The following is a 230686-nucleotide window of genomic DNA, read 5'->3' as shown; positions in this document are numbered from 1 at the left end:
GACTAGACGAAGCCTTAATGCGCGTCTGGGACCATCAGTACACCACCCTGAGTGAACGCATTACCGAGGCGCGCGCTGTCACCTTTGGTAAGTTCAAGGGCGCCTTTGAGAAGCTGGTTCGGCAAGTGGAAGTGCCTTGGACCGAAGGTTTGAAGCTAGAGTACTACCCGGGTTGGGATGTCACCCGACCGCTGATGGATTTGCTTGCAGATCATCGGGAGCAGGAGCGAAAGGTGGGCCACACGCTTTATGGTCCGAACCGCGCGGATGTCCGGCTGAAGTTTCAGGGCAGGCCTGTTGCCGAAACCTTCTCTCGGGGCCAGCAGAAAACCCTGGTGATTTTGATGAAGATTGCCCAAGGCATGGTGTTGAGTGACATGGGCAAGCAAGTGACCTTTTTGCTTGACGATATTAACGCTGAGCTGGATGAAGGGCATCGAGCCATGCTGGCAAGCAGGTTACAGGCATTACGTTGTCAGGTGTTTATCACCTCGATTGAGCGTCCCCTTGTGGAACAGCTCTGGCCCGAGGGTAAGGCACCGGATTACAGATTGTTCCACGTGGAACATGGCAAATTGACGGAAGAATAAGACCGGTGCGAAGTGCAAAAATGCCCCGGCCTATCACGCTTCAGGAGTTTCCGAATGAGTGAATCGAACTACAATTCCTCCAGTATCAAGGTCTTGAAAGGACTCGATGCGGTGCGAAAGCGGCCAGGCATGTACATCGGGGATACCGATGATGGCACCGGCCTGCACCACATGGTCTTTGAATTGGTGGATAACTCCATCGACGAAGCGCTTGCGGGCTACTGCTCAGAGATCGGTGTTGTTATCCACCCGGACGAATCGGTGACCGTTAAGGATAACGGCCGTGGTATACCGGTAGATCTACATGAGGAGGAAGGTGTTTCTGCCGCGGAAGTTATCATGACGGTGCTGCACGCCGGTGGTAAGTTCGACGATAACTCCTACAAGGTGTCTGGTGGCCTTCATGGTGTAGGCGTGTCAGTGGTGAACGCACTGTCCTCTACCCTCACCCTGACGATCCGTCGTGATAACAAGGTCTACGAGCAAACCTACACCCATGGTGTTCCCAACGCGCCTCTGGCGGCTGTTGGCGAAACTGATGCCTCGGGTACCAAGGTGCATTTCATTCCGTCGCCAGAAACCTTTACCCACATCGAGTTCCACTACGACATTCTTGCGAAGCGCCTTCGCGAACTGGCGTTCCTTAACAGTGGTGTCCGAATTCGTTTGACCGACGAGCGCTCCGGCAAGGAGGAAGTCTTTGAATACGAAGGTGGCCTGCGCGCCTTTGTTGAGCACCTGAACGCTAACAAGACCCCGATTAACCGGGTATTCCACTTCAACCGTGAGCGGGAAGACGGTATTGCCGTGGAAGTGTCCATGCAATGGAATGACGCCTTCCAGGAAAACCTTTACTGCTTCACCAACAACATCCCCCAGCGGGATGGTGGTACCCATCTGGCCGGTTTTCGGGCGGCTCTCACCCGTTCCCTTAACAACTACATTGAGCATGAAGGTCTGGGTAAGAAGGCCAAGGTTGCGACTTCCGGTGACGATGCCCGGGAAGGCCTCACTGCCATCATTAGCGTGAAAGTTCCGGACCCGAAGTTCTCCTCCCAGACCAAAGACAAGCTGGTGTCCTCCGAGGTAAAAACCGCAGTCGAGCAGGAGCTGTACCAGAGTTTTGCGGAATACCTGCAGGAACAGCCCAACGAAGCCAAGCTCATCGTCAACAAGATGATCGAGGCTGCCCGAGCCCGTGAAGCCGCTCGCAAGGCACGGGATATGACCCGTCGAAAAGGAGCCCTGGACATTGCCGGCCTGCCCGGAAAACTGGCGGACTGCCAGGAGAAAGATCCTGCCCTTTCCGAACTGTACATTGTGGAGGGTGACTCGGCCGGCGGCAGTGCCAAACAGGGCCGTGACCGAAAGACCCAGGCGATCCTCCCGTTGAAGGGTAAGATCCTGAACGTGGAAAAAGCCCGCTTTGACAAGATGCTCTCCTCTGCGGAAGTTGGCACTCTGATCACGGCTCTGGGTTGTGGTATTGGCCGGGAAGAGTTCAATCCCGACAAGCTGCGTTACCACTCGATTATTATCATGACCGATGCGGACGTGGACGGTTCTCACATCCGGACCCTGCTGCTGACGTTCCTGTTCCGTCAGATGCGCGAGATCATCGAGCGCGGCCATGTCTTTATTGCGATGCCACCGCTTTACAAGGTAAAGCGGGGCAAGCAGGAGCAGTACCTGAAGGACGAGAAGGCCAAGGAAGCTTACCTTACCCAGACTGCCCTGGAAGGCGCCCAGCTCTATGTGAACCCGGAGGCTCCGGCCATCAAGGATTCTGCGCTAGAAACCATGGTCAAGGACTACCAGGCTGTCATGAACATGATTGGCCGCCTGTCCCGGGCGTATCCGGCCAAAGTTCTGGAACAGATGCTTCAGAACGTTACGCTCAAGCCGGAGCACCTGAAGGAAGAAGCTTCCGTGGCTCGCTGGGTCGCGCGCCTGGGTGAGGGCCTGGACCTGGATACCCGTACCGGGACCAAGTATACCTTCTCGGTAACCAAGGATACCGAACGAGGCCTGTACCTCCCGAAAGTGACCATTTACGTTCACGGGATCCCCTACGACCATGTCTTCAGCCATGATTTCTTCGAATCATCCTCGTACGCGGCGATCGCCCGTATGGGTGAGACCCTGGATGGTCTCATTGAAGAAGGCGCTTATATCCAAAGGGGTGAGCGCAAACAGGCGGTTCTTTCTTTTGAGGGCGCTCTGGATTGGCTGATGAAAGAGGCTCAGCGAGGTCTGAACATTCAGCGCTACAAGGGACTGGGCGAGATGAACCCGGAACAGTTGTGGGAAACTACCATGGATCCGGAGACCCGTCGGATGATGAAAGTGACCATCGAAGACGCCATTGCGGCCGACCAGATCTTCACAACTCTGATGGGTGACGACGTAGAGCCGCGTCGCAACTTTATCCAGACCAATGCGCTGGAAGTGACCAACCTTGATATCTGATCAATAACGTCCAGGCGCAATAAAAAAGCGGCGGAGGTTTTAAACCTCCGCCGCTTTTTTGTGTCGGGCCTTAACGGAAAATCCAGGGGACTGCTATTTCCCTGTGGTCGATTCCGAGGATTTGTTTCGTTCCTTCTCTTTCTCAGCCAGATGAGGCGCCATAACCTCTTCCAGCGTGTAGCCGGTCAGCCGCCGAATGGTCCGCCACAGATAATAGAAAATCAGCATCATCATGATCATGGAAGGAATGGCGATCATCGGATAGCTTACCAGCGTCATCCGGCCGAGCTCCTCATTGAACGCCTGGGTGCCGGAGGGGCTGACCACGATCCATTTGGCGAGGACGTAGTTCATGATCGATGAGAACAGAAAGGTGCCGGCAAAGAAGTAGCTGGCCTTCAGAAGACGTTCTTCGAACTCACCAACCCGGCCGTGTTCCTCGAGTGTTTTATGGATCTTATCCACATCCAGAACACTGGGGTTATATAACAGGGTCCGTACCAGCGGGTATTTTGTCTTTGTGGAGGCCAGTACCGCCAGACCAATGATTGCGGGAATCGCGGCTTCCTTGATGGCCAGCCAGCCGGCGTCCAGTTCCAGTAAACCGATGCCGCCGGTCAGACCAACGCTGACCAGACCGAGCACCGCGATGAAGTTCTTCTTGCGGTATTTGATCAGTTCGAACAGGCCCCAACCCAGGGGAAACGCCAGGCCGATGAGCAGCGCATTGACGTTGCCCAGGTGTTCCTCGCCACTGAATTTCATCAGGATAACGGAAGGAATGATAATGCTGACCAGCAAATCGACCCAGGGCCTTGGCTTGTGGTCCGGTATGTTCGCGGAGCTCGGAGACGTCATGATCTAGCCCGATTGGTGAAACTGGAGCAGTCCGAATGGCACTGCCGGAGAACTCACGGCAGTATACGATGAATCCGAGCCCGGACGTAACCGCTGTCAGAAGGTACCAACAAAGGTCCCCATTTTTCATTTTGGTATAAAAAAGCCGGGCTTATGCCCGGCTTCTCTAACTCCTCGTGAACGTCAGCGCCGATCAGGCACCCACTTCCTTGAGGCTCTCTTCCACAATGGCCAGGCCTTCTTCCAGTACATCGTCTTCGATGGTTACCGGCATCAGGAAGCGCAATGTGTTGCCATACATACCACAGCTCAGAAGAATCAGACCCTTCTCCTTCGCCTTCTTGGTCACCGCAGCCGCCAGTTCTGGCTTGGGTGTATGGCTATCCTTGCTTTCCACCAGCTCGAAGGCTGCCATGGGGCCGAGATTGCGGACATTATCGACATGGGCAAACTGTTCCTGCCACTGACTGAAGCGCTGCTTCAGCTTCTCACCCAGCGCCTGGGCCTTACCAAGAATGTCCTCTTCCTTGAACACGTCGAACACGGCGAGGGCTGCGGCACAGGCCGTCGGGCTACCCGTGTAGGTGCCGCCCAGGGAGTTCGGGCCGGAGGCATCCATGTGCTTGTCGGTACCGACAATTGCGGAGATGGGCATACCGTCAGCCATACTCTTCGCCATGGTCATCATGTCCGGCTCGACACCACTGTGCTCGATGGCAAACATCTTGCCGGTCCGGCCAAAGCCGCTCTGAACTTCGTCCACAATCATCAGGATGTTGTTTTCATCGCAGATTTTTCGGATTTCCTTCAGGAAGCTGGTTGGCGCAGCGTAAAAACCACCCTCACCTAGCACTGGCTCAATCACGATGGCGGCCGTATTGTTGGCCGGCGAGTCCGCTTTCATGGTCATCTTCAAACCACGAAGTGCCTCGTCTTCGCTGACGCCGTGATACGGCACCGGATATGGCGCGCGATAGACAGTTCCTGGCATCGGCCCGAAGTCGGTCTGGTAGGGCGCTGCCTTACCGTTCATCGCCATGGTGTAGAAGGTACGACCGTGATAACCGCCGTCAAAGCAGATCACGTTGGTCTTGCCGGTCGCCGCACGGGCAATCTTCATGGCGTTTTCCAGGGCTTCGGCACCGGAGTTGGCCAACATCACCTTGGCATGGCCACGTACCGGTACCACGCCACTGAGTTTCTCTGCCAGTTTAACGTAGCCCTCATAGGGCATAACCGTCTGGCAGGTATGCATCAGCTTGTCCAGCTGTGCCTTGACCGCTTCCACCACCTTCGGGTGGCGATGGCCGATGTTCAGTACGCCGATGCCGCCGGCGAAATCGATCATGCGCTTGCCGTCTGCATCCCACAGCTCTGCATTCGTTGCATGGTCGGCAAACTGTTCGTTGGGACTTGCCGCGCCCGCCGCAACGTAGCGTTCTTTGAGTGCCTGCAATTCTTTATTGCTCACTTTGCCATTCTCCCTGGGTTCAGGTTCGAAAGTTTCACCTACCAGTGTAAGTAGTACGGTCACAGGAAACAAACCGACTATTGTCTCCCTCAGGCGGCATCGTCCCGAAACTGCAGTTTTGCGAGGCGCTGATAGAGGGCGTTATGGCGCATCAACTCCTCGTGACTGCCTACTGCCAGCAGGCGTCCCTGGTCCAATACCGCAATACGGTCAGCGTCCCGGACAGTGGCCAGTCGATGAGCAATCACCAGGGTGGTTCTCCCGGCGGTGAGCGCCGGCATAGCCTGTTGGATCAGGTTTTCACTTTCCGCATCCAGGGCACTGGTAGCTTCATCCAGTAACAGGATCGGGGCATCGGCCAGCAGCGCGCGGGCAATGGCAAGACGCTGCTTCTGGCCACCGGACAGGCCCAGGCCAGCATCCCCGAGTGGCGTCTCGTAGCCCTTTGGCAGGCTCTGGATGAAATCATGGGCATGGGCGATTTTCGCAGCCCGTTCGACATCCTGCTGGTTGGCATCGGGCCGGGCATAGCGGATATTGTCGGCCACGGTGCCATGGAACAGGGCGGGATTCTGAGGCACCAGTGAAAAACACCGGCGCAGGGCATCGAGAGACAGCTCGGCCGTGTCGAGACCGTCGATCAGAATTCGGCCCCCTGTCGGCTGGTAAAAGTGCAGTAACAGATCAAACAGGGTGGATTTGCCGGCTCCGGACGGGCCCACCAGGGCCAGGGTCTCGCCGGCTTTAACTTCAAGCGTAAGATCCGTAAGCGCGGGCTGTTCCAGCCGCCCCGGATAGCTGAAGCTGAGCCGGTCAATCCGGATTGCTCCCTGCACGTGTTCAGGCAGTTTCAGCGTCGTCTCTTTGCGCTCAAACGCCGGTTCCGTCTGCAGCAGTTCAAACAGCCGTGCCGCCGAACCGGCGGCCCTCTGCAACTCGCCAATCACCTCGCTGATGGCGCCGGCAGCAACGCCTACCAGCAGGCTGTAAAACACGAAGGCCGCCAGTTCGCCGGGGCTGATTCGGCCGTGAATGACGTCCAGGCCTCCTATCCAGATAACGATGCCCACAGCACCCATCACCAGGGAAATGGCCAGTGTGGTCAACCAGGCGCGCTGACGGATACGCTGACGGGCAATATCAAAGGCCCGTTCCGACACCTCGGAGAAAAACCGGCGGTCGTGGGGCTGATGGTTAAAGGCTTGAACCGTCTTGATCTGCGTGAGGTTCTCGCCCACGTAACTGCCAACATCGGCAACCCGGTCCTGACTTAAACGGGACAGTGCCCTTACCCGCCGGCCAAAGAACAGGATGGGTGCGATCACCAAAGGGAAGCCCAGCAGAATGATGCTGGCCAGCTTGGCGTTGGTAAAGAACAGTAGCAGCAATCCACCGAGCAGCATCAGGGCGTTGCGCAGGGCAATCGATACGGTGGAGCCAATCACCGACTGCAGAACGGTGGTATCGGCAGTAAACCGCGACTGGATCTCCAGGGCCCGGTTCTGCTCGAAAAAGCCGGGATGCAGATCAATCAGGTGGTTAAAGACCTTTTTGCGAATATCCGCCACCACCCGTTCGCCGATCCAGGACACCAGATAGAACCGGGCAAACGAGCCAAATGCGAGCCCCAATACCAGTATGAAAAACAGCCCGATGGCTCTGGCCAGATTCTCCGGCGACTCGGTGGCTAATCCCTGATCGACAAGAATACGTAAACCCTGCCCTAACCCGAGCGTAATACCGGCCGTAAAAATCAGCGCCACCAGGGCACCGGCGACAGCCCGGCGATAAGGGCTGATAAAGTCGATGACCAGTCTCAGGGCCTTGCGGTGACGAGTGTTAATGATGTGCCTCCTGGATACGGGGTGCTGTAGACTCCGCTAACAATACGGTTTGTACTCCATACAAGACCTATCATACAGCTACGCAAGAGCGTGCGGGTGGAGCAGCTTGCCAGGACCGTCGAAAGCCAGGGATGGCTTTCGCCGAGCGTACAGGGACGTATTTACAGCGTGTCCTGGCAAGCTGCTCCACCCGCGCGCTCGACTACTCCGAAGCGGAAGGAACATGAATTGAGAGCCTACGCCGACAACGATTACCCGGCAGATCATAAACCGGACTGGAAAATCATTTCAGGCCTCTGGCCCTATCTCGCCGAATTCCGCGGCCGGGTGGCCTTATCCCTGGCCTTGCTAGTGTTGGCCAAGCTGGCCACCGTCGCCACGCCCATCGCCCTGAAATACATCGTCGACTATCTGGACCAGAACCGGGGCGCGGACATGCTGCTTTGGATCCCGGTGATCCTGGTAGTGGCCTACGGGGCGTTGCGCTTTGGCGCCACCCTGTTCAACGAGCTTCGGGATGCGGTCTTCGCGCGGGTGGCAGAGCGGGCCATGCGGCGGGTGTCCCTGCGGGTGTTCGAGCACCTGCATCAGCGCGAACTGGCCTTCCACCTGGACCGCAAGACCGGTGGCCTGGCCCGGGATATTGAGCGGGGCACCAACGGCATCAGCTTCCTGCTGCGCTTTACCCTGTTCAACATTGTGCCAACCCTCCTGGAAATCCTGATGGTCGCCGGCATCCTGTTCGTGGTGTTCAACGTGGGTTACGTGTTGGCGATCCTAGTGGCCGTGGTGGTCTACGTGGTGTTTTCCATCAAGATTACCGAGTGGCGGACCAAATTCGTGCGCGAAGCCAATGCCCGGGATAACCAGTCGAACTCGCGGGCCATAGACAGCCTGCTGAACTATGAAACCGTCAAATACTTCAACAATGAACGCTATGAGGCGCAGTTATACGACGTTGATCTGGACGACTGGGAACAGGCCCGGCTGAAAAACCGGTTGTCCCTTGCCGCGCTTAACTCCGGTCAGGCACTGATTATTGGTCTGGCGATGATCGTGATCATGGCCATGGCTGTTCGGGAGGTGGCCAGCGGTGAGATCACCCTCGGTGACTTCACCATGATCAATGCCTACCTGCTCCAACTGTTCATTCCCCTGAATGCCCTGGGTTTTGTCTATCGGGAAATCCGGCAGGCCCTGGTGAATGTCGAGCGCCTGTTCAAACTGCTGGGGGATAAACCGGCCATTGAAGATGCCCCGGACGCCACCGAGCTGGTTGTGGATAAAGGCGAAGTCCAGTTTGAACACATCCACTTTGCCTACCGCCCTGACCGTCCGATTCTGAAGGATGTGAATTTTTCCATCCCGGCCGGTCACAAGGTGGCGGTGGTGGGCGCCAGTGGTGCGGGCAAGTCTACCCTCGCCCGCCTGTTGTTCCGCTTTTACGACGTCGATCAGGGCGCCGTACGGATCGACGGCCAGGATATCCGAAATGTGACCCAGGACAGCCTGCGGTCGGCGATCGGTGTGGTGCCCCAGGATACCGTGCTGTTCAACGATACCCTGTACCGGAACCTGGCCTATGGCCGGCCGGAAGCCACCGAGGAAGAGGTCTATCGGGCGGCTCGAATGGCTCACCTGGAAGACTTTATCCACAGCCTGCCGGAGGGTTACGAGACGAAGGTTGGCGAGCGTGGCCTGAAGCTCTCTGGTGGCGAAAAGCAGCGAGTGGCCATTGCCCGGGTGATTCTGAAGAACCCGCCGTTGCTGATCCTGGATGAAGCCACGTCATCTCTGGACTCACTCTCGGAGCAGGCCATCCTTGGGGCTCTTAACGAGGTAAGCCAGCAGCGGACCACGCTGGTGATTGCCCATCGGCTGTCGACCATCCGGGATGCCAATACCATTCTGGTGATGGACGCCGGACGAATTGTCGAGGGTGGCAGTCACAACGAATTGTTGGCCGCCGGAGGCTACTACGCCCATCTTTGGGCGCAGCAGCATAGCCGTGACGAAAAAGGCAATGACGACAAAAAAGACGCCAGTGACTAGTTCGCCCTGAGTCTCTCGGCCAGGCCGGAGGCCCGGACTACTTGCTGCCCCACGGCGTCTCTGAGAACGTCCATGTTGCCGGCGATAAGGCTGAACCAGTTCCGGGCCCGGGTAATGCCCGTATAGACCAGCTCTTTTGTCAGGACCGGGCTCAGGCGGTCTGGCAGCACCAGGCAGGTGTGGTTGAACTCCGAACCCTGGGACTTGTGCACCGTCATGGCGTACACGGTTTCCAGCTGCTGCAGACGACTGGGCGAGATCCAGCGAATACCTCCAGCGGTGTCGCTATCCGGAAACGCCACCCGCAGGGTATAGCGGGGCTCACCGGTGTCGGTCCGATCCCAGGGAACGCTCACGGCAATACCGATATCCCCGTTCATCAGGCCCAGGTTGTAGTCGTTGCCGGTAATCAGCACCGGCCGGCCCTGGTACCAGCCCTCGGCCCGAGGGATCAGCTTTTCAGCCAGTAATTGCCTTGCGATCCGGTCGTTCAGGCCTTCCACGCCCCAGGGGCCTTTGCGCAGGGCACAGAGCACCTGGAAGTCACTGAAGGCTTCAAGGAGCTGTATCGCCATCGCATCCCAGTCTGCGCGGGGGCTGTCCGTGGCTAGGCCGTGATTCTGTAACTGCTCCAGGTAATGGCGATAGCCAACGGGTGGCGGCAGGGGCAGGCCGTTCACTTGCCGACCCTGCCCGGCACTTCGGAATGCCTCCGGTGAGCCGGTAATGCCATGGCGGCTCACCAGATCCAGCGTGTCTTCCGGGTCGGGTTTTCCGGACCGGCCGTTAAGCAGGATGACATCGTCGAATTCCGCTTCCCGAATCTGGCGCAACATGGCGCTATCAAGGGCATTGGTGTTCACGGCTTCCGCGAACGCCCGGATGCCGCTGTCCTCCTGGAACCGGTAACTCCTGCGCAGCATGGCCACGGCCTGATCCATGGGTTGGCCGGTTTTGTCCACCAGTGACTCCGTTATCTGGCTGCCGGTTATGGCGGCCAGCCACTGCGCCGTTTCCGGTGTGTAGTGGGCCTGCAGCGCCCGCTGGCACAGCTCTCCCAGAACCGCACCGGCATCCACGGAGGCCAGTTGGTCCTTGTCGCCCAGCAGAATCAGTTGGGCGTTGGCGGGCAGGGCATCGAACACCGACGCCATGAGGTCGACATCCACCATGGAGGCTTCGTCGATCACCAGGATATCCACCGGCAAAGGATTGTCCCGGTTATGGCGGAATTTGCGGGTATCCGGCCGGCTGCCCAGCAACCGATGCAGGGTCGTGACCCTGGTAGGAATATCATTCAGGTCCACGTTGCCCGGCAGCTCGGCAAGCGGCAAGCGGCTGACCGCCCCACCGATCGATTCGTTCAGCCGGGCAGCGGCCTTGCCGGTGGGGGCGGCCAGGCGGATCCGGTATTTCCGACCCGCCCGCTCGGTGGATTCCCCGGCGACCGCCTGCAAGGCCGCCAGCAGGTTGACCACGGTGGTGGTCTTGCCGGTGCCCGGCCCACCGGTGATAACGGCAAAACGGTTTCGAGCCGCCAGGGCACAGGCCAGTTTCTGGTAATCCACCGGTTCTGACGACTGAAACAGGGTGTCCAGCGCAAGAGACAGGGTGCGGGCGGGCAGGGATTCAGGGTCTGTCAGGGGCGACGGCAGAGCCAGCCGGTGCCGGATGCCGTCAGCGATACGTTGCTCGTAGCGCCAGAATCTCCGCAGGTAGAGCCGGGTCTCGTTCAGCACCAGTGGTGCTGTATGTGAGCCATCACTTACGGCGCAGGCGCTTTCCAGTATGCTCAAACATTCCGGCAGCGTTACAAGTGAAAGCACTTCGGCGGGCTTGGGCCGGTCCCGTTCGTTGGTGCCTGAATCGGTGAGCGGCTCGTGGACCGACTCCTCAGGCGGCAGTGACAGGGTATGCCCGGCATCGGTCAGGAGATTGCCCAGATCGACGCAGACATGGCCACGACCCACCTGATGCGACACCAGTGCCGCCAGCAGCAGAACCAGCGGGTGCGGGCGTTCGCCCTGCTCTTCCGACAGTTCCCGGATCAGCCGGGCGAACCCCACATCCAGCGGGCGGATCCACTCCGCCTGCTGCCAGTGCACCAGCAGAACCTCGGTTTTATCCGGGCTGGTGAGCAGATCGTCGATATCGAAGGTGGTATCACCGGTTGCCATTACGGTCGACGTTTCCGGACCGGTGTCCTCGGCGAACAGGTCAATCTGATGGTCGGACTTTCCGGTGTGGGAACGGGAACGGCTCATGCGGCCACCTCCCCAACGGACTCGCCATCGAACAGGGCATCCAGTTGTTCAATCAGGACTCTGGGCGGTTTATCGGTGAAGGCGCCACCTGTGCCGGAATCAACGCCTCGCAGGAACAGGTAAACCGCGCCGCCCATGTGCCGGTCGTAGTCGTAATCCGGCAAACGGGCTTTCAGCAGCCGGTGCAGGGCCAGCAGGTAGAGCACGTATTGCAGATCGTAGCGTTTATCCAGAATGGCGTTGCCCATGGCCTGGTCGGTATAGGCGCTGTCGTCCTCGCCCAGGGTATTGGATTTGTAGTCCAGCACGTAATAGCGCCCGTTGTGTTCGAATACCAGATCGATAAACCCCTTGAGCATCCCGTTGAATCTTGTCTCCTCGACTCGGGGCCGGTCCGCGCGATTCAGGGTGTGCGCGGTTACCAGCTCATCGAGTTTGCGGATACTGACGTTGCGGCTCTCAAACCAGAACTCCAGTTCAGGGCGCAGGGTTGTCAGGCCCGCGAGGCTAACGCTTTGAGTGACGGCCCGGTCGAGGTTCAAGGGTTTGCTGATCAGCGCCAGCAGCCAACGTTCCAGTGGTTCCACCCAGTCACTCCAGCCGCGAGTCCCACAGCGGCGGGTCAACTGCTCACGGAGCAGGGCCGGGTTATCCACAACCCTTTGGAACCCCTGCTGTGTGCACCATTCCAGAAGTTCGTGCAGGAAGGTCCCTGGCCCAGCGCCTTTGGGGAAATTGTGCTGGTTGCCGTGAGTGGCCAACTGAACCGCCTCGTCCCCTTCTTCCTGGGTGCTTTCCTCCAACAGGTTCTGGGTCTGGGCATCTTCCACCTCACCGGTGAAGGTGATGCCGGTGCCGGTCATGCCGGTGTATTCGATGGAGGAGTAACTGGCAATCCACCAGTCCTCTTTGGCCTCGCGGGAAGAGATCATGGCCGGTCCCAGGGCCTTCGGCGCCGGTTCGTGGTATTGCCTTTCGTCTGGATCCGGTAACGGGGTTATCCGGATCTCCGCTCTGCCCTGTGCCAGACGATCCAGGCAGTCGCTGATACGGCCCTGCCCGTCGCATGCAATCAGGTAGCCCAAGCCGCTTTGCTGCCAGTTGTCGAGGGCCGCTGTGCCGACCCAGGTGGCGAAGCGGGCCCGGGTCAGAGCCACGTAGAGTTTACGGATATCCTCACCGAGGCGTTCCTGGTCGGCCCTGGCTACATCCTCCGGCGCCGGGTCGAACACGGTAACCAGCCTGCCCTGGTCATCGTGATAGCGCACGAAGGCCTGCTTTTCACTCTGGGCGCGAAAGGCTGTGCCGAAGGGTAGGAACACCAGCGGGTACTCCAGACCCTTGGACTTGTGCACGGTGATGACCTTCACCAGGCCGGCATCGCTTTCCAGCCGCAGGGTACGGTGTTCGTCTTCCTCGTCGGCTGCTCGCAGAATCTGGGTGTAGTGATGCACCAGGGCATGCTCGCCGTCCAGTTGCAGGCTGTCCTGCTGCAGCAACTCGGCAATGTGCAGAATGTCGGTCAGCCGCCGCTCGCCGTCAGGGCGTTGCAGTAACCGGCCCGGCACCTCGAAATCCATCAGGAAGGTTCGCAGCATGGGCAGCACACCCTGCCTTTGCCATTGCTGCTGGTAACCGATAAAGCGCTCGATTTCCCGCTCCAGCACGAGCTCGTCGATGAGCAGCTGATTCATGGCATGCCAGGACTGACCGAGGGTGGGCGTGGCCAGGGCTGCGCGGATATAGGCCAGCTGCCGGGGCTCGGCGAACGCCCGTAGCCAGCTCAGCATTTCTTTTGATTCCCGGGAGGTCAGCACTGAATCCCGGTCTGACAGGTACACACTCTTGATGCGCCGGCGCCCCAGGGCGTCCCGCACGGCGCTCGCCTCATTGCGGTTGTTGACCAGTATGGCGATGTCTTTCGGGGCGACCGGCTCCAGATCCTCCGGATTATCCGACAAGGCAAAACCCGCCTGCCCGGCCTGGCCCAGGGTCAGCAAGCGGGCGATCTCGCTGGCGCAGGTTTCTGCCACATCGGCTGTGGCAGTGCCCTTGGCAATGCCCTTGGGGTTGCCGTCCCTGTCCTCTTCCCCGGATTCGTGGGTCCAGAACACCAGGCTGGGCTGCTCTTCCCCGTTGATCGCCCAAACCCGTTTGGTGCCATTGGCGTCCACACCCTGGAACGGAAGCGGTGAGGTGTCGCCCTTGCCGAACAGAAAAGCGCCGTCCCGGCTGTGCTGGTCGCTGTGTTCGAATACCCGGTTGACCGCCGCCACCATGGTTTTGGCGGAGCGGAAGTTTTTACCCAGTGTGTAGGTGCGCTCTTTCACGCCCTGCCGGGCCTGCAGGTAGGTGTAGATATCGGCACCCCGGAAACCGTAAATGGCCTGCTTGGGATCGCCGATCATCAGCAGGCAGGTATCGTGATCGCCGCCCGCGACATCGTAGATGCGGTCGAAGATGCGGTACTGCACCGGGTCGGTGTCCTGGAATTCGTCGATCAGGGCCACCGGAAACTGGCGGCGGATGGTGGCCGCCAACTGGTCGCCCCGGGGGCCGTGCAGTGCATCGTCCAGCCGGGTGAGCAGGTCGTCAAAGCCCATTTCCGAGCGTTTCTGCTTTTCTGACTCCAGCCGCCCGGCAATCCAGTGGCTGGCGTGGCGCAGAATGTCGGATTTGGCGATCGGCTGGTTCTGGCTGAAATCCAGCAGGGCTTCGATGGCATCGAAGGCCGGGTGATGGGGGGCGGGATCGTCGCCTTTCAGAATGTTGTCCAGGCCTTCGGTTGTTTGGTTCTTGAAGCCGGCGGCACTGTCTATTTTTTCCGGTAACAGGTCGTCCGATTCCGCCCAGGCAATGAGAAAGTCCCAGACCTTGATCATGGCGTTTTTGCTGCCGCCATGGAGCCGTTTGCCCTTGTTCAGCTCGTTCAGTAGGTCGATGACTTCCCCATGCCACTGACCCCAGGGGTAAGCCTTCAGGGCCTGTGACTGTTCCAGACGCCGCTGGACCACCTGATCGATGGCCTGATGAACGCTGTCCGGCGGTGTGCCCAGGCTCTGGGGATCGTCAATCAGGTTGCGAACACCCTGGCGCAGGTCCCCGGGGATTTTCCAGTGGCTCAGGGCCTCGTCCATCAGCGCCGGCGGCAGTGGATAGACAAAGGTGCGCCAGTAATCCCGGGCGACCTCGTCCAGTAATTCGCTCTGGTCGGTTTCCAGGGTGAGTTTGAACAGGCTGCCGCTGTCGAAGGCGTGCTCGCTGAGCATGCGATTGCAGAAACTGTGGATGGTGGATACCGCCGCCTCGTCCATCCATTCGGCGGCCAACAGCAGCTTCTTGCGGCATTCCGGCCAGCTGGCCGGATCCGGGTAGCTTTCATCCCGTAGCTGATAGATCAGCGCCGTTTCCGCGGGCGGGTTGGGCTCGTCGGCAGCCTCCGAAAACACCTCCGCTGCCTGGGTGAGCCGAGTGCGGATGCGGTCGCGAAGTTCCTTGGTGGCGGCCTCGGTAAAGGTAACCACCAGGAGGTTGGGAGGTAGCAGGTTTTGCAGCGGGCTGTCTGACGGCTGGCCGTGGCCAAGCACCAGGCGCACGTACAGAATGGCAATGGTGAAGGTTTTGCCGGTGCCGGCACTGGCCTCGATCAGGGCACTGCCGTTCAGGGCCAGGGCCAGGGGATCCAGGTTCGGGTTCCGATTGCTCATCTGGTCAGTCATTCCATACTCCCGATCTGATCCGCCGCCGACTTGCTCTGCTCGGCTTCCCAAACCGGCACGTAGAGCTGATGCAACATCGCTTCGAATTCACCGCTGGCCATCAGCAGCTCCGGTGTTTCAAAAGCTCCTCTCAAGTAGCCCGTATCCCGCTCCAGAGCAATGGTATAGGCCTGCTGCGCCTCTGATATGGCTCGTTCATGGTCACCGACATACTTTTTACTGCCGTAGAAACTGGTGATCCAGGCAAAGCCGGCCTCGCAGTGAAGCGGCAACGCCCGGGTGGTGGCCTCCATCCACCGGGTGAGTACCGCTTCGAACAGCGGTCTGGCCTGTTCCGGCTGCAATGGGGCAAAGCGGAATTTTCGCCCCTCCTCTTTGCCCAGAACCAGGGTTTCAAAGGGTTGTCCGCCGAGCTGGCCGCTCAGATGGATCAGCCAGTCCCGCATCAGATTGGCATAGCGTACTTTCTTGCTTGAACCGGAGCCGGTCAGCAGGCTGGAGCTGGCCACCACCAGCCGGCACAGCTCGCCCTGGGCATTGCAGCGCAGGTTGTCGATCAGATCAGCGACTTCCACCGAACCCAGGGCGCTTTCAAACCGGTAATCAAAGGGCAGCGGTTCAGCAACCGCTTCCGGCCAGTCAGCCAGTGCGTTCTGGTAACGCTCGAACAGATCGGGCAAGCGCCCCGCCAGCTCGGAACGCAGGCGGTGTTCGGTCACGCCCATACCCAGGTCGCCGCGTCGCGCCATGCGGTCCAGGGTTGCCTGCAACCGGTCGTGCAGTTCCTCTTCGCTGCTGGCTTTCAGCAGTCCGTTCTGGATCAGCTCGTTGTCCAGGCGCCAGCGGTCCAGGCCGTCCAGCTCGAAATTCTCGTTGTCGGTGTCGTCGTCTTCAACATCCTCGAAGCGCACCTGCAGCCGGCGCTGGTAAAAGGTGTCGATGGGCTTTTTCAGGAAAGCCGCCAGATCGTTCAGGCTGATGGGCTCTTCGGGCGCCTGGTAAGGTAGTGCCGACTGTGTCTGCGCGGCAGCCTCACCACCATGGGCACTGCGCCATTCCCGCTCGTAGGTGAATAACCGGCGTGCTTCCAACACCTCGGCCAGGGGTCGGGGCGAACTGTTTTCCCCCTCTCCACCCTCCTCCAGCCGGTTGGCTTTCGGGAAATAGCTCCGGCTGAACGGCTGCAAAGGGTGTTGGGTAGTGAGTGCCTCGATGACCTTGGTTTCGGGTTGCCCTGCCACGGACCAGAGACTGTCCAGATGATCCTGAAGCTGCCCCACCAGAACCGACGGCGGCCGTTCCGAATCATCTTTGATGCTGCGGCCTACCCAGCTGATGTAAAGCTGCTCCCGGGCGGATAACAGGGCTTCCAGGAACAGGTAGCGATCGTCTTCCCGGCGGGAGCGGTCCCCCGGGCGGTAATCCTGGGCCATAAGGTCGAAATCCACCGGCGGCCGGGAGCGGGGATAGTCGCCGTCGTTCATGCCCAGCAGGCACACTTTCCGGAAGGGTATGGCCCGCATGGGCATCAGGGTGGCGAAGTTGACCTTGCCGGCCAGGAATCGCTGGTTCAGGCCGCCTTCATCCAGCCCTTCCAGCAGGATATCCTTGACGATATTCAGGGGCAGGTTCTGGTCCTCAAGGCCAGCGGCCATGGCGTCATCCAGCCACTGCTCCAGCTGGCGGCGGAAACGGTTCAGCAGCAACAGGTCGCTGCCTTCGACCTTGTGGAAGAACTGCCCGAGCATCTCTGAGAACAGGCCCTCCCATTCGTCCGGTGTGCGATTGGTCTGCAGCGCCTGCCAAAGGGTTTCCAGCTGATGCACAAAGTCGTTCAGCCGGCCGGCAAGACTGGCCTGCAGGCCGCCGATCTCGCCGAAGGGTTCCACACCGGCCCAGGGCTCATCGTCGCCCATACCATAACCCAGCAGCATCGAGCGCAGGCCGGATTGCCAGGTGTTGCGATCCAGTTCCGCCGGCAGGTCCAGACTTTCCCGGTGCCGACCGTGCAGGCCCCAGCGGATATTGGCGCCCTCGACCCAGCGACGAGCCAGGGGGATCTCGTCTTCATTGATTCCGAAACGGTCCCGAATGCCGGGTACTTCCAGCAGGCTGATGATCTCACTCACGGCAAAACGGCTGCGGGGCAGTGACATCAGGGTTTCCAGGGCAATCAGCACCGGCTCGTGGTGGCGCTGGCCCTGGTCGGAAATGGTGAAGGGAATGTGGCGTTTCCGGCCTGGCTGGTAGCGGCCGAATACGGCCTGGATGTGGGGCGCGTACACGTTGATATCGGGCACCATCACAATGACGTCCCGGGGCCGAAGCGTTGGATCGACGTTGAAGGCGGCGAGTAGCTGATCGTGCAGAATTTCCACTTCCCGCTGGGGGCTGTGGGCCTGGTGGAACGCCAGGGAATGATCTTGCTGCACATCCAGTTGTCGCCGTTGCTGGCGGATTTCCTGCAGGGGGGTCAGGTTGTGGATGTCGTTCTGCAGCTGGTGCAGCAGGCGCGGTGCGTCATCGTTGCCGTGGTCTGAGAAGATATCGATCTTGCGGTCCGGCGTCTGGAAGTTGCCCCTGTATTCATCCGGGTTATCGAACTCGTCCAGCAGCCGGATGTAGTCCCGGCCCTGCTTGCCCCAGGCGGCCAGCAGTGGGTTGGCGTGCTGGTGCAGCTGGTCCGGATCTTCAATGGCGGCCAGTGCCGGATGGGTCCTGCCCCGCTTGCGTTCGGCGGTGAGCAACTCCCGGTCGCTGATGATGTCGGCCCAGTAGAACTGACAGGGGTTATGAACACACAGCACCACCTGACTGAACCGGCTCAGCACGTAGAGGGCTTCCAGCGCTTGCCGGGGCAGCGAGGAGACGCCAAAGACGACAATTCGGGTCGGCAGCCGGGACGGGTTGGCCGGCGCCTGAATACGCTGACCTTGTTCCATGAACCGGGTATGGATCTGCGAGCGGCTGGTATGGGCTTCAGCGCCCACATCCTCAACGAGCCGGCGCCAGAGCAGGGGTTGCCAGCGGGTCTCCGCATCCAGAGGCTTTTCCTCGGCCCGGGCCGTGATAATCACGTCCTTGCCCTGCTCCCAGGCGGCCAGCCAGTCGGCCCGGAACACCTGGTACTGGTCAAACAGATCGGCCACCTTTTCCGCTAGCTGGAAATTGCGCAGGTCCGGATCGTTGCCTTCCAGAAACCGGGCCAGCGGTGTAAAGGCCTCGTCCTGCCCCACCAGGCGTGGCAATAACCGGTACAGCCGCCACACCAGCCTCCGCTTGTCGAAGGGCGACTGTTCCGGCACCTCGCCGTCCGGAAGCACTGCCCGGTAGGCCTGCCAGATAAACCGTGCCGGGAACAGGAAATCCATACCGGCGGCAATCCCCAGGCCGCCCTCCACGCCATCGTCAGTGCGCTTCTCTGCCAATGCCAGTTTCAGCCATTGGGCAATGCCGTTGCTCTGTACCAGGAAGGTTTCACTCTGCAGCGGGGGCATCGGGTTATGCCGACAGATGTACACAACGGCCCGGCGCAGATCTTCCAGATGGTTGGCGTGGATCGCGTGAAACCCCGGCTCGATGCTGACGGGTTGCTCGGTGGGCTCGGTGGAGAGTGCGGCCATGAATTTCCTTGTCTGGTGTGCAGTTCAATCCTGTTGCCACAGGTTACCGTATGTGACCACAGATGCGGACAGTCTGAAACGTCTGATCTCCGAAAATCATAACGGCCCGTCGCGACAAACGGTGTCGTGAATTATCTGCAAAAGGGAGAAGCACTATGTGGACACTGATCACTGGCGCGGGGTCAGGCATTGGGCGGGCTCTGGCCCTGGAACTTGCCGCTCGGGGCCATGACCTGATTCTTGCTGGCCGCACCGTGTCGAAGCTGGAGGAGGTCGCGACCAAGCTCCGCGTTGAGGCGCCCGGCTGTGAGGTGATGACCCTTGAAGTGGACCTTGCAGATCCCACAAGCACCCGCAATCTGGCGCAACAGGTGAGTGATGCCGTCGATCATCTCTCAGCGTTCGTGTATTGCGCTGGCGTTGGTGAGCCGGCTGCGGATTTTGCCAGCCTCGCGCTCATTGATTTTCAGGAAGCCCTGGCCGTGAACGTGTCCGCGCCCATGCTCCTCACCCAATCATTGCTGCCGCTCTTGCAGGGGAGTGATCCGGCGTCAAGAATCGTGATGATTGGTGCGGGTATGGACAAGCACGCGCAGCCCGGAACCGGCAGTTACGGGATCAGCAAAATGGCGCTGCGACGCTTGGTGCGGCAGATGGCGGTAGAGTTCGACGCCATGTCGGACGGGCCGGTTGTCAGTCTGTTTCAGCCTGGGCTGGTGGATACTCCGGGTATTCGAAGCCACATCGAGAAGGCCGGCATGTTGAACCTCCCCCATGCGGAGTGGCTGGTCAACCGACTGGCATCAGGGGATTGTCTAAGTGCCGAGCAGGCGGCCAGCGCTCTGGTGTTTACGCTGAATCAGGTTCCAGAAAGTGATTTTCACGGCGCGGTGTTCAATGGCGCCGATCTGGTGGATTCGCTGTCGTTTGCCGGCAGCTGATGGCGGTTAAAGCGGGGCCCTAGAGGGGAACCCGCATGGTTTCCGAGCCGCTGTCGGGCATGCCGATCATTTCATCGGTGCCCGTCGGCGGAATCACCTCGGTACGCTCAACCTCGTACTCGTGGAAATGCTCTCGCACGGCACAGGCACCGGTAAACATCACTGGTTTGTCGTAGGCATCCGTCAGAACATACCCCTGACCATCCAGATAGAACCGCGCCATGTAATAGCGTCCTTCCATCGAGACGATCTCCAACAGGGAAATCGTGTCGTGCTTGTGCTTCTTCAGTTCGCCCGTGTCCATGTGCATGGGAAGTCTCCCGCAGGTTTGTTGTCGTAAGGAACAGTACGAAAAGCTTTCCGTTACAGGTCATAAAACGAGCAATTATGAGCAGGATTGATTTGGTCAAAGCCGCCGTGGATGAGCAGTTGAATGACAGCTATGACCTGCTGGCCATGCGGATGATGTTTCCCCCGGATCATGTGGAAGTGAAAATTAATCAGGAGATCAAAGACCTGTACGTGTACCCGGAAAGGCTTGATACCGGGTATCGCGACGAATGGCGAGCCATTGCCACCCGTGCCCTGTTCCGGAACGCGTTTGGCGATCACTGGCGGCCGGACGAAGAGAACCTCGATCGATACATGGGTTTTCTTCGCGATCAGGCCATTCCCCGCTGTGTTCACGAGAACATTGACCTGTTCCGGATGCTTGGAGAAGTCCTTGCCATCACCAGGTCTGACAATGCCATTGCTTTTCCCGATCCCAAGCGCCGGGCACTGATGAAGATCATCTGGCCGGAGAAGGGCAGCCGGTAAGGTAAATATCACTGGCGGAAGGCGAATCCGGGACTCTGCTCTGGCCGTATTGTTTAAAAGATGAACAATAGAGAGGTGCCATCATGGGTCACCAAAACATCATTCTCGGAAAGTGGCTGATTCCCGTTTTTCTGGCTTTTATAGGGCTGGCCATCCTCGGGTCCTCACAGTCTGTAGCCAGCGACAAAGATGCGGAAATCCGCGACACCATCCTTCGCCAGATCGAAGCCTTTGCCAACAACGACGAGGAGCAGGCCTGGGCCCACGCGTCTGAGGGCATCAAGCGTCGATTCGGGTCGTCCCAGGTGTTTGTTGATATGGTTCGCGAAGCCTATCCGGCTGTGCACAACGCCACTGCCATCGAATTTACCCAGCGCGTGCCCCATGGCGCCTTTGAAATCCAGGTGGTGCGGTTGCAGGGACCGGAAGGCAAGCGGTGGGACGCCTATTACCGGATGGTGCTCACTGAAGGTGCCTGGAAGGTGGCCGGCGTGAGACTCCAGCCGGCCGAGCTGGGCATTTAACGGGGTCAGGCCAGGTGCCGCCCACCGTCCAGGGGAAGGGTCCTGCCCGTGATGTAAGGGTTGTCCAGCAGGAACTGCAGTGTGGCGACAGCGACCTCGGCCCCGGGCTCGATGCCCATCAATGATTTTTTGAGGGTTTTTTCCCGGTAGGCCTCGCTGTCGCCCTGGTTGAACATGATCAGGGAGGGAGCAACCGCGTTCACTTTCACTTTCGGCGCTAGCAATCTTGAGAACGACAGGGTCAGATTGGCCAGAGCCGCTTTGCTGGCGGCATAGGCGATATGCTTCGCGCTGCCTTTTTCCACCACATAGTCCGTCATATGGATGATATCGGTTGTCGAATCACCCTGCTCCAGCATTGACCGGCATGCCAGATTAATTCGGTACGGTGTCATTACATGAATCTGCATCATCGCGTTCATCACGTCTGCCGGATCCGAGTCCTCGCTCTCTGGTAACCAGTCCGAGGCATTGTGGATAATCGCGCGCAGTGTGTCCGTTCGCGATTTCAGGGCCTCGATAAACTCATCAATGCCCTTGTTCGTGGCAAAATCCGCGTGGAGACACACTGCCCCCGCCTTCTGCAGCGAGTCGATGGCCGGTCGATAGGTGCGGTAGGTAACGATGATCGGCTGGCCACGGTCAAGGCAGGCTTTGGCGAAGGCCAGCCCGATTCGCTGGCCGGCGCCGGTGATCAGAATAGGTGCGGTCATGGTGTTCTCCTGTAATCAGTGTCTTACCTACGTTAATGTCATGCCGACGGCTCAACGTGGTAGCGTCACTTTCCCGAACCATCCTGAAGGAAGATCAACCTGGCCATGTCACCCGCGAAGCCACAGAGCACACAACTGGCCACTGCGGATCTCGATAATCCGCTCTATTACCTTGAGAACATGGAAACCGTCCTTGGCTGGGTCCAGAGCCATCACGGTGACTTGCTGACGGCAGAAGAGCTGGATCGACTGGCCAGTTTCCATACCCTTTCAATGCCGGCCCGGGCCTTGCTGACCCGAATGGTGATGCGCACGGGCGATCTCTTCCGGTCGCACAAGCTCAAGTATCCGGAGATCGGCGTACCAGAGGCCCGTGCCCTCGACGAAATCATGGAGGCAGGCTGGTTGGACACCGATCCCCTGCTCAGCCTGGACGAGCTGTTTCGGTTGTTCACTCTTGGAGAACTGCGTCCGGCCATGGAGCCCCTTCTGAAAGCGGCCGGAGAGCCTGCCAACCTGCCCAAGGGCCGGATGCGCGACGCCCTGCTTCCGCGGTTCCCCGACCCTCTGACCGTCGCCGACTGGCTCGGTCAGCACGCCAGGCCGGTTATCAGGCTCAAAACCATGGCGCTGTTTGACCGGGTGCGCCTGATGTTTTTCGGCAATCTTCGCCAGAGCTGGTCCGATTTTGTGCTGGTGGAATTGGGCCATCAGCAGTATGAGCCGGTCACCTTTGCACCGGATTCCCGGGCGTTTCAGCAGCGTGCTGAGGTCGACCTGTATCTTGCCATGCATCAGTGCCGGGAATGGCTGGACCAGGGCGTGCCCGCCGACGAGGTATGGCGGGCGGTTCCGGCGCCCTCGAATAACGCCTGGCTGACCAGCCGCCGCGACCGGTTATTGTTGGAATTGGGCCGGCAGGCGGAGCGCCAGGGCGAGCGGGAACTGGCGTTAGAGGCTTTCGCCAGCAGCGGCCATCGGGAAGCGCGACTGAAACAGCTCCGGTTGCTGGAACGGATGAAGCGTCACCAGGAAGCCTGGGTCATTGCCTCCGATTGGCAGAACCAGGAACTGAGCGATGCCGAGGCCCAGGGCCTGGCACGAATTCTGAAAAGGCTTGCGGGCCGGCTTGGCCAGATACCGCCACCGCCTCCGGCGCAGCCGCCCATCCGGGAGATGACCCTGACCCTGCCGAAACCAGCGGTCGGGTCGGTCGAATACGCGGTTCGGGACCACCTGCACCGGGAAGAGGCGCCCGTGCTTTATGTGGAGAACACCCTGATCAACGGCCTGTTCGGCCTGCTCTGCTGGCAAACCATTTTTGCGCCGGTGCCGGGGGCCTTTTTCCATCCGTTCCATGTGGGCCCGGCGGATCTTACCCGGGAAGATTTCGTCAGCCGTCGGAAGGCATCGTTCGAGCAATGCTTTGCGCGGCTGGCGGATGGTAGCTACCGGCAGCGGATCCTGGAGAATTACCGGGCCAAACAGGGCACCACCAATCCGTTTGTGATCTGGCCGGTCCTCGACGAGGAACTGCTCGACCTGGCGCTGGATTGTATTCCAGCGGAGGATATGGAACGTCTGTTCCGTCGCCTGTTGTTGAATATCCGGGAGCATCGCAGTGGCTTCCCCGATCTGATCCGCTTTTTTCCGGGCGCCACCGACCCCGAAAAGCGCTACGAAATGATCGAGGTGAAGGGGCCGGGTGACCGGCTGCAGGACCACCAGATCCGCTGGCTCGAGTTCTTTGCGGTTGAAGACATCCCCGCCAGCGTCTGTTACGTGCGCTGGCAGGAGAGCGAGGCGATGGAATGACCGTGAAGGTGGCCATCCGGACTCTCTGCGAGTTTGCCGCCCGTAAGGGCGATCTGGACTTCCGCTATACCCCGGCACCCAGTGCCGAGGAAGGCATCGCTGGCCATCAGGCGATACAATCCCGGCGCGGTTATGGTTATAAAAGCGAGTATTTACTGACCGGTGATTGCCTGGGACTGTTACTTTCCGGGCGCGCTGATATCTATAACCCGCACCGAGGCCGGCTGGAGGAAATCAAGACCCATCGGGGTGACCTGGCCCGAATCCGCGAGCATCAGCGGGCGCTTCACCGTGCCCAGTTGCGAGCCTACGGAGCCCTTTTATGCCGACAGGAAAAGCGGAAAACGCTGGAACTGGCGCTGATCTATTACGATACCGGCAGGGATAAGGAAACACCGGTGGTGGAGACCGCCAGTGCCGAAGAACTTTGGCAGGAACTGGAAACCCTGTGTAGCCACTACAAGGCCTGGGCCGAACAGGAAGAGCATCACCGAGAGCAGCGAAATGCCCTGCTCGCAGGTCTCAAGTTTCCTTTCCCCGAATTTCGACCCAGACAGCGCCAGCTGGCGGAGACGGTGTACAAGAACACGATTAAGTCCGGCACCCTGCTGCTGGAAGCCCCCACCGGCCTGGGCAAGACCCTCGGCACGCTGTTCCCGGCGTTGATGGCAATGCCAGCAGCCGGCCAGGACCGCCTTTTCTACCTCACCTGTCGCAATACCGCCCGTCAGCTGGCCATGGATGCGGTTGCCCGCCTGCGTTCGGCGCAAGCTTCCCAGCATTGGCCACTGCGAACATTGGAACTGGTCTCGAAAGACGATGCCTGCGAGCAACCGGACAAGGCCTGTCATGGCGATTCCTGCCCGCTGGCGAAAGGGTTTTTCGACCGACTGCCAGACGCCCGGGCGGAAGCCGCCCAGAGCGAAGGCACGCTGGATCAGCACACCGTGGCGAAGATCGCCGCCGGTCACGATATCTGCCCCTACTTTCTGGCACAGGAAATGGCCCGCTGGAGCGATGTGGTGATCGGTGACGTAAACCGGCTGTTCGATCAATCCGCCCTGCTCCACGGTTTGATTCGCCAGAATAACTGGAGGGCCAGTGTACTGGTGGACGAAGCACATAACCTGGTGGACCGGGGCCGGGGCATGTACTCGGTTCGGCTCGACCAGCAGCGGTTGTTGAGGATCAAGAAAACAGCCCCGAAGCCGCTGAAGTCCGCTATCGACCGCACCGCCCGTGCCTGGCAGAATCTCATCCGGGATCACCAGGCCGAGCATGAAACCCCGGATTTTCTGGAAACGCTGCCGGCCCAGCTGCTCGGCGCCCTGCAGGCGATGATCTCCAGCCTCACCGATTACCTGGCCGACAATCCTCCGGACCTGGCCCTGCAGGAACTGTTATTTGAAAGTGTCGCCTTCATGAAGTTGGCAGACTCCTTCGGCGATCACTCCCTCTGTGAATTCCAGCGCGCCGGTCGGGGACGGGCCAGCCTGACCATCCAGAATCTGATCCCGGCGGATTTCCTGCGCGAGCGGTTTGAAGCCGCGCACTCGGTCCTGCTGTTCTCCGCTACCCTGAGTCCCGGTGTCTACTACCGGGATCTGCTGGGATTGCCCGAGGATTCCCGTTTTACCTCGTTGCCCAGCCCGTTCAGCGCGGACCAGCTGCAGGTGCACTTCACTCCTGACATCAGCACCCGCCAGGCCCACAGGGAGGCGTCGCTCGCGCCGATTGCCGAGCTGATTGCCCGGCAGTTCCGGGAAAGGCCCGGGCACTACCTGGCGTTTTTCAGCAGCTTCAAATATGCGAGGCAGGCCAGCGACGCGCTGGCGAAGCAGGCGCCGGATATACCCCAGCGCATCCAACACCCGAGCATGTCGCCTCAGGAGCGAGCAGACTTTCTGGCAGGTTTCCGGAAACCGGAAGGCAGTGTGGCGTTTGCGGTGTTGGGTGGGGTGTTCAGTGAAGGCATTGATCTGCCGGGTGATCAGTTAATCGGCGCCTTTGTGGCCACCCTGGGCCTGCCGCCGTTTGATGCCTGGCATGAAATCCTAAAGGTTCGCCTGGAGCAACGATTTGGCGCCGGCTATGACTACACCTATTTGATTCCCGGTTTGCAGAAAGTCGCCCAGGCGGCGGGGCGGGTGATCCGTACCCCGGAAGACCAGGGCGTGATCTGGTTGATTGATGATCGATTTATGCGGCCGGCGATCAATCGTTTGTTGCCTGCCTGGTGGTTTTGCGACAGCCAGGGTGAGAACTGACTTGTGTTGGGAATCGAACAGACCGGATGCGAACGCGGCGTTAGTCTCATAATTGCCCGGTCAGCCAACCGCCGAGGCGTGGCCCAACGTGGACCTGACATATCGGGTGTTGGTGGTCTGAGGAGAACAGGATATGAAACGAATAATAGGATCGGTCCCGATGTTGGCGATGGTGGTGCTTCTCGCCTTGTTTGCCGGATGCGCATCCAGCGAAACCAGCTCAGGTACTGGCGAGTACATCGACGACACGGTGATCACTGCAAAGGTCAAGGCCGCAATTTTCAACGAATCAACGCTCAAGAGCGCGGAAATAAACGTTGAGACCTACAAGGGTATTGTGCAGCTGTCAGGCTTTGTCAGCTCCAGGGCCGACATCGACACGGCCGTCCGGATAACCCGCGGTGTGAAGGGTGTGAAATCGGTCACCAACGACATGACGTTGAAGTGAGACCTTACGGGTTAGCCAAAGATGCTGTGCCAGACCGCGGTTTGGAACTTGTTTAGTTCTGGGTATTGTGGCGCAGCGACGATTCCAGATTCTTGGTGTCGGTAATGTCCACCAGAGTGATGACGACCCCGTCAATCATGTTGTCCAGCCTGCGGTAGGGAATGATCCGGACCGAAAACCAGCGGTCATCTTTGGTGGTGATCTGTTTTTCAGAAACCGCCAGTGTGTCGAGGGTCTTTCGGGCGTCATCCTGTAGTTCCGGGTAGCGGAGGCTGGAGGTCAGGTCACTGAGCGGGCGGCCAATATCGCTTTCGCGCAGGCTGATAATGGTTGCCGTCCGTTCAGTATAGCGCCGTACGTTCAGATCCTGATCCAGGAAAAGAACAGCAATTTCGATGCTGTTGAGCACATTCTGCATGTCACTCTGGGCAAGCGCGAGGTCATCCAGCTTGGTTTGCAACTCGGTATTGATCGTCTGCAGTTCCTCGTTCATCGACTGCATTTCTTCTTTGGATGTTGTCAGTTCCTCATTGGCGGACTGCAGCTCTTCGTTGGTGGACTGAAGCTCCTCGTTGGAGGCTTGCAGTTCCTCCCGGGATCGCTTGGCCTCTGTTCTCAGGCGTTCAATTTCCTCCTCGTACTGCTGGATTTGCGCGGTGTGGCCGGTATCGCCGGCTGGAGCCGTTTTGCGGCGTCGGGCGCTGACCTGGGCAGGCGCATCCCGGAACACGACCATGGTCATGTTTTTCAGGGCATCAGGCTCACGGAAGGCCTGAATGGTCACATCAACCGCCTGAATACCGGAATCGGTCTGCACCTGCACGCTTCTAAGCTCTACCGGCTCCGGTTGCTCAGATGCCTGTTTCAATGCGGTATACAAAGGCCCCCGCAAGCCTTCCCGGGCCATGGCGTGAATGTTCCAGTTGGCTTTGCCCGCGGCCGGTTCCAGGTACTTGCCGGTGCGCCCGCTGATGTACACGATGTCTGCCTCGGCATTGAGCACCACGGCAGCCGGCGCATAGACCTGAAGCAGCACATGATCTGCGGCGGACTGCAGATTGTTGGTGGCCCCCTGCGGGGTAACCGTTTCGGTAGGCACAGGTTGCTCCTTGGGCAGAGTGTATATGGGAGGAAATGATTCTAGCAGGAACTCGAAGTGACGGACGGATTCGTAGGGCTTGCTCCGATAAAGGCGCATTTTCGGTTTCAATGGCGCAAACAGATGATTCAACCTGCCAACCGTTTCGGAGCTACCCAGCATCAGCAACCCGTTGGGCAACAGGCTGTAATGAAACAGTGGCAGAATTCGGCGTTGCAATGTCAGATCGAAATAAATCAGCAGGTTACGGCAGGCGATCAGATCCAGCTTGGTGAACGGCGGATCCAGAATGACATCATGCTGGGCAAACAGGACCGTGTCGCGTATTGATGGTTTTATCTGGTAATGATTGTCCTGCTTGATAAAAAAGCGCGTTAGCCGGTCCGCAGAGACCGAGTTTTCAATGCTGAGGGGGAACTGCCCGCGCCTTGCCACCGAAATGGCTTCCGGGCTGATATCGGAGGCAAAAATCTGCAGGTGCAGCTCTCGCCCAGGCTCAGTGTTTGCCAGTGCTTCAGTGAAGGCCATGGCCAGAGAATAGGCTTCTTCACCGGTGGAACAGCCTACCACCCAGGCCCTTATCGTGTGTTCCTTGGGTAGCTTGGAGAGAAGATCGGGCAGCTCTGTGTCTATCAGGTAGCGCCAGGTTTCAGGGTCCCGGAAGAACTGGGTGACGCCGATCAATAACTCCCGGAACAGTAACTCTACTTCCTGTTTGTTGTCTGACAGGAAGTGGGTGTAATCGGCCAGCTCCGAAATGCCATGGATGGCCATGCGGCGTTCAATCCGGCGTTTCAGCGTGGTGGGCTTGTACTGGGAAAAGTCGTGCCGGGTCTGTTCCCGCAGCAAGTGCAGAACCGGGTCTAGTTGTTTAACCGTGCTGCGAGCCTCATTTTTCTGGCCAGACCGATGATCCGGTTCGGGAACGCGCCGGACGTAGGCCAGTATGCGAGCCGGTAATGCATCAGCCGGCGCCACAATGTCGGAGCAGCCGGCAGCAATCGCGCTTTTGGGCATGGCATCGAATTGGGCCGATTCGGGCGTCTGCACCACTGTCAGTCCCCCGGTAGCCTTGATGGCTTGCAGGCCCAGAGTACCATCAGAGCCCATACCTGAGAGCACGACGGCTATGGCTTGTTCGTTCTGTGCGCTGGCCAGGGATGAGAACAGAACGTTGATAGGGAGGCGTAGCCCGCGATGCTCCGCTGGCTGATCCAGTTGCACGGTATTGTTGAGGACCCGTAGCTCCCGGTTCGGCGGGATGACATAAATACAATCCGCGCGAATGGCCATATTCTGTTTTGCTTCATACACCGGCATTTCGGTATAGCGTTGCAGGAGTTCCGGTAGCAGAGCCTTTTGGGTTGGGTCCAGATGCTGAACCACCAGAAATGCCATACCGGTATCGCAGGGTGTATTACGAAAGAAATTCTCCAGCGAGGCCAGACCGCCGGCAGAAGCGCCGATACCAACAATTCGCATCAGGAACCTGTGCTGGCTTCGGTCAGAACCATCAGAATGCTGTCACCGGTATTACTGGGCCTGGCATTGATCGCCAGCCGCCGTTGATCCGGGAGTTCAACGGAACCGGCGGTTACCGATGGTCCCTCCAGCCGGTTGATTAGCATTTCTATGGCAACCTCCTGGCCCGGAGCAAGAAGTGAACTCAGGGTTTGGCCTGAAAGATCCGTGGTGGGTTGGTCAAACAGAATGCCAGCTGCCTGGTTGCCTTCAATGATTTCACCATCTTTGGCCATGATCAGGTAAGCGGCGGGAGCAAGCTCATAGAGAGATTTGTAATGAGTCAGTTCTTCGACGGTTTCCAGTTCATTGGCCCGAAGCTGCTCATACAGCAGATCAAGTTCTACCTGATAGGTCTGAAGTTCGTGGAGTAGCTTAAGGGCATCCGCTGCAGATTCTGGGGTACTCGCTCGCTCATAAAGCAGATGCAGCGCATCAACGCTGAGGGAGCCACCGTGGTTGGGTGGTGGCACGCCGTGATCAATCAGATCCCTGGCACTGCGACGCAACTGTTCGTGGCTTCTGGCATGCAGGTGTTTGTAATTGTCGGCCATAGTCCCTCCTAAATGCCCCACCTTAAATCTGAGTTTGATCCATACCATTCGATATTACGCCACCTTACGACGGTGGAATAGCGCGCTTGGGGTGTTTTTATAAAGTGGGTCCTTCTATGTGTGTTAGCGAACAGAAGGTCCACCCGGTGAAGCCTAGTGTGGGAATCAAGGAGTGTGGTCGGATCGTTTTGGTTCGGGTCACTTGGTTTCAAAAGGAGCCCTGCTATGAATAACGACATAAAACGGGGTGGTTGTTTCCCTGGTGTTGTTTGCCTCGGTGATTCTGATGGCCTGTGCCATGTCGCCTGTGAGCCCCGAGGGCTCGGCAGATGTGCGGGCGAAACTGGGTGAGCGCCGCGATGCAGCCAGGCTTGCGGCGAGAACACAGGAGGCTGATCGGGCCCGATTGCAGGCGGAGGAACTGCAAAGGCAGGTGAAGAACCTTGAGGCCGAGGCCACCGAGCGGGGACTGGTTCTTACGTTGGGCGACGTACTCTTTGCAACGGGCAGTTCGGAGATTCAGGGAGGCACGAACCAGAACCTGGAGGAACTGGTCAGTTTTCTCAACCAGTATCCCGATCGCCAGGTGTTGATTGAGGGCCATACCGACAACGTTGGAAGTGCCAGTTTTAATGAGACTTTGTCCCGTCAACGGGCTGAGTCGGTTCGGAGGTTCCTTATCAATCGTGGCATCGATAGCCGGAGACTTTCGGTATCTGGATTCGGGTTTGAACGCCCTGTTACCAGCAACGAAACCGCAATGGGTCGCCAGCAGAACCGCCGTGTTGAAGTTGTGATCGAAAACGAATAATAAGGAGATACCATGCTGCGCTACAGAGATTACTTTCCGCTGGCGGCAGATACCCAGGCAAGCTCGGGTCCTGGCAAAGGTATCCCGCTGGGCGATGTGTTGCCCCTGGGAATATTGGTGACCGATCGAAATGGCAAATGCCTATACAGCAATACCGCGTATCAAAAACTCTGTGGCTGGAGCGCCGAGGAGCTGATCGGATCGCATTGGAGCTCTGTTATTCACCCACAGGATCATGAAAAGACACTTCAGCACTGGGAAAAGGCGGTTCTCGGCCATCGGCCTTTCCTCTGTGAAGCCCGATTGAAGTGCGCTAACGGCCACGTTATCTGGACCCGTCGCAACGCTGCCCTGCTGACAGATGGCGTGCCGGGGCACGGCTACGTGCATACGGTCGAGGATATCAGTACCTATAAAGCCCATGAGGAAGCCCGGAAGAAAGCCGAGGAGCAGCTGTTCGATGAGAAAGAGCGGGCGCAGGTGACTCTCGACTCGATTGGTGACGCTGTATTGAGTACGGATATCGACGGTCGTGTGTCTTACATGAATATGGTGGCGGAAACGCTGACCGGTTTCAGTCGACAGGAAGCCATTGGTCGCCCCCTGAGTGAGATTTTTCACGTAGTGGACGCAAAGACGCACAAAACCACGCCCGATCCTGCAAGGCGGGCAATCCTGTCGGACAGTATTGTTGCTCTGGAGGCAAACGCTCTGCTGGTGGCCAGGAATGGTGTGGAGTTGGCGATTGAAGACTCTGCAGCGCCCATCCACAACCGCCATGGAGCGGTGGTAGGCGCCGTGATTGTATTTCATGACGCCCGCTTTTCCCGGGCAACCACTGCCCGAATGGAACACCTTGCACAACATGATGAACTGACCGGGCTGCACAATCGCAGTGCGTTTTATGAGCGCTTTGATCAATCGCTGTCACTGGCCCGGCGACACGGTGCCCAGATGGCGGTCTTGTTCATTGATCTGGATAATTTCAAGAGTATCAATGACGCTCTAGGTCACGACAGTGGAGACATAATTCTGACTGCCATGGCTGAAAAACTGAAAAGTTGCGTGAGGGCAGCGGATACCGTGTGTCGGTATGGCGGGGATGAGTTTGTGGTGTTGTTGGCCGAAATCGCCCAGCCGGATCATGCCTTTGCCGTTGCCGATAAAATACGTGAAGCCGCTGGCGTTCCAATCGTAATCGGCGGCCATGAAGTGTCACTTCAGCTCAGTATCGGAGTGAGTGTTTATCCTGATAACGGAGAGACCGCTGATTCTCTTCTGAAAACCGCCGACAGTGCCATGTACCGGGTGAAGACGCTCAACCGGCGCCCGATGGATGGAAGCCCGAAGATCTTGCCGCTCCTGCTCTAGACTGGCGGACCGCTGGCGACAAGGCGGTCTGTCTCCCGCTTGACCACCTTGTAACATTCACAGGAGAGTGCTTCGAGTTGTGGTCTGTCCAGGACGGTAATGTGTCCTCGATGGTACTCGATAATACCCAGTTTCTGCAGTTTGCCAGCGGCTTCGGTAACTCCCTCACGACGGACTCCCAGCATGTTGGCAATGAGTTCCTGGGTCATGGTCAGGCTGTTGCCCGGGATCCGGTCAAGGGAAAGTAGTAACCAGCGGCACAGTTGCTGGTCGATCGAATGGTGGCGGTTACAAACGGCCGTCTGGGACATCTGGGTGATCAGCGCCTGAGTGTATCTCAGGGTTAGCACCCTGACCTCAGGGTTGTTGTTGAACTCGGTTTTGAGTTCTTGAGCAGGCAGTCGGTAGGCAGATCCCTGGCTTTGCACAACCGTTCGGCTGGGCGTGCTGTCGCCGCCCATGAAAACCGCAATACCGGCCATGCCCTCGTTTCCCACCACCGAAATTTCAGCAGAGGAACCGTTGATCATCACGTACAGCAGCGAAATGATGCAGTTGGTGGGAAAATAGACGAACTCGATAGGCTGCCCCGATTCATAGATAATCTCACCCAGTTTCAGTTCAACCAGTTTCAGCTTAGGAAAAATTCGTTCCTGTGCACGCTCTGGCAAGGCAGCCAGAAGGTGATTTTGTTCGGGGAAGGTTGGTGCGTCAGACATAGTTACCTCCCTAGTGAGGCTGTCGATGATGGGCACATTCCCCTTGTGCAAGTGATCAATGCCGGATTTGCCCGCGCCAGTCGATCATCGTAAGACGCTAACACACAACAGGCATCCCGACTGTAACACTACCATGGACCGCTGATCTTTCTTCTATCTGGTAGCGGGACGTTTCTTGAGTTTCCGATTTATCGTGGTGGTCCCTGCAGATCCGTTCTCCCCAATGGCTGAAAATGCCTGATCCAGAGTCGCATTGGCGATGGCCTCGTGGTCCTGGGGCAGTGAATTGACCGGCAGTGGCAAAAAATCCAGCAGGCGGTCATCACCGAAGGTGGCCAGGCGTAACTTTTCCGGTAGTCCGCCGGGCAGTTCCAGCAACACATCCAGAACCCCTTGAAGTAGCGTGTAAGAGGCTGTAACCAGAGCATCTGGCAAACCATGCTCCCGCATAATCCGGTTCATCATGGTAGCGCCAGAGGCGCGATCGTAATGAGGGCCGCTTTCCACCAGCGGGGCAATGCCAGCCTCATTTGCGGCCGCCAGAAAACCCTCCCGTCGCTCGCGGGTCATGGCAAGCTCCGGCACCGCGTCCAGCCAGGCGATGGTGGCGGTTTCCGCATCCAGCACGGAACGAGTCAGTATTTCGGCTGCTGCGCGGTTGTTGCTGACCACGCATCGGATCTGGTCCGGAGACTGGGCACGATCAACGGCAATCACCGGTAGACCATCTTTCTGCAGTTGGAGATAGAAGGGGTCGTCCAGTGCCAGGGCGCTGGCGACAATCAGGGCGTCGCAGCGCCTGGCTTTCAGGGCTCGGGCCAGGGATTTTTCGGTCTCAGGGTCATCATCAGAACCGGCAATCAGGAGCTGATAGCCTCTCGCTCTCGCGCCCTGTTCAAGCAATTTGGCCAGGCGTGCATAGCTGGTGTTCTCAAGGTCAGGCAGGATAAACCCAAGGGTCCGGCTGGCCCCGCCCCGCAGGGCGGCCGCCTGAGTGTCCACCTGAAAGTCATGGGCCTGAGCCACTGCAAGGACCTTCTCGATGGTGTCCGGTTTGATGCGTCGGGCAGCCCCCTGGCCGTTAATGACATAGCTGGCCGTGGTTCTTGATACGCCGGCAAGCCGGGCAAGTTCCGCAAGGGTCATGGACGGCAGCTCCGATTCAAAGATTGCTTGATTTCTGATCATATCTGTTTCATCATCGATTTTAAGCATGCTGACACGATTCAGCAAACAAAAACTGATACGCGGTATCGAAACAAAGACGCAGTATCAAAACAAAAAGCGAGGCAACGATCATGCTGACGCTGACTGCCAATGACGTTCGACTGGGTGCCACTGCCTCTGACTGGCAAGACGCACTGCAACAGGCAGCCCGGGATCTTGAGGCCGCCGGCCGAACATCCCCCGATTACCTGGCCGGAATGAAGGTCCGTGAACAGCAATCGTCCACGGTACTGGGTAACGGCATTGCCATTCCCCACGGTACACCGGAAAGCCGGGATGCCGTTCTCAAAACCGGTATCCGCATTGTTCAGTTCCCCGAGGGCATCACCTGGCACGACAATGCCCGGGTGCATGTCCTGGTGGCTATTGCGGCCCAGTCTGACGAACACCTGGATATTCTCCGCCACCTGACGCGCGTGTTGGACAAGCCCGGGCTGGCGGAGAAATTGGGCCGGGCCACGGATGCCGCCGAGCTGGTTGCCCTGCTCTCCAAAGCTCCGGCGGTGGCCAAATGCGACAGCGAAACCCTGTGCCTGGGCATCGATGCTTCCACTCCAAATGAGCTGTCCCTGATTGCCGCCGCCCGCCTGCAGAGCCTGCGCTGTGTGGACACCGAGTTTCTGGCCAGCATTATCGGTCAGCCGCCAGTGGCCCTCGGCCAGGGTTTCTGGCTGACCCATCATACTGTTGGTGCCCGGAGGCCGACCCTGTCCCTGGCGACACCCAGGCGGGCAACGCCGGACCTGCGGGGCGTGTTCTGCCTGGCCGGTCCCGGTGACGAATGTCATGACCTGCTCGATCGCATTGATAACTTCCTGGCCCGTAATGAACCCATTGACGGCCTGAGTGCCGAGGCTGTGCTGGCCAGACTGTCTGGTGAGGCTGCTGATGCGGTCACCGCCAAGGTAAGGCTACTCAATACCCACGGGCTGCATGCCCGACCCGCAAAGCAACTGGTTCAGGAGGCCCGCCGACACAATGCCGGCATCCGGATTCGCTTGCTTGAGGGTGACGGCAGTGCGGTGTCCGCCACCAGCCTGACCCGGGTGATTGGACTGGGCGCCCGCCGGGGCCAGATGCTTCTGCTGTCGGCAACGGGGGAGGAGGCTGAGCAGGCCATTAACGCTCTGACCAAAGCCGTTGAGGATGGTCTGGGTGAAAAGGTCGCGCCGTTGCGCCAAGCCGAGCAGCAAACCACGGAACCCGCGACTCAACCCTCGGAACCACTGGTCGATGACCAGCCGGTGAAAGCCGTGGCCGCGTCACCGGGGCTGGCGCTGGCGCCTGCGTTTGTGATGCGTCAGCCGGTGCTGGAGTATCCGGAGTCGGCCGCGGACAGTGAGCAGCAGATCCAGCGCCTTAACCGGGCCATGGATGAGGCCGAGGGTCAGCTCCGGACCCTGATCCGGCAAGCTGAAGGTGGTGAAGCTGCGCCAATTCTTTCGGTGCATGTGGAAATGCTCCAGGATGAGGACCTGTATCAGGCTACGCTGGAGGCAATCAACGAAGGGGCCTCTGCCGAAGCGGGGTGGTGGAAAGCCATTGATACCGCGGCGCGGGCCCAGGAAGCACTGGCTGACCGTTTGCTGGCCGAACGTGCCGCGGACCTGCGGGACGTCGGGCGCCGGGTCCTGGCCAACCTCTGTGGCGTGGCCATGCCGACGCCGCCGGACACTACCTATATCTTGGTGGCTGACGATCTCGGGCCATCGGATGTGGCTCGGCTGGATACCACCAGGGTGCGTGGCCTCGTCACAGCCCGCGGGGGAGCGACGTCCCACAGTGCGATTTTGGCCCGAGCCCTGGGGCTGCCTGCGGTCGTGGGTGCCGGCGAGCGAATACTGACAATCCTGAATGGCTCCGATCTGGTGGTGGATGGCGAACGGGGTTGCCTGGTGCCGAACCCCGGGGCCGAACGCTGCGAGAAGATCCGTCGCCGTTTGCAACAACTGGACGCGTTGCAGGCCGAAGCTCATGAGAACCGCAATCAGCCGGCTACCACCGTAGATGGCCATACCATCGAAGTCTGCGCCAATCTGGGTAACACCGCCCACACCCCGGATGCTGTGGAACGGGGCGCCGACGGTGTTGGCCTGCTCCGTACCGAGTTCATTTTTATGGCCCATCCGGAAGCGCCGGATCTGGCCACCCAGGTGAGTGAATACCAACACGCGTTCGATGCCTTGAACGGCCTGCCGCTGGTAGCCCGTACTCTGGATGTGGGCGGCGACAAGCCTCTGGATTACTGGCCGTTGCCCCAGGAGGACAATCCGTTTCTGGGCATGCGCGGTATCCGGTTGTCATTGACTCGCCCGGATATCCTCGAAACTCAGGTGCGGGCGCTGCTGACCGCCGCCGGCGACCGGCCCCTGCGCATCATGTTCCCCATGGTCAAGGATGTGGAAGAGTTCAGGGCTGCCAGGGCAATTGTCTCCCAAGTGCAGGCGGAGGTGGCCGCCAGTGATGTTCAGGTTGGCGTGATGATAGAAGTGCCCTCCTGCGCATTGCTTGCGTCGACCCTGGCGCCGGAGGTGGATTTCTTTTCCGTTGGCACCAACGACCTTACCCAGTACACCCTGGCCATCGACCGTGGCCACGGGCAGCTTTCGGCTGAATCAGACGGTCTGCACCCGTCAGTATTGCGGCTGATTCGGATGACCGTGGAGGCGGCGCACGCCCACGACCGCTGGGTCGGGGTATGCGGGGAGCTGGCCTCAGATCCCCAGGCGATTCCGGTTCTGGTCGGGCTGGATGTCGACGAGCTGTCTGTAACCAGTCGTCGGGTGCCCCTGGTGAAGGCCTGTATTCGCGGCCTAAACCTTGAAAGCGCCCGACAACAGGCTGAAAAGGCGCTGGCTCTCGCAACGGCGTCCGAGGTGCGTGATGCCCTGGAGGCCTGGTGATGGCTCGTATCCTGACAATCACCCTGAATCCGGCTCTCGACCTGAGTGTTGAAACGTCGCCCCTCACTCTCGGAGAGGTAAATCGTACAGGTCATACCCTGATGGAGCCGGCCGGAAAAGGCATCAATGTGGCTCGGGTATTGGCGCGTCTTGGCCATTCGGTCACCGTTGCAGGGCTGTTGGGCGACGCCAATGCCGCGCCCTTTGAGCGGCTGTTTGAAGCGGAAGGCCTGCAGGACAGTTTGGTGCGCATTCCGGGTCAGAACCGCATCAATATCAAGATTGCTGAGGCCGGTGGCCGGGTGACTGATCTGAACGGGCCGGGTTTCCGGGTGTCGGAAGACGCCCTGCAGCGCCTCGAATCCCGACTGGCGCCGTTGCTGACGGAATGCGATGCGGTGGTTATTGGTGGCAGTCTGCCCGAGGGCTTTTCGCCATCCGGATTGGCGGGTCTCGTCCAACAAGCCTCCCGTGCCGGCAAACCGGTGTGGCTCGATACCAGTGGCGAGGGCCTCAAAGCGGGCATCGACGCCGGGCCTTTTGCAGTCAAACCCAATACCGATGAGTTGTCGGGCTGGGCGGGTATGCCCTTGACCGACATGACAGAAGTGGAGGCCGCAGTTGCCCGCCTACGTGCCAGTGGCGTAGCGCATGTGGTGGTGTCCATGGGCGCGGATGGCGTGTTGTGGTCGTCACCGGCCGGAACTATGAGATCGCAGGTACCACCGGTCTCGGTGGTCAGCACCGTGTGCGCCGGCGATACCCTGTTGGCGGGCATGCTCCATGGTGTGCTTGCAGGCCAGCCTGATGAAGCGGTACTGACGTTCGCCACCGCGTTGTCTGCCGAATGTGTGCAACACATTGGTGTCGGAAACCCGGATGCACCGGACTTTTCTTCCCTTCTCCAACAAACCCGGGTGCAGCCATGGCCCGGGGAAAACAACACCGGAGAGATGCCGTTATGAACCTGATTATTGTGACTGCCTGCCCGCAGGGCGTGGCAACCCGTTTTCTGGCTGCCCGGGCCCTTGAACGGGCGGCGAACCGGCGCGGCTGGTCTGTTACCACTGATACTCGAGGCCCGGATGGTAAAGCCGACAACAAGCCCAGCGAAGCGGCAATCCAACAGGCCGATCTTGTTATTGCCGCGGTCGGTGTTCCGGTAAATCTGGATGTCTATGCAGGTAAACGCTTGCTGCAGATTCCGGTCACCGCAGCCCTGCCAGACCCAGACGCCATCCTCACCCGGGCGCAGGCGGAGGCCACACCCTGGGGCCCGGCAATGGCCAGTCAGGAATCTATAGCAACCAGTACCGCTGTCGGCAGTACCTCTGCCGGTAAGCGGATCGTTGCCGTTACTGCATGCCCCACCGGCGTTGCCCATACCTTTATGGCGGCGGAGGCACTGACCGCTGCCGCGGAATCCGCGGGCCACAAGATCCGTGTAGAAACCCAGGGCTCAGTTGGCGCCCAGGATCCTCTAACTGCCAAAGAAATCGCCGCTGCCGACGTGGTGATCCTGGCCTGTGATATTGAGGTGGACCCGGGACGCTTTGCCGGCAAGCGCGTGTGGCGGACCTCGACCGGTGCCGCCCTGAAAAAACCCGCCGATACCATCCGTGATGCCCTGGCCGAGGCCGTGGTTTTTGAAGGCGGCCAGCAGAAAGCTACCAGTGGTGCCGGAAGCGGCGAAAAGCGGGGCCCCTATAAGCACCTGCTCACCGGCGTGTCCTTCATGCTGCCCATGGTGGTTGCTGGCGGTTTGCTGATCGCCCTGTCCTTCGTATTCGGGATTGAAGCGTTTCAGGAGGAAGGCACGCTGGCTGCCGCCCTGATGCAGATTGGTGGCGGCACCGCGTTCAAACTGATGATTCCGTTGCTGGCCGGATACATCGCCTGGTCGATTGCCGACCGTCCCGGCCTGACGCCGGGCATGATCGGTGGGTTTCTGGCGGGTGAGTTGGGAGCCGGGTTCCTCGGCGGTATTGTGGCGGGCTTCCTGGCTGGCTATGTAGCGCGCTTTATCAGCCAGAAACTGCCGATGCCAGAGAGCATCGAATCGCTGAAGCCGATCCTCATTATTCCCTTGCTGGCCAGTCTGGTTACCGGCCTGGGGATGATCTATGTGATCGGAGAGCCCATGGCCGCCATTATGGGCGCCCTGACGGGTTTCCTCGAAAGTATGGGAACGACCAATGCGATCCTGCTTGGTGGCATTCTCGGTGCCATGATGTGCTTTGATCTGGGAGGACCTGTCAACAAGGCCGCCTATACCTTCGGCGTGGGTCTGCTTTCAGAGGGCAGCGGCGGCTCGGCACCCATGGCGGCCATCATGGCCGCAGGAATGGTACCGGCCATCGGCATGGGTGTGGCGTCGTTCATCGCCCGGCGTAAGTTTGCAGAGGCGGAACGACAGGCCGGACGGGCGTCCTTTGTGTTGGGATTGTGCTTTATCTCGGAAGGCGCGATACCGTTTATGGCGAAGGATCCGTTGCGGGTAATTCCGGTGTGTATGATCGGTGGCGCAATTACCGGTGCCCTGTCGATGCTGTTTACCGTCAAGCTGATGGCACCCCATGGCGGGCTGTTTGTGCTTGCCATTCCGAACGCGGTTAGTGCGGTATTGCCCTACCTAATTGCGATTGCGGTGGGATCACTGGTGATTGGTTTCGGTTACGCGTTGCTGAAAACTGGCAAGGCGGAAGTGGCGACTGCGGTAAGCTGAAAATGTAAAAATTGCGGCCCTCAGGCGAGGGCCGCAATTAATCAACCGAATACAAAAAACGCCAGCTTGTTGCCGTCCGGGTCTTTCACATAGGCGCCGTAGAACTGGTCCGGGATTCGCTGCCCGGGCTCACCGTCGCAGGTAGCACCAAGCTCGATCGCTTTCTTGTACATGGCATCCACATTCTCTTTGGAACCCGCGGGAAGGGCGACCATATTGCCGTTGCCGGGATGGTTGGGTTCTTCATTGAAGGGAACGCACACCGCGAGCATGGGGGCACTCATGCTTTTGCCGATAAAGGCGATGCGGCCCATGTCCAGAAGCACCTTGGCCCCCTGGTCGCTCAACAAATCGGCATAGAATGCCTTTGCTCGTTCCATATCACTGACGCCAAGGGTGACGTATCCGATCATACTCTTTCTCCGTTCATGGTTGTGTGGAGAGCCAGAATACGCTGTTTTTTGCCTGTCAGCTCTTTTCAGCGCCGATTTCGCTGACTACCACCTGATTTCTGCCCGCTCTCTTGGCCTGATAAAGCAGTTGATCGCAGGCTGACAACAGCTCCCGAACACCGTTTATACTTCTGCTCCAGCATACGACCCCGGCACTCAAGGTAACATTGAAAGGGGTGCCATCGTCGCTGACAAAGCTCTCCGTCTCCATGCCGATACGCAGGGATTCGGCAACGTGGCGGGCATCACTCAACGTGGTGTGAGGCATCAGAACGATAAACTCCTCCCCCCCGGTTCGGGCGACAATATCAGTCTTGCGAGTCCGTGTTTCGATCAGATTGGCCACCGTGCGCAATACCGTATCGCCGGTAAGATGGCCCCAGGAATCGTTGACGCTTTTGAAGAAATCAATGTCCAGGGAGAGTAATGAGAAAGGATGGTCGTAACGGGCGGATTGTTCTTCCAGTTCCGCAAGCTTTCTGAGCAGGTATCTCCGGTTATAGAGCCCTGTCAGTTCATCGGTAATCGTCAAAGCTTCCAGCTGGAATTCCAGGCGTTTCTGATCGTCGATGTCAGTAATAACACCGTGCCAGGTAGTGCTGCCGTCCGGATTTCTCTCCGGCTGGGAGACACCTCTTAGCCATCGGATTTCGCCGTCCTTGATGATCCGGTAGTCGCAAACCCATTCGCTTAGCGTCTTGCGGGATCGCTCTATGGTTTCGTGGACTCTTGAAATATCTTCCGTATGAATGGCTTCAAACATCCGTTCCGGGTTGGTCCGGGTTTCCTCTGCTGTTAAGCCATAAAAATCCTTGGCCTTGCGACTCATGTAGGGGAAGTGAAAGCTGCCATCTTTGTTGAGGGTAAAGGTATAAATGACCCCCGGGAGAGATTCGGCAAGTTGTTGCAACTGGTGTTGGGAAACTTTCTCTTCCGTGACATCAAGATGCGTTCCCATCAGCCAACGGTTTCCCGCCGTCTGGTCGTTGTTGAACAGGGTTCCGCGGGTGTGGATAAAACGCCAGTCACCGTCTTTGTGAAGCATCCGCACCACGCATTCAAACTGGGAGGCCTTACCGTTCATATAAGCGGTCAATGCCTGGTTTGCCGATTCAATATCGGTGGGGTGACTAAGCCGCTCCCAGGTCTGGAACGACAACGGCGAAAGTTCTTCCAGGGTGTAGCCAAGCATGCTGGCCCAGCGATCATTGAAAATGATCTCGCCGGTGTCCAGGTTGTATTCCCAGGTGCCTGCCCCGGTGCCGTCAAGAATGGCATTGAGCCTGGTTTCTGCAGTCAGGTGCATGTGATCCCTCACACGAAGGCCGCTTGTTTGCAGCTAGTTGTGGCCCGAATGGTAACGAGCCCAATTGAAATTATTGGCCCAGTCGAGCGCTTCTGCCAGTGGCAGGGGTGGACTGTACCGATAGCCCTGGCCGACATCACAGCCAAGTGCGAGAAGACGTTGTTCTTGCTCGGCCGTCTCCACCCCTTCCGCCACGGTGCGCCTCTGAAAACTCTGGGACAGGCGTAAAATAGCTTCTACGATCATCGAGTTATCCTGGTTCCCTATCAGGTCACCCACAAAGGTACGGTCAATTTTCACTTCCTGGGCCGGCAAGGTCCGGAAGTAATTCAGTGACGAGTAACCGGTTCCGAAATCGTCCAGGGAGATGCACAGCCCTGTGTTGCGGCAGACACCAAGGTTCTTCATGACGGTAGTGGTGTCGTCCAGTGCGGTCGTTTCCAGGATTTCAATGATCAGCCGGTCACGCACTTCGTGAGGGCACTCGTTCAGGGTGCCCGTAATATCGTCCGGGAAGTGTTCGCTCAGGAAGTGGGAGGGGCTGAGATTGATACTGAGCGTATAAGGCAGTCCGAGGTTCATGAATTCACAGATCACGCTGACTGCGCTTTCCATCACGAACAGTCCAACCTGCCTGGCGTAGTCGGTGAACTCCAGGTGCTCCAGAAAACGCGCCGGAGACAGAAGTCCCTCCTCCGGGTGGTTCCAGCGAATCAGTGCTTCAAAACCCTCAACCGTTCCGGTGCGGTAGTTGATTTTGGGCTGGTAGTAGAGTTCGAACTGTTGTTTTGCCAGTGCTTCGTCGACCTGCTCGAGTACACGGACTCGCTCCTTGCGATTAAAGTGCGACGCCAGATCAAACAGGCTATAGGTATCCTTTCCCGAATCTTTGGCCGCATACATAGCCTGATCGGCATGCCGAAGCAGCGTATCCGGGTCTTCGGCATCATCGGGATAAACGGTCACCCCCATACTGGCCGACAGTTTCATGACTGCATTCTGGTAGCTGATCGGGCGGCGGATAGCTTCCAGAATCCGGCTGTAGACCGTCGAGTCTTCGACATCCCTGAGAACGGCGACGAATTCATCGCCCCCCAGCCTCCCGATGGCATCGTGTTGCCGGATAGTGGCTTTCAGACGTTCGGAAATGATCTTCAGAACAGCGTCGCCCAATGCATGGCCGTGGTGATCGTTGATGCCTTTAAAACCGTCCAGGTCAATGAAGCAGAGAGCCACAGTGCCGTGGCGGAGGTTGGCTTCATGGAGCTCCTGGGTGAAGATTTCCGTGAGCCTCCGACGGTTGGGCAAACCCGTAAGGGCGTCGTAATTAGCGGCCTTTTCAAGGCGTTCCTGATGCTGTTGTTTTTCGTGATGCAGGCGCTTCCGTTCAATCAGGTTCCCGAGGGTTTGTAGCAGTGGCTCCAACTCTTCGGCTAGTCTCGCCTTATATCCCCCGAGACGGTTGGCGAGTCCAACTAGCCCTACTTGCTGATCGCCTGAGAAAACCGGAATCCCGATATAGGCGTCGATGTTTGGGTGCCCTTCCGGCAATCCTCCACGGCGGGGGTCGGTTGTAACATCCGTGGAGATCACCACTTCTCCCGTAGTCATCGGAAGGGCAATCAGGGTATCAAGGCGGTCGAAAACCAGTCCTCGCCTTTCCACCTGCTGGTAAAGCGCCTGTGTTTTCGGGTTCCAGGCAATGTTGGTTATTGCGCCAATCTTAAGATAGGGGTCGCCGTTAGCCTGGAACAGCGTTTCGCCGATGAAGCCGAACTGGCTGCCGGTGAGCGAAAGCAGGTCGTTCAGCATCTGCTCGAAAGCTGCATGCTGGTTGTCACTGGTGAGGAAGACGTTCAGGGCCCGCTGGATCGACCGGTTCAGGTGAGACACCTCCACGAATTGATGACTCTCGATCGACAGGTAGGTTCGCTCAAGCTCATCCTCAATCATCGTGGCCAGATTACGGAGGATATCCAGGTCCAGCTCGCCGAATTCGCGGGGGGCATCATCGATAATGCAGAGTGTGCCGATCTTGAAACCGGTCGGCTCCCTTACCGGCATGCCGGCATAAAACCGGATATGGGGATCACCGGTGACCAACGGATTCTGGCTGAAACGGGGATCCCTGGTCGCATCGGAAACGATAAACGCTTTGTCCTGCTCAATGGCGTAATCACAAAACGCAACCGAGCGGGGTGTTTCGCTGGCATCAAGACCCTGGCGGGATTTAAACCACTGACGCTCCGCATCCAGCACCGAGAACAGCGCGGTTTTCACTCCGTAATACTGCCGGGCTATGCGGGTAATCCGCTCAAACCGGTCTTCCGGGGGAGTATCCAGAATACCCAGGCGCTCCAGGGCGATGAGTCGACGTTTTTCCAGGGTACTACTGTCCATGGCTGCGACTCACTCAGTGCGGGTAGATGGCTGTCTGCAAAAAACGACCGTTGGCATCTTAAACAGGCAATGGTCTCGACAGTAGATAGCCCTGGCAAAGAAGACAACCCCTTTTCGCACAACGGGGTACGTTGGTCATCGGTTTTGCCGGTTCGATGCTGGTAATCGGTGTTTGTGGCTGTGCTATGCCCGCGAACTGAACCTCACGACCAATTCATGTAAATCGCCCGCTATTTCGTCAATTTTTCTCACGCACTCGGTTGATTCCTCGCCTTTGTCTAGATTGGTAGATGCAAGGGCGGATATTTTTTCCACCTGCTCATTAATCTGGTCCGACACCTGAGCCTGTTCTTCCACCGCTGCCGCCATCTGCAACGCCATTTCAGCAATGTTGGTGACGGATTCGGCGATGTCATTCAGTGTGCTCTCGGCCGAGAGCATTTTCTTCATGCCTTCGTCCGCCGACAGCTTGCCCTCGTCCGCTTTCGTGTTGGCCTCTTCGGAACGTGAAATCAATTCATTGACGATGCCATGGATCTCACTGGTGGAGTTGCGGGTGCGTGACGCCAGCCCGCGCACTTCCTCGGCCACCACGGCGAAACCCCGGCCATGTTCCCCTGCCCTGGCAGCTTCAATGGCGGCATTCAGGGCCAGCAGGTTGGTCTGTTCGGCGATCTCTTCAATAATCTTTGCGGCGGAAGCAATTTGCTGGGTCTGCTGGGCCAGTTCGCCGACGGAATCGCTGATGCCATGGACGGACCCCTTAAGGGTCTCGATGGCTTCTCGCGTGCCGCGAACAACAGAGCGGCCTTCGTTGGCAAATTGCTTAGCGCCGTCCGCCCGTTCGGCAGTTGACTGGACGTTTGATGAAACTTCGGCAATGGTCTGGGACATCTCGTGCACGGCCGCCGCAACCTGCTCAGTTTCCCCCTGTTGCTGCCTGAGGGCCTCCTGAGCTTCAAAGCTGACTTCCCGGCCCTTTACGGAGAACAGGCGCATCTCATCGGCCGAGTCTTCAAGCCTCGTAAGAACCGCGTCCAGGTGTGCCTGCTGGGCTTTGACCGCGACCTTGATACGCCCCAGCGGCAGGTCGTCATCGGTGTAGCTTCTGGCAGCGAGATTGTCGGTAAAGCTGTGTTCGAGCAGTTTGGTGACAGACCCCATCAAACGCGTGCGGGCCAGGTGCATCCAACCTGCATAGACAATCACACCACCGGCCAGAGCCAGTTCAGAAAGGGCTTGCTGGCCAATTAAGAACAGAGCGCCCGCAACGATGAACACCAGGGCGAGAAAAATGGTGGGGGGTTGTAAACGTCGCCAGAAGGGGATGCCGGATTTCCCCGACCTTATGGCCGCGTAGAGCTTTTCCGCCCGCTCAACGTCCTTGCGGTCCGGACTTGTTCGAACCGATTCGTAACCGACAACCTTACCGTTTTCGGTAACCGGGGTGACGTAAGCACTTACCCAATAGAAATCGCCGTTCTTGCAGCGGTTTTTTACCAGGCCCATCCAAGGCTGCCCGGCCTTCAGGTGCGACCACATATTTTCGTAGGCTTCTGGGGGCATGTCCGGGTGCCGGACGATGTTATGGGGCTGCCCGATGAGCTCTTCCCGGTTGAAGCCGCTGACGTCAACAAAGGCCGAGTTGCAGTGCCGAATCTTGCCCTTGAGGTCGGTTGAGGAAATCAGTTTCTGGTTCGGCGAGAAGGTTTTCTCGTTATCCGTTACCGGGAGATTCTTTCGCATCGATAGGACCTGATATGAACGGAAACAATGGTGCTTCGTAGTTCACAGTAGGACAGATAATGCAAAGAGCCTATAGGGGAGAAGGTAAGAGGGGCTAAGGAAATCTCTGATTGAAAAAGCGATTTGCCCCCGCCCAAACCAAACAATTGATTGGTTTTTATGAAGTTTTTGGGCAAAACACATGGGTTAATGTTTTACCCCCTTAGGGCTTATCGTTTGGCAGGTTTGGCGAGCCATTCGTGCCCCTTCAACATGCCATGCCAATATAGAGTTGGCAGCTGTTTTGCTTTAAGCCACCAGGCGGCCCGGGTGGCCTTGGTGCCATCGTTGATCCATTTCGGGAAGCTGGGCTGGAGTGCGCCGCCGTAACCGAATTCCGCCAGTACGATCTTGCCGTTTTCTACTGTAAGGGGGCATGAGCCATAGCCTAGGTAAACGGCCTGGAGTTGATGGTTTTTCAATGTAGCGACCAGGTTCTCGGCCACCACCGGTGCCTGTTTGCGTACCGCAGCAGCGGTTTTGGCGTTGCCGGTTCCGCTCACGTCTCCAAGGCCGAAGATGTTGGCATAGGTTTTGTGGCGCAGGGTGTCGTCTTCAAGATCCAGCCAGCCGCCCTCATTGGCCAGGGCGGACTCCCGGATAAGCTTCGGTGCCCGCTGTGGCGGCACTGCGTGGAGCATATCGAAACTGATCTTGCGGTCCTGGCTCTTGCCCTCGCTGTCGGTCGAGCGGAAAACCGCCGTTTTCGCCGGCCCATTCACTGCAACCAGTGTGCTCTGGAAATTCAGGTCAATGCCGTATTTTTCGATGTAGGCTTCCAGGGCCGGGACGTAATCGGCCACCCCAAAAAGAACGGCCCCGGCGTTATGGAACTGAATATCCACGTTGTTCAGCACGCCGTGCTTGAGCCAGTAATCGGCAGACAGGTACATGGCTTTCTGAGGCGCACCGGCACATTTGATCGGCATTGGAGGCTGGCTGAAAAGAGCCCGGCCTTTCTTGAGCTTCTGCACCATGTCCCAGGTGTAGCTGGCCATGCCTTCCCGGTAGTTGGAGGTGACCCCGTTGGAGCCCAGCGCCTCCTCAAGGCCTTCGATGCCGCCCCAGTTCAGCTCCAGGCCGGGAGCGAGAACCAGCGCCTTGTATTGCATGGATGAGCCGTCACCCAGGGAAACCTGGTTGTTGTCCTGGTCGATGGCGGTCACCGGTTGCTGGTACCAGGACACGAAACTGGGCATGACGTCTGACATGGGCTTGGAGGTGACCTCGGGCCGGAAGACCCCGCCGCCCACCATGGTCCAGCCCGGCTGGTAGTGGTGCCGGGTAGCAGGTTCAACGATGGCGATGTCGATAGTGCTATCCCGTTTGTGGATGCTGGATGCCACCGATATACCGGCCGCTCCGCCGCCCACGATTACGACGGTATGAGTTTTGACGCTGCCCGTGGTGGTTGTGTTGCTGGTCATGCCTCGAACCTCTTGTCTTTGTTTGCTGTGCGCGAGTGGTGCTTGAGATATATCAAAGCGTACCAAACTTTAGAGTCTAACGTTATATCAATAGGAAATATAAAGATCGGAAATGCTTTGTGTCATGCTTCAAGGGAAAGACTCTCTCAATCTCGACCTGGATGGCCCGATGCAAAATGACTGAAAGCCGAACTTTTACCCTTCTTGCACTGCTACTGCTGCCAGGTCTGCTGGCAGGTTGTGCGTTGCCATCCCTGAAAGACCGCTCACAGTCTGTCGCATTCCTTCAGGAGCAGACGGCAGATACGCGCCTTGGCAGCGCAGTTGGCAGAGAAATTGAAACCCATCCCGATCTCAGTGGTATTACAACGCTGGAGCATCCACTGGACGCTTTCGTTGCCCGCGCTTTGCTCGCTGAGGCCAGCGAGAGATCCCTGGATGTTCAGTACTACATCTGGCGGGACGATATTACCGGCCAGCTGCTTCTGTACTCGCTATATCGCGCGGCCGAACGCGGCGTTCGGGTTCGGCTGCTTCTGGACGACAACGGCATCGCGGGCATGGACGATTTCCTGGCGGCGTTAAATCATCACGACAACATCGAAGTTAGGCTGTTCAATCCGTTTGTGATCCGTAGTTCCCGGACTTTGGGCTTTCTGACCGATTTTGGACGCCTGAACCACCGAATGCACAACAAGTCATTCACGGCTGACAACCAGGCCGCCATTATTGGCGGCCGGAACATTGCCGACGAGTATTTCGGGGTGGGTGGCGGTACCCTTTTCGCGGATCTGGATGTTTTGGCGATCGGGCCAGTCGTGGAGCGTGTTTCCAGGGATTTTGATCGCTACTGGGCGAGTCAGTCCGCGTACCCGGCGGATCGATTGCTGGCAGGCGCCGATGATGAGGACCTGGATGCCATGGCGGCAAATCTCGCTTCTGTTCAACAGGATACTGAAGCCCGGCGCTTTGTGGCTGGTTTGCAAAATTCGGATTTTCTCAGGGAATTGCTGGACCGGGAGGTCTCTTTCATCTGGGCGCCGGTAGAGATGGTGAGCGACGATCCTGCCAAGGCGCAGGGGCTCGAAGGAGAGCAGGGTCTATTGAGCCAACAGTTGGCCATGGCGCTGGGTGAACCTGAAAAGACAGTGACCCTGGTTTCGCCCTACTTCGTTCCCGGTAATCGTGGCGTCGAGCTATTCCGCGACCTTGAAAGCGCTGGTGTGCAGGTGCGGATTCTCACCAACTCCTTGGAAGCCAACGACGTCGCTCTGGTGCATTCAGGCTATGCGAAATATCGGAAGGCTTTATTAAAGGCGGGTGTTGAGTTGTTCGAGTTGCGTAAATTCAGGTCGGAGGATGAAGACGAAAAGCCGAGCCCTGGTGGCATTGCCGGCAGCTCTGCCGCCAGCCTTCACGCTAAAACCTTTGCGGTGGATGGCGAGACGCTCTTTGTTGGTTCCTTCAATTTCGACCCCCGTTCAGCGAACCTCAACACCGAACTCGGGTTTCTGATCAAGAGCCCGGAACTGGCGACTGCCCTTGAGTCTGGCTTTCCCGACAAAGTCAGGCTGGCGGCTTACGAGGTTGTGCTGGATGAAGAGGGTGATCTTCGGTGGCTGGAATTCACAGGAACAGACATGATTGAGCACCGCCGCGAGCCGAATACCGGCCCTTTCAAACGGGCATTGGTGTATCTGTTCTCTTTGTTGCCCTTGGAGCCATTGCTCTAGTTAGGTAATCAGCGCTGTGATTGCCGCGTCGACGTTGAGGTGATCTTTTGCTGCGTACTGATAGGGGCAAAACAGGAGGGGAATAAACGGGAAAGTGGTCGGCGTGGCAGGATTCGAACCTGCGACCCCTTCGTCCCGAACGAAGTGCGCTACCAAGCTGCGCCACACGCCGATCAACGGCCGGTATTATACGGATTCGCTTTGGTTTTACCAGCCCTCGGCGGATAAAAGGGCATCCGTAAATTTGCTCAGATTATCGTAGATACTGACATTGGCGCCGGGTATGGGCCGGGCGTCCAGATGGCGTTCGGTGTCCAGGCCGTTACCGGTTCGCACCAGTACCGGACGACACCTTTCAGCGTGGCCGGCTTCCAGGTCCTTACGGCTGTCTCCCACCATGATGACGCCTTCCAGGTTGGCGAGATGGAAATGCTCCCGGATCTGCTCCAGCAGGCCGGTCAGTGGCTTGCGGCAGCAGCATTGGTCGTCGGGGTGGTGGGGGCAGTAGGCGATGAAATCGATGCAGCCACCTTGCGCTTCCACCAGCTGCTCGAGTTTTTCGTGCATGGCATCCAGTTCGTCGGTGTCGTAATAACCCCGCCCGATGCCGGACTGGTTGGTGGCAATGGCAATGCGGTGCCCGGCATTACAGAGTCGGGCCACCGCTTCTACGCTACCGGGAATGGGGTGCCATTCATCCGCTGAGCAGATGTAGTTGCCATCGTACTCGTTGATGACCCCGTCCCGATCCAGAATGATCAGCATCGCTGCGCGCGCGTTCCTTCGGCCGATCTCAGCCTGCTGTGGGCAGCAGGGAGATATCGGCAACGCGCAGGAACAGGTTGCGCAGACGGTTCAGCAGGGCCAGTCGGTTGCTCCGGATGGCGTCGTCGTCGGCCATAACCATCACCTCATCAAAGAAGTTGTCCACCGGTTCCCGCAGGCTGGCCAGCGAGCTCAAAGCGCTGGCGTAGTCGCCGTTCTCGAACAGTGGCAGGACCTTGGCAGCCTGCTGATCGACCTGCTCGGCCAGGGCTTTCTCAGCGCTGTCCTGCAGCAGGCTGGCATTAACGGTTTCACCGATGCTGTCACCACCCTGCTTGGTCAGGATGTTCGAAACCCGCTTGTTGGCGCCGGCCAGGGCCTGCGCTTCGGGCAGCTGGCGGAAGGCTTCCACAGCTTTTACCCGGCGGTCGAAATCCAGCGGGCGGGTCGGACGGCGGGCATGGACTGCCAGGTAAACCTCGGCACCAATGCCCTGTTCGTCGTAGTGGGCACGGAAGCGCTCCAGCATGTAGTCCACCACGGTGCTCGCGGTGTTCTGCTCGGTCAGTACCGTGAAGTTCTCTTCGGCCCACTCGCAGCATGTCTGCAGGTCCAGCGGCAGCTCGCGCTCGATGATAATGCGTAGCACCCCGAGAGACGCGCGGCGCAGAGCGAAGGGATCTCGGGTGCCCGATGGCGGCTGGTTGATGCCGAACAGGCCCACCAGGGAATCCAGGCGGTCCGCGATGGCAATGGCACAGCCGGTCAGTGTCGTTGGCAGGTCGTCGCCGGCGAAACGGGGCATGTACTGCTCGTTCAGCGCCTTGGCCACGTCTTCCGGTTCACCGTCGTTGGCGGCGTAGTACTGACCCATGATGCCCTGAAGATCTGTGAACTCCAGAACCATTTCGGTGACCAGATCGGTCTTCGCCAGCATGGCCGCGCGCTCGGCCAGGGCCGGATCACTGCCGATGGCGTCGGCGATCTTCTTGGCCAGGGCGGCAACGCGCACAGACTTGTCGTAGATGCTGCCCAGTTTTTCCTGGAACACGATGGGCTTGAGGGCGTCGATGCGATCCTCGAGCTTGGTCTTCCGGTCGGTTTCATAGAAGAACGCGGCGTCGGACAGCCGGGGCCGGATCACTTTCTCGTTACCGGAAACAACCTGTGACGGATCCTTGCTCTCGATGTTCGCAACGGTGATGAACAGCGGCAGCATTTCCCCGTCGGCGGCCACCACGTGGAAGTACTTCTGGTGTTCCTTCATGGAGGAGATCAGCGCTTCCGCAGGAACCTCGAGGAACCGCTCCTCAAAGCGCCCCATCAAGGGTACCGGCCATTCGTTCAGTGCGGTGACCTCGTCCAGCAGGTCCTCATCAATGACGGCCTTGCCACCGGCTTCCTTCTCGGCCAGTTCGGTCACGCCGGCACGGATCTGCTCCCGGCGCTCGGCGAAATCGGCAATGACGTAGCCTTCCTGCTTGAGGATGACTTCGTAATCGTTTGGCGTGGGCACGATCAGGGACTTGGGGCAATGGAAGCGATGGCCGCGGGTCTTGTTGCCAGGGTTCAGGCCCATGATCTGCGCCTCAATGACCTTGTTGCCAAACAGCATCACGACCCAGTGCACCGGGCGGACAAATTCGGTGCGGTGTGCACCCCAGCGCATGCGCTTGGGAATCGGCAGGCCTGCGAGGGATTGCTCCACCAGTTCCGGCATCAGCTCTACTGTGGGCTTGCCCTGCTCTACCGTGCGGTAGACCACCCAGGCACCCTTGTCGGTTTCCAGAGTGTCGAGCTGGTCCGGGGTAACACCCAGGGAGGTTGCGAAGCCGGTGAGCGCGCGGGTCGGGTTGCCGGCATCGTCAAAGGCCGCCTTGACGGCAGGGCCACGCTTTTCCACCGACTTGTCCGGCTGGGAGTCCGCCAGATTCCGGATACGCACGGCCAGACGGCGCGGAGCGGCAAAGGCTTCAACCTTGCCGAATTCGATTCCCGCCTCTTCGAGACCCCGGGCAATGCCCTGGGTGAAGGCGTCAGACAGCGGCTTGAGGGCTTTGGGGGGCAGCTCTTCGGTGCCCAGTTCGACCAGAAAATCCTGTTTAGCCATGGTTATGCGTTCCCCTGTTCCTGCTGTGCCTTCTTCGCTTTCTTGCCCTTTTTGCTTTTCGCCTTGTCGTCGGCGGCCTCAGCGGCAGCAAGCACTTCCTTACGCAACGCCTCGGGGGCGAGCGGGAAGCCGAGCGAGCGACGGCTGTCGAAATACGCCTGGGCGACTGCACGAGCCAGGGTGCGAACCCGCAGGATGAAGCGCTGACGCTCGGTTACCGAGATGGCATGGCGGGCGTCCAGCAGGTTGAAGGTGTGAGAGGCTTTGAGTACCTGTTCGTAGGCCGGCAGGGCCAGGCCGGCTTCGATCAGCCGGGCGCTTTCCCGCTCGTGAACGTCGAAGCTGTGGAACAGGAACTCGGTATCGGCGTGCTCGAAGTTGTAGGTGGACATTTCCACTTCCTGCTGGTGGAACACGTCACCATAGGTGACGACACCGTCAGGGCCTTCCGTCCAGACCAGGTCGTAGACGCTGTCGACGCCCTGCAGGTACATGGCGATCCGCTCGAGACCGTAAGTGAGCTCGCCGGTGACCGGGAAGCATTCCAGGCCACCCACCTGCTGGAAGTAGGTGAACTGAGTCACTTCCATACCGTTCAGCCAGATTTCCCAGCCCAGGCCCCAGGCGCCGAGTGTGGGTGACTCCCAGTTGTCTTCCACAAACCGGATGTCGTGCACCAGCGGATCAAGCCCCAAGGCCTTCAGGGAATCCAGATAAAGTTCCTGAATATTGTCCGGCGACGGTTTCAGAACCACCTGGAACTGGTAGTAATGCTGCAGGCGATTGGGGTTCTCACCGTAGCGGCCGTCAGTGGGGCGGCGGCTGGGCTGAACGTAGGCGGCGTTCCAGGTTTCCGGCCCGATGGCACGCAGGAAGGTGGCCGGGTGGAAGGTGCCCGCACCCACTTCCATATCCAGTGGCTGGAGGACCACGCAGCCGTGCTGCGCCCAGAAATTCTGCAGAGCCAGGATCAGGCCCTGAAAGGTCCCGAGATCCGGAGTTGTCTGTTTCGTTGCCTTGTCTGTCACGACGGTTGCCTGCTGATCAGTCTGTGTGTGGCGCCCCGGTTATCCTTCGGGGCACTCCGAAAAAAGGCGCATTATACGCGTGCTGGCTGTGTATTTCTAAGTCAGAAGAAGGTAAGACCCACCTGGAACAGTTTTTCCACATCCCGGATGCGGGTTTTGTCCACCAGGAACAGGATGACGTGGTCATCCGGCTGGATCCGGAGGTGATCATGGGCGATCAATACTTCATTCCGGCGTACGATGGCACCGATGGTAGTACCTTCCGGCAGGTTGATCTCATCCAGCCGTTTGCCAACCACTTTCGAGGACCGGTGATCCCCATGGGCAATGGCTTCGATCGCCTCCGCTGCGCCCCTGCGCAGTGAGTGAACGTTCACAACGTCGCCCCTGCGGACGTGGGTCAGGAGACTGCCGATGGTGGTCTGCTGGGGCGAGATGGCCACATCGATGTCGCCACCCTGAATCAGGTCCACGTAGTCCGGATTGTTGATCAGGGTGAGAACCTTGCGTGCCCCGAGGCGTTTGGCCAGTAGTGAGGCCATGATGTTGGCCTCATCGTCGTTGGTCACGGCGCAGAACACATCGGTATTCTCGATGTTTTCTTCCAGCAGGATGTCCTTATTGGCGGCGTTGCCCTCCAGCACCACGGTTTTCCGCAGCTTCTCCGAGAGCATCACGCAGCGTTCGTGGTCCCGCTCCAGCAGCTTGACCTGGTAGCGGTTTTCCAGGGTATGGGCCAGCCGTTGGCCGATGTTGCCGCCACCGCAAATAAAGATTCGCTTGTAGGGTTTTATCAGCGGTTGCAGTTCGCTCATCACCGACTTGATGTGATCGCCAGCGGCAATAAAAAAGACCTCATCACCGTCTTCAATGACGGTGTCGCCCTCGGGCATGATCGCCCGGTCTTTCCGAAAGATGGCTGCCACCCGGGTATCGATCTTGGGCATGTGGGTACGCAGGTATGACAACTCGTGTCCGACCAGGGGGCCACCCCGGGCGGCGCGGATGGCCACCAGGCGAGTCAGGCCCTTGGAGAATTCCAGGACCTGCAGGGCGCCAGGATTCTCGATCAACCGGGTAATGTGCTTGGTCACCAGATGTTCCGGGCTGATCAGCACGTCAATGGGAAAGCCCCGCAGGCTGTCGAGATCTTTGGTCTGATCGCGCTGGTAGAACAGCTCGGATTTAGCCAGATAGGCCCCGGCTCGCACCCGGCAAATGGTGGTGGGGGTCTTGTACAGCAGCTTGGCCACCTGGCAGGCCACCATGTTGGTTTCGTCGCTGTTGGTAACGGCAATGAGCATGTCGGCGTCTTCTGCCCCGGCCTGTCGCAGTGCCGTGGGGTAGGACGCCGCACCCTGGACGGTGCGGATGTCGAGCCGGTCCTGCAGTTCACGCAGCCGGGCACCATCGTTGTCGATGATGGTGATGTCGTTGGCTTCGTTGGCGAGGTTTTCGGCGAGTGTACCGCCGACCTGGCCAGCACCGAGAATCAGGATCTTCATGGTTCGGGTTTCTCCAGCACGGCATAGAAGAAGCCGTCATGGCTGTCGGGATCCGGGAGAAGCTGCCGCCCCGCACCCATATCGCGTCCCCATTGAGCGTCTGGCTCAACAAGTATGGCATCGGTCTGCTGCTTGCAGAACCGCTGAATTATACGGTGGTTTTCCTGGGGGAACACCGAGCAGGTGGCATACACCAACCGGCCCCCGGGTTTCAGGATAGCCCACATGGCGTCCAGCAGCCCAAGCTGTATGGCGGCTAGCGGGGTAATGTCGGATTCTCTCCGCAACAGTTTGATGTCCGGATGGCGGCGAATAACGCCGCTGGCGCTGCAGGGGACATCCAGCAGAATGCGGTCGAATGCATCGCCGTCCCACCATTGGTCGGTCGCGGCCGCATCGGCCTGTTTCAGGGTGGCATTGAGGTCCAGTCGATCCAGGTTCTCCTGCACCCGGGGCAGGCGGTCGGCGGATTCGTCAATGGCGACCACTTCTGCCAGCTCGCTGCAGTTTTCCAGAATTGCACAGGTCTTGCCCCCCGGAGCGGCGCAGGCATCGAGAACTCTCTGGCCCGGGGCCAGTTCCAAGAGGGTCGTGCACAGCTGTGCCGCCTCGTCCTGCACGCTGACGGCGCCATCGGCGAACCAGGGTAGCCGGTCAACGGGCACGGGATTAGCCAGTTGAATGCCGTGGGGTGCGAATCGGGTCGGGCTCGCCTCGATACCGGCGTCCGCCAGCAGGCCAAGATACTCATCCCGACCAAACCGCAGGGCGTTCACCCGCAGGGTCATGGGAGCCTGTGAATTGTTGGCTGTCAGAATGTTCTGCCAGTCTTCCGGCCAGTTGTGACGGAGCTTTTCCACCATCCACACCGGATGACTGAATCGGGCTGAATCGTCCGCCGGTTTCTGCTCGCCTTCGCGCTCCGCAGCCCTCAGGACACCATTCACCAGCCCGGTCAGATGGGGTTTTTCCAGAGCCCGGCAGGCTTCCACGGTTTCATTGAGTACTGCGTAGGTGGCCTGCTGACTGAAGCGCAACTGGAACAGGGCTACCAGCATCAGGTGATGAATGATGCGATCCGGCTTGCGTAGAGGTTTTTTGAGCCGGCTGTTGAGTTCGCCATCGAGGCGGTGGAACCATCGGCAGGTGCCATAGCAGAGCGCCTGGAGTTCGGGGCGTTCATTCGCGGGCAGGCAGTTCAGGGCCGGCGGCAGGCATTGGGACAGGGACTGGCCATTCTCCACCGCCAGCATGACGCCGGCGGCGATAGCGCGCATGGGCTGTTGTCGTTCGCCCATGTCAGCGCAGCTCCTGGCCGGGCATAAGGAGTTCCTTACCGCCATTGATCAGGTCGTTCACGCTCTGGGCACGGGAGCCCGGCAATTGCAGGCGGGTGATTCGCAGGGTGCCGTTGCCGCAGGCAATGTCGATCCCGTCCCGATCCCGTTGCACCACGGTGCCGGGGGGAGCGTCGCTGGCGGTAACGAGAGCCCGGGCTTCGTGAATGCGGATCCGTTGATCGCCCAGGTCGGTGTAGGTACCGGGCCAGGGGTTGAAGGCACGAACCAGCCGTTCGATGGCCGTGGCGTCTGCGGACCAGTCAATATGGCCTTCGGTCTTGCTCAGTTTGCTGGCGTAGCAGGCCTGCTCGTCGTTCTGCGGTTCGCCACCGAGTTCGCCTTTCTGAAGAAGCTCCAGGGCCTTGATGATGGCCTTGCCGCCCAGGTCTGCCAGTCGGTCGTGGAGGCTGCCGCCGGTATCGCTGTTCTCAATGGTGGTCAGGGATTTCAACAGCATGGCGCCGGTATCCAGACCTTCGTCCATCTGCATGATGGTGATGCCGGTCTCCGCGTCGCCCGCGGCGATGGCCCTTTGAATGGGTGCGGCGCCGCGCCAGCGGGGCAGCAGCGAGGCGTGGATGTTCAGGCAGCCATGGGTAGGAATATCCAGCACCGCCTTCGGCAGGATCAGCCCATAGGCGGCGACGATCATCACATCCGGATTCAGATCGGCCAGCTGCTGCTGAGCTTCGGACGTTTTCAGTGTTTCGGGCTGGAAGACCGGGATTTCGTAGTCCAGAGCCACCTGCTTGACCGGGCTGGGCTGCAGCTTTCGGCCACGGCCGGCGGGACGGTCGGGCTGGGAATAAACGCCAACAATGGTGTGGCCTTCTGCAATCAGGGCGTTGAGCGCGGTTGCCGCGAAATCGGGTGTGCCAGCAAAAACAAGTCGCACGGTTTATGATCTCTGTTCCGTTGTATACGAAAAGACCGGGTCATGACCCGGTCCGGAATAGTGTCTGGTTTTTACGCTCGCCTGCAGCCTGATCAGGCGCTCTGCTTGTGTTGCTTTTCCAGCTTCTTGCGAATGCGGTTGCGCTTGAGCGAGCTGAGATAGTCAACGAACAGTTTGCCGTTCAAGTGATCCATCTCATGCTGGATACAGACGGCCAGCAAGCCTTTCGCCTCCAGTTCGAAGGGTTTTCCGTTCCGGTCCAGCGCCCGGATCATGCAGTGTTCGATCCGTTCGACGTCTTCGTAGAATCCGGGTACGGACAGGCAGCCTTCCTGCATGGCTTCCCGTTCACCTTCCAGCACTTCCACTTCGGGATTGATGAACACCCGCGGCTCGCTCTTGTCCTCGGACAGATCCATAACAATGATCTGCTTGTGAACGTTTACCTGGGTGGCCGCAAGGCCAATGCCGGGCGCATCGTACATGGTCTCGAACATGTCGTCGATCAGCTTGCGGTCGGCGTCAGTCACCTCTTCTACCGGCTTGGCAATGGTGCGCAGACGGGGATCCGGGTATTCGAGAATCTCTAGTATCATAGTACGGTCTTTTCGCCTGTATGTCGGGACGCCCGCAAGATTATGCCGGCATCTCTTTTGACTTTGCTGCTCTTTGTAACAGTGTGAAACTCATCTCCGAAATGCGACAGCGTACTGCGCAAATTTTCGCCCTGCCTCTACTATTATCGGGGCAGGGCCCCAGCTTTCAACGGCTGGACGGGGTTTTCAGCCTTTACCTGCCTATTATCCAACAATTCGTCGATTGAGTACAAACTGATCAGTTAATAGTTAAAATCTTTCAACGGCGGGATAGAATTTACTGGAAGAACAAAAGATAACATCACAATTTGCGAGACTTCTTCTATAGTAACTGGAATAACAACGTAATAAGCTGCAGGTAACTGACTGCATCCCAACAGAATGCAAAGAATCTAGGCACGCGATCAAGGACTTACACAATGAGGAAACTGCTGTACGCTCTGGCAGCAACTACGCTGCTTATAACCTCCTGGGCCCATGCTGCACCGGAGCTGCGGTCCGATCATCCCGAGCGTTACACCGTTGTGAAGGGTGACACCCTCTGGGATATTTCGGCCCGTTTTCTGAATAACCCCTGGTACTGGCCGGAAATATGGCATGTAAACCCGCAGGTCGCCAACCCTCACCTGATTTACCCCGGTGATCGCCTTGCCCTGGTTTATATCGACGGCAAGCCCCGTATTACCAAGGTTGCCAGTAACGATGTGGTGAAGCTGTCGCCGAAGGTGCGTTCCGAGCCTATCGATACGCCAATCCCGGCCATTCCGCTGGACGCCATCGGCAGCTTCCTCACTGACACCCGTATTGTCAGCCCGGAAGAGATTAACGGCGCTCCCTACGTTCTGGAGGGCGAAGACGGCCGGATTATCACGGGTGCCGGTGACAAAATCTACGCTCGCGGGGAAAAGCCGGCGGACAAGATAGGTATCTTCCGTCGCAGCAAGGAATTTCGCGATCCGGACACCGGCGAGTTCCTCGGTCTTGAAGCCCGCAGCATTGCCCGTGGTGATGTGGTCCGGGAAAACGGCGACGTGCTGACCGTAAACCTGACCAGCTCCAACGAAGAAGTGCGCATTGGCGACAGGCTTATGGTGAGCGAAGACCGCCGTCTGACCACCAGCTTCGTGCCCAGCGCTCCGAGCGAGGACATTGAAGGGCAGATGATCGCTGTCGACGGCGGTGTGAGCCAGATCGGTCAGTTTGATGTGGTTGCCATTAACCGCGGTACCCGGGAAGGTCTGGAAGCCGGTAACGTGATGGCTGTCCTGAAAAGCGGCAACCTGGTTCGTGATCCGGTGACTGGAGAAACCATCGAGCTGCCCTCCGAGCGTGCCGGGCTGCTGATGGTATTCCAGGCCTATGAAAAGATGAGCTATGGGCTGGTGCTGCAGGCCAGCCGTGCTTTGACGGTGGGTGACAAGGTTACCAACCCCTGATCGACTGAATACCGATAGACTCACAGGCCGGACCAGGAAGGTCCGGCCTCGCTGTTTTCAAGGACGATGCCGTGTTTTCCTCTTCCACAGCCCAATGGCTGTTTCTGACTTGCCTGCCAAACGTTGGCCGCACCCGTCGACGTGAACTTCTGACAGAGTTCCCTGACCTGCCTCAATTGCTCTCCATGAATGCCGCAACTTTGCGGGCTATGGGTATGGCTGCAGACGCCATAACGGCGATCCAGGCCTGGCAAAGGCGGGATGATGCTCATCCGGCTGTTCGCGAGGCCCGAACCATAACGGACGATTGCTGTAAGCATGGCATCGGTATTTTGACCTGGCCGGAAAGCGATTACCCGGAGCAGCTTCGGCACATTCACGATGCGCCTCTGGTACTTTATACCCTGGGTGATACCGGGCTTCTGGCTCGGGAGCAGATCGGCATTATCGGCAGTCGCAAGGCCACTCCCGCCGGTCTGGACCATGCCCGGCGGTTTGCTGCAGAACTCAGTCTACGGGAGTTACTCGTGACCAGCGGTCTGGCGCTGGGCATCGATGGTGCGGCCCATGCTGGCGCCCTCGATGCCGGGTTTCCGACGATAGCGGTGATTGGTTGCGGCCTGGATCGTATCTACCCAAACCAGCATCGACGCCTTGGCGAGCGGGTAATTGCCGACGGGCTGATGATGTCCGAGTATCCTCCAGGTACGCCGGCGCGGGCAGCGCACTTTCCCCAACGTAACCGGATTATCAGCGGCCTGAGCCGCGGGGTGCTGGTAGTGGAGGCAGGTCTGCGCAGTGGCTCGCTGATCACCGCGCGAATGGCGCTGGAACAGGGGCGGGAAGTATTTGCCATTCCCGGCTCGGTACACAGCCCGGTTGCCCGGGGCTGTCATCATCTGATCAAGCAGGGTGCCCGCCTGGTGGAAACGGTGGACGATATCCTTGAGGAACTGGGCGCCTGGTGGTCCCCGCCGCTCACGACGGCGTCTGTCTCTGCGCCAGAACCCAAGCAAATGGGCAACGGACTCCTGGCCGGTCTGGAGAGCCGGGAAATCGCGGTATTCGAGGCATTAGGGTATGATCCACAATCAACTGATGCACTGAGTTCAGCAACCGGTCTTCCGGCCGACCAGCTCATGCAGTCCCTGCTGCTTCTTGAGTTACAGGGCCTGATTAGTTCGGCTCCGGGGGGCTATCAGAAAGTCGCGTGAAACCGGTGTCAACATCTACCCTGATCAATTCCGATAGAGTCGTATGTCCAATTCGTATCCCCTTTCTGACTGGCAATTACACTGTGCCCGACGCACGGTATTCAGTGGTGGTGTCATCGCCTATCCCACCGAAGCGGTTTGGGGCCTGGGCTGTGATCCCTGGGATCAGGATGCGGTGGAGCGGATTCTGGAACTGAAGCAGCGGCCGGTCGAAAAGGGCGTGATTCTGGTGGCTTCATCCGTCGACCAGATACGCTTCCTGCTGGATCCCCTACCCCGAGCGCTTCAGGCCAAAGCGGAGCATCACTGGCCCGGCCCCGTAACCTGTCTGGTGCCAGACATAGAGCAGCAAATTCCGGAATGGGTCCGAGGAAAACATAGCTCCATTGCCGTCCGGGTCAGCCAACACCCTGTGGTACGGGCCCTCTGTGACGCGACGGGGATGCCCCTGGTGTCCACGTCCTGCAACCCGGCCGGGCGTCAGCCAGCCCGGCATATCTGGCAGGTCCGGGGCTACTTTGGCAATCGGCTTGACTGGATCGTGCCGGGGGCACTGGGCGGTAATCGCAAACCCAGTCGTATTATTGATATTGTCAGCGGTCAGCAACTTCGTTAGGAGCATTTATGGCACAGCAACCCGATAGCCAGGCAGTAAAGCAGTACCTGCTGGGATTGCAGGACTCTATCTGCAGCCGGCTGGAGGCTGTCGATGATGGTGCATCTTTCATTCGGGATGCCTGGGACCGACCGGAAGGTGGCGGTGGTGTCAGCCGCGTGATCACAGAAGGCCGCGTGTTCGAAAAAGGTGGCGTCAATTTCTCCCATGTGATGGGTGACACCATGCCGGCCTCGGCCACGGCCCATCGCCCGCACCTGGCCGGTGCCCCTTGGCAGGCCATGGGTGTGTCGCTGGTTATCCATCCCAACAACCCCTATGTGCCTACCTCCCATGCCAACGTCCGGTTTTTTATTGCCACGCCGAAGAACAGTGAGCCGGTGTACTGGTTTGGTGGCGGCTACGACCTCACGCCTTACTACGGTTTCGAGGAAGACTGTGTGCACTGGCACAGGACAGCCCGCGCCGCCTGTGAGCCGTTTGGAGAGGACATCTATAAGCGCTTCAAAGATTGGTGCGACGACTACTTTTACCTGAAACATCGGGATGAACCGCGGGGAGTCGGCGGGCTGTTCTTTGACGACCACAACACCGGCAACTTCGAGCAGGATTTCGGCCTGATGAAAGCCGTGGGAGACAGCTATATTGACGCCTATGAACCCATCGTCCGGCGCCGGATGGACCACCCTTTCGGGGACCGTGAGCGGGATTTTCAGCTGTATCGCCGGGGGCGGTACGTAGAGTTCAATCTGGTGTATGACCGCGGTACCCTGTTTGGCCTGCAATCCGGCGGCCGAACGGAATCCATACTGATGTCCCTGCCGCCGCTGGTGCGCTGGGACTACAACCGGACCGCCGAGGCAGGCTCAGAGGAAGCCCGGCTTACAGACTATTTCCTCACCGGCAGGGACTGGCTGGAGACCCAGGATGACTAACGAACTCTACGCGGTTGTTGGCAACCCCATCAGCCACAGCAAATCGCCCCGGATTCACAGCCTGTTCGCCAGCGAGACCGGTGAACCGGTGGAGTACACTGCTATCCAGGCGCCGCTGGATGATTTCGCTGGCACCGTGACGCAATTTTTCGAGCGGGGCGGAAAGGGTCTGAATGTAACTGTGCCTTTCAAGGAAGAAGCCTGGAAGCTGGCGGATCGCCGTACCGAGCGGGCCGAGAATGCCGGGGCAGCTAATACCTTGTACCTGGATGACAATGGTGTGCTCACGGCCGACAATACGGACGGTTGCGGCATTGTTCGTGATCTTGTCGTCAATCATGGTGTCGCTCTCAAGGACGCACGCATTCTTGTGCTGGGCGCCGGTGGTGCTGTTCGTGGTGTTCTGGGTCCGATCCTGGCGGAGCATCCTGCCTCAATAACCATTGCCAACCGGACGGTTGCCAAGGCTGAATCGCTGGTTGAGCTGTTTACATCCGTGGCGGGTGAGACCGAGCTTTTCGCCTGCGGCTTCAAACAGCCCTGTGAGCCTTTTGATCTGATCATTAACGGCACCAGTGCCAGCTTACAAGGCGATTTGCCACCGCTGTCACCAAAGGTGATTGCAGAGAAAGCCGTCATCTACGACATGATGTATTCTCTGCAGACTACGACCTTTAATCAGTGGGCACTTGAACAGGGCGCACAGACCGTCCATGACGGGCTTGGTATGCTGGTGGAGCAGGCGGCGGAATCGTTCCGGATCTGGCGCGGCATTAGCCCTGCCACACGCCCTGTCATCGAGGAATTGCGTAACGACTGAGCCGCAGCCCCCCGTTTGGGCTATGCTCAGGGTCATCATTCCGTAGGGATCTTAGATGGATATTCTTACCCTTGTAGGGCTTGTGGCTGGTGTTCTGATCGTGATTCTGGCGATGCTGGCCAACGCTTCCTTCCTGACGTTCCTGAATCTCCCAGGTCTTGCCATTGTGGTGGGCGGGACGTTCGCCGTTACCCTGGTCAAATTCCGCATGGCGTCGGTGATGAGTGCCTTTCGCCTGGCCATGTCTGCCGCCTTTACCGATCGCATGGCGCGACCGGCGGAGCTTATCCGGGAAGTGGGCTCGCTGGCTATGGTGGTGCGTAAAGAGGGCATTCTCGGCCTGGAAAACCATCAAACCGATAACGAGTTCCTCCAGAAGGCGATCAATCTGTGTGTCGATGGCCACCCACCGGAACTGGTGGAGGAGGCGCTGGCTCAGGAAACGCAGCAGACTGCTGAACGCTACGAAGTGGCTGAACGGGTGTTCCGTGGCATTGGCGAATCGGCGCCGGCCATTGGCATGCTGGGAACCCTGGTGGGGCTGGTACAAATGCTCAATACCCTGGATGACCCCTCCTCGATTGGCCCGGCCATGGCGATCGCCCTGCTCACCACGTTGTATGGTGCGTTTATTGCCCAACTGATTGCCCTGCCCCTGGCCGACAAGTTGCAGCTGAAAGCCGAGGACGAGGCCCGGAACCAGATGCTGATCCTCACCTCCATCAAGAACATCATGCGCGGTGAAAACCCCCGTGTGATGACCGAACTGCTGTCGTCGTTTGTCACCCCCGACCAGCGCACCGGCCTGGCGCCGGAGCGGGAGGCCTGAGGGTTTGGAGCTGGTTCAGAAGAAAAACAGAAAGCGCCTGCAGAACCAGACGCCGGCCTGGATCGTCACTTTTGCTGATCTCGCCACCCTGCTGCTGACCTTTTTCATATTGCTGCTGTCGTTTGCCGAAATGGACGTTGAGAAATACCGGGCCATGGCCAATTCCATGTCGGTGGCCTTTGGCTCCAGCAACGTACTGGCGGAGGATATCGGTGGCTCCCCGCTGACCATGATTGAATCAGAGACTGTCTCCCTCCCCGAGCCAACGGAATCCCAGACCAGGGAGCCTGAATTTATTGATGAGCGCGCCGAGGGTGCCGCGCCTACCCAGATTCCCGGCGGAGTGATCGACCTGGCCAGCCGGATGATCCGGGAGCTTGAATCCGAGGTGGCCTCGGAGGCCTTGAGTGTCAATTACGACCAGAACCAGGTGGTGATCCGCTTTTCTGAAGAGGCTACCTTCCGCTCCGGTGACGCGGCCATCAAGCCGGAGATGATTCCGATTATCGAGCGGGTGGTCAACGTACTCTCTTCCTGTTCCGGGGATGTCCTGGTGTCCGGCTACACCGATGACCGGCCCATTTCCAGTGGTCGTTACCGCTCAAACTGGGATCTTTCGGCGGCCCGGGCCGTATCCGTGGTGCACGAGCTGGTGATGAATCGCCAGGTACCAGCGGAGCGTGTGGTGGCGGCTGGACGTGCCGAGACCAATCCGCTGGCCCCCAACGACACTCCGGAAAACCGGGCTCTGAACCGCCGAGTGGAAATCGCCATTCGCAATCCCGAGTGCAACGATGACGTCCCGACCGGCGACCTGCCTGTTGAAATCATGCCCTGAGCCTTATATCCGGCGCGCAGATTCTCATTCGTAATCCATATAACTGTCATGCTATCAGGGCTTTATACTGTGCGCCCTATAATTGACTGGCACAGCGAAGCGAGAGTGCAACCATGAGTGGACCGGACAAGCCGAAAGTGATTGGCGAAGAATGGAGTGATGAGCGGGTCAGGAGTTTTCTGGATATCCGTCCCTGGGACTCCGCCGAGAATGCTGATTTCAATGCCCTGTTGAAAGCCTATCAGGCTATGCGGGCGGAAGACTTCGAGCGGTTTATCGGATTCTTCGTTGCCGAAGGTCGGGATCTTAATGCTGCCGGTCCAGACGGGGAAACCATTCTGGACCTGATTGCCCGGCATCGCCGCAGTGCGGATTATGCAAGGGCGCTGGAAAAGGCCGGTGCCAACAAAACGGCCACGGCCGGGGATTGATGGGGTTTCAGAGTTCCCCGAAATGACGGTGTAAAAACGGGCGGAATTGGCTCATGGTGGCGCCCGCCGTCTCCGGATCTGGCCGGATACCGGGTTGGAATCCCGGAAGCTCGCCGGACAGGAAAGGTTCCACCAGCGATGGGTCGGCACTGATGACATGAACCACCACATCCCGGCTGGCATCCTCGCCGGTGATCAGTGGTGCAGGCTGGTGGTCACCCAGGATGATCATCAGGGCGTGCTGTCTCAGATAGTGAGCGGCGAAGCCTCCGGCAACCTCCAGGGCATAGGCAATTGCCTGCCCGTAATGCTGGCGGACCCGGTCCGGATCGCGCCACAACGAAACCGGGGCTTCGCCGGCACCTTCCCAGCGCCGGAACACCTCTCCGTTGCCGATGCTTTGCCAGTCATCGAGCACCGGCAGGATCGGAACCCAGGGTGCGTGGCTGCTGATCAAGGCCAGTTCGGCGAACAGTGGCCCCTGATGAGCTTCGCGGATAGCCTGAAACCGGTGCCAGGTGTACTGGTCGGGCATGGTGACCCAGTTAAATGGCGGCCCCTGGTAATCCAGATCATCGTGATCGTAGATTCGGTCGTATCGGAACAGTCGGCCCTCGGGCCAGGCTTGGGTGATGGCTGGCATCACGGCCACGGTCTTGTGCCCGGTGCTACGGAAGTCATCGACCAGGGTGGCGTAGCCACTGCTGAGGAGGGCTTCGTAGGCAAGCTGGTTGTGGATCCACTGGCCACTGAGAACGGAAAGGTGGCCCAGCCAGGACTGGCCACCCTGGATCGGCGACTGCAGCCGGCCGGTGGCGACCGTCAGCCCCGCCGCGTCGAGTGACCGGCCCATGGCTTCAAGGCCCGGGCTGACCATGGAACGGTAGCGCTCGTCCGTGACCGTGGAGACGCCGTAGGATTCAATAAACCCCAGAATCACGTCGGTTCTCGCCAGTCCCGGCAACGGCGTCGGCTGGTTTTTCCGTCCCGGTCGAGCGCTCAGCTTTTCTGCAAAGCTCTGGGTTGTCTGGTGAGTGTGAGTGATCAGGGAGGCCTGATTGGCAACAAAGGCCAGCGCCGGGCTACCGATCCACGGGGTCACGGCTCCGGCCAGGAACAGTCCGGACATCAGCCAGAGGGGTTTCCCCAGGCGAGCCGGAGAATGATGCGCCAGCCGTTCCAGTCCATATAGAAACATCCAGCCTATCCCGGCAACTGTTGCAGCCAGCGCGAGGAGAGCCGCCAACGCCAGAACGCCTCCCAGATTGGAATCCAGCAGGTTCCAGGCCGCGTCCAGCAGGCCAAGCTCCAGATACAGGTTCAGCCCGCGGCCAAGACTTTCCCGAACCAGGGCATCTGCCAGAACAAGAAGCACCAGAAGCCCATACAGGAAAGCAAGCATCTGAGCGAGACGATACCTCTTTTCAGGCACTTTGAGCCCGCAAATGACGGCCCAGACGATCAGGGCTTCCAGGGAAAACCAGGGATTGTCCCCGGGCAATGCCAGGGAGGGCAGCAGGAATAAACCGTTCAGGAGCAGCAGCCATACCAGTATCAAGATGCTACCTCCACCCATGCCAGTTCTTCTCGGCGACGGGGCAAGGACACCGCTGCCGGGAAAGCACTTTCAACCGATTGCGCCATGCGACCCAGCACGGCCCGCCAGGGCGATTCTGGAGCGGCATGCCAGGCCCGCCAATGCAGAGCTTCCAGGGCCTCCGGATGATTGCAGATCAGGCTGAGTTCCCGGTGAGTCAGGGCCTGTTTGCCTTCTGTGGCACAGCGATCGACCAGGCGTTCCAGCGCCCGTGCTTTTCTACCGGTGGCCGGCTGAGCACCAGATCGGGAAGCCCGGGCAAAGACTGGCGACAGAACCATCTGTTCGAACCAGCTCAACCGACCCGGGTCATGGCGAAGTTGGGGTGTGGCGCTGGCCAGTTCAATCACTCTCGCGATATGACCATCCTCGGGCACTTTCAGCCAGGTATCTGTGCCGGGCTTTTGGGCCAGCCAGAAGGCCAGAGCCGGCGCCAGCAACACCGGTGCCATTACCGGCAGGGCCCAGGGCGTCAGAGTTGGCGCGTGCCAGTGAATCAGAGCAAGGGCTGTGGCTGATGACAACATAAGCGGGCCAAAGTGCTGGAAGCTGAGCCCCGGAGTGAGACCGCCGGACCGGTTCTGCCCCTGCCAGCCCACTTTGAGATTCAGCAGAGCCCGGACCACATGGAGGGTATGAACCAGCATCCGGATCGGAGCGAGCGCCAGCGCCGCCAGTGTTTCGACGAGAGTGCTGCCATAGAGCCTGAACGGGCCTCCAAACCTGGCGGTTCGTCGGGCCAGCCCGTGATCCGTCACGGCAAGAAGCCGGGGGCCAAAGAGTAGCAGTGCGGTTACCGCAGCCAGCAGGGCACCTGTGCCTGAGCCGGTTTCCGTTGTGGCCATTACGCCGGGTAGCGCAGGCTCGGGCGTCGGGCCTGCCAACGCCACGTAGCCGGATAAGCCCATGAAAATCAGCCAGAGTGGAGAAGCCAGATAGGAGAGAATGCCGGTCAGCAGGGCCATCCGGTGGGCCAATCGGATCCTCCCTAGAGTTGCCAGTAGCCACAGGTGCTGGAGATTGCCCCGACACCAGCGCCGGTCGCGGATCAGGTCGTCTTCGAGTGTCGGCGGTGATTCCTCGAAACTGCCGGCGATCGCCGGTTCCATCCATACTTCGTAGCCTGCCCGGCCCATCAGTGCAGCCTCGATGAAGTCATGGCTGAGCACCGAGCCACGGAACAGACCCGGTCCCCGAAGCTTGCGCAGGCCACAGTGGGCCATGAACGGGGCGACCCTGATGATCGCGTTATGGCCCCAGTAAGTGGCCTCGCCCAATTGTATGGCTGCCAATCCGGCACTGTAGAGTCTGCCATAACAGCGGTTGGCAAATTGTTGCAGACGGGCAAACCGGGTTTCTGCCCGGGCCAGGCGGGGTGTGGTCTGGATGATCCCCGCCTCGGGCCGGGCTTCCATGAGCTGTATCAGCCGGGTAATGCAGTTGGCACTGAGCAGACTGTCGGCATCCAGAACCACCATATAGCCGTAGCGGCGCCCCCATCGACGCAGGAAATCGGCGATATTGCCGCTTTTGTAGTTCAAGTTGATGTTGCGACGCCGGTAGAACAATTGCTGGTGGGGGCCCAATTCCTGGCGTATTTGCTCGCAGGTCGCCTGCTCCTCGAGCCAGATGTCCGGGTCCCGGCTGTCCGAGAGCACGTAAAAATCCACGAACCCCGACTGCCCCTGCTGCTCAAGGTCACGGATGATCGCTTTCAAACCACTGAGGGTATGCTGCACCGGTTCATGGCAGATGGGCATCACGACAGCGGTCGGGGCAGAGATCGACTCCGCGGGCCTACTGGGCCCTGCACGGCTGGAAAGGCTCCAGGGGTCGCCACCGAAACGAAGGGCAATGAATCCGAAAACCGCCGTCCAGAAACCCACGCCAATCCAGGCAAACAGTACCCCGAATACCGCTAGCAATGCGGCGGTAAGTCCGGAACCGGCATGATCGGGCACAGTCTGGGCAAACAGAAACACCCCGGACAGGGTCTGAGCGGTCACAAGTACGACCAGCAGGAAGCGTCGCCGGAAAGCCACCGGGCGCCAGGACCCAGTATTATTCACGGGGATACCCGATACTGGCCCGGGCTATGGGTGGCAGATGACGACCCTGACGGGGACGATGCAGGGCAAACCACTCAGGTATTTGCTTCAGTAACTGCCCGCCACCCAGGGCTGGCTGTTCAGCCCCGCGAGCCTGCAACATGCTGTGCAACCGCGCCCGGGTTTCAGGGCCGGTATCGTGGCCTGCAGCACGCAGGTACAGCATTGCTCGATCAAACGGTTCGTCCGATGTGTCCACAAGGATCTCCGGGATGCAGGATACCCCGAAACATACGGCTACGGCCTTGCCTTCAGACCACTGGTTTACTGATCGTTAAGGTAGTCATCCTTTAGCCGGACGTAGTTGGCGGCGGTGTATTTGAAAAAACCCCGCTCCTTCTCGGTCAGCGCCCGGGCTTTTTTGCAGGGTGATCCCACATACAGGTGCCCGGATTCCAGGGTTTTGCCCGGTGGCACCAGACAGCCCGCGGCAACAATCACCTCGTCCTCCACCACGGCGCCATCCATAATGATGCAGCCCATGCCAACCAGAACGCGGCTGCCAATGGTGCAGCCATGCAGCAGCGCCTTGTGGCCCACCGTTACATCATCGCCAAGCGTGAGCGGATAACCGCCGGGGTTGTAGTCACTGGCGTGGGTGATGTGCAGAACCGACCCATCCTGGATACTGCATCGATGCCCAATCCGGATTTTGTGCATATCGCCACGAACGACGGTCATCGGCCAGATGGAAACGTCGTCGCCGGTTTCCACATCGCCAATCACCACGGCACTTGGATCGACCCATGCCCGTTCCCCAAAATGTGGCGTGATACCCTTGTGTGAACGTATATTCGTCATTACATAGTACCTTTGAGGCGTTTTCTGCTCTGGAGTATGGAGCATCCGGGGGAAGCCTTTCCGAAACACGCTTCTTGCGGCACGTCCATGTGACGCTTGAGCTCCGCCATCCATGGCTCCGCACAGTTTCGGAAAGGCTTCCCCCGGATACTCCCCCAACGTTGGAGTCGCCTGAAACTACCTGAGATCTTACTAGCTGAGAAGGGGACTTATGAATAACCCGTTACTGACTGACGACCTGTTGCCGAAATTTGACCATGTGCGCACCGAACACATGGAAACGGCAATTGACCAGATTCTCAGTGAAAACCGGATGAAAATCAGCCAAATCGCAGACCAGGACGATCCCACGTGGGAAACTCTGGCGCAGCCGATGCAGGCGCTGGATGACAAGCTGAGCAACGCCTGGTCGGTGATTTCGCACCTGAACGGCGTGATGAACAACGACGAGCTGCGCAAGGTTTACAAGAACTGCCTGGAGAAGCTCACCGAGTACAGCACCCAGGTGAGTCAGAACGCCGCTCTGTGCGACGCCTACAAAAAGCTGGCCGAGCGAGAAGATTTCAAGAACCTGAACGAAGCCCAGCGCAAGTCTGTGGAGAACACCCTCCGGGATTTCCATCTGGGTGGTGTCGACCTGCCGGAAGACAAGAAAAAGCAATACGCCGAGTTGTCCCGGGAGCTGTCTGAGCTGTCCAACAAGTTCAGCGACAACGTGCTGGATGCAACCCAGCATTGGTACAAGCACATCACCGACGTGAATGAACTCGCCGGCGTCCCCGAGACCGCTATTGAGAGCGCCAAACAGGCCGCCCGCCAGAAGGAACTGGACGGCTATGTCATCACCCTGGATTTCCCCAGCTTCTTCCCGGTCATGACCTACTGTGACAACCGGGATTTGCGCCGGGAAGTCTACGAGGCCTTTGTTACCCGCGCCTCCGACCAGGGCCCGGATGCAGGCCAATGGGACAACACCCCGGTGATGGCAGAGATCCTCAAGCGCCGCCACGCCCAGGCCAAGCTGCTGGGTTTTGACAACTACGCCGAGCGCTCGCTAGCCACCAAGATGGCTCGCAGCAGCGACGAGGTGCTCGACTTCCTGAACCAGCTGGCAGCCAAGTCCAAACCCCAGGCGGAGAAGGAGTTTGCCGAGCTCAAGGCGTTCGCGAAAGATGAATATGGGGCCGAGGAGTTGCAGGCCTGGGATATCGGCTATTACAGCGAGAAGCTTCGCCAGAAGCGCTACGACATCTCCCCGGAAACCCTGCGTCCCTGGTTCCCGGTGAACAAGGTGGTGCCAGGACTCTTCCGGGTGGCAGAGAAGCTGTTCGACGTACAGATTGAAGCGAAGCCGGAAGTGGAAACCTGGCACGAAGATGCCACCGCCTACTGCATCAGCCGTAACGGCGAGCCCCTGGCCTGGTTCTATCTGGACCTGTTCGCCCGCCAGGGCAAACGTGGCGGTGCCTGGATGGCCGATTGCAGGGTGCGCTGGCGCAACCTTCGTGGCCAGCTCCAGCTGCCGGTGGCCTTCCTGACCTGTAACTTCACACCGCCGGTAAACGGCAAGCCGTCACTGCTGACCCACGATGAGGTCACCACTCTGTTCCACGAATTCGGCCACGGTCTGCATCACATGCTGACTCAGGTGGACGTGCTGGATGTGTCGGGTATCAACGGTGTCGCCTGGGACGCCGTCGAGCTGCCCAGTCAGTTCCTGGAAAACTGGTGCTGGAATCCGGAGTCTCTGGGACTGATTGCCTCGCATCACGAAACCGGCGAACCGCTCCCGGAGGACTTGCTGCAGAAGCTGCTGGCGGCCAAGAACTTCCAGTCCGGTATGGGCATGGTGCGACAGCTCGAATTCTCGTTGTTCGACTTCCGCCTGCACGCGGAGTTCACCGAGGAAGCGCCCACCAACCCGCTGGATATGCATCGCAAGGTGCGCAGCGAGATTGCCGTGGTGGAAGCCCCGGAATTCAACCGCTTCCCCAACTCCTTTTCGCACATCTTTGCCGGTGGCTATGCAGCTGGCTACTACAGCTACAAGTGGGCGGAAGTTCTGGCGGCCGATGCCTTCTCCCTGTTCGAGGAAAAAGGCATCTTCGATCCCGAGACCGGCAAAGCCTTCCTCCATAATATTCTGGAGAAAGGCGGCTCACAGGAGCCCATGGAACTGTTCAAGGCTTTCCGGGGTCGTGAACCGCAAGTGGATGCGTTGCTGAAACAGACCGGCATCGCTGACGAAGCTGCCTGAGACCATGGTGTCGGATTACGCTTTGCTAATCCGACCTACGTGATATCGGTGGCAAGACAGAGCTGATCAATGTAGGTCGGGTTAGGCTGAAGGCCGTAACCCGACAACCGCTGCCCAAATTTACGGGAGTTCTAATATGGCGAGTCCAAAACGTTTTATCGCCGGCGCCGTCTGTCCCCGCTGCGCGGAGATGGACAAGATCATGATGTTCACCACCGACGACGATGACCAGGTTCGCGAGTGCGTGGCCTGCGGCTTTACCGATGCGGTGTCTGACGCCGAACAGCCGTCCAACCCGGAGCTTGAGACGCGGGTGAACAAGCGCAAGAATGAGGACGATCACACCGTCAAGCAGGTGGTGTTCTTCAAGTCTGCTGCCGACGACGAGGATTGATCGTTAACTCTTAGCCTTCTGGTTGAGGGGGTGAGAGGCCATGGGAATGCTTTTCTTCTGGGGAAAAGCAACTCGCTTCGCTCAGACATCTTTTCCCCGCCAGAAAAGCACACCCACACCCTCGCAATTCCCCTCAACACGAAGGCTACAAGGGACGGCAAACTCCAAGCTCAGAGAACCATAGCCGCCAACCACCCGAAGCCAAGCAACGGCAAGTTGTAGTGCAGGAACGTCGGCACCACGGTATCCCAGATGTGGTTGTGCTGGCCGTCGGCGTTCAGGCCGGCGGTGGGGCCGAGGGTGGAGTCGGAGGCCGGGGAACCGGCATCGCCCAGTGCGCCGGCGGTGCCGACCAGTGCGACGATTGCCAGCGGGCTGAAGCCCAGTTGCAGGGCCAGGGGCACGTACAGGGCGGCGATGATGGGGATGGTGGAGAACGACGAGCCGATACCCATGGTGATCAGCAGGCCAACCACCAGCATCAATAGCGCGGCCATGGCCTTGTTCTCGCCGATCACGCCCACGGAGCTGTCCACCAGGCTGGCGATTTCTCCGGTTTCCCGCATCACTTCGGCAAAGCCGGAGGCGGCGATCATGATAAAGCCGATCATGGCCAGCATCTTCATGCCTTCGGTGAACAGATCGTCGGCTTCTTTCCAGCGCACCACACCGGACAGGTTAAAGAGCACGAAACCTGCGAGGGCGCCCAGGATCATGGAGCCCAGCCAGAGCTGCACCACGAAGGCGGTGACGATGGCCAACAGGGCCATCACCAGGGTGCGCGGGCTGTAGCTGGTGTCTACCCGTTCGGCCTTGGTGATGGTTTCCAGGTTATAGGTGCGATCACTGCGGTAGCTGAAAAAGACCGCAATCAGCAAGCCGCAAAGCATACCCAGTGCCGGCAGCGCCATGGCTTTCATAACGCTCAGGCCGGAGGCGTCGACGCCGTTGGCGTTGATCTTGGCGATCAGAATTTCGTTCAGGTAGATGCCGCCAAAGCCGACGGGCAAAAACATGTAGGGTGTAATCAGGCCGAAGGTCAGCACGCAGGCTACCAGGCGGCGGTCCATGTTCAGTTTTGCCATCACGTACAGCAGCGGCGGTACTACCAGGGGTATGAAGGCAATGTGGATCGGCAGGATGTTCTGGGATGAAATGGCAATGGCAAGCAGCAGGCCGATGATCAGGAAACGGATGCCATTTACTGCGGCGCCTTCCTCCTGGCGTCCGACCAGGGCCAGGGCCCTGTCGGCAAGGGCGTGGGCGAGGCCGGATTTGCCGATGGCAACCGCGAAAGCACCGAGGGTGGCATAGGACAGCGCCACGGTGGCACCGCCGCCAAGACCGCTATTGAAGGCTTCGATGGTGGCTTCCAGGGACATTCCTGCAATCAGGCCGCCAGATACGGCACCGATGATGAGGGCTACAACAACGTGGATGCGGCACAAACTCAGGACGAGCATGATCGCGACCGCGGCAACAACGGCATTCATGGCAAAACTCCGGGTAGGAATTAACGGTTAATCCGGCCCCTTGTGAGGGCCGGCATCATGAAAAGCGCGGTAATGTGCAGGAAATGGTCGCGGTAGTCAAAGCGGTTCTGTAACAGTCAGTCCTTGTCGAGACGGGCAAATCGGGGTACCTGCTCGCCGGCCATTTCCACGGTTTCCCGGAACATGCTCAGAGGACGGACCCAGAGGCTATAATCACCGTACAGACAGCGGTAGACCACCATCTGCTCTTCGGTTTCGCTGTGCCGGGCAACGCCGATGACTTCATAATCCTTGCCCTTGTAGTGTCGGTATTTACCCGGACGTATTTCGTTCTTGCGCTCGGTCATTATTGGCCTCAATGGATTCGGGCTATGCTGGCCCTGAAGTTACAGAGGACGCAGTACGCGCAACCGTTTAAACTGGAAACAATTGCAGGGATGCGTACGACTCAGTCAGGGCCTGAAAGTGTAGAACACCCGGCCGGGCCCGGAAACCGGAAACAGCTATGATGCGGCAGTTCCCCTGCATCCTTCTTATCTTGTTTTCGCTGGCATGTCTGGCCGGCGGGCCTGCTCAGGCCGCTCCTGTGGCTTTTGAATGGCTGGAAGCGCCCGCTGATGAGTTGGCTCTGGCAGACGTTCGCGCCCTGCCCCCGGGTGCCTGGCAGACATTCGGCTCCGGCGAGGTATTCAACCGGGGATTCAGTGACGGTAGCTTCTGGCTGAAGGTTGATATCCCGCCGAAACCGGCGAACCGGGTTCTGGAAATCGGCTACCCGTTGTTGGATAAGGTGTCTGTACATTGGGTGCTCAATGGCGAGCTGATCCAGACCCATCACACGGGCGATACCCTGCCGTTCAACAGTCGTCCGATTCACCATCGTAATTTTGTTTTCCTGGTGCCATCGAATACCGAGCCGGTCACCGCCTTCGTGCGGGTGCAAACATTGGGTTCGGTCCAGATTCCATTGGAAGTCATACCTTCGGCAGAATTCCTCGCCAATGAGCAGTTGTCATACGGTTGGCAGACCATGTTTCTGGGCATCATTGTGGCGATGGCGCTCTACAATCTGTTCCTGTTTGTTATCGTGCGCCATTCCACCTACCTCTGGTACGTGCTTACCGTCGTTTTTACCGGTCTGGTTCAGCTTAATTTCAATGGCCTTCTGTTTCAGTGGCTGTGGCCGAATGCCCCCGGTATCAACCGGTATTTCACGATTCCCGTTATTTGCTTTGCCTTGTTTTCCGCCATTATTTTCGCGATCCGATTCCTCAATATCCGGTCCTACAGCCTCAGAAGCTACCGGTTCCTGCAGTGGGTCCTGACCGCGATCTTTGCCTGCTTTGTCTTTAGCCTTTTCGGCAGTTACCAGACCGGCATCGTACTGGTTAGCGGCATTGCCGCGGTGGTCACTCCGGCGGCCTGGCTCATTGGTTTTCTGGTCTGGCGCAAGGGTCAGGTCCTGGGCGGTTTCTACATGCTGGCCTGGACGCCGTTGTTGATTGGTCATCTGATTCTTGCCGTCAGCAAGCTCGGTATCATGCCTCGCAGTTTCCTCACCGAGTTCATGCCCCAGATAGGCGTAGCTATGGAAGTGGTCCTGCTTTCCTTCGCGCTTGCCTACCGGATCAATCTGGAACGGCGTAAACGCCATGAAGCCCAGGAACAAGCGTTAGCGATCCAGCAGGAGGCGAACCAGACACTGGAAATGCGTGTTCAGGAGCGCACCGACGAACTGGAACGAGCCAATGAGAGGCTCAAGGCGATCAGCCTCACCGATGGGCTGACCCACGTGGCCAACCGACGCCGGTTTGATGAAAAGCTGAGCGATGAGTGGAAGCGTGCGCAACGGCAGGGTCACCCTTTGAGTCTGCTGATGCTGGATATCGATCACTTCAAGCGGGTCAATGACGAGCTGGGACACCTGGTGGGTGACGACTGCCTGACCGAGGTTGCGGCGATCTGCTCGTCTGAAATTCAGCGTTCCGGGGATCTGCTGGCGCGCTATGGCGGCGAGGAGTTCAGCATCCTGTTACCGGCAACGCCGGAAGAGGGGGCGGTTCGGGTGGCCGAGCGGGTGCGTCAGGCTGTGGCCCGTTCCCCGGTACATTCCGGCGAACGGGTGGCCCCGGTCAGTCTGACCATCAGTGTCGGCGTCGCCTGCTTGGTGCCAGACCCGGATATGGAACCCCAGGAGCTGATTCGTCAGGCCGACGAAGCACTGTACGCCGCCAAAGAGTCCGGCCGTAATAATGTCACGGTGGCCTGTGATTTCCGGGCTGCGACGGCCCCCGGCGCCTGAGCCTCCCCTCAGTTCTTTAGCTTGTATCGCCCCGGACCGAGGAATATCACGGCTACGGCGGTGAACAGGAAAAAGCCCTGCAGTTCCAGCGCCCAGCCGCCACTGCGTCCAAGGCTCAGGAGCTCGTTGCCGTGGACGAGAATAATGGCAAACAGCATGTTGAAAACAATCAATAACGCACCGATCCGGGTCTGGTAGCCAAGGACAACCATCAGTGGCGCAATAATCTCACCGACAAACACGCCATAGGCCAGGAAGGTTGGCAGACCGTGGCTGGCCAGCTCGCCTTCAATGAAACCAACGCCGTTGAGCAGTTTGGCAATACCGTGAAACAGCATGAGGCCGCCGAGGGTCAGGCGGATGATCAGTTTTCCCAGATCAGCGTTTTCGAGCAAGGTAAGGTCTCCGTTCTTAAAGGTTGCGAATGTCAGGATACAGCGGTATCAGCTGCTTGAGCAGCCGGTTCTGGGCGCCGGTGGGGATGTTGTTCTGCTCCATGGACAGGATCAGATTCTCGGCCAGGGCATTGAACTGGGTATCCGTGATGGCCATGTCGGAATGCAGTTCTCGCATCTCCCGGCCGGTGTAGGTACACGGCCCGCCACTGAGTTCACACAGCTGGTCCGTCAGGTTGTCATGGAACTGGGCGACATCGACGCCCTTGAACTGCTGGTTAATGCGTTCGTCGTCAACGATCAGGTAGAGCAGGTCCTCCACCACGTTCGCAATGCCTTCACGCTCACCGAGTTGTTGATACAGGGAATCATCGGGCTTGCTGTTCAGGCTCTGGCAGCCACCGAGAACCAGTGCCATCATTCCGGACAACAGGGTGGCGATCAGGAGCTTGATGTTTACGTTGGCCATGATCAGAAACTCCCCTGCAGCGACAAATAAAGACCTTGCTGGTCGTCCAGTGTGGCAACGTCTCCCAGATTGACAAGGGCGCCTGTGACAGCCAGGCGGCGGTCCGGAACCCAGGCCACGAACAAGTCCCACCAGTCGTCTTCGGCGGCGAAGCCCAGATTGTCAGGCTTTTGCCGGTATTCTGCACCTACCAGCCACTGACGGTTGAGGAAAAGCCCGACGCTGCCCTCCATCATGACTTCGTGGCTGTTGTTCCGATCGCCACCAAAGCCCAGCAGACCACCCTGGTTGGCCCGCGTTGCCCGCGCGGTCAGGTTAACCAGCAGGTTGCGATCCATCACGGCGGCGAAAAACAGCTTGCTGCCACTGACATACACATCGGTGCCACTGTCATCCCGGGCACCGATCGCCGAGGGCACGGTGAAATCACGCTGACGCTTGTACTGCACACCGGCAGACCACTGACCCCAGGGGTTGTACAGCACATCACCGACGAGCCGGACCTTGGCGCCGAAGATATCCTGGTTCAATTCGTCCTGCTCGAGGCCGAAGCCGTCTTTGAGGGTAAACGCCAGGCTGTCCAGATCCAGGGTCTGCCGCGCAACGGTGATCTCCAGCCGGTTGTTCCAGTTCAGTCCGGCACCGGTAACCGAAAGAGTGTAATCGTCCACTTCGGCCCGGCTCAGGGCCAGAGTACTACCCCACTCTTCGTCGCTGGCGTAACTTCCCAGCATGGCCCAGGGCACGAGACCCCCACCGGCACTGCCTTCGATGGTGGTGACGCCTCCGGTCGCCCAGATCCGGCTGCCGATGTCGGCCATGGCGGCAGGTGCAGCCAGGAGCGCCATGGTCAGTGTCACCAGGCGTCTTGCTGTCATTCTGAATACTCCGGGTTGGGTTGGGTCAGTTCTTCTTCTCGGGCGGTGAGGGACCGGGCAGTCTCCAGCAGGTCCTCAGGGGCAACCGGCCGGCTGAGGTAGAAGCCCTGGCCGAGGTTGCAGCCCCAGCCTTGCAGCAGCTGCCAGGCCTTCAGGTTTTCAATGCCTTCGGCCACGACCTTTAGCCCCAGACCGTGGGCCATTTCAATGGTGGACCGGACAATCAGCTGGTCCTGGGGTTCGGAATCCAGTTTCAGCACGAATGACTTGTCAATTTTTAGCTCCTGTACCGGAAGCTTACGCAGCTGGGACAACGAGGAATAGCCTGTGCCGAAGTCATCTACTGAAAGCGTTACTCCGAGATTGCGCAACTGATTCAGGGTGGCCATAGCCTCTTCCGGGTCTTCCATCAGGGCACTTTCGGTGACTTCCAGAGTGACTCGCTCCAGATCGTGGTGCCAGTCGTGAAAGTTTTCGGCGATGTGCCGGGTCAGGGCGGGCCAGGTCAGGTCCATGGCGGACAGGTTAATGGCCACGCCCGCGTCGACACCCTGTTCATGCCACCGCCGCGCGTCGCTGGCGACCCGTTGCAGTATATGGGCGGTAAGATCGTGGATTTGCCCCGACTGTTCGGCAAGAAAGATGAACTCTTCCGGGGAGATGAAGCCCAGTTCCGGGTGGATCCACCGAACCAGGGCTTCTACCTGCACCAGTTCGCCGGTCTGGCTGTCCAGTTTGGGCTGGTAGTTCATGTGCAGCCCGTTATTCAGGATAGCGGTGTGCAGGTCGGTGATCAGTTTCAGCTCTCTGAGATGGCTCTCATCCTGCCCTGGCTGGTATCGGGTGAAGGGCTCAGGGTGCGCCTCGGCTTGCTCGAAGGTGAGGTTGAGTCTGCGACGCAGGGCGTTGGTATCGGCGGCGTCCTCCGGCAGTTCCATGGTCACGATGGTGACGCGCAGGGAGAAGGGGGTCTGGTCCACCTGTAACGGGGATTCAATGAGATCATGCAGTTGCCGGATCCTGTGGTTGGCTTGCTCCGCGGGCAATGGCGGAATCATGGCCAGGAATTCGCTGCCGCCGGTGCGGGCAAGGATCCGGGCATCAGGAAGTTCCTGCTGCAGGCGTTTGGCAATGCCGATCAGCACCTTGTCGCCAAATTCCAGGCCCAGGGTATCGTTGATATCGGAGAGGTCATTCAGCCGGATCCCCACCAGAGTGCCTTGCCCGCTCTGGTTAAACATCTCGGTGGCCGCCAGCATCAATGCGTTTCGGTTGCCAAGCCCGGTGACGTCATCATGGGTGGCCGCATAGCGGATCTGGGCTTCCCGTTCCCGAAGACCCGACAGCATGTCCCGCAGAGCGTTCCGGAGCTGGGTCAGTTCTCCGCCGGCGCGAATTGCCGGTGCCTCGGGGGTATTGCCCGCCCCGATGGCACGTGCGTAGCTTGCCAGCTGCAACACCGGACGCCCCAGATTCCGGGCGATGACCAGGGCCAGCAGAATGGCGAAAATCAGGATGGCAGTCACCAGCAGGGCGATTTCCACGGCTCGTCGGTAATAGTTCTGGAGCGCAGCATCACGACTGATCAGTAGCACCGCCTGGATGGCGGCAGGATTCGATTCGTCCAGGTTGATAATGCGGGTGAAGTAGCCAGCGCTTTCGATAAAATTGGCGTCGCCGGATGCCCTTGCGAGCTCCTGTTCCAGGTTGTCGTCGATGCTGGTGGTGGCGGCAAAACTGCTCAGGCTTCCTGCCTGGTCAGATCGCGCCCGGAAGATCACCGAGGTCCCGCTGAGCCGGGCGATCACTTCTGCCAGGGATTGGTCCAGGGCAAAACCGGTAACCAGCCAGGCCCGCAGCCCGGGCGCCTCAATCGGGATTACCAGAATCTCGTAGCCCCTGCCGTCAATGGTGCGCATTGACCTGGTGAACCCGTTACGTCGGGTGTTTGTCAGCTGTTCGGGTGTTATTTCAGGAAACGGGCGTTGCAGGGTCGAGGCCAGGGGCTCACCCTGGCTACCCAGCAGCAGCGCAAAGTCGGCACCAACCCTGCCGCTATGGTTCTCAAGGGCGCTGTCGATGGTTGCGGGGTCGCGGCTGGCAATGGCTGAGCGGAAGCCGAAATCCTGCACCACGACACTGAGTCGGGATAGCTCCAGTTCAGTTCGCCGGTCAATGACTTCGTTGGTCAGTCGCTCTCCGATGGCCAGTTGTTCCAGTGCCCGGCTTTTTTCATCCTCGAACAGGTACACCATCAGCAGGGCAACGATCACCAGACTGACCAGAGCCACCAGTGAGATCATCGCGGCTATGAGCCGGCCACGGAATCCGAGACTGGACGCTAGGGCCATTAGAGCTCCCGGAAGCGTTGCTGGAGACGGTCCAGCGAGCCCTCGGCGGCAGGCTCGGGTTCAAGCTCAAGGGTCACAATTGCCGGCTCACTGCCGCGTTCAATCTCCCGGGTTACCGGGCGGGTGTTGTCCGGCAGGCGTGGGTGCCAGATCTCAAGTGCCACCTTGTCCTGGCTACCTTCGGTGCCCTTGGGGTAGATAGCCAGGGTGACCTGGCCAGAGGCATCAGTCTGGCCTGCGGCGGCGGTGTCGGTGACGATCACAAAGCCCTGCATGTGGTCGTGTATGTTGCACCCCAGCTCTACAACGCCCGGTTTATCAAAAATGATCGGTGCCGCAGGACGGTCGGCGTACAGCTCGATGTTGAAGGTTTTCGCCGGCGAGAATGAATAGACATGGTGTTGGGTATTGTCGCGGTTCGGAAAATCCACGCTGGAGCCAACGGGAATGACCAGCACATGGGGGTGAAAGGCCCGGTTTTTCTGGTAAATCTCGGCAGAAACCGGGGCTGCCTGCTCGGCGCTGTCTACAAAAACCACGGCATTGGCAACGGGCTCGGTACTGCCATTCACGGTAACGGTTACTGACAGATTGTACGCGTTGGCTGTCGTTGGCATGGCAGTCATCAACAGGGCTGCCATTACTGCAATCGCTGCTATTCTCATTAATCCTCTGAACCTGTCAGGCCAGACCGGAACCGAGGGAAAACCGAATGTGGTTCCTTACCAACAGATTTTCCCAGTAGTGCCGCATCCAGTCCCAGGCGGCGTTGTTCACCTGCTCGACAAAAGGGTCGAGGTTCAGCTCGTAATAGTCCGGGGTGCCGGCTATCTGCAATACGGTTACGGTGATGGAATCGTCCAGCTCGTTGGCAAAGGGTTCGCCAATCAATTGGTGAGCAAGCAGATTAGCACGAGTTGCTTCTATATCCACGATTTCGCTGACCCTTGTGCACCGGTTGTTTTCATACATCTCTTCCATCAACCGATGGCAGAGATAGGCGCGGATCAACAGGCCATCGAGTCCGTCATAGCGGACAAGCAACGCGGAAGGCTGAGTGAAGTACCGGATGGCGGCATGCACGAACGGCTCAAACAGGTCTGCTTTGCCGGCTTCTCGGGCACAGGCTTCCACGCATTCGATCAGCCGTGGTGCCATTTCGATGTATTCAACCACGAACTGGAACAGGCAGGTGGCGGGCTGGTAACCCTCGATGGTGACCGCAGACGGGAGCGCAGCAGCCTTTTCGTGAAGCTGCCGGAGGAAGGTTCCGGAACGGGCTTCCTTGCGCCGCGCCTGGTCAATAATCTCTAGGACTACCTGTGGTGTCATTTCAGGAGAAGCCGATGTCTGAACGAATTGAGGTCGCAAGGCGCCTCCCGTTGTTAGCAACTGATAGCAACGAGTTTCCGGGCAGGAGAGGAGGGCTGGCTACCACATCGTGCCTGCCTGTTCAGACAAGTGTAGCCGAGATTTTTCCAGCTGCTTTTCCGCCGTTGTGAAAATACTCAGTCGTAATGTTACAGATTGAATCTGCGTCACTGGCTCTGGAACCAACGACCGTTCCTGGTGTGGGACCAGCATAGCCATCCCATGCTCAGGGCTCGCGCCAGCATTAGGGAGATCAATGCAAGCCAGAGCCCGTGGTTGCCCCATCCGGTGGTCAGCCACCAGACCGGCGCAAAAACAGCCAGCGCCGAGAACAGCATGGTGTTCTGCATATCCCGGGTTCGGGTAGCCCCGATAAAGATGCCATCAAGAAGGAAGCCCCAGACTGCGGCAAACGGTAGCAGCCAGAGCCAGGGAAGGTAGCGCCAGGCGGTGATCCTCACCTCTTCGATACCGGTAAGTAGTGCTATCAGCCAGTGGCCGCCGGCAACAAAAACAATGGTGAGCAACAGGGCGCCCCAGAGCGACCACCGCAGGGCACTGCGAAAGACCACCCGGAACCGCCGTCGGCTGCCTTTGCCGATGGCTTCGCCAATCAGCGCTTCGGCTGCATTGGCAAACCCGTCCAGGGCATTGGAAATCAGCAGCAGAAAGGTAATCAGAACTGCATTGGCTGCGAGGATGGTATCTCCCTGGCGGGCACCCTGGGCGGTAAAGAACGCCAGCACCAGCAACAGAGCGATGGTGCGAACCATAATGTAGCGGTTCACCCGAAGGATCTTCAGGTAATCCTCGAGTTTGCCGAACAGGGCCCGGGTGAGTGTCTGACCTTCGGGCATCCGGCTCAACACGATCAGGAACCCGATCGTGGCCGCACCATACTCGGCAATCACCGTGGCGATAGCCACGCCACGGCTGTTCCAGCCCAGCACGGTGACAAACAGGATATCCAGTACGATGTTCAGGCCGTTTGCTGCAATCAGCATGATCATCGGGCCCCGCGGGAACTGGGTACCGATGAGCCAGCCAACCAGGGTGTACTGGCACAATACCGCCGGCGCGCTCCAGATCCGGATAGCAGCATACTCGGCCGCCAGTTCGGTAACACCCTCACTGGGATTCATCAGGGTCAGGCCGGTCTGTATCAGCGGTTGGTGAAACAGGATCAGCAACAGGCCGATACCGGTTGCCAGCAGCACGGACCTTAACAGCAATGCCACCTGGCTGAAGCTGTCCCGTTTACCCCATGCCTGCGCCGCCAGGCCAGTCGTGCCCATCCGCATGAAGCCAAAGGTCCAGTACAGGATGCTGAACAGATTGGCGCCAATGGCGACCGCGCCCAGATACTCGGGGCTTTCCAGGTGGCCGAGCACGGCGGTATCCACCAGTCCCAGGAGCGGAACAGTGAGGTTGGTGAGCATCAACGGCCAGGCCAGAGCCCAGAGACGCCGGTCGGTTGCCGGCAGGTTAAAAGTCATATTCTTTTTGAGTCTTAAAATTCCGCGGTTAGCTTTTTTGGATTTAGCCGATTTTTTAGTCTTTTCTTGATCTGTGTCTATACTCGAAGCTGAGGTATCCGTAAGCAGGCTTCCACTCTGGTTTTTCAGGTGTATGCGAGCGCCAGTGAGACCGGTGGGATAACGCAAAATCCGACAAGAATAACACTCTGTGGAGACACAGTATGCGCGTGCACGCTCAGCGGGCAGGTGCCCTTTTAGGCGGTCTGATGTTCCCCGCCTGGTCCATGGCGGACTGGACACTGAACATGACCCCGGGGGTGACCGGCACCAGTAATGAAATTTTCAGCCTTCACATGACCATACTCTGGATCTGCGTCGTCATTGGCGTCGTGGTCTTCGGAGTCATGTTCTGGTCTATTTTTGCCCACCGAAAATCCCAGGGCGCCAAACCGGCAAACTTTCACGAAAACACCCTGGTCGAGATTCTCTGGACCATCATACCTTTTGTCATCCTCGTTGTTATGGCGATTCCTGCCACGGCAACCCTGGTCGATATGTATGACACCACCGAATCGGAGGTGGACATCAAGATCACCGGGTATCAGTGGAAGTGGCAATACGAATATATCAATGAAGATTTTGGTTACTTTTCCAACCTGGCGACGCCACGAGACCAGATTGATAACCGACAGGCCAAAGGTGAAAACTACCTTCTGGAGGTGGATAACCATCTGGTGATTCCGGTCGGGAAAAAGATTCGTTTTCTGGTGACGGCCAACGATGTTATCCACTCCTGGTGGGTGCCGGACTTTGGCGTCAAGAAAGATGCGATTCCGGGCTTCATCAACGAGACCTGGACCCGGGTCGACAAGCCTGGCATCTACCGCGGTCAGTGCACCGAGCTTTGTGGCAAGGACCATGGCTTCATGCCGGTGGTAGTCGAGGCGGTTCCCGAGGAGGAGTACAACACCTGGGTTGCGGAGAAGAAGGAAGCTGCCGAGCGCGAACGCCAGTTGACCCAGAAAGACTGGACCATGGCCGAGCTGATGGAGCGGGGCGAAAAAGCCTATCAGACCGCTTGTGCTGCCTGCCACCAGGCCGACGGCAGCGGTGCGCCACCGGCGTTCCCGGCGCTGAAGGGCAGCCCCATTGCAACCCAGGACATGGCTGCTCACATAGACATCGTTGTTAACGGCAAGTCCGGTACGGCCATGCAGGCTTTCGGCAACCAGCTGAGCGAAGTGGACCTGGCGGCGGTCATTACCTACGAGCGGAACGCCTGGGGTAACAACACCGGTGAAATGGTCACTCCGAAAGAAATTTTTGATTACAAGAACCAGCAGTAATCAACGCCAGATAACAGATATCACCAGCCACAATAAATGGCGGTAACGGGGGTTTTCATGAGTGCGGTTGCAGATACCCACGCCCAGGATCATCATCACGGCCCGGCAAAAGGCTTCAGCCGCTGGCTGCTGACGACGAACCACAAGGATATCGGGACCATGTACCTGATATTCAGCTTCGCCATGTTCCTGTTGGGCGGGAGCATGGCCATGGTCATTCGGGCAGAACTCTTCCAGCCCGGGCTGCAAATCGTGCAGCCGGAATTCTTCAACCAGATGACCACGATGCATGGTCTGATCATGGTCTTTGGTGCGGTCATGCCGGCGTTTGTCGGCCTTGCCAACTGGATGCTGCCGTTGATGATTGGCGCCCCCGATATGGCGCTGCCCCGGATGAACAACTGGAGCTTCTGGCTGCTGCCCTGCGCCTTCCTGATTCTGGTTTCCACCCTGTTCATGGAAGGCGGCGGTCCCAACTTCGGCTGGACCTTCTACGCGCCCCTGTCCACAACCTATGGGCCGCCGAGCACTACCTTCTTTATTTTCGCTGTCCACATCATGGGTATCTCTTCGATCATGGGCGCGATCAACGTGATCGCCACCATCCTGAACCTCCGGGCGCCGGGCATGACCCTGATGAAGATGCCCCTGTTCGTTTGGACCTGGCTGATTACGGCGTTCCTGCTAATTGCGGTTATGCCGGTCCTGGCTGGTGTGGTGACCATGATGCTGATGGACATCAACTTCGGTACCAGCTTCTTTGATGCGTCCGGCGGCGGCGATCCGGTGCTGTTTCAGCATGTGTTCTGGTTCTTCGGGCACCCCGAGGTGTATATCATGATCCTGCCGGCCTTCGGGGCGGTGTCCCATATCATTCCGGCGTTTTCCCGCAAGCCCCTGTTCGGCTATGCCTCCATGGTCTATGCGGTCGGTGCCATTGCCCTGCTGTCTTTCGTGGTCTGGGCCCACCACATGTTCACCGTTGGCATTCCCATCGTTGGCCAGCTGTTCTTCATGTACGCCACCATGCTGATCGCGGTGCCCACCGGGGTGAAGGTGTTCAACTGGGTGGCCACCATGTTCCGGGGTTCGCTTACCTTTGAGGCGCCCATGCTTTTTGCCGTGGCCTTCGTGATCCTGTTCACCATTGGAGGTTTCTCCGGTCTGATGCTGGCCATCGCGCCGGCTGACTTCCAGTACCACGATACCTATTTCGTGGTTGCCCACTTCCATTATGTGCTGGTGCCGGGCGCCATCTTCGGGATCTTCGCTTCGGCTTACTTCTGGCTGCCCAAGTGGACCGGTCACATGTATGACGAAACCCTGGCCAAGACCCATTTCTGGCTGTCTTTTGTAGGCATGAACCTCGCGTTCTTCCCGATGCACTTCCTGGGCCTGGCGGGCATGCCACGCCGGATTCCGGATTACGCGCTGCAGTTCGCCGATTTCAACATGGTTTCCAGTGTCGGTGCATTCATGTTTGGTGCCACACAGCTGTTGTTCCTGTTTATCGTGGTCAAGTGCATCAGGGGTGGCAAAGAGGCGGCTGCCAAGCCCTGGGATGGTGCCGAAGGTCTTGAGTGGACCGTGCCCTCTCCGGCGCCTTACCACACCTTCTCGACACCACCGGAAGTGAAGTAACCGGAGGCCGGCACCATGTCGAACCAGCAGGCGAACAAGGCAGGCGCATCCCGCAGCACCAACCGTGTTGTGGGTTGGTGCCTGGCGAGTGTGGTTGGCATGTTTGCCTTCGGCTTTGCCATGGTGCCTCTCTACGATGTGTTCTGTGAGATTACCGGGATAAACGGCAAAACCGGCGGGCGATACGAGTCCACCGAGGTGGCCGCAGCGGACATGAGCCGGACGGTGAAAGTTCAGTTTCTTGCGTCCAATGGCCCGGGAATGACCTGGAAGTTTCGCCCGGTTGTGCGCTCCGTGGAAGTGCATCCCGGAGAGCCGACGACGGTGAACTTCTATGCCGAGAACCCCACGGCCGAGCCGATGGTCGGGCAGGCAGTTCCCAGCCTTGCGCCCTCGGAAGGCACGCTCTACTTCCACAAGACCGAGTGCTTCTGCTTCAACCAGCAACCGCTTGAAGCCGGCGAAAGCACTGAAATGCCCCTGATTTTTATCGTCGATAAAGACCTGCCGGCGCACATCACCAAACTCACCCTGTCTTATACGCTATACGATCAGGGCAAGCAGCCGGCGGTAACGCAAGCTTCCCGGAAAGACACAACAACAAACGATAACGGATAAGCCATCGGAGACTGTCATGGCGGAAAACCAGACCTACTACGTTCCGGAACAGAGCAAGTGGCCCATCATTGCGACGGTTGGCCTCGGCGTGACCCTCTACGGGGTTGCGGCCATCATGGTCAACGGCAAGCAGGGCGAGAGCACCACCGGTGCCTGGATCATGTTCATGATTGGCGCCATTATCATGGCGTACATGTTGTTCGGCTGGTTCGGGAACGTCATCAAGGAAAGTCGTGCCGGACTGTACAGTCCGCAGATGGATCGTTCTTTCCGCTGGGGCATGAGCTGGTTTATTTTCTCGGAAGTGATGTTCTTCGCCGCATTTTTCGGCGCCTTGTTCTACGTTCGGGTGTTCGCTGTGCCCTGGTTGGGAGGTGAAGGCGACCGGGGAACGTCCAATATGCTATGGGAGGGATTCCAGTCCAGCTGGCCTTTGGTCAGCAATCCCAATCCGGAAGCCTATCCCGGTCCCAAAGAGGTTATCAGCGCCTGGGGTCTGCCACTTATCAACACTATCCTGCTGGTGACGTCATCTTTCACGGTAACCGTTGCTCACCACGCATTGAAGGCAGGTAACAGGGCGAAAACCAAGCTCTGGCTGGCACTGACCATCGCTTTGGCGCTGGTGTTTGTGTTCGTCCAGGGCTACGAGTACATGCATGCCTATCAGGACCTGGATCTGACCCTGCAATCCGGTATTTATGGCAGCACCTTTTTCATGCTGACCGGCTTCCACGGGGCCCACGTGATTCTCGGGTCACTGATGCTGATTATCATGCTGGTGCGCATAACCAAGGGCCACTTCACTGCCGACAATCACTTCGGATTTGAAGCGGCGGCCTGGTACTGGCACTTTGTCGACGTGGTCTGGCTGGGCCTGTTTGTCTTTGTCTATATCCTCTGAGGAATTTCGGTCAGGGCGTCGGGTTCAAGGTCAGGGCGCCCTGCCAAAGAGAAATCAGAATCACCGCCAGGAGCAGTATGCTGAGCGCGACCCGCACTGCCAGTGAATTCACTACCCGATGGGTCTTGCCGCCATCCTTGATGAGAAAGAACAGGCCACTGAACAGGCTCACCAGAACGGCAAGCATCAGAAAAACGATAACGGCCTTGAGCATGGGACTACCTGTTTTTATTGGTGTCTTGAATGTACGGGTCGGAAACGGTTCCAGACTCGCTGAAGTCACTATAGCAGAGCATGTCTGATTCGCAGCGCAAACACCGCCAATGGCAGTTTGACTGGCGGCTGCTGGTATTCAGCGGGGTCTTCCTGCCGGTGCTCATCGGCCTCGGTGTCTGGCAACTGAATCGGGCGGAAGAGAAACAGCTTCTGCTGGACCAGTGGCAGCAGGAAGCGGAAAACCGGGCCTGGCAGGACATGGTGTCCGGTGATCTGACCCGTGGTCGGCCTTTGACACTGACCGGGATGTACGGAAGCCGAAACTGGCTGCTGGATAACCGGACCCGTGATGGCATCCCGGGTTATGAAGTTCTGACAGAGTTTCGTCCTCTGGAAGGGCCGCCGGTGGTGGTCAATCGCGGTTGGGTTCAGGCTCCGCGAACCCGGGATCAGCTCCCGCAGCTGGAAACGCCGGAAGGGGTTTTTACCCTGGAAGGACGGATCAGTGACTATCCGGTGCCGCCGGTGCTGGTGGATCAGCCAGAGGCAGGCGGTCAGTGGCCCCGGCGGGTACAGAGTCTGTCCGAGGAGGCCGCTCGAAAGGAGATTCCGGATCTTCCCGACAGAATTGTACGACTTGCCGGCAATCGCCAACCAGGCGCTTACCGGGCTGACTGGGAACCGGACCTGATGGGGCCACAAACCCATTACGGATATGCCACGCAATGGTTTGCGCTGGCCGTGGCGCTGACTATATTGACTATAGTGGCGAGTTACCGAAAGACAGGAGCCAATAATGACAATGACAATGGCTAACCGGATATCCGACCAGGAACAGAACGAAGGGCCAACCCCGGAACAGTTGCGCCGCGGCCGTCGCACGGCATTCCTGTTGTTTGCGCTGGGCTTCGGTCCGATATTTGTCGCAACTATCATGTTTTACACCGGTTGGCTGAATCCTGCCGGCCACACCAATAACGGCGTTTTGCTTCAGCCGGTGGCCCCGGTCTCAACGCTCAATCTCGAAACGGCTTCCGGTACCCCGCTGGCAGAACGCTTTGGCCCGGACAAAATCGATCCGGACTGGCTTATGATTGTGGCCGCCGGCCAATGTGGCAGTCAGTGTGAAGAGCTGCTCTATCTGACCAGGCAGGTGAATATTGCCCTCGGTAAGAACGCCAATCGCGTTTCCCGTGCGGCGGTTCTGGGCGGCGTGGCTTCGGATTTGCAGGCACGCTGGTCTTCCGAATACAGCTCCATGGAGCGTCTTGAGCCTGCCGTGGGTACCCAGCCTGGTTGGCCGTCCGGCATCAACCCGGAAGCCGAGCCCCGCATCCTGCTGGTGGATCCGTTCGGTAATGTGATGATGCATTACGGTTCCGAACATACCGGCAAGGATATGCTGGAGGATCTAAAGCATCTGCTCAAACTGTCGCAGATTGGTTAATGGCCAGAGTGGAGAGTCATTCTTGAATCCTTCTTCCCCTTCACCATCCCTGGCAGCCCGCAAGATGGCTAAATGGGCAACCTTTGCCGTTTTACTGGCGGTGATCGTGATCATGCTGGGTGCCTGGACCCGCCTGGTGCATGCCGGGCTGGGGTGTCCTGACTGGCCCGGCTGCTATGGCTTTCTGACGGTGCCCCAGAGCGAATCCAGTATTGCCATCGCAAATGCCCGCTTCCCGGATACACCGGTGGATGTGGAAAAGGGCTGGCCGGAAATGATTCATCGCTACGCCGCCGGGACTCTGGGACTGGTGGTATTCGGGCTGGCGGCCTACGCAGTTCGCAACCGGCGCCAGGGTGTGCCGGTAAAGCTGCCGCTGTTCATTGCCGGCTTTATCATTCTTCAGGGCGCTTTCGGCATGTGGACGGTGACCCTGAAACTCTGGCCACAGGTCGTAGCACTGCATCTGCTCGGTGGGTTTACCACCCTGAGCCTGCTGACTTTGTTGACCTTCCGGTTGCGACGGCAAGCCAGGCAGAAACAGGATCGGGAGCCATCGCCCTCGACCGCCCTCGCGGGTTTTCGGCCCTGGCTTTATGGCGGGCTTCTGCTGGTGGTGATGCAGATTGCGCTGGGAGCCTGGACCGCAGCCAATTATGCGGCCGTCGCCTGTACCGACTTGCCCACCTGCCAGGGCCAGTGGTGGCCTGAGGGTATGGATTTCCGGCACGGCTTTGATGTAACCCAGCACGTGGGGCCCAACTATCTCGGCGGCCAGCTGACAGCGGACGGGCGGGTGGCCATACACGTCACTCACAGGCTCGGTGCCACGGTGGTGCTGGTCTATTTTACGGCTTTGCTGGCGCTGATGTGGCGGCGACGTGGTGACTCCGGTCTCGACAACGCCATCCGGCTGGTGGCGGTTATATTGAGTGTCCAGATCCTGCTGGGTCTGGCCAATGTGATTTTCCATATTCCGCTGTCCATCGCCGTGGCTCATAACGCCATGGGAGCAGGACTCCTTCTGTCGGTGATTCACCTGATCTGGCAGTATCAGCTGTTAGCGAAACCACACAGCGCCACAGCAACACACACAACAACAATGAACCAGGAGGTTACGGCATGAGCGAGCAAGTGGAAGCACTGCCGGCCCAGGCAATTGCGAGCGACTCCGACACAACCATTTCCTGGCGTGATTACCTGGAGCTGACAAAGCCCAGAGTGGTCGCGCTGATGATCCTCACATCGGTTATCGGGATGCTGCTGGCGGCGCCAGGCGTGCCTGGTTGGGGTGTGTTGGTCTGGGGCAATCTGGGTATCGCCCTGTTGGCCGGCGCGGCTGCGGTGGTCAACCATGTGGTAGACCAGAAAATTGACACCGTCATGGCTCGCACCCGCAAGCGCCCGGTGGCCACAGGCAAGATCTCGCCTCTGGATGCGGTCCTGTTCGCAACGATACTCGCGTGTGTTGGTATGGCCGTGCTGATGTGGCAGGTGAACCACCTCACCGCCTGGCTGACCCTCGCCTCCCTGGTGGGCTATGCCGGTGTTTATACCCTGTTTCTCAAGCGAGCCACACCCCAGAACATCACCATCGGTGGCCTCGCTGGTGCCATGCCGCCGCTACTGGGCTGGACGGCCGTAACCGGCCAGGTTGAGGGCCACGCGCTGCTGCTGGTGCTGATTATTTTCGCCTGGACGCCACCGCATTTCTGGGCTTTGGCTATCCATCGCAAGGAAGAGTACGCCAAGGCGGGCATTCCCATGCTGCCGGTCACCCATGGCAACAAGTTCACCGAGCTGCACATCCTGCTCTACACCCTGATGTTGCTGGCGGTCAGTCTGCTACCTTTTGTCACAGGCATGTCCGGCGGTATCTACCTGGTTGGCGCCCTGGCCCTTGGCCTGCGCTTCCTGCAGTATGCGGTCCGGCTGTTGAAGGGGGATGACCGGCGGGTGGCCCTGAATACCTTCAAGTATTCCATCACTTACCTCATGGCCCTGTTTGTGGTATTGCTTGTGGATCATTTTGTGTTTTTCTGAGTCGATCCATGAAAACTACCAGCTCTATTCGCCTGACCCTGTTCTGTCTGCTGTTAATCGTCGTTCTGATCTTTGGACTGGTCGTGGGCCGGCAGGTGTTTCTGGTGGGTAACCAGGAGCCAATGCCGGCGCCGGAGCTGACGGATTTCAACACTTATGTCTATGACCAGCCACGGCAGCTGGCGGAATTTACGTTGACCGATGAGAATGGTGAAACGGTCACCCGTGAGAGCCTCAGGGGTCGCTGGACCTTTGCGTTTGTGGGCTACACCAACTGCCCCGATATCTGCCCGGCGGCCATGGCCAATTTACGCCAGACCGACAAGCTGTTGTCCAAGGAGTTACCTCAGCCTGACTATCTGCTGGTGAGTGCCGACCCGGAACACGACACTCCGGAGAAACTCAAAGCCTATACAGGCTTCTTTGGTGATAACTTCCACGGCCTGACCGGCGATCTCGATACCCTGCGGGAACTGGCCAAGAGCCTGAACGCCGTGTTTGTGCATCGCGAAGTGGATGGTGAGCTTCTGGTCGATCACAGCGGCCATTTCGCCCTCCTGAACCCGGATGGGGAGCTTGCTGCAGTGATCCAGCCGCCGCATAATCCTGGCAACCTGGCCGAGGCCTTCGAACGAATCTACCAGTGGGCAAAGGCCAATCGTGACCGGGTAAGCTCCTGACGTTGTTGAAGCTGCCATCGCCGCTGCAAAACCAAACCCCGGAATTTGATGCTCCCCATTGATGCCGTTCTTCCAGAGCTCAAAGAGGTTCTGGAACACCACAGTACCGCACTCTTGCAGGCTCCCCCGGGCGCCGGCAAAACCACCCGTGTTCCTCTCGCCCTTCTGGATGCGCCCTGGCGCGGAGCCGGCAAGATCCTGATGCTGGAGCCCCGCCGTCTGGCGGCCCGATCGGCGGCCAGGTTTATGGCCAGGCAATTGAACGAGAATCCCGGTCAGACCGTGGGTTATCGCACAAGGCTGGACACCCGGGTTTCCGGCGCTACCCGCATTGAGGTGGTGACCGAGGGCATCCTGACCCGGCTGATCCAGGCCGATCCGATGCTGGACGACTATGCCGCGGTCATCTTTGATGAATTCCACGAGCGATCGCTTCAGGCGGATCTTGGCCTGGCGCTGGTGCGGGAATCCCAGCAGGCGTTGCGGGAGGATCTGCGGCTGCTGGTGATGTCGGCAACGCTGGATACTGCGCCGATCGCGAAGGTGCTTGGAGACGTGCCCGTAGTGACCAGTGAGGGGCGGGCGTTCCCGGTGGATGTTCACTATCGGCCGGCGCCACGCAATGGACGGGCGGTGGATCAGGTAACGTCGGTTGTTCAGGAAGCCCTTCGGGATCAGACCGGCTCTCTGCTGGTGTTCCTGCCCGGTGCCGGTGAAATACGCCGGGCGGAGCAGCAACTGCGGGGAAACCTGCCGGATGATGTGATGGTTGCTCCGCTCTACGGCAACCTGAAATCGGAACAGCAGGATCAGGCCATCTCACCCGCGCCTGAGGGCCAGCGCAAGGTGGTGCTGGCCACGGCCATTGCCGAAACCAGTCTGACCATTGAAGGGGTTCGGGTTGTTATCGACAGCGGCCAGCAGCGCCGGGCGGTGTTTGATCCCAACAGCGGCATGACCCGTCTGGTGACCGGTCGGGTCTCCAGGGCCTCGGCGGAACAGCGCAAGGGCCGGGCCGGCCGGGTTGAGCCAGGAATCTGTTATCGCCTGTGGAGCGAATCGGAACAGTTCGGATTGGCGGACTATACGCCTCCGGAAATTCTGGAGGCCGATCTGGCGCCCCTGGTTCTGGAGTTGGCCCAATGGGGTGCCCGGGATTCCGACGCTGTCGCCTGGATTGATGAGCCGCCGGCAGCCCATTGGCAACAGGCGGTGGCCTTGTTGCAGTGGCTGAATATACTCGACTCTGACGGGGCTGTTACCGATCACGGCAAGGCGGCACGGGAACTCGGAATTCACCCGCGCCTGGCACATATGGTGCTGAGAGGCCGCTCTATCGGGCTTGAAAGACCTGCTGCTGCATTGGCTGCCCTGCTCGGCGAGCGTGATCTTCTGGGCCCCGGCGCCGGGGCGGATATGCACGAGCGGATTCGTGTGTTCTACGGAGAGCGACGTGATCGCACGCTGGATGCGGCCCGGCTGAAGGCCGTGCGTCAATCGGCCAGTCGGATTTCCGGGTCGGCGCCGGCGGATACGCCAATACCGTCCGAGACGGAGGTAGGCCGGTTGCTGGCCCTGGCCTATCCGGATCGTATTGCCCGCCGGCGACCGGGTAAGGCGCCAAGGTATCAACTCAGTAATGGCAAGGGCGCGGCACTGAGAGAGGAGGATCGGTTGGCCCGGCACGACTGGCTGGTGGCTGCCGAGCTGGATGGTCGGGCCCGGGAAGCAACCATTTACCTGGCGGCTCCGGTAGACATTGCGGATCTGGAGCTGGACCTGGCTGACCATATCCATGATACCGAGGAGGCGCTCTGGGACGACAGCCAGGGTAAGATTGTGGCGAGACGCGCGCGGAAACTGGGTGAACTGGTCCTGCAGGAGCAGCCGATTGCCCGGGTGGATCCGGAACTGGTTCAACAGGGCCTGATCAACGCCATCCGGAAAAAGGGCCTGGAAAGCCTGCCCTGGAGCGATACCAGCCGCCAGTGGCGTGCCCGTGTGCGGTTGCTCGCCGAAACTTTGCCGGGTAATGGCTGGCCGGATACAAACGATACGGCTTTGCTGGAAAATCTGGAACAATGGCTGGGACCGTTTCTGGTTGGTATAAGCCGCTGGTCCGATCTGGCCCGGATTGACCTTCTGGCGGCCCTTAACAGCCTGATTGATTACCCTGCCCAGCAGCAGCTGCAGTCCCTGGCGCCAACCCACCTGACCATACCGACTGGTCAGCGGGTGTGTCTGGATTACACCGCCGACAACGGGCCGGTTTTGGCGGCCAAGCTGCAGGCGCTGTTTGGCTGGACGCAAACCCCGGCCGTCGCCGGCGGTCGGGTACCGGTAGTGATTCATTTGCTATCACCGGCCCAGCGGCCCTTGGCGGTCACCGCGGATCTGGCCAGTTTCTGGCGTAACGCCTACCCCGAGGTGCGCAAGGACATGCGTGGTCGTTATCCCAAGCATCCCTGGCCGGAAGATCCGTTTACCGCCGAGGCCCAGCAGGGCACGAAAAAACGCCCTGCTCGCTGATCCGCTGGCTGACCAGGAAGTGTGGCACCAACTCAAAGTACACGTTCCGGGGAGTTATCCACTCGCCTTCAGGCGCGTCGAGTTCATCTACCGGCATCTCCTCGAGCTCAACCGACCCGGAGTCCGTGTCGCTCTCGCGGAAGCTGTCCGCCAGCACCCACAAGGGCTTGTTGGCGGCCCGAGCTGCCAGTGCCAGCAGGTGGGTGCCGCTTTTGTTGATAAAATAACCATCGGCGAGCCAGGTATCGCAACCGGTGATCACCACATCGGCCTCGGAGACAAACAGTCCCATCTGGGCATCGGTAATCAGCGTGACGGGTACTGCGAGATCATCCAGGGTTCGGGCCAGTGAGTGACCCTCAAACCCCGGGCTGCTCTGGGTGCAGATGACGGAAAAGGGTTGATGGTTCTCGGCCATGCTCCGGAATAGCGCCAGGACCACAGAGCTGGCACTGTGGGTCATGACGACGGGCGCTGTCGGCAATTGATCGCGGGCGTGTCGGGCAATGGTGGTGGTGGCGTTTCGCAACTGATCCCGTGTGTCGGTGATGACCTGTCTCGCGGATTGTGGGTCTCTGGTTAATCGCTGCTCGACCCTGGACAGTGCATTGCCAATCACGATCATATTCGGACGGGCAGCGCGGAGCTCTGCCAGCAGCCGGCGAAGGGCCTCGACTTCCGGCCTGACATCTTCCAGGTAGGACAACAGTTCGTCGAGGGTATTGAGTGCCAGCTGCGTGGCGCCGGACTGAAAGTCTTCTCGCAGTCCAGACAAAATGGACCGCGCTCTGGAATCAAGTTCCTGCATTCTGTCTGTCCCCGCAACGTTCTGATCCAAGGTTAGCACCAGTAAGGTCTTTTGCTCATGCCCGAGTTGTGAAAATACCGCTTGCCTGAACGGCAACGCTGTATAAAATACGCGCAACTCAATCCCCGAGTGCGCTGTATCCATGCACCTTGTCTCTTTCGATATTTTCCGGACCCTGGGTTTTCCCAACACCACCGTTCTCAAGCCGGACCAGTTTCTGCGCCATAAAGAACTGTTGCGGGAGGCAGACTGGGTGCTATTCCCCGAGTATTGGCAGTTGAACGCGCTGGTTTATGGCCTGAAATGTCGGGTGTTTCCGAGCGTTGCCAGCTACTGCATAGGCCATAACAAGGTCGAGATGACCCGGGCGTTCCAGGCGGTTGCCCCTGAGCACACGCCCTGGACGATGATCGAGGCGAATGGCGCGGTGGAACGGGACATGATCTGGGATGCCATGTCTCATCCGTTCGTGGCAAAGCTGCCGAAGGCCAGCATGGGCGAGGGTGTCTGGCTGATCGAAACCCGCGAGGACTGGCGCCGCTACTGCGAGAGCACGGATGTACTCTATGCTCAGGAATACCTTCCCCTGGACCGCGATGCGCGCGTCGTGGTGGTGGGTGATCGGGTACTGACGGCCTATTGGCGAACCCAGGCAGACCAGGGGTTCTACAATAATGTGGCCCGCGGTGGTCGTATCGATACGAGTCCGGTGCCCCGGGTAATGACGGATCTGGCGTTGAGGCTCGCCCGGGAGTTGGGTGTTGATCACGCAGGTTTTGATATTGCGCTGGTGGAAGGCTACCCCTACGTGCTCGAATTCAACCGGCTTTTCGGAAATCAGGGCCTGGGTCAGGGCACCGAATTGCAGGATGCGATCCTGGGATATCTGAAGACGCAGACCGCACCGGAAGACCCGGACGGACCCACCGACCCAACGCCGCTCTGGCCGGTGGCTGTCTGAGACTTTTCTCGCTAGATTTCATGCCATTGGCGTTGCCCACGTCGTTCAATACTTATGGGTAGATATGCTCATATCCTGACCTGAAAAAAAGCCCGATGATCGCGCTATCTAACGGGTGCTGCAGCGTTGCTGTAGCGCCTTTTTTTATGCCTGTTTGCCCTGTGGAGGGAAACACCATCCATGACCGAAGTCGCCAACGCCAACATCGCTGATTATTACGACACTGAGACCTTCAAACGCATCAAGGACTTTGCCGACGGCAAGGAAACTCCGTTTGTGGTGATTGATACCGCCACAATTAATCGCCAGTACGATGAGCTGGTGGAAGGTTTCCCCTACGCCAGTGTGTATTACGCGGTAAAGGCCAACCCTGCCCCGCAGGTTCTGACCATGCTGCGCGACAAGGGTGCCTGTTTTGATATCGCGTCGGTGTATGAGCTGGACAAGGTGATGGCCCTGGGTGTGACCGGTGAGCGCATCAGTTACGGCAATACCATCAAGAAAGCGAAGGACATCCGTACCTTTTTCGAGAAGGGTGTGCGTATGTTTGCCACTGACTCCGAGGCGGACCTGCGAAACATTGCCAAGGCGGCGCCGGGCTCGAAGGTGTATGTACGTATCCTCACCGAGGGCACATTGACCGCTGACTGGCCCTTGTCCCGCAAGTTTGGCTGCCAGACCGACATGGCCATGGATCTGTTAATCCTGGCCCGTGATCTGGGCCTGGTGCCTTATGGCGTGTCTTTCCATGTCGGCTCCCAGCAACGGGAAATCGGCGCCTGGGATGCGGCTCTGAGCAAGGTGAAGGTCATTTTCGAGCGTCTCAAGGAAGAAGACGGCATTGAGCTGAAGATGATCAACATGGGCGGTGGTTTTCCGGCCAACTACATTACCCGGACGAACGAGCTGAAGGTCTATGCGGAAGAGATTGGCCGTTTCCTGCATGAGGATTTTGGTTCGGAGCTTCCGGAGATTATTATCGAGCCGGGCCGTTCTCTGATTTCCAATGCCGGTGTGTTGGTAAGTGAGGTGGTGCTGATTTCCCGGAAATCCCGCACCGCACTGCACCGCTGGGTGTTCACCGATGTGGGCAAGTTTTCAGGCCTGATTGAGACGCTGGATGAGGCGATCAAGTTTCCGATCTGGACGGAGAAATCCGGTGAAGGTGAGGACTGTGTGATTGCTGGGCCGACTTGTGACAGTGCCGATATCATGTATGAGCATCACAAGTATCCGTTGCCTTTGAATCTGGCCATCGGGGATCGGATGTATTGGCTCTCTACCGGGGCTTATACGACGACTTATAGTGCCATTGAGTTTAACGGGTTTCCTCCGTTGAAGGACTACTACATCTGACCCTGTTTTAGCTCGGAGTCTGGCACGGCCGTTCCGGCTGGATATGGGGAGTCCGCGAGGGGGAATTGGTATTCAGAAAAGGATCAGCTTTCGGGCTGGTCCTTTTTTCGTTTCAGGTCCAGGGTGAAGGCCAGCGGGAGCGCCAGGAGACTGTAGGCGATGATGGTGAGGACGGCGTGTCGGGCGTCGCCGGTCCAGTCGGCGATCAGGCCTCCCAGCATCGGGATTGAGAACGCCAGGGTGTAGCCAACGAGGAAGGTGCCGGCGGATAGGCGGCCGGTTTCTCTTGAGGTGGTGACCAAGGGCGGTACGGCGACCAGGAGAATGAGCAGGATGCCGGCGGTGAGGCTCATGAGGGTGGCGCTGGCGATGAACCACCATCCGGTGAAGGTGATGGCGCCCAGGATGCCAAGAATGCTCAGTGTGGCCGCGACGATGATGGCAGAGCGGCGGCCTACCCATGCCCGTGCCATTTTAAGCATGGTCAGGGAGGCGAAGACCTGGGCGAGGTTGAACCAGAACAGGGCTTCTGAGAGTTTGTCAAACTGGCCTTGCTGTTCCAGAAGGTTGCCCATGTAGGCGTTGAGGCCGAAGAACATGGAACCGGACAAGCCCAGGAGTAGGCCGATTTTGAGTGTGAGCGGGTTGCTCCAGTCTGGCAGCCAGGAGACTTTGCCCACGGGTTTTGCCCGGTCGCGTCTGGGTAGATAAAGCGCGGCGGCAACCAGCAGGGCGGGGAGTGACCAGGCCAGGAGTGTGGCACGCCAGCTGTCATCAAGCAGAGGCATGAGCACTGGCAGGGTAATGCCGGCGCCGATGAATTCGCCCATCAGCATGCCGTTCATGTAGATGGCCGAACCGAGGGCCAGGTGATGGGGCTCAAGCCATCGGGGCAGCAGCGCTGGCAAGGCCGGTTGCATCATGGCGACACCCAGGCCCATGATGGCGCTGGCCAGCATGAGTGTGAAAGTATCGGGTACCAGTCCGCGGCCGGCGGAGCCAATCACCATGATGACCATGGCGAGAGCGAGGGTGTTACGGGGGCCAATCCGGGCGATGGCCAGGGAGCCGGGCATGGAGCCAATGGCCAGCATCAGGATGGGCAAGGTGGTCAGGGCGCCGGTGAGGGCCTGGGTCAGTGCCAGTTCTTCGCTGATAAACGGTGCAAGGGGTGGTGCCACCAGCACCGGTATTCGCAGGTAAACGCCGGCCAACCAAAGCAACACCGCCACCGGCAGCAGTCTGGCTGGCGGTGGCGGTGTGGTTGCGGCCTGATGTTCAGCCACAGTGTGCGGAATCAGTCTTCGCCGGTGTCCGGAAGGTAGGCTCCGTCTTCGTCATGAACTTCGCGGCCGGTAACCGGAGGGTTGAAGGAACAAATCAGTCTCATGTCCTCGGTTCCGCCGTACAGGGTATGCTGGTCGTGCTTGTCGAGTGCGTACAGGGTCCCGTCAGTAATCTCGTGAGTTTCCCCGGTCGCCTTGTCAAGGATTTTGCCGTTGCCGGCCACGCAGTAGACGGCTTCCAGATGGTGCTTGTACCAGAGGTTCAGAACCGCGCCCGCGGGAATGATGGTCTCATGGAAGGAAAAGCCCATGCCGTCCTTTTTCAGCAGCATGCGACGGCTGGTCCATCCTGGTCCGGTCACTTCCCGCTCGGTACCGATAATGTCTTGCACTCGTACGATTTTCATCTGCATTCCTCATTTTGTGATGGAATAGCTTTTTAGTATAAACATCCCTTTCAGGTCCGATTCAACCGCCAATCGTCGTAAACCATCATCGCTTGCTCTATGGCAAGGGTGAAATTGTCCCGCTGTCGATCGTCGAGCGGCCGGCGTTTACGACACTTGTCGAAGGCCTTCTGGATGTTTTGTCGGCTGGTTTTGTCAAGGCTTTCCAGCCAATGGTGATCCGCTGGTTCCAGGTCCAGCAAGTCCCGACCGGCGTGGTTCCGGTGGCTGATGTGCCACCAGTGATCAACGGCACGCCCCAATACAACATAGCCGAACTGGCTGTCCTGTACAGGGCCAAAGCTGGCTGTTTTTAATCCGTCTCTGAGCACGCCGATATTCAGTGCCGGCAGGGCCAGCCGGTCCCCATAGAAATAGCTCCCCGCAGCGCCGATCAGGCCGCCCACCAAAGCGCCCGTTCCGAGAGAGGAGCCAAAGGTCAGTGCGTCGATCCCGGCTCCGCTGACGGCACCCGCGCCAAAGCCGGCGGTGGCGAGGTAGCGCTTGCTGACGGCCCAGGCTTTTCGGCTGTTCTCCGAAAACAGGTCGTGCTCACTGTGCCACTCCAGTTCCGCTTCCTGACGACGGATGCGCCGATGCTGGTAAAGGTGTTCGATATCCACGCGCAGAGTCTGTTCCCGCTTGCGCTGGTGGCGATACCAGTGCTGGCGTAGCTTGTCAGCCAGTGAACCGTCACTTGTCTCGGCCGCCTGTCCCTCAGTCAGGGTGCGTTTCTCCTGGAATGACATCATGTCCTCCAGCGCCCGGGCAATCAGTGCAGCGGCCTGTTGGCGGCGCTGTTGGCGCTGGGCGTACAGGTAGCGAGTGGCCTGTTCCAGTGGCGTTTCCCAGTCCGGTTCCAGTTGTCCGAAAGCTCGTAAAAGTCCGAGATGTTGCTCGAAATGGGCGCGAACAGCATCGAATCGGCGAACAACCTGGAAGAACTGGCCCAGCGCGGCCTGCCAGGTATCGCTGTAGTCGTCATCGCCGATGCTGTTGATTAGCGCCAGGTTGGGGCGGCCGGTCCAGCGCAGGATGGTCATTTCTGCCTCGTGTTCTGTGCTGTAGGGCACCGAACCGTCGACCACGTAAATGATGCCAGCACCCTCGATCAATGGCGTCAGAAGCTCGCATTCATCGGTGAACCGGCCATCGCCTTGATGCTGTGTCACAAAGGCTCTGATCGTGTCAGCGTGGTCGGAGGCCGAGATGCTGTGGGCCTCGAGCCATTCCAGTACCCGGCGCGGGCGCTGGAAGCCGGGGGTGTCTACCAGGGTGTAGAGGGTCTGCCCGTCCACTGTCAGCGGATAGGCCTGGCGTTTGCGGGTGGTGCCGGGTTCCAGGGCAATGGCGATGGCATCGTTCTGGGACAGGGTCGCCACCACGCTGGATTTACCCTTGTTCGGGTGACCGACGACAGCAAACGTAGGTGCCTGTGTCATGAGTGCTCCCCGGCAGCTGAATAGGGATCCCGGATCTGGAAAGAGGGCAGCGACACTTGGATAAACTCGCTGCCAACACGCTCGGCAAAGCGAAGCCAGGGCTGGATCTGATGGGCATCGGGCTCCTGGTTGCTGTCTGCGGCCAGGGGTACCAGGGCGACCCGGGCGCCCTCGGGCCAGATGCCACGGGCGGTCTCAAGAAAGTCCTGAAGTTCGCCGGTGGGGGGTTGCCAGCAACGCACCAGCAGGATGACCGCTTTGGTGCGGGTCTGCAGGTGCCCGGCGATATGGTTCAGAGCCTGATCATCGTCCGAGAGACTGGCGCTGCCCCCGGCACGAAGCACGAGCTGTTTGCCTGAACGAAGCGCCTCTGGCAGTTCCGGTTCGCCGGCGCCAGCCCAACACAGCAGAATGTCGCTGTCGGGCAGTGGCAGCAAATCGCTTCGGGCTCTTGTGTCCGGCAGGTCGTCGGCGTCATGGTGGCTGTTGCCGGTGTCCAGGGTCGGAGTTTCCATGCGATACATCAGGGCGTGCATGGCCGGATGGCTGGCGAGCAGACGATGGGCCTTTCGTCGTGTCTGCGCCGAGGCAAGTCCCCACAGCAGCAGTCGTGGCGCCAGAATCCAGGTTGCCCAGAGCATGGTGACAAACGGCCACCATTGCCCCCATAAAGCCGGGTTGGGACTTGCCGTGGGAGTGCCGGCCCGGAAGAAACGTGTTCCCTCGACCAGAGCAAGATCCGGGGCAGCTGCCGGCCAGAGCCAGGCCCAGGGCGTTGCGACGGCGCTTATCAACCCGTGGTAGCTCTCAGCAGCCGTTTCCAGGGTGGTGCTCCAGCCGAAGGCAAGGTCCTGTATGACCACTGTGGCTAGCAAAGTGACCAGACCCGCGATCCCGAAAGCGATACCACCCAGGTGAGCGGCTTGGGCCATCAGGAGGGGATGGAGCTTGTTGAAGACCCCCTGGTCAGGGTTGGCCCCGAGCCGCCGCGCCAGCCAGCGCCAGGGTTGCCAACCGGCCAGGGATTGCAGGGTGGTAAACAGGGCAAGCACCAGGTGCAAAAGTACGAAGGCCAGAAACACCGTGATGTTGATGCGTTGGCCGCCGTCGTAAAACAGCAGCCCGGCCATGGTCAGCACGCCTGCGATTAAACCAGCTGCCGAAAAAACACCAGTGATCCGGCGCCAGGCCCCCAGGGTCTGGCCCGTGGATGCCGGGGTTGTCCGGGGCCCACTGAGCCGGCTCAGATGGGCCAGCCAGCGGGCGGCATCCGGAGCCACGCCCTGCTCTTCACAGACCAGAGCGAACTTGCGGTCCCGGCGATGCAGGAAGGTGGGAGGTTGTGATCTGTCCCGTTGCGCCTGGTTGTCAAACTCCAGCAGCAATCGGAGGGGGCTGTCGGTCATTCGGTGTTCCGGTGTCGAATTCGTGCAGTCGGGCCCAGTCAGGCATTAGTGCTAGGATATAGGGATACCCGCACCCGATACCAGACAACGAGAGTTCATGCCCCACCATCTGATGAATCTACGCCATGTGCCCGATGACGAGGCCGATGAAATCCGGGCCCTCTTTGATGCCCATGAGGTGGCCTATTATGAAACGCCGCCAAGCCGCTGGGGGATCAGCATGGGTGGTTTCTGGGTCCACGATGACGAGGAGGCGGCCCGGGCCCGAGCGTTGCTGGATGAGTATCAGCGGCAACGTTATGAGACCCAGCGGCGGACCTACGAGGAGCACCTGGCCCGGGGCGAGTCTGGCGGTTTCTGGTTCATGCTCAGGCAGCGACCAATTCGGACCCTGGCGGCCTGCGTTGCCATTCTGATAATCATGGGCCTGAGCCTGCTGCCGTTTATCCGAATTGGTTAGGTTCAGCCATCTTGTTGACGGACGAGGAACCCTATCGCTTCGTCGATGGCACCGCCCGCGGTCAGAAAGCTGGTTACATGCCCCCTCAGGTGCATTTCATACAACTCGCTGTAGACCTGCTGGTCCTGGAGCGCCTCCCGAAAGCGTTCCGTCTGGCTGAAAGGCACGAGCATATCCATGGCGCCGTGAAACAGGAAAAAAGGTGGAGCATTGCCGGTTACATGGCTGATCGGTGATGCCTCGCGATAGGTTCCCGGCATCTCGTGCTGCTCACCTCCAAGGAATTGCCGGATCAGTTTTCCCGAGCCAAAGGCCATCAGGTCGGAGGGCAGGCCGCCGGTGACGACCGCATTCAGTCGGGTTTCCGGCCCGCCGTGGGGCCGGTTCAGCTCGCTGTCCGAGCTTGCTACCAGGGCCATTAAGGCAATGAGATGGGCGCCAGAGGAGAACCCGAAGCCGCTCACTTGCGTTGCGTCCAGGTGATACTCGTCGGCGTGCCGGTTCAGCCACTGTCGGGCGAGTTGCAGATCGTGCAGCTGGGCAGGAAAAGTGTGTTCCGGCGCGAACCGGTAGTCGATATTCAGTACCGCGAAACCGTGGCTGGCAACCTCTTCTGCAATCCAGGCCATATCTTCCCGGGATCTGCGCTGCCAGCCGCCACCGTGAACCATCAGAACAACCGGCCGGCGCCGCTGCGACAGCTGCCTGTTCGGGAGGTAGAGGTCGGCAAACAGGGCTTCAGGCCAACCATCGGGCGAGAACCGCAAGTCCTTAGCTATTTGGAAGGGGCCTTCATCCGGGATGTCAGCGGGGGCGGATCCGTTGTGATGGGTCGCGCACCCGGCCAGCACCAGCAGACTGCTGATCAATCCGAGTATTCCGCTCCGTTTTACTCTTGTTCGGTAACCGGACACTGACATCTCCTTCTTGAAGCGTTCCATCAAGTCTACGACAGGTCGATAGTGGTGGATGTAAGTCCGGCTCCGTGAGCAATACCCAAACTCCATTGTCCGACATTCAATACACTGTCCGATTTTCGGGACAGTCTTGATGGGGCTGGCAAATAAGGCGCTTCCCAATGACTTCTCTGTCCAGAGGTGTCCGGAAATCCGGATTATCGTCTCACTTTAACTAAAGGTTATTCATTAAAAGCTTTTAAATCAGTCAGGTATCCAATTGGCACAGGATGCGCATGGTGTTACCGGGGCCCGGCTTGAGGCCTGGTCTGTTCGTTTACAACAACAAACAAGGAACGATCATGAAACGAATAATGCTCTGCGCCCTGATCGGCGCCACGGGGATGACCCTGACTGCCTGTAAGGACAAGCCACCGTTCAATCAGATTCCCGACTTCATCCGGGGCGATATAAACCAGGCCAGCTACGACGGTATTACCGATGACCTGCTGACTGCGGGCCTGGGTGCCAGCGGTCTGGCCAGTACGCCTGCCCCTGCGTTCACAGACCCTCTGAATCCCACTGCTGCCGAGCTCCGCCGGTTGGCGATCTATAACAACTACCGAGCGTTGGTGGATACGGTTCCCGGCGGCGGTTACGGCACCTTTTTCGGCCCACAAGTCGGCGCCAGCGGTGAAGGCCTGATACCGGGCGATGAATTCATTGCCTACATGTCGGTGCCTGGTACCGGTGTGCCGGTGACGGTCATGGCCCAGGTGCCCGATAGTTTCGATCCTGATCAACCTTGTATGATCACGGCGCCCTCGTCCGGTTCCCGTGGCATCTATGGCGCCATCGGCACCGCCGGGGAATGGGGACTCAAGAAAGGGTGTGCCGTGGTGTACACCGATAAAGGCACTGGAACCGGTTCACACAACCTCGCCACCAATACCGCCCAGCGGATTGATGGCACGCTGACCTCATCCGATGAACCCGTGCAGTTTCGGGCCGACCTGACCGATGAGCAGCGCGCCACGTTCGACAGTAACTGGCCGGATCGTTTCGCCTACAAGCACGCTCATTCCAAAGCCAATCCGGAAGCTGATTGGGGCCTGCATGTGTTGCAGTCCATTGAGTTCGGTTTTTACGTGCTGAACGAGAAGTTTGGCCGGGAATTGGGTAACGGTGAAACCCTGCTGACGATAACCCCCAAAAACACGGTGGTCATCGCCTCCAGTGTCTCCAATGGCGGTGGCTCGTCAGTTCGTGCAGCCGAACAGGATACCCGGGGCCTGATTGATGGCGTGGCGGTTTCCGAACCGAACGTTAACCCGACGGTGGACCGCAGCTTCACTATCCGTCAGGGCGATGGCCCCGTGATTACTGAGCACAGTCGCAGCCTGCTGGATTACACGACCGCTCTTGCCGTCTATCAGGGTTGTGCCAACCAGGCGCCGGCGATTCGCGACACCGCACCGCTTAATGCCGTGTTCAATCCGCCGGCCATCGGCGAGAATATCTGTAATTCCCTCGCCAATAAGGGGCTGGTGACCGGTGCTACCCTTGATGCCCGGGCGACCGATGCTCTTCGGATACTCAATGAGGAATTCGGTATTCAGCCGGAACAGAACCTGCTGGCACCCGTGCACTTCGGGTTGGCGGTGGCTCCGAGTATTTCCATGACCTATGCCAACACCTATGGCCGGGCCGGTGTTGAGGATCGGGTCTGTGAACTCAGTCTGTCGGCAACTGATACCGCCGGAGCCGTAACCCAGTTGGCGCCCACGGTCGAGGCCGCCTTGTTTTCGGCCAGCAATGGCATTCCGCCGTCGGCCGGGGTGAACATCGTGTACGACGATGCCGATGGTCAGCCCACCAATCTGCCTGCCAGTGCCTCCCCGAGCTCCAATCAATTGGACTATGGCCTGGATGCCCTGTTGTGCCTTCGAAGCCTTGCCCAGGGCAGCGACGCCATTAGCGGAACGGATCTGGAAGGTTCCGACGCCGAGCTGGCAACGGCAATTGCGGAGGGGATCGCCGAGGTTCGCGCCTCGGGCGATCTGCAAGGCAAGCCGACGGTTTTTGTCACCGGTCGTGCCGACGCGATTCTGCCAATCAACCACACGTCCAGGCCCTATTTCGGCCTGAACCAGCGAGTGGAAGGAAAGAAAAGCAACCTTCGGTACTACGAAATCCTCAACGCCCACCATCTGGACGTGCTCAATGGGTTCGCGGGCGTTGCCGATCGTTATGTGCCGCTGCACCACTACTATTTCCAGGCGCTGGATCTGGTTTGGGCCAATCTGACCGAGAAGCAGGCGTTGCCGCCCAGTCAGGTGGTTCGGACAGTGCCCCGGGGCGACATTGCGACACCGTTGGCGGAAGCCAACCTGCCGGCGATCAATCCCGCGCCGGATGCCGCAGACAGGATTGTCTTTGCTGACGACCAGGTCCAAATCCCGGAATAAGCGTGTCACTGGCCGGCCCGATATAGGGCCGGCTTCGTTTGCCCCCGATACGGGGGCCCCATATACTTCCGTGACTGCACCCGGCCTGTCGGGTGCCAGGGTTATCAAGATGAATGACATTCGACCCGTTGGTGCGCGGTACATGACACAGCTGTTTTCTGACAACAATAAAAGTGGCCTGACCAGAGACCTGATCGAGGCCCTGTTTCCGATGTTCGAGGAAGCCAGCGCCGGCGCCATCGCCGTGGACTGCAGTGCCCGGATTACCTGGATCAACAGCAGCTATTCGCACCTGCTCGGCCTCGGGGACCCCTCCAAGGTGATTGGTAAACCGGTGCGCCAACTCATCCCCCATACCCGGATGCCGGAGGTGGTTGAAACCGGCAAACCCCTGTTGTTGGACATCATGGAACACAACCAGCAGCAGCTGGTGGTAACCCGTTTGCCCTACTATGACGACGACGGAAAAATCGTCGGTGCGGTGGCGTTTGTCCTCTACGATGATCTCCAGCCCCTGACGCCACTGGTTTCAAAATACCGGCGGCTACACCAGGATCTGGCTGCCGCGCGCAAGGCATTGGCGAAAAAGGCGCGGGGTACCCGCTACAGCCTGGGTGACTTTGTCGGCGCCAGCCCGGCAGCGCTGGAGGTCAAACGGCGGGCACGTCTGGCCGCTGGTCGTGACATGCCGGTGCTTTTGCTGGGCGAGACTGGCACCGGCAAGGAAGTGCTTGCCCAGGCTATCCACACGGTTTCGGGCCGTGCTGAAAAACCCTTCGTGGGCGTGAATGTCGCTGCGATTCCGGACAATCTTCTTGAGGCTGAGTTTTTTGGTGTCGCCCCGGGAGCCTATACCGGCGCGGATCGTCGTACCCGAGAGGGCAAGTTCCAGCTGGCGAACGGTGGCACCCTGTTCCTTGATGAAGTGGGCGATATGCCCCTGCCGTTGCAGGCCAAGCTCCTGCGCGCCTTGCAGGAGGGTGAGATCGAGCCGCTCGGCTCCAACAAGGTGGTTTCGGTGGATGTCAGGGTTATTGCCGCTACCAGCCGAAATCTTGAGGTCATGATTGCCGAGGGTAATTTCCGCTCGGATCTCTATTACCGTCTCAATGTCCTGGAGATTCCCATCCCGCCTTTGCGGGATCGTCTGGCGGATCTTGGTGTCCTCTGCGAAGCACTGCTTGAAGAGGTATGCGAAGGACTGGAGTTGCGCGGAGAGATTACGGATGCTGGTGTATCGGCTCTGGGCAGTTACGACTGGCCCGGTAATATCCGTGAGTTGCGAAACGTTCTGGAGCGCGCGATGACCATGGGTGAAGAGGGCGGGCTGCTGGATGCTGACGCCATTTTCAAGGTTCTGCCCCGCGGAGGAACCCGTCCGGTTTCCTCTCTGGCTTCGCAACCGGTCAGGCCGTTATCCCGGACTCTGGCTGAGGCCGAGGCCCAGGCCATTGAAGAAGCCCTTGTGGCGAGCCGTGGCAACCGCACCCGTGCTGCAAAGCTCTTGGGCATCTCCAGATCCGTCCTTTACGAGAAACTGGCCAAACTGTCCTGAAATTCGGACGATTGTCTGATTATCCGTACAACCACGTACGACTGATGTCTAATGCTGTCTGGTTTTTCGGACAATCCTTTTCTCGCCGACCTCTTTGTTTTTCCATAACTAATTGAATTAAATAAATAAAGTTATTCTGGCATAGTGTCTGCAACATCCGAGGTGCAGGACGTCAGAACAATGCAGAGAACAAGACTGGCGCCAACTGTTGGACCCCAAATATTATCCTGTCCGTCTGTTCCTGCATTCTCTGACTATACTCAGATCAGGCCTTTCAGGTTGTAAGCCGCCAGGCCAGACAAAACAACAAAGTTAGGAGACTTGCCAATGAAACTTCTCAAGGCTCTCACCGGTGTGGCCGGTGCGATTGCTCTCACCACGGGTTCCGCTTTCGCAGACGATCTGCGCTGGAAAATGCCCGTAGCCTTCGCTACCAACCTTCCGGGCCTCGGTTCTCCCGCTGCCTGGGTTGCGGACAACCTCACTACCGCCTCCGATGGCAGCATCCAGGTCCGTGTCTATGAGCCCGGCAAGCTGGTTCCGCCGTTCGACATCCTGCAGTCCGTCTCAGACGGCAAGGTCTCTGCTGGCTACACCTGGATCGGCTACGACCAGGGCAAAGTGCCTGCGATTCCCCTGTTTGCCGCTGTTCCGTTCGGTATGAAGCCACCCGCCTACATTGGCTGGTATTACTACGGTGGCGGTCATGAAATGCTGCAGGAAACCTATGCCAACAAAGGCTTCAACGTACACGCACAGCTGTGCGGCATCATCGGGCCTGAAACGGCGGGTTGGTATTCCAAGCCCATCAAAACACTGGAAGACTACAAAGGCTTGAAGATTCGTTTCGCTGGCCTGGGTGGCAAGGTTCTCGAGAAGCTGGGCGCTTCCGTCACCATGATGCCGGGCGGCGAGCTTTACCAGGCGCTGGAGAAAGGCACCATTGATGCTACTGAGTTCTCCATGCCGGCTATTGACCAGATCCTCGGCTTCAATCAGGTGGTTAAGTACAACCTGTTCCCCGGCTGGCACCAGCAGTTCACGGCACAGTACATGTTGATTAACAAGGATGAGTGGAATCGTGCCACGAAAGCTCAGAAGGCGCTGGTTGAAGCTTCCTGTACTGCGGCGACCACTCGCGGTCTGGCCGAGGGTGAGTACAAGAACGGCAAGGTTCTGGCCGAGTTCCAGGACAAGGGCGTTCAGGCCGACCAGATTCCCCGTGATGTTCTGCTCAAGCTGCGGGACGTGACCGAGGAAGTGCTTGAGGAAGAAGCGTCGAAGGATGCCGATTTCAAACGCGTTTACGAGAGCCAGCAGGAGTTCATGGAATCCTACAAGGTGTGGGATACCCGCGCCTATGTACCGGCGGACCTCTAAGGTTCGGGGCTGACCCAGAGCACCGGAGGCAATTCTGGTGCTCTCTTATTTAGTCTGGATGGCCCTGCGGGGCCATCCTTGTTTCACGGCAGGCTTTGTGAACGAGGAACTGTTGTATGACAGTGTCTGATAAAGGCTCACCGCCAGGTGTGCGGGCATCGGCGTCGGACGCCGGGCAATTTATTCATCATCACACGGAGTTTCCAACAACCGGGCTTAGCCGGGTTGTGGACGGTGTCATTTCTGCAATAGGCAAGACTGCGTCCTGGCTCTGGATTGTGGTTACCGGCGTGATCATCTACGCCGTAGTGGGTCGTTACGCCTTTGGCATGGGGTCGGTCACTCTGGAAGAGGTCCAGTGGCACCTGGCCGGCGCAGGCTGGTTGTTGGGGTTGGGTTATACCCTGGTGACGGATGATCATGTCAGGGTGGATGTCATCCATGAGCGGCTGTCTCTCAAAGGCCAGGCCTGGATTGAATTATTGGGCCTGGTCTTCCTGTTGTTGCCGTTCCTCGGGCTGGCGGTTTACGAAATGATTCCCTACGCCATCAGTTCCTGGGAGCAGGGCGAAACCAGTCAGGCACCTGCCGGCCTCCCGTACCGCTGGATTCTCAAGGGCGTTCTGGCATTTTCGTTCGTGCTTCTGATTCTGGCTGCCCTGTCTCGCCTGTTGAAAGTAACTGCCCTGCTTTTCGGCTTTCCGAAGCCAATCCGGGTCGAATCCGGGGATAACAAGAAAGAGGATGCGTCCTGATGGAGCTTGAAACCCTTTTCGTAATCGGCATGTTCCTCACGTTCGGGGCGTTGCTGATGACCGGATATCCGGTTGCGTGGGTCTTGGGTGGCACTGCAGTTATCTGGACTGTCGTCGGTGTCATTGCCGTTGAGAATTTCGGTGCCAATCTATGGTTTGATTATTCCTCCTCCATGGGGCTGGTGCCTGAGCGGATATGGAAGGTCGTAAACAGCGAAACCCTTGTGGCCCTGCCCATGTTCATATTCATGGGCATCATGCTTGACCAGTCCGGCGTGGCCGAGCGACTGATGAACAGCATGGTCAAACTGTTTGGTGCCGTTCGCGGCGGTTATGCAGTGACGGTGATTGTCATCGGTGTTCTGCTCGCAGCGACCACAGGTATTATCGGTGCTTCCGTGGTACTGCTGGGCATGCTGTCCCTGCCTGTGATGATGGAGAACAAGTACGACAAGGGGTTTGCCGTGGGCACTGCCTGTGCAACCGGCACCCTGGGTATTCTCATCCCGCCTTCCATCATGCTGGTCCTGATGGCGGATCGCCTCGCCGTTCCTGAGGCTTCCGTGGGCGACCTGTTTATGGGCGCGTTCTTTCCGGGTTTGATGCTGGGCGCCATGTATGTGGCCTACGCCATCATCCGCCCCATGCTGCAGCCGAATATTGCGCCGGTGCCTGAGGGTACCGAAAAAGTGAGCTGGGCCATCGTCTGGGAAGTGGCAAAGGCGGTAGTGCCAACCGCCGCGTTGATTCTGGGCGTATTGGGTTCCATCTTTGCCGGCATAGCTACTCCAACGGAGGCTTCCGGTGTGGGTGCCCTGGGTGCTCTGCTGCTGGCACTGATGTCTGGCCGACTGAACCTGAACGTGCTGAACTCGTCCATGCAGCAGACGACGCGCACGGCCGCGTTCATTTTCGCCATCTTCCTGGGTGCGACTGCGTTCTCTGTTGTGCTTCGGGGGCTTGGTGGTGACCAGGTGATAGAAGATGCCCTTCTGGGTCTGCCTTTTGGCCCCTACGGCGTCGTTCTTACCATTCTGTTTGGTGTCTTTCTGCTCGGCTTCTTCCTGGACTGGGTGGAAATCACCCTGATTATCCTGCCGCTGGTTGCGCCGGTTGTGCAAAGCCTCGGCTTTGATCTGGTCTGGTTCACCATCCTGTTTGCTATGTGCCTGCAGACCTCTTTCCTGACGCCGCCGGTTGGATTCGCGTTGTTCTACATCAAGGGTGTGGCGCCACCGGAGATCGCCGTTACTGATATTTATCGCGGCGTTATTCCGTTCATCATTATCCAGCTGGTAGCTCTGGCTATTGTGTTCGTGGTTCCGGAAATCGCGACCTGGCTGCCCAGCGTGGCTTACGACTAAGGAGAAAATAACCATGCGTCTGGAAAACCGGATTGCTTTGATTACCGGTGCCGGCCGTGGCATCGGCCGGGCCATTGCCGAGGCCTACGGTCGCGAAGGCGCCAAGGTCGCTGTGGCTGACCTGACACTCGAGGCGGCACAGGACACCGTAGCTGCCATCGAGCAGGCCGGCGGTACTGCCATCGCCCTCGAAATGGACGTGACCGATGAAGATGCAGTTGACGTAAACGTCAACTTTGTGGTTAAACAGTGGGGTGGTCTGGATATCGCCATCGCGAACGCCGGCATCCAGCACATTGATCCGGTGCACAAGCTTGCTTATTCCGATTGGCGCAAAGTCATGAATGTGCATCTTGATGGCGCATTCCTGGTGACTCGCGCGGCACTCAAGCACATGTACGAGAGTGGCGGTGGCACCATGCTCTATATGGGGTCGGTGCATTCTCTGGAGGCTTCTCCCTTGAAAGCCCCATATGTGGCGGCCAAGCACGGCATGTTGGGGCTGTGCCGGGCGGTGGCGAAGGAAGGTGCGGAACACGGGGTGCGGAGCAACATCATCTGCCCCGGGTTTGTGCGCACGCCCCTGGTGGATAAGCAGATTCCGGAACAGGCCAAGGAGCTGGGCATTTCCGAAGAGGAAGTGATCAGTAAAGTTATGCTCAAGAACACTGTGGACGGCGAATTCACCACCCTGGAAGACGTGGCAGAGTTGGCGGTTCATCTGGCTGCATTCCCCTCTGCGGCTTTGACTGGCCAGTCCATCGTGGTCAGTCACGGCTGGCATATGCAGTAACATTCAGGAGATATGGATGAGCAATGAAGAACAATCACCGGTAGTCTGGTCTCCGTCGGAAGACACCCTGGCCAATTCCCGCATGGGCCAGTTCAAGGCCTGGCTGGAGCAGCAGGGCTTCGGTCCGTTTGCTGATTACCACGCGTTGCACCAGTGGTCTATTGATGAGCTGGAAACCTTCTGGCAGAAAGTCTGGGACTACTGCGGCCTGGTCTGCGATACCCCGGCCGAGAAAGTACTGGGCAAGCGTGCAATGCCAGGCGCCGAATGGTTCCCGGGCATGAAACTGAATTTTGCCGCCAACCTGCTTCGGTTGGCGGAGGGCGAGCACGCCAATCGCGAGGCGGTGGTAGCTTACTGTGAAACCCGCCCTGTGCTGCGCCGCACCTACGCCGAGCTCAAGGCTGACGCGGGTGCCCTGGAAGCCTTCCTGCGTGACAAAGGCATTCAACAGGGCGATCGAGTGGCTGGTGTGGTCACCAATGGCTACGAAGCCCTGGTTGGTATGCTGGCAGCGACGAGCCTCGGCGCCATCTGGAGTTCAGCGTCTCCCGATTTTGGTGTTGGCGCCATTCTCGATCGTTTTGGCCAGATTGAGCCCGCAGCAATGATCGTGGTGAATGGCTACGGCTATGGCGGCAAGGTTTTCGCCCGCCAGCAGGACTTCGCAGAGCTGATTGCAGGATTGCCCACTCTGAAATCTGTGGTCAGTGTTCAGCAACTGCCGGACGAGCCCCCGATTGGCGGGGATCTGGTTACCACCTGGGACGACGTCCTGGCCTACGGCAAAGGTAATGCGCCCTCGTTCACTCCGCTGCCCCCGGACCACCCGGTCTATATCCTGTATTCCTCCGGCACCACGGGCAAACCCAAGTGCATCGTTCACGGCAACGCCGGCCTGTTGGTCAACCATGCCAAGGAATTGATGCTCCATGGCGACGTTGGTCCCGAGGACCGGTTCCTGTACTTCACCACCTGTGGCTGGATGATGTGGAACTGGCAAGCCTCCGCCCTGATGACAGGCGCAGCGGTGATCACCGTTGACGGCTCCCCGGGCTATCCGAGCCTGAACTTCCTCTGGGACACTGTGGCGGAAGAGAAGGTCACCCATTTTGGCACCAGTGCCCGCTTCATCGCCGGCTGCCGGAAAGGCGAGCTCCAGCCCGCAAAAACCCTGGACCAGAGCAAGCTTCGGGTGGTGTTCTCCACCGGCTCACCGTTGTTGCCGGAAGACTATGATTGGGTCTACAGCGATGGCGCTCCCGGCGCCCTGCTCGGCTCCATTGCAGGTGGCACGGACATCTGCGGCTGCTTCGTCGGCTCAACACCCCTTCTGCCTGTTCGTCGTGGCGAAATCCAGTGCCGCTTCCTGGGCGTCGACGCGGTCGCCTACGGCGACGATGGTCAGCCGGTCAGCGAAGGCCGCGGCGAGCTGGTCTGCCGTCAGCCGCTGCCATCGATGCCGGTCAGCTTCTGGCAGGATCCGGATGGCGAGCGCTACCGCGACGCCTACTTCAACACCTTCCCGGGCGTGTGGGCCCACGGTGATTTCATCGAGTTCACCGAACACGGCGGGGCCATCATCTATGGCCGCTCTGATGCCACCCTGAACCCGGGCGGCGTTCGAATCGGTACCGCGGAAATCTACCGCCAGGTGGAAACCGTGGCTGAGGTCAAAGACAGCCTAGTGGTGGGACGTCAGGTCGACGGCGACGTGGAAGTGGTTCTGTTGGTGGTTCCGGCTGACGGCCAGGCCATCACCGACGACCTGCTGAAACAGCTCAAGAGCCGAATCCGCGAAGGCGCCAGCCCACGCCACGTGCCCAAGCACATCGTTCAGGTGAACGATATTCCGTACACCCGCAGTGGCAAGAAGGTGGAACTGGCGGTTGCCCGGTTGATCAACGGCTCGAAAAAGGCGGACAACAGGGATGCTCTTGGCAATCCCGAGGCCCTGGACCATATTCGGGATCGGTTGGCTGCGGTTGGGCTGTTGCCCGAATGAGGGGCTGAAATCTGAGGGTGGTTGTCGGATTACGCCGTTGGCTAATCCGACCTACTCTCCTGATTTTGTCGACAAAAATGCTGTTGAGATTGACCGCGCGGAGGCATATCGAGAGGCCCGGTTCCTCTGCCGCTCTACCCGAATGTCCAATGTTAGAAAGTTTCGTAAATTCCCTCCATTTCATCGTCTTGTAACCGAAGATCAGGCATTTTTAGTCCGTTCTTATACTAAGATCTTAACCAAAATTAACGAAAAAATGGTATCTTAGTAGGTCTATCAAAAGTTCCTAATCAGTCATTGCTCAGGTCGGGCGTTCAAAAGACGTCTGACCCCGCCATGACCGTCCTGAACCCACCCATTAGCCTGAGGACGAAAATGACATCATCCAAAGCCAAGATTGTCTACACACTGACCGACGAGGCGCCAGCTCTCGCAACACGGTCGCTTCTTCCCATCCTGGAAACCTATGCCAAGCCGGCTGGTATTGAATTCGAAACCAGCGACATCTCTCTCGCGGCGCGTATTCTGGCGAACTTCCCGGATTATCTGGAGGAAGATCAGCGGGTTCCGGATGCCCTGGCCGAACTGGGTGAATACACCAAGGACCCAGACGCCAACATCATTAAACTGCCGAACATCTCAGCGTCTATTCCGCAGCTACGGGCGGCTATCACAGAGCTGAACGAGCAGGGATACAAGCTTCCCGAATACAAAGAGAATCCTGAGACAGACGAAGAGAAAGAAATCCAGTCCCGTTACGCCAAGGCTCTGGGCAGTGCCGTTAACCCGGTGCTCCGTGAAGGCAACTCCGACCGTCGTGCGCCGACTGCCGTAAAAGCGTTTGCCCGGAAATACCCGCACACCATGGGTGAGTGGAGCCCGGCCTCACGCACCCACGTGGCCCACATGCGCGGTGGTGACTTTTACTCCAGCGAGCAGTCCGTAACTCTGGACAAGGCTACCAAAGCCAACATCGTGTTCGAGAACAAGCAGGGCAAGCAGACGGTTCTGAAATCCGACCTGCCGCTGCAGGAAGGCGAAGTTCTGGACGGCATGTTCATGAGCAAGAAGGCGCTGGTGAAGTTCTTCGAGGACGCCATTGCCGATTGTGAGAACACCGGTGTCATGTTCTCCCTGCACGTGAAAGCCACCATGATGAAAATCTCCCACCCGATCGTGTTTGGTCACGCGGTGAAGGTTTTCTACAAGGATCTGTTCGACAAGTACGGCGAGCTCTTCGACGAGATCGGCGTGAACCCGAACAACGGCCTGTCCAGCGTGGTCGAGAAGATCAAGCAACTGCCGGAATCCAAACAGGAGCAAATCCAGGAAGACTTGCACGCTTGCTACGAGCACCGTCCGGAAATCGCCATGGTGGATTCGGTCAAGGGTATCACCAACCTCCACGTCCCCAGCGACGTCATTGTTGATGCCTCAATGCCGGCGATGATCCGTAACTCCGGCAAGATGTGGGCCCGGGACAACAAGCTTAAGGACACCAAGGCGGTCATGCCGGAGTCCACCTACGCCACCATCTACCAGGAAGTGATCAACTTCTGTAAGACCCACGGTGCCTTCGATCCCACCACCATGGGTACCGTGCCGAACGTTGGTCTGATGGCTCAGAAAGCCGAAGAGTACGGCTCCCACGACAAGACCTTTGAAATCAAGGAAGACGGTGTCGTTCGCGTTGTTGCCGAAGACGGTACCGTGCTGACCGAGCACAACGTCGAGAAAGGCGATATCTGGCGCGCATGCCAGACCAAGGACCTGCCGATTCGTGACTGGGTCAAGCTCGCCGTCAACCGTGCCCGTGCCACCGGCATGCCGGCGGTGTTCTGGCTGGACGACGAGCGTGCTCATGACGCCCAGCTGATCAATAAGGTAAACACCTACCTGAAGGATCACGACACTGAGGGGCTGGATATCCGCATCATGTCCCCGGTTCGTGCTATCCGCTGGACCATGGAGCGCCTGATTCGCGGCCTCGACACCATCTCCGTGACCGGTAACGTACTGCGAGACTACCTCACCGATCTGTTCCCGATCCTCGAGCTGGGTACCAGTGCCAAGATGCTGTCCATCGTTCCTCTGCTCAACGGCGGAGGCCTGTACGAGACCGGTGCCGGCGGTTCCGCGCCCAAGCACGTGCAGCAGCTGATCCAGGAGAACCACTTGCGCTGGGACTCCCTGGGTGAGTTCCTGGCCACCGCGGTCTCCCTCGACGAGCTGGGCGAGAAGCAGAACAATGAGCGTGCGCGCCTGCTGGGTCAGACCCTGGACAAGGCCACCGAGCGTCTGCTGGAAAACAACCAGTCTCCGTCCCGGGTTACCGGTGAACTGGACAACCGTGGTTCCCACTTCCACCTGGCCCGTTACTGGGCAGAAGAGCTGGCGAGTCAGGACAGCGACAAGGAGCTGAAGGAGTTCTTCACCAAGCTGTCTTCACAGCTGGAAGAGAACAAGGAAAAGATCCTGGAAGAGATGACCGTGGTTCAGGGCAACCCGGCGGAAATCGGTGGCTACTACCACCCGCCGATGGAGAAGGTCTGCGAAGTGATGCAGCCGAGCGCCACACTGAACAAGATTCTCGAAGATGCCCGTGCATCCGTGAAGTAAGTCAGCCTGGTAGCATCCGGTTTAACAGCCGGATGCCCTCAAAAAACCGGACAACCCTGGCGGGTTCTCCGGTTTTTTTGTGGCCATACCAGGCACTCAGTCTTCGTCTGGCTCGTTCTGATAGCCCTTGCCGGTTTCACCTGCCCGCCTGAGCTGGATCAGGGTGAGCGGCGGCCCGACCAGTTCAAAGATCACCGTTGCACCGATCACGAGGGGAAGAATATAGGTCAGCTCCGGCAATCGTTCGGTTGCCAGCAGTGCCAGGCCAAGGGCAACGCCGGCCTGGGGCATCAGGCAGGCGCCAATCCGTTTGCGGGTATGAGGCGCGGAACCAGCCAGATAGCCACCGAACCGTCCGCCGGCCAACCGGCCTGCAATCCGGGCGGCAACATAGGCGAGGCCAAGGGCGCCGAGAGTTGGCAGCATGGCCCATTCAAGCTGGTAGCCGGCCATGAAAAAGAACAGGGCCAGGAACGGTTCGGAAATGCCTTCAATCGAACGGAATGGCCGCACGTGATGCCTTGCCCGGTTCGCCACTACGATACCCAGCGTCATGCAGGTAAGGAGGTAGGAGAGACCAAGAAACGAAGCGATGCCGGCAGCCACGAAGACGAAGCCGGCAGACTCCAGCAGCATTGGCTCTCCGGGCCGCAGGCGGCCGGTGAGCCAGGCCATGGGCAGACCCAGAGCAATGCCGAGCAGAACCGCTCCGCCAAGATCCAGAAAGCCGATCCCAAGGGTCGAAAGCCCGTCACCGCCATCGCCCAGAAGTAATTGTGCGCCGACCAGGCAGATACTGAACAGGATGGCGCCCCAGGCATCGTCAATCGCGACGACCTGGAACACGAGCCGAGTTAGCGGGCCGTTGGCGCCAGCTTCTTTCAACGTATCCAGTGTGGCTGCCGGGGCGGTTGCAGTTGAGATAGACCCCAGGAGCAGCGCGGCGGGAAGATTCCGGGTAATCAGCCAGACTGCGGCGGCAACAAAGGCCGCCGTTACCAGGGTGACCGCGAGGCTCACAATCACGGCCTCCCGGCCTTCCGCCAGGTTCTTTACCGCCATGCGTTCGCCAAGCAGGAAGCCGACCATGGCCAGGGTTAACTGGGTAATAAATCCGAAGTGGGCGTCGGCCCCCGTTGGCAGAAGGTCCAGAAGTTCTGGCCCGGCAAGCGCGCCAAGCAACAATAACAGGGTGACCCTGGGAACGTGTATGCGTTGGCCGATACCGTGTGCGGCCAGGGCCAGAAGCATGGTGCCGCCAATCAGCAACAGGTCTGTAGCGTGATTCAAAAGTTACTCCTGGTGGAGTGGGAAAAAACCGCCGTCTACCAGTGCTGCCAGGTCCCGGGGCGCGAGTTCAATCTCCAGGCCGCGTCGCCCGGCACTCACGAAAATGGTATCGAAGCCCAGGGCTGAGTCGTCGATAAAGGTTTTCAGCTTCTTCTTCTGCCCCAGGGGGCTGACACCACCCAGAACATAGCCGGTTGTTCTTTCAACTGCCTGTTTGTCAGCCATGGCGGCTTTTTTACCCTGGGCTGCTCGGGCAATCAGTTTCATGTTGAGCATGGTGGTTACCGGGACGATGCCGACAACCAGCTCCTTGCTGTCGATGGCTACAACCAGAGTCTTGAACACCCGTGCCGGATCCACGCCCGTTTTCTCCGCGGCCTCGGTGCCATAGCTCTCGCTGGCTGGATCGTGGTCGTACTCATGGATTGTATGGGGTACAGCGGCTTTGAGCGCAGCGTTTATGCCAGGCGTCATGCTCGGCTCCGAAAATAGGTCAGAGACCGGGAATTAAAACAGCTAAACAGCACTGCAACAACTGTCCGGGTTGGAGGACGGGTAAGATTTTCGGCGGATTTAACCGTGCATGACATTTGGCTCTCGACTTAAAGCCCCGTTATGACTATTTTTCGTACATTATAAATATCCAATCATGACGGCTGTGTGTTGATGGAGCCTTCGTGGCCAAAATCTCAGGGAACCAACAGATTGAACGATAACCGGACACCCCTGCGGCGAGCTGGCTGGGTGGCGCTGGCCTATCTGCTTGCGGGTTTTGCCTGGATCGCGTTTTCCGACAGCCTGGCTGAGGCGTGGTTTCCTGACCCGAAAACCTTATCCGTTATCCAGACCTGGAAAGGTTCTTTCTTTGTTCTGATAACCGGTGTCATCCTGTTTTCCGTGATGCTCCGCCAACTTACCAAGGATCGGGTTCTGCTGAAGCTCCAGCACCGCCAACGGGAAGCACTCCGCGAACGGGAGCGCCAGCTCCAGATCCTGATGGACAACCTTCCGGGTATGGCCTACCGCTGCCTGTACGATCGTGACTGGACCATGAAATTTGTCTCCCAGGGTTGTGCCAAACTAACCGGATTTGAGCCGAATGAGTTGGTAGACAATTGTGTCACCAGTTATGCGGCCCTGGTCAGCGATGCCGACAACCAGCAACTGTTCGAACAGGTCAGAGTGGCGCTGGAAAAGGAAGAGTCATTCTCTCTGGAATACGAAGTCACCCGCAAGGACGGCAGCCGGATCTGGGTCTGGGAGCGTGGCCGGGGGGTTCGCGGGGAAGACGGATCTCTCCACCTTGAGGGCATCATTCTGGATATTTCCGGCCGTAAAGCCCTGGAAAGCGAACTCGAACAGATGGCGACCCGGGATCCTCTGACCGGGCTTCTGAACCGACGAGAGATGTCCCGGGTGCTGGAGGAGGAGCTTCAGAGAGCGCGGCGTTACCAGCGTCCCATGGCGGTGCTCTGGATCGATTTCGACCATTTCAAGGAAGTGAATGACACTTATGGTCATGCGGCCGGTGATTCGGTCCTTCGCTCCATGAGCCGTCTTCTGCTGGCCAGCGTCCGCAGTGTTGATTCGGTTGGCCGTTTTGGGGGTGAGGAGTTCGTCATCGCGTTGCCGGAAATGGACCTGGACAAGGCCTATGAGACGGGCGAGCGTTTGCGTTTGAAGGTCGAGGAAACACCGCAGCCGCTGGGGGATGGCCGGACAGTCCCGCTGACCATCAGTATCGGCATATCCGTGTATCCGGATCATGGTCAGGGTGCTGCCGTCCTCTGTGCCGCAGCTGACCGGGCGATGTATCTGGCCAAGAAGCGGGGCCGCAACTGCGTGACCATGGCGCACCTGCATGACCAGGTCCATAATGAATAGTAAGATCAAGAGTGGAAGCGTTGACGTTGAACCGATTGCGGCCCGGCCAATGTGGTTTGGGCAGCAAGAGTCGAAGCTACAATAAAAATAGATGTTCTGATAAAGGTTTTACGCGATGAACCGACTTGCCCGCCGTGCCCTCCACTCCAGCGAGATTCCCAAGGATCTTGAAGCCGTGACTTTCCGGGATGATGCTGGTGAAAACCCGGCTGCTGCGGGCGTCAGCCAAGAGACGGTTGATGCCCTATGGCGCAGCGTTCAGAGCCTTTACCGGACCGGCGTGCATCCGGGTATCCAGATCTCCATTCGCCACCAGGGCGAGCAGGTGTTGCACCGGGCCATTGGTCATGCCAGTGGCAATGGCCCTCACGACCCGCGAGATGCGGTTAAAGTCCCGATGACCACCGATACTCCGATCTGCTACTTCTCTGCCTCCAAGGCCGTTACCGCATTGCTTATGCACATGCTGGCAGAACAGGGGCTGGTGAACCTGATGGATCCTGTGTCCTACTACTGTCCGGAGTTCGGGGTTAACGGCAAGCGCACAATCACCGTTCATCAGATTCTCTCTCACCGGGGTGGCATTCCGGCGATTTCGCGGGAAACGCCAATTGATGTGCTGTGGGACAACGACGAAGTCTGGCGCCTGCTATGCGCAGCCCGACCGGTGGAGGTTGATGGTGCCAAGGTAGCCTATCATGCCATCACCGGTGGCTTTGTTCTCCAGCGGGTACTGGAGCGCGTGACCGGCGATACCATCGAGAACTATCTGGACAAGCACCTGCGTCGGCCCATGGGTATGAAGTGGTTTACCTATGGTATTGCGCCGGAGCACCTGAATGATCTTGCCTGTAACTACGCCACCGGCCCAACGCCCCGTTTCCCGGTTTCCTGGGTGGTCAACCGGGCTCTGGGCGGTGATATCCGGACGGTTGAGCAGGTCACCAATGATCCCCGGTTCCAGGAAGCGGTGATCCCGGCGGGAAATCTGTGCGGGACTGCGGAAGAGATGGGTCGTTTTTTCCAGATGATGCTGAATGGAGGGCTCTGGAACGGCCGGCGAATCTGCAGTGAAATCACCATTCGCCGGGCCATTCAGCAGTTCGGTTCCCTGCAGATAGATCGCACCATGATGATACCCATGCGCTTTAGCGCCGGCATGATGCTCGGCGGCAATCCGATGGGGCTCTGGGGCCAGAACAGCCGGTTTGCCTTTGGTCACGTTGGTCTGATCAATAAGCTGTGTTGGGCAGACGCTGCCCGTGATATTTCGGTAAGTCTGCTGAACACCGGTATCCCGATTGTCGGCCATCACCTGCCGGCCCTGGCGAAGTTCGTGTATACCGTGGGTAACCGCTTCCCGCTGATACCCGAGCATCGACGTCCCATGATCGCCGCCTGAGGCGACGCTCTTACAAGGTCCTCAGCTGGGCTTCAAGGATGCCCAGCACGGATGACAGGATGTCGCGGAAATCCGTTAGTGTCTGGGTCCGCTGGATCACGTCCTCCCGGTTTTCATCGAGACGCTCCAGTTTCGGCACAACCCGCCGGATGCCTTCGGTAATGACCTCGTAGGGGTAGTGATGGTCCTGGATGCTGAGCTTGTTTATCTCGGCGACTTCCTGGCTGAAGATGCTGATGATGTCGTACAGCATGTCCTTGTGGTGAATGCTGCTGGCTTCCCAGTAGGCGTCGTCCAGCAGTTCCAGCAGCGACAGATATTCACGGAGGGTATCCGCCACGGATGTCTGGGTCATGGGAGCTCCTGTCGGTGGGTAATGTCGTATCTACAGGGAACTATAGCAGGGCTTCTGTCGTCTGAATGGATAGAGGCCTGGCGAGGCTGCAAAGAAAAATGAAACTCTATTCATTTTAATTGCACTTTGTCGGACAGTTGTGCAGACTCAAGTGATGGGAGAAGGATCTATCACGACTCAATGGACGAGAAGCCGAATGAACAAGCCCACGCCCCCCAGCCACCAGTCAGCCTCGCGCGAGGTAAAGCTGGACCATCACGACAGCGTTCGCAATCACGTGCACCAGCAGGTGCGATCGGAAGTTGAACGGCTTGAACGCCGGATCGAAACCCTGCGTCTTGTCAAAGCACCCCACGCGGCCATCATGATCTCCACCTACGAGCGAATGATCGACCGCAAGAAAGGCTTCCTGCAAAACTGGGATCTGAGGGACGGCGACGGAAACTAGCGCTCGGAAATAGCCACTGTTGCCCAACTGGTAATAGCGTCCGCGTCTTCCTGATAGGTGCAGTTGGCAGGATTGGCAATGGTGTCCTGCTCGTCCGCTGAGTCAGGATCGTCAATGCGGGCCGGCTCTCCGTCCGATGCAAAAATCCTGACCAGTTCCATGTTGTAGTCCAGCTCGATCCTGAGGCAGTCCGGATGATTGTTTTCCCGAGTGTAGCCGGGATAGCGATCGAGTTTGATCACTTCGGATTCGTCATTCTTGATAAACAGGGTGTCAGTGTTTTCGTTAATGAAATCCTGGCGCAGTTCAATACTGCCGTAGCTTCGGCTGAGATAGTCGGCTGTGGCGAACTCGGTGGGGCTATAGCCCAGCGTGACGAAGCTGCTGGCATCAAAGCGGCTGCCTGCCAGCACGCTGACCAGCTCCGGCTGGGCAGCCTGTTCCTCTTCCTCAACACTGCGGCTGACGTACTGGATCGTGCGATACACCTTGTTGTCCAGATCCGAGCCTTCCGGGCCATCCGGCAGGTAACGCCAGTCCAGGGTGGGGTAGATCCAGAGCTGGTCGTTCAGCGGCAGATCGGCAATCACCGCCGATTGGTCTGTGAACCGGATCTGCGCGCCGTTACCCCGGGTGTTGTAGGTGCCCGCGACGCCATCGGCAATCCTTTGGCTAATGTACCGTTTGCCTTCCTGGAAATTGGTCACTTCGCCGGAGGCGAGCACCTGGTTCATCAGGTCCAGAGGGTTGCGCACACTGTCATAACTCGTGCCGGACTCTGCTGCTGTGGCACGGATAAATATCTCGATGTGGCTGCGTATTTCGCTCGTGGTATCAAGGTCGTCGGAATCTTCCCCCGAGGGCTGGATGCCCCGGTAAAAGTCCCAGAACCGGGTATTGCTCAGGTTGTCCGGGGCCACCTCGGTGTTTTCCAGGTCAAAGCTCGAGAACGTCAGATCAACATTGGTAGCGGGATTGAACGCTGTAGGGCCGGTGTCCTCAAGTCCGCAGCCACTCAGGACAAGAGTGATCATGGAAACAGCGGCGAAAATGCAGGAATGTCTCATTTCAGATGGCCCCGGGATGCGAAAAACGGTGTAAACGGCTAAAGTGAGTCACCGGGACGGTATAGCCCCGGTGCGGCTACTGACAGTAAAACAAAAAACCGGTATCTACCCTCGCGGAGATCACATTTTGCGGCAACGGCTTGAATTGGCGCTCCCAGTGGTGACGTCTTTGATGGTGGCCCTGCTGTTCCTGGCCTCGGCCATGATGCCGGCGTTGGCCAGTGCAGCCGGGGCCTGCCGTGATGGCGAGATTGTCCTGAATGGCGGTGTCGAGAGTATCCGTGATCTGGGTGGCTGTATCTGGTACCTCGAGGATCCGGGGCAGGCACTGACCCTGGACCAGGTTCGCCAACTGGAATCAGGAGCCTTTACCCGCCACGAAAGCGGCGTGTTGAACTTCGGCTACACCGAGTCCGCATACTGGGTGCGCCTGGATCTGCGTTCCGCCCGCAACCTGGATCAGAACGGATGGATCCTGGAGCTTGCCCTGCCACTGGTGGATGAAGTCGCCCTGTTTATGGTCCGCGACGGCACTTTGGTTGAGCAACGGCAGGCCGGTTATGAAGATAACTGGGTTGAACGGGACCTCGCGGTCCCCAATCCCACTTTCCGCCTGTCCCTGGCGCCGGATACACTCAGCCATGTCTATCTGCGGGTGGTCAATACCAACACCTTCCGTTTACCGATCAGCCTGTGGCACCCGGACAGCTATATTGAAAAAGTCTCGGTGGATGAATTGGTGCGGGGCATCCTTCTTGGTGCGGTGCTCGCCATTCTCGCCTATAACCTGTTCGTCGCAGTCTCGGTGCGTGAGCGGAGCAACATCTATTACGTGCTCTACCTGGTGTTCGCGACCATCTTTATCTTTACCGAACAGGTTCATGGTATCCAGTTGCTCGATAGCCGGCCTGCCCTTTTCGACAAGCAGTTTCTGCACTTCCAGATCATTCTGACCTGGTTCTGGGGACTGCTGATGGCCCGGTCGTTGCTGGAGACACGGGAGCGGTCTGCCGACCTTGATCAGGTCATCCGCCTCTGCCTCTATTCGGTGGTCGCAACGTTTGTGCTGTCGCTGTTCCTGCCCTATCACGTGGCCATGGAATGGATTGTGGTTGGCTCCATACTGCTGAGCCTGATTCTGATCGTCGTCAGTTACCTGTCCTGGCGTTATTACAACCCCGCGGCCCGCTCCTACTTTTTCGCCTGGACCCTGGCGCTGGTGGGTTTTGGCATTTACGCCCTGACGGTGATGGGCATACTGCCTCTGAACACCTTTACCGCGTACTCGCCCCAGTTTGGCCTGACCGCCCAGATTATCCTGTTCTCGTTTGCGCTGGCCGACAGGATCAAGCAGGTTCAGGGCGAGGCATTGGGCTGGAGTCAGCGGGCGTTGTCGAATCTTCAGCGCTACCAATCGCTGTTCGACAATGCCATTGAGGGGGTCTTTCAGATGTCCCCGGACCGGCGTTTCGTCACCGCCAATCCGGCCATGGCGCGTTTGCTGGGTTACAACAGCAGCCGCGAACTGCTCAAACGCAACCCGGACGTGCTGGAAACCTGCATCGCCGATAACCGCCTGAGGCGCCTGGTGATCGAACAACTGGAGGCTCGGGGAACGGTAAAAGGCATTGAGGCCCGGTACCTGACCCGCGATGGCGACGAGCGCTGGGCGACCATCTCACTGCATACGGTTTATGACACCGAGGGCGAGCCGACCCATCTGGAAGGAACCTGCATTGATGCTACCGAAAGTCACAACCGGCTGAGAATCGAGAGGGAGCGCGAGCAGGAGCGGCTCGAGAAGGAACTGGCCCGTAACTCGGCGGAGGCGAAAAGCCAGTTCCTGGCCAATATGAGCCATGAGATCCGAACACCGCTGGCGGCGATCATCGGTTACGGTGAAACCCTGCTCGATCCGGACCTCAGCGAACCAGAGAAAAGAAGCAGCGCCGAGACCGTGGTACGCAGCGGGCGCCACCTGCTGGACCTGGTCAATGACATCCTCGATCATTCGAAGATCGACGCCAACAAACTGGATGTGGATATTGTCTCGGTCAATCTGCCGGAACTTCTCGATGAAATTCGCGCTTTCTTTGCCCCCCGGGCCCGGGAAAAGGGGCTGGATTTCAGCATCATCTGCGAGTATCCATTGCCGGAGCAGGTCCGTACCGATCCCACCAGGCTTCGTCAGATCATCATCAACCTGTGCGGCAACGCCCTCAAGTTCACTGATAGAGGCTCCATTTCCCTGGTGGTCCGCTGCAATCGCGATGAGGAATTGTTGGTGGCCCGGGTTGTGGATACCGGTATTGGCATGAAGCCGGAACAGTTGGGAAGGCTCTTTGATCCGTTTGCCCAGGGCAGCGCCGCCATTTCCAGACAGTATGGCGGGACCGGCCTCGGGCTCAGTATCTCGCGGCGCCTGGCAGAAATGCTCGGTGGCAGTATCCGGGTTAACAGCACCTATGGTGAGGGTAGCGAATTTGAGCTGTCGATCCGGACCGGGCCCCTGGATCAGGTCCATTTCCTGCGTGATGCGTCGGAGCTTAGCCAGCGCCGCAGGGCCATACCGATGGTGGTGGCACCGAGACTGTCCGGGCGTATTCTGTGTGCCGAAGACAACGATGTGAACCGGCGTCTCGTCTCCCTGCTGGTGTCGCGAACCGGCGCGGAACTGGTCCATGTGAACAATGGGGCTGAGGCCCTGGAGCTGGCCATTCGCGAATCCTTTGATCTGATACTGATGGACATCCAGATGCCGGTGATGAATGGCCGTGATGCGACAGCGGCACTGCGGGAAGCCGGGGTGAATACGCCGGTGATCGCCCTGACTGCGAATGTGATGTCCGAAGACATTGCCGATTATCGGCTGGCAGGCTGCAGTGAGCATCTGGCAAAACCTATCGACAAGCAAAGGTTCTATGAAACCCTGGCCCGGTATCTGTCGGTCAGTTCTGAGATTGCCCCCACCCCTTCGCAGCGCTATCAGGGCAAGGTCCTGGTTGCCGAAGACAATACCGAAAACCGCCAGTTGGTGGAGCGCATGCTGCGCCGTGAAGGGCTGGGCGTGGTGGCGGTTACCAGTGGTGAAGAGGCGGTCCGGACAGCGCTGTCAGATACTGTTCATCTGGTACTTATGGATCGACATATGCCCGGCATGGATGGCGTCGCTGCTACCAGGTTGCTGCGCCAGGCCGGGTTCCGCCGGCCGGTGATTGCCTTTACGGCTGGCGATCAGCAGGAAATCGATGCCCTGCTCGAAGCCGGTTGTGACGGGGTGCTGAACAAGCCGATTGACCAGTCTCACCTGACGTCGCTGCTGGACCGACTGCTTGGCACCGGTTCGGTTTCGGGCTCGGACTCCGATGATGATGCCGACATTGCCCATCTGGTCTCACAGTTTCTTGACGGCCTGGCCGCGCGGCAGGCGCGTATGGAGGCCGCGTTGTCAGACGCTGATCGTGAGGCCATAAAAACCGAAGCTCATCAGATCAAGGGTACGGCCGGAGCTATGGGCTATCCGTTGATGACCCGGCAGGCGGGTATACTGGAAGATCTGCTGAAAGTCAGCGAACCAGACTGGGACAGGGTTCGCAGCGAACTCAAGGGGCTCGGTGAAATGATAGACCGTGCCCTCGTTGCTGCGGAAACGCCGAACTGACGTGTGTGAGAACAACCAACAGGAAGAACCCGATGAGTGAGCTGCCGGAACGCCGAGAACACCATTCCCTGAGCATGATGTACGGAACCTACGCGGACATCCTTTTTGTGCTGTTTCCGTTTCTGGTCATTGGTATGCAACGGCTGTGGGAAGGCCGGCTCTATGAAACCCTGCTAAGACCGGATTTAAGTATTGCAGCCGCTATTCTCGCCGGCCTTGCCATCGGAAAGTTTGTACTTGGTCTGGTGACCAACCGGGATCTCGGGCGTTACAAGGAACGGATCGTTTTCTTTATTGCTCTGACCTTGTTTGTGGTGTTGGGCCCGGCAATCATTCTGATCTTGAGTATACTGGGAAGTGCGGATGTGCCCAGTTTTGTGAGCTTTGTTCAGCCGATCCTGCTGATTATTGCCATTTCCCTGTACACGACGGCGGTGAGCATCAGCAATATCCTCACTCGTTTCGGAATGGAAGAGCCGACAACGGCAAATGGGGAGACCCCACCACGGTCTGACTACAGCGAAATCGGCGAGCCCCGACCGGCGCCGCTGGATCTGCCCCGGCGTACAGGCAGCGACCCAACAGCTTGACAGGAGCGACCCCCATGACGGATCTGAAAGTGCTGGTAGTGGAAGATGAGCCGGTGATGCGAGAGAGGCTGGTGGACATGCTCTACAACGCTGGCGCAACCAAGGTGATCGAGTGTATTGACGCGGCCTCCGCCAGGGCGTCTTTCAAGGCTGAGGAATTTCACATTATTCTGCTGGACCTGGGGCTGCCGGATGGCGATGGCCACGAGCTGATGCTGGAATTCAAGGATTCTCGGGCGGAGCAGCATATTGTGCTGGTGACGGCGGATGACTCCATCGAGAGTATTCAGCGGGCGATCAGTGCAGGTGCTAACGGTTACGTGGTCAAGCCCTATTCCCAGGAAAAGATTCACGATGTGGTAAACAATTACGCCATGGTTCACGGTGGTGATATGGCGATGATGCAGGGTCTGAACCGGCGCCACTGACCGGTTCAGACCCTGCGGCAGGCGGGTCAGGCGACCTGCCGTGCAATCCAGGAATTGTAACGGGTAGCCAATGCTCGGACATACCTCGCCTCGGCATCGTTCAAGTTGCCCAGAACGCCTTTGAAGATCCAGCCCCGCTCATACACGCCCAGCACCCGCTGTTCGTCATCCATGTTGACGCGCTGATTCAGTTTTTTACAGATCGCATCCAGCAGCGGCAGCTTTTCCGGGCGCTTGATCGGGCCCTGACGATTGTTCATGGGCTGGTTTGCTGCGCGAGTTGTCGGATGTCTTTTCATGATGTTCTCCTTGTCGTTTTGCGGCTGCAAAAACAAAACCCCGGTGCCTGAAGCAACCGGGGTTTCGCGGAGAAGCTGACCCGGTCGCTACAAAGGCTCCCGGGACTGACCGAAAGCCGTTAGATGTCTTTCACCATCGCGCGCACAGACTGCACTGCATGGCAACCTGCTGCTGTGTAAGCAATGAACTGTGGAATCATTCTGGTCATACCGGCTCTTGGGTTTCGGTTCGACTACCAGTGTATAGGCTAATGGGCCGTTTGCAATAGGTCTGCATCTTCGGCAAACCCCTACAGACGGGCACATGGGCGCTCGGCATAATTCGCAACGTCACGTGTTTTACGTTGTGCAATCCTGACTGCCTGCCGCGCCAGGCGGTCAATGGATCTCTCCTTTCTACGCAGCCTTTATGGCTGCGTTTTTTTTGGGTAGTGGAATCTTCGTAGCCACTACTTCGTACAGATTTTCTACTTCGTTCTGGCGATAATTCGCACACTACCTTTTCATTCAACGCCAGAGAAATTCAGAGGTTGAAATCTAGCAAAATGTCCGATGAAGCCGGATCTGCCAGTAGAAAGTTCCGTTCCCATGCACTGATTGAACTCGCCCTGATCGTTGCACTGGGTCTCTACCTGTTGGCCGCGCAGGAGCAGGTCGTGGGTGAAAACCTGGTGTTTACCGTGACTGGTGCCGCGCTTATGGCGCTGGTGACCTACTGGACCCTCAATACCCTTCGGGACGGCCTGGAAGTCATCGCATTACGTGTCCGCCCCTTCAGACATTGATTGCCTGATACCGGATCAGGCTTGACGGCTCTGACCTGTTAACGGCACCAGGGCGTCATGGTCCTGGGCAATCCGTTCCCAGGTTTTGTGGAGGATCAGGGCGTCGTTTGCCGCCCGGTGCACTGGCAGACCAAGTTCCGTAATCACCTGTTGTCTAAGCGCCGACCATTGACGTACCTGTGGGGTGTCCAACAGTGCTGAAATGGACTCCAGCTGAAAAGTCGGGGTGATGCGGGCCGCCTTGAACAAACGGTGCAGCCAGAAGCTGTCGAATGTCCAGGCATCGCAGAACACCTGCTCTGGTAACAGCTCATTGAGGGCACTGGCTACTTCGCTCACTGCAATGCCATCCGCTTCCAGGGTCTCACGGGAAATGCCGTGGATCTGTTCAGCGCTTTCCGACCAGTCCTGCCAGAGGACATGGGGGCAAATCAGCCAGCTATGGAGAGTGCCATTCGGCATGCAAATTCCTACCTCGATGGGGTAGCTCGCGATCAGATCAAGGCTGGATGCCTCAAAGTCGATGAATGCCGGCTGGATAGTGGTCATGGAGTCAGTGTAGCTGATGAGTTGTTTTTCGCTGAGTTTACCCGCCCCGCACCCGAGACGCGAACCCAACCTGTGCCTGCACTGTTACAATATGTCCATTCATTGTAAAAGCCCGATGACAGCACCAGGCCTCGGGCGCGACAGTAAACCAGCACAGAGCCAAGAGCACCATACGGGGAGCCCGAATGACAGACACCGTAGTTGTAATTTATTCCGGAGGCATGGACTCCTACACCCTGCTGCACCTGGCCAAAGAGCGTGGTTATCAGGTGCATGCGCTGTCCTTTAACTACGGTCAGCGCCACGTAAGAGAGCTGGCATGCGCGCGTTCGGTGTGCGAGGCCCACGGGATTCCCCACAAGGTGATCGATATCCGCGCCATGAGTGAAGTGATGGCCGGCTCATCGCTGACCTCGGACCTGGATGTGCCGGAAGGCCACTATGAAGAAGACAGCATGAAAGCCACCGTGGTCCCGAACCGCAACATGATCCTTTTGTCGCTGGCAACCGGGTACGCCGTGACGGTGGGCGCCGGTGCCGTATGGTATGGGGCTCACGGTGGCGACCATGCCATCTACCCGGACTGTCGCCCGGAGTTTGTGGAAAAAATGGACGCGGTCTGCCGCGTGGCGAACTACGAACCGGTCGGCATTGAGGCGCCCTTCATGGCCATGGACAAGGGACAGATCCTGGCCGAAGGGCTCCGCCTGGGATTGGATTATTCGCACACCTGGACCTGCTACAACGGCAGGGAGCAGGCCTGTGGCCGTTGCGGTTCGTGCGTGGAGCGTCTGGAGGCGTTTGCCGCCAATGGTGTGAACGATCCTCTGGAATATGAGGCTGCAAGCTGATGTATCGGGTCAAGGAAGCCTTCTACACCCTGCAGGGCGAAGGCGCCCAGGCGGGCCGCGCTGCTGTGTTTTGCCGCTTCAGCAAATGCAACCTCTGGACCGGCCGTGAGAAAGACCGGGCTACTGCGGTCTGCAATTTCTGCGATACCGATTTCGTGGGCACGGACGGCCAGAATGGTGGCCGTTTTGACACGCCGGAAGCCCTGGCTCGTCACATACGGAATCTCTGGCCGGACGCGCCAGGCAAGCCCTACGTGGTCTGCACCGGTGGGGAGCCCTTGTTGCAGCTGGATAAAGCCCTGATCGAGTCGTTCCACCGGGAAGGGTTCGAAGTGGGGGTCGAAACCAACGGTACCCTGCCGGCCCCCGAAGGCATCGACTGGCTCTGCGTCAGTCCCAAGGCCGATGCCCCGGTGGTCATCGAGGCCTGTGACGAGCTTAAATTGGTGTATCCGCAGCCCCTGGCGATGCCGGAGCGATTCCTGGGTATTCGCGCGAGCCATTACTTCCTGTCACCCATGGCTTCCCCTTCGATACCCGATGCCGCCGTGGATGAGATCAAGCAAAGCAATACCCGCCGTGCTACCGATTACTGTCTTGAGCATCCCCAATGGCGTCTTACCCTGCAGATGCACAAGATCATCGGTATCGACTGATCACCCGGTGGCCAGTGCCTGCCCGGCGGGCGTCACGGCGGATCTGGATGGTGCGCTGCGGTAGTGGCTGGGGCTGGTGCCTGTCCAGCGCTTGAAGGCCCGGGTGAAGTTCGCGGCGTCGGCATAGCCAAGGGTGTCGGCAATCTGGCTCAGGTTCATGCTGGTACTGTGGAGCAGATCCTGCGCCCGTTCCAGACGGACCTGGTCCACCAACTGCTGGAAGCTGGCTTCTTCTTCCTGAAGTCGCCGTTTGAGTGTCCGTTCGGAGACAAACAGGGTGCCAGCAACCCGGGCCAGTTTCGGGGGGAAGGGGTGGCTGGTTTCAATCACCCGTCTTACCCGACAGGCGAATCCGGCGTCTTCGGTCAGCTGCCGCAGTGCTTCCTCGCACTGGGCTCTTGACGAGGCGGCCAGTTGATCGTCGGTGAAGCGGACCGGAAGGCTCAGCCGGCTAGCGGGAATCACCAGGGCATTCTCTGTGGCGCCGAATTCCACCGGTACCGGGATCTGCGAGCGGAAGCGGTGAAAATAGGCCGGTTCCGGTCCCCGGCGAACAATCCGCAAACCGTCGATCACCGAGCCCGTCAGTTGCGCCCCCATGGAAACGCATCCGAACAGCATGGCGTCCATGATAAAACCGTGCAGGGGCCCAAGATCGATGTCACAGCTCACGACGTACCAGGCCAGATTGCCGGTTTCCCGCTTACAGACCTGAAGATGGGGCACCCGCAGTGTCAGGTATCGGGTCATCAGTTCCATGGCGTCGCCCAGAGTGCGACTGCTCATGACGGCCGTACCCAGGGCTCCGTGCAGTGGTAGCTTGAGCTCCCGGGCGAGCATGATTCCGAGGCCCGGTTCGCCGCTTTCGATAATGGCCCGGGTGACGAATTCGCTGGCCTGGGTCTGGCTGACCCGCAGATCGGTGGATTGCAGGCGGCCCGGGTCGAGCCCGACCCGAAGCAAGAGGTCCTGTTCATCAACACCGATGGTATTCAGCAGTTCGGCCAGAAGATGCAGGTAGATGGCCGGCATGCCCAGGTCCTGTGCCGTTGAAACGGAGGCGCGCATGGGGTTTCCTCGTCTGATTCTGTTCTTGTTATGTCGCAGAACGCGTCGTTTCGACGATTATGGCGCTTCGAGGGTCGTTCCCCCATGACTTCGGTGACGAAATAAATGGCCTGAAAGGCCAATCATCGGCCGGTTTGAAGGAGGCTCCCGGGTAGTTTACTGGCCATGACGCCGGACGAAGTTCTTCAGAGCTGCGGCGGACCGCCCGGGTGTTTCCAGCATTGGAAGATGCCCGACACCCCGGAACATGTGGATTTCTGCCTGTGGCGTGGCCGAACTGAACCAGTCAACGCAGCGAGTCGGGGTAATCACGTCGCGGTCACCCCACTGAACCTGCAGTGGCGGTGTCTCGGGGCCCAGATAGCGAGCCGGTGCCAGTGCGTCAGCCACCATGTCACTGAATATGTGCCGAAGGGCGTCGGTGCGGCCCAGGAGGTCCGGCCCGAGAAGGCCGGCCATGGCAAGCCCGGAGACCGTGGGCTTGCCGGTGCCGACGCTGTTGAACATGCGGTAGACGCCTTTCCAGTCCTGCGGAATCAGGATACCGTCCCGGTCAGACTTCAGGGGGGCGTGAATGTTGACCTCCTTATGTTCCGGGATACCGGCGCTGTTGAGCAATGTCACCGAACGGGGCGCCGGATCCAGTGTGTGGGCGAGGACTGCGGCAATCGCGCCGCCCATGGAGCTGCCGGCCAGATGTAGGTTGTCCGTGTCAAAGCCCGCGAGCCACTGAGCCAGTCGGTTGGCCTGGGTTTCATAGCGGTAGCAGGCCTCCGGCCGATAATCACTCTCCCCGAACCCCGGCAGATCCGGAGCCAGAAGATGCCAGTGCCTTGGCAGTCGTTGCAGCCACAGCCCCCAGTTTTCTTTCATGGCGGCAAAGCCGTGAATCAGCACGATGGTTGGGTTTCCGGCTCCGGGGGCTCCCCGCTCCAGGAAAACCATTTTGTGGCCATCCACGAGTGCTTCGCGGCGGCGGGCGTGAAGAAGCAAACGTTGTCCTGTGCGGGCAGCGGGCCAGAAATTGGGTGCAGGGATTCTCATGGTTGTCAGCGATCACCGGTTTTGGGTCTGACTTCCAGTCTACCGGGAACAGCCTCCCGAGCCTTGGCCACAATGCCCGCTGGCTACGGCGGATGGGCAATCGGTGGTCTGCCTTTAGTGGTCGGATCTCAGAGTTTCAGGTCTACAATCACAGGGTTATGGTCGCTGGATCGCCAGGGTCCCTGCCTTTTAGCGGCGCGCTTGCTCTGGTAGCCGAGCACCCTGGGCTCGTCGGCATTCACCAGCCAGCTTCGGGCGCCCACAACTCGTGGTTTCAATGTCGTTGAGGCCAGGGCGTAGTCCAGCGACCCTTTCTCGCCACCGTATCGATAGGTGTAATGGTGACAGGTGTTTTCAGTGCAGGGATGGAAGTGGTGCACCATGCTGGCGAAGCCTGCTGACTTCAGCACCGCAATGGGTTGTTCGCGGGCATAACTGTTCAGGTCACCGATAATCAGAGTGCCTGCGGAATTGCGGCCCCCGGCGTTGATGCTGGACCAGCCGGCCAGCGCTTGTGCTTCGTCGGTTCGTCGGGCTGCGTAGCAGCCCTGGCCATCGGCCTGATCCTGATCATCGCCCCGGGCGCCCCGACAGGATTTTGATTTCAGATGGGGAACAACAACCCTGACAGTTACGTCACCATCAATACGACGGAAATCCTGGGCTAGCGGAGGTCGGCCCCCGGATCTGAACGGACCGCTGGCAAGACGTTCCGGCTGACCAATCGCACTAATACGGTCGCTGCGGTAGAGCATACCGGTCCGGATCTCGTCATCGCCATCCTGGCCTGGCGTGCTGACAAACCGCCACTGACTGCCCAGGGCCTCGGCCAGGCTGGCAATGGCGCTGTGCGGACCGTAGCCGTCGTTCTCCAGTTCCGTGAGCGCGAGGATGTCCGGATCCGGGGCCAGAAGCGTCTGCACCAATCGTTGCTGCTGGCGCTGAAACGCCGCCGGTGTTGCGGCACCACGGGCTGTTGGAAACTGGCCGCCCTGGCCATCACCGTTGAAAAAATTACCGAGATTCAGAGCCACAATCCGTACCGGATCATCGGGTAGGGACCCGGACGCAGGTTCCCTCGGGTTGGTGGTTAGAAAAACGGGTGTCTGAGTGGGTTGGATTCGCCAGGCATCGAAGCGAAAGTCCAGCACCCCGACAAGCTCGTCAATCCGGTCTCCGGCCCGTACGGTCGTCGAAGACAATCCCTCGGGCGGCCAGGGTATGGGCCTGGGGTTTCTGATGGACCGGTTGTCGTCCAGCAGCACGCGGTTCTGCCGGTTTCGGATGGATGCTCTGTACGCATCGTCGCCAGGAGGAAGGTGCTCGGTGGGTTGGACCTGGTCTGCGGCCGCCAGCGCCAGTTCGCCGTAGCGGCCGAGGTTGTAGTTGTCTACCACGGTCAGGGGCTGACGGAAGTTAACCCTCATATTCTCCAGATGCTCGGGATCCTGGGTCCAGGGCAAAGCCAGTGGAGAGGGTGCCGGTAGCGCTTCCCGGCCGCAAATCCGGATATCTCGTACCGCTACCAGTTCAGTCAGTCCGTGGTATTCCTTCACCTTGCCGGTAACCCGCAGCCGCATGCCGGGTTTTCCGATATCGCGGTCGGTATAAACAAACAGAGCCTCGGAAGTGGCGGGATTATTGTCGGTCTCGTGGTCAGCCTGCTGCAGATAAAAGCCGCCAAACCCACCCTCTGACCGGGAATCCTGGGTCAGAATGCCTTCAACTGTGACAGTTTTGCCTGCCAGAAGTGAGGCCGGATCGGTCCCCTGTACTTCGGAAATCGGTGTTGCGGGTTTACCACAGGCTGATTCTGCCGTTGCCACCAGGGGCAGGAACGGCAGAATCAGCACACAGAGAAAGGAATACCGCCAGGTTTCAGAATTCACACCGGCAGTTTAACTGAGACCGGCAACGGCTTTCAGGGCCTGTTCGCGTTTGCTGCCGAATCCCAACTGATCCGGATTGGCCAGCTCAAGCTGTTGTACCAGCGGATCCGGATGCAGGTTGTCAAAGGTAATTCCGAGCCGTGACAGCACGTAGGGTGCAAGAGCGGCACGGGTGGCAACCTCCAGGCGGCCATGGTCCATACCATAGTCCCGGGCGATGATCTGTTGCTGGGCTTCGGTCAAACGCTGGTCCGGGGTGACCACCAGGGTAACTTCCCGGTTCCAGTGCTCGTCCTGTTCCCGGCTGTGCTTGGCCCGCTGGCGGAGAGCATCGGGCGAGGTCCGGAAACGGCTGAGGGCAAAATCCCGGAATTCCCGGTTGGAGTCACACCAGGCCCGCAGGTGCCAGCTGTTGCCGGCACAAACCAGGGTGTGCGGTTCAAGAATGCTCTCCACTGCTTCCGGTCGACTCAGGGATGCGTAGCTGGCGCGCAACTGCCTGCCCTGCCGTGTTGCAGTCACCACAGCGCGCATGGTTTCCGGTGCAATCACACGGTTCGGACCCTGGACCACCGTGCTGTCTGGCAGGTCTATATTCAGAGATTCAAAGGTACTGCTCAGGTTCTGCTGGCGGGCAAGCAGGTCCAGATACTCGTTTACCACACCACGAGTAACCACCGGACGAAATTTATCGGCCGGTACGTAGCCTTTCAGGTGGCGATCGTAAACAAGATTGCCCGGCGCCAGCTCTCGCAGATAGGTATTGATATCCTTGGACGCCTGCTGACGCCCTATGCCGAAACTGTGGCAGATGTGGTTGGTGGTCAGGCGACCTTCCCACAGGGCAATAGTCTCGATCAGTCGATAGCGAAGCAACAGATCCCAGCGGATGGGCCAGTCCGTTTTTTTCATAACCAGGCGCTCACGGTCCAATGAATAGCTCGTTTTCATGTTACCTGCTCCAGCACGTAGGGTCTGTTACGGCACATTAATGTAAAACGCTGTTAAACCGCTCTACAGCGGCTTCTGCGGGGTTTTGTGATGCGCATCACGAATTTCGGGAAGTGCCTACTGGATTCGTCGCCAGCTACTGATTAAATACGTGCCCGGCAAATTCCGGCTTTTGTTGCTATCTTGCTTAACATTCACTTTCTGACCTCTGTCACGCCCGGAGTTGCTGTAATGACCCGAATGGTCACCTCCCTGTCTGCCCTCATTCTGAGCATCATCCTGCTTGTCAGTGGAAACGCGTTTCTGATGACTTTGCTGGGCATTCGTCTGAGTATAGAGGCGGTCTCGCCAGATATTATCGGCTGGATTCTGGTTTGCTATTCCATCGGTTTTGTCCTGGGCACTCTCTACGTCCACCGAATTATAGGTCGTGTTGGCCATATCCGAGCCTTTGCCGTCCTGGCTGCTATTGCTGCGGTGACATCCCTCCTCTATCCGATGGCCATTTCTGAAATTTTCTGGGCGGCACTGCGGGTGGTTTCCGGATTCAGTGTTGCCGGTGTACTGGTGGTTATCGAGAGCTGGTTCTCCAGCCGTGCCACCAACGCCAACCGGGGCTCTCTGTTCGCCGTCTATCAGATCGTTTTTTATCTTTCCGCGGCTGGCGGCCAACTTATTGTGAATATCGGCGATCCCGCCAACTTCATGCCGTTCTCGATTGCGGCCATCCTGTTGACATTAGCCCTGGTGCCACTGGCGATGACTCGAATGGACGCCCCGGTCATAGAACAGGTGCAGCGTATCTCGATCTTTACCCTCGCTCGGGAGTCCTTCACCGGTGTTGCCGGGGCCCTGGTCTGCGGGATTATGATCGGTGGCTTTTATGCTTTGGGCCCTGTCTATGCAACGCTGGTCGGACTGGACGTCGCCAGAACATCCACGTTCATGGCCAGCGCCATCGTCGCCGCCATGATTCTCGCCTGGCCGTTGGGGCGGCTGTGTGACCGCTTCGACCGCCGTCGGGTGATGTTCTGGGTGGCTATATTTGCCGCATCTGCTGCGGGCGGGGTCGGGATTCAGGGTGCTGCCAACCCATGGGTTTTGACCCTTTTGGTGGGCCTGTTTACTGGTTTGTCCGCCACCCTCTATCCGATTGCCGTTGCGATCACCAATGACCGTATGGAAAGTTCTCGAATTGTTGCGGCCAGTGCCACGCTTCTACTCAGTTACGGCGTTGGCAGCGTGATTGGCCCGGTCGCTATGGCGGAGCTGATTAATTTATTGGGCCCGAAGGGCCTGTTTTTCGGCAATGCCGGTTTTCTGTTGGCGCTGGCGGTAATAACCAGTTACCGGATCAGTCATACCGAAGACGTTGCGGTGGCAGACCAGGAGCACTTTGTGCCTGCCATGCCAGAAGCATCGCCGGTGCTTGCTGAGCTGGATCCGCGAAACACCGAATTTCATGAGTCTCCTGAAGTCGAGGAGATGCACGGAGACCAGCGTCAGGCCGGGTGACGCTGCTTTCGGTTTTCCCCGATTCTGTTTTACTTTCGTATCTGTTTTTATTTCAATGATTAGCATACTATTGGTGACTTTCCGATAATGTGAGTTGTTGGCCGATCGCGCAGCTGCGCCGGGTCCGGGCCAAGTCCCTTTTATATGGAGTGACGACACATGAGAGACCAGTTTCCTTTCGCGGTAGCCAGGGTTACCCGCCGCTGGAGAAAAATGCTTGATGAGCGCCTGAAGGATCTGGGTGTCACCCAGGCGCGCTGGAGCACCATGGTGTACCTGGAGAAAGGCGGTGAAGGCCTTACCCAGCGCGAACTGGCAAGCCTGATGGCGATTGAGAACCCGACGCTGGTTCGACTGCTGGACAGCCTGGAGCAGCAGGGTCTGATCGAACGTCGACCCTGCCCGAATGATCGCCGGGCCCGGCGCCTGCACCTGACCAACGCAGGGCGGGCGTTTATGGATGACCTTTCCGGGCGAGCCGAGGTACTGCGCGAGGAAATGCTTGAAGGCATCAGCGATGAAGAGATCGAATGCACCGTGAAGGTCTTCCACAAAATCCTGGAAAACGCTGAAAAGCAGAAATAGTCCTTGGCTGATAACTCAGTTGAGGGCCTGAAAGCCCGCTACGGGGATCGCTGGCGCTGGCTGGCTGTGGTCACGGTGATGACAGGCACAATGGCCACAGTGCTCAGTGCCACAGTGGTTAACGTAGCGCTGCACGACATCATGGTGGAGTTCGGTATTCGTCAGGGCCAGGTCCATTGGCTGGCGACGGGCTTTATTGCCGCCATGACCACCACCATGCTGGCCTCTTCCTGGCTGCTGGATCACTTCGGGGTTCGCAAGACCCTCGCCGTAGCCATGTTCCTGTTTACCTTGATTTCCCTTGCCGGAGGCTTTGCAGAGACCCCGGGGCAGCTTATCGCCGCGCGGATAGGCCAGGGTGCCATGGCAGGCCTGATGCAGCCCATGGGGATGTACCTGGTGTTCCGTATTTTCCCCCGCCATCGCCGGGGCCATGCCATGGGTGTCTATGGCATGGGCGTAATCCTGGCGCCGGCTCTGGGCCCGGTTCTGGGTGGCTTCCTGGTTGATCAGCTCGATTGGCGTTACGTGATGTTTGCGCCCGCTCCGGTCACGCTGGTAGGTGTCCTGATGGCCTGGCGCTTTCTCCCGCTGCCGGTCTCCCGGCCGGCGCCCTACCGCTTCGACCTCCCTGGTTTGCTGCTGCTCGGGCTGACCATAGCGTTATCACTGGATACCCTGAACCGGTTACAGAAAACGGCGGGCCAGCAGACGTGGATTATCAGTGAAGCATTGCTGGCCCTGGGCGGCCTGGTGTTCTTCGTGCTGCGTGAACGGCAGACTGCGCACCCGCTTGTGAACATCGGCTTGCTGCGCAAACCGGCCTTCCTGTTCGCCTGTCTCGGTGCCATGGCACTGGGCCTTGCGCTGTTCGGATCCACCTATCTCATCCCGTTGTTTGTGCAGACCGCCCTCGGGTTTACTGCGACAGAGGCAGGTTTGCTGATGCTACCTGCCGGGGTTGTCCTGGGTATGACGTTCCCATTGGCCGGTCGGCTTGCAGACAGGCAGAGCGCTCGAGGCCTCGTTGTCTTTGGCATCGTGGTATTTGCCCTGTCGGCTGTGTTGTTTGCGCTGTCCGACCTCGATCTGGCTTTTGGTTGGCTGGCACTTTGGACGGTGTTGGGGCGCATTGGTATCGGTTTCATGCTTCCGGCCCTGTCAACCGGTGCATTGAATCCGCTGGAACCGCAGGAGCTGGGGGCCGGCTCCAGTACCCTGAATTTCATGCGCCAGCTCGGGGGTGCCTTTGGTGTTAACCTCGTGGCTCTGACGATTGAATTCGGCGACCACAGTGCGGGTATGCCAACGATCAACGCGTTCCATTCGGCCTGGTGGCTGGTGGCCGCATTTGTGGCGGTCGCAGCGATTCCGGTCTGGAAGATGCGGGTCTAATCACCCGTCTGGTTGCGGCCCTGTTCCGAATTCATTAACATGCCATCATCTCTTCAGGGGAGTAGCCTCCGCACCGGAACTGCCGGTCGGATGATAGTCAACATACTTGGGGCCAAATCCCCGTGGCTATCATGTTTCAACGCGACGCCGTTGAAATTGGCAAGACCTGAGGCGGTTTCACCTCCATAGGGCGGAAGGTGGGCTGTCTCATGTCTGATTATCCGCCCTGGAGTTTTTCATGGACGCTTTCCTCGCCTCAACGGTCGCTGTCGCCATAGCGGAAATCGGTGACAAGACCCAATTGCTGTCGCTGTTCCTCGTTGCCCGATACGTCACTCGCCTGCCCATTATCCTCGGCATTTTTGTCGCGACCGTTCTCAATCATGCGTTATCTGCCTGGCTTGGCGCCTGGGTGGCTTCGTTTATTCCAGAAGCCTGGCTGCCGTGGATTCTGGCAGCGAGTTTCGTCGCCATCGCCCTGTGGTTGTTGGTGCCGGACAAGGATGACAGCGATGATTCGAAGTTCTTGGGGCTGGGGGCATTCATGGCCACCACCATCATGTTCTTCCTGGCAGAAATCGGCGACAAGACCCAGGTCGCCACAGTCGTTCTCGCCGCCCGCTTTACCGAGACCTTCTGGGTTATCCTGGGAACGACGGTGGGGATGCTGCTGGCCAATATACCGGTTATCATGGCAGGACGCTGGCTGATGGAAAGATTACCCCTTGCCACAGCCCGCATTGGCGCGAGCGCCTTGTTTGTGGTGCTTGCCGTTGTAACAGTGTGGGCAACCTATATGAACTCCTGAGGGTATTTGCTGTCCCTGTACCCGGTTGCCTGATGCTTTCGGAATGTTTTCTATGTGGTTCAGATTCTTAGCAGTGTTTGCCCTGTCCCATTTCCTGGTCGTCCCGACCTCTGTGTCGGCAGAGCCGGTGGAGGCTGCGGCTGATTCCGAGGCGCCGGAAGAGCCGGACAGAAGTCCCCGTGTGCCCACTTTCCCGGTTCAGGGCGACGTGGCCGGTGAGCTCGGTGTTTTCGAGACCCGCTACGAGGATACGTTTGCCGGCATCGGCAATCGTCTGGCCATGGGGTACCTGGAGTTGGTCAAGGCAAACCCCGGGGTGGATCCCTGGTTACCCGGAGAAGGCACCAACATTACTCTCCCCCGTCAGTATGTGCTGCCGGAGGCCCGGCGCGAGGGCATTGTCATCAATCTCGCAGAGTACCGCCTGTACTATTTCACCGATGAGGGTGTGCAGGTCTACCCCGTAGGCGTTGGTACGGCGGAGAACCCCTCCCCTCTGACCGACGCGGAAGTGACCATGCCGCTTGAATCCCCGGCCTGGTACCCGCCTGCGAGCATCCGTGCCGAATATGAAGCCTCCGGCGATTACCTGCCCCGAATGATTCCGCCCGGCCCGGGAAACCCGCTTGGCACCCACGCCCTGTTGTTGAGCGAGAAGGGGTACCTGATCCACGGCACCAACAAGCAATTTGGTGTCGGCATGCCGGTCAGTCACGGCTGTTTCCGGATGTACAACGAAGATATCTCCAGGTTCGTCTACCAGGTTGAGAAGGGAACGCCGGTTCAGGTGGTCCACGATGCCGTCAAGATTGGCTTCTCCGACGGTGAAGTCTGGCTTGAAGTGCATCGCCCCCATGAAGAATACCCCCCTGAGGATCGTGATCGGCTTTGGCAGCAGGTGTTTGCCGAGGTCGAGGCATTCAGGGCCAGCCACCCGGGTGTCGAGGTCAAGCGCGGCGCCATTGAACTGGCGGTAGACCAGGCCGACGGACTGCCAACCATGATTGGCGAGCGGGTTACCCGGATGGCGGCAGACGGAACCGTCGAAGATAAAAAGCCGGATTCGGCGGGCGAACCCGAGCAGCGACTCTATTTTTGAGGTGGTGCGGCGGCACTGAAAACAGAACCGTGGCCACTATGGCATCGTATTTTCGACTACGCTGAATGTATTCCGTGTTCGGGGAGGGGTTATGCAGGCACACCGTCCCATGGGATCAAAGAACCCTGCCCGGCTAGGGCTATGGGTCATGGCGCTGTTGGTTGGCACGCTGTTGGCCCTTGGGTCTCTGGCGCATCAGGTCTTTGCCCAGCAGAAGTCTCCCGCCACTGCCCTGGTACTTACCGTTGAGGGCGCCATTGGCCCCGCTACCATGGACTATGTTACCCGTGGCATTCGCCGGGGAGAGTCCGAAGGCGTCGGCCTGGTCATTATCGAGATGGACACCCCGGGAGGGCTAATGGACTCCATGCGGGACATCATCAAGGTCATTCTCGCCTCCGAAGTCCCCGTCGCCACCTATGTATCACCCCAGGGCGCCCGCGCGGCCAGCGCCGGTACTTATATCCTTTACGGCAGCCACATTGCCGCGATGGCGCCGGCGACCAACCTGGGTTCGGCCACACCGGTCCAGATGGGTGGGCTGCCGGGTAGCGAGGAGCCAGCGAGTGAACCGGCTTCCGGAGAGCCCCAGTCTGATGACGGTGCCGAGTCTGCATCGGGCTCGGCCGGAGGGGATCAGAAAGCCGGCAGTGAAGATGACAAGCGTCGCGGCGGCACCGCTATGGAGCGGAAGGTTCTGGAGGATGCGGTCAGCTACATTCGCGGCCTGGCCGAGCGTCATGGCCGCAACGCAGACTGGGCCGAGGAGGCGGTTCGCGAGGCGGTGAATCTTGGCGCCAACGAGGCACTGGAGAAGAATGTTATCGAGGTGGTGTCACCGAACATCCGCGATCTGCTTCAGCAAATAGACGGCCGGACGGTTCGCATGGCTGCGGGGGAAATGACCCTGCAAACCGCCAGTCTGGAGATCGTCAGATCCCAGCCGGACTGGCGCACCCGTCTGCTGTCGGTGATTACCGATCCGAACGTGGCCTACTTTCTGATGATCATCGGCTTCTACGGCATCATCTTCGAACTGGCCAATCCCGGTGCTGTCGTACCGGGAGTGATTGGCGCCATCTGTCTGATTCTGGCGCTCTTTGCTTTCCAGGTTCTGTCCGTCAATTACGCCGGTTTGGCGCTTATTATTCTGGGTCTGGCGTTCATTGTCGGCGAGGCCTTTGTGCCAAGTTTCGGGATATTGGGGGTTGGGGGCGCTGTCGCCTTCGTAACCGGATCGATCATCCTGATGGACGGCAGCCACCGGGAAATATCCCTCCCCACCATCGGAGGCACAGCGTTGGTGGCGGCGGGCTTTATCCTCTGGACGGTCACACGGTTCATCGGCTTGCGCCGAAGGCATCCGGTCAGTGGTTCCGAGCAGCTGGCCCATGAAGAAGGCGTCGCACTGGATGATTTCTCGGGAGAGCATGGCCACTTTCGGGGGCATGTCCGGCTCAGCGGTGAGCGCTGGAATGCCATTAGCGAGCAGCCAGTCCACGAGGGCGACCGGATTCAGGTGACAGAAATCGAGGGTTTAACGGTAACCGTCAGGGTCATCCCGGAAGCCGGCTGACTTGGCAAAAAGAGACCAACGGCAACACAAGGAGGCCGTATGATTGGCGATCTGATTCCCTATGTAGCACCCACGGTGGTGCTACTGCTGATTCTCGCTTCGGCTATCAAGATCTTGCCGGAATACGAGCGTGGCGTGGTGTTCTTTCTGGGGCGTTTCCAGGGCGTCAAAGGCCCTGGCCTGATTCTCGTTATCCCCGGTATCCAGCAGATCGTGCGGGTGGATCTGCGGGTGATCACCCTTGATGTGCCGAGCCAGGACGTGATCTCCCGGGATAACGTGACGGTGCGAGTCAATGCCGTACTCTACTTCCGCGTAGTGGATCCCGAGCGCGCCATTATCCGGGTGGAGGATTTCAATTCCGCCACCAGCCAACTGGCCCAGACCACGCTGCGGTCGGTGCTAGGCAAGCACGATCTCGACGAAATGCTGTCAGAGCGTGACAAGCTTAATTCTGATATCCAGGAGATCATCGATGCCCAGACCGAGGAATGGGGCATCAAGGTGGCCAACGTGGAAATCAAGCACGTGGACCTCAACGAGTCGATGATTCGTGCCATTGCCCGTCAGGCGGAGGCCGAGCGGGAACGTCGTGCCAAGGTCATCCACGCCGAGGGCGAATTGCAGGCGTCGAAGAAGCTGGTGGAAGCGGCGGATGTCATGTCCACCAACTCCGGGTCCATGCAGCTGCGTTACCTGCAGACCCTGGCGGATATGAGCAACACAAACTCATCCACCATTGTATTCCCGCTGCCTATGGAACTGATGACCACGTTCCTGAAGGAGAACAAACCCTTTACGCCTGACAAGCCGGGCCCTGAAAAACCCGAACCCGAGGCATAAAAAAAGGCCGGCAATGCCGGCCTTTCTTTTACGTATCAGCCTTACTTCTGGCTGGCACGCTCGAGCATACGCTTGGCACGCTCGTTTGCTTCGTCGGCAGCTTTCTGGGCTGCACGAGCAGCGGCCAGAGCTTCTTCTGCAGTCTGCTGGGCAGTACGGGCAGAGCTGGCGGCGCTGTTAGCAGTGTTCAGTGCATTTTCAGCAGTGCTCTCAGCGGAGCTGGCGGTTGCATTTGCTTCGTCGAGGGCGCCTTGGTCAGTGGTGGCACAACCTGCAGTCAGAGCAGTGGCCAGTGCAATCCCGGCGATCGTCAGTTTACGCATTGTAAATCCCCTTATTGGTCGAGTTATTTCCTGTGATCCGAAAGTCAGTATAGACGACTTCCTGTCAACCTGCGCAGCGTTGCTTGTCAGGTAATGACTACCGGAGTCGTTAAACAGTGTAAAACACTGTAAGCAGGAATGTTAACTACAGATACGTAAATTTGCTAAGCATATGACAACAACGTAATGCGGCTGTCAGATTTGGATTAAGGATGAATGCTGATGGGGGTTCCGTTGGACACCAGTTGCCAGATTTCGTCCATTTCTTCGTTGGTCACGGCGATGCAGCCATCGGTCCAGTCCAGGCCGGTATAGGCGAAGGCCATGTCACCCATATCATTGGGCAGGCCGTGAATCATGATGCTGCCACCGGGATTCAGACCCCAGGCCGACGCCAGTTCACGGTCACGCTCGCTCGGGTAGGAGATGTGAATGGATTTGTAGAAATCGCTTTCCGCGTTGCGCCAGTCCAGCGTGTAGTCGCCTTCGGGGGTGCGTTCATCGCCTTCATACAGCTTGTGGCCCTCAGGGTTGTCGCCCAGGGAAATGCGGTAGCTGCGAACCACGTCCTCACCGTCCATCAGGTACAGGCGGCGCTCTCCCTTGCGAACCACCACCTTACTGATGCTTCCAATATCCACGGGCTCATACATGGTGGCAACCGGCATCTTGGTGTCGGCTTTGGCCAGCAGCTCAGTGGCGAGCGCATTTGGAGCGACTGCCAGGCAGAGCAGGGTGAGGGTGGATATCAGGGCGCGGAAAATACTCATGTTCTTAACTTACCAATGATTAATCTTTGCACAGGCGTTTTATACCATAGCCCGCATGGGATCTGTTAAGGGGTTTTGTTAACTTTTTTGGCTATCTGGTTCGCTGTTCAGTCGTTTTGTGAACTATCCATCTTCAGGCCGACCTTGGTTACCTTGTCGGCGCTGGTAGCCCGGGCAACCAGTGTTACCGGGCCAAGGGTTACCACATCACCTACAACCGGGTGTCCTTTGGTCCGTTTTGCAAAGCACTCGGCCAGGGACAGTTCCGGCGGCAAGTCGTCAAATTCGATACCGTAGACCTGCTCGACATCGCCCAGCAGGGCATCGCCGTTGAGTACAAAATCACCAAAGAACGCCCGATCGGCCAGGTACTTGGGCGCGTGCCGGCCGCTGAGTGCCTTGCCAAGTTCCGGCAACACGCTGGGGGTCGCAAACATCGCCACCATGTCGCCACTGGAGACTTCCAGATCTGCTTTCGGTTGCAGGCAGACCCGGTTACGGAATACCCCGGCCACAGCGGTATTCTCAGGAAAGCGCAACTGGCTGAGCCTTCGCGGCGTTTCCCAGCTTTCGCCTCGGAGCGGGAACAGCATCAACTCGTGGTCTCCCGCCGCCGGGGCATCCAGGGGCAGTCTTCGATAGGGGTCTTCTCCCGCTGGTACCTCCAGACGGAGCTTTCGGGCCAGTGGTGTCATGGTGGTGCCCTGTACCAGAAGAGAGACCAGGACGATAAAGAAGGCTGCGTGGAACACCAGTTGGGCTTCTGGCAGGTCCGCAATGATCGGGAACAGGGCCAGAACGATTGGCACGGCGCCCCTCAGGCCAACCCAGCTGATAAAACCCAGCTCGCGACGGTTAAAGGCAAACGGCCAAAGGGTGAGCATGACCGTCAGCGGGCGGATAATGAAGATCAGGGAGAGGGCCAGTATCAAGCCCCCACCAGCCAGTGGAATCAGGTCCGACGGGGTTACCAGTAGACCCAGCATCAGGAACAGGCACAACTGGGCCAGCCAGGCCAGGCCATCGTGGACCTGAAGGATCATCGGCATCATCCGGACATGTCGGTTACCGATCACCACGCCGGTCAGGTAAATGGCCAGAAACCCGCTGCCGCCCAGGGCGTTGGTCGCGGAAAACACCGAGATTCCCGCAGCTGCCACAAGTAACGGGTACAGGGATGGCGTCAGGCGGATACGATTGGCCAACTCCACCACGGCAAAACCGCCGATGATGCCGGCAACCGCGCCGATGCCGAATTGTTGCACCAGCATGGAAAGGGCGGCCCAGCCCGCGTGCTCGCCGTCGTTACCAATCAGCGTGACCAGCATCAGGGTCAGGAAAATCGCCATGGGGTCGTTACTGCCGGATTCGATCTCCAGAGTGGCACTGACCCGTTCGTTCAGGTGCAGGCCCCGGCCTTGGAGCAGGGAAAATACGGCGGCAGCATCGGTGGAGGAAATAATGGCGCCAATCAACAGGGCGGTCAGCCAGTGCAGGTCGAACACCCACCAGGCGACAACTGCAGCGCCTGCGGCGGTCATTGCGACACCGAGAGTGGCCAGTATCAGAGCGGGTTTCAGGCCCACTCGGAAGGTTTCCGCCCGGGTGCGCATGCCGCCGTCCAGCAGGATCACGCCCAGCGCCAGGTTGGCGATCAGGAAGGCCAGCTCGAAATCATCGAACTGGATACCACCTGGCCCGTCCTCGCCCATCATCATGCCGACCACCAGAAAGATCAGCAGCACAGGCATACCCACCCGGCTGGAAAGCGGGCTGAGCACGATACTGATGACCAACATCAGGGCGCCAATCAGAGTCAGGGTGGGGTCCATTGTTGCTCCAGACAGAATGCTTGCCCATTGCCGGGCTGACCGCTTATATTGCTCTCGCGGGCATTTTTTTGCGGGTGTAGTTCAATGGTAGAACGGCAGCTTCCCAAGCTGCATACGAGGGTTCGATTCCCTTCACCCGCTCCACTAACTTGCCGGCTGGCTTCCCTTCTAGTGTAGTTTGAGACGCGGTTGCATGGCACGGCTGATTTTATCCATCAGCCAGATGATGCCGGTACGGACAAATCCGTGCAGAGCTACCTGGTGCATACGGTAGAGGGAAACATAGAACAGCCGAGCTACCTTGCCTTCGATGTACATGCTGCGCCCGGACAGATTGCCCATTAGGTTGCCCACAGTGGTATAGCGGCTGAAGTTGATCAGCGATCCGTGGTCGTTGTAGACGAAGGGCACGGCTTCGCCGCCGTCCAGGCGGTTACACAGGGTTTTGAACAGGGCATCCGCCTGCTGATGTGCGGCCTGGGCCCGCGGAGGCACCGGGCGGTCTGAGTCCGGCTGCGGGCAGGCTGCGCAGTCGCCGAAGGCATAGATGTCGGCATCCTGTGAGGATTGCAGGGTTTGCTCCACTACCAGTTGGTTGCCATTGTTCACTTCTAATCCGTCCAGGTCTGCCAAAAAGGCCGGCGCCTTGATACCTGCGGCCCAGATGGTCATTTCTGAGGGTAGCTCGGTACCGTCTTTCATAACCACACTATTTGCCCGGACTTCACTGACCGGTTGGCCGGTCAGCACCTTGACCCGCTGATGCTCCAGTTCCCGGGTGGCTGCGGCCGAGAGGCGACCGGGCAAGGCGGGGAGGATGCGGTCGGCGGCTTCAATGACGCTAATGGAAACGTCGGATGGCTGCAGGTGATTCATGCCGTAAACCGGGAGTTCCCGGGAGGCAAGTCGGAGCTCGGCTGCAAGTTCCACGCCGGTGGCGCCGGCGCCGATGATGCTGATGTTCAGAGAGTGTTCGGAGCCCTGCAAGGCTTCGTGATTCCTCCTGAGAAAGGCGTTGAGCATCAGGTTGTGAAAACGTCTGGCCTGTTGCAGGCTATCCAGAAAAAGGCAGTTTTCCTGTGCTCCGGGTGTCCCGAAATCGTTGGCGGTGCTGCCCACGGCAATCACAAGGGTGTCATAGCTTATGTGTCGCTCAGGGACAACTTCGTCGCCGTCTTCGTCGTGGAACGGCGCGATAACCAGTCGCTTTTTCTCGCGGTCCAGGCCGCTCATCCGACCAAGCTGGAATTCGTAATGGTGCTTCCGCGCGTGGGCCCGGTAGTTGATCTCGTTGGCGCTGGCATCCAGCGAACCGGACGCGACTTCGTGCAGCAGCGGTTTCCAGACATGGGTGAGTCCGGCATCCACCAGAGTAACTCTGGCCTTTTTCTTTTTCCCCAGTTTGTTACCAAGGCTGGTAACCAGTTCGAGACCGCCAGCACCGCCGCCGACCACAACGATATGATGAAGGTTATCCATAACAATCAGACCTGTAAGTGAAGATAGCCAAGTACTCTTCGGGCAAGAATGCTTGGCTGTCCTCACTGGGAACCAGGCTTGCAGCCAGAGGAGAGCAAGGAGCAAGGCGGGGCCTGAGCCGACCGTTAATGTTAACGCGGCCGGCGCTGCGGGTACAATTCGACGGAAGTGCTGCTACCTTCAGCCCCGGCGTTGTGGCACCGGGGCTCGGAAACGGAAGAGTTCAGTGCCGGGTGCGGAATCCGTCCAGAATAGCCGCCATATCATCGCCCAGATCCCGCATGATTTGCGGGTCCAGGTTGCGTTCACCCATGGATCTCAGACCCATGATCTGCGCCTGGAGCAGCACGGCAAGCCGCCGGCTGTCTACGGACTCAACCAACTCGCCCTTAACCTTTGCCCGTTCCAGCAGTTCCGCGATGGATTGTTCAATGGCGGCAAGAATGCTGTTGGCCTGGTCCGCCAGGGCCGGGTGGGTATTGCTGGATTCCAGCAGCGTTTTCACGATCATACAGGCCCGGGACGGCGCCGCATTCTCGTCGCCGCAACTGCAGGCGATGCCGCGTAAATAGTCCTGAAGCCCTTCAACAATGGATTCAAAACCCTGGAGGTGGACAGCCAGCTCTCGGCCACCCTGTTCAGCATAGGCGGCCAGTGCTTCTGAAAACAGACCGTCCTTGCTGCCAAACGTGGCGTAGATACTGCCGGGGCGCATGTCGAGGGCCTGCTCAATTTGTTTCATGGAGCTGCCGTGATACCCCTTCTCCCAGAACAGGCCTACGGCCTTTTCCAGAGCGGTTTTTCGGTCATAGCGTGCATGTCTGGCCATAACAACGATTCACCATGGTCGTGTTTTGAGTGACTGTTCAATTATATCTTGAATGACTGCTCAATAACAGTTAGCCTGAAGTTGTAATTGATCAATCGTTCAAAAAGGAGATCGTGATGACTGACTTTCCAATGCATGATGTCGAATCCGCCCCGGAAAAATCCAAACCGCTTCTTGAGAATTCCCTCAAGGGCTTTGGCATGATTCCAGGTCTCCACGCCGTGATGGCCGAAGCGCCAGGAGCGCTTGAGGCGTATCAGAAGCTGCACCAGCTGGTGCTGGACAGCAGCTTTGATAATGACGAAAAAACGGTGGTTTGGCAGACAATTAACGTAGAAAACGAGTGTCATTACTGTGTTCCGGCACATACCGGGATCGCCAAGATGATGGAAGTCTCCGATGACATCGTTGATGCGTTGCGGAATGAGACACCGTTGCCGAGCGACAAGCTGGAGGCACTACGGACCTTTACGCTCGCCGTGATGCGCAAAGATGGCAATGTCAGCAAGGAGGATCTGGATGCCTTCTACACGGCAGGTTACAACCACCGCCAGGTGCTGGAAGTGATTCTGGTGCTGTCCCAGAAAACCTTGAGCAACTACATCAACCACATTGCCGAAACGCCGGTTGATGAGCCGTTCAAGAAGTTTGAATGGCAGAAGAAGCAGTGATTCAGATCCTGCTGGCGAGCGGATGCGGCTCAACCCGCGTCCGTTGCCAGTATGTTTGCCTGTCGTGACTGTTTTTTGTTCTTGAGTCGTTTGTCGACGCATTGGGTCTCGTCTTCGAGAATAACGACACACTCCAGACACTGAATGCACTCGTCGTAATCAATCCGGCCATCCTTGCGAATCGCGTTGATACCGCATTCATTCTTGCAATGCTGGCATGGGTTCCCGCAGAGCTCGACCCGGTCCAGCCAGCTGAACAGCCGGAGCCGTCCAAGCACGGCAAGGCCGGCGCCCAGTGGGCACAGGTAGCGGCAGTAGAATTTGTGAATAAACATGCCGAGCACCAGCAGGCCAACGGCGTAGAGCACAAATGGCCAGGAGCGGACGAAAAACAGGGTGATGCTGGTTTTGAATGGTTCCACTTCCGCCAGTTTTTCGGCGATGGTCAGGGAGTAGAACGCGGTGCCTACCAGGCTGAGCAGTATGGGGTATTTAAGCAGGATCAGGCGCCTATGCCATTGCTCGGGCACCTTGATCTGGCGGAATCTCAGTTTTTCGCCAAGCCAGGCGGCCATCTCCTGGAGGGCGCCAAACGGGCAGAGCCAGCCGCAAAACAGGCCCCGGCCCCAGATGAACAGGGTTACGAAGGTGTAGACCCAGAGAATGAAGATGATTGGATCGAGCAGGAAGACATTGAGGGAGAAGCCGTCCCAGATGGCCAGGAACAGGGTATAGATGTTAACAACCGAAAGCTGACCCTGGGCGTAAAAGCCAATGAAAAACAGGGTGAAAAAGAGGAAGCCCCAGCGGAACCTCTGCACCAGCTTCGGGTTTCGGCTCAGCGTTTTCTGTTTGGCGAAGAACACGGTCAGAACGGTCAGGCTGAGAACCAGCAGTGAAATCTGCCACCAGCGTTCTTTCCACAGGCCGATCCAGACCGGTTGCCGGGCGTCCTCTGGATTGGGGGCAACCTCGACGGCTTCAAACAGTTCTTCGTTGAACCGAACGGGGATATCCAGGGATGTGCGGTCCACCATCAGGTGATTGCGGGCCAGTTCGACGTTGAGCTTCAGATTGGCCTCTGCCCCCGGGTTAAAGCCCGCGTTGCCACCCACCCGGAACAAATTGCCGGCATCGAACGCGGGCATGCCGGATGCCCGGAAATCGAGATTCTGATCCAGCAGGTTCAGGTCACGCATTTCCACGGCCAGGTTGTTCTGGTTGAGGCCGACACGGTCCGGGGAGCTGCCGGGGACGAACTCGCGGGAAACATGGGGAAAGGCGCCCCGGGACATTACCGCCAGCACCTGGGCACCGTCGTCCAGTCTTTGCATCAGGCGCTGATAGCCGTCATCTCCCAGCAGGTTACGCCCCACCATGGGTGAGTTGATGTAACCGAAGAAGAGTTCGGCGAAGGGTTCGCCTTTCGCCGGCTCGATGTCCAGCGGGTAGTCGGAAAGGGGGCGGCCCAGTTCGGCTTCAATGGCTTCGCGGTCGATCTGCCAGTGCCCGATGTAGCCGCGCTCCACCAGCTGCTGCCAGGACATCGGCTGGTAGAAATCCGGTTTCGCCCGGGTGGGAGCGCTCTGGGCAAAACCCTCTAGTTTTTTGCGGGCCACCTTCAGGGCTGAGGACAACACGGTGTCGTTGATGATCAGCACTGAGACCGTGGCCTTGCTGACACCGTCAAAGTGAACCACATTGCCGTCACTGGTTCGGCCGGATCGACTGGAATTGGAGGTGCTGACAATAATCTGCTCTTGTAACGAATGCCCTTCGTATTGGTCTACGAATTCGAACAGTGGGCCTTCGCCCAGGCCATGCAGAAACACCGGCTCGTGGTGATTCAGCACCTTTATACCGGTGAAACGCCCTTTGGTATCCAGGCCGATCAGCATGCTGATCGGCTTGCCGGCAAAGCCCTGGAGGCGGCTGTGGTCCAGTGTTTCGTAGGCATAGCCCAGCAGTTCCTGGAGTTGATACACCGGATACACGGGGAAGTCCGGCAACTTGTCTTCGATGACCGTTGCCGAAGGAAACAGCTCCTGGATCAGCGCCCGCTTGCTGTCTGACAGCTCGGCCTGGACCGGGGGCATTACAAACAGACAGGCAAGAAGGAGCACAATGCGCCCTGCCATGGGGTACTCCTGTGGTTCTTTTTGTTTGATCTTCCATGCTAGAGTTTTCGGCCCCGGGCTCAATGCGACCTCGGAGCCAGCTGAATGCTACTTTGTGAGGAGAAATGCCATGACCGACGCTACCTACACGCCACCCAAAGTCTGGAAATGGGACTCCGAGAGCGGAGGTCGGTTTGCCAGTATCAACCGTCCCATCGCTGGCCCGACCCATGACAAAGAGCTGCCGGTCGGGAAGCATCCTCTGCAGCTTTATTCGCTGGCGACGCCCAATGGCGTAAAGGTCACCGTGATGCTGGAGGAGCTACTGGAGCTCGGTATTGAAGGGGCCGAATACGATGCCTGGCTTATCAAGATTACCGACGGCGACCAGTTTGGCAGCGGCTTTGTGGAGGTGAACCCCAACTCCAAGATTCCTGCCATGATGGACCACAGTGTCAGCCCCTCCATCCGCCTGTTCGAGTCCGGGTCGATCCTGCTCTACCTGGCGGAAAAATTCGGGGCTTTCCTGCCCAAGGACACCGCAGGGCGTGCCGAAACGATGAACTGGCTGTTCTGGCAGATGGGCAGTGCGCCCATGCTCGGTGGCGGCTTCGGGCATTTTTACGCCTACGCGCCGGAATACTACGAGTACCCGATCAACCGTTACACCATGGAGGTCAAGCGTCAGCTGGATGTGCTCGACCGTCAGCTGGCCAATAACCGGTACATCGCCGGCGATGAATACACCATTGCCGATATGGCCATCTGGCCCTGGTACGGCGCCCTGGTGAAAAACAAGGTGTACGATGCGGCCGAGTTCCTTGAAGCCCACACTTACACCAACGTCATCCGCTGGACGGATGAGATTGCCCAGCGCCCCGCGGTCAGGCGTGGCCGCATGGTTAACCGAGCCTGGGGTGAACCGAGCAGCCAGCTGCACGAGCGCCATGATGCCAGCGATTTCGAGACCCAGACCCAGGACAAGATCGGGGACGGTGAATGAAGGTCGCGGTCTATTGTGGCTCCCGGTCCGGCAACGATTCGCTTTACGCGGACAAGGCCCGGGAGCTGGGTGATTATTTCGGTCGCAATGGTATTGAGCTGGTGTTTGGCGGCGGCCATGTCGGCCTGATGGGTGTCGTGGCAGATGCGGTATTGGCCGCTGGCGGTCGGGTTCACGGGGTCATACCCGAGCATCTGCGGAACCGGGAGCTGGCCCACTCTGGCTTGACCGAGCTGCACGTGGTCAAAAACATGCACGAGCGCAAGGCTTTGATGGCGGATCTGGCCGACGGTTTTGTCGCGCTGCCGGGCGGCATTGGCACCCTGGAAGAGTTGTTCGAGGCCTGGACCTGGGGGCAGTTGGGGCTGCACCACAAGCCCTGCGCCATCTACAACGTCAACGGGTTTTTCGATCCGTTGCTGGCGATGGCGGAGAACATGGAGCGGGCCGGGTTTCTTCAGCAGCAGTACATCGACATGTTGATCAGGGCCGACCAGCCGGACGTTCTGCACCGGGCCTTCCGTGGCTATCAAAGCCCCGGGGAAAAGTGGACCTGAACGACCAGGGCTCGGCGCAGTCGGGCCTTAATCCGCTTTTTCCTTGGCCTTCTGAATCGCTTCCAGCTTCTCGTGCAGCAGGGCTTCGAGTTTGATCAGCTGCTCACGGTTTTTCTCATTGGGCCGATTGGTGTAGAGATCGACGTAGGTCTTGGTGACCTCGCTCAGCACCGGATGAAGCTTTTTGTAGTCTTCCTCGCTCATGGTCAATACTCCTCTGACAAGCAGTGGTTTCCATACCAATAACTATGGATCATCCCCCGCAATCATCAAGGACGCAGATCAACTCTTTGGCGGTTTTCCCCTTACTCCATGCGGCTGACTTTCGTCATCAGGCGACGCCAGTCTATTGGTAGTCGGTTCTCCATTTCCGCCAACACCGGGTCTTTGGGGTGTACGGACTGGAAGTGCCGTTTGCTGGCATAAACCACCGTGTTGTTGCTTTTGCTTCGGAAGCCTAAAAGCACAGCAAAATGCCTCTTGAGTCTTCGGAAGTAGGGGCCCTCGACGTCCGGTGTTCGGTGGTAGTTCAACACCAGCCAGCCGTCATCGCTCAAGGCCCTGGCACATTCATCCACGAATTGCTTCTGGGCCTGAGCCGGGCTCATCCTGTCGGCGTTGTAGAGGTCGGCAAGAATCATATCCGTGCTCGCGTCTGCCAGCTTTCCCAGGGCATCCCTGGCATCGGCAATGGTGACCTCAAGGCGCTCACTGTCCGGCAGATCAAAAAACTCCCTTGCGGTGTCCAGTACAGCCTGACGCAGCTCAACAGCATGAATCCGGCATTCTGGATACAGATGGTGGAATGCGCCGGCCATGACACCGCCGCCCAGACCCAGAATGGTGACATGGCGGGGATTGGCAAAAACCGCCGGCAGCATCATGGCCCGGTTGTACTCGTGCACCGGCAGATAGGGATAGCGACGGTCGATCTTGCTCTGCTCGAACACCGAATTGAAGGTGAGCACCCGGTGTTTGCGGTAGTCGATCACGAGGATGCTGCCCAGGGCATCCCGGGTGTGATGAATGATCTCGCCCTTGTTGAACATCATGCCGGCTTACCGGCTGTGTTCGTCGAACAGGCACCGTACGCTGTCGGTTTTTGCCAGGGAAACTGCGGTATTGCCGTTGCTGTCCTGAGCGTCGCGATCAGCGCCTTTTTCGAGCAGCAGGCGCACGGTTTCCGGGTGGCCGTGTTTGCTGGCCAGCATCAGCAGGGTTTCGCCCTCGCTGGTGCGCATGTTGACCGGGACGCCGGCATCAAGCATCACGCTGAGAGGGCCGGCGCCACCGTTGCGGGCCAGTTCGAAAATACCCTGGGCGAAGGCGACCGCATCCTCGTCTTTCTGGTTCGCAGGCTGTTGCGGCTTGCCGGGCTTCTGTTGGCTCATCGGGGCTCCGTGGTCAGTTCAATCGGTTTTGTGTTAAAAACGTATTATCACAGAATGAGACTGTCCCAGACACAGTCAATGAGCCAAAGGCCAAAACGACAGGAGGCAACGCCGTGAAACTACAGGTTGAAGGCATCGAAGAAGGCCAGCCGATTCCCGAGAAATTCGCGTTCGGAGTTTACAGCGAAGACGATCACATGAGCTTCGGCCCGAACCGGAACCCCGAAACAGTCTGGGAGGATGTGCCCGAGGGCACCAAGAGCTTCGTGGTGATGATGTTCGATCCGGACGTTCCCAGCGTTGCCGATGACGTCAATCAGGAAGGCAAGACTGTCTCGAAAGACATCCCACGGGTCGATTTTTTTCACTGGCTGCTGGTGGATGTGCCGGCCGGTACCAGCCGGATCCCGGAAGGCGAGGACAGCGATGGCGTGATCCCCAAGGGCAAGGAGCCGGGTCCCGGCCCCATCGGTATCCGCGGGGTGAACAACTACACCCAGTTCCTGGCGGGGAATCCCGACATGAGTGGCACCTACGCCGGATACGATGGTCCTTGTCCGCCCTGGAACGATGAAATTATCCATCACTACCACTTCGAGGTGCACGCGCTGGATGTGGATACGCTGGCTCTCGATGGCGAGTTCGACGGCAACGATGTGCGCGAGGCCATGGCAGGGCATGTGCTGGCCAGTGCTCGTGTAACTGCCACTTATACCCTGAATCCCGACCTGCGCTAGCGGGCCATATACCACCGGAGCAACGGTGTTCCGGTAACCCGGCGGGTTACCGGACGGTTCGCCTGCCCGCCCCATCCTCATCGTCACAGAACTGTCTCACCCTTGTCACTTGCTCGTCACCGGCTCTTGCCAAGGTACCAGTGTCCGGACTGGTTGAATGACGGGAGACGACATGAGGAGTTACCGGAGCGTTTTCATTTCCGACGTACACCTTGGCACGGCAGACTGCCAGGCTGAATACCTGCTGGACTTCCTGAGCCACGTCCGCTGCGAAACCCTCTATCTGGTGGGCGACATTATCGACCTGATCGCGATGCAGCGGCGGGTGCACTTTCCCGATTCCCATCAGGCCGTCATCCACAAACTCATTGAGCTGGCGGCCAGCGGAACCCGAGTGGTTTACGTGCCCGGCAATCACGACGATTTCCTGCGCCGGTTCTGCGGCCAGACCATCGCTGGCGTTGAGCTTCGATACAAAGCCGTTCACACCACCGCCGATGGCCGCCGCTTCATGGTTTGCCATGGCGACCAGTTTGATCAGGTGGTGCGTTGCAGCCCGCTGATGCTTCTGGTCGGCGACCGTGCCCACGGCATGCTGCTGCGCCTGAACCGCTGGTTCAACGCCTGGCGCCGGCTCAAGGGCAAGCCCTACTGGTCGCTGGCGGCCTGGGTGAAGAGCCGAATCGGCAAGGCACGCACCTTCATCCGCCGGTTCGAGCTGGCAGCCCTGACTGTCGCGGAAAAGGGCAACTACGACGGCTTTATCTGCGGCCACATCCACTCTGCCGGCTTCCTGCGCAGCGAAGAAGGACTTTACTGCAACGACGGTGACTGGGTGGAGCACTGCACGGCCCTGGTGGAGCAGGAGAACGGCAAACTGGAGCTGCTGCACTGGTCAGAATCGCCGATAGTGCTGGCAAAAGAGCCGGATGCCCCGAACCCGGATGTGTGCGGCGATGCCCGGCCGGTGATCGACACCCTGCCAACGGCCTTTGTGGAGCAGGTTAACCGACTGGCCAGCTGAGCCTTTCGGGTTCCTGAGGCAATTGCGGACAACGGCTATCGCTTCCTGTTTCCGGGATAGCGGGTAGAATGGCCATATGACCCGTTCGCAGTTGGTTTTCCGTCTCTCATTTCTGGCTATTGTCGCGCTGCTGATGGCGGCGATCTGGTTGCTGCTGCGGCAATTGGGTATGCCGGCCAGCTTTGCGCCGTCGGTGCTGTCCGACTGGTTCGCCAACCAGGGCACCTTGGGCCCTGTGTTGTTGATGCTCCTGATGATTCTGGCCGTGGTGGTCGGGCCGATACCCACTTTGCCGATCAGTGCGGCGTCCGGCCTGGTGTACGGCATGTTCAGCGGTACAGCGATTGCGGTAATCGGTGCTCTGGCCGGCTCGCTCATTGCGTTCTATCTGGCCCGGGTGCTCGGGCGCGAGGCTGTTCAGAAAAAGCTTGAAAACAACCCGGTATTCTCGGCCCGTGGTTCGCAGCGGTTCCTGTTCATCGCGGTATTCCTGACCCGTCTCATTCCCTTGTTTTCCTTTGCCCTGATCAGCTATGCCGCCGGTGTGACGGCCATACATCTCTGGCGTTACGCCCTGGCCACCATGCTTGGCATGTTGCCCATGACCTTCGTGTTTGCCGGTCTGGGTCATACCTTCGAACTCAATCCCACCCTGACCGTTTTGGCGGCCGCTACAGTGCTGTTGGTGATGAGCACACTGCCCCTGTACCTGCGGCGGCGCCCGCATTCCCGGCTGTCCCGTTGGCTGCATCTGGATGGGCGGGTTTGAGTTTTACAGTGAATGCCTAGCTGACTAGCAACGATTCGATATCCTCATATCGGGACGCAGCATTGGTAACCTTCGCGAGCCAGCTCAGGGGAATGCCTGTTTCACCGCCAACGCCATGAATAGCCGCCATGGCAGGGCCAATGATCCAGGCGCGGCCGCAGGAGTCGCCGCCACAATGAATATTGGCGCGAATGGCCTCCGTGTAGCTCCCGGCATGGTTGAGAATGTGAAAAATCACCGGCATGGCCTCATGCAGGTAGCAGGTTCGGCCAAAGGTGTCGCCGGCACCAACGCCGTTCAGTTCTGAGCCCGCGCGGGCACGGTTCAGGGATTCCTGATCCGGCGCCTCGGTGATGGCAGCATCCATGGCTCCAGAAAGGCCTTCTCCCTGGAAGAGCCGATCCAGAAGCAATGCTGCGCATTTCGCCCAGGCTACGGCATCGTCGTTGTTATTCGTGACCCGGACGGCCGCCTCCGTGACTTCCATAAGATCGCTACTCCCACAGAAGCAGGCAACCAGTGGTGGCAGTTTCGAAACCGCTGGCAGTTGCATATCGTCTGCCCCACTTTCCCGCACCAGATAGCGGTCGATGGTTTCTGCCAGATGGACACCGGCCTCCTGCACTTTGGCTTCTTTGTAGGTCAGGTTGATGGCCTCGCGAACCGGTTGAGCGAGTTGGTCGCCACTCAGCCGGCGGGTATAGGGCATTACTTTTTGCACCAGCACCCGCTTTTGTTTTTCGGTCAGTCCGGCGGGCATGGTGTCCTGTGCCTGCTTGACTGCTTCGCGCTCATTGGCGTTGAAGTTTTCAAGGGTAATGCGCGTGGGATTGTCGATAAATCCCCGCCACTGCCCGCCCGGGCCAAAAAAGGCACGAAACCGGCGTTGATAATCCCGAACATCCAGTGCGGCGTTGTTAGCTAATAAACTGTCCGTCAGAACGCCCGTTGCGGCGCCATAGTGACTCACATCGCCAACGTGCTTACCTTCATGGGCAAAGTAGCCAAACCCCTTCGTATAATAGTCCGCCCTTGGCGGCAGAAATTCTGGTGTCTGGCCGCCAACCTCTGCGATGCGCTCGCTGTTGTAGAGCCAGTGCAAACCCAGGCTCGCCGCGTCCGCGACCCAGCCTCCTGCCAGGGCAGCAGTTATGGCAGCTTTTCTTTCGTGCGGGATTTTGCAGGCCATCGGGGATCCTCAATGTCGGATTTGAATGTATTGCTGAAGCATAAATCTTCTTTCCGCTATATGAATTACGTTGTAACAACGCTTTGGTTCCCGTGTCAGTGTGAGTGAGGTCTTTATTTCGTCCATCGTGTTTCGTGTTGTTCGCCTCTGCATCGTTGGTCGGGTTGTAAACCCCTTGGGTGGAGCTGGGCTCCACCCTTTTTTATGCCTGAAAGAAACGTGGCCCACCCGATTCAGGTTTGCCAGAAAAACTCTGTTCATTTCCTGAATAGGTGTAATAGTTCAGAAACTCATGTGTCTCCTGTCTGACCGCTCATCGCAGCGATCACGGGCTTCCAAAGCCCGCCTCAAAAACTCTGTGAACAGGGAGAGAGACCATGTCCACGATACATCCGTTGAGAAAAGCGATTCGCACATCGTATGAACATCGACGCACGACCTGGTGGTCTGCCGCACTGGTGACCGCCATGCTTGGAGCCGGAGGTATGGCTTCGGCTGCCTGCGGTCCCTGTTCTCCTTGCAAGAATCAGTGTAAGGCAGGACAACAGTGCAAGGCTGGCTGTAAAGCCGGGTGCAATCCCTGCGCCGCAAAAAACCCGTGTGCAACGAAAAACCCCTGTGCGTCGAAGAATCCGTGCGCAACCAAAGGCTGCAACCCGTGCGCGGCCACCGGCAAGTGCGGGGCAAAGCCCAATCCCTGCGCCGCCAAAAAGGTTACCCGGCCAGCGGCTTACCAGCCCTACGAGGGCAATCCCTGCAAGCTCATGGCGCTCGGGAAGAAGCTGTTTAACGACACGTCCCTGAGTAGCAATGGGTTGTCTTGCGCGACCTGCCATAACGATGGTGCGGGTTACAACGCAACCTTTACCAACGCCTACCCACATTCGGTGGCGATGGCCAGAAACATCTTTGGCATGGAGTCAGTGCATCTGGATGAGATGGTTCAGATCTGCATGGTGCGACCCATGGCTGCCGAACCTCTGGACTGGGGCGGCGAGCAGCTTGCGGCGTTAACGACCTACATGGCCAATATCCAGACGCAGCTTTCCGCCAACCCCTGTGCCTTGAAAGGGGGCAAATGTGGTGCTTGCGGCCCGTGCGCTGGTAAGAACCCCTGCGCGACGAAAAATCCGGGCGCTACCAGAAATCCCTGTGCCGCGAAGAATCCCTGCTCGGCCAGTAGTGGTAAGCGAAGGGCAGATGTCGCTGCGTGATCAGTTGAAGGATTGGATCGCGCGGCTTCGGGGGTCTTCCGGAGTCGCGCGGTAAGGAGCAAAAAACTATGCAAGAGCTTCATGTTACGAGGCCGGGAAGCCTCATGGAAAAGCAGTTATCAGACAGTCTCGCGGCCATCCACGAGATCAGGGAGTGCTACCGGGTGCTGAAAAAAGGCGGGCTGAATGTGGTCGGTGAGGTTCTCAAGGGGCAGGGTCCTTTCTATGAGATGGAGCATTACCCGAAGGACGATGTGTACGATCAGGAAACGGCGTCCCAGTATTATTACCACGCTCACCGGGAGGACCACGCCGAGCATGGTCATTTCCATTTGTTCCTGCGCAACGGGGCCTTACCCGAGGAGGCAAAACCACTCATGGGCCCGATTGCAGAGGATCGGGTGGCACACTTGATTGCCATATCCATGGATGCGTGGGGATATCCCACGGATCTTTTTACCGTAAACCGCTGGGTAACGGATGAGAGCTGGCTGCCTGCCGAGGTGGTCGCGGGCGCGCTGGATCGGTTTGCCATTGACCATGCTCAACCAAGTTGGCCTGTTAACCGTTGGCTGACAGCCATGGTGCGTTGCTTTCGGCCCCAGATCGAAGCGCTCCTTTACCATCGTGACGAGGTTATCAATCAGCGGCGGGTGCTAGGCCTGAAGGCGGTGCTTGAAGATCGTTCGCTGGAGATTATTGGAACTGTACCTGTTGATGTGGAAAGCTGGGCGGTTGAACTGGAAGCGGAGCAGAGGAAACGCCAAGACTGCTATCGGCGGCTTTCAGTCACAGGACACTGAGCTCAATTAGTCCGGGTCCTGGTTTGTGGGGTCTTGAGACCCTTCTTTCAGCGCCAGGGCTACTCGTTCGTCAATCTTGCGGATAAGCTCCTCATCTGCCTGGCCAGAGGAATGTGCGTTTAACATGTCGGTGCTTGCCCGCAGATTGCCAATAAAGGTCCGGCAGTCCTTGCACATCATCAGGTGCATTTTCACAGACATGTTCTCGAGAACCGGGAGTTCGCCATCAATGTAATCGCTGGCAATAACCGCGAGATCCTTGCACATCAGCATTCGCCGGTCTCCTGGAAGTTCTCAACCATCAGAAAGATTTTTTGTCGGGCGCGGTGCAAGAGCACCCGGAGATTAGAGGCACTGACATCCAGAATGTTACAGACATCGTCGGATTTGTGCTGGTGAGCTTCGTACAGCATCAGGGCCGAGCGCTGGGTTTCCGGCAGGGCGGATAGGTGTTTGTCCAGGCAATCGCTGAGGGCGCCGTTTTCCATCAGGGTATCGGCAGAATCATGAAACTGCAGTTTGGGCGGCAGATCCCATCGGCCTTTGGCGTTAAACCGGTCAGCCAGTTCGGGCTCCAGGGCTTCGGAGAAATCGGTGGAGACCTCTCTCCTGGCCGAACGCAGTCTGTTCTTACAGCGGTTGGCAACGATCCGGTGCAGCCAGGTCTTCAGGCCGGATCGACCTTCGAACTTCTGGATGGCATCGATGACCGTCACCCAGCAATCCTGAACGATTTCCTCGGAGCTGGAATGGTCAAGATAAAACCTGGCTACGGCGAGCATCCCCGAGGTGTAGGTGCGCACAGCCTCCTGATAGGACTGATCGTTTCGGGCTTTCAGGCCTTCAATCAGCGCCTGTTCCTTCTGGAGAGCTGAATCGGTCATTGCTATTCCCTTTAATGAGCAATTGTTCAAGAATAGCAGTAAGTACCTGGAGCCGCCAAAAAGTTCCCGGCGGCCTCCTGATCAGGAAGCACGTAACCGAATTGTTAGATATTCATGAGCAATCGTTGACACAATGCCGGCCTGAATGACGTACAACAGCAATATCGCGCCCAAATGTGAAGCTTGCCGGGCTCATGTAACACTTACCCGATGGGTGTGTCATTACGGCCATACGTTCAAGGTAGAAAGGACTAGTTCATGACATTCAAAAAATGGATCCTGATCGCGGTGATCGCGGTTGTCATCATCGGATTTATCGCCAGCGGAGGGAGCGAGCTTCTCACCCTGGAAAACCTCAAGGCCCATCAGCAGGATCTGGGCGACTGGATTGGCGAGAACTTGTTGATTGCTGTGCTTGGTTTCGTGGTGCTTTATGTCCTGGTCACGGCACTATCCCTACCCGGAGCCACGATCATGACCCTGGCCGGGGGCGCCTTCTTCGGGAATTTGTATGGTCTTGCCGCGGTATCGGTTGCCTCCACGGTTGGTGCTTCGCTGGCATTTCTGGTCGCCCGATTCCTGATGCGGGATACATTGCGCAAACGCTACGCTGAGACTGTGGCCAAAATGGACCGCGGTATCAAAAAGGACGGCGCGTTCTACCTGGCAACCCTGCGACTGGTGCCGGTATTCCCCTTCTTCCTGATCAACCTGGCCATGGGCCTCACGGCCATGAAATTGCGCACCTATGCCCTGGTTAGCTGGGTTGCGATGCTACCGGGCACGTTCGTCTATGTGAACGCCGGCACCCAGCTGGGCCAGATCCAGTCTACCGGCGACATTGTTTCGGCCGATCTGCTGCTGTCCTTTGCCCTGCTGGGTCTGTTCCCGCTGATCGCCAAGTTCGTGGTGGGCTTTATTCGCCGCCGTAAAGTGTATGCCGGCTGGCAGAAACCTGAGCATTTCGACTACAACCTGCTCGTCATTGGCGGTGGCTCCGCCGGTCTGGTCTCGGCCTATATTGCTGCAGCAGTGAAAGCCAAGGTAGCTCTTATAGAGAAGCACAAGATGGGTGGCGATTGCCTGAATACCGGCTGCGTTCCCTCAAAAGCTCTTATCCGCAGTGCCAAGGCCGCCGATACCCTGCGCCATGCCAACCGGTACGGGCTGGAGTCGGTTCCGGTGAAAGGCTCGTTCAAGAACATCATGAACCGGGTCAAGGATGTTATCGCCAAAGTGGAGCCCCACGACTCCCCGGAGCGTTACCGCAAGCTGGGTGTCGACTGCATTGCCGGTGAGGCCAGCTTTGTGTCCCCCTGGGAACTGGAAGTCCGACACAACGATGGCCGCACCGAGCGCCTTACCGCCCGCAGCATCATTGTTGCCACGGGTGGCAAGCCGGCGGTACCCCCGATTCCTGGCCTGGAAGACATGCAGCCGCTGACTTCCGATAACCTTTGGGAATTACAGGATCAGCCGGAACGTCTGCTGGTGCTGGGCGGTGGTCCGATTGGTTCCGAACTGGCCCATGCCTTTGCCCGGCTCGGCAGCAAGGTGACCCAGGTGGAGATGGGCGATCGCCTGCTGGCCAAGGAGGATGCGGATGTCTCCGAACTGGTTCTGAAGCAGTTCCAGGCGGACGGTGTAGATGTCCGGTTGAAACATTCCGCAGCAGAGTTCCGTATAGAGGAAGGCGAGAAGGTTGCCTACTGCGAGCACGAGGGTGAGCGGGTTCGCATTCCCTTTGATGAGGTTGTCGTGGCGGTTGGCCGCAGGGCCAAAACCGCAGGCCTGAATCTGGAGCGGATTGGCGTGGACACTCTGCCGAACGGAACCGTGCCGGTGGAAGAAGATATGAGCCTGCGCTATCCCAATGTGTTTGCCTGCGGCGATGTGGCCGGCCCTTATCAGTTCACCCATGCGGCGGCGCACCAGGCCTGGTATGCGGCCGTGAACGGCCTGTTTGGTCAGTTCAAGCGCTTCAAGGTGGATTACCGGGTAATGCCCTGGGTGACCTTTACCTCGCCAGAAGTGGCACGAGTGGGGCTGAGTGAAGCCGAGGCCAAGGCGCAGGGCGTGGCCTACGAGATCACCCGCTACGGTCTGGACGACCTGGACCGAGCCATTGCCGAGAGTGAGGATCATGGCTTTATCAAGGTGCTGACCCCGCCGGGCAAGGACAAGATTCTGGGCGCCGTGGTAGTTGGCAGCCACGCCGGGGAAATCCTGGCCGAGTTCACCCTGGCCATGAAGCATGGCCTGGGCCTGAACAAGATCCTGGGTACCATCCACCCGTATCCGACCTGGAACGAGTCAGCCAAGTACGCTGCCGGTGAATGGAAACGGGCCCATGCGCCTGAAGGCATCCTGAAACTGCTGGAGAAGCTCCATGGCTGGCGCCGTGGGAAAAACACGAATACACCGAGGAGCATCTATGCCCCTGATTGAAACCAGACCGGCCCGCAGTACCCGTATTCCGGCCGTGGAAGTCCTGGAGCCCCGGGCCCGTGATAGCTGGACCCACACCCGCAACGGTGACCCACGGGGTTACATCGACGCGGACAAATTGAAAGAGCTGTGGATCCACACCGGCACTGCATGCAACCTGGCCTGCCCTTTTTGCCTGGAAGGTTCCCATCCCGGCGATGGCCGGATTCCGGGCATGAAGCTCAGTGACGTGAAGCCGTTTATCCACGAAGCCATCGACATGGGCGTGGAGCAGTTTTCCTTCACCGGTGGTGAGCCCTTCGTAATCCGCGACTTCGTCAATATCCTGGATTACGCCAGCCAGCACCGGCCCTGTTTCGTGCTCACCAATGCCACCGAGCCGCTGCTCAAGCGCCGGCACCAGGTGCTGCCATTGCTGGACAACCCCTATCCGATCCACTTCCGGGTCAGCCTGGATTTCCCCGACCGCGCCCGGCACGACAAGGATCGCGGTGACGGTAGCTTCGATCAGGCCCTGGAGGGCATCCACTGGCTGATCGAACAGGGCTTCAAGGTATCCATTGCCCGCCAGACCGATCCGGAAGAAATTCCGTCGGACGTTGAGGCGGCCTTCCGAGACATCTTCAGGGAATGGAATATTCCGGAGGACCTGGCGTTTACCGCGTTTCCGGATCTGGGTACCCCCGGCTCGGAAGACGGCAGCCCGGAGATTACCGAGACCTGTATGGAGAAATATCCGACCCAAGAGGCTCGCTCCCATTTCATGTGCACGTATACGCGGATGCTGGTGAAAAAGGGCGATGAGGTTCGGGTGTATGCCTGCACGCTGGTGGATGATGATCCGCACTACGACCTCGGCGGTACGCTGGCCGAGAGCATGGATGAGCGGATTATGTTGCGGCATCACCGGTGTTTTTCCTGTTACCGCTTCGGGGCTAGTTGTTCGGCGCCTGCCTAGGCTTGGGCATTGTCGATTGCAGGACTGATAGCTGGGAGTTGGCGGCCTGGGAGGTGAGGATAATTTCTCCTTGGAAAAACAACTCGCTTCGCTCAGACATCTTTTTCCGGCGGATAAATTATCCTCACCACCCAGACCGCGGTTACGGCTCTGCTATTCGGTTGCCGAGTGGGAAAGAAATACAGAATCAGAAAAGTGATCACGCGAGCTAAGGGGATGGCTGATCGCTAACTCCTTCGCCGGGGAAGCCAAAACCTAGGTTGGACAAGGGGCAGGCCGGTAGGGCGTTCAAAAAATGTGGAGCGCCATGGACGGCGCGACCAAGCCCCCCATGGATGGGTTCACGGGCGTTTTTTTGAACGCCCTACCGGCCTGCCCCGAAAAGCACCAAACCAGAAACCCCGGGAAAAGCCCCGGAACAAAGCACAAAGCTTAAAGAACAAGGAACGAGAACATGAACTTCACAGAGGCCTCCCTGTTCTGGGGATTTCTGCTGGTGTACGGCGTGGTGATGTACTGGCTGTCGCCCAAGAGCAAGAACGCGAATTCGTTCTATAAGGGCGCGGACGACCAGGGTAACCCGGTGGGGCAGTGGTCGCTGACGGCGAGTATTTTTATCAGCTGGATCTTTGCCAAGTCGGTGACCAATGCGGCGAACCTGGGTGCGGCTTATGGTGTGGTGGGCGGTCTGGCTTATGCCAGTTACTGGCTGTCGATTCCGGTGGCGGGGTATGTGATCTATCTGATCCGGACCCAGACCGGGGCCCGGAGCTTGCAGGATTTTCTGACGTCGCGGTTCGGACGGTTGGCGAGTCTGGCGTTTGCGGCCGCGATTTTGATCCGGCTTTATAACGAGGTCTGGAGTAACACCGCGGTGGTTGGCGGTTATTTCGGGTTGCCCGGTGAGTGGGAATATTACGCGGCGGCGATGCTGTTTACGGTGTTTACCCTGGCCTACAGCCTGAAGGGCGGGCTGCGGTCGTCGATCTTCACCGATGTCATTCAGGCGTTCGTGTTTGTGTTCTTTGTGGGTGCCGTGCTGTTCCTCATTATTCCCGCCAACGATACCAGCGCCCTGCTGACCAATGGCGAGTTCCGGCTCAATGCCGGCTTTGATCTCTTGCTGGTGGCTTTGCTGCAGCTGTTCAGCTATCCGTTCCACGATCCGGTGCTGACCGACCGGGGCTTTGTGAACAAGGAAAAGACCATGCTCAGGAGCTTTGTGGTCGCCGGGCTTCTGGGCTTTGTGGCGGTGTTCATCTTCAGTCTGGTGGGTGTTCATGCCCGGCTTAACGGCATTGAGGCCATGGGCAATGCGCCTGCTGCAGTGGGCCAGTCTCTGGGCCTGGCAGCGTTGTTCTTTATGAGCGTGGTAATGATGACCTCGGCGGGTTCCACCCTGGATTCCACCTTCACGTCGCTGGCCAAGTCGCTGGCGGTGGATCTGCCCCGGTTGGCGCAACGTGCCTCTGACAAGCTACCGAGCATGCGGGTGGGTGCGATTGTGATGGTGATCTTTGCCTTCCTGGGCAACCTGCCGATGTTCGCCGGCACCGATATCCTCAAGGCAACTACCATCTCCGGGACGATGGTCATGGGGCTGGCGCCGGTGTTCCTGTTCTATGGTTTCACCAAGTGGTCGCCCTGGAGTTTCCATCTGAGTTTCTGGACTGGCCTGGGGCTCGGGCTCTTGCTTGCGGTTGGGCTGATTCCCTCTAGCTGGGCCATTGGCGATGGCAAATACGCTATGTTGCTGGGCGTGAACGCCTACGGCTTCCTTATTTGTACGGCTGGCTTCTTTACGCCTCTGTTGCTTCGTCGTCTTGCCGGACGGTCACTGGCGGCGGGGGAGGCTTGAGCCGATGAGCGAAGGTCGCAGCTGTCCGTTGGCGTACCGGTACTCTGCCGAATCGCTTTGCCAGGATCCCCGCACGGTCTCTGAGGATGTGCTGTATATCATTGGAGGGCTTTACGGGAATCCCTGGGCGCTGGATGAAATCGAGCAGATGGCATTGGCGGAAGAGCGGCAGGGGCATCGGGTGAAGCTGGTGTTCAATGGTGACTTCAACTGGTTCAACGCCAGCGATAGCCTGTTCCGAACCATCAATAACCGGGTGTTGGATCACACGGTCAGTCTCGGGAATGTGGATTTCGAGCTGGCGAATCCCAGTGCCGGTGCCGGGTGTGGTTGCGCCTACCCGGATTTTGTCGATCAGGGGGTGGTTGAACGGTCTAACCGGATCATGGAGCGATTGCAGGGTGTGGCCTCGGAGCATCCGGATATTCAGCGCCGGCTTTCTTTGTTGCCCCGCTACCGGTGCTTGATCTTTGGAGGCCTAAAGGTTTTGGTGGTGCATGGGGATCTGGAGTCCCTGGCCGGATGGGGATTGGCTCACGAAGCTTTTGTTGAGGGTAACGATGGCAAACTCTCGGAATGGTTCCTGGCGTCGGGGGCCGATGTGATTGCCTCAACCCACACGTGCCTGCCGGTGCTCTGGTCGGGGCTGGTAGGTGAGCAGAGTCGGGTAGTGGTGAACAATGGCTCCGCAGGTATGGGGAATCTGCAATCAGACCCGCGTGGACTGATCACCCGAATTGGCCTTTCCAGCCCCGTCATTGAGCCTGTTGCCGGAATTGAGCGCCAGGGTCTGCATGTCTCTCTGCTGCCGGTATCCTTCCCCCTTGAGGCCTGGCTGCCGGAGTTTGACCGGTTATGGCCGGCCGGCTCGCCTGCCGCCATCTCCTATCGGAACCGGATTCTGGCTGGCACCTCTCTGAGTGCCGATGATGTGGTTTTCCCTTCACTAATTTAACCATTCTGTCACTGGCGAATGCTTCAATCCGGTCTATTCTGAAAGAGTGAGCTGGAGCCTTGCCGTAGGCGGGTTTTGAGCTGTACTTGAAATATATTTTGTGGTCTATATAATTCAACACTAACTTTTTGCCACGAATTGATCTCGTTATGACATCAGAAGGATCGAATACCACCGCCATCACGCTTCGCACACCGGTGAAGGATGATGGCTTCAGGCTCCACCAGCTGGTGGCAGAGTGCCCGCCGCTGGACCCCAACTCGATTTACTGCAACCTGTTGCAGTGCAGCCACTTTGCCGAAACCGGCGTGGCCGCGGAGAAGGACGGCGATCTGGTCGGCTTTATCTCCGGATACATCCCTCCCCAACAGCCCGAAACCGTGTTTGTCTGGCAGGTGGCCGTTCACGAGAAAGGTCGTGGACAGGGTCTCGCCAAGCGGATGCTGAAAGAAATCGTTGGTCGTGATGCGTGCAAGAACGTCACCCACATGGAGACGACCATCACCGAGGACAACGAGGCCTCATGGGCGCTGTTCCGTTCGTTCGCCCGTGATATGGGAGCCGAGCTTACCTACCACGAGCATTTCGAGAAAGAGACCCACTTTGGCGGCAAGCATGATTCCGAGTTCTTGCTGCGCATAGGGCCTTTCACGAAGCCAGCCTGAGGGCCGCGGTCCTGGATCAGCCCGGCAACAAGATTGCGGGGCTGTGAACGACTGTAAAGCTGTGATTTGAATTAGCCGGCGGACCACTGAGGTAGGTCTGTCACAGGGCTTTAATCAACGCACGGTAGGCCTATCGCTACCCCATCAGCAGTTTTTGATAAGCCACCGCGCATCTACCTCGAACCTGACATGCTAAGAGGCAAGACGATGGAAATTTTCAAGTCGACTGAATCCGAAGTACGTGTATACAGCCGTGCGTTTCCGGTTATCTTCAACCGTGCCAAAAACGCGCACCTTTACACCGAAGATGGCAAGGAATACCTGGATTTTCTCGCCGGCGCCGGGTCCCTGAACTACGGCCACAACAACGACACCCTGAAGAAGGCTTTGCTTGAGTACATCGAAGCAGACGGCGTGAGCCAGGGCCTGGATATGTTTACCACGGCCAAGCACGACTTCATGGAATCCTACAAGAAGCACATTCTGGATCCCCGTGGTCTGGACTACAAAATGCAGTTCACCGGTCCGACCGGCACCAACTGTGTGGAAGCGGCTCTGAAGCTGGCCCGTAAGGTAAAAGGCCGCAGCGGCATTATCTCCTTCACCAACGGTTTCCACGGCGTGACCATGGGGGCGGTTGCCACCACGGGTAACAAGCACCATCGCGGCGGTGTTGGCACCCCGCTGGGCAATGTCGACTTCATGTTCTATGACGGCTACCTGGGCGACGATGTCGACACCCTGGCGATCATGGATAAACTGCTGAGCGACGGCTCCTCGGGTTTCGAACTGCCGGCTGCAGTGATCGTTGAGGCAGTTCAGGGCGAGGGTGGTCTGAACGCCTGTCGCGCGGAGTGGTTGAAGGGTCTGTCCGAGCTGTGCAAGAAGCACGACATTTTGCTGATTCTGGACGATATCCAGGCGGGCAATGGCCGTACCGGTGAGTTCTTCAGCTTTGAATTCGCTGGTATCAAACCGGACATCGTGACCGTGTCCAAGTCCCTCAGTGGCTATGGCCTGCCGATGGCTCTGGTGCTGTTCAAGCCGGAACTGGACGTGTGGGATCCGGGCGAGCACAACGGTACTTTCCGCGGTAACAACATGGCGTTCATTACTGCGCGGACTGCTGTGGAGACCTACTGGAAAGACGATGCTTTCGCCAATGAGGTGAAGGCCAAGACCAAGGTGCTGGGCGATGCCCTGCAGTCGATTTGCGACAAGTACCCTGGTCAGTTCAAAATGAAGGGGCGCGGTTTGATGCGTGGTATTGAAGCAACCCACGCGGATGTCACAGGCCCGATTACCAAACGTGCCTTCGAGCACGGCCTGATCATCGAGACCAGTGGTCCGAATGATGAAGTCATCAAGTGCCTGATGCCGCTGACGACCAGCGAGGAAGACCTGAAGAAAGGGGCTGCCCTGCTGGCGAAAAGTGTGGACGAAATCATGCAGGAAGGGCTTAGCGAGGCGTCGTAAGGCGCCCGCACCTCCGAACATTCATGCTGCAGGATAGCAAAGGCAAAACTATGACCAGCCAACAACATACCGTTGAAAAAATCGGCGGTACGTCGATGAGTAACTACGAGGCCGTCCGAGATAACATCATCATCGGTAATCGAAAGAAGGACGACCTGTATCAGCGTATTTTCGTGGTCTCTGCCTATGGTGGTGTGACCAACGAGCTGCTTGAACACAAGAAAACCGGTGAGCCGGGCGTCTACGCCCTGTTCGCCGATGCGGAGTCAGACTGGGCCTGGGGTGACGACCTCACCAAACTGGTCAAGTTCCTGACCGACATCAACGGCGAGTTGTTCGAGGATCCGATGCTCAAGCAGCAGGCGGATCAGTTCATCACCGACCGTATCGAGGGCGTTCGGGGCTGCCTGATCGACCTGCAGCGCCTGTGCTCCTACGGCCAGTTCCAGCTGGAAGAACACCTGCTGACGGTGCGTGAAATGCTGGCTGGTATCGGTGAGGCCCACAGCGCGTTTAACACGGCCCTGAAGCTTCAGCAGGAAGGGATCAATGCTCGCTTTGTGGATCTGACCGGCTGGCGCGATAACGAACTGTTGCCGCTGGACGAAAAGCTCAAGCAGGCCTTCGATGCCGTGGATCTCACTCGTGAACTGCCGATCGTGACCGGTTACGCCCAGTGCAAGGAAGGCCTGATGCGAACCTTCGACCGGGGCTATAGCGAGATGACCTTCAGCCGGGTGGCGGTGATTACCGAAGCCCGGGAGGCGATTATCCACAAGGAATACCACCTGAGCTCTGCCGATCCCAACATTGTTGGCGCAGACAAGGTTGTTCCTCTGGGCCGCACCAATTACGACGTGGCAGACCAGCTGGCCAACCTGGGTATGGAAGCGATTCATCCCCGTGCCGGTAAGGGTATGCGCCAGAACGAGATTCCTCTGAGGGTGATGAACACCTTTGAACCGGAGCACACCGGTACCCTGATCACCGGCGATTACGTCAGTGAGAAGCCCCAGGTTGAGATCATTGCGGGCGCCAAAGGCGTTTTTGCCGTGGAAGTGTTCGATCAGGACATGCAGGGCGAGCCGGGTTCCGACCGTCGCATTCTGGATGTGCTGAGCCGGTTCAAGGTTCGGTTCATGTCCAAGGACACCAACGCCAACACCATCACCCATTACGTGGGCAGCACCCTGAAACACGTCAAACGCGTGGTCAAGGCGCTGAAGGATGAGTTCCCCAACGCTGAAATCAACACCCGCAAGGTGGCCGTGGTTTCTGCAATCGGCAGCGATATGAAGGTTCCCGGCATTCTTGCCCGCTCCGTCAAGGCACTGGCGGACGAGGAGATCAGCATTCTGGCACTGCACCAGTGCATGCGTCAGGTGGACATCCAGTTTGTGGTGGATGAGGACGACTACGAGAAGACGATCGTTGCTCTGCACGGTGTGCTGATCGAGCCCCACAACCACGAGTACGCCATTGTTGCAGCCTGAGCCGCTGTAGTCTCGAAAGCACTACCCACAGGCCGACCACTCGGGTCGCCTGTGGGTTTTTACCTACCCTCCCCCGGTAAATCCATCAGCTTCTGCACGTCGTATCCTCTGGTGTAAATTCTGACCGGTACCTTAGCCATGCGAACGACCGAAAGGCTGGGACCGTCTCCGACAACGCCCAACGATGGTGAAAGGGATTCCCTGGTCGGGCTGTACTTCAGGGATGCGTCCCGGTATGAACTGCTGACAGATGAGGCCGAACGCCGCCTCTCCCGCAAACTGACACTTTGTTATCGCATCATCAGTACCGAACTGGCTCTGCCGGAGGATACTCCGCAGACGTTCCGGGAAGTGATCGGTAGCCTTGGGGATGCTTGTGCGTTTTCCTCGCGATGTCGCCGGGCTTTCCATCTGGCGACCGCCTGTCGTCGCAAGCTGATTCAGAGCAACCTGCGCCTGGCGGTGCACATCGCCCGTCGTTACGGCCAGCATGGCATTCCCATGTCGGATCTTATTCAGGACGCGAACGTCGGCCTGATAAAGGCCGTTGAGAGGTTTGATCCGACCAAGGGCTTCCGATTCTCCACGTACGCCTACTGGTGGATCAGTGAGGAGGTCAAGCGTTGTCTGCAGCGAGGGACACGTCTGGTGCACACACCGGAGAACGTGGTGGACGAAATCCGTCAGCTGCACAAAGTGTCTCTGAGGATGCACCAGAATCTGGGTCGAACGCCTTCCCAGACCGAGCTGGCACGTGAGATGGAAGCCAGTCCCTCCAGGATTGGCGAGCTCAGGGCGTTGGCGACCAGAGAGCTGTCCACGGACGTTCCGCTAGTGGAAGATGGTTCAGTGACCCTGGGTGACAGTCTGGACGCCGGTGATCAGATGGCGCCGGACCACCCGATGTCGGACAGGGATCGCCGGCGAACGCTTAAATCCATGCTCAGCGAGCTGAGCGATCGGGAGAAGGACATCTTGTCACGGCGTTACGGTCTGGGATTGCCGGAACCGGAAACCCTGCAGGTGATCTCTGATGATCTTGGTATCAGTCGAGAGCGGGTACGACAGATCGAAAAAACCGCGTTGAGGAAATTGCAGAGCCGCTTTGAAACTCCCGAAGATGCCTTTGGAGCCTGATAATCCATCAGGCTCACCCCTCCCTTAAACGATCAGTGTGCCGCGTGGAGAAGGAAGAACCACGCGGCCGCGGTCAGCTGGCAGACCAGTACCACTGAAGTAAGAAGCAGTCGAAGTCTTAAATACCAGGCGGGCCAGTAGACCCGCATCCAGCGTGCGTCCACCAGGTAGAGTGCGAGGTAGGCGCTGGTATAGAGCAAAATCTGGCCGGTGACAGGCAGAAGGAGGCCGATGCCGGCGGCCACAAAAAACACCTGGCTGAGTAACATGGTAACCAGGGGCGACAACGGATAGCAGCAGTTGTCCAACTGCATGGCGATAGGCCAGTAGACGCCGGCCATGAACGCCAGGATACCGGCGCTGTACAGATAGAAGTAACCAAGCAGTGCCACGCTGTACTGTGGCATGAAAAACAGCCCCGCCAGAAGGCCGATAAACGGTATCAGACCTGCGATGCCGACGAGGATGGCGAGTCTTGCTACTGCGATCACGGTTTCTGCCTCTGTACCCTGATGCGCATGGGTTCAATGTCCGCAGGTTCCATACCGACCATTTCATGGTAGGCGGAGGGGTGTACCACCTGGGTTTCCCGGATATCGAAGGATGCCAGGGTATCCTGTATCTGCCAGGCGCTCCGGAACAGGCTGGTGGTACCATTCTTTTCGGAAAGCAGCAGGGGTTGATCATCCATGCTCAGGCGGGCCATGTAATGCTGGCCCTCGAGCGACAGGATCTCAAGCAGGTCGATAACCGGACTCTGCATACTTCTGAGTTGGTCGAGGGTGATTCGCACAGTAAAGCTCCGGGGTTTGTAACACCTCAGATCTTACGACCCCGGGGACTATTGAGATCATTGACCGAGTAAATAGCACTCCCGGTGTTGCGGGCATTGAACCAGGTGATCGTTCACCATGCCGGTGGCCTGCATGAAGGCGTAGACAATGGTGGGGCCCACAAAGGTAAACCCGGACCGCTTAAGGGCTTTCGACATGGCTTCCGATTCGGCCGTGGCGGTCGGGACGTCGGAAAAGTCGCGCCAGTGGTTCTGAATCGGCTTATTGCCGATAAAGGACCAGAGGAAATCGCTGAAGCCGATGCCTTGTTCCCGAAGATCCAGATAGCCCCGGGCATTCTTGATGACGGAATGGACTTTCAAGCGATTGCGGATGATGCCCGGATTGGCCAGAAGCTCTTCGATCCGGGCATCGTCGTAACGGACGATCTTTTCGGGGTCGAAGTGATCGTAGGCTGCGCGGTAATTGTCCTGTTTTCGCAGAATGGTAATCCAGCTCAGGCCGGCCTGCTGGCCGTCCAGGCAGAGTTTTTCGAACAGTGCGAGGTCATCGTATTCGGGGCGGCCCCACACGGTATCGTGATAGTGCACGTAAAGCGGATCATCGCCGCACCAGGGGCAGCGTTCGGGGTTATCCATACATCGACCTGTGTTAGCTGTGTCTGGCCCGGATTACGGGCTTTTTCGGCGAATAGTACGCTGGAACAGTGGTTCCCAGGAGGTTTCCAGGGGCTCGGCATCCACCAGGGAAAAGTCCTGTGGCGGCGGTTCAAGCAAGGTGATCTCCGGCCATACCGGCCGGCTTCCCCGATACACCACGGTCACCAGATAACCTTCAATGTAGCAACAGGCTGCCTGCCAGTCCTGGTCGGGCTGGTCGCCGTAGATCTCAAAGTTCTTCCGTACCTCAAGTGTCTGCAGGTTACCGGCAATGCCCCGTCCTGTGGCTTTCAGCCAGGCCTCTTTCAGGGTCCAGACCTTGAGGAAGGTGTTGGAGTCGTCTTCGCGAAACAGCCATTCCTGCTCAACGGGGGAGAACCAGCGTTTCGCCACTTTCTGCCATTGGGCGTGGCGCTGGCAAGGTTCGAGATCCAGTCCAACGGGTGAGCCTGCTTGGGTGGCGCAGGCGGACAGACCCTGGCTGTGGCTGAGGGATAATCGCCAGCCTTCGGGCGTGCCGGAGGCGTTGGGGCGCCCCGGTACCGGACAGCAGAGTTCTGGCGACACGTCAGCTGATTTGCCAATGGCCTGGCGAATCAGCCAGCGGCTCGACAGGTACTCCCGTTCCCGGGGGCCGCCGAATTTGCTTGCCGTATGGCTTTCGTAGTCGGTCAGCCAGTGTGGGTGGGCAATCTCGGGCCCATCTGTCTGATGGCACAGCCAGATGGCCGGCCTGGCCTCAGGGCTGGAGTCGTTGGATGAGCCAGCCATCGCCTTCCCTCACATATTCAAAGCGGTCGTGCAGCCGGCTGGGCCGCCCCTGCCAGAACTCGATACGGTCGGGAACGATGCGGAAACCGCCCCAGAAACTGGGTAGAGGCACTTCGCCCTCGCTGAATTTGCGCTTGATCTCGGCCACCTTCTGTTCGAGCAATCCTCTGGACGTGATGGCCTTGCTCTGCTCCGAAACCCAGGCGCCAATCTGACTGCCTCTGGGGCGCGATGCGAAGTAGCGCAGGGACTCTGCCTTGCTAACCTTCTCAACGGCTCCCTGGATACGGACCTGGCGATTCAGACCAATCCAGGGGAACAGCAGGGCCGCCTGAGGGTTCTCCTCCATTTCCCGGGCCTTCCGGCTGCCGTAATTGGTGTAGAACACGAAGCCCTGGTCATCGAAGTACTTCAGCAATACGGTACGCAGATCCGGCATGCCGTCCTGTCCGGTTGTTGCCAGCGACATGGCATTGGGTTCGAGAATGCCGGCTTCCCGGGCGTCTTCAAACCAGGTCTGGAACTGCTTCACCGGATTGTTTTCCAGTGCGGCGCGGTCCAGCCCCTCGCTCTCGAAATCACGACGCATATCGCCGATGTCCATAACTTGTCCTCTGACATTCGTTTAATCAACCCGGGGTAAATACGAGTCCGAAGCATATCGGGTTCAGGCCTGGCTGTCAGCGCTGCTTGTGTCTAGGTCGGTTACATAAAGCCAACAATGGAATGAGACCCAGTTCACGTCTGATGCGTATCTAATCGCACGTTTTTCCGGTTCAGCGTTGGGCACAAGGCAGTAATGGCCTGTGTGCACTCACCAATAAAAAGGTTCGAGTACTATGATGTCCGAATACGATCTGCCCCTTGTTGTCGCTTCCTTCCTGGTCGCAGTGCTGGCGGCTTATGCGGCTCTGTTTTTCGGCGCCAGGCTGGCCAATGCCAATACCGGCGAGCGTCGGAAGTGGTTGCTTGCCGGCGCCCTGTTGATGGGAACCGGTGTCTGGACCATGCATTTTGTCGGCATGCGGGCGATGCCGATGGACGTCGCCATGTCGTTTGATGTCCTCATGACAGCGATATCCTGGCTTGCTGCAGTGTTTGCCTCCGGCGTTGCCCTGCATATTATCGGCCGTAAGCGGCTGGGCTCTCCGCTTTTCGTCGGTGCAACGCTTTCCATGGCAGGCGGTATTGTGGTCATGCATTACCTCGGCATGTATGCCATGCGTATGTCGGCGCCGCCGACCTTCAACATCGTGTTTCTTCTGGTTTCCATCGTGATTGCTGTTGTCGCATCCGGGGTCGCGCTTGCCCTGTGCCGAAAACTGCAGGGTATGGAGGGCTCCGGTTCCCTGGTCATCCAGTTTGTGGCGGCCCTGGTTATGGCTGCGGCAATCTGTGGCATGCACTACACCGGCATGATGGCGATGATCTTCCCGGAAGGCGCCGTTCCTGCGGCTGACAACGGCCTGCGGGGGGGCTGGATGGGCATTCCCCTGGCCGTTTTCTGTATTGCCCTGCTCGCTGTCGCGTTGGTGGTGACAGTGCTCGACGTGAAACACCAGCGTGAACTCGTAGCGTTCAAGGCCGAAGAGGACAAGCGAGTGGCAGATCTTGCCTTTACTGATGCCGTCACCGGGTTGCCCAACCGTTCAGCACTGGAGCAACGACTGCTGGATATCCTGGCCCGGGACAACGCAGGTGGAAACGCGTTTGCCCTGATTTATCTGGATATTGCCAATTTCCGTGAACTGTCTATGGGCATGGGCAATGAATCGTTGAATGCGGTGGTCAAGGAAGTCAGCGAGGCATTGCGGGATCAGATGTCGGACCAGGTGTTTCTGGCCCGCTATTCTGCTAGCTCTTTCTTTGCCCTGGTGCCAGATCATGAGGATAGTCAGCACGCGTTCATGTTCAAGCGGCTCCGGGAGATTGATGAGCGAATTGGCACCCCGGCTATGCCAGTCACCTGGCGCGCTGGTCAGTCTGCGTACCCCGCAACCGGCAACTCCACCCGCAAGCTGTTGCGCGCCGCGATGGTACCGCGAGACCTGAACGATATTGGCCAGTTCACAAACATGGCTGCTGATCCGGAGCTGGTGTTGCCTGGTCATAACCGCCACAGCTGACAAACCGGCATCAGGCCGACTATCCTTGTGAGCAGGCAGGAGGGCAAGATTGCCCCGGGAATCCGCCGTTTATAAGGAGATGTCCGTGGCCAAGAGCCGTCAACGCAGTCACATGTCCAGGAATCTGTTGATTGGATTCCTGGTCCTTTTGATTCTGTACACCCTCGCAGGTTTCCTGTTACTTCCCTGGTGGCTGGAGCGGTTGGTTCCAGAACAGCTGGACCAGCGTATGGGCTGGCAGGCGGAAATCACCGAGATCAGAACCAATCCATTCACTCTGCAGGTCGAAGCGCTGGGCCTTTCGGCAGCAGACAATGATGGCGAGCCGGTGGTCGGTTTCGACCGGCTCCTGGTGGACATGAACTTTTTCCAGCTGGTTCGCGGTATTGCCGGCTTTGAGGCAATCCAACTGGACGAGCCTTATGTTCGGGTGGACCTGCTGGAAGACTACAGCGTTAATTTTGCCAGGGACTGGCAGTCGGCCAATCCAGAACCTGCCCAGGCAGCGCCGAAAGCTGGGCAAACGGATGACACAGCCGCGCCGCCCAGGCTTTATTTCGGGAGGATTGAGCTCAACGGCGGTGAAATAATGTTCCGCGATTTCACCAAGGAGCAAATGGCCGAGTTCAGGATCGTCCCGCTGGATCTTACCTTGAACGACCTGGCCACCTGGCGCCGGGAGGGGCAGGACAGCGACTATTCCCTTCTGGCGGCCTTGGGGAGCCAGACTATCGAGTGGCAGGGCGATTTGAGCGTTGCACCTTTTTACTCCAACGGTACCCTCAAGGTGTCTTCGGTGGACCATGAAACCCTGGCCCATTTTCTGGCACCGTTTTTCCCCTACGATTTGCGTGGCGGCAGCGTCACCCTCAGCTCAGACTATGAAATCCAGGCCGGTGACACTTTTTATCTGGAGACGACCAATGGCCAGCTGAATCTCGAGAACCTCGCGATCGCCCTGGATGAGAAGAGCGAGCAGGCCAGGTTGAGCAACGCCATGCTGTCTGTGGATGCCATCGGTTTCGACCTGAACCGGCGGGAAATCAGCATTGGCCAGGTTTCCCTGGACAACCTGGATCTTGCGCTGGCGCGGAATTCAACCGGAGAGATTGACTGGTTGGCGCCTCTGGCAGCCGATGAAGGTGAGGCACAAAGCGACGGGGAAGCTTCCGCCGGTGGCCAGCCATTCCGCTGGTCAGTCGAGGGTGTCGCACTCTCCGGAGGGCGGGTTCTGTGGCAAGACAGTCAGCCGGAGAGGGCGGCTGAAATTGCCCTTGAGCAGCTTTCGGTTTCAATTGGGAAGCTCAGCCATCAACTTGAGGAACCGGTCTCTTATGAGGTGGCCGGAATGCTTGCCAGTGGCGGGCGGCTGTCGTTGAACGGTCAGGTAACGCCTGCACCATTTACGCTGGAGGCCGCCATCTCCGGAAACGATGTGGCTCTGGCTGCCTTCGAGCCCTACGTTCAGGAAGGCGCGAATCTCGCGATTACCGGCGGCACTCTGGGTGTTGACGGTAACCTCGATCTCGACGGCCAGCAGGAACCTCTCACTGGCACCTTCAGTGGCACTGCGGAGGTGGCCGGCATGAATCTGGAACTATCCGACAGTTCCGGTTCCTTGGTGTCCTGGCAAACCCTCCGCCTGGCGCCCATTGAATACAACGTCTACCCCGCTCGGCTGGAAATCGGAACCGTGACCCTGGCCCAGCCGGCGATCAACATCGTCCGCAATACCGACAGCGTCCACAACGTGGAGCGCATCGCCAAAACGCCAGCCGCCGGCGGTCAGGAGGAAACAGCTTCCGGACCACCGGAAACAGGCGATTCCGAGCCGGAGTTCATTTTCCGCATTGGCCAGTTAATGCTTGAAAATGGTGAGTTGGCCTATACCGATCGCACTCTGGATCCGGCGTTCACCACGTCGTTTGATGAGTTGAATGGTAGCGTGACCGGACTGAGCAACATTTCCCCGCAGCAGGGTAAGGTATCCATCCGGGGCCGGGTCGGCGGCGTGGCGGATCTTGACTTTGAAGGCACCATCGGCACGCTCGGAACCGAGGATATCAGCGAACTTCGGTTGATGATGCAGGGTGTGTCGTTGCCCGCGCTCTCTCCCTATTTCGGTCGATACCTGGGCTATGGCGTGGACAGTGGCAAACTGAACCTTAATCTGAATTATGAAATTGCTGGCTCTCGGATTGACGCGTCTAATCTGGTGGTGATGGATCGTCTTGAACTGGGGTCCTCCATAGCGAGCGACCAGTCCGTGAATGCGCCGGTCAAACTGGGTCTGGCCCTGTTGCGTGACAGTAACGGGGTTATCGAAGTGGACCTGCCTATCAGCGGAGACCTGTCCGACCCGAGTTTTCGTGTTGGACAGGTGGTGATGCGTGCGTTTGTAAATCTCTTGGCGAAGGCTGCGGCGTCCCCGTTCAGTATGCTCGGTTCGATTGCGGAACTGGCCGGGTTGAGTGGGGAAGAGCTTGGAAAGGTGGGCTTTATTCCCGGCAGTATCCAGTTGGCCGAAGGCGAGGCCGAAAAGCTGGCGGCGCTGGCAGACGCGCTATTGGAACGGCCCGACCTGCTGTTGAATATTCGGGGTAATGTTGAACCGGAGGCTGACGGGCTGGCGTTGCTGCGGGATGAGCTGACCGCCGGTGGTCAGCAGGAGCTGTCTGAGGAAGAATGGCAAGAGGCGCGGGAGGCCTACCTGGCCGGTGAGCGCTCACTGGCACCGGAGGCTTTGAGTAATCTGGCCTCCTCGCGAGGCGTGACTCTGCGCAATGTCCTGCAACAAACCCATGGGGTACCGACAGATCAGTTGTTTCTGCTGGATCCGGCCCGCAACGCGGGCGTGGGTAGCGAGGGTAGCGTTATCGTCTCGTTCAATCTGGATGTTCGCTGAGTTCAGGGTGCCTCGAAACTGGTCAGAAAACCGGCTGGTAGCTTTAGTCCCCGTTTCTCAACGAGTTGCCGGTATCGACCGTTCTCAATCAGCGGCGCCAGCAGTTGCAGCATTTCGCCCGAGCTCGCGGCCCCGTTTTTTCGGGCGATGATGCTGAGTTCATAGCGCTGATCCGGCTCATCGGAAATCAGCAGCGTTCCCCAGTCCTCCGGATGATTTTCGAGGTGCCTCTGGAGGTAGGAGTGGCTGACAATGGCAACCTCGGCAACGGACGGCCGGTCGGCCTTGATCAGCTTTATGTTGCGGCTGTGGCTGTCGGAAAATTCAATGTCGAATTTCTGCTCAAGCACGGAATTGTCGGTTTCGTATCCGGTGAAACCATAGTGATAGCCGGAGATGGCGACGATGGATCGGGTTTGCAGGTCGTCAAAGAATGAGTCATCCCGACCGGGCTTCTTGAGAGCGACATAGAGCTCTTCGTCCGCCAGGATCGGGCGGGTGATGTCCACGTCTCTCTCGGTCCAGCCCCAGTCCGGGCTTTCAAAGAAGATGACGTCGTAGAGGCCGGCATCGAAATCCAGGTACCGGCGCTTGGGCGAGGTGTGAAAGACCCGGAAGGATACCGTCGGGTTGGCTTGCTCAAGTTCGTGGAGCAGATCTCCAAGAAGGCCTGTGGGTTCGCCGTTGTGTTCCACACTGGCGATCGGCGGAAAATGGTAGACGCCCACAGTGATTTCGGTTTCGTTTGCATAAACCGGAACCGTTGCCAGCACAATTGCTGCAGCAACGAGGGCCAGCATTTTCCGTATCTGCGCTTGAGCGGGCACGATATCCCCGGTTATGTAACAATTGAATGCGGATTCAGAATAGCACGGGAATTTTATGCGCCTGAAGCAAAAGATTATTAACTTATGCAAAATAGGTCTGTAAGTGATGGGTAACGTTGCCAGCCATTTTTTCGCCTATGTCTCCCGCCTGCGCTGGATCAAGCGTTGGGGGCTGATGCGAAATGCGATTGAGGAAAACGTTGCCACCCATTCCTGGGAGGTGGCGACCCTTGCCCACGCGCTTGCCATCATCCGCAACCGGCATTTTGGCGGCCAGGTGAACACCGACCGTATTGCGGCGGCAGCGCTTTACCATGATGCGACGGAAGTGATTACCGGGGATATGCCGACACCGGTGAAATACCATTCCCGGGTCATGCGGGAGGCGTTCGGGGACATTGAACACAAGGCGGAGGCCGAGTTGCTGGCACTATTACCGGAGGATCTGCGTGAGGATTTCTCACCCTATGTTCGGGAATCGCAGCTGCCGGCAGAAGACAAGGAGCTGATCAAGGCCGCCGACAGGCTGTCAGCGTGGCTCAAGTGCCGGGCGGAGATCCGGGCCGGCAATATGGAATTCGAGCCGGCCGCCCGACAGATTCGCCAGCGGCTGGACGAGGACAAGCTGCCAGAGGTTGCCTATTTTCTGAAGGTGTTTGCCCCCAGCTATGACCAACCCCTGGATAATTTGCTGGGTTGAAGGACTCTCAGGGCTTAGCTGTTACCTGCCGAGCCCACCAGCCCGCCCCGCAGGCCATCGCGCTGCAGATGCTGGCGAACGGCGTCCTCGGGGCTGCCAGCCAGTTCACGGAACATGCCCATGGAGCCCAGCAGGGCTGAGGATTCATAGGGCACAAACACCCGCTCACCCTCTTTCGCCATATTTGGCAGGACCTTGATATAGCTCTGGCCCAGCAGGTAGCCAATAACCGTCTGCTTGTTCTCCTCGGAGTCACCCATGGCGCTGAGTACCAGACGGATGGATTCCTGCTCGCCCTGGGCCCGGAGAATCGCGGACTCCTTGTCGCCCTGGGCATTCAGGATGGCAGACTCCCGCTGGCCCTGGGCCATCGCGATGGCAGCCGACTTTTCACCCTCGGCTTCGGTGACCGTGGCCCGGCGCTTGCGCTCCGCAGCCATCTGTAATCGCATGGCCTCTTCCACTTCTTCCGGCATGCTGATGTCCTGAACCTCAACCCGGGTGAGCTTCACGCCCCACTTGGAGGCGGCCTCTTCCATCTCGGCCTGGATGGCGTTATTCACTTCGCTGCGGGATTCAAACAGCTTGTCCAGTTCCATCTTGCCCACCACCGAACGCAGGGTGGTTTTGGCCAGGACTTCCACCGCCTGGCTCATATTGGCTACTTCGTAAACCGCTCGGCGTGGATCAATGATCTGGTAGTAGAGGGCACCGTTGATCTTGACGGTTACGTTGTCTGTAGTGACCACTGGTTGTCCCGGGAAGTCCATGACCGTCTCCCGGCGATCAATGCGCACTTCGTCGCTCATCACCGGATGGTAATCCTCGCCCATGCGTACATAACGAATCATGCTGATGGGGCGTGGCCGCTCAATGAAAGGAATAATGATGTTCACGCCGCTTTCGAGGATCCGGTTGAACGAACCCAGGCGTTCAATGACCATGACCTCGGACTGGCGCACGATGACCAGACCTTTGGCAATGATGAAGATGCCAATAGCGACTACGATCAGACTGATGATCAGTCCGGGTGACAGATACTGTTCCATGCTTACGGTTCCTTGTGGGTGATCGTCTCAACAACGGCGGTAGTGCCGTCAAACTGTTTGAAAATGACGTCGGTTCCTTCCGGAAGGTCGGTTTTTCCGGTGTCAGTCACTCGCAGGCGATAGAAATCGCCATTGACCTTGATGCCGGTGGCACCGTCGAAATCCCGCTTCAGGGTCTGATAACGCCGGCCCTGCTCCACACCCGTGCCTGTGGTTCCATAGGCCACGCCTTTGGGTGAAAAGCGTGGCCGGATCCAGCGGATGGCGACGGGCACCAGTATTCCCGAGAACACCCCCATACCCGCGAGCTGCCATTCGAATGGCACATCCAGGAAAGCCAGCAAGGCGGTCAGTGCCGCGGCAATGCCCAGGGCCAGAAGCAAGAGCACTCCGGAGGTCAGTTCGGCCAGGCATAGCACCAGTGCCAGGATCAGCCAGAAATGCGTAAGACTCCATTCCATAAAGAAAATCCGCAGGTTTGGGGAAGGTAGAGGGTCGGTGTTGCCGCACCGGCCAACGGCAGTGGATTGTACCGGAAACGGGATGACGAGTCAGAGGGTGGCCGGAATGCCTTGTGGCCTGGTTCACTAAAGCCATACCCCGTGGGCAGGCAACTGCTAGAGTATCTGCTTTAATTTAAAAGCCTACAACAAGAGGTCTGTGACCATGAAAAAGCTGAAGAACAAAGTTGCCGTTGTTACCGGTGCCGGCTCGGGTATCGGTCGCGCGCTCGCCAGATCTCTGGCGGACCGGGGCTGTCGGCTGGCGCTGTCGGACGTCAATGAGGCTGGCCTCGCGGAAACCGCCGCAGAGCTCAACGGCGTTGATGTGAAGACTTATCGGCTGGATGTGTCAGATCGCGATGCCATCTTCGCCCATGCCGAGGAGGTTGCGAAAGACTTCGGTCAGGTCAATCTGGTCATCAACAACGCCGGTGTTGCGTTGTCTGCCACGGTGCGAGAGATGACTGACGAGGACTTCAAATGGGTCATGGATATTGATTTCTGGGGCGTTGCCCACGGTACCCGGGCCTTCCTGCCGCATCTGATCGCCTCCGGCGATGGCCATGTGGTGAACGTCTCGAGTGTATTTGGCCTGATTGGTGTGCCCAAGCAAAGCGCCTACAACGCCGCAAAGTTTGCGGTCCGCGGGTTCACCGAAGCCCTGCGCCAGGAAATGAAGCTGGAGAACCAGCCGGTGGCGGTGAGCTGTGTGCATCCAGGTGGCATCCGTACCAACATCGCCAACGCGGCGCGCATGGGCAAATCGGAAAATGCCGTTGCCCAGCGTCAGGGCTTTGATAAGCTCGCCATGACTACGCCGGAGAAGGCCGCGGAAATCATTGTAAAGGGCATCCTCAAGAATGAATCCCGCATCCTGGTGGGCCCGGATGCCTGGGGCATTGAGGCGATCAACCGCCTGCTCGGATCTGCCTATCAGCCTCTGGTGGAGCGTTTTTCCCGCAAGAACCTTTATATCTGAGGGCTGAACGCGTGTGGCGGGTCTGATGGTCGGGCCTGCTGTACGTTTTACAAACAGTTTTTCGGGGCTATACTCGGAAGCTGATCCAAGGAAGAGTCAGCATGAATACGCCTCACCATTCGGACCTGGGGGCCACTCTGGAACAGAGCCGCTCGGGTCTGCGCGACAGTCATCGCCGCTCACTGATGCGGCTGCTTTTTCTGATCACCGGCTCGGCACTGGTGGTTTTTGCATGCCTGCAGTTTTTCAATGGCTATCCCTGGCTGGGTGTTGGTGAGCTGTGTGCCAGCGCTCTGCTGTTTTTCGGAGTCTGGCGCCTGAAATCGACACCCTATTTGCAGCAGTGGGTCTACGCCTATCTGGTGCCTCTGTTCGCATTCTTTCTGTTGATCATGCTGTTACCGGAAGCATCGGTGTCCGCGTTCGTCTGGGTGCTCATGATGCCGGTTCTGGCCTACCTGTTGCTCGGCAAGAAAGAAGGCATGATCCTCAGCGCACCCTTCATGATCGTCGGTGGGATCACTTACTACATCCATCTTGGGCAGGTTGGGAACCCCCACGCGATGATCGATCTGCTCAACATGGTGTTGTGCGGTGCACTGATGCTGGCGTTCATTCACCTGTATGAGGGACGCCGCGAAGAAGCCGAGCAGCGGCTTGTGGATATGGCCCAGACCGATTCACTGACCTCTCTGGCCAACCGCAGTAACTTCCAGGGCACGCTGAATCGCACCATTGCCGAGTGCGAACGCAGCGGTACCGGGTTTGCGCTGGTGGTGATGGATATCGACCACTTCAAGGTTGTGAACGACACCCTGGGCCACGAGGCCGGAGACTTCGTGCTCAAGAGCATCAGCCGATGCCTGACCGAGCGTCTGCGAAGCACGGACTTTGTCGGCCGCCTGGGTGGCGAGGAATTCGGTCTGATTCTCAGAGATGTGAAGTCGGAAGATGCGTTTGTCCTGATGGACGAGTTACGCCAGAGAATCTCCGACCGGGAGCTTTCCTATGGTGACGCCCGTATCCGGGTGACCGCTTCCTTCGGGGTTGCCCAATGGCCAGATCACGGTCGCGAAGCCGAAAGCCTGTTCCGGGTGGCCGATCGATGGTTGTACAGCGGCAAGCGAGCCGGGCGAAACCGCGTGGTCGGCGCCGGCCATAACCCCCGTCAGCTTGAGATTCTCACTGTCGAAGCGAGTTGATTACGTTATTCTTGGGGCATTCATCGTCCGGCAAGAATGAAGTAACCCATGTGTGAATTACTGGCTATGAGCGCCAACACCCCCACCGACCTGTGTTTTAGCTTCACCGGGCTCACCCGCCGAGGTGGAGAGACCGGCCCCCACAAGGACGGCTGGGGTGTCGCATTCTACGAAGGTAAAGGGGTCCGGGCGTTCCATGACGCCGACGCCAGCGCCAATTCCCGAATCGCCGAAGTTGTCCAGACCCATCCGATCAAGAGCGAAGTGGCCATCTGCCACATTCGCCAGGCCAATGTCGGCGACATCTGCCTGGCTAATACCCATCCCTTTATGCGCGAACTCTGGGGTCGCTACTGGGTCTTCGCCCACAATGGCCAGCTTTCCAGCTTCCATTCAGATCCGGGCTTCTACGAGCCGGTCGGCACCACCGACAGCGAAGCCCTGTTCTGCGACATTCTCAACCACTTGCGCAGCCACTGCGACCGGAATACCCCGACCAACGACATCATTGAGCGGTTGGTGCGCCTGTCGAAGGCTTACGCCAGCCAGGGCGTGTTCAATCTCCTGCTGAGTAATGGCGACTGGTTGTTCACCTACTGCACCACCAAAATGGCCAGCATTACCCGGCGGGCCCCGTTCGGTCCCGCCCGTCTGAAAGACGCTGACGTGACGGTGGACTTTGAATCGGAAACCACGCCCAACGATATCGTCAGCGTGATCGTGACTGAACCGCTGACAAGCGATGAGAAATGGGATGTCTATCAACCGGGAGAGTGGCGGCTTTGGCGCAAAGGAGAGGTTGTTCGCTCGGGCGTCGCTGAGCCGCAGGCCTGACCAGGGAGTGGGGAATCGGGTGGGGAGGTCTTTCTTCCGGGAAAAGGCAACTCGCTGCGCTCAGACATCATTTTCCCTGCACAAAGACCTCCCCGCCCGCTTCCTTTCAGAGCTGGGAGTTGTTTCCGTGGTTTACTGAAGCGTCCTGCGATTACCTTTCTTGTACTGCGGTGCAATGTGCGCCTGGATTTCTTCCTTGAAACGGGCAATCAGGTCGCTGTTGTCGTGATCCCAGGGATGGAAGCCGGGTTTGAAGTACTCCAGCCATGTGGGAATCAGGCTCGAGAAGGTGCCGTTTATGCCCCACAGGCGCCAGAGACCTATGGCGGTATCTTTCAAAGAGAAGTTCTTGCGGTCGTTCAGCATCATCCGGCTGGTAAAATAGGTGCTCATCACACCCAGGGCAGCGGTGCTGAACGCTAGGTAAAAGGTTCTTTCTGCATAGGTGCCGCCAGCTGCCTGGAAAACATCATAGGCAACCGCCTTGTGTTCGGTTTCTTCGATCGCGTGCCAGACCCACAGCGGGCGCATGGATTCATTCATGTCCTGGCGCACATCGTCACGGTCCAGCAGCATGTCGGCCATCATGGCGGTCAGGTGTTCCAGGGCACAGGTTATGGCCAGCTGGTGACGCTTGGGCAGCTTCTTGGTAATGCCCAGAACCACTTCCAGGTGTTTTTCCAGTTCTTCCACCGGCATGCCCTGGTCACGAACGTGCTGGTTCATGGCGATATGTTCGAGGGAATGCATAGCCTCCTGGCCAATGAACCCGCGTATCTCCTCTTTCAGTTTGGGATCGGAGATCTGGTCCCGGAACGCTCTTACAGAATCCACGAAGAACTGCTCGCCCTGCGGAAACAGCACCGAAAGCGCATTCATGATATGGCTGATGGTGTAGCTGTCGTCGACCCAGTAGCGGGGCACCTGCTCGCCGAACTCAAAGCCCATGCGCTGGGCTGTGATGGTGACGTTATCGGGTGTGTTGGAGGCTCTGGTAACCGGAGCCGTCTTCTTTTCTGTGGTTTTGCTGCTCAGCATCTGTGTACTCCTCACTCTGGCTGATGTCATGGCTCCAGTGTGGGGCAGTCAACGTCGGGCAGGAATGCGCAAAGAGGACGGCGGTCGATCAGGATGGGACACCGACCGGGAATTGATTGGCTAAGCTGACGGCGACCAGGGTGTGCCGGGCCCCACTGTAGCGGTGGGAGGCATCTGATAGAGTCGGTTGACGTGCTTCAGCCAACTCAATAATAAGGAATGCCAATGAGCGCAAGCGGTCCGGACAAAGAACGGCAGATGCTGGGATTGTTCCTGGTGCCGGGCGCTTACCTGCGGGTTCTGGCGGAAACGGTCCGCCAGCTCGGCTACAACGACCGGTTGCTCTATGAAGGTCTCGACTTCACCCCGGATGATCTCAAGTCTAACGACAGCCGGGTGTTTGTCACCGATGCCATCATCATGGCCAAACGGGCTTTGAATCTGGCCGGCCAGGACGGTCTCAGCTTTGTGCTGGCGCGGGAGTTACGGCTGACGATTCACGGCACCCTGGGCTTCGCGGCCCTAACCAGCCCCACCTTTGCCGACGCCCTGGATTCGGTGCGCCGATACCTGCATCTGCGAGTGCCTTTCCTCAGCATGAGCCAGTCCGAAGCGGGCGATCAGGTGCTGGTAAAGCTCTGTACCGAATTCGAAGTGCCCGGCCTCTATCCGTTTCTGGCGGAAACCGTCAGCGCCACGCTGATCCTGCTGACCGAACAGCTATTGGATCGGGAAGACGCCATCAAACGCGGCTTCGCCCTGGAAGACGGCAAGCTGACGGGCGTCACGGTTCGCCTGAGCGCTCCGGAGCCGCCCTGGTACCGGCAGTTTGCGGGCCAGCTGCCGGTTCCGTTCGAATACGGCCATGCCGACGAGATGATGGTGTTTCCCCGGGAGCTTCTGGACGTGCGAATGCGCCTGGCCGATGCGGAAGCCTCCCGAATGGCCCGGGACCAATGCGAATTCGAGCTGCAGAAAGCCCTGAAGGAACAGGGCGACATCGTCCTGGCGATCCGGAACATGCTCCGGATGATGCCGGGACCGCTGCCATCACTGGAAGCCATGGCCGAGCGCTTCTGCGTCTCGTCCCGGACCCTGAAACGCCGGCTGGCGGATCGGGATACCAGCTATCGGGAAATCCTCGAATCGGTACTGAAAGACCGGGCGATCCAGTTGCTCCGGTATACCAACCAATCGGTCAGCGAGATTGCCTACGAGTTGGGTTATGCCGACCTTTCCAACTTCAGCCGGGCCTTCCGGAAGTGGACCGGCAAGTCGGCCAGCGAGTTTCGCGAGGGTGGACCGGATCCGGCGCCTGAGGTTGGGCCCTGATTTTATGGGCCTCGGGGTTTGGAGCGTGGTCGCAGGGCGGGGCATGAATTTTCAGGGTAAAAAGCAACTCGCTTTGCTCAGACATCTTTTTCCCCTGAAAATTCATGCCCCACCCCACGCCCTATGGACAAAGGTGAGGGCCGTCCGGAAAGTTCATTGAAGTGTTTTAATTTGTTTTTCTTTCCTATGCCACAATGGTTTGACGGACGGGGGGAAGGAATATTTTCCCGCCAGGAAAAAGATGTCTGAGCGAAGCGAGTTGCTTTTTCCCAAGGGAAAATATTCCTTCCCCCCGGCCAGCCCCCAGAACCGGCAGGCTAGGGACAAAACCGAACACACTGACCAAGCCAAACCAAAACAGGATCCATAAAACATGACAGAACGCCCAGACACCCACAGCAAACTGATCGGCTACCTGCTCTGGATTTTCGGATTCCTGGGCTCGCACCGGTTCTACTACGGCAAACCCGTTACCGGCACCATCTGGTTCTTTACTCTGGGGCTGCTGTTCATCGGCTGGATTATTGACCTGTTCCTGATCCCGGCCATGGACCGGGAGGCGGATCTTCGGTTCCGGGAAGGTGAGGTTAGCTACAACATTGGCTGGATCCTGCTGACCTTCCTGGGTGTGTTCGGGATTCACCGAATGTACATGGGCAAGTGGATTACCGGGATCATCTACCTGTTTACCGGCGGCCTGTTCCTGATCGGTGTGCTGTATGACTTCTGGACTCTGAACAACCAGATTTCCATCCGTAACGAGGAGCGCCGCTTCGGTTAATTCGTTAGGACTACAGACCGGCGGCGGTCTCCAGTTCGACCAGGGCCTCTTCCAGGTAGTCGAGCATTCGCTGCAGGCTGGGTAGCGTGCGGCGGCAACCGATGAGGCCGAATTCCACCTGGTCGCCGTAGCTGGTCAGGGTCATGTTCAGGGCCAGGCGATCCATGGCGATGGAGACCGGGTACATGCCGTCCATCGTGGCACCGTTCCAGTAGCAAGTCTCTCGCGGTCCGGGGACGTTGGAGATTACCACGTTGAAGGTCTGCCAGTTCGGTGCCATGCCGGTGAGCAGATTGAACGCTGCAGGTGCCAGGGTCAGGGCGGTGTAGTTGATGATTTCTTCCGGGGACATGTGGGCGTAGCGGTCTTTGGCGGCTTTCACATCCTCGTGGATTTGCATAAGACGTGTGACCGGGCTGCTGACATCGGTGTGTAACGAGGCCAGGATCACGCCCACCTGGTTGCCGCCGGAGCTGTCATCCTTGCGCAGTGAAACAGGCACCATGGCGATCAGCGGTTTTTCCGGCAGGGCGTCCTGGTTCATCAGGTAGCTGCGCAGCGCGGTGGCGCACATGGCCATCACCACATCATTGACCGTGGTTCTGTAGGTTTTACACACGGCCTTTATCCGACTGAGTTCGTAGGATTGCGCGGCGAAGCGTCGGGAGCCGGTGATCTTCTGGTTCAGGATGCTGCGGGGTGCGTGGAAGATCGACGAATAGGCAGGGTCTTTACGGGCGTCGTTGATGGTTCGCAACAGTTCCCGGGCCACGGTCGGAACAGTGCCCAGTTGCTTGCCGGATTCGCCCAGCAGGTGGCCGACACTTCGCCACAGGGAGGTGTCGCCATTATCGTGCTCACGGGCCGGGCGGGGTGGCATGGCCCAGATCGGCGGCATGTCCCGCTCCCCGGTATCCTGGCACAGCATCTGTGTCACCATCCGCATGGCCGAAACGCCGTCCACCAGGGCATGGTGAACCTTGATGTAAACGGCGAACTGCCGCTCCCCCAGCCCCTCAATCAGATGAAATTCCCACAGCGGTCGCTCTCGGTCCATCAGATGGGAATGCTCTGCAGAAACAAACGTCAACAGCTCCCTGACCCGTCCCGGGGTCGGCAGTGCTTCGACCCGGAAATGGTGCTCCAGATCCAGATGCTCGTCTTCCACCCAGACCGGCTGGCCGAAACGGTAATCCAGACGCTGGTTGAACGGCGGGGTTACTTTTGTGTACTGCCTTAGCCGCTCGGCCAGCTGGGCGACGTAATCCTCCGGGGCGTCGTCGGGAAAGGAGAACAGCTGCAGCCCGCCTACGTGCATGGGTTGCTGCCGTTTTTCCAGCCAGAGAAAAAGTTGGTCCGTAGGGCTGAGAGGTTTCACGGGGCGTCCTTGTTGTCGGTATTGTGACAATAGTAGCTCAGATGCGTGGCAAGGAAATTGACCCCTGTGCACATTCCCCGCACCGATCGGGCGAAACCCTGCGCAAGGTCCGGACCGGGATTTCCGTCGTAAGCCATGAACTAAGGTTAGTAATTGCACCCATTGAAACGAATTTTGGAGATAAGGACGTGGCTACCCCCATGAAGAGCCTGCAGGGTGTTGTTCTGTTTGTGAGCGGCCTGTTTTCCGTAGTCACTGCTGCCCAGGACCTGCCGGGTGTCCAATTGGAAACTGTCGCCTCCGAAAATATTATTCAGGAAGTGACCCTGAACGGTACCGTCAACGCCCTAAGGGTATCTGGCATTTCGGCGTCGGTTGCCGGCTTGCTGGAGGTGGTTCAGGTGGAAACCGGCGATCGCGTTTCCCGGGGCGATGTGCTGATTGAGCTTGATGATGAAATGGTCACCTGGGAGCTTGCGGCGGCGAGGGCCGAGTCGGACGAGGCCCGTAGCCGCCTGGAGGAAGCCGAGCGTCGACTGCGCGAAGCCAGGTCTGTTGGTGCAGGCCGTAACATCGCGGCCACGGAAGTCAGTGCCCGGGAAAGTGAAGTCGTCGCGAGCGAAGCGGCCGCTGCTCGCCTGGAAGCCGCCCGCCGAAAGGTGGAGGTCCGGGTCGGGCGACACCGAGTGATCGCCCCCTTCGACGGTGTGGTCAGCCAGCGCTCGCGGGATCTCGGCGAATGGGTAACCCCGGGCGACCAGCTGCTGACTCTGGTCGATACCGACAACCTGCGTCTCGATTTCCAGGTACCCCAGTCCTTCTACAAACGCATCGACGACAACAGCCGGCTGTTGGTTCGGGACGGCCAGGAACTGAGCAGGGCAGCCATTGATGTCCTGGTACCGGTCAACGATCCCCAGTCCAGAACCTTTCTGCTACGCGCCATAAAGCCGGACACCGTTAAACTGCTTCCGGGCATGGCGGCACAGGCTGTCTTGCGGGTGACGACCGGCGAAAGGGGACTGACAGTCTCCAGGGATGCCATCAACCGCTACCCCGAGGGGCGCACCACTGTGTGGATTGCCGAACCCGGGGATGAAGATACCTGGACTGTCAGCGAGAAGCGGGTGCGACTCGGCACCGGCTTTGAGGGCCGGGTAGAGGTCACCAGTGGTCTTGAAGCGGACCAGAACGTGGTGGTCCGTGGTAATGAGTCCCTGAGCGAGGGCATCAGCGTTCGCATCGCGGAACGGGAGAGCCGCTGATGTTTGCCGGCATTATTCGCCATGGCACCCTGGTCACTGTCATTGCACTGATAGTTGCGATCCTGGGGACCGCGGCGGCGTTGCGGATTCCGGTCCAGATGATTCCGGATCTGGAGGTGCGGACGGTCACTGTCGAGACCAGCTGGCCTGGCGCCACGCCCCAGGACATCGAGAAAGACATACTGATCGAGCAAGAACGGTTCCTCCGCAATGTCCCCAATCTGAGCCGGATGTCCTCGACGGCCTCCAGCGGCGCGGCCGAAATTGAACTGGAATTCCCGTTCGGGGTGGACATTACCGAGACCCTGATCCAGATCAATAATGCCCTGAGCCAGGTTTCTGACTACCCGGGAAACGTGGATGAGCCGCGTATTGTGGCGGCGTCTTTCTCCTCCAATGCGTTCATGTATTTCCGGATTTCAACACTGGAGGGCAATCCCCGGGAGCTGGACATCGAGTTGATGCGCGATTTTATCGAGGATCGCGTTCGGCCAAGGATGGAGAGCGTGCCGGGTGTCTCCGAGGTCACTGTCGGCGGCGGCGCCGACCGGCAGATGCAGATCATCGTGGATGAAGCCGCCCTGGCCCAGCGGGGCCTGAGCTTGCTGGATCTGCGTAATGCTATCGTGGCCCGCAATCGGGACATATCCGGTGGCGAGATTGATTCCGGCAAGCGCCGTTACCTGCTCCGAACCGTGGGGCGCTTTGATGATGTTGAGTCCCTGGAGCAGCTGGTGGTGAGGCGGCAGGGAGACAGTGTGGTGCGCCTCGGCGAGGTCGCACAGGTGCGTCAGGGCCACTCCCGCATCCGGGAACTGTCCGTGGTCAATGGCCAACGGGTGATTGGCCTGCAGGTTCGCCGCGAGAGCGGATCCAATGTAATTGATATCAAGCACGCCATGATGGACGAGGTGGCGGCAATTAATCGGGAGGTGCTGGAGCCGGCGGGCATGAGGCTGGGCCTGACCGCAGACGATGCCCGGTATGTGGAAGCCTCGGTTGCCAATGTCTGGACCAATCTGGGGATCGGTGCCGCCTTCGCAACCCTGGTGATGTTTCTGTTTCTGAGGTCTGGCCGGGCCACGTTTGCCGGCGTGGTGGGCATTCCCCTGTGCGCCATTGCGGCGTTTATCGGCTTATTGATCACCGGCCGCACCATCAACGTGATTTCCCTGGCCGGTATTGCCTTTGCCATCGGTATGACGGTCGACAACAGCATCGTGGTGCTGGAGAACATCGAGAGACACCGGCGGCTGGGCCTGGACCGTTTCGAATCCGCCCTCAAGGGGGTGCGCGAAGTCTGGCCAGCGGTGCTGGCTTCCACCACCACGACCATCCTGGTGTTCCTGCCGATTTTGTTCATTGAAGAAGAGGCGGGCCAACTTTATTCCGACGTGGCGATCGCCATCTCCGCCGCCATCCTTGCCTCGATGCTGGTGGCAATCACCATCATACCGACCCTCTGTGCCCGGCTGGATTTCGGTCGCCGGGGCGTCACCACCGATGAATACGGCAACGATACCTCGGGCCGTTGGAGTCGGGCTGCGATGGGGACGGTGCATTGGTTGGTGAATGGCACGGTGCGCCGGGTACTGGTCATGGCTGCAACTGTTGGCTTCAGCCTCTGGGTGATTTTCGTGTTGACCCCGCCTGCGGAATACCTGCCGGAGGGTGAGGAACCCAAGACCTTTGCGGCCATGTCCGCGCCGCCCGGTTATAACCTGCAAGAGATGGGAGCCATTGCCCGACAGGTGGAAGACTACTTCCTGCCGCACGTGAACGCCGACGGACAGGCCTATGCCGCCGGCGAAACCAGCGTGCCGCCCATGGCTTATCTCAATATGCAGGTGACGCCAACCAGGATCAGGATCATCGCCGAGACCCTGAATCCGAGGCATATCGAGGCCCTGATGGACGAGATCACCCGGTTCTATGAACAGTTCCCGGGTATGCGCGCCTTCGCCGCCAAAGGTTCCATCATCTCCAGCAATGACGGCGGCACCCGGAGTATCAACCTGGACATCTCCGGCCCGGATCTGGTCTCTGTTTACAGCGCTGCCAATGCCGCTTACCAACGGGCCGAGGAAATCTTCAACAATCCCCGTATCCAGAGCCAACCTTCCACGCTGTCCCTGGCGCAGCCGCTGATTCAGATCATGCCTGACTGGGATCGTGCGGCGGAACTCGGCCTTGGCGCCGAAGGCATTGGTTTTACCGTGGCCTCCCTGACCGAGGGCAGCTATGTCGACGATTTCTTCCTCGATGACGAGAAGATCGATATCTACGTCTACGGCAGCGAAGGTCGTAACCCGTCACTGGACAGCCTGCCAGATGTCATGGTGCATACGCCCCAGGGCGCGACCCTGCCTCTTTCCAGCCTGGCCACCATCGAGGAAACCGTGGATACCAGTACGGTCCGACGGGTAGACGGTCGCCGCACGGTGACTCTGAATGTGATTCCCCCGGACGATGTGCCGCTCGAAGCTGGCGTGGAGAGGGTGCGCACGGAACTGTTGCAGTTCATGCGGGACAGCGGCGCGTTGCCCGCGAATGTGAACGTGGATATCTCCGGCGCCAGCGACCAGCTGAATGCCACCCGGGAGGCACTGACCGGCAATTTCATCATTGCGATTGCCATTGTCTACCTGCTGCTGGTGGCCATCTTCGCGCACTGGGGATTCCCCCTGCTGATCATGACCGCCATACCGCTTGGCGTGGCCGGTGGCATCGTGGGCCTGGCCCTGATGAACCTGGTCGGTGGCCTGCTGCCCATGATCGGCCTCCAGCCATTGCGACAGCCCTTCGACATGATCACCATGCTGGGCTTTTTGATTCTGATGGGAACGGTGGTGAACAACCCGATCCTGGTGGTGGATCAGGCCCGGCAGAACCTGCGCCAGAAAGGCGTTACCGTGGTGCAAGCCGTCACCGGCGCCGTCCAGACCCGCCTGCGACCCATTGCCATGACCACCCTGACCACCATCTGCGGCCTCTCGCCCCTGGTGTTCCTGCCCGGCGAAGGCACCGAGCTCTATCGGGGTGTAGGCGCCATCGTCCTCTTTGGACTTCTGGGGGCAGCGATCGTAACGGTGACCTTCCTGCCGTCACTGACCATTTTTGTTCTTGGCTGGCGGGAGCGTTGGCGGTCAGGCGGCGACTGATTCTCGCTGGTTGGCCCGAACTTCCAGCCGGATCTGATTGCCGTCCAGCAGCACCGGATAGGTTTTCACCCGCACGGTATCGTCTTCCAGACAGACACCCGTACGCAGACTGAAATGCTGCTTGTACAACGGAGACGCCACCACCGGCTCCCCTTTCAGATCCCCGGTAATACCCCGGGCCAGCACATTCGAGCCGCTGAAAGGATCTGTGTGACTGATGGCAAACAACGCCGGCAGCCGATGCGGCAGATAAAACACCGCCACCGGCCCTTCTTCGGTCCACACCGCAATGCCCGATTCCGGCACCAGGTCTTCTACTGTGCAAACGGCTTCCCAACGAGTGCGTGGTTTCATTGTGTTTCTCCTATTCCTTCTGCGTTTATTTCAACTGTGCGTTACAAGCGATACCACGGAAGCTTGGTGAGCGAGGTGGTATGGGGGTGCTTTTCTGTCGGGAAAAAGATGTCTGAGCGAAGCGAGTCGTTTTTCCCAGAAGAAAAGCACCCCCATGGCGCCTTGCTCTTCACCAGAACCTAAAGGCTACGCAGACTCCAAAACAGGCCGACGCTGCCCCCGCTCAACCGTCCACTCCTGCACCGGATCGCTCTGCGAAGGCGCATTAACAAACTCCCGGAACCGCTTCCGCTTCTCCGGATCCTCGACGGCCGTTTTCCACTCGCACTGGTAAGTCCCAACGATCCCCTCCATGTGCTCCTCCAGCTCTGCACCAATCCCCAGACTGTCTTCAAGCACCACCTGCTTCAGATACTCCAGACCACCCTCCAGGTTTTCCATCCAGACACTGGTGCGCTGCAGCCGGTCAGCGGTGCGCACATAGAACATCACTACCCGGTCGATGGTGCGGATCAGTTCTTCGTCAGACAGGTCCGTGGCGAACAGATCGGCGTGGCGGGGCCGCATGCCGCCGTTACCGCAGACGTACAGGTTCCAGCCGTTTTCCGTGGCAATCACGCCAAAGTCCTTGCTCTGGGCTTCGGCGCATTCGCGGGTGCAGCCCGAGACCGCCATCTTGACCTTGTGAGGCGCCCGCAGGCCCTTGTAACGGTCCTCCAGGCGGATTGCCATGCCCACGCTGTCCTGGACGCCGTAGCGGCACCAGGTGCTGCCAACGCAGGACTTCACAGTACGCAGTGACTTGCCGTAGGCGTGCCCGGTCTCGAAACCGGCGGCGATCAGCTTTTCCCAGATCTCCGGCAGCTGGCTCAGAGTGGCGCCGAACAGGTCCACCCGTTGGCCGCCGGTGATCTTGGTGTACAGATCGTATTCCTTGGCCACCTCACCTAGGACAATCAGCTTGTCCGGGGTGATCTCGCCACCGGGGATACGCGGCACGATGGAATAGGTGCCGTTCTTCTGCATGTTGGCCATGAAGGTGTCGTTGGTGTCCTGCAGCGGCACGTGATCCGTGGCCAGGATGTGCTCGTTCCAGCAGGTAGCCAGAATCGAGGCCACCGCCGGTTTGCAGATATCGCAACCGTGGCCCTTGCCATGCTGGCTGATCAGTGTGCGGAAGGTGCGTATGCCGTTCACCTTCACCAGATGGAAAAGCTCCTGGCGGCTGTACGGGAAGTGCTCGCACAGGTCCTTGCTGACTTCCACGCCGCGCTTTTCCAGCTCGCTGTCCACCACGTTCTTGAGCAGGGCGGTGCAGCCGCCGCAGCCGGTGCTGGCCTTGGTTTCGGCCTTGACGCTCCCCAGGTCGCCACAGCCGGCGTCGATGGCGCCGCAGATATCGCCCTTGGTGACGTTGTGGCAGGAGCAGATGGAGGCGGTTTCCGGCAGGGCATCGGGGCCCAGGGCCGGTGCGCCGCCCTCGCTTTCCGGCAGGATCAGGGTTTCCGGATTCTCCGGCAGCGTGATGCCATTGAGGGCGTATTGCAGCAGGGTATCGTAGTGGCTGTTGTCGCCTACCAGAATGGCACCCAGCAGGGTCTTACCGTCTTCACTGATGACCATGCGGCGGTAGTGGCCGGCCTGCTCATCGTTAAAGCGGATGTTTCGGGCGCCCGGGGTCTGGGCGTGAGCGTCGCCGATGGAACCGACATCCACGCCCAGCAATTTGAGCTTGGTGCTCATGTCAGCACCGGTGAAGGCGGTCTCGCGATCGCCATTCAGCGCGGCAGCCAGTGTGCGGGCCATGGTGTAGCCGGGTGCTACCAGGCCGAAGATCTTCTGTTCCCAGAGCGCGCACTCGCCAATGGCGTGCACATGCGGGTCCGAGGTGGTGCAGTGGTTGTCGATCACGATGCCGCCGCGCTCGCCGATGTCCAGTCCGCTGGCCCGGGCCAGGGCATCCTGGGGGCGAATGCCGGCGGAGAAGACGATCAGGTCCGTCTCAAGGAAAGACTGGTCGCTGAAATTCATGCGCAGGCGGGCATCCTCGCCCTCTGTAATGGCGGTGGTGGCCTTCTCGGTGTGCACCTGAACCCCCAGCTCCTCGATCTTGTGGCGCAGCAGGGCGCCGCCATCGGAGTCGAGCTGCACAGGCATCAGCCGGGGTGCAAATTCAACCACATGGGCTTCCAGTCCGAGGCTCTTCAGCGCATTGGCCGCCTCAAGGCCCAGCAGGCCACCGCCGACTACCACGCCGCTGCGTGCGCCTTCCGAGCTGGTGCGAATGGCATCCAGATCATCCAGCGTACGATACACCAGGCAGTGGGGGCGATCATTGCCCTGAATCGGCGGTACAAAAGGGTAGGAGCCGGTAGCCAGGACCAGTTCGTCGTACCGGTAACTGCCCCGGGGGGTTTCCAGGGTTCTATTCTCGCGGTCGATGCCGGTCACCTGTTCATTCAGATGCAGCTGAATGCCCTGTTCGGTGTACCACTCCAGCGTACCCATAGCGAGATCTTCGTGGGTGGAACCGCCGAAGTACTCCGACAGGTGGACCCGGTCATAGGCAAGCTGTTTTTCCTCGCCGAACACAATAATCTCGAATTCGGCAGCAGCCGGGCTGGCGCAGAATTGTTCCAGGAAGTGATGGCCGACCATGCCGTTGCCAATCACGATCAGGGTTTTCTTGCTCATGGGTATGTCCTCTTTCCAGAGCGGCTCAGGCTGCCGCTTCGCAGTAGTTCTTGCCGAATGCAATGAAGTCCCGGTACCGGGAGATGTCGTCCTGCAGCAGGATGCGCTGGCTGTACCAGGGGCCGTCCTGGGTATCGCCCATCAGTACGGCGCCGGTTAGCCGCTGATTTCGGATCAGCAGTCGGCAATAGTGATTCTGTTCGTGGTCCTGCCAGACTACGGATTCGGTGTCCCCGTCGGGGCTGATCTGGCCGCAGGAAAAAATCGGAACGCCGCTGATCTTCAGACGGGTCGGCGTATCCACCGGCCGGTACTCGGCCCTGGGAGCTGTTCCACCGAGCACGCCTGCAAGCACCTCGGCCTGCTGATACCCGGGTTCCACCAGCCCGAAGGTGGTGTTTCCCAGCTGACAGCACTCACCCAGCGCAAAGATTGCCGGGTCGCTGGTGCGAAGCTGTTCGTTCACCAGAATGCCACGATCGCATTCAAGGCCTGCGGTCCTGGCAAGCTCGGCAGCGGGAACGATACCGGTGGCGAACAGCACCAGATCCGTGCTGATCAGGGTTTCGTCATCCAGTTGTACTGCCCGGACCATGGATCGTCCGAGCAGTGCTTTGGGAGCGGTTCCGGTGCGTACGTTTACGCCCCGTTCTTCCATGTGCTGTTGCAGCAGCTGACCGCCGACCCTGTCCAGCTGTCGGTTCAGAAGATGGTTGCTGCGATGCAACAGGGTGACGGCCATGCCTCGTTGGCGGAGGCCTTCAGCGGCTTCCAGGCCAAGAAAGCCTCCACCGACGACTACTGCCCGGCGATGCCGCGCAGCGGATTCAATCAGCGTTCTTGTGTCTTGCAGGTCCCGGAAGGTCACAACACCTGGAAGATCGTCACCCGGTAGCCCTGGTTTTGCAGGCCGTGACCCGGTAGCCAGTACCAGGTGGGTATAGGTCTGAACCCGACCGGTTCTGGTGGTCACCGTCTGATCTACCCGATTGATGGCGACCACGGACTCTCCGTTCCACACTTCAATGCCGTTGTCCCGAAACCACTCGTCCTGCTGCAGTGCCAGGGAGGTTTCGTCGGTTTCACCGGCGAGTAGCAGTGAGAGTTGTATCCGGTTGTAGGCAGGGGTTGTTTCGCCGTTGAAGACAATGACGCGGGTAAACGGCCTGACTCGTGCACGGCATAAAGCTTCCAGCAGGCGTTGCGAAACCATGCCGTGCCCGCAGATCACCAGTGTCGATTCAGTCTGTCCTGTCATTTTGCTCCAACCCGTACTTTTTTCGACCAAACAAAAAAAGCCGGAGCATCTATTCCCTAGGGGAAATCGATGGTCCGGCGCCAATGCCAACAACAATGATCTGATGGTCCGGCCTGATCCTTGGCCGGGACGTTCGTCCTTACTATCTGCTAAGCGATCTTCGTGCCAGTTCTTTGAGTGCTTTAAAATCAATTGGTTATGTTTTTTTTGGCCTGTTCCCACCTGGAAAGACACGCCAAAGCTGCCCTGCGACGGGGCGGATTGCACGATTTTGGGCCAGATGCGGTGGCGCGGTAATTGCTGCGGACTGGTCTGACCTTGATTGTTGCATTCGAGGCTATCGTGCCTCCGGAGTCTGTTATGAACACCAAACGTGCCGCCGCCCATAAATCGCCGTCAGCGGGCGACTACCTGATTGCCTCGAAAAGCTGCGAGTTGATGAATCTCCAGTACTTCCTGCAGATGGGCAAGCTGGTCCAGTGCATCAGCAACCTGGTGCATGCACTGCAGTGTGAGCGGGGTGCGTCTAACGTATTCCTTGGCTCTTCGGGTGAGAAGTTTGCCCGGGAGCGGAAAACGATGGTTTCGGCATCTGATCGGCTCCGGGGAGAGTTTGATCAGGCGCTGGCGGAAATTCATCAGGAGCTGACCGCGCACCCGGTCAGCAGCCACCTGCTCAACCAGTTGGCGAGCGCCCTTCATGGCCTTGAAGGACTGCCCGAGGTGCGGCGCTGTGTGGTCGCCCGGAAAATAACAGCGGCATCTGCCACCGAGGAATACAGCAACCTGATCCACAACCTGATTGCGGTGGTGTTTGAAGCCGCAGACACCGCTGTGGACCCCACTATAGCCGGACTTCTGGTGGCCATGGTGCACCTGATGAATGGCAAGGAATTCTGCGGTCAGGAGCGCGCTGTGGGGTCGGCAGGCTTTTCCAGTGGCCGGTTTGATCGTGCACTGTCTGAGCGCATGGCGCACCTGATTGAGGCGCAGGAGCGCTGTTTCGAGGTGTTTACCAGCTTTGCCGATAAGGGGTCCCTGGAGCTTTGGGAAAAGTTGCGTGACGACCCTCGCGAGGCTGACATCGAAAAGCTTCGCCAGCGTGGCACGGCCATCGGCCGTTATAAAAACCTCGACCCCGCCCTGGCGGATGAATGGTTCAGGCTGATGTCAGAGCGGATGGATGAACTCAAAACGGTAGAGGACTCAGTGGAGGGCTGTTTTCACGCTCGTTGCACTGAGCGGTTTGCCGATGCCAGGAACTCACTGGCCCACCAGGAAACCCTGATTACCTCTCTGGACGCCCATGAACCGGCTTGTCAGCCTATGCTGGTACTGTGCGATTCCGGAAATGAGCAACAGTCCGGTGATGCCTGGGCCAGCGATGGCATTGGGCAACAGTTTGGCCGTTCAATCTTCGATCTGGTTCAGGAACAGACCAGGCGCCTGCAACAGATGACCGATGAGTTGCAGAGTGCCAGGGAAGCGTTGGAAGATCGGAAAACCCAGGAAAAGGCTGTGCTGCTGCTGATGGAACATCGCAAAATCAGCAATGACGAAGCTCATCGTGTATTACGGAAACTGGCCATGGACCAGGGCCGCAAACTGCCCGAGGTAGCCCGGGCCCTGGTGTCGATGGCGGATGTGCTGAAGTGATTGGGGTATCTCAAGCCCTGGCGGCCCGAGACTCCGACTGCTCCTGCTCAGGGGTCTCGGGTTTTCCCGAACGACGCGGCGAAATGTGCTCCAGCTTGCGCTGTTTCTCGTACAGGAATCGCAATACTTCCTGCCGGTAGTGCACGTACTCCGGATTATCTGCCAGAGTCACCCGGTTGCGGGGTCGAGGCAGATCAATGTAGAGATCCTCTCCCACAGTAGCCTCAGGCCCGTTGGTCATCATGATGATCCGGTCAGACAGCAATACAGCTTCGTCCACATCGTGAGTAATCATGATCACGGTGTTGTTCAGCTCCTGCTGAATTTCCATCAATGAGTCCTGCAGGTGGGCCCGCGTCAGTGCATCCAGAGCACCGAATGGTTCGTCCATCAGCAGAACACTGGGTTTCATGGCCAGGGCTCGGGCAATCCCCACCCGCTGGGCCATGCCCCCCGATACTTCACCTGGCCGCTTGTCCGCTGCATGGGCCATATTCACCAGCTCAAGATTGTGGTGGATCCAGTCGCGTCGTTCCTGTTTGTTCATCGATTTACGAAACACCTGTTGTACCGCCAATTCCACGTTCTCATACACCGTTAACCAGGGCATCAACGCGTGGTTCTGGAACACCACTGCCCGCTCCGGCCCTGGCGAATTCACCTCGTGGCCATTCAGCACACAGCCGCCCTTCGTGGCCTGTAGCAAGCCCGCCACGATGTTAAGGACCGTGGACTTGCCACAACCTGAGTGGCCAATGAGGGAAACAAACTCGCCCTTTTGTATTTTCAGATTGATGTTGTCCAGGGCAACAAACGGCCCTTTTGGCGTATCGAACGCCATTTCGACGCCGGTCAGCTCCAAATGTGTTTTACTCATGGCAATCTCCAATCCAGACAATTATTCATTCCAGGCAACTTTGCGTTGTATCAAAAGCATCATCCGATCCAGCACAAACCCGATAAATCCGATGGCCAGAACCGCCACCATGATCCGGCTCAGGGACTCACTGCTGCCGTTCTGGAACTCGTCCCAGACAAACTTGCCCAGCCCCGGGCTCTGGGCCAGCATCTCGGCCGCGATCAGCACCATCCAGGCAATACCCAGTGACACACGCAAGCCGGTGAAGATCATCGGGACCGAGGAAGGCAAGACCACCTTGCGGACATGGGTCCAGAACGACAGGCGCAACACCCGGGAGACATTTAGCAGGTCAGGATTGACGGCGGCGACACCGACACTGGTGTTGATCAATGTGGGCCAGAGACTGCACAGGGTGACCGTGATCATGGAGGTCAGGAACGACTTCTCGAACATCGGGTCATCGCTCACATAGGTGGCTGAGACCACCATAGTCACCAGAGGCAGCCAGGCCAGTGGTGAAACAGGTTTGAAAACCTGGATGAGCGGGTTCACCGCCGCCTGGAAGTGCTGGTTCAGACCAACCACGATGCCCAGCGGAACCGCGATGGCCGTGGCTACCATGAATCCGGCCAGAACCGTAACCAGGCTGGTTATGATCTGGTCTGGAAAGGTGGGCGCGCCGGGGTAGTTGCGGATCTTCACCTCCGCCTGCGGATTGTCCGCCAGTATCCGGGCGTTGCGTTCCTCCTGCATGGCGATGAACTTGTCCGCCCGCTCGCGCTGGTTGGCGTGCTCCTGCCAGAGTTGACCCGCTTGTTCCCAGACCTGTGCCGGGCCCGGAAAGCTGCCCAGTGAGGTATCCACCTGTGGTGCAGCCAGATGCCAGAAACCGACGAACACCAGAATGCCTAACAAAGGCAGCAGCATCTGGCGCGCGTTGGCGGCGAGCTGACTGGGTGTCAGCGACTCACCGAGGGACTTGAGTCTCTGGCCCAGCCAGCGCGGTGGCTGGGAGGTGTTTGTGGCCGAAGTAATCGTAGTCATGGTTATCAAACCTCCTTGCAAACCCGGTTACGGGGTTTGCGTACCTTTCAGGCCGATGTCGAAACTGTCGATATAGGCGTTGGGTGTTCGGGGGGTGAAGGCGACACCGTCAATCAGCTCACCCTGTTGCGGGCGCTGAAAGTTCTCGGCATCGAAGTCCGGAAAATCCGAGGCCTTCAGCGTGCCGTCCGCAATTAGTGACCGGGCAGCCTGCTCATAAATGTCGGCGCGGTAGACTCGGGCTGCGGTTTCCATGTACCAGTCGTCCGGTTTGGCCTCAGGGATCTGGCCCCAGCGGCGCATTTGGGTGAGATACCAGATGGCATCGGATGGATATGGGTAGGTGGCGTGATACCGGAAAAACACGTTGAAATCCGGAACCTCACGGATGTCGCCTTTTTCATACTCGAAAGTGCCGGTCATGGAGTTCGCAATCACTGCCTCATCGGCACCCACATAGCTGGAGCGCGCAAGGATTTTCACGGCCTCGTCCCGGTTGGCATTGTTGTTCTTATCGAGCCAGTGGGCGGCGCGAATCATCGCGCGAAGCAGGCGCAGGTGTGTGTTGGGGTAGTCTTCGGCCCACTGACGGGTCACGCCAAAGACCTTCTCCGGGTTGTTCGGCCAGATTTCATAATCGGTGATGACGGGAACGCCAATGCCCATGAAAACCGCCTGCTGGTTCCAGGGCTCGCCCACGCAGTAGCCCTGTATAGTGCCCGCTTCCATAGTGGCCGGCATTTGCGGCGGCGGAGTCACCGAGAGGTGTACGTCTGCTTCCAGAGTGCCACTGGTGTCGCCGCGCTGGGGCGCGTAGTAGCCGGGGTTCAATCCGCCGGCAGCAAGCCAATAGCGGAGCTCGTAGTTATGGGTAGAGACCGGAAACACCATCCCCATGCGGAACCGTTCGCCTCGATCCCGGGCCGCTTCTACCACCGGAAGAAGGGCGCTGGCGCTGATCGGGTGTTTGGGCTTGCCTTCGGTATTTGCAGGGATGTGCTGGCTCATGGTGTCCCAAACGTCATTGGAGACGGTAATACCATTACCGTTCAGGTCCATGCTGAAGGCCGTGATGATATCGGCTCGGGTTCCGTAACCAATGGAGGCGCCGAGGGGCTGGCCAGCGAGCATATGGGCGCCATCCAGTTCTCCGGTGATGACCCGGTCCAGAAGTACTTTCCAATTCGCTTGTGCTTCAAGTTCCACGAACAGGCCCTCGTCCATAAAGAAGCCCTGCTCCCAGGCAACTGCCAGCGGTGCCATGTCTGTGAGCTTGATAAAGCCGAGTTTCAGGTCCGGCTTTTCGGCCGGACCAATCTCCGCCTGAGCCACCGTGCTGACTGTCCAGAAGGTGGCCGTTAGCAGAATTCGAGCGAGCCAGCGGGCGGTACTTCGTGTGAGCGTGTACATGGATATACCTCATTCTGTTTGGCCCAAACGCAAAAACGCCTGCTCTCCGTTGCCGGAAAGCAGGCGCCTGTGCCTGGGGATCAGTTTTCTGTTGAGTCGTAACGCGCGTCTCTGTTTTACGGTCCTGCACGGGCCGTGCCATATCTGACGGCCATTATAAAACAACAGGTTAGACGGGTTCCGGGAATGAGGGGCGGGGCAAGACGGTGAGTGGCCGTCTGGTTTTAGTGCGTAGACGGCCAATTTTGCACCAATTTGATACCGGATTTGATGACTGGCCTGGAGCCCTGGCGAACAGATGCGGGAATTAATGCCTCCGGAGCCGCTATATACGGCACCTTGAAGAGGCCAGAGTCGCTCTCGATCGGAGTGGCCCTGTTATTGCAGCCGGTTCTACGACTATTCAAGACAACCTGATTCTATTGGCAAAGAAGCCCGCCCCTGATGCTCCTCCACGGCATCCGGATTGGCGGGCTTTTTTTATGAAACGCGAGGAGGTGCTGTGACTGGTACCGACAAGAGACCGGCGACGGTTCAAACCACCTGCCCATACTGTGGTGTGGGTTGTGGAGTGAACGCGACCCCATCTTCCACGGCGCCGGATGAGACTCATCCGGCGAACCTGGGTCGCCTGTGTGTGAAGGGTTCTGCCCTGCACGAAACGCTGACCCACGATGGTCGACTGCTGAAGCCTGTTGTTAATGGACGTGAAAGTACCTGGCCTCAGGCAGTCACGGAAGTGGCCCGGCGGATTCGTGAATCGGTGGCTCTTAATGGGCCCGGGTCTGTGGCCTTCTATCTTTCCGGTCAGTTATTGACGGAAGACTATTATGTGGCCAACAAGCTGGCCAAGGGCTTCATCCGCACGCCCAACGTGGATACCAACTCCCGCCTGTGCATGTCTTCCGCCGTCGCTGCCCATAAACGAGCCTTTGGCGGGGACCTCGTTCCCGGTTGTTATGAGGATCTGGAACTGGCCAATCTGTTGGTTCTGGCGGGCAGTAATGCCGCCTGGGCGCATCCGGTGCTCTACCAGAGAATGCAGGCTTCGGCGCGGCCTGGTCGTCGTGTGGTGGTGATAGATCCCCGCAAGACCGCAACCAGCGACCTGGCGGATTTGCACCTGGCCATCCGTCCCGGGACTGATACGGTACTGTTCAACGGTCTGCTGGTCTGGCTGGCGGACCAGCAGGCTGTTGATCATGGCTATCTGGCGGACCATTGTGAGGGTTTCGACGCCAGCCTCAGCGCTGCCAGATCAGCGGCACCGTCACCTGGAGCGGTGGCCCGGATCTGTGAGCTGCCGGTTGTCGATGTTGTTACCTTCTTCCGCTGGTTCGCGGAGGAACAGCGCACCGTGACAGCCTTCTCCCAGGGCATCAACCAATCCTCTGCGGGCACCGACAAGGGTAACGCTATTATCAACTGCCATCTGGCCACTGGTCGGGTGGGCAAACCCGGCGCCAGCCCTTTCTCCCTGACTGGCCAACCCAACGCCATGGGTGGCCGGGAAGTCGGCGGGCTGGCCAATACCCTCGCTGCTCATATGGATTACGACAGCCCGAGCGCCAGGGACCGGGTGGCGCGCTTTTGGGGCAGTGGCGCTGTGGCAGAGGGGCCGGGCATGAAAGCCGTTGACCTGTTCGACGCCGTCGAGCGCGGCGAGATCAAGGTGTTGTGGATCATGGCCACCAATCCGGCGGTCAGTTTGCCGGAAACCCACCGTATCAGTCGGGCCCTGGACCTGTGCCCAACTGTCATTGTTTCCGACTGCGTTAAAGACACAGACACGGCCAGCCATGCCGATATCCTTCTGCCAGCAGCGGGCTGGGGTGAGAAAGACGGTACGGTCACCAATTCCGAACGCTGTATTTCCCGCCAGCGCCGCTTCCTGCCGTTACCCGGAGAGGCCCGGCCGGACTGGTGGATTATCAGTGAGGTGGCTCGTGCCCTGGGACACCAGACGGGCTTTGACTATAAGGCGCCCGCGGACATTTTCCGAGAACATGCCCGGTTGTCGGGCTTCGAGAACGCCGGTCAACGTTGGTTTGATATTTCCGGGCTGGCAGAGTTGGGCAATGACCAATATGAGGCGCTTGAACCTGTGCAATGGCCGGTTTCCGAAACGGCATCGGATTCGAGGCGCCTGTTTACCAATGGCCGGTTTGCCACTAGCGACGGGCGCGCCCGTTTGGTCCCTATTGCCTGTCGACTACCGGCCACTAACCGGAACGAAGCGTTTCCGTTGATCGTGAATACCGGTCGTATCCGGGACCAGTGGCACACCATGACTCGTACAGGACGGTCCAACCGGTTGCTGGCCCATCGCCCCGAGCCGTTCATCGAGGTGCATCCTGAGGATATTCGGGCGCTTTCGCTCACGCCCGGGGCATTGGCGACACTGAAAAGCGCCCATGGACACTTTGTCGGGCGGGTGCGCAGTGCACCTGAGCAGCGGCGAGGCGAAGTTTTTGTGCCGATTCACTGGAACGACCAGTTTACCGGGCAGGGTCTTGCTACCGCGCTGACCGAAAGCGTTGTTGATCCGCACTCCGGCCAACCGGAGGCCAAGTATGGTCGAGCTGCTCTGAAACACTGGCCGGCGGCCTGGTATGGGCGTTTGCTGGTTCGTCGGAACCGCCCGAAACGATGGAGAGCAGACTACTGGTCCCGTCAGACTCTGTCCGATTGCGATAGCTGGATTGTCGCTGGGCAGTCCAGCGTGGACTGGAAAACTGCCGTGCCTGACTGGCTGGGCGGCCAGCCGCAATTGGTTATGGAGGATGTCCGCGAAGGCCGTTTCCGGGCGGCGCGGTTGCGCAATGGTCAGGTGGAGGCGGTATTGATGGTGGATCGTGACCCGGACGCCTTGCCATCGGTGGACTGGCTTGTCAGTCGCTTCAGCCAGCCAGAACTCGACGAGGCAAGCCGTCGCGGCCTGCTGGCGGCAAAGGCCGTGGATGGCGATGATGCCGGCAACCTGGTTTGCAGCTGCTTTCAGGTCGGGGACCGGCAAATACAACAGGCAATCCTGGGCGGGGCCAACAGCGTGGATGCCTTGGGCAAGGAGCTGCACTGCGGTACCAACTGTGGTTCCTGTGTACCGGAGATCCGGAGTCTCCTGGTTGCCACTACCGAGGCGGTGTAAGCGGGCTTAGCATCTGTACCGGCACCCGGTAGCGCACACCCCTTGAGGGCCCGATGCCATCCACGGTGCAGGTCTTTCGATTGACCCGAATGATTTGCCCCTGCAGTTCCCGTCGGCCGGCACCGAAGCGCACGGTATCGCCCACTTGCCAGTGGGCCAACTGCTGCCTTGTGTCCACAGGCTCAAAGGGTGTATCCGGTAGTGTCAGGCTCTGTTCGCTGGCCTGCTCTGCCAGGGCCTTACGGGTGGTTTGCGCGGCACCGCTTTCGTGCAACTCATCCAGAATGGTGTAGAAGTGACGGTTGTGTACAGAACCCCGATACCGCTGCCCGGCACTTTGCTGCAAGAGATGGGCAAACTCATGGCAGCAGGTGTGTGCCAGCAGATTCAGGGTGCTCAGTTCCCCGCCAAAGTAACCGCGTTTCCGGATCTCCCGGCCAGACAGCCAGCCGCTCGCCGTCTCCGGCTGGTGCTTGGCGGCAATCATGCGGGCACCGTAGGTGATCAGATGTTGTCGGTCTCGGGAATCGTAACGGTGGTAGGTGGCCTGGCCTGAGCCAACTCGGCAATGCAGGACGCTGCCCGGATTGCGTTCCCGGACCCACTGCTCCGCCGGTTGCCATAGCCACTCCCGGGTGACGGCGCACATGAGCTCGCCGAGGCTGATGGCGGTCTGGGTTGGTAGGGGCGTTTTCTGCAAACTTGGGTACCTGGCCACTTCACGGATGCGTAAGAATAGACAAGCTTAACGTTCGAATTTACGGTTTGCTATGGTCTGGCTCGGCAATATTATGCGGTGGTACAGATTATCGACCTTGGGAAAGGTCCAGCGAAGCCGATACTTGAATGATCTATGCCATTCAGACAAACTGTCACCATATATAAATAAGTGGTGACGATTTGTCTGACCCCGACTCCGCCCGATCTTCCAGGGCACAACTCCAAACCATGTTCCGTCAACGCGGCGGCCAGCTCCGCCTGACAGAAGCGCTGGCTCGAGGCTTTAGCCGGTACCAGTTCTATCAGCTTCGGGACGAGGGGCTGATTGAGCCGGTCAGCCGTGGTCTTTACCGGCTGGCGGACCTGCCCTCAATAGAGAACCCGGATCTGGTGGCTGCCGTTACCCGTTTCCCCAATGCAGTGCTTTGCCTGATTTCCGCGCTGGACTGGCACGGCATTACTACGCAGATTCCGCATCAGGTGCATCTGGCAGTGGAGCGAGGTGCCCGCCTGCCGGTGCTGGATTATCCGCCGGTGGCCGGGTACCGATTCTCCGGACAGGCCTTCAATGCAGGCATTGAGCAGGTCGACGTAGATGGCATTACTCTGAACGTCTACAACCCGGAGAAAACCCTGGCGGACTGTTTCAAGTTCCGGAACCGCATCGGCATGGATGTGGTTCTGGAGGCGTTGGATCTATACCGCACCCGCAAAAACTTCCGTCCAGGCAAACTGATGGAATATGCCAGAATCTGCAGGGTCGCCAATGTCATGGCACCCTACTTGGAAGCCAAGCTGTGAACAGAATCATCCTGGCGATGGAATTAAAAGAGTGAAAGGAGATCACGGTGGCACAAAACACTGCTGCGTCCGTTCGGCAGAGATTGCTGAATAAGTCCCGGGAAGAAAAGCGCCGCTTTGATGAACTGCTGCAGTATTTCGCCATGGAGCGGTTTCTTTACCGGTTGAGTCAGTCGCCCCATAACCGCTGCTTTACCCTCAAAGGTGCGCTGATGCTCTGGGCAATGCAGGGGCCGAACAGCAGACCGACACGGGATATCGATATGTCGGGCCAGACGAGCAATGATCCAGAGGCCATTCTTGCCCAGGTGGGCGAGATTATTGCGACTGAGGTGCCGGATGATGGCTTGCGATTTGATCCGGATACCCTGAAGGCGGAGACCATTACCGAAGACGCAGACTATCAGGGGCTAAGGGTGACCTTCAGCGGTTTTCTCGACAACGCCAGGATTCCAATGCAACTGGATATTGGCTTTGGCGATTCTGTATTTCCGTTCCCATCCTGGCTGGAGTTCCCGGGCTTGCTGGATTTTCCAACTGCACGGATTAAGTGCTACACCCCGGAATCCTCGATTGCTGAGAAGTTCCAGGCTATGGTCAACCTTGGCGAACTGAACAGCCGGATGAAGGACTTTTACGATATCTGGCTGCTTTCGCGTCAGCACGAGTTCCGGTTGGAAAATCTCGAGGGGGCGGTTGAGGGCACCTTCCGGAAGCGTGGGACAGAAATCCCTGAAACCAATCCCTTTTCTGCCGCTTTTATGGACAGCAAGCAACCACAGTGGCGCGCTTTCCGTAAACGCCTTGGCCAAGAACATGTGCCAGAGGCTTTTTCGGAGGTAGTAGAGGCGGTGGTTGAGTTCCTCAGCCCTTTGATGCTGAGCAGAGACGTGGACGCGCCCAGGGAAATTTGGCACCCACCCGGTCCATGGACTCTCCAAAGCTGATGCTCCGAGGACCCTCTGGTCTCCGGAGCATCTATTCCGCTCACTGCGGATTGACTTACGCCTCGATCGGCGAACGCCAGTCGTCAGCACCGGAAGTACCGGCAACGGCGTGCTCCCAGGTTACCTTGCGGTAGGACACGGAAACCGTCACCAACTGGGTGAAATCAGCGTTGCCGGCGTCCTGGCAGTGGGGCATGTTGCAGTTGATGTCGATGATGGTGGCATCTTCGAGGATGGTGGAGAAGAAGTGCTCCTGCTTGCCCTCAACAGAGGTGCGGTACCACTTCAGCTCGACCTTGGGCAGCATCTCGCCGGAGGCCAGGGCGTTGTACATCAGCGGGGTGGCCTTGTTCAGGGCGGAGGTGAACTTGAAAGGCTTGTGGACGCGCTGGCCGGACGGCTGACCGGACTGGGGGTCCGTCGGTACGGTAACGACATGGCTGAATTCCTGAACCAGCACTTCGTCTTCGTGACCTTCCACGTAGATGTTGCCGACGGAATCGGAAGTGAATGCGCCGGCAGTGATGTTGCCCTGGGTTTGGCCTTCGATACTGATATAACAAGGAGTTGGCATAGTCTGCTCCATGACTTGTGAATGAATGTTGTCCGCGGAGTGTTCCCTGGACGCGGACTTTCATTACAAAGCCTGTGCCAATAGTGGTAATAGTCTTTAAAACAGTAAGTTATTTGTTTTCGGGGGTGACGCTTGGGTAGGCCCAGGCAATCCCGCGCCTTGACGCCAGGCGAAGGATTGCTTGCGAGGCAAAATTTCGCTTGGGCAATACCGAATTCAGCCCAGGGCGAGGGCTGCCAGCAATGCCAGAAGCAGTAAACCGGAAACGCCCTGCCAGAAGGCAACCGGATATCGCTCAATCAGTGGCGGCCGATGACGCTTATGCCAGTCGACAGGCGGGTGGCGAAGGTTGTACAGGTATTCCGAGAGTGCCGGGTAGCGCCGGTGGGCCTGAGGATGAACCGCTTTTTCGATGGCATCATCGACCCAGCCGGGCAGATTCTCCCGGAACTGCCGTGCGGGCTGATAGTTCAGGCCACGAAGCTGGTTCCGACTGTGGATTTTAGGTACTTCCGGGCCGTAGGGGAGCTGGCCGGTGAGCAACTGATAGGTAATCACTCCCAGGGAAAACTGGTCCGATAACCAGCTCCCTGGCTCTCCGAGAAAGGTCTCCGGGGCACTGTAAAGAGCCGCTCCCCGTGGGGCGCCTTCCTGGCTATTGTCAGGTTCCTCCAGCCCGGCCACCCGGGTGGCACCGAAATCGATCAGGGTGACAGTGCCGTGGGCATCCACGAGCACGTTTTCCGGTTTCAGATCCTGGTGCACCATTTCAAGCCGATGGAATGCCCGCAAACCTTTACCAATCTGCTCGACGAGATTGCGTACAGTTTCGAGCGCCGGTGTCGGGTTATCCAGCATCCATTGCCGCAAGGTACAGCCGTCCACAAACTCTGTGGTCTGGTATAGAAAGCTGGGGTGTCGGTCTGATTGGAACGGTCTTGCCACATGGGCGCTGCTGATTCGCCGGGCAATCCAATGCTCGGTGGAAAACTGTTCCAGATAAACCGCATCGTGCCGCTGTTCCAGTGATGGCATCTTCAGCACCACCCGGGTTCCGGTTTCCTCATCCACGGCCAGGTAGACGTGGCTGCGGCTGCTGGCGTGAATCTGTCTCAGAATTCGGTAGCCATCCAGACGTTGCCCCGGCTGCAGTTCCGGCGCAAACGGTAGCCCGGCCAGCTCATGGAACAACTCGCTGCTTTCCCGCGCTGTGGGCACTGAGTCGACCCGGATGATCTGGGCCGTCAGGTTGTCACTGCTACCCCGTTCGAGGGCTGCGGCTGCCAGCTGGCGGGCGGCCCCGTCCAGGTCATCGGACGATTCCCGAACGATGCGGGCCATGGTTCGCTCGTCCAGGTGCTCATGGATGCCATCGGTGGTCAACAGGAATGTGTCGCCGGGTTGTATCGGCAGGCTTTGATAATCGATATCCAATTGGTCTCCGATGCCCATGGCACGGGTCAGGCAACTGTCTTCCCGGGAGAGCCAGAGCCGATGATCGGTACTGAGCTGTTCAAGCTGCCCGGAGTGGACTCGGTAGATGCGGGCATCGCCAATATGAAACAGGTGCGCCGTGGCCGACCTGAGCACCATTACGCTCAGGGTACAGACATAGCCCCGGTCGCGGTCATAGCGGTATTGGCTTTGCCGGGTCTGGGCGTGGAGCCAGGCATTGGTTGCCCTTAGCACCTGTTGGGCGGACTGTTTGACTGACCAGCTCTCCGGGGTGGAAAAGTAGTCGCTGAGAAAACCGGCGACGGCCGACTCGCTGGCAATCTGGCTGACGTTACTGGAGCTGATGCCGTCAGCGATGGCAACGGCGATACCCTTGGTAACCAGCTGATTGCCCGTGGGAACCAACAAACCGTGGAAGTCCTGGTTCACTGGCTTTGCGCCAGCGTCAGAGTACTGGCCGGCGGAGATGGAAAGGGGCGTGGTCATTGAGAAGAGCCGTTTCCTCGATAAAGGAAAAAGCAACTCCGGCGGGTGCGGCGGCCGGAGTTGCAGGAGGACCTGGCTTAGTTCGAGCGGGCCAGGCCGGCGTCGTTGTAGGTTGGCGCAATCTTGCGTTTGGGCGCGGTCCGCACGTGGGTGGTGTAGAGGGTCAGGCCGGTAAAGGCCAGACCGCCCACCAGATTACCCAGCACGGTGGGAATCTCGTTCCACCACAGGTAGTCCATCACCGAGAACTCACCGCCCATGATGATGGCAGACGGGAACAGGAACATGTTCACGATGGAGTGCTCGAAACCCATGAAGAAGAACAGCATGATTGGCATCCACATGGCCAGTACTTTGCCGCTGACATTGGTGGAAATCATGGCGCCAACGACGCCCATGGAGACCATCCAGTTGCACAGCATGCCGCGGATGAAAATGGTAGCCCAGCCGGCTGCACCGTATTCCGCATAACCAAGCGTACGCGCTTCGCCGACACTGGCGATCTTGGCACCAACGGCACCTGGATCGGTGTTGAAACCATAGGTGAAGATGAAGGCCATCATGAATGCCACGGTCAGCGCGCCGCCCAGGTTGCCAAGGAAAACCCAGCCCCAGTTACGCAGAATCGCGGCCGGAGTTACGCCGGGTCGTTTATCAAGCAACGCCAGGGGTGTGAGCATGAACACGCCGGTTAGCAGGTCAAAGCCCATCAGGTAGAGCATGCAAAAACCGATCGGGAACAGGATGGCGCCGATCAGGAAGACGCCAGTCTGGACTGCAACGGTAATGGCAAACGCTGCGGCAAGAGCCAGAATGGCCCCGGCCATAAAGGCCCGGATCAGGGTGTCCCGGGTAGACATGTAAATCTTGGATTCGCCGGCGTCGACCATTTTGGTGACGAATTCCGAAGGCACAATGTAAGACATAGTGTTTTCCTCTGACTTCTATCAAGTGGCCAGACTTTCGAGTTGGCCATAAAAAAACGGCGTTACTTGCTGCCTGCAATCTGCAGGTGCAAGTAGACGCCGTCGTCTGAATGAATCTGTCGCTGTGAACAGAACCGCTATTGGTTCCGCTGTCCGAAAATTTGCAGAGACTGTGCCAGATTGGCCGGATTTCAAAAAAACATCGTTAAATCAGCAGGGTAAATTATTGGAAGTGGATTCGCCTGGCTTGGAGGGAAGATGCGACTTCTGATATTACGCACCCGATCGGTGCGTGATAGTTGACGGTTGCTGCAACCTGGCGCAGCCCAAGCGGGGCTCAGCGAAGGCGAAAGCGCACGGGCAGCGCGTAGCGGAATTTATGTCCTGCAATCGCTTCCGGTACGGATGGCAGAGGCGCCGCCTGTTCCAACATGGCCAGCGCCGACTCGTCCAGGAGCTGGTGTCCAGAGCTGGTTCTCAGGCTGTGGGCCACCAGGGATCCGTCCCTTTGAAACTCGAACACAATCACGGGTGTGCCCTCCTGGCCAAGCCGTCTCGCCCTGCGCGGATATTCATAATATCGGGCAAGGTGGCGACTGAGTTTGGAAAGGTAATTATCCACGTCAGATTTAACGCCAGCGTTCTGCAGTGGAACGGTCGCCTGTGACTGCTCCTCTGTTGCAGCCTCTGCCGGATCACCGCTCGGTGTTTCCGCTTCCGTGACCTCTCCGGCGACCTCTGGTTCGGGCGTTGGTTCCGTTACCGGCTCTGGCTCTGGCTCAGGTTCAGGTTCTGGCTCAGGTTCTGGCTCAGGTTCCGGTTCGGGGTCCGGTTTTGGCTCTGGTTTTGGCGCAGGGTCGGGTTTCGGCGCAGGGTCGGGTTTCGGCGCAGGGTCGGGTTTCGGCGCGGGTTCGCCGGCCAGCTTGATTCGGATGGCCGGCGCTGTGTTAACCGCGGATTCGCCCAGGGTGTTGAGCTCCACCGTCTCTTCGGGAGAGGCGATCGCCAGGGCGACGAAGGTCAACACCGTTGCGAGCAGCAGAAATGCCCACCGGAAGGGCGGCGGTTGCGGCATCATTGGCCAGGCTCCGTCAACAGCAGGATATCCTGATACCCGGCCTTTTCCAGCAAGCGGAAGAGTGTTTCCAGATCTGCCATGGTGATGCTCTCGGCAGCGGCAATTTTAAGGGGCTGCTGGTCATTCGGTTCCGGCAGGCTGGCAACCAGGGATTCCTTGTTGAGCAGCTCACCGTCAACCTTCCACTCTCCGCTGGCGCTGACAATCATGTCTGCATGGGGCGACTGCCGGTCTTCGGCCTGGCCGGTGGCGGGCAGTTCTGGTAGCGGGTCATCGGCAAGCTGGCCGGCAACGATGAAAAACATCAGCAGCAGGAATACCAGGTTGATCAACGGCAGAAGTGCATCTTCCACGCGTTCCATCAAGGTTTTGCCGGAGGTGAAAGGAGGTGGAACCAGATCGCTCATGGTGTCGTTGCGTTTGTCCGCTTCCAGTGAGTGTCGATGCCGCTGTCAGTCAAAGCGCTCAGGGCCCTGGTGAAAGCTCCCAGAGATGTGTCATCTGCTGTCGCCAGGTTTACTTCGGTGATACCGGCTTCAGGCAGTTCGGCTACCAGCCGGTCAAGGGCTATCGTCTGGCCCTGCCACCTTACGTCGCCGTTGGCCGTCACCGTCAGCTCCGGCAGCGGCTCTCCGGTGACCGTGCTGCGGCTCGATGTGTTATTGGCTAGCTCCAGGTAGTCCACGGGCAGTAGCCGGGTGGTCAGCATAAAGAACACCAGGAGTATGAAGACCACATCGATCAGGGGCGTGATCCGGATTGGAATCGGACGGTTTGGCCTCGGCTCAACCAGTTGCATGGGCGAATCGCTGACCCCGGACGGTTGAATAACGGTCGGACTCGTCGCTGGTTGCCCCGGCATTAGGCTTTCGTTCCGGAGACGGGTAGTCTGCTTCAACGGCGCCCAGAGTCTGCTCCGGTACGATATGCAGAATCGAAACCAGTGTGCTGTTGATGGTCTTGTGAATGCGTCGCAGTCGGAACTCGATCCACGCAGCCAGCGCAGCGAAAGGTATCGCCACAATCAGGCCCGCGGCTGTGGTGGTCAGGGCTTCGTAGATACCGCCACTGAGCTGGGTAGCATTGGCTCGGCCCTCGGTAGCCGCCATGGCACTGAAGGCCTCCATCATGCCCAGCACGGTTCCCAAAAGGCCGAGCAGTGGCGCCAGGGCTGCGATGACTTCAATGATCTTTAGCGGCGCCTCGAAGGGCTCCAGAGAATGCTGCGCATCCCGTGCGGCGGTCTCCCGGATCTGCCGGTCGTCCTGTCGGTTCTGAATGGCTTCAATCGTATCGGTGACAAGGCGCTGCAGCGGATTCATCCGTCCCCATCGGCCGGCCTGATGTCGAACTTCTGACGGTTTCACCAACGACGGATTGTTCTGCCAGTTCATTACGGTTTTTTTAAGCCGGCCGGACAAACGGGGCGCATAGAGAGTGCCAAGGAGCATCAGATACACGAAGGTAACGATGCCGGATATCGCCAGCGCTACGAGCACCGTCATCACAGGTCCACCAAAATCAATCAGTTGGGCGATCGGGCCGGTGTTCAGGGGCAGGGTGAGGTCCGTCATGAGAAGGTCGCTCATTATGCGAAAAATGGATCTAAATAATAACGATTATCATTGAATTTGCAAGCGTGTAATCGGACATTGAATTCCCCTCTGTTAGACTTTCACCAGTGATAAAAAACGCAATCAGAGCATGAGATTGGAGGTAAGGTCATTTCTGGTCGTCGAACCCACCCGGGAGTGTGGATGCCGTGCTGATCAAACGATGGTTGGGCAGCTTGGCGAATCGGGCCGTTGCTCTGGTGGTTGTTGCAATCATACTGACGGCTTTGCTGGTAACCGTCGCCGGTTTCTTACTGAGCCGTTCTGAGCTGGAACAACAGGCCCGTAACCAGGTGGAAACGATTGCCACCCTGATTGCCGGGGAGCTGGACGACAAGCTGGCTCTGCGGCTAGAAGCCCTCAACCACGTGGCCCAGAACCTGACCATGTCCAGCGACGTTCTGAACGCGAGGGCCCGTGTTCTGATTCGGCGGCAAACCGCCCTCGAGCATCTGTTTGATGCGGTCTATCTGATGGATGAAAACGGCCTGGTAGTTGCCGAGCATCCTGAAGAGTTCCGGCAGGCGGGGATGGATGTCAGCGATCGGGAATATTTTCGCCGGGTTTCCTCCACCCTCACTCCAGTGATCAGCGAACCCTACATATCCAATTATCAGGAAAAGCCGGCCGTCATGGTGGCTGCGCCGATCTTCGACCATCGCCAACGTTTCATTGGTGTGCTTGGTGGTGCCATCGCCCTGGATGGAAACAATTTTCTTGATCAGTTTATCAATATCCGGATAGGAACGACCGGTTATCTTGGGGTGGCAACCCGCAGTGGTTTTGTGGTGGTCAACCAGCGGGGTGAAGAGGCCATGGCGCCGGTACGGGTAGCGAATCCTGTGCTCCGGGATGCCATGGAAGGGTTTGAAGGCACGCTGGAGACCCGAGAAAGCAACGGAGAAAAGACCATCATGTCGGTGCAGCAGCTGACCCAGGTGCCCTGGTTTGTGTCGTCGTCCTGGCCGGCTCGCGAAGCCCTGGCGCCGATTACCCGTACCGTGGACGCTTTTGTCTGGATTCTGCTACTGGTCATTCTGTTGATTGCGCCCCTGGCGCTGTGGCGTTTCCGTCGATTAATGGCGCCGCTCAAAACGCTGGGCGAGCAGATTCGCGAGCGCCACCTTGGTATGCGCTCCGACCCGGTGGACGTTGCCGGAGGCAAGGAAATCCGCCAGGTCGCAGAGATCTTTAACACGGTGACCGATGAGCGGGACGAGGTGCTGGTATCTCTTGCGGAAAGAGAGGCGTTTTTCCGTTCCCTCACCCAGAGTGCGCCTATCGGCATTGTCCAGACCGACGTATTGGGCCGTATCGAATTTGCCAATCCGGCCTTCGAAGCTATCGTTGGCAAACCGGCGGAAGAATTGACCTCCGATTACCTGGCCAATCGCGTACATAACACCGACCGACAGGAGGCGATTGCCGGCTGGAAAGACGCGATCAGGAAGCAGAGCGTTTTCCGGGGTCGGTTAAGGCTGGAATCGCCTGCTCCGGATCAGGTGATCTGGTCAGATGTAATGACCGCGGCAATTCAGACTCCAGAGAAGGCTCTCGGTACCATCACCGTCGTCCGCGATATCTCACATGAGCTGGAGGTGGAAGAGGCGCTCAGGACAGAGCAGAAGCGCGCAGAGACGATACTGCGCGTACTTCAGGAAGGGGTGCTCATGGTAGACGTCGAGGGTGTGATCCGGTTTGCCAACGACGCCGCCTGTCGGCTCCTGGGGACAGAGGGTGAGTGTTTACTCAGGAACTTTTTCCAGCTCGTCACCATTGAAACTGAAGAGCACGAATTGACGGCGCAGGAGTTCCTGTCCGGAGAGGACCTGGACAGCCTTTATGTGACCCTGCGGAACTCGCTGGGTGTTTCCTTCCCTATTGATCTCACCATGCTGCACATTCGCCATGGTCGCGAGGATGAACGCCTGGTGTTCGTGCTGCGGGACGACAGCGACCGCCGTCGCCAGGAGGAGCGGCTGTCCTGGGAAGCAACGCACGACAGTCTGACGCAGTTGCTGAACCGGCGTGCATTCAATGCGTCGCTGGTCCGGCGCCTGGGCGAGGCCGATCGCCAGGAAGTTCGTTCGGTACTGATGCTCATTGATCTCGACTACTTCAAACCCATTAACGATGAAGGCGGTCACCTGCTGGGTGATGACCTCCTCAAACGGCTCGCGGACTTGTTCAAGGAATCGGTTCGCCAGTCCGATACGGTGGCCAGGCTGGGTGGTGATGAGTTCGGCATTATTCTGCCTGCCTGCGGCATGACCAGGGCCGAGGCCCTGGCGGAACGGATCCGCGCCGATGTTGAGGCTCTTCGTATTGAGCATGACGGCCGGTCATTCGGTGTAACCACGAGCATTGGCCTGACGGAACTGACACCTGAAGATAGCGGCCCCAGAGAGGTTATGGCCCGGGCGGATGAGGGTAGCTACATCGCCAAGTCCCGGGGGCGTAACAGGGTTGTTGTGGTACCGTCACCACCAGCCGGCTGAGAGACTGGCCTGCCATAGCAGGCGGATGGCAAGCGCGGTCAGCACGATATTGAAGATCAGTGTGAACTTCCGGTTGCTCAGGGACCTGAGCACATGCAGCCCGAGCCAGGTGCCGGCAAAGCCGCAGGCGATCATGGCAAGGATAAACGGCAGCCACTCCAAGAACATGAAACCCGCCGCCCCGAACACCAGTGCCTTGGGCGCGTGCTGCAATGTCATGGCCGTGGCGAAGGTGGCCACGGTTTTGAACCGATCAGTATGAATCTGCTTGATGAACGCGGCGACCAGCGGCCCGGTGGCGCCCACGAACAGGCTGACAAAACTGGTCAGGGCCGACGCCAGAAACACCCCCGGGGCACCGAAGGCACCCTTTGGTAGCGCCGGCCCCCAGCAAAGATAGAGAACGAACAGGGCGATGGTCAGTTGCCAGATGTGGGCTGGAAGATTCACCAGTAGCCAGGCGCCCAGCGCCGCCCCTGCGATCACTCCGGGCAGGAACGCGGCAATCACCCGCCAGTCTATGTGCCTCCAGGTCAGTGCCGCCCGACCAACGTTCGAGCCCAACTGAATCATGCCGTGCACCGGGATGATGGCCGCGGGCGGCATCCAGCTGGCCATCAGAACCAGCAGCAAAACGCCGCCGCCGGCGCCGAGGCTGGCGGTGATCATCGAGGTGATGGTGGAGCTGGCAAGCAGGAAAACGGCGACTGGAAGGCTCAGGCTTTCGGGTATCAGTTGGTTGAGTACTTCCATTCACAGAATTCCGTTGATTTCAGTTTGGCCGTGCGACACAGGGCCTCGGTTGCCAGCTGAACGTCCGCCACATAGTAGAGCGATGCAAGGCCGAGCCGGTCCCGCCCCAGGTTGTGAAAAATCAGGCCGAAGGCAATATCACCGGCAGTGAAGCGTTCATGGTTGGCGGCAAAATACTCGGCTGGTTGTGCCAGCATTGGATCGTCCAACAGCGCCTGGACCCGTCCGGCGCCGCCATGATACGCCTGAACCAGCAGCAGGGTGAACAAGCGGTCCCTTTTTGCCTCCGGCAGATGGCCGAAACGTTGCTGGAAAACCGGTGCCAGATTACGGGCATTCTGGTTCATCAGTCGCAGGGCGCAATCGATCTGTGCCAGCCGGTGCCAGTAATTGTCGGGGGCAATCTCGCAGTCGGACAGTGCGGCGGGTGACAGCTGCAGGATTCCCCTGGCGTTTGCCCGGGAATGAGCTCTTGCCTGGGCTCCACTTTCAATCAGGATCTGGCCGGCCAGATATCGGGGCAAGGCTTGCGGCAGGGTCAGGCGGTTCTGGTTGCTGCGGTGTTCGTATACGTAGATCAGAGCGTCATGCAGGCTTTCCGGAGCACCGCTGTCGGCAAAGTTGAGGTCGTCCCAGGCGCCCCAGATCCGGTCTGCAGGCAAGGTGCCAAGATAACGGGCAACGGCTTCATCGACGTTTACATGGGGCTGGTCGCAGGAAAGGGCGAACGGATAGCCTGTCTGGCCGCTCTCTCCGGCAACCCAGTCTTCCACTTTGTCGTTCTCATAAAGTGACTTTCGGGTTGCGTTCAGTAGTCGCTGGGTGGCGTCGCGGTCGTCACCGTCACTGATCCAGGCGAGAAACCGACCACGCATGTCGAACAGGATGTGGCGATCGGCACTGGAGCAATAGCCGGATTCTTTGAGTACCCAGCGTCTTATTGTGAGAATGTTTTCAAACACCCCCTGGCTGACCCAATAGGGTGAGGTCCGGACAATGCGAGTCCAGCCGCCGTCCTCATCGTACGCTTTCTCAGCCTCCTGGGCCGTCGCGGCGACTGATGCCGTCAGGATGAAAATCACGGCAAGCTGGCGTAAGCTCTTGAGAAAACTGACCATAGACGTTTTACCCGTGACCTTCCTCGAAACAGAATAACAAATGGAACCTGCCATGAAGCAATCCGAATACCTTCGTTACGATGCTACCGCACTCGCTGATCTTGTTCGCCGGCGCGAGGTCACATCAAGAGAAGTATGCGAGGCGGCCGTGGAACGGGCAACCCGAGTGAACGGCGCGCTCAACGCGATCTGTTACCCCCAGTTCTCTGAGGCGCCCGCTCAGCGCTTTCCAGAGCAGGCGGTTTTTGCGGGCGTTCCCCTTCTCCTCAAAGACCTCGCCCAGGAACAGGCGGGGCATCCGTGCACCTATGGCAGTCGAGGGATGACAAAAAATATTGCGCCCCAAGACTCGGAATTCGTCCGCCGGGCCCGGGATGGCGGTCTGGTTTTCCTGGGGAGAACGGCCACGCCGGAGTTTGGTCTGAAAGCGGTTACCGAATCTGAGCTCTGGGGGCCAACCCGTAACCCCTGGAACACGCAGCTAACCCCGGGTGGCTCCAGCGGTGGCTCCGGCGCGGCGGTTGCCGCTGGCATCGTGCCCATGGCGGGCGCCAACGACGGCGGCGGCTCCATCCGCATTCCTGCAGCCTATAATGGCCTGTTTGGCCTCAAGCCATCCCGTGGTCGCATTTCCTCGGGTCCGTTTATGGGCGAAGCCTGGACCGGCGCCTCTACCGATCATGTGGTGAGCAGAACGGTCAGAGACAGTGCGGCGATGCTGGATGTGCTAAGTGGGACTGCACCAGGCGATCCGTTCGTGATTCCTGCCCCGTCCGCGGCCTATGCAGAACTGATGCAGCGGTCTCCAGGCAGCCTCAGGATCGGAGTGTTTACGTCTTCACCCTACAATACGGATGTTGCGCCGGAGTGCGTTGCTGCCGTGGAGGAAACGGCCCGGGTTCTTGAGAACCTCGGCCACAAGGTGGAGTACGCAGCACCGGATTTCGACGGCATGGCACTGGCTCGGTGTTATCTGGGCCTGTATTTCGGTGAAGTGTCTGCCCTTATGGCGAAAGCGAGAGAGCAGTTCGGCGCCGTCGACAGCGATTTCGAACTGGATACCCGGCTGATCGGCATGCTGGGTGAAACCATGCCTTTGTCAGACTATGTGCGTCGGCGCCAGCAATGGAATGAGTTTGCCAGGGCGCTGGGCGCGTTCTTCGGGCGTTACGATCTTTACCTCAGCCCCACCGCTGGGCAGTTGCCGGCAGCCATCGGCGAGCTGGAAACGCCAGCCCACCTGAAATTCGCCGCCCGCCTGATGCTGAAACTGAAGGCCGGCAAACTGGTGCATCGTTCCGGTCAGGTAGATCAGATGGCCCTGGAAAGCCTGGCGCGGACGCCCTTTACCCAATTGGCCAACCTCACCGGGACGCCAGCCATGTCCGTACCAATGCACTGGACTGCCGCTGGTTTGCCGGTCGGTGTTCAGTTCGGCGGCCCTCATGGCGCCGAGGCAACTCTGCTACAGCTGGCTGGCCAGCTGGAAGAGGCCAGTCCGTGGTTCGGCCACTACGAAAAGCTTGAGGACGCATTCTGATTAATGCGGGGGTTGTGATCCGCCTGGGCAAACTCCACGTTTATCTTTGTAGCCGGAACAGGCTATGCTGTTAGTCAGGAAGACCCCTTCTTCCTGATAGATCCTGATGGCATCGAGGAGGCGAGCGTATTATGAACCAACCGATGGCAATCGATGAACTGGTATCTGTAGCACAGGCCGAGGCCATGGGGGAGTTAGACGCCCCGATGATGGCCATCGTTCTGTCCAGCGAGCAAAGCTACGACTTGCCCATCAATTCCCTTGAAACCGATGCCGACAAGGCCCGCTGGGGTTTGATCCTCCGCGCCGCCCGCGAGCATGTTGAAGCGGATGCCGTGGCCGTGCTCTACCCGGCCTGGACCACCATCCGTCACAAGAAACCGGAAGTGGAAGCCGAAGCGGCCCCAGAGACCGTTGAGGAAGAAGCTGAGGGTGCAGACGATTCAGATGGCCCTATCGATACCCTGTTCGTGCAATTGCATACCAGGGATCACGTTTATTGGCGGGGTTTTGAGCAGATTCGGGATCCCAAACACCAGCGCATCATCGGCTTCCGCCGTATCAAGGCGCTGTCCACCGATTACAAGCGAGACGAAGCACCCTCCGTTGCTTCCTGGCTGAGCACCCTGTTCGAGCCGTTGCCGGAAGAAGGCGAGGAGACTACCGTAGACCGCGAGCTGGCAGACCTGCTGGAAGAGCCAGAAGTCAGTGCAGCGCTATATCCGCGTCAGATGCGGGCTCTGCACTAAGGTCATCCGGTGCGCGCTCAGAACAGGGGCGCGCGCTGGACAACCCAGAACAGGCTGACAGCACCTATGGCTGCAAGCATGACTGGCACCGCGCCCTTTTGGTACACCCGATTTTTGCCCAGGTAGTACAGTACCGGGAATCCCACCACGAGCAGAGCCAGCTGACCGAGTTCCACGCCGAGGTTGAAACCCGCCAGCGCTACTGCCAACCCGGATACGCCACTGGTGAGATCACCCAGAACACTGGCGAATCCAAAGCCATGCACCAGACCGAAGCCGAACGCCAGCTTCCAGGTTTTGTGCCCGAGAATCGGCCAGGCCACGTTCAATGCTGCCAAGCCGATGGAAAGTGCGATAACGGTTTCTACCCAGGCTATGGGGAGTGAAACGATATCGAGGGCGGCCAGCGCCAGAGTGATGGAGTGCGCCACGGTAAAGGCCGTGATAATGCCGGCCAGTTCAAGGATGCGGCCCCGTAAGGCTCTTGACTGGCCGCTGGGACCCTGGTTCCTGGGAGTCGACAGCGTTGCCGGAATGACCAGAACCAGCAGAAACAGGATGTGGTCCAGGCCGATCAGCAGGTGGATAACGCCCTCGTAAACGAAGGTGGTAAACACACCGAAATAGCCCTGGGTGTCCGTGCCTGCCAGATCCAGCGTTCGGGAATCGGGCCCCAGTACAGCCAGACGTGTCTGACCATCATAGTCAAGGCTCACCAGGCCCCGGTGCAGTGCATCCTGCTCAAATAAGAGGTTGTACTCCAGAGCTCTTGGTGGCTCGCCATCGGGGCACCGAATAGCGTAACGGGCGGCGGAATAGAACCCGTCACTGTGCTCGCTGATGCCCCATTCCTTGCCGGCCAGATCGCAGTTGCCACTGCTATTCGAAAAGGTCAGGGCAGATTCCACGGTTCGCGTGATTTCTGGTCTTGCCTGTCGCAGTTCCTGACCCGATACCTGACGATCGCCGTTGCTATCAATGCTCGTCAGCAGCGCGAGATCACGCAGTGCAACATCCATTCGAAGTTCCGCAGGGCCGCTGTCCAGGAACAGAAAGCTGTCGCTGGCCTTGTGGCCTGCGGCCATGCCGCTGGCTGTTACCAGAACCACCGTAAGCAAAGCCAGACAGATTCTTCTTGTGACTGTCATTGTTTGAACTCCGGATAGCGGGCATCGCTCTGCCCCTGCTCTTTGAGCCAGTCCCTGACACGCTGGTATTGGACTTTGTCGTCTGCGGCGAGGGCTGATCTCAGTAACAGTCGTGTGTCCAGCGGCTCCCTCTGACTCTCCCAGTTTTCAATGGCCAGCCTCAGGGCCTCTTGCGGCTGGTTTTCTAGATCCAGCTCGAATCGGGCAACATCCCTGGCATGCAATAAAGTGCCTCGCCAGCGGGCCTCTTCGAACCGTTGCCGTAAACGGCTGTTCAGTTTATTACTGCCGGGATGGCCCATGCGCTTCATGGCGATGGCCCGAATTACGGCGAGTGTGTCAACGGCATCGAACCCCAGGGTGAGCGTCAAAACACGCTCGAAATGGTTTTGCTCAAGATGCCAATCGGCGAGCTGGGCTCGGACATAAAGGTCGTCGGGGGTTGCCTTCACTACTCTTTGCCAATGCATTTTGGCCTCAGGCAACCCTGCCTGGGCTGCGATATCGCCGAGGGTTCCTTCGGTCCAGAGTCGATTGGTGGAATCAGCAGGGTGGCGGTTTATGGACTCGGCGAGTTGTGACGCAAGATTCCGATAGGCTGTTTCAGGGTCGGCTGTCCTGGCCTGCACGGAAGCCAGACAGCTCTGGGCTATCAGGCCCGGATAGCCAGACTGAAGTGCCTGACAATGCCGCTCAGCCTCCTTGTAACGACCTTGAACCAGCTCAAGGTTGGCCAGGGTCAGGCGAGCCTGGATACGTTGTTGCGTGTCCGAAGAGTTTGAAATTATCCGTTCAAGATCGGAGCGGGCGGAATCAAATTGATGCAGGCTCTGGCGCAGAGTCGCTCGGAGGACCCGCAGGCGGTCGGTTAGCTGTTCTTCCGGCCAGCGATTGACCAGTGTCTGGGCGTACCCCAGGTATCTCGGGTCGCCACTGGCTCTCGCCTGTGTGATCAGTATCTGCAGCCGGTCCCCGGCCTCCTCGGGCGATTCCGTCTCCCGTAAGACCTCGGCAGCAGAGCGGGGCAATTCGGTCAGTGTCTGATCATCTCCGAAGTCGGTGATAATTGGATCAGGCGCTGCCTGCGCCTGAAAGGGCGCGAATGTGGCGATAAGCCAAAAAGTCCTGCCCCGAAGGGCAGGAAAGGAAAAGGCCGGTCCGAGACAACGGGAAAACCGGCCACCTGGAGATTTATTGAAGCAGGTCATCGAAAGCCTGCGGATTATTCTGGTCATTGAAACTCAGGTCGATCCCGTTGATGTTCGCCGGCTCGGCGTCGTCGGTTGTCCGGGCGAACTGGGTTTTAACAAACTCCGTGAAATCGACGGTCGGAGCCGGCGCCTCCGCCCGGCTGTTCGACCCATCGAAGCAGCCGGCCATGAATAGCGCCATCGCGCAGATCGCCGTGAGCTTTGTGAATAATTTCATAGCCATCTCCCGGTTATTCGTTGGGTGAACCGGCGACTGGTGTCGCCAGGTAAGGGAACGACTCATAGTCTGCAGGCAGGCTGGCAGGATCTGCTGCCAACTGGACGCCGTCGGTGTACTCGAGGCTGCCGTCCGGCGCATCGGCAGGGTCTGCCAGTACACCCATGGCGACTCGAAGTGCGATGTCGACGGTGTCATCGTAAGGCCGGCGGCCATTCGGGAAGCCGGCGTTATCACCGGCCAGAACACCGAGGTCGTTCTGGCTGTCCAGAGGCGTTGGCGCAATGGCGGGCGTCAGTCGCAACATCTCGGAGGCGGTTACGCCAACCGGCATATTGACGCCGGGTACGCCGGTCAGGAAGGCCGTGACCAGGTCGTTGCGCGGAAAGTTGTTCGGCGCGGTCACGGGGAACAGCACTTCCAGAAGCTCTGGCAGTGTTGGGTGGGTCACATAGGTGGCGAACTGGCCATCATCCTTGGGTTCGCTGGCGTTGAAACGGTCTTTGTCCTTGAGACCGATAACCACCTCGTTAACCAATGGCATACCCAGGCGGGAAACCTGGGTATAGGCACCACCTTCAACGGTTGCACCACGGCTTGCACTACTGGGCGCAGGGTTGATGATGCGTGCCTGACGAACGCTCGCCGTTGTCCACGCACCGATTACCGGCTGGCCGTTGGAATTCATGGCGGTGCCGGTCAGGCATTCGGTGGGCACTTCCAGGGCCAAGGAGGTCACGTTCTTGTCGGCCAGATCACCGGGACCTTCTCCATCCCGGGCGCCCAGGGGGTTGGTGTTCACCAGGTCGAAAATTTCACCCAGGTTTACCGCAAATGCCTCCTGGCGCTGGCCGACAAATACCCGGCCGTTGGTGCCGCAGCCGGGAATGGCGATATCAAACACGTGTTGGCCGGCGTAACTGGCGTAATCACCAAAGGACTTTGCACCGATGTTGTCTAACGGTTTGTCGAAAGTTTCGGTGCCTGTGTTCACGTTGGTGGCAGCCTGCACGGCACCCGTGCGGCGATCGCCGGAAATGACATCCACCGTGTAGGTTTGTCGCAACTGAACATTGCCGGCGTCACTTGCGTCGCCAATGTTCTTGAGGGGCACGGACACCATCCGCTGGTCGCCATCCGGGCCGACCGGCAACTGAATATCGTTCAGGTTGTCTTCCAGCTGAAAACGGAACGTCAGATCCTCAACCGCATCGCCGTCGTTGTCGACGTGAATCTCATAGATGGCATCGTCGTCCAGATCGAAATAATTGGGACCGCCATAGGCGTCCTGCAGAGGCAGGTAATTGGCAATAAGGGTCACGAAATCCGCCCTGCCGGACTCGTAGCTCCGAAACATGTAGAAGTCGGTGCCGTCGACTTTCGGGATTTCGGTGATGAAGGGCGCTTCGCGGTGGCTCGAAGCCTGGGCCAGGCCGGTGGCGAGGCAGGTTCCGGCCACGGCGATAGCGAGGCTGGACCGTTTCAGAATTGTTCTCATGTCGCTTTCCTCTCTGTGTTTGGGTGCGTCGGAGGAAGGAACGAGTGGGCCCGTTGAAAAGTTGCAGTCGTTGAAAAAATTCTTGTCGGCATAAGCGCAACTTCCGCCTCCGTGCGCCCGTACCTTGGGCATTAACCATAAAAAAGAGGGTGTTTATGGCTTCTGTCGAGGTAAACCAGGACGAGTTGATGCGACTGTTGCGTTCGGTGGCGAGGAAGGATCGACAAGCGTTTCAACAACTCTACAGCCAAGTGGCGGCGAGAATGTTCGGCCTGTGCGTCAAGTTGGCTAACCATCGCGAGCTTGCGGAAGAAGCGATGCAGGAGAGCTTCATCCAGATCTGGCATCACGCTGGCGAATACCACCGCGATCGGGGCGCGCCGCTGGCCTGGATGATGACCATTGCCCGGTACCGGACTCTCGATCTGATGCGCGCCCGGAAAGTGCGGCAGACGGCCGGTGATGAGCACCTTGAACAGGTTGAGGACAAGCGTGGTGGACCTCTGGATGATTCGTTGCGCACCTCCGGCTCGGCCCAGCTCACAGGCTGTCTGGACGAACTCAGCGATGTGCAGCGGGATAGCATCCTGCTCGCCTATTACCGGGGCTTCACTCACGATGAGTTGTCGGAAACCCTGAACTCGCCGGTAGGCACGGTGAAGAGCTGGATCCGGAGGGGGCTCATGGTGCTGAAAAGGTGTCTCGAACGATGAGAAAATCACCTGAACGCGTAGAGATTCTTGCTGCGGAATATGTTCTGGGATCCCTCAAAGGCCCTGCCCGTCTCCGCTTTGAAGGATGGATGATGGAGTCAGGCCGGGTTCGTCAGGAAGTCTGGTTCTGGGAACAGCAGCTGGGGGCGTTATCAACGGCTGCACCGGCGGAAACGCCACCACCCCGCGTATGGTCAGACATCCAGAGGCGGTTGTGGCCAGAACAGGCCACGACGACGCTTCCAGACTCAGCAAAAGCCGGTTGGTTCTGGCCGGGCTGGAGTTTGATGGCAACGGCTGCGGCGGTTCTTTTCGCGGTTCTGTTGCTGCAGCAGCCGTCCCCTGATGTGGAACGGCCCTTGTTGGCCGGGGCGATCATCAAGGCCGATATCGGCGATCCGCTGTGGCTGTTGAGTGAAACCGGTCGTGGCAACCTGCTGAAATTGCGTTCTGTTGCCGCAGGCTCCGCCGAGTCAGGCAAGGATTATGAGCTCTGGGTTGTGCCGGAGGATGGTGAGCCTCTTTCTCTCGGGGTCATCCCGGCGGGTGACACTCACCAGGTGGCACTGTCGGGTGAAGCCCAAAGCTCTTTGACCCGCAGCCGGACCCTGGCGATCAGTCTTGAGCCAGCAGGTGGCTCACCGACAGGATCACCAACCGGGCCGATTTTGCACGTCACCAGGCTCTACGAGCTCTGAGTGGATGCTAGTGGGTAGAGAGTAAGGTCAGGCACAGCTGCGCGTTCTGAATAAAGTGGCCGAACGCTGATAACTGCTCTTTAGAGGGAGTGTAGACCCCGGCCGCGTTGTCGGCGTAGAACAGGCCGATGAGGCGGCCGTTTGCCTTGATTGGGCCAATCAGCGCAGGCACTTTGCCGAGCCAGCGATCATAGGGCACGCCTTCGGAGTTCGGTTTGGGTTCGTAGATGCTGCAGTGGGCATGGGGCAAAAGCGAACCCAGTGGCCCGGTGCCATCCTTGCGGATCATGAACTGCTGCCGCCACTCTTCTGTGCCCCGGCCCCCCAGTTTGCGAGGCACCAGTTCGTTGCCGGAACGGTCGCCCATCAACAGGGCCACCCGCTGCATACCAATAGCCCTGTGGATGCCCTCGATGACCAGCTGACATACTTCGTTGATGTCCGGTTTCTCTGCCAGGCACTGGCTCAATTCACGCAGGATTTCCAGCTGAAGTTCCGCATCCATGTCCGGGGCCTTTGCTCCGGTGTCACCGGATTTGCCCTCCGCGCCCGGCATCATGGCAGTAACCTGCGGAATACCAAGGGAGACCGCGACTCGGGTTGCCTCCGAGGCGTTCACCTTCAGCTGGTCCCGAACCACGGCCGGGCTCTCACCAATATCCTTGCCCAGGCGTTCCAGCACCTTGTCCATTTCCGGGCCACTCCAACCCTGTTCGGACAACCGGGCCATCTCCACGGAATTGCGCACCAGGCTTGAGGCCATTGAATTGGCTTGCCCCGGAGAGACAACATCCTTGATAAAGGGGCCCAGGGACCAGGCATCCACGAGGCCCCGGGTGATTTCGGTAAAGGTTGAGTGCAGCACGGCCTTCTGGGCTTCAACTGGCGGCTCGTCAAGCCGCAGACGTTCCTCCAGTTCAGTGGCCTGGTCGGTTTCGCAAGACCAGAAGGCCAGCTCGCCAATGTTCATCAGCAGTGCCCCGATAAAGACCTCTTCAAGCGCGGTCTCGTTGCGCTTAGGCATCAGACACCGGGCCTGGACAGCGGCGTGGATCGCCCGGGCGAGGCAGCGCAGCAGGTGTGGACGGTCGTTCCGTTGCAGCAGCGCGTCAACAATCAGGGAGGAAATCGCCATGGACTTCACGGCATCGAATCCGATCAGGGTAATGGCCCGGCTGACGGTGCTGACCTGGGTTCGGGTCTGGTTGTAGAACACGGTATTGGACAGCCGCAGAACCTGTGAGGTGAGCTGGGCATCATTAAGGATTACGTTGGCCAGCTCGTTAACCGTACTGTTTCGGCTGTCAGTCAGCTCATTGATTCGTCGCAGCGTATTGGCCAGTACCGGCAACTCGACTTTGCTGAGATAGTTAACCCATGCCTGGGTTGAGTTCATCCTTGAGGGCGTTGGTTGTTTTTCATTGGTCACGTTGGTGAGTCTCTGGGCAGCGCGTCTCTGGGAAATGTAAGGTTCTTTTGTTATCCAAGCTTAGTTCAGGGCCATGGCCGGTGTCAGGTAACCGTTTGTGTAGGGATATCTACCCACACTGAGAATCATTCCGGAATTCGGGTTTGACGACGGTATGGGCTATAATCGCCGGTTTTAACGCTGCACCCACAAGGCGCTGACCGTGATTGTATTTGACCAGGTACAGAAGTCGTATCAGGTAGGCGGCCGGGCGATCCCCGCGCTTCATCCCACCGATATGACCATTGAAACCGGCGAGGTATTCGGCATCGTTGGCCATTCTGGCGCCGGTAAATCGACGCTGGTGCGTCTGATCAACCTGCTGGAACCACCCACCGGCGGCCGTATTCTGATCGACGACGAGAACATCACCGACTACGACGCTGCCGAACTCCGTGCCTTTCGCCGCAAGGTGGGAATGATCTTCCAGCACTTCAACCTGCTCTCGTCGAAAACGGTGGCGGACAACATTGCCTTCCCGATGAAGCTGGCGGGCATCTACTCGAAGGCCGAGATTCGGGATCGGGTTGAGGAACTGTTGGCCCGGGTCAGCCTCACCGACCACGCTAACAAATACCCATCGCAGCTCTCCGGCGGGCAGAAACAGCGAGTGGGCATTGCCCGCGCCCTGGCCTGCCGGCCCACGATCCTGCTCTGCGACGAAGCCACCAGCGCCCTGGACCCGCAAACGACCCAGTCGGTGCTGAAGCTACTTGCCGACATCAACCGTGAGCTGGGCCTGACCATCGTACTGATCACCCATGAAATGGACGTGGTGCGCCGGGTCTGCGATCGCGTGGCGGTGATGGACGCTGGTGAAGTGGTCGAAATGGGCCCGGTCAGCGAAGTGTTCCTGCACCCGAAGCACCCGACCACACGGGACTTTGTCTTCGAGAGCGAAAGTATTGATCGTACTGAGCTGCAGGAAGATCTCAGCAAGGCCGACGGCCGAATCCTGCGGCTGACCTTCAAGGGCGAATCCACCTACAAACCGCTGCTCGGCAGCGTTGCCCGGGAATCCGGGGTGGATTTCAGCATTCTTTCCGGCCGAATCGACCACATCAAGGACACACCCTACGGCCAGCTGACCCTGTCACTGGTGGGCGGTGATCTCGAGGTGGCCATGCAGGCGCTCAAAGCCGCCGATGTTCACGTGGAGGTGCTGCGCTGATGGAAGACCTGTTAAGCAATGTAGACTGGACCGAAATCGGCTGGGCCAGCTGGGATACCCTGGTCATGGTGGGTATGTCCCTGCTGTTCAGCGTCGTCATCGGCCTGCCGATCGGTGTTCTGCTGTTCCTGTTTGGCAAGCGCCAGCTGCTGGAGCAGCCCGTGGCCTATGCGGTGCTGTCGTTCGTGGTGAACGTGCTCCGTTCGGTGCCGTTCATCATCCTGCTGATCGTCATGATCCCGTTCACCGTAATGCTGATCGGCACGTCTTTGGGCGTAGCCGGTGCAATCCCGCCGCTGGTGGCTGGCGGCGCGCCGTTCTTTGCGAGACTGGTCGAAACCTCCCTCAGGGAAGTGGACCGCGGCATTATCGAAGCGACCCAGGCCATGGGCGCCAGCGTTAAACAGATCATTTTCGGTGCTCTGTTACCGGAAGCGCTGCCAGGCATCATTGCCGGTATCACCGTTACCGCGATCACTCTGGTTTCCTACGCGGCCATGTCCGGCGTTATTGGTGGCGGTGGCCTCGGTGACCTGGCCATCCGCTTCGGCTATCAGCGATTCCAGACCGACGTGATGGTGATTACGGTCGCATTACTGGTCATTTTCGTACAGGTGCTGCAGATGGTCGGCGACCGTCTGGTTCTGTACTTCAGCAGAAAGTAGGAAAGCCGGATATAGGCCGGTGGGCGGTCGGAGTCCCCTTCCGAAAACGTGGAGCGCCAGGGATGGCGCGACCGAGCCCTACAGGGACATATTTACGGGCGTTTTTCGGAAGGGGACTCCGACCGACCGCAGGCCGTACTCCCAACCCGAATTCATTCGTTCAAGATGTCCAATAGGAGAATCGATCTATGAATCTGAAGAAAACACTCGCAGCACTGGCTGCCGCAGCCACTTTCTCCGGCACCGTTGCTGCCGAAGAACTCTCCGTAGCTGCGACACCGGTTCCCCATGCGGAGATCCTGGAATTCGTTAAGCCACAGCTGGCGGAGCAGGGTGTTGAGCTGGACGTGAAAGTATTCACCGATTACATCCAGCCAAACATCCAGGTCGACCAGAAGCGCATGGACGCCAACTTCTTCCAGCACCAGCCGTATCTGGACGAGTTTAACGAGGGCCGTGGTACTAACCTGGTAACCGTGACCGGCGTTCACGTTGAGCCGTTTGGCGCCTACTCCAGCAAGATTGATTCGCTGGACGAGCTGAAAGAAGGTGCCGTGGTTGCCATTCCGAACGACCCGACCAACGGTGGCCGTGCGCTGCTGCTTCTGCAGAAGGCCGGCGTGATCACCCTGAAGGACGAGAGCAAGATCACTGCAACACCCCGTGATATTGCCGATAACCCGAAAAACCTGGACTTCAAGGAACTGGAAGCAGCCACCCTGCCCCGTATTTTGAACCAGGTGGACCTCGCGCTGATCAATACCAACTATGCGCTGGAAGCCGGCCTGAACCCGTCTGAAGATGCGCTGGTAATTGAGGGCTCCGAGTCACCTTACGTCAACATCCTGGTGGCGCGTCCGGATAACAAGGACAGCGAAGCCATGCAGAAGCTGGCCGAGGCCCTGAAGTCTGATGCGGTTCGCGACTTCATCATGGAAAAGTATGAGGGTGCAGTGGTTCCGGCATTCTGATTGCCTGATCCACGCCCATGAAAAAGGCCGGACAGCGAATGCTGCCCGGCCTTTTTTATAGGCTTTGACCCGTCCTGAATAAGGTTTACACCTTCCTGCTTGAGATTACGGAGGGTGTGATGAATACGAAGAGGCGGAGGAGTCAGAGGGATTATTCCCTGGCCTTTAAATTGGCGGTGGTGGACCAGGTTG

At 58.7% G+C, this 230686-nt stretch carries 198 protein-coding genes and 2 tRNA genes (1 of these 200 cut by a window edge); 102 read left to right on the top strand and 98 right to left on the bottom strand.

What is annotated here, in order from left to right; all coding sequences use genetic code 11:
• Positions 1–590, top strand: the 3' portion of a protein-coding gene (gene recF / locus FMN52_RS09675) for a DNA replication/repair protein RecF (RefSeq protein ID WP_148609720.1). It extends 538 nt beyond the left edge of the window; 590 of the gene's 1128 nt are visible here — the last part of the coding sequence; the start codon falls outside the window, past its left edge; its stop codon occupies positions 588–590.
• A 54-nt stretch (positions 591–644) separates the two neighbouring features.
• Entirely contained in the window at positions 645–3059 is a 2415-nt protein-coding gene (gene gyrB, locus FMN52_RS09670; protein WP_148608444.1) for a DNA topoisomerase (ATP-hydrolyzing) subunit B, read from the top strand.
• Positions 3060–3152: 93 nt separating this feature from the next.
• On the opposite strand, the gene FMN52_RS09665 is transcribed toward gyrB, so the two are convergent.
• The 3 genes from FMN52_RS09665 to FMN52_RS09655 form a co-directional block, all read right to left on the bottom strand.
• A complete protein-coding gene (locus FMN52_RS09665; protein WP_148608443.1) occupies positions 3153–3917 on the bottom strand; it encodes a VC0807 family protein in 765 nt (254 codons plus the stop codon).
• A 193-nt stretch (positions 3918–4110) separates the two neighbouring features.
• Positions 4111–5388 carry a 4-aminobutyrate--2-oxoglutarate transaminase gene (gene gabT, locus FMN52_RS09660; protein WP_148608442.1) on the bottom strand — a complete coding sequence of 426 codons (1278 nt, stop codon included), beginning with the start codon at positions 5386–5388 and terminating at the stop codon, positions 4111–4113.
• 89 nt (positions 5389–5477) lie between these two features.
• Positions 5478–7208 carry an ABC transporter transmembrane domain-containing protein gene (locus FMN52_RS09655; RefSeq protein ID WP_148608441.1) on the bottom strand — a complete coding sequence of 577 codons (1731 nt, stop codon included), beginning with the start codon at positions 7206–7208 and terminating at the stop codon, positions 5478–5480.
• 252 nt (positions 7209–7460) lie between these two features.
• Between FMN52_RS09655 and FMN52_RS09650 the strand changes: the two genes are divergently transcribed.
• Positions 7461–9284: an ABC transporter ATP-binding protein/permease gene (locus tag FMN52_RS09650; RefSeq protein ID WP_148608440.1), complete on the top strand. Its 1824-nt coding sequence runs from the start codon at positions 7461–7463 to the stop codon at positions 9282–9284.
• Here the strand turns inward: FMN52_RS09650 and recD are convergent.
• From recD to recC, 3 genes are read right to left on the bottom strand one after another with little or no spacing between them, the layout of a single operon-like run.
• Positions 9281–11548, bottom strand: coding sequence for an exodeoxyribonuclease V subunit alpha (gene recD, locus FMN52_RS09645; protein ID WP_148608439.1), 2268 nt, complete (start codon positions 11546–11548; stop codon positions 9281–9283). The two genes, FMN52_RS09650 and recD, sit on opposite strands and share 4 nt — an antisense overlap.
• Positions 11545–15267: an exodeoxyribonuclease V subunit beta gene (gene recB / locus FMN52_RS09640; RefSeq protein ID WP_148608438.1), complete on the bottom strand. Its 3723-nt coding sequence runs from the start codon at positions 15265–15267 to the stop codon at positions 11545–11547. The genes recD and recB overlap by 4 nt, the downstream gene beginning before the upstream one ends.
• Positions 15264–18890, bottom strand: coding sequence for an exodeoxyribonuclease V subunit gamma (recC, locus tag FMN52_RS09635; RefSeq protein ID WP_148608437.1), 3627 nt, complete (start codon positions 18888–18890; stop codon positions 15264–15266). The genes recB and recC overlap by 4 nt, the downstream gene beginning before the upstream one ends.
• Positions 18891–19045: 155 nt before the next feature.
• Here recC and FMN52_RS09630 point away from each other — a divergent pair, with 155 nt between their 5' ends.
• Positions 19046–19831 carry an SDR family oxidoreductase gene (locus FMN52_RS09630; RefSeq protein ID WP_148608436.1) on the top strand — a complete coding sequence of 262 codons (786 nt, stop codon included), beginning with the start codon at positions 19046–19048 and terminating at the stop codon, positions 19829–19831.
• A 19-nt stretch (positions 19832–19850) separates the two neighbouring features.
• On the opposite strand, the gene FMN52_RS09625 is transcribed toward FMN52_RS09630, so the two are convergent.
• Entirely contained in the window at positions 19851–20141 is a 291-nt protein-coding gene (locus tag FMN52_RS09625; protein ID WP_148608435.1) for a DUF6482 family protein, read from the bottom strand.
• Between the two features lie 77 nt (positions 20142–20218).
• On the opposite strand from FMN52_RS09625, the gene FMN52_RS09620 reads away from it, so the two are divergent.
• On the top strand, positions 20219–20650 hold the full coding sequence (locus FMN52_RS09620; RefSeq protein WP_148608434.1) for a hypothetical protein: 432 nt from the start codon (positions 20219–20221) through the stop codon (positions 20648–20650).
• Between the two features lie 83 nt (positions 20651–20733).
• On the top strand, positions 20734–21174 hold the full coding sequence (locus tag FMN52_RS09615) for a DUF4864 domain-containing protein (RefSeq protein ID WP_148608433.1): 441 nt from the start codon (positions 20734–20736) through the stop codon (positions 21172–21174).
• Between the two features lie 5 nt (positions 21175–21179).
• Here FMN52_RS09615 and folM read toward each other — a convergent pair whose 3' ends face one another.
• The gene (folM, locus tag FMN52_RS09610) at positions 21180–21887 is read right to left on the bottom strand and encodes a dihydromonapterin reductase (protein WP_148608432.1); all 708 of its coding nucleotides are present in this window, start codon (positions 21885–21887) and stop codon (positions 21180–21182) included.
• 105 nt (positions 21888–21992) lie between these two features.
• Between folM and FMN52_RS09605 the strand changes: the two genes are divergently transcribed.
• The 3 genes from FMN52_RS09605 (at position 21993) to FMN52_RS09595 (ending at position 26417) form a co-directional block, all read left to right on the top strand.
• A complete protein-coding gene (locus FMN52_RS09605; protein WP_148608431.1) occupies positions 21993–23702 on the top strand; it encodes a VRR-NUC domain-containing protein in 1710 nt (569 codons plus the stop codon).
• The gene (locus tag FMN52_RS09600) at positions 23699–25969 is read left to right on the top strand and encodes an ATP-dependent DNA helicase (RefSeq protein ID WP_240339447.1); all 2271 of its coding nucleotides are present in this window, start codon (positions 23699–23701) and stop codon (positions 25967–25969) included. Before FMN52_RS09605 ends, FMN52_RS09600 begins: the two co-directional genes overlap by 4 nt.
• A gap of 133 nt (positions 25970–26102) precedes the next feature.
• Positions 26103–26417: a BON domain-containing protein gene (locus FMN52_RS09595; protein ID WP_148608430.1), complete on the top strand. Its 315-nt coding sequence runs from the start codon at positions 26103–26105 to the stop codon at positions 26415–26417.
• 52 nt (positions 26418–26469) lie between these two features.
• Here FMN52_RS09595 and FMN52_RS09590 read toward each other — a convergent pair whose 3' ends face one another.
• Together FMN52_RS09590 and FMN52_RS09585 are read right to left on the bottom strand one after the other, a co-directional pair.
• Entirely contained in the window at positions 26470–28998 is a 2529-nt protein-coding gene (locus FMN52_RS09590) for a chemotaxis protein CheB (RefSeq protein ID WP_148608429.1), read from the bottom strand.
• Positions 28998–29591, bottom strand: coding sequence for a PAS domain-containing protein (locus FMN52_RS09585; protein WP_162525031.1), 594 nt, complete (start codon positions 29589–29591; stop codon positions 28998–29000). Before FMN52_RS09585 ends, FMN52_RS09590 begins: the two co-directional genes overlap by 1 nt.
• Before the next feature lie 247 nt (positions 29592–29838).
• On the opposite strand from FMN52_RS09585, the gene FMN52_RS09580 reads away from it, so the two are divergent.
• Both FMN52_RS09580 and FMN52_RS09575 read left to right on the top strand, forming a co-directional pair.
• Positions 29839–30402: an OmpA family protein gene (locus FMN52_RS09580; protein WP_148608427.1), complete on the top strand. Its 564-nt coding sequence runs from the start codon at positions 29839–29841 to the stop codon at positions 30400–30402.
• A gap of 12 nt (positions 30403–30414) precedes the next feature.
• Positions 30415–31773 (top strand): diguanylate cyclase, encoded by a 1359-nt coding sequence (locus FMN52_RS09575; RefSeq protein WP_148608426.1) that lies wholly within the window; start codon positions 30415–30417, stop codon positions 31771–31773.
• Here the strand turns inward: FMN52_RS09575 and FMN52_RS09570 are convergent.
• Complete coding sequence (locus tag FMN52_RS09570) at positions 31770–32492, bottom strand: Crp/Fnr family transcriptional regulator (RefSeq protein WP_148608425.1); 723 nt, start codon at positions 32490–32492, stop codon at positions 31770–31772. The two genes, FMN52_RS09575 and FMN52_RS09570, sit on opposite strands and share 4 nt — an antisense overlap.
• A gap of 153 nt (positions 32493–32645) precedes the next feature.
• Positions 32646–33680, bottom strand: a complete 1035-nt coding sequence (gene cra / locus FMN52_RS09565; RefSeq protein WP_346341308.1) for a catabolite repressor/activator — start codon at positions 33678–33680, stop codon at positions 32646–32648.
• A 110-nt stretch (positions 33681–33790) separates the two neighbouring features.
• Between cra and ptsP the strand changes: the two genes are divergently transcribed.
• The 3 genes from ptsP to FMN52_RS09550 are packed head-to-tail and all read left to right on the top strand — an operon-like array spanning position 33791 to position 39347.
• Positions 33791–36622, top strand: coding sequence for a phosphoenolpyruvate--protein phosphotransferase (gene ptsP, locus FMN52_RS09560; RefSeq protein ID WP_148608424.1), 2832 nt, complete (start codon positions 33791–33793; stop codon positions 36620–36622).
• The gene (gene pfkB, locus FMN52_RS09555; RefSeq protein WP_148608423.1) at positions 36622–37587 is read left to right on the top strand and encodes a 1-phosphofructokinase; all 966 of its coding nucleotides are present in this window, start codon (positions 36622–36624) and stop codon (positions 37585–37587) included. The genes ptsP and pfkB overlap by 1 nt, the downstream gene beginning before the upstream one ends.
• Positions 37584–39347, top strand: coding sequence for a PTS fructose-like transporter subunit IIB (locus FMN52_RS09550; RefSeq protein ID WP_148608422.1), 1764 nt, complete (start codon positions 37584–37586; stop codon positions 39345–39347). The genes pfkB and FMN52_RS09550 overlap by 4 nt, the downstream gene beginning before the upstream one ends.
• A gap of 41 nt (positions 39348–39388) precedes the next feature.
• Here FMN52_RS09550 and FMN52_RS09545 read toward each other — a convergent pair whose 3' ends face one another.
• The 5 genes from FMN52_RS09545 to FMN52_RS09525 all read right to left on the bottom strand — a co-directional run bounded on the left by FMN52_RS09545 (position 39389) and on the right by FMN52_RS09525 (position 46717).
• A complete protein-coding gene (locus tag FMN52_RS09545; protein WP_053113416.1) occupies positions 39389–39760 on the bottom strand; it encodes a VOC family protein in 372 nt (123 codons plus the stop codon).
• Positions 39761–39815: 55 nt separating this feature from the next.
• Positions 39816–41105, bottom strand: a complete 1290-nt coding sequence (locus tag FMN52_RS09540) for a sensor domain-containing diguanylate cyclase (RefSeq protein WP_148608421.1) — start codon at positions 41103–41105, stop codon at positions 39816–39818.
• 33 nt (positions 41106–41138) lie between these two features.
• Positions 41139–43505: an EAL domain-containing protein gene (locus FMN52_RS09535; protein ID WP_148608420.1), complete on the bottom strand. Its 2367-nt coding sequence runs from the start codon at positions 43503–43505 to the stop codon at positions 41139–41141.
• A 183-nt stretch (positions 43506–43688) separates the two neighbouring features.
• Positions 43689–45251 (bottom strand): PAS domain-containing methyl-accepting chemotaxis protein, encoded by a 1563-nt coding sequence (locus FMN52_RS09530; RefSeq protein ID WP_148608419.1) that lies wholly within the window; start codon positions 45249–45251, stop codon positions 43689–43691.
• 209 nt (positions 45252–45460) lie between these two features.
• On the bottom strand, positions 45461–46717 hold the full coding sequence (locus FMN52_RS09525; RefSeq protein WP_148608418.1) for an FAD/NAD(P)-binding oxidoreductase: 1257 nt from the start codon (positions 46715–46717) through the stop codon (positions 45461–45463).
• 176 nt (positions 46718–46893) lie between these two features.
• Here FMN52_RS09525 and FMN52_RS09520 point away from each other — a divergent pair, with 176 nt between their 5' ends.
• A complete protein-coding gene (locus tag FMN52_RS09520; RefSeq protein ID WP_148608417.1) occupies positions 46894–48450 on the top strand; it encodes a phospholipase D family protein in 1557 nt (518 codons plus the stop codon).
• 95 nt (positions 48451–48545) lie between these two features.
• Here FMN52_RS09520 and FMN52_RS09515 read toward each other — a convergent pair.
• The 8 genes from FMN52_RS09515 to def all read right to left on the bottom strand — a co-directional run bounded on the left by FMN52_RS09515 (position 48546) and on the right by def (position 56689).
• Positions 48546–48622, bottom strand: a tRNA-Pro gene (locus FMN52_RS09515).
• A 35-nt stretch (positions 48623–48657) separates the two neighbouring features.
• Positions 48658–49215, bottom strand: a complete 558-nt coding sequence (gene gmhB / locus FMN52_RS09510; RefSeq protein ID WP_148608416.1) for a D-glycero-beta-D-manno-heptose 1,7-bisphosphate 7-phosphatase — start codon at positions 49213–49215, stop codon at positions 48658–48660.
• 28 nt (positions 49216–49243) lie between these two features.
• The gene (gene glyS, locus FMN52_RS09505; protein WP_148608415.1) at positions 49244–51325 is read right to left on the bottom strand and encodes a glycine--tRNA ligase subunit beta; all 2082 of its coding nucleotides are present in this window, start codon (positions 51323–51325) and stop codon (positions 49244–49246) included.
• 2 nt (positions 51326–51327) lie between these two features.
• Entirely contained in the window at positions 51328–52353 is a 1026-nt protein-coding gene (gene glyQ, locus FMN52_RS09500) for a glycine--tRNA ligase subunit alpha (protein ID WP_148608414.1), read from the bottom strand.
• Positions 52354–52454: 101 nt separating this feature from the next.
• On the bottom strand, positions 52455–53858 hold the full coding sequence (gene trkA, locus FMN52_RS09495) for a Trk system potassium transporter TrkA (RefSeq protein WP_148608413.1): 1404 nt from the start codon (positions 53856–53858) through the stop codon (positions 52455–52457).
• On the bottom strand, positions 53855–55156 hold the full coding sequence (gene rsmB, locus FMN52_RS09490; RefSeq protein WP_148608412.1) for a 16S rRNA (cytosine(967)-C(5))-methyltransferase RsmB: 1302 nt from the start codon (positions 55154–55156) through the stop codon (positions 53855–53857). The genes trkA and rsmB overlap by 4 nt, the downstream gene beginning before the upstream one ends.
• A 1-nt stretch (position 55157) precedes the next feature.
• Positions 55158–56093 (bottom strand): methionyl-tRNA formyltransferase, encoded by a 936-nt coding sequence (gene fmt / locus FMN52_RS09485; protein WP_148608411.1) that lies wholly within the window; start codon positions 56091–56093, stop codon positions 55158–55160.
• Between the two features lie 92 nt (positions 56094–56185).
• Entirely contained in the window at positions 56186–56689 is a 504-nt protein-coding gene (def, locus tag FMN52_RS09480; protein WP_148608410.1) for a peptide deformylase, read from the bottom strand.
• 419 nt (positions 56690–57108) lie between these two features.
• Here def and FMN52_RS09475 point away from each other — a divergent pair, with 419 nt between their 5' ends.
• From FMN52_RS09475 to FMN52_RS09440, 8 genes are all read left to right on the top strand, one after another.
• A complete protein-coding gene (locus FMN52_RS09475; RefSeq protein ID WP_148608409.1) occupies positions 57109–58125 on the top strand; it encodes a LysM peptidoglycan-binding domain-containing protein in 1017 nt (338 codons plus the stop codon).
• Between the two features lie 71 nt (positions 58126–58196).
• Positions 58197–59339, top strand: coding sequence for a DNA-processing protein DprA (gene dprA, locus FMN52_RS09470; protein ID WP_148608408.1), 1143 nt, complete (start codon positions 58197–58199; stop codon positions 59337–59339).
• A gap of 43 nt (positions 59340–59382) precedes the next feature.
• Positions 59383–59955: an L-threonylcarbamoyladenylate synthase gene (locus tag FMN52_RS09465; RefSeq protein WP_148608407.1), complete on the top strand. Its 573-nt coding sequence runs from the start codon at positions 59383–59385 to the stop codon at positions 59953–59955.
• Between the two features lie 8 nt (positions 59956–59963).
• Positions 59964–60890: an oxygen-dependent coproporphyrinogen oxidase gene (gene hemF, locus FMN52_RS09460; protein WP_148608406.1), complete on the top strand. Its 927-nt coding sequence runs from the start codon at positions 59964–59966 to the stop codon at positions 60888–60890.
• On the top strand, positions 60883–61710 hold the full coding sequence (gene aroE, locus FMN52_RS09455; RefSeq protein WP_148608405.1) for a shikimate dehydrogenase: 828 nt from the start codon (positions 60883–60885) through the stop codon (positions 61708–61710). The genes hemF and aroE overlap by 8 nt, the downstream gene beginning before the upstream one ends.
• 55 nt (positions 61711–61765) lie before the next feature.
• Positions 61766–62539 carry a MotA/TolQ/ExbB proton channel family protein gene (locus FMN52_RS09450; RefSeq protein ID WP_148608404.1) on the top strand — a complete coding sequence of 258 codons (774 nt, stop codon included), beginning with the start codon at positions 61766–61768 and terminating at the stop codon, positions 62537–62539.
• A 4-nt stretch (positions 62540–62543) separates the two neighbouring features.
• Positions 62544–63377, top strand: coding sequence for a flagellar motor protein MotB (locus FMN52_RS09445; protein WP_148608403.1), 834 nt, complete (start codon positions 62544–62546; stop codon positions 63375–63377).
• Positions 63378–63490: 113 nt separating this feature from the next.
• Positions 63491–63808 (top strand): PA4642 family protein, encoded by a 318-nt coding sequence (locus FMN52_RS09440; protein ID WP_148608402.1) that lies wholly within the window; start codon positions 63491–63493, stop codon positions 63806–63808.
• 7 nt (positions 63809–63815) lie between these two features.
• Here FMN52_RS09440 and FMN52_RS09435 read toward each other — a convergent pair whose 3' ends face one another.
• The 4 genes from FMN52_RS09435 to FMN52_RS09420 form a co-directional block, all read right to left on the bottom strand.
• Positions 63816–65366 (bottom strand): sulfatase, encoded by a 1551-nt coding sequence (locus FMN52_RS09435; protein ID WP_240339446.1) that lies wholly within the window; start codon positions 65364–65366, stop codon positions 63816–63818.
• On the bottom strand, positions 65363–67474 hold the full coding sequence (gene mdoH / locus FMN52_RS09430) for a glucans biosynthesis glucosyltransferase MdoH (RefSeq protein ID WP_240339445.1): 2112 nt from the start codon (positions 67472–67474) through the stop codon (positions 65363–65365). The genes FMN52_RS09435 and mdoH overlap by 4 nt, the downstream gene beginning before the upstream one ends.
• Positions 67467–67712 (bottom strand): hypothetical protein, encoded by a 246-nt coding sequence (locus FMN52_RS09425; protein WP_148608400.1) that lies wholly within the window; start codon positions 67710–67712, stop codon positions 67467–67469. Before FMN52_RS09425 ends, mdoH begins: the two co-directional genes overlap by 8 nt.
• 65 nt (positions 67713–67777) lie before the next feature.
• Positions 67778–68314, bottom strand: a complete 537-nt coding sequence (locus FMN52_RS09420) for a gamma carbonic anhydrase family protein (RefSeq protein WP_148608399.1) — start codon at positions 68312–68314, stop codon at positions 67778–67780.
• 211 nt (positions 68315–68525) lie between these two features.
• Between FMN52_RS09420 and prlC the strand changes: the two genes are divergently transcribed.
• Both prlC and FMN52_RS09410 read left to right on the top strand, forming a co-directional pair.
• Positions 68526–70571: an oligopeptidase A gene (prlC, locus tag FMN52_RS09415; RefSeq protein WP_148608398.1), complete on the top strand. Its 2046-nt coding sequence runs from the start codon at positions 68526–68528 to the stop codon at positions 70569–70571.
• A 136-nt stretch (positions 70572–70707) separates the two neighbouring features.
• On the top strand, positions 70708–70965 hold the full coding sequence (locus FMN52_RS09410) for a YheV family putative zinc ribbon protein (RefSeq protein WP_008176700.1): 258 nt from the start codon (positions 70708–70710) through the stop codon (positions 70963–70965).
• Positions 70966–71135: 170 nt separating this feature from the next.
• On the opposite strand, the gene FMN52_RS09405 is transcribed toward FMN52_RS09410, so the two are convergent.
• Both FMN52_RS09405 and FMN52_RS09400 read right to left on the bottom strand, forming a co-directional pair.
• Positions 71136–72458 (bottom strand): Na+/H+ antiporter family protein, encoded by a 1323-nt coding sequence (locus FMN52_RS09405; RefSeq protein ID WP_148608397.1) that lies wholly within the window; start codon positions 72456–72458, stop codon positions 71136–71138.
• A gap of 116 nt (positions 72459–72574) precedes the next feature.
• Positions 72575–72805: a DUF1653 domain-containing protein gene (locus FMN52_RS09400; RefSeq protein ID WP_148608396.1), complete on the bottom strand. Its 231-nt coding sequence runs from the start codon at positions 72803–72805 to the stop codon at positions 72575–72577.
• Positions 72806–73044: 239 nt separating this feature from the next.
• Between FMN52_RS09400 and FMN52_RS09395 the strand changes: the two genes are divergently transcribed.
• A complete protein-coding gene (locus FMN52_RS09395) occupies positions 73045–74760 on the top strand; it encodes a diguanylate cyclase (RefSeq protein WP_240339444.1) in 1716 nt (571 codons plus the stop codon).
• An 8-nt stretch (positions 74761–74768) separates the two neighbouring features.
• On the opposite strand, the gene FMN52_RS09390 is transcribed toward FMN52_RS09395, so the two are convergent.
• The 7 genes from FMN52_RS09390 to FMN52_RS09360 form a co-directional block, all read right to left on the bottom strand.
• Positions 74769–75155 carry a DoxX family protein gene (locus FMN52_RS09390; RefSeq protein WP_148608395.1) on the bottom strand — a complete coding sequence of 129 codons (387 nt, stop codon included), beginning with the start codon at positions 75153–75155 and terminating at the stop codon, positions 74769–74771.
• A gap of 16 nt (positions 75156–75171) precedes the next feature.
• The gene (locus FMN52_RS09385) at positions 75172–75624 is read right to left on the bottom strand and encodes a group 1 truncated hemoglobin (RefSeq protein ID WP_240339443.1); all 453 of its coding nucleotides are present in this window, start codon (positions 75622–75624) and stop codon (positions 75172–75174) included.
• Positions 75625–75626: 2 nt separating this feature from the next.
• Entirely contained in the window at positions 75627–76502 is an 876-nt protein-coding gene (locus tag FMN52_RS09380) for a DUF3034 family protein (RefSeq protein WP_148608394.1), read from the bottom strand.
• Positions 76499–78853 carry an EAL domain-containing protein gene (locus tag FMN52_RS09375; protein ID WP_148608393.1) on the bottom strand — a complete coding sequence of 785 codons (2355 nt, stop codon included), beginning with the start codon at positions 78851–78853 and terminating at the stop codon, positions 76499–76501. The genes FMN52_RS09380 and FMN52_RS09375 overlap by 4 nt, the downstream gene beginning before the upstream one ends.
• Positions 78853–79518, bottom strand: coding sequence for a methylamine utilization protein (locus tag FMN52_RS09370; RefSeq protein ID WP_148608392.1), 666 nt, complete (start codon positions 79516–79518; stop codon positions 78853–78855). Before FMN52_RS09370 ends, FMN52_RS09375 begins: the two co-directional genes overlap by 1 nt.
• A 16-nt stretch (positions 79519–79534) precedes the next feature.
• Positions 79535–80185, bottom strand: a complete 651-nt coding sequence (locus FMN52_RS09365) for a hypothetical protein (protein WP_148608391.1) — start codon at positions 80183–80185, stop codon at positions 79535–79537.
• Positions 80186–80391: 206 nt separating this feature from the next.
• A complete protein-coding gene (locus FMN52_RS09360; RefSeq protein WP_148608390.1) occupies positions 80392–81720 on the bottom strand; it encodes an MATE family efflux transporter in 1329 nt (442 codons plus the stop codon).
• A 203-nt stretch (positions 81721–81923) separates the two neighbouring features.
• On the opposite strand from FMN52_RS09360, the gene coxB reads away from it, so the two are divergent.
• The 4 genes from coxB to FMN52_RS09340 are packed head-to-tail and all read left to right on the top strand — an operon-like array spanning position 81924 to position 86211.
• Positions 81924–83048, top strand: coding sequence for a cytochrome c oxidase subunit II (coxB, locus tag FMN52_RS09355; RefSeq protein ID WP_148608389.1), 1125 nt, complete (start codon positions 81924–81926; stop codon positions 83046–83048).
• Between the two features lie 57 nt (positions 83049–83105).
• Positions 83106–84689: a cytochrome c oxidase subunit I gene (gene ctaD, locus FMN52_RS09350; protein ID WP_053113470.1), complete on the top strand. Its 1584-nt coding sequence runs from the start codon at positions 83106–83108 to the stop codon at positions 84687–84689.
• A gap of 15 nt (positions 84690–84704) precedes the next feature.
• Positions 84705–85307: a cytochrome c oxidase assembly protein gene (locus FMN52_RS09345; RefSeq protein WP_148608388.1), complete on the top strand. Its 603-nt coding sequence runs from the start codon at positions 84705–84707 to the stop codon at positions 85305–85307.
• Between the two features lie 16 nt (positions 85308–85323).
• Positions 85324–86211 (top strand): cytochrome c oxidase subunit 3, encoded by an 888-nt coding sequence (locus FMN52_RS09340; RefSeq protein WP_148608387.1) that lies wholly within the window; start codon positions 85324–85326, stop codon positions 86209–86211.
• A gap of 10 nt (positions 86212–86221) precedes the next feature.
• On the opposite strand, the gene FMN52_RS09335 is transcribed toward FMN52_RS09340, so the two are convergent.
• The gene (locus tag FMN52_RS09335) at positions 86222–86425 is read right to left on the bottom strand and encodes a twin transmembrane helix small protein (protein WP_148608386.1); all 204 of its coding nucleotides are present in this window, start codon (positions 86423–86425) and stop codon (positions 86222–86224) included.
• A gap of 80 nt (positions 86426–86505) precedes the next feature.
• Here FMN52_RS09335 and FMN52_RS09330 point away from each other — a divergent pair, with 80 nt between their 5' ends.
• The 6 genes from FMN52_RS09330 (at position 86506) to hrpB (ending at position 93126) form a co-directional block, all read left to right on the top strand.
• Positions 86506–87243 carry an SURF1 family protein gene (locus tag FMN52_RS09330; RefSeq protein WP_148608385.1) on the top strand — a complete coding sequence of 246 codons (738 nt, stop codon included), beginning with the start codon at positions 86506–86508 and terminating at the stop codon, positions 87241–87243.
• The gene (locus FMN52_RS09325; protein ID WP_148609714.1) at positions 87236–87874 is read left to right on the top strand and encodes a hypothetical protein; all 639 of its coding nucleotides are present in this window, start codon (positions 87236–87238) and stop codon (positions 87872–87874) included. The genes FMN52_RS09330 and FMN52_RS09325 overlap by 8 nt, the downstream gene beginning before the upstream one ends.
• A gap of 64 nt (positions 87875–87938) precedes the next feature.
• Positions 87939–89000 carry a COX15/CtaA family protein gene (locus tag FMN52_RS09320; RefSeq protein ID WP_148609713.1) on the top strand — a complete coding sequence of 354 codons (1062 nt, stop codon included), beginning with the start codon at positions 87939–87941 and terminating at the stop codon, positions 88998–89000.
• Entirely contained in the window at positions 88997–89917 is a 921-nt protein-coding gene (gene cyoE, locus FMN52_RS09315; protein ID WP_148608384.1) for a heme o synthase, read from the top strand. The genes FMN52_RS09320 and cyoE overlap by 4 nt, the downstream gene beginning before the upstream one ends.
• Positions 89918–89925: 8 nt before the next feature.
• Positions 89926–90597 (top strand): SCO family protein, encoded by a 672-nt coding sequence (locus FMN52_RS09310; RefSeq protein ID WP_148608383.1) that lies wholly within the window; start codon positions 89926–89928, stop codon positions 90595–90597.
• 48 nt (positions 90598–90645) lie between these two features.
• Positions 90646–93126, top strand: a complete 2481-nt coding sequence (gene hrpB, locus FMN52_RS09305; RefSeq protein WP_148608382.1) for an ATP-dependent helicase HrpB — start codon at positions 90646–90648, stop codon at positions 93124–93126.
• Here the strand turns inward: hrpB and FMN52_RS09300 are convergent.
• Positions 93080–93934 carry an initiation factor 2B gene (locus FMN52_RS09300; protein WP_148608381.1) on the bottom strand — a complete coding sequence of 285 codons (855 nt, stop codon included), beginning with the start codon at positions 93932–93934 and terminating at the stop codon, positions 93080–93082. The genes hrpB and FMN52_RS09300 overlap by 47 nt on opposite strands.
• 142 nt (positions 93935–94076) lie before the next feature.
• Between FMN52_RS09300 and FMN52_RS09295 the strand changes: the two genes are divergently transcribed.
• Both FMN52_RS09295 and FMN52_RS09290 read left to right on the top strand, forming a co-directional pair.
• Positions 94077–94895, top strand: coding sequence for a hypothetical protein (locus FMN52_RS09295; protein WP_148608380.1), 819 nt, complete (start codon positions 94077–94079; stop codon positions 94893–94895).
• A gap of 180 nt (positions 94896–95075) precedes the next feature.
• Positions 95076–96251, top strand: a complete 1176-nt coding sequence (locus FMN52_RS09290) for a type III PLP-dependent enzyme (protein ID WP_148608379.1) — start codon at positions 95076–95078, stop codon at positions 96249–96251.
• Positions 96252–96334: 83 nt separating this feature from the next.
• Here FMN52_RS09290 and FMN52_RS09285 read toward each other — a convergent pair whose 3' ends face one another.
• The 4 genes from FMN52_RS09285 to FMN52_RS09270 are packed head-to-tail and all read right to left on the bottom strand — an operon-like array spanning position 96335 to position 100831.
• Positions 96335–97537 carry an MFS transporter gene (locus FMN52_RS09285; protein WP_148608378.1) on the bottom strand — a complete coding sequence of 401 codons (1203 nt, stop codon included), beginning with the start codon at positions 97535–97537 and terminating at the stop codon, positions 96335–96337.
• Positions 97538–97548: 11 nt separating this feature from the next.
• Positions 97549–97944 carry an ectoine synthase gene (locus tag FMN52_RS09280; protein WP_041339823.1) on the bottom strand — a complete coding sequence of 132 codons (396 nt, stop codon included), beginning with the start codon at positions 97942–97944 and terminating at the stop codon, positions 97549–97551.
• A gap of 50 nt (positions 97945–97994) precedes the next feature.
• Complete coding sequence (locus FMN52_RS09275; protein WP_148608377.1) at positions 97995–99425, bottom strand: GTPase/DUF3482 domain-containing protein; 1431 nt, start codon at positions 99423–99425, stop codon at positions 97995–97997.
• Positions 99422–100831 carry a DUF2868 domain-containing protein gene (locus FMN52_RS09270; RefSeq protein WP_148608376.1) on the bottom strand — a complete coding sequence of 470 codons (1410 nt, stop codon included), beginning with the start codon at positions 100829–100831 and terminating at the stop codon, positions 99422–99424. Before FMN52_RS09270 ends, FMN52_RS09275 begins: the two co-directional genes overlap by 4 nt.
• Before the next feature lie 97 nt (positions 100832–100928).
• Between FMN52_RS09270 and FMN52_RS09265 the strand changes: the two genes are divergently transcribed.
• A complete protein-coding gene (locus tag FMN52_RS09265) occupies positions 100929–101291 on the top strand; it encodes a DUF6164 family protein (protein ID WP_148608375.1) in 363 nt (120 codons plus the stop codon).
• A 2-nt stretch (positions 101292–101293) separates the two neighbouring features.
• Here the strand turns inward: FMN52_RS09265 and FMN52_RS09260 are convergent, their stop codons facing one another.
• Positions 101294–102160 carry an alpha/beta hydrolase gene (locus FMN52_RS09260; protein ID WP_346341307.1) on the bottom strand — a complete coding sequence of 289 codons (867 nt, stop codon included), beginning with the start codon at positions 102158–102160 and terminating at the stop codon, positions 101294–101296.
• Positions 102161–102549: 389 nt separating this feature from the next.
• On the opposite strand from FMN52_RS09260, the gene FMN52_RS09255 reads away from it, so the two are divergent.
• From FMN52_RS09255 to FMN52_RS09220, 8 genes are all read left to right on the top strand, one after another.
• Positions 102550–104655: a 3-hydroxybutyrate oligomer hydrolase family protein gene (locus FMN52_RS09255; protein WP_162851865.1), complete on the top strand. Its 2106-nt coding sequence runs from the start codon at positions 102550–102552 to the stop codon at positions 104653–104655.
• Between the two features lie 142 nt (positions 104656–104797).
• Positions 104798–106210, top strand: coding sequence for a sigma 54-interacting transcriptional regulator (locus FMN52_RS09250; RefSeq protein WP_148608373.1), 1413 nt, complete (start codon positions 104798–104800; stop codon positions 106208–106210).
• 327 nt (positions 106211–106537) lie between these two features.
• Entirely contained in the window at positions 106538–107590 is a 1053-nt protein-coding gene (locus FMN52_RS09245; RefSeq protein ID WP_148608372.1) for a TRAP transporter substrate-binding protein, read from the top strand.
• A gap of 116 nt (positions 107591–107706) precedes the next feature.
• Complete coding sequence (locus FMN52_RS09240) at positions 107707–108345, top strand: TRAP transporter small permease subunit (protein ID WP_148608371.1); 639 nt, start codon at positions 107707–107709, stop codon at positions 108343–108345.
• Positions 108345–109709 (top strand): TRAP transporter large permease subunit, encoded by a 1365-nt coding sequence (locus FMN52_RS09235; RefSeq protein WP_148608370.1) that lies wholly within the window; start codon positions 108345–108347, stop codon positions 109707–109709. Before FMN52_RS09240 ends, FMN52_RS09235 begins: the two co-directional genes overlap by 1 nt.
• Before the next feature lie 13 nt (positions 109710–109722).
• The gene (locus FMN52_RS09230; RefSeq protein WP_148608369.1) at positions 109723–110502 is read left to right on the top strand and encodes a 3-hydroxybutyrate dehydrogenase; all 780 of its coding nucleotides are present in this window, start codon (positions 109723–109725) and stop codon (positions 110500–110502) included.
• Positions 110503–110518: 16 nt separating this feature from the next.
• A complete protein-coding gene (locus FMN52_RS09225) occupies positions 110519–112507 on the top strand; it encodes an acetoacetate--CoA ligase (protein ID WP_148608368.1) in 1989 nt (662 codons plus the stop codon).
• Between the two features lie 375 nt (positions 112508–112882).
• Positions 112883–115126: an NADP-dependent isocitrate dehydrogenase gene (locus FMN52_RS09220; RefSeq protein ID WP_148608367.1), complete on the top strand. Its 2244-nt coding sequence runs from the start codon at positions 112883–112885 to the stop codon at positions 115124–115126.
• Between the two features lie 96 nt (positions 115127–115222).
• On the opposite strand, the gene FMN52_RS09215 is transcribed toward FMN52_RS09220, so the two are convergent.
• Together FMN52_RS09215 and ybaK are read right to left on the bottom strand one after the other, a co-directional pair.
• Complete coding sequence (locus tag FMN52_RS09215; protein WP_148608366.1) at positions 115223–116416, bottom strand: cation:proton antiporter; 1194 nt, start codon at positions 116414–116416, stop codon at positions 115223–115225.
• A gap of 3 nt (positions 116417–116419) precedes the next feature.
• Positions 116420–116890, bottom strand: coding sequence for a Cys-tRNA(Pro) deacylase (gene ybaK / locus FMN52_RS09210; protein WP_148608365.1), 471 nt, complete (start codon positions 116888–116890; stop codon positions 116420–116422).
• Between the two features lie 231 nt (positions 116891–117121).
• Here ybaK and FMN52_RS09205 point away from each other — a divergent pair, with 231 nt between their 5' ends.
• Together FMN52_RS09205 and FMN52_RS09200 are read left to right on the top strand one after the other, a co-directional pair.
• Positions 117122–118300: a sensor domain-containing diguanylate cyclase gene (locus tag FMN52_RS09205; RefSeq protein ID WP_240339442.1), complete on the top strand. Its 1179-nt coding sequence runs from the start codon at positions 117122–117124 to the stop codon at positions 118298–118300.
• Positions 118301–118415: 115 nt separating this feature from the next.
• Positions 118416–119702: a serine hydrolase domain-containing protein gene (locus FMN52_RS09200; RefSeq protein ID WP_148608363.1), complete on the top strand. Its 1287-nt coding sequence runs from the start codon at positions 118416–118418 to the stop codon at positions 119700–119702.
• 10 nt (positions 119703–119712) lie between these two features.
• On the opposite strand, the gene FMN52_RS09195 is transcribed toward FMN52_RS09200, so the two are convergent.
• Positions 119713–120057 (bottom strand): hypothetical protein, encoded by a 345-nt coding sequence (locus FMN52_RS09195; RefSeq protein WP_008176786.1) that lies wholly within the window; start codon positions 120055–120057, stop codon positions 119713–119715.
• Between the two features lie 196 nt (positions 120058–120253).
• On the opposite strand from FMN52_RS09195, the gene FMN52_RS09190 reads away from it, so the two are divergent.
• Positions 120254–120505 (top strand): hypothetical protein, encoded by a 252-nt coding sequence (locus tag FMN52_RS09190; protein WP_148608362.1) that lies wholly within the window; start codon positions 120254–120256, stop codon positions 120503–120505.
• On the opposite strand, the gene FMN52_RS09185 is transcribed toward FMN52_RS09190, so the two are convergent.
• Complete coding sequence (locus FMN52_RS09185) at positions 120502–121572, bottom strand: hypothetical protein (RefSeq protein ID WP_148608361.1); 1071 nt, start codon at positions 121570–121572, stop codon at positions 120502–120504. The genes FMN52_RS09190 and FMN52_RS09185 overlap by 4 nt on opposite strands.
• Before the next feature lie 127 nt (positions 121573–121699).
• On the opposite strand from FMN52_RS09185, the gene FMN52_RS09180 reads away from it, so the two are divergent.
• The 3 genes from FMN52_RS09180 to FMN52_RS09170 are packed head-to-tail and all read left to right on the top strand — an operon-like array spanning position 121700 to position 126251.
• The gene (locus tag FMN52_RS09180) at positions 121700–125233 is read left to right on the top strand and encodes a response regulator (RefSeq protein ID WP_148608360.1); all 3534 of its coding nucleotides are present in this window, start codon (positions 121700–121702) and stop codon (positions 125231–125233) included.
• 32 nt (positions 125234–125265) lie between these two features.
• Positions 125266–125823, top strand: coding sequence for a hypothetical protein (locus FMN52_RS09175; protein WP_148608359.1), 558 nt, complete (start codon positions 125266–125268; stop codon positions 125821–125823).
• Between the two features lie 14 nt (positions 125824–125837).
• Complete coding sequence (locus FMN52_RS09170) at positions 125838–126251, top strand: response regulator (RefSeq protein WP_148608358.1); 414 nt, start codon at positions 125838–125840, stop codon at positions 126249–126251.
• A 26-nt stretch (positions 126252–126277) separates the two neighbouring features.
• Here the strand turns inward: FMN52_RS09170 and FMN52_RS09165 are convergent, their stop codons facing one another.
• Positions 126278–126550, bottom strand: a complete 273-nt coding sequence (locus FMN52_RS09165; RefSeq protein WP_148608357.1) for a hypothetical protein — start codon at positions 126548–126550, stop codon at positions 126278–126280.
• Positions 126551–127080: 530 nt separating this feature from the next.
• Here FMN52_RS09165 and FMN52_RS09160 point away from each other — a divergent pair.
• A complete protein-coding gene (locus FMN52_RS09160) occupies positions 127081–127335 on the top strand; it encodes a hypothetical protein (RefSeq protein ID WP_240339441.1) in 255 nt (84 codons plus the stop codon).
• A gap of 15 nt (positions 127336–127350) precedes the next feature.
• Here FMN52_RS09160 and FMN52_RS09155 read toward each other — a convergent pair whose 3' ends face one another.
• Positions 127351–127884 (bottom strand): hypothetical protein, encoded by a 534-nt coding sequence (locus FMN52_RS09155; protein ID WP_148608355.1) that lies wholly within the window; start codon positions 127882–127884, stop codon positions 127351–127353.
• 185 nt (positions 127885–128069) lie between these two features.
• Here FMN52_RS09155 and queC point away from each other — a divergent pair, with 185 nt between their 5' ends.
• The gene (gene queC / locus FMN52_RS09150; protein WP_148608354.1) at positions 128070–128735 is read left to right on the top strand and encodes a 7-cyano-7-deazaguanine synthase QueC; all 666 of its coding nucleotides are present in this window, start codon (positions 128070–128072) and stop codon (positions 128733–128735) included.
• Positions 128735–129391 (top strand): 7-carboxy-7-deazaguanine synthase, encoded by a 657-nt coding sequence (queE, locus tag FMN52_RS09145; protein ID WP_148608353.1) that lies wholly within the window; start codon positions 128735–128737, stop codon positions 129389–129391. The genes queC and queE overlap by 1 nt, the downstream gene beginning before the upstream one ends.
• On the opposite strand, the gene FMN52_RS09140 is transcribed toward queE, so the two are convergent.
• The 4 genes from FMN52_RS09140 to FMN52_RS09125 all read right to left on the bottom strand — a co-directional run bounded on the left by FMN52_RS09140 (position 129392) and on the right by FMN52_RS09125 (position 134304).
• Positions 129392–130459: an AraC family transcriptional regulator gene (locus FMN52_RS09140; RefSeq protein WP_148608352.1), complete on the bottom strand. Its 1068-nt coding sequence runs from the start codon at positions 130457–130459 to the stop codon at positions 129392–129394. It lies immediately after the preceding gene.
• A 156-nt stretch (positions 130460–130615) separates the two neighbouring features.
• Positions 130616–131503 (bottom strand): alpha/beta fold hydrolase, encoded by an 888-nt coding sequence (locus FMN52_RS09135; protein ID WP_148608351.1) that lies wholly within the window; start codon positions 131501–131503, stop codon positions 130616–130618.
• Between the two features lie 128 nt (positions 131504–131631).
• On the bottom strand, positions 131632–133392 hold the full coding sequence (locus FMN52_RS09130) for an ExeM/NucH family extracellular endonuclease (protein WP_148608350.1): 1761 nt from the start codon (positions 133390–133392) through the stop codon (positions 131632–131634).
• Positions 133393–133401: 9 nt separating this feature from the next.
• A complete protein-coding gene (locus tag FMN52_RS09125; protein WP_205424938.1) occupies positions 133402–134304 on the bottom strand; it encodes a WYL domain-containing protein in 903 nt (300 codons plus the stop codon).
• Positions 134305–134574: 270 nt separating this feature from the next.
• Between FMN52_RS09125 and FMN52_RS09120 the strand changes: the two genes are divergently transcribed.
• The 7 genes from FMN52_RS09120 to FMN52_RS09090 all read left to right on the top strand — a co-directional run bounded on the left by FMN52_RS09120 (position 134575) and on the right by FMN52_RS09090 (position 142164).
• Positions 134575–135858, top strand: a complete 1284-nt coding sequence (locus tag FMN52_RS09120; protein WP_148608348.1) for an MFS transporter — start codon at positions 134575–134577, stop codon at positions 135856–135858.
• A 159-nt stretch (positions 135859–136017) separates the two neighbouring features.
• Positions 136018–136443 carry a MarR family transcriptional regulator gene (locus FMN52_RS09115; protein ID WP_148608347.1) on the top strand — a complete coding sequence of 142 codons (426 nt, stop codon included), beginning with the start codon at positions 136018–136020 and terminating at the stop codon, positions 136441–136443.
• Between the two features lie 3 nt (positions 136444–136446).
• The gene (locus tag FMN52_RS09110; protein WP_148608346.1) at positions 136447–137838 is read left to right on the top strand and encodes a DHA2 family efflux MFS transporter permease subunit; all 1392 of its coding nucleotides are present in this window, start codon (positions 136447–136449) and stop codon (positions 137836–137838) included.
• Positions 137839–138076: 238 nt separating this feature from the next.
• On the top strand, positions 138077–138646 hold the full coding sequence (locus FMN52_RS09105) for a TMEM165/GDT1 family protein (RefSeq protein ID WP_148608345.1): 570 nt from the start codon (positions 138077–138079) through the stop codon (positions 138644–138646).
• Between the two features lie 52 nt (positions 138647–138698).
• A complete protein-coding gene (locus FMN52_RS09100; RefSeq protein ID WP_148608344.1) occupies positions 138699–139745 on the top strand; it encodes a L,D-transpeptidase family protein in 1047 nt (348 codons plus the stop codon).
• Between the two features lie 91 nt (positions 139746–139836).
• The gene (locus tag FMN52_RS09095; protein WP_148608343.1) at positions 139837–141321 is read left to right on the top strand and encodes a nodulation protein NfeD; all 1485 of its coding nucleotides are present in this window, start codon (positions 139837–139839) and stop codon (positions 141319–141321) included.
• Positions 141322–141360: 39 nt separating this feature from the next.
• Positions 141361–142164, top strand: a complete 804-nt coding sequence (locus FMN52_RS09090) for a slipin family protein (RefSeq protein WP_148608342.1) — start codon at positions 141361–141363, stop codon at positions 142162–142164.
• 41 nt (positions 142165–142205) lie between these two features.
• On the opposite strand, the gene FMN52_RS09085 is transcribed toward FMN52_RS09090, so the two are convergent.
• The 3 genes from FMN52_RS09085 to FMN52_RS09075 form a co-directional block, all read right to left on the bottom strand.
• Positions 142206–142487, bottom strand: a complete 282-nt coding sequence (locus FMN52_RS09085) for an Lpp/OprI family alanine-zipper lipoprotein (RefSeq protein ID WP_148608341.1) — start codon at positions 142485–142487, stop codon at positions 142206–142208.
• A gap of 206 nt (positions 142488–142693) precedes the next feature.
• On the bottom strand, positions 142694–143257 hold the full coding sequence (locus FMN52_RS09080) for a L,D-transpeptidase family protein (RefSeq protein WP_148608340.1): 564 nt from the start codon (positions 143255–143257) through the stop codon (positions 142694–142696).
• A gap of 107 nt (positions 143258–143364) precedes the next feature.
• Positions 143365–145089, bottom strand: a complete 1725-nt coding sequence (locus tag FMN52_RS09075) for a potassium/proton antiporter (RefSeq protein WP_148608339.1) — start codon at positions 145087–145089, stop codon at positions 143365–143367.
• Between the two features lie 70 nt (positions 145090–145159).
• Between FMN52_RS09075 and FMN52_RS09070 the strand changes: the two genes are divergently transcribed.
• A tRNA-Gly gene (locus FMN52_RS09070) sits at positions 145160–145233 on the top strand.
• Between the two features lie 24 nt (positions 145234–145257).
• On the opposite strand, the gene FMN52_RS09065 is transcribed toward FMN52_RS09070, so the two are convergent.
• Together FMN52_RS09065 and FMN52_RS09060 are read right to left on the bottom strand one after the other, a co-directional pair.
• Positions 145258–146568: an NAD(P)/FAD-dependent oxidoreductase gene (locus FMN52_RS09065; protein ID WP_148608338.1), complete on the bottom strand. Its 1311-nt coding sequence runs from the start codon at positions 146566–146568 to the stop codon at positions 145258–145260.
• Positions 146569–146791: 223 nt separating this feature from the next.
• Complete coding sequence (locus tag FMN52_RS09060) at positions 146792–147397, bottom strand: TetR/AcrR family transcriptional regulator (RefSeq protein WP_148608337.1); 606 nt, start codon at positions 147395–147397, stop codon at positions 146792–146794.
• Positions 147398–147513: 116 nt separating this feature from the next.
• Between FMN52_RS09060 and FMN52_RS09055 the strand changes: the two genes are divergently transcribed.
• Complete coding sequence (locus FMN52_RS09055) at positions 147514–148068, top strand: carboxymuconolactone decarboxylase family protein (RefSeq protein ID WP_148608336.1); 555 nt, start codon at positions 147514–147516, stop codon at positions 148066–148068.
• 29 nt (positions 148069–148097) lie between these two features.
• Here FMN52_RS09055 and FMN52_RS09050 read toward each other — a convergent pair whose 3' ends face one another.
• On the bottom strand, positions 148098–150206 hold the full coding sequence (locus FMN52_RS09050) for a NosR/NirI family protein (RefSeq protein WP_148608335.1): 2109 nt from the start codon (positions 150204–150206) through the stop codon (positions 148098–148100).
• A gap of 109 nt (positions 150207–150315) precedes the next feature.
• On the opposite strand from FMN52_RS09050, the gene yghU reads away from it, so the two are divergent.
• Positions 150316–151188 carry a glutathione-dependent disulfide-bond oxidoreductase gene (gene yghU, locus FMN52_RS09045; RefSeq protein ID WP_148608334.1) on the top strand — a complete coding sequence of 291 codons (873 nt, stop codon included), beginning with the start codon at positions 150316–150318 and terminating at the stop codon, positions 151186–151188.
• Positions 151185–151745, top strand: a complete 561-nt coding sequence (locus tag FMN52_RS09040) for a TIGR00730 family Rossman fold protein (protein WP_148608333.1) — start codon at positions 151185–151187, stop codon at positions 151743–151745. The genes yghU and FMN52_RS09040 overlap by 4 nt, the downstream gene beginning before the upstream one ends.
• A 27-nt stretch (positions 151746–151772) precedes the next feature.
• On the opposite strand, the gene FMN52_RS19855 is transcribed toward FMN52_RS09040, so the two are convergent.
• The 3 genes from FMN52_RS19855 to FMN52_RS09030 form a co-directional block, all read right to left on the bottom strand.
• The gene (locus tag FMN52_RS19855) at positions 151773–151949 is read right to left on the bottom strand and encodes a hypothetical protein (protein WP_162851864.1); all 177 of its coding nucleotides are present in this window, start codon (positions 151947–151949) and stop codon (positions 151773–151775) included.
• A gap of 101 nt (positions 151950–152050) precedes the next feature.
• On the bottom strand, positions 152051–152794 hold the full coding sequence (locus tag FMN52_RS09035; protein ID WP_148609711.1) for a methyltransferase domain-containing protein: 744 nt from the start codon (positions 152792–152794) through the stop codon (positions 152051–152053).
• A gap of 9 nt (positions 152795–152803) precedes the next feature.
• Positions 152804–153136, bottom strand: a complete 333-nt coding sequence (locus FMN52_RS09030; RefSeq protein ID WP_148608332.1) for an ankyrin repeat domain-containing protein — start codon at positions 153134–153136, stop codon at positions 152804–152806.
• 113 nt (positions 153137–153249) lie between these two features.
• On the opposite strand from FMN52_RS09030, the gene FMN52_RS09025 reads away from it, so the two are divergent.
• From FMN52_RS09025 to FMN52_RS09015, 3 genes are all read left to right on the top strand, one after another.
• Positions 153250–153873 carry a YbhB/YbcL family Raf kinase inhibitor-like protein gene (locus tag FMN52_RS09025; protein WP_148608331.1) on the top strand — a complete coding sequence of 208 codons (624 nt, stop codon included), beginning with the start codon at positions 153250–153252 and terminating at the stop codon, positions 153871–153873.
• 172 nt (positions 153874–154045) lie between these two features.
• The gene (locus FMN52_RS09020) at positions 154046–154897 is read left to right on the top strand and encodes a UDP-2,3-diacylglucosamine diphosphatase (protein WP_148608330.1); all 852 of its coding nucleotides are present in this window, start codon (positions 154046–154048) and stop codon (positions 154895–154897) included.
• A 76-nt stretch (positions 154898–154973) separates the two neighbouring features.
• Positions 154974–155666, top strand: a complete 693-nt coding sequence (locus FMN52_RS09015; protein ID WP_148608329.1) for a TVP38/TMEM64 family protein — start codon at positions 154974–154976, stop codon at positions 155664–155666.
• A 16-nt stretch (positions 155667–155682) separates the two neighbouring features.
• Here the strand turns inward: FMN52_RS09015 and FMN52_RS09010 are convergent, their stop codons facing one another.
• A complete protein-coding gene (locus FMN52_RS09010) occupies positions 155683–156855 on the bottom strand; it encodes an ADP-ribosylglycohydrolase family protein (protein ID WP_148608328.1) in 1173 nt (390 codons plus the stop codon).
• A gap of 377 nt (positions 156856–157232) precedes the next feature.
• Between FMN52_RS09010 and FMN52_RS09005 the strand changes: the two genes are divergently transcribed.
• Both FMN52_RS09005 and FMN52_RS09000 read left to right on the top strand, forming a co-directional pair.
• Positions 157233–158069 carry a cytochrome-c peroxidase gene (locus tag FMN52_RS09005; protein ID WP_240339440.1) on the top strand — a complete coding sequence of 279 codons (837 nt, stop codon included), beginning with the start codon at positions 157233–157235 and terminating at the stop codon, positions 158067–158069.
• 104 nt (positions 158070–158173) lie between these two features.
• Complete coding sequence (locus FMN52_RS09000; protein ID WP_148608327.1) at positions 158174–158872, top strand: hypothetical protein; 699 nt, start codon at positions 158174–158176, stop codon at positions 158870–158872.
• A 6-nt stretch (positions 158873–158878) separates the two neighbouring features.
• On the opposite strand, the gene FMN52_RS08995 is transcribed toward FMN52_RS09000, so the two are convergent.
• The gene (locus FMN52_RS08995) at positions 158879–159145 is read right to left on the bottom strand and encodes a zf-HC2 domain-containing protein (RefSeq protein WP_148608326.1); all 267 of its coding nucleotides are present in this window, start codon (positions 159143–159145) and stop codon (positions 158879–158881) included.
• Positions 159139–159756 carry an RNA polymerase sigma factor gene (locus FMN52_RS08990; RefSeq protein ID WP_148608325.1) on the bottom strand — a complete coding sequence of 206 codons (618 nt, stop codon included), beginning with the start codon at positions 159754–159756 and terminating at the stop codon, positions 159139–159141. The genes FMN52_RS08995 and FMN52_RS08990 overlap by 7 nt, the downstream gene beginning before the upstream one ends.
• Before the next feature lie 258 nt (positions 159757–160014).
• Between FMN52_RS08990 and FMN52_RS08985 the strand changes: the two genes are divergently transcribed.
• The 8 genes from FMN52_RS08985 (at position 160015) to FMN52_RS08945 (ending at position 170746) form a co-directional block, all read left to right on the top strand.
• Positions 160015–162204 carry a bifunctional TVP38/TMEM64 family protein/FAD-dependent oxidoreductase gene (locus FMN52_RS08985; protein WP_148608324.1) on the top strand — a complete coding sequence of 730 codons (2190 nt, stop codon included), beginning with the start codon at positions 160015–160017 and terminating at the stop codon, positions 162202–162204.
• Positions 162191–163162, top strand: a complete 972-nt coding sequence (locus FMN52_RS08980) for a radical SAM protein (protein ID WP_148608323.1) — start codon at positions 162191–162193, stop codon at positions 163160–163162. The genes FMN52_RS08985 and FMN52_RS08980 overlap by 14 nt, the downstream gene beginning before the upstream one ends.
• A gap of 454 nt (positions 163163–163616) precedes the next feature.
• On the top strand, positions 163617–165020 hold the full coding sequence (locus tag FMN52_RS08970) for a sodium:solute symporter (protein WP_148608321.1): 1404 nt from the start codon (positions 163617–163619) through the stop codon (positions 165018–165020).
• 4 nt (positions 165021–165024) lie between these two features.
• The gene (locus FMN52_RS08965; RefSeq protein WP_148608320.1) at positions 165025–165975 is read left to right on the top strand and encodes a hypothetical protein; all 951 of its coding nucleotides are present in this window, start codon (positions 165025–165027) and stop codon (positions 165973–165975) included.
• Between the two features lie 149 nt (positions 165976–166124).
• Positions 166125–166640: a diaminobutyrate acetyltransferase gene (ectA, locus tag FMN52_RS08960; protein ID WP_014578976.1), complete on the top strand. Its 516-nt coding sequence runs from the start codon at positions 166125–166127 to the stop codon at positions 166638–166640.
• Positions 166641–166847: 207 nt separating this feature from the next.
• Positions 166848–168116 (top strand): diaminobutyrate--2-oxoglutarate transaminase, encoded by a 1269-nt coding sequence (gene ectB, locus FMN52_RS08955; protein WP_148608319.1) that lies wholly within the window; start codon positions 166848–166850, stop codon positions 168114–168116.
• Between the two features lie 50 nt (positions 168117–168166).
• Positions 168167–169609, top strand: coding sequence for an aspartate kinase (locus FMN52_RS08950; RefSeq protein ID WP_148608318.1), 1443 nt, complete (start codon positions 168167–168169; stop codon positions 169607–169609).
• 138 nt (positions 169610–169747) lie between these two features.
• The gene (locus FMN52_RS08945; protein ID WP_148608317.1) at positions 169748–170746 is read left to right on the top strand and encodes a sigma-70 family RNA polymerase sigma factor; all 999 of its coding nucleotides are present in this window, start codon (positions 169748–169750) and stop codon (positions 170744–170746) included.
• Between the two features lie 32 nt (positions 170747–170778).
• Here FMN52_RS08945 and FMN52_RS08940 read toward each other — a convergent pair whose 3' ends face one another.
• The 5 genes from FMN52_RS08940 to pdxH are packed head-to-tail and all read right to left on the bottom strand — an operon-like array spanning position 170779 to position 173574.
• Positions 170779–171237, bottom strand: coding sequence for a DUF3429 domain-containing protein (locus tag FMN52_RS08940; RefSeq protein WP_148608316.1), 459 nt, complete (start codon positions 171235–171237; stop codon positions 170779–170781).
• Positions 171234–171539 carry a DUF6482 family protein gene (locus FMN52_RS08935; RefSeq protein ID WP_148608315.1) on the bottom strand — a complete coding sequence of 102 codons (306 nt, stop codon included), beginning with the start codon at positions 171537–171539 and terminating at the stop codon, positions 171234–171236. Before FMN52_RS08935 ends, FMN52_RS08940 begins: the two co-directional genes overlap by 4 nt.
• A gap of 57 nt (positions 171540–171596) precedes the next feature.
• Complete coding sequence (locus tag FMN52_RS08930) at positions 171597–172178, bottom strand: DNA-3-methyladenine glycosylase I (protein WP_148608314.1); 582 nt, start codon at positions 172176–172178, stop codon at positions 171597–171599.
• A 33-nt stretch (positions 172179–172211) separates the two neighbouring features.
• Positions 172212–172970: a 4'-phosphopantetheinyl transferase superfamily protein gene (locus FMN52_RS08925; RefSeq protein WP_148608313.1), complete on the bottom strand. Its 759-nt coding sequence runs from the start codon at positions 172968–172970 to the stop codon at positions 172212–172214.
• Positions 172939–173574 carry a pyridoxamine 5'-phosphate oxidase gene (gene pdxH, locus FMN52_RS08920; RefSeq protein WP_148608312.1) on the bottom strand — a complete coding sequence of 212 codons (636 nt, stop codon included), beginning with the start codon at positions 173572–173574 and terminating at the stop codon, positions 172939–172941. Before pdxH ends, FMN52_RS08925 begins: the two co-directional genes overlap by 32 nt.
• A 235-nt stretch (positions 173575–173809) precedes the next feature.
• On the opposite strand from pdxH, the gene FMN52_RS08915 reads away from it, so the two are divergent.
• Complete coding sequence (locus tag FMN52_RS08915; protein ID WP_148608311.1) at positions 173810–175096, top strand: MHYT domain-containing protein; 1287 nt, start codon at positions 173810–173812, stop codon at positions 175094–175096.
• Between the two features lie 79 nt (positions 175097–175175).
• Positions 175176–178001, top strand: coding sequence for a DUF748 domain-containing protein (locus tag FMN52_RS08910; protein ID WP_148609709.1), 2826 nt, complete (start codon positions 175176–175178; stop codon positions 177999–178001).
• A gap of 2 nt (positions 178002–178003) precedes the next feature.
• On the opposite strand, the gene FMN52_RS08905 is transcribed toward FMN52_RS08910, so the two are convergent.
• On the bottom strand, positions 178004–178828 hold the full coding sequence (locus FMN52_RS08905) for a transporter substrate-binding domain-containing protein (RefSeq protein ID WP_240339439.1): 825 nt from the start codon (positions 178826–178828) through the stop codon (positions 178004–178006).
• Between the two features lie 106 nt (positions 178829–178934).
• On the opposite strand from FMN52_RS08905, the gene yfbR reads away from it, so the two are divergent.
• A complete protein-coding gene (yfbR, locus tag FMN52_RS08900) occupies positions 178935–179528 on the top strand; it encodes a 5'-deoxynucleotidase (protein WP_148608310.1) in 594 nt (197 codons plus the stop codon).
• Positions 179529–179542: 14 nt separating this feature from the next.
• Here yfbR and FMN52_RS08895 read toward each other — a convergent pair whose 3' ends face one another.
• Positions 179543–180577, bottom strand: coding sequence for an SPFH domain-containing protein (locus FMN52_RS08895; RefSeq protein WP_148608309.1), 1035 nt, complete (start codon positions 180575–180577; stop codon positions 179543–179545).
• Positions 180578–180579: 2 nt separating this feature from the next.
• The gene (locus tag FMN52_RS08890) at positions 180580–181038 is read right to left on the bottom strand and encodes a nodulation efficiency, NfeD-like protein (protein WP_148608308.1); all 459 of its coding nucleotides are present in this window, start codon (positions 181036–181038) and stop codon (positions 180580–180582) included.
• A gap of 205 nt (positions 181039–181243) precedes the next feature.
• Between FMN52_RS08890 and FMN52_RS08885 the strand changes: the two genes are divergently transcribed.
• The 3 genes from FMN52_RS08885 to FMN52_RS08875 all read left to right on the top strand — a co-directional run bounded on the left by FMN52_RS08885 (position 181244) and on the right by FMN52_RS08875 (position 184095).
• Positions 181244–182059, top strand: a complete 816-nt coding sequence (locus FMN52_RS08885; protein ID WP_148608307.1) for an SDR family NAD(P)-dependent oxidoreductase — start codon at positions 181244–181246, stop codon at positions 182057–182059.
• Positions 182060–182160: 101 nt separating this feature from the next.
• Positions 182161–183261, top strand: coding sequence for a sensor domain-containing diguanylate cyclase (locus tag FMN52_RS08880; protein ID WP_148608306.1), 1101 nt, complete (start codon positions 182161–182163; stop codon positions 183259–183261).
• Positions 183262–183309: 48 nt separating this feature from the next.
• Entirely contained in the window at positions 183310–184095 is a 786-nt protein-coding gene (locus tag FMN52_RS08875; RefSeq protein WP_148608305.1) for a class II glutamine amidotransferase, read from the top strand.
• A 132-nt stretch (positions 184096–184227) separates the two neighbouring features.
• On the opposite strand, the gene FMN52_RS08870 is transcribed toward FMN52_RS08875, so the two are convergent.
• Entirely contained in the window at positions 184228–185133 is a 906-nt protein-coding gene (locus FMN52_RS08870; protein ID WP_148608304.1) for a metal-dependent hydrolase, read from the bottom strand.
• 225 nt (positions 185134–185358) lie between these two features.
• Here FMN52_RS08870 and FMN52_RS08865 point away from each other — a divergent pair, with 225 nt between their 5' ends.
• Together FMN52_RS08865 and FMN52_RS08860 are read left to right on the top strand one after the other, a co-directional pair.
• Complete coding sequence (locus FMN52_RS08865; RefSeq protein WP_148608303.1) at positions 185359–186465, top strand: AraC family transcriptional regulator; 1107 nt, start codon at positions 185359–185361, stop codon at positions 186463–186465.
• A 373-nt stretch (positions 186466–186838) separates the two neighbouring features.
• Positions 186839–187246 (top strand): TM2 domain-containing protein, encoded by a 408-nt coding sequence (locus FMN52_RS08860; protein WP_014578994.1) that lies wholly within the window; start codon positions 186839–186841, stop codon positions 187244–187246.
• A gap of 10 nt (positions 187247–187256) precedes the next feature.
• Here FMN52_RS08860 and FMN52_RS08855 read toward each other — a convergent pair whose 3' ends face one another.
• A complete protein-coding gene (locus tag FMN52_RS08855) occupies positions 187257–188624 on the bottom strand; it encodes a wax ester/triacylglycerol synthase family O-acyltransferase (protein ID WP_148608302.1) in 1368 nt (455 codons plus the stop codon).
• Between the two features lie 188 nt (positions 188625–188812).
• On the opposite strand from FMN52_RS08855, the gene FMN52_RS08850 reads away from it, so the two are divergent.
• Together FMN52_RS08850 and FMN52_RS08845 are read left to right on the top strand one after the other, a co-directional pair.
• Positions 188813–189889, top strand: coding sequence for an efflux RND transporter periplasmic adaptor subunit (locus tag FMN52_RS08850; protein ID WP_240339438.1), 1077 nt, complete (start codon positions 188813–188815; stop codon positions 189887–189889).
• Positions 189889–193050, top strand: a complete 3162-nt coding sequence (locus FMN52_RS08845) for an efflux RND transporter permease subunit (RefSeq protein WP_148608301.1) — start codon at positions 189889–189891, stop codon at positions 193048–193050. The genes FMN52_RS08850 and FMN52_RS08845 overlap by 1 nt, the downstream gene beginning before the upstream one ends.
• On the opposite strand, the gene nirD is transcribed toward FMN52_RS08845, so the two are convergent.
• From nirD to FMN52_RS08830, 3 genes are all read right to left on the bottom strand, one after another.
• On the bottom strand, positions 193036–193404 hold the full coding sequence (nirD, locus tag FMN52_RS08840; RefSeq protein WP_148608300.1) for a nitrite reductase small subunit NirD: 369 nt from the start codon (positions 193402–193404) through the stop codon (positions 193036–193038). The genes FMN52_RS08845 and nirD overlap by 15 nt on opposite strands.
• Before the next feature lie 186 nt (positions 193405–193590).
• Positions 193591–196098, bottom strand: a complete 2508-nt coding sequence (nirB, locus tag FMN52_RS08835; protein WP_148608299.1) for a nitrite reductase large subunit NirB — start codon at positions 196096–196098, stop codon at positions 193591–193593.
• Between the two features lie 25 nt (positions 196099–196123).
• Positions 196124–197356, bottom strand: coding sequence for an FAD-dependent oxidoreductase (locus FMN52_RS08830; RefSeq protein ID WP_162851863.1), 1233 nt, complete (start codon positions 197354–197356; stop codon positions 196124–196126).
• A gap of 360 nt (positions 197357–197716) precedes the next feature.
• On the opposite strand from FMN52_RS08830, the gene FMN52_RS08825 reads away from it, so the two are divergent.
• Positions 197717–199012, top strand: coding sequence for a nitrate- and nitrite sensing domain-containing protein (locus FMN52_RS08825; protein WP_148608298.1), 1296 nt, complete (start codon positions 197717–197719; stop codon positions 199010–199012).
• 10 nt (positions 199013–199022) lie between these two features.
• On the opposite strand, the gene FMN52_RS08820 is transcribed toward FMN52_RS08825, so the two are convergent.
• From FMN52_RS08820 to FMN52_RS08810, 3 genes are read right to left on the bottom strand one after another with little or no spacing between them, the layout of a single operon-like run.
• Complete coding sequence (locus FMN52_RS08820) at positions 199023–199889, bottom strand: ABC transporter ATP-binding protein (protein ID WP_148608297.1); 867 nt, start codon at positions 199887–199889, stop codon at positions 199023–199025.
• Between the two features lie 21 nt (positions 199890–199910).
• Positions 199911–200918 (bottom strand): ABC transporter permease, encoded by a 1008-nt coding sequence (locus FMN52_RS08815; protein ID WP_148608296.1) that lies wholly within the window; start codon positions 200916–200918, stop codon positions 199911–199913.
• A 27-nt stretch (positions 200919–200945) separates the two neighbouring features.
• Positions 200946–202328 carry a CmpA/NrtA family ABC transporter substrate-binding protein gene (locus tag FMN52_RS08810; RefSeq protein ID WP_148608295.1) on the bottom strand — a complete coding sequence of 461 codons (1383 nt, stop codon included), beginning with the start codon at positions 202326–202328 and terminating at the stop codon, positions 200946–200948.
• A 502-nt stretch (positions 202329–202830) separates the two neighbouring features.
• Here FMN52_RS08810 and FMN52_RS08805 point away from each other — a divergent pair.
• Positions 202831–205476, top strand: coding sequence for a nitrate reductase (locus FMN52_RS08805; protein WP_148608294.1), 2646 nt, complete (start codon positions 202831–202833; stop codon positions 205474–205476).
• Here FMN52_RS08805 and FMN52_RS08800 read toward each other — a convergent pair.
• Positions 205460–206125 (bottom strand): hypothetical protein, encoded by a 666-nt coding sequence (locus FMN52_RS08800; RefSeq protein ID WP_148609705.1) that lies wholly within the window; start codon positions 206123–206125, stop codon positions 205460–205462. The two genes, FMN52_RS08805 and FMN52_RS08800, sit on opposite strands and share 17 nt — an antisense overlap.
• 251 nt (positions 206126–206376) lie before the next feature.
• Between FMN52_RS08800 and FMN52_RS08795 the strand changes: the two genes are divergently transcribed.
• Positions 206377–206997, top strand: a complete 621-nt coding sequence (locus tag FMN52_RS08795; RefSeq protein ID WP_240339437.1) for a type IV toxin-antitoxin system AbiEi family antitoxin domain-containing protein — start codon at positions 206377–206379, stop codon at positions 206995–206997.
• Positions 206998–207044: 47 nt separating this feature from the next.
• Positions 207045–207944, top strand: a complete 900-nt coding sequence (locus FMN52_RS08790; protein WP_148608293.1) for a nucleotidyl transferase AbiEii/AbiGii toxin family protein — start codon at positions 207045–207047, stop codon at positions 207942–207944.
• 55 nt (positions 207945–207999) lie between these two features.
• Here the strand turns inward: FMN52_RS08790 and FMN52_RS08785 are convergent, their stop codons facing one another.
• The 7 genes from FMN52_RS08785 to FMN52_RS08755 form a co-directional block, all read right to left on the bottom strand.
• Entirely contained in the window at positions 208000–208518 is a 519-nt protein-coding gene (locus FMN52_RS08785; RefSeq protein WP_148608292.1) for an Hcp family type VI secretion system effector, read from the bottom strand.
• Between the two features lie 216 nt (positions 208519–208734).
• Entirely contained in the window at positions 208735–210459 is a 1725-nt protein-coding gene (locus tag FMN52_RS08780) for a bifunctional protein-serine/threonine kinase/phosphatase (RefSeq protein WP_148608291.1), read from the bottom strand.
• Positions 210460–210536: 77 nt separating this feature from the next.
• Positions 210537–211385: a formate/nitrite transporter family protein gene (locus FMN52_RS08775; protein WP_148608290.1), complete on the bottom strand. Its 849-nt coding sequence runs from the start codon at positions 211383–211385 to the stop codon at positions 210537–210539.
• Positions 211386–211722: 337 nt separating this feature from the next.
• Positions 211723–212463 (bottom strand): energy transducer TonB, encoded by a 741-nt coding sequence (locus FMN52_RS08770; RefSeq protein WP_148608289.1) that lies wholly within the window; start codon positions 212461–212463, stop codon positions 211723–211725.
• Complete coding sequence (locus FMN52_RS08765) at positions 212460–212870, bottom strand: biopolymer transporter ExbD (protein ID WP_148608288.1); 411 nt, start codon at positions 212868–212870, stop codon at positions 212460–212462. Before FMN52_RS08765 ends, FMN52_RS08770 begins: the two co-directional genes overlap by 4 nt.
• The gene (locus FMN52_RS08760; protein ID WP_148608287.1) at positions 212867–213262 is read right to left on the bottom strand and encodes a biopolymer transporter ExbD; all 396 of its coding nucleotides are present in this window, start codon (positions 213260–213262) and stop codon (positions 212867–212869) included. The genes FMN52_RS08765 and FMN52_RS08760 overlap by 4 nt, the downstream gene beginning before the upstream one ends.
• Entirely contained in the window at positions 213249–214037 is a 789-nt protein-coding gene (locus tag FMN52_RS08755; RefSeq protein WP_148608286.1) for a MotA/TolQ/ExbB proton channel family protein, read from the bottom strand. The genes FMN52_RS08760 and FMN52_RS08755 overlap by 14 nt, the downstream gene beginning before the upstream one ends.
• A 188-nt stretch (positions 214038–214225) precedes the next feature.
• Here FMN52_RS08755 and FMN52_RS08750 point away from each other — a divergent pair, with 188 nt between their 5' ends.
• Positions 214226–216574: a diguanylate cyclase gene (locus FMN52_RS08750; RefSeq protein WP_240339436.1), complete on the top strand. Its 2349-nt coding sequence runs from the start codon at positions 214226–214228 to the stop codon at positions 216572–216574.
• On the opposite strand, the gene FMN52_RS08745 is transcribed toward FMN52_RS08750, so the two are convergent.
• Together FMN52_RS08745 and FMN52_RS08740 are read right to left on the bottom strand one after the other, a co-directional pair.
• The gene (locus tag FMN52_RS08745) at positions 216557–217327 is read right to left on the bottom strand and encodes a sulfite exporter TauE/SafE family protein (protein ID WP_148608284.1); all 771 of its coding nucleotides are present in this window, start codon (positions 217325–217327) and stop codon (positions 216557–216559) included. The genes FMN52_RS08750 and FMN52_RS08745 overlap by 18 nt on opposite strands.
• Positions 217306–218445, bottom strand: coding sequence for a lytic transglycosylase domain-containing protein (locus FMN52_RS08740; protein ID WP_148608283.1), 1140 nt, complete (start codon positions 218443–218445; stop codon positions 217306–217308). Before FMN52_RS08740 ends, FMN52_RS08745 begins: the two co-directional genes overlap by 22 nt.
• 52 nt (positions 218446–218497) lie before the next feature.
• Between FMN52_RS08740 and FMN52_RS08735 the strand changes: the two genes are divergently transcribed.
• Together FMN52_RS08735 and FMN52_RS08730 are read left to right on the top strand one after the other, a co-directional pair.
• Entirely contained in the window at positions 218498–219985 is a 1488-nt protein-coding gene (locus FMN52_RS08735; RefSeq protein ID WP_240339435.1) for an amidase, read from the top strand.
• Positions 219986–220116: 131 nt separating this feature from the next.
• Positions 220117–220734 (top strand): hypothetical protein, encoded by a 618-nt coding sequence (locus tag FMN52_RS08730; protein WP_148608281.1) that lies wholly within the window; start codon positions 220117–220119, stop codon positions 220732–220734.
• Between the two features lie 17 nt (positions 220735–220751).
• Here FMN52_RS08730 and FMN52_RS08725 read toward each other — a convergent pair whose 3' ends face one another.
• The 4 genes from FMN52_RS08725 to FMN52_RS08710 all read right to left on the bottom strand — a co-directional run bounded on the left by FMN52_RS08725 (position 220752) and on the right by FMN52_RS08710 (position 224808).
• The gene (locus tag FMN52_RS08725) at positions 220752–221882 is read right to left on the bottom strand and encodes a HupE/UreJ family protein (protein WP_240339434.1); all 1131 of its coding nucleotides are present in this window, start codon (positions 221880–221882) and stop codon (positions 220752–220754) included.
• Complete coding sequence (locus FMN52_RS08720; RefSeq protein ID WP_240339433.1) at positions 221879–222910, bottom strand: tetratricopeptide repeat protein; 1032 nt, start codon at positions 222908–222910, stop codon at positions 221879–221881. Before FMN52_RS08720 ends, FMN52_RS08725 begins: the two co-directional genes overlap by 4 nt.
• A gap of 163 nt (positions 222911–223073) precedes the next feature.
• The gene (locus FMN52_RS08715) at positions 223074–223310 is read right to left on the bottom strand and encodes a hypothetical protein (protein WP_240339432.1); all 237 of its coding nucleotides are present in this window, start codon (positions 223308–223310) and stop codon (positions 223074–223076) included.
• Between the two features lie 13 nt (positions 223311–223323).
• Complete coding sequence (locus FMN52_RS08710) at positions 223324–224808, bottom strand: DUF4331 domain-containing protein (RefSeq protein WP_148608280.1); 1485 nt, start codon at positions 224806–224808, stop codon at positions 223324–223326.
• Between the two features lie 155 nt (positions 224809–224963).
• On the opposite strand from FMN52_RS08710, the gene FMN52_RS08705 reads away from it, so the two are divergent.
• Positions 224964–225521, top strand: a complete 558-nt coding sequence (locus tag FMN52_RS08705; RefSeq protein WP_162851862.1) for a sigma-70 family RNA polymerase sigma factor — start codon at positions 224964–224966, stop codon at positions 225519–225521.
• Complete coding sequence (locus tag FMN52_RS08700) at positions 225518–226219, top strand: anti-sigma factor (RefSeq protein WP_148608278.1); 702 nt, start codon at positions 225518–225520, stop codon at positions 226217–226219. Before FMN52_RS08705 ends, FMN52_RS08700 begins: the two co-directional genes overlap by 4 nt.
• A 7-nt stretch (positions 226220–226226) precedes the next feature.
• Here the strand turns inward: FMN52_RS08700 and FMN52_RS08695 are convergent, their stop codons facing one another.
• Positions 226227–227648, bottom strand: a complete 1422-nt coding sequence (locus FMN52_RS08695; protein ID WP_148608277.1) for an HDOD domain-containing protein — start codon at positions 227646–227648, stop codon at positions 226227–226229.
• Between the two features lie 202 nt (positions 227649–227850).
• Here FMN52_RS08695 and FMN52_RS08690 point away from each other — a divergent pair, with 202 nt between their 5' ends.
• The 3 genes from FMN52_RS08690 to FMN52_RS08680 all read left to right on the top strand — a co-directional run bounded on the left by FMN52_RS08690 (position 227851) and on the right by FMN52_RS08680 (position 230494).
• Positions 227851–228858, top strand: a complete 1008-nt coding sequence (locus FMN52_RS08690; protein ID WP_148608276.1) for a methionine ABC transporter ATP-binding protein — start codon at positions 227851–227853, stop codon at positions 228856–228858.
• On the top strand, positions 228858–229523 hold the full coding sequence (locus tag FMN52_RS08685; RefSeq protein ID WP_088558474.1) for a methionine ABC transporter permease: 666 nt from the start codon (positions 228858–228860) through the stop codon (positions 229521–229523). Before FMN52_RS08690 ends, FMN52_RS08685 begins: the two co-directional genes overlap by 1 nt.
• 188 nt (positions 229524–229711) lie before the next feature.
• The gene (locus FMN52_RS08680; protein ID WP_148608275.1) at positions 229712–230494 is read left to right on the top strand and encodes a MetQ/NlpA family ABC transporter substrate-binding protein; all 783 of its coding nucleotides are present in this window, start codon (positions 229712–229714) and stop codon (positions 230492–230494) included.
• The last annotated feature ends 192 nt before the right edge of the window (positions 230495–230686 follow it).

Source organism: Marinobacter sp. BW6 (assembly GCF_008107725.1).
In the GTDB taxonomy this organism is placed as follows: domain Bacteria; phylum Pseudomonadota; class Gammaproteobacteria; order Pseudomonadales; family Oleiphilaceae; genus Marinobacter.
This window is presented reverse-complemented; position numbering and strand designations above follow the sequence as displayed.

Coding starts and splice junctions, on each gene's coding strand:
- gyrB (WP_148608444.1), top strand. CDS start 645: ATGAGTGAATCGAACTACAATTCCTCCAGTATCAAGGTCTTGAAAGGA.
- FMN52_RS09665 (WP_148608443.1), bottom strand. CDS start 3,917: ATGACGTCTCCGAGCTCCGCGAACATACCGGACCACAAGCCAAGGCCC.
- recD (WP_148608439.1), bottom strand. CDS start 11,548: ATGAGCCGTTCCCGTTCCCACACCGGAAAGTCCGACCATCAGATTGAC.
- recB (WP_148608438.1), bottom strand. CDS start 15,267: ATGACTGACCAGATGAGCAATCGGAACCCGAACCTGGATCCCCTGGCC.
- recC (WP_148608437.1), bottom strand. CDS start 18,890: ATGGCCGCACTCTCCACCGAGCCCACCGAGCAACCCGTCAGCATCGAG.
- FMN52_RS09630 (WP_148608436.1), top strand. CDS start 19,046: ATGTGGACACTGATCACTGGCGCGGGGTCAGGCATTGGGCGGGCTCTG.
- FMN52_RS09625 (WP_148608435.1), bottom strand. CDS start 20,141: ATGCACATGGACACGGGCGAACTGAAGAAGCACAAGCACGACACGATT.
- FMN52_RS09620 (WP_148608434.1), top strand. CDS start 20,219: ATGAGCAGGATTGATTTGGTCAAAGCCGCCGTGGATGAGCAGTTGAAT.
- FMN52_RS09615 (WP_148608433.1), top strand. CDS start 20,734: ATGGGTCACCAAAACATCATTCTCGGAAAGTGGCTGATTCCCGTTTTT.
- folM (WP_148608432.1), bottom strand. CDS start 21,887: ATGACCGCACCTATTCTGATCACCGGCGCCGGCCAGCGAATCGGGCTG.
- FMN52_RS09605 (WP_148608431.1), top strand. CDS start 21,993: ATGTCACCCGCGAAGCCACAGAGCACACAACTGGCCACTGCGGATCTC.
- FMN52_RS09600 (WP_240339447.1), top strand. CDS start 23,699: ATGACCGTGAAGGTGGCCATCCGGACTCTCTGCGAGTTTGCCGCCCGT.
- FMN52_RS09595 (WP_148608430.1), top strand. CDS start 26,103: ATGAAACGAATAATAGGATCGGTCCCGATGTTGGCGATGGTGGTGCTT.
- FMN52_RS09590 (WP_148608429.1), bottom strand. CDS start 28,998: ATGCGAATTGTTGGTATCGGCGCTTCTGCCGGCGGTCTGGCCTCGCTG.
- FMN52_RS09585 (WP_162525031.1), bottom strand. CDS start 29,591: ATGGCCGACAATTACAAACACCTGCATGCCAGAAGCCACGAACAGTTG.
- FMN52_RS09575 (WP_148608426.1), top strand. CDS start 30,415: ATGCTGCGCTACAGAGATTACTTTCCGCTGGCGGCAGATACCCAGGCA.
- FMN52_RS09570 (WP_148608425.1), bottom strand. CDS start 32,492: ATGTCTGACGCACCAACCTTCCCCGAACAAAATCACCTTCTGGCTGCC.
- cra (WP_346341308.1), bottom strand. CDS start 33,680: ATGATCAGAAATCAAGCAATCTTTGAATCGGAGCTGCCGTCCATGACC.
- ptsP (WP_148608424.1), top strand. CDS start 33,791: ATGCTGACGCTGACTGCCAATGACGTTCGACTGGGTGCCACTGCCTCT.
- pfkB (WP_148608423.1), top strand. CDS start 36,622: ATGGCTCGTATCCTGACAATCACCCTGAATCCGGCTCTCGACCTGAGT.
- FMN52_RS09550 (WP_148608422.1), top strand. CDS start 37,584: ATGAACCTGATTATTGTGACTGCCTGCCCGCAGGGCGTGGCAACCCGT.
- FMN52_RS09545 (WP_053113416.1), bottom strand. CDS start 39,760: ATGATCGGATACGTCACCCTTGGCGTCAGTGATATGGAACGAGCAAAG.
- FMN52_RS09540 (WP_148608421.1), bottom strand. CDS start 41,105: ATGCACCTGACTGCAGAAACCAGGCTCAATGCCATTCTTGACGGCACC.
- FMN52_RS09535 (WP_148608420.1), bottom strand. CDS start 43,505: ATGGACAGTAGTACCCTGGAAAAACGTCGACTCATCGCCCTGGAGCGC.
- FMN52_RS09530 (WP_148608419.1), bottom strand. CDS start 45,251: ATGCGAAAGAATCTCCCGGTAACGGATAACGAGAAAACCTTCTCGCCG.
- FMN52_RS09525 (WP_148608418.1), bottom strand. CDS start 46,717: ATGACCAGCAACACAACCACCACGGGCAGCGTCAAAACTCATACCGTC.
- FMN52_RS09520 (WP_148608417.1), top strand. CDS start 46,894: ATGACTGAAAGCCGAACTTTTACCCTTCTTGCACTGCTACTGCTGCCA.
- gmhB (WP_148608416.1), bottom strand. CDS start 49,215: ATGCTGATCATTCTGGATCGGGACGGGGTCATCAACGAGTACGATGGC.
- glyS (WP_148608415.1), bottom strand. CDS start 51,325: ATGGCTAAACAGGATTTTCTGGTCGAACTGGGCACCGAAGAGCTGCCC.
- trkA (WP_148608413.1), bottom strand. CDS start 53,858: ATGAAGATCCTGATTCTCGGTGCTGGCCAGGTCGGCGGTACACTCGCC.
- rsmB (WP_148608412.1), bottom strand. CDS start 55,156: ATGGGCGAACGACAACAGCCCATGCGCGCTATCGCCGCCGGCGTCATG.
- def (WP_148608410.1), bottom strand. CDS start 56,689: ATGATACTAGAGATTCTCGAATACCCGGATCCCCGTCTGCGCACCATT.
- FMN52_RS09475 (WP_148608409.1), top strand. CDS start 57,109: ATGAGGAAACTGCTGTACGCTCTGGCAGCAACTACGCTGCTTATAACC.
- FMN52_RS09465 (WP_148608407.1), top strand. CDS start 59,383: ATGTCCAATTCGTATCCCCTTTCTGACTGGCAATTACACTGTGCCCGA.
- hemF (WP_148608406.1), top strand. CDS start 59,964: ATGGCACAGCAACCCGATAGCCAGGCAGTAAAGCAGTACCTGCTGGGA.
- aroE (WP_148608405.1), top strand. CDS start 60,883: ATGACTAACGAACTCTACGCGGTTGTTGGCAACCCCATCAGCCACAGC.
- FMN52_RS09450 (WP_148608404.1), top strand. CDS start 61,766: ATGGATATTCTTACCCTTGTAGGGCTTGTGGCTGGTGTTCTGATCGTG.
- FMN52_RS09440 (WP_148608402.1), top strand. CDS start 63,491: ATGAGTGGACCGGACAAGCCGAAAGTGATTGGCGAAGAATGGAGTGAT.
- FMN52_RS09420 (WP_148608399.1), bottom strand. CDS start 68,314: ATGACGAATATACGTTCACACAAGGGTATCACGCCACATTTTGGGGAA.
- prlC (WP_148608398.1), top strand. CDS start 68,526: ATGAATAACCCGTTACTGACTGACGACCTGTTGCCGAAATTTGACCAT.
- FMN52_RS09410 (WP_008176700.1), top strand. CDS start 70,708: ATGGCGAGTCCAAAACGTTTTATCGCCGGCGCCGTCTGTCCCCGCTGC.
- FMN52_RS09405 (WP_148608397.1), bottom strand. CDS start 72,458: ATGAATGCCGTTGTTGCCGCGGTCGCGATCATGCTCGTCCTGAGTTTG.
- FMN52_RS09400 (WP_148608396.1), bottom strand. CDS start 72,805: ATGACCGAGCGCAAGAACGAAATACGTCCGGGTAAATACCGACACTAC.
- FMN52_RS09385 (WP_240339443.1), bottom strand. CDS start 75,624: ATGGCCAACGTAAACATCAAGCTCCTGATCGCCACCCTGTTGTCCGGA.
- FMN52_RS09380 (WP_148608394.1), bottom strand. CDS start 76,502: ATGACAGCAAGACGCCTGGTGACACTGACCATGGCGCTCCTGGCTGCA.
- FMN52_RS09375 (WP_148608393.1), bottom strand. CDS start 78,853: ATGGCCCTAGCGTCCAGTCTCGGATTCCGTGGCCGGCTCATAGCCGCG.
- FMN52_RS09370 (WP_148608392.1), bottom strand. CDS start 79,518: ATGAGAATAGCAGCGATTGCAGTAATGGCAGCCCTGTTGATGACTGCC.
- FMN52_RS09365 (WP_148608391.1), bottom strand. CDS start 80,185: ATGACACCACAGGTAGTCCTAGAGATTATTGACCAGGCGCGGCGCAAG.
- FMN52_RS09360 (WP_148608390.1), bottom strand. CDS start 81,720: ATGACTTTTAACCTGCCGGCAACCGACCGGCGTCTCTGGGCTCTGGCC.
- coxB (WP_148608389.1), top strand. CDS start 81,924: ATGCGCGTGCACGCTCAGCGGGCAGGTGCCCTTTTAGGCGGTCTGATG.
- ctaD (WP_053113470.1), top strand. CDS start 83,106: ATGAGTGCGGTTGCAGATACCCACGCCCAGGATCATCATCACGGCCCG.
- FMN52_RS09345 (WP_148608388.1), top strand. CDS start 84,705: ATGTCGAACCAGCAGGCGAACAAGGCAGGCGCATCCCGCAGCACCAAC.
- FMN52_RS09340 (WP_148608387.1), top strand. CDS start 85,324: ATGGCGGAAAACCAGACCTACTACGTTCCGGAACAGAGCAAGTGGCCC.
- FMN52_RS09335 (WP_148608386.1), bottom strand. CDS start 86,425: ATGCTCAAGGCCGTTATCGTTTTTCTGATGCTTGCCGTTCTGGTGAGC.
- FMN52_RS09330 (WP_148608385.1), top strand. CDS start 86,506: ATGTCTGATTCGCAGCGCAAACACCGCCAATGGCAGTTTGACTGGCGG.
- FMN52_RS09325 (WP_148609714.1), top strand. CDS start 87,236: ATGGCTAACCGGATATCCGACCAGGAACAGAACGAAGGGCCAACCCCG.
- FMN52_RS09320 (WP_148609713.1), top strand. CDS start 87,939: ATGGCTAAATGGGCAACCTTTGCCGTTTTACTGGCGGTGATCGTGATC.
- cyoE (WP_148608384.1), top strand. CDS start 88,997: ATGAGCGAGCAAGTGGAAGCACTGCCGGCCCAGGCAATTGCGAGCGAC.
- FMN52_RS09310 (WP_148608383.1), top strand. CDS start 89,926: ATGAAAACTACCAGCTCTATTCGCCTGACCCTGTTCTGTCTGCTGTTA.
- hrpB (WP_148608382.1), top strand. CDS start 90,646: ATGCTCCCCATTGATGCCGTTCTTCCAGAGCTCAAAGAGGTTCTGGAA.
- FMN52_RS09300 (WP_148608381.1), bottom strand. CDS start 93,934: ATGCAGGAACTTGATTCCAGAGCGCGGTCCATTTTGTCTGGACTGCGA.
- FMN52_RS09295 (WP_148608380.1), top strand. CDS start 94,077: ATGCACCTTGTCTCTTTCGATATTTTCCGGACCCTGGGTTTTCCCAAC.
- FMN52_RS09290 (WP_148608379.1), top strand. CDS start 95,076: ATGACCGAAGTCGCCAACGCCAACATCGCTGATTATTACGACACTGAG.
- FMN52_RS09280 (WP_041339823.1), bottom strand. CDS start 97,944: ATGAAAATCGTACGAGTGCAAGACATTATCGGTACCGAGCGGGAAGTG.
- FMN52_RS09275 (WP_148608377.1), bottom strand. CDS start 99,425: ATGACACAGGCACCTACGTTTGCTGTCGTCGGTCACCCGAACAAGGGT.
- FMN52_RS09270 (WP_148608376.1), bottom strand. CDS start 100,831: ATGACCGACAGCCCCCTCCGATTGCTGCTGGAGTTTGACAACCAGGCG.
- FMN52_RS09265 (WP_148608375.1), top strand. CDS start 100,929: ATGCCCCACCATCTGATGAATCTACGCCATGTGCCCGATGACGAGGCC.
- FMN52_RS09255 (WP_162851865.1), top strand. CDS start 102,550: ATGAAACGAATAATGCTCTGCGCCCTGATCGGCGCCACGGGGATGACC.
- FMN52_RS09250 (WP_148608373.1), top strand. CDS start 104,798: ATGACACAGCTGTTTTCTGACAACAATAAAAGTGGCCTGACCAGAGAC.
- FMN52_RS09245 (WP_148608372.1), top strand. CDS start 106,538: ATGAAACTTCTCAAGGCTCTCACCGGTGTGGCCGGTGCGATTGCTCTC.
- FMN52_RS09240 (WP_148608371.1), top strand. CDS start 107,707: ATGACAGTGTCTGATAAAGGCTCACCGCCAGGTGTGCGGGCATCGGCG.
- FMN52_RS09235 (WP_148608370.1), top strand. CDS start 108,345: ATGGAGCTTGAAACCCTTTTCGTAATCGGCATGTTCCTCACGTTCGGG.
- FMN52_RS09230 (WP_148608369.1), top strand. CDS start 109,723: ATGCGTCTGGAAAACCGGATTGCTTTGATTACCGGTGCCGGCCGTGGC.
- FMN52_RS09225 (WP_148608368.1), top strand. CDS start 110,519: ATGAGCAATGAAGAACAATCACCGGTAGTCTGGTCTCCGTCGGAAGAC.
- FMN52_RS09220 (WP_148608367.1), top strand. CDS start 112,883: ATGACATCATCCAAAGCCAAGATTGTCTACACACTGACCGACGAGGCG.
- ybaK (WP_148608365.1), bottom strand. CDS start 116,890: ATGACGCCTGGCATAAACGCTGCGCTCAAAGCCGCTGTACCCCATACA.
- FMN52_RS09200 (WP_148608363.1), top strand. CDS start 118,416: ATGAACCGACTTGCCCGCCGTGCCCTCCACTCCAGCGAGATTCCCAAG.
- FMN52_RS09195 (WP_008176786.1), bottom strand. CDS start 120,057: ATGACCCAGACATCCGTGGCGGATACCCTCCGTGAATATCTGTCGCTG.
- FMN52_RS09190 (WP_148608362.1), top strand. CDS start 120,254: ATGAACAAGCCCACGCCCCCCAGCCACCAGTCAGCCTCGCGCGAGGTA.
- FMN52_RS09185 (WP_148608361.1), bottom strand. CDS start 121,572: ATGAGACATTCCTGCATTTTCGCCGCTGTTTCCATGATCACTCTTGTC.
- FMN52_RS09175 (WP_148608359.1), top strand. CDS start 125,266: ATGAGTGAGCTGCCGGAACGCCGAGAACACCATTCCCTGAGCATGATG.
- FMN52_RS09170 (WP_148608358.1), top strand. CDS start 125,838: ATGACGGATCTGAAAGTGCTGGTAGTGGAAGATGAGCCGGTGATGCGA.
- FMN52_RS09165 (WP_148608357.1), bottom strand. CDS start 126,550: ATGAAAAGACATCCGACAACTCGCGCAGCAAACCAGCCCATGAACAAT.
- FMN52_RS09155 (WP_148608355.1), bottom strand. CDS start 127,884: ATGACCACTATCCAGCCGGCATTCATCGACTTTGAGGCATCCAGCCTT.
- queC (WP_148608354.1), top strand. CDS start 128,070: ATGACAGACACCGTAGTTGTAATTTATTCCGGAGGCATGGACTCCTAC.
- queE (WP_148608353.1), top strand. CDS start 128,735: ATGTATCGGGTCAAGGAAGCCTTCTACACCCTGCAGGGCGAAGGCGCC.
- FMN52_RS09140 (WP_148608352.1), bottom strand. CDS start 130,459: ATGCGCGCCTCCGTTTCAACGGCACAGGACCTGGGCATGCCGGCCATC.
- FMN52_RS09135 (WP_148608351.1), bottom strand. CDS start 131,503: ATGAGAATCCCTGCACCCAATTTCTGGCCCGCTGCCCGCACAGGACAA.
- FMN52_RS09125 (WP_205424938.1), bottom strand. CDS start 134,304: ATGAAAAAAACGGACTGGCCCATCCGCTGGGATCTGTTGCTTCGCTAT.
- FMN52_RS09120 (WP_148608348.1), top strand. CDS start 134,575: ATGACCCGAATGGTCACCTCCCTGTCTGCCCTCATTCTGAGCATCATC.
- FMN52_RS09115 (WP_148608347.1), top strand. CDS start 136,018: ATGAGAGACCAGTTTCCTTTCGCGGTAGCCAGGGTTACCCGCCGCTGG.
- FMN52_RS09105 (WP_148608345.1), top strand. CDS start 138,077: ATGGACGCTTTCCTCGCCTCAACGGTCGCTGTCGCCATAGCGGAAATC.
- FMN52_RS09100 (WP_148608344.1), top strand. CDS start 138,699: ATGTGGTTCAGATTCTTAGCAGTGTTTGCCCTGTCCCATTTCCTGGTC.
- FMN52_RS09095 (WP_148608343.1), top strand. CDS start 139,837: ATGCAGGCACACCGTCCCATGGGATCAAAGAACCCTGCCCGGCTAGGG.
- FMN52_RS09090 (WP_148608342.1), top strand. CDS start 141,361: ATGATTGGCGATCTGATTCCCTATGTAGCACCCACGGTGGTGCTACTG.
- FMN52_RS09085 (WP_148608341.1), bottom strand. CDS start 142,487: ATGCGTAAACTGACGATCGCCGGGATTGCACTGGCCACTGCTCTGACT.
- FMN52_RS09080 (WP_148608340.1), bottom strand. CDS start 143,257: ATGAGTATTTTCCGCGCCCTGATATCCACCCTCACCCTGCTCTGCCTG.
- FMN52_RS09075 (WP_148608339.1), bottom strand. CDS start 145,089: ATGGACCCCACCCTGACTCTGATTGGCGCCCTGATGTTGGTCATCAGT.
- FMN52_RS09065 (WP_148608338.1), bottom strand. CDS start 146,568: ATGGATAACCTTCATCATATCGTTGTGGTCGGCGGCGGTGCTGGCGGT.
- FMN52_RS09060 (WP_148608337.1), bottom strand. CDS start 147,397: ATGGCCAGACATGCACGCTATGACCGAAAAACCGCTCTGGAAAAGGCC.
- FMN52_RS09055 (WP_148608336.1), top strand. CDS start 147,514: ATGACTGACTTTCCAATGCATGATGTCGAATCCGCCCCGGAAAAATCC.
- FMN52_RS09050 (WP_148608335.1), bottom strand. CDS start 150,206: ATGGCAGGGCGCATTGTGCTCCTTCTTGCCTGTCTGTTTGTAATGCCC.
- yghU (WP_148608334.1), top strand. CDS start 150,316: ATGACCGACGCTACCTACACGCCACCCAAAGTCTGGAAATGGGACTCC.
- FMN52_RS09040 (WP_148608333.1), top strand. CDS start 151,185: ATGAAGGTCGCGGTCTATTGTGGCTCCCGGTCCGGCAACGATTCGCTT.
- FMN52_RS19855 (WP_162851864.1), bottom strand. CDS start 151,949: ATGAGCGAGGAAGACTACAAAAAGCTTCATCCGGTGCTGAGCGAGGTC.
- FMN52_RS09035 (WP_148609711.1), bottom strand. CDS start 152,794: ATGTTCAACAAGGGCGAGATCATTCATCACACCCGGGATGCCCTGGGC.
- FMN52_RS09030 (WP_148608332.1), bottom strand. CDS start 153,136: ATGAGCCAACAGAAGCCCGGCAAGCCGCAACAGCCTGCGAACCAGAAA.
- FMN52_RS09020 (WP_148608330.1), top strand. CDS start 154,046: ATGAGGAGTTACCGGAGCGTTTTCATTTCCGACGTACACCTTGGCACG.
- FMN52_RS09015 (WP_148608329.1), top strand. CDS start 154,974: ATGACCCGTTCGCAGTTGGTTTTCCGTCTCTCATTTCTGGCTATTGTC.
- FMN52_RS09010 (WP_148608328.1), bottom strand. CDS start 156,855: ATGGCCTGCAAAATCCCGCACGAAAGAAAAGCTGCCATAACTGCTGCC.
- FMN52_RS09005 (WP_240339440.1), top strand. CDS start 157,233: ATGTCCACGATACATCCGTTGAGAAAAGCGATTCGCACATCGTATGAA.
- FMN52_RS09000 (WP_148608327.1), top strand. CDS start 158,174: ATGGAAAAGCAGTTATCAGACAGTCTCGCGGCCATCCACGAGATCAGG.
- FMN52_RS08995 (WP_148608326.1), bottom strand. CDS start 159,145: ATGCTGATGTGCAAGGATCTCGCGGTTATTGCCAGCGATTACATTGAT.
- FMN52_RS08990 (WP_148608325.1), bottom strand. CDS start 159,756: ATGACCGATTCAGCTCTCCAGAAGGAACAGGCGCTGATTGAAGGCCTG.
- FMN52_RS08985 (WP_148608324.1), top strand. CDS start 160,015: ATGACATTCAAAAAATGGATCCTGATCGCGGTGATCGCGGTTGTCATC.
- FMN52_RS08980 (WP_148608323.1), top strand. CDS start 162,191: ATGCCCCTGATTGAAACCAGACCGGCCCGCAGTACCCGTATTCCGGCC.
- FMN52_RS08970 (WP_148608321.1), top strand. CDS start 163,617: ATGAACTTCACAGAGGCCTCCCTGTTCTGGGGATTTCTGCTGGTGTAC.
- FMN52_RS08965 (WP_148608320.1), top strand. CDS start 165,025: ATGAGCGAAGGTCGCAGCTGTCCGTTGGCGTACCGGTACTCTGCCGAA.
- ectA (WP_014578976.1), top strand. CDS start 166,125: ATGACATCAGAAGGATCGAATACCACCGCCATCACGCTTCGCACACCG.
- ectB (WP_148608319.1), top strand. CDS start 166,848: ATGGAAATTTTCAAGTCGACTGAATCCGAAGTACGTGTATACAGCCGT.
- FMN52_RS08950 (WP_148608318.1), top strand. CDS start 168,167: ATGACCAGCCAACAACATACCGTTGAAAAAATCGGCGGTACGTCGATG.
- FMN52_RS08945 (WP_148608317.1), top strand. CDS start 169,748: ATGCGAACGACCGAAAGGCTGGGACCGTCTCCGACAACGCCCAACGAT.
- FMN52_RS08930 (WP_148608314.1), bottom strand. CDS start 172,178: ATGGATAACCCCGAACGCTGCCCCTGGTGCGGCGATGATCCGCTTTAC.
- FMN52_RS08925 (WP_148608313.1), bottom strand. CDS start 172,970: ATGGCTGGCTCATCCAACGACTCCAGCCCTGAGGCCAGGCCGGCCATC.
- pdxH (WP_148608312.1), bottom strand. CDS start 173,574: ATGGACATCGGCGATATGCGTCGTGATTTCGAGAGCGAGGGGCTGGAC.
- FMN52_RS08915 (WP_148608311.1), top strand. CDS start 173,810: ATGATGTCCGAATACGATCTGCCCCTTGTTGTCGCTTCCTTCCTGGTC.
- FMN52_RS08910 (WP_148609709.1), top strand. CDS start 175,176: ATGTCCGTGGCCAAGAGCCGTCAACGCAGTCACATGTCCAGGAATCTG.
- yfbR (WP_148608310.1), top strand. CDS start 178,935: ATGGGTAACGTTGCCAGCCATTTTTTCGCCTATGTCTCCCGCCTGCGC.
- FMN52_RS08895 (WP_148608309.1), bottom strand. CDS start 180,577: ATGGAACAGTATCTGTCACCCGGACTGATCATCAGTCTGATCGTAGTC.
- FMN52_RS08890 (WP_148608308.1), bottom strand. CDS start 181,038: ATGGAATGGAGTCTTACGCATTTCTGGCTGATCCTGGCACTGGTGCTA.
- FMN52_RS08885 (WP_148608307.1), top strand. CDS start 181,244: ATGAAAAAGCTGAAGAACAAAGTTGCCGTTGTTACCGGTGCCGGCTCG.
- FMN52_RS08880 (WP_148608306.1), top strand. CDS start 182,161: ATGAATACGCCTCACCATTCGGACCTGGGGGCCACTCTGGAACAGAGC.
- FMN52_RS08875 (WP_148608305.1), top strand. CDS start 183,310: ATGTGTGAATTACTGGCTATGAGCGCCAACACCCCCACCGACCTGTGT.
- FMN52_RS08870 (WP_148608304.1), bottom strand. CDS start 185,133: ATGCTGAGCAGCAAAACCACAGAAAAGAAGACGGCTCCGGTTACCAGA.
- FMN52_RS08865 (WP_148608303.1), top strand. CDS start 185,359: ATGAGCGCAAGCGGTCCGGACAAAGAACGGCAGATGCTGGGATTGTTC.
- FMN52_RS08860 (WP_014578994.1), top strand. CDS start 186,839: ATGACAGAACGCCCAGACACCCACAGCAAACTGATCGGCTACCTGCTC.
- FMN52_RS08845 (WP_148608301.1), top strand. CDS start 189,889: ATGTTTGCCGGCATTATTCGCCATGGCACCCTGGTCACTGTCATTGCA.
- nirD (WP_148608300.1), bottom strand. CDS start 193,404: ATGAAACCACGCACTCGTTGGGAAGCCGTTTGCACAGTAGAAGACCTG.
- nirB (WP_148608299.1), bottom strand. CDS start 196,098: ATGAGCAAGAAAACCCTGATCGTGATTGGCAACGGCATGGTCGGCCAT.
- FMN52_RS08830 (WP_162851863.1), bottom strand. CDS start 197,356: ATGACAGGACAGACTGAATCGACACTGGTGATCTGCGGGCACGGCATG.
- FMN52_RS08825 (WP_148608298.1), top strand. CDS start 197,717: ATGAACACCAAACGTGCCGCCGCCCATAAATCGCCGTCAGCGGGCGAC.
- FMN52_RS08820 (WP_148608297.1), bottom strand. CDS start 199,889: ATGAGTAAAACACATTTGGAGCTGACCGGCGTCGAAATGGCGTTCGAT.
- FMN52_RS08815 (WP_148608296.1), bottom strand. CDS start 200,918: ATGACTACGATTACTTCGGCCACAAACACCTCCCAGCCACCGCGCTGG.
- FMN52_RS08810 (WP_148608295.1), bottom strand. CDS start 202,328: ATGTACACGCTCACACGAAGTACCGCCCGCTGGCTCGCTCGAATTCTG.
- FMN52_RS08800 (WP_148609705.1), bottom strand. CDS start 206,125: ATGTGCGCCGTCACCCGGGAGTGGCTATGGCAACCGGCGGAGCAGTGG.
- FMN52_RS08785 (WP_148608292.1), bottom strand. CDS start 208,518: ATGCCAACTCCTTGTTATATCAGTATCGAAGGCCAAACCCAGGGCAAC.
- FMN52_RS08780 (WP_148608291.1), bottom strand. CDS start 210,459: ATGACCACGCCCCTTTCCATCTCCGCCGGCCAGTACTCTGACGCTGGC.
- FMN52_RS08775 (WP_148608290.1), bottom strand. CDS start 211,385: ATGTCTTACATTGTGCCTTCGGAATTCGTCACCAAAATGGTCGACGCC.
- FMN52_RS08770 (WP_148608289.1), bottom strand. CDS start 212,463: ATGATGCCGCAACCGCCGCCCTTCCGGTGGGCATTTCTGCTGCTCGCA.
- FMN52_RS08765 (WP_148608288.1), bottom strand. CDS start 212,870: ATGAGCGATCTGGTTCCACCTCCTTTCACCTCCGGCAAAACCTTGATG.
- FMN52_RS08760 (WP_148608287.1), bottom strand. CDS start 213,262: ATGCAACTGGTTGAGCCGAGGCCAAACCGTCCGATTCCAATCCGGATC.
- FMN52_RS08755 (WP_148608286.1), bottom strand. CDS start 214,037: ATGACGGACCTCACCCTGCCCCTGAACACCGGCCCGATCGCCCAACTG.
- FMN52_RS08745 (WP_148608284.1), bottom strand. CDS start 217,327: ATGGAAGTACTCAACCAACTGATACCCGAAAGCCTGAGCCTTCCAGTC.
- FMN52_RS08740 (WP_148608283.1), bottom strand. CDS start 218,445: ATGGTCAGTTTTCTCAAGAGCTTACGCCAGCTTGCCGTGATTTTCATC.
- FMN52_RS08735 (WP_240339435.1), top strand. CDS start 218,498: ATGAAGCAATCCGAATACCTTCGTTACGATGCTACCGCACTCGCTGAT.
- FMN52_RS08730 (WP_148608281.1), top strand. CDS start 220,117: ATGAACCAACCGATGGCAATCGATGAACTGGTATCTGTAGCACAGGCC.
- FMN52_RS08725 (WP_240339434.1), bottom strand. CDS start 221,882: ATGACAGTCACAAGAAGAATCTGTCTGGCTTTGCTTACGGTGGTTCTG.
- FMN52_RS08715 (WP_240339432.1), bottom strand. CDS start 223,310: ATGAAATTATTCACAAAGCTCACGGCGATCTGCGCGATGGCGCTATTC.
- FMN52_RS08710 (WP_148608280.1), bottom strand. CDS start 224,808: ATGAGAACAATTCTGAAACGGTCCAGCCTCGCTATCGCCGTGGCCGGA.
- FMN52_RS08705 (WP_162851862.1), top strand. CDS start 224,964: ATGGCTTCTGTCGAGGTAAACCAGGACGAGTTGATGCGACTGTTGCGT.
- FMN52_RS08700 (WP_148608278.1), top strand. CDS start 225,518: ATGAGAAAATCACCTGAACGCGTAGAGATTCTTGCTGCGGAATATGTT.
- FMN52_RS08685 (WP_088558474.1), top strand. CDS start 228,858: ATGGAAGACCTGTTAAGCAATGTAGACTGGACCGAAATCGGCTGGGCC.
- FMN52_RS08680 (WP_148608275.1), top strand. CDS start 229,712: ATGAATCTGAAGAAAACACTCGCAGCACTGGCTGCCGCAGCCACTTTC.